The sequence below is a fragment of the Reyranella sp. CPCC 100927 genome (genome assembly GCF_007859315.1).
Classification (GTDB): domain Bacteria; phylum Pseudomonadota; class Alphaproteobacteria; order Reyranellales; family Reyranellaceae; genus Vineibacter.
Genome location: NZ_VOHA01000005.1, coordinates 168,146 through 393,348, shown reverse-complemented (window position 1 = coordinate 393,348; position 225,203 = coordinate 168,146). Strand labels below are relative to the sequence as shown.

At 65.5% G+C, this 225,203-nt stretch carries 222 protein-coding genes, 1 tRNA gene and 1 pseudogene (1 of these 224 cut by a window edge); 96 read left to right on the top strand and 128 right to left on the bottom strand.

Going from position 1 to position 225,203, the window contains the following annotated elements:
• Nucleotides 1–1,082, bottom strand: the 5' portion of a protein-coding gene (locus FQU96_RS17305) for an ABC transporter substrate-binding protein (protein WP_146542541.1). 472 nt of this gene lie to the left of the window's left edge; 1,082 of the gene's 1,554 nt are visible here — the first part of the coding sequence; its start codon is at nt 1,080–1,082; the stop codon falls past the left edge of the window.
• Between the two features lie 12 nt (nt 1,083–1,094).
• Complete coding sequence (locus FQU96_RS17300; protein ID WP_146542540.1) at nt 1,095–2,240, bottom strand: C45 family peptidase; 1,146 nt, start codon at nt 2,238–2,240, stop codon at nt 1,095–1,097.
• 160 nt (nt 2,241–2,400) lie between these two features.
• Between FQU96_RS17300 and FQU96_RS17295 the strand changes: the two genes are divergently transcribed.
• A complete protein-coding gene (locus FQU96_RS17295; RefSeq protein WP_146542539.1) occupies nt 2,401–3,729 on the top strand; it encodes an aspartate aminotransferase family protein in 1,329 nt (442 codons plus the stop codon).
• A 2-nt stretch (nt 3,730–3,731) separates the two neighbouring features.
• Here FQU96_RS17295 and FQU96_RS17290 read toward each other — a convergent pair whose 3' ends face one another.
• From FQU96_RS17290 to FQU96_RS17260, 7 genes are all read right to left on the bottom strand, one after another.
• Entirely contained in the window at nt 3,732–6,512 is a 2,781-nt protein-coding gene (locus tag FQU96_RS17290; RefSeq protein ID WP_255468395.1) for a DEAD/DEAH box helicase, read from the bottom strand.
• Nucleotides 6,513–6,641: 129 nt separating this feature from the next.
• Entirely contained in the window at nt 6,642–7,712 is a 1,071-nt protein-coding gene (locus tag FQU96_RS17285; RefSeq protein ID WP_146542537.1) for an ABC transporter ATP-binding protein, read from the bottom strand.
• Nucleotides 7,709–8,728: an ABC transporter ATP-binding protein gene (locus FQU96_RS17280; RefSeq protein ID WP_146542536.1), complete on the bottom strand. Its 1,020-nt coding sequence runs from the start codon at nt 8,726–8,728 to the stop codon at nt 7,709–7,711. The genes FQU96_RS17285 and FQU96_RS17280 overlap by 4 nt, the downstream gene beginning before the upstream one ends.
• Nucleotides 8,728–10,197 carry an amidohydrolase family protein gene (locus tag FQU96_RS17275; protein WP_146542535.1) on the bottom strand — a complete coding sequence of 490 codons (1,470 nt, stop codon included), beginning with the start codon at nt 10,195–10,197 and terminating at the stop codon, nt 8,728–8,730. The genes FQU96_RS17280 and FQU96_RS17275 overlap by 1 nt, the downstream gene beginning before the upstream one ends.
• 58 nt (nt 10,198–10,255) lie before the next feature.
• The gene (locus FQU96_RS17270) at nt 10,256–11,833 is read right to left on the bottom strand and encodes an ABC transporter substrate-binding protein (protein WP_146542534.1); all 1,578 of its coding nucleotides are present in this window, start codon (nt 11,831–11,833) and stop codon (nt 10,256–10,258) included.
• Between the two features lie 22 nt (nt 11,834–11,855).
• On the bottom strand, nt 11,856–12,758 hold the full coding sequence (locus tag FQU96_RS17265; RefSeq protein ID WP_146542533.1) for an ABC transporter permease: 903 nt from the start codon (nt 12,756–12,758) through the stop codon (nt 11,856–11,858).
• Entirely contained in the window at nt 12,755–13,693 is a 939-nt protein-coding gene (locus tag FQU96_RS17260) for an ABC transporter permease (RefSeq protein WP_178130555.1), read from the bottom strand. The genes FQU96_RS17265 and FQU96_RS17260 overlap by 4 nt, the downstream gene beginning before the upstream one ends.
• A 265-nt stretch (nt 13,694–13,958) precedes the next feature.
• On the opposite strand from FQU96_RS17260, the gene FQU96_RS17255 reads away from it, so the two are divergent.
• Genes FQU96_RS17255 through FQU96_RS17245 form a run of 3 tightly spaced genes read left to right on the top strand, consistent with a single transcriptional unit; the run spans nt 13,959 to nt 17,082 of the window.
• On the top strand, nt 13,959–14,918 hold the full coding sequence (locus tag FQU96_RS17255) for a dihydrodipicolinate synthase family protein (RefSeq protein ID WP_146542531.1): 960 nt from the start codon (nt 13,959–13,961) through the stop codon (nt 14,916–14,918).
• Nucleotides 14,919–14,942: 24 nt separating this feature from the next.
• Entirely contained in the window at nt 14,943–16,409 is a 1,467-nt protein-coding gene (hydA, locus tag FQU96_RS17250; protein WP_146542530.1) for a dihydropyrimidinase, read from the top strand.
• 58 nt (nt 16,410–16,467) lie between these two features.
• A complete protein-coding gene (locus FQU96_RS17245) occupies nt 16,468–17,082 on the top strand; it encodes a flavin reductase family protein (protein WP_146542529.1) in 615 nt (204 codons plus the stop codon).
• A gap of 155 nt (nt 17,083–17,237) precedes the next feature.
• On the opposite strand, the gene FQU96_RS17240 is transcribed toward FQU96_RS17245, so the two are convergent.
• From FQU96_RS17240 to FQU96_RS17210, 7 genes are all read right to left on the bottom strand, one after another.
• The gene (locus FQU96_RS17240; RefSeq protein WP_146542528.1) at nt 17,238–18,449 is read right to left on the bottom strand and encodes a hypothetical protein; all 1,212 of its coding nucleotides are present in this window, start codon (nt 18,447–18,449) and stop codon (nt 17,238–17,240) included.
• Nucleotides 18,446–19,111 carry an aspartate/glutamate racemase family protein gene (locus FQU96_RS17235; RefSeq protein WP_146542527.1) on the bottom strand — a complete coding sequence of 222 codons (666 nt, stop codon included), beginning with the start codon at nt 19,109–19,111 and terminating at the stop codon, nt 18,446–18,448. Before FQU96_RS17235 ends, FQU96_RS17240 begins: the two co-directional genes overlap by 4 nt.
• Nucleotides 19,112–19,125: 14 nt before the next feature.
• The gene (locus tag FQU96_RS17230; protein WP_146542526.1) at nt 19,126–19,797 is read right to left on the bottom strand and encodes an amino acid ABC transporter permease; all 672 of its coding nucleotides are present in this window, start codon (nt 19,795–19,797) and stop codon (nt 19,126–19,128) included.
• A 10-nt stretch (nt 19,798–19,807) separates the two neighbouring features.
• Nucleotides 19,808–20,512 carry an amino acid ABC transporter permease gene (locus FQU96_RS17225; protein ID WP_146542525.1) on the bottom strand — a complete coding sequence of 235 codons (705 nt, stop codon included), beginning with the start codon at nt 20,510–20,512 and terminating at the stop codon, nt 19,808–19,810.
• A gap of 125 nt (nt 20,513–20,637) precedes the next feature.
• Nucleotides 20,638–21,390: an amino acid ABC transporter ATP-binding protein gene (locus FQU96_RS17220; RefSeq protein WP_146542524.1), complete on the bottom strand. Its 753-nt coding sequence runs from the start codon at nt 21,388–21,390 to the stop codon at nt 20,638–20,640.
• Between the two features lie 20 nt (nt 21,391–21,410).
• Complete coding sequence (locus FQU96_RS17215) at nt 21,411–22,268, bottom strand: transporter substrate-binding domain-containing protein (protein WP_146542523.1); 858 nt, start codon at nt 22,266–22,268, stop codon at nt 21,411–21,413.
• Nucleotides 22,269–22,411: 143 nt separating this feature from the next.
• Entirely contained in the window at nt 22,412–23,296 is an 885-nt protein-coding gene (locus FQU96_RS17210) for a LysR family transcriptional regulator (RefSeq protein WP_146542522.1), read from the bottom strand.
• A gap of 91 nt (nt 23,297–23,387) precedes the next feature.
• Here FQU96_RS17210 and FQU96_RS17205 point away from each other — a divergent pair, with 91 nt between their 5' ends.
• The 6 genes from FQU96_RS17205 to FQU96_RS17180 all read left to right on the top strand — a co-directional run bounded on the left by FQU96_RS17205 (nt 23,388) and on the right by FQU96_RS17180 (nt 29,211).
• Nucleotides 23,388–24,101, top strand: coding sequence for a CTP synthase (locus FQU96_RS17205; RefSeq protein WP_146542521.1), 714 nt, complete (start codon nt 23,388–23,390; stop codon nt 24,099–24,101).
• Nucleotides 24,102–24,178: 77 nt separating this feature from the next.
• Complete coding sequence (locus tag FQU96_RS17200; RefSeq protein WP_178130553.1) at nt 24,179–24,883, top strand: glutathione S-transferase N-terminal domain-containing protein; 705 nt, start codon at nt 24,179–24,181, stop codon at nt 24,881–24,883.
• Nucleotides 24,884–25,052: 169 nt separating this feature from the next.
• Nucleotides 25,053–25,955: an AraC family transcriptional regulator gene (locus FQU96_RS17195; RefSeq protein WP_218574752.1), complete on the top strand. Its 903-nt coding sequence runs from the start codon at nt 25,053–25,055 to the stop codon at nt 25,953–25,955.
• 102 nt (nt 25,956–26,057) lie between these two features.
• Nucleotides 26,058–27,044, top strand: a complete 987-nt coding sequence (locus FQU96_RS17190; RefSeq protein ID WP_146542518.1) for a threonine/serine dehydratase — start codon at nt 26,058–26,060, stop codon at nt 27,042–27,044.
• A gap of 15 nt (nt 27,045–27,059) precedes the next feature.
• A complete protein-coding gene (locus tag FQU96_RS17185) occupies nt 27,060–28,226 on the top strand; it encodes a cobalamin-independent methionine synthase II family protein (RefSeq protein ID WP_146542517.1) in 1,167 nt (388 codons plus the stop codon).
• An 88-nt stretch (nt 28,227–28,314) separates the two neighbouring features.
• Nucleotides 28,315–29,211 carry a helix-turn-helix domain-containing protein gene (locus tag FQU96_RS17180; RefSeq protein WP_146542516.1) on the top strand — a complete coding sequence of 299 codons (897 nt, stop codon included), beginning with the start codon at nt 28,315–28,317 and terminating at the stop codon, nt 29,209–29,211.
• 11 nt (nt 29,212–29,222) lie between these two features.
• Here the strand turns inward: FQU96_RS17180 and FQU96_RS17175 are convergent, their stop codons facing one another.
• From FQU96_RS17175 to FQU96_RS17160, 4 genes are all read right to left on the bottom strand, one after another.
• Nucleotides 29,223–30,524, bottom strand: coding sequence for an MFS transporter (locus FQU96_RS17175; RefSeq protein WP_255468389.1), 1,302 nt, complete (start codon nt 30,522–30,524; stop codon nt 29,223–29,225).
• A 129-nt stretch (nt 30,525–30,653) separates the two neighbouring features.
• Entirely contained in the window at nt 30,654–31,628 is a 975-nt protein-coding gene (locus FQU96_RS17170; protein ID WP_146542515.1) for a 2-hydroxyacid dehydrogenase, read from the bottom strand.
• A gap of 69 nt (nt 31,629–31,697) precedes the next feature.
• Nucleotides 31,698–32,600 (bottom strand): polysaccharide deacetylase family protein, encoded by a 903-nt coding sequence (locus FQU96_RS17165; protein ID WP_146542514.1) that lies wholly within the window; start codon nt 32,598–32,600, stop codon nt 31,698–31,700.
• Nucleotides 32,597–33,502, bottom strand: coding sequence for a polysaccharide deacetylase family protein (locus tag FQU96_RS17160; protein WP_146542513.1), 906 nt, complete (start codon nt 33,500–33,502; stop codon nt 32,597–32,599). Before FQU96_RS17160 ends, FQU96_RS17165 begins: the two co-directional genes overlap by 4 nt.
• 154 nt (nt 33,503–33,656) lie before the next feature.
• On the opposite strand from FQU96_RS17160, the gene FQU96_RS17155 reads away from it, so the two are divergent.
• From FQU96_RS17155 to FQU96_RS17140, 4 genes are all read left to right on the top strand, one after another.
• Nucleotides 33,657–34,853, top strand: coding sequence for a pyridoxal phosphate-dependent aminotransferase (locus FQU96_RS17155; protein ID WP_146542512.1), 1,197 nt, complete (start codon nt 33,657–33,659; stop codon nt 34,851–34,853).
• A gap of 105 nt (nt 34,854–34,958) precedes the next feature.
• Nucleotides 34,959–35,726 carry an ABC transporter ATP-binding protein gene (locus tag FQU96_RS17150; RefSeq protein WP_146542511.1) on the top strand — a complete coding sequence of 256 codons (768 nt, stop codon included), beginning with the start codon at nt 34,959–34,961 and terminating at the stop codon, nt 35,724–35,726.
• Nucleotides 35,723–36,541, top strand: a complete 819-nt coding sequence (locus FQU96_RS17145; RefSeq protein ID WP_146542510.1) for an ABC transporter permease — start codon at nt 35,723–35,725, stop codon at nt 36,539–36,541. The genes FQU96_RS17150 and FQU96_RS17145 overlap by 4 nt, the downstream gene beginning before the upstream one ends.
• Before the next feature lie 118 nt (nt 36,542–36,659).
• Nucleotides 36,660–37,640, top strand: a complete 981-nt coding sequence (locus FQU96_RS17140; protein WP_146542509.1) for a tripartite tricarboxylate transporter substrate binding protein — start codon at nt 36,660–36,662, stop codon at nt 37,638–37,640.
• Between the two features lie 7 nt (nt 37,641–37,647).
• Here the strand turns inward: FQU96_RS17140 and mepA are convergent, their stop codons facing one another.
• Entirely contained in the window at nt 37,648–38,502 is an 855-nt protein-coding gene (gene mepA, locus FQU96_RS17135; RefSeq protein WP_146542508.1) for a penicillin-insensitive murein endopeptidase, read from the bottom strand.
• 78 nt (nt 38,503–38,580) lie between these two features.
• Between mepA and FQU96_RS17130 the strand changes: the two genes are divergently transcribed.
• Both FQU96_RS17130 and FQU96_RS17125 read left to right on the top strand, forming a co-directional pair.
• Entirely contained in the window at nt 38,581–39,417 is an 837-nt protein-coding gene (locus tag FQU96_RS17130) for an enoyl-CoA hydratase/isomerase family protein (protein WP_146542507.1), read from the top strand.
• Entirely contained in the window at nt 39,414–40,265 is an 852-nt protein-coding gene (locus FQU96_RS17125) for a TauD/TfdA family dioxygenase (RefSeq protein WP_146542506.1), read from the top strand. Before FQU96_RS17130 ends, FQU96_RS17125 begins: the two co-directional genes overlap by 4 nt.
• Nucleotides 40,266–40,427: 162 nt before the next feature.
• On the opposite strand, the gene FQU96_RS17120 is transcribed toward FQU96_RS17125, so the two are convergent.
• The 5 genes from FQU96_RS17120 to FQU96_RS17100 form a co-directional block, all read right to left on the bottom strand.
• Nucleotides 40,428–42,140: an amidohydrolase family protein gene (locus tag FQU96_RS17120; RefSeq protein WP_146542505.1), complete on the bottom strand. Its 1,713-nt coding sequence runs from the start codon at nt 42,138–42,140 to the stop codon at nt 40,428–40,430.
• Between the two features lie 155 nt (nt 42,141–42,295).
• The gene (locus FQU96_RS17115; protein WP_146542504.1) at nt 42,296–43,828 is read right to left on the bottom strand and encodes an NAD(P)/FAD-dependent oxidoreductase; all 1,533 of its coding nucleotides are present in this window, start codon (nt 43,826–43,828) and stop codon (nt 42,296–42,298) included.
• Nucleotides 43,829–43,970: 142 nt separating this feature from the next.
• Entirely contained in the window at nt 43,971–45,392 is a 1,422-nt protein-coding gene (locus FQU96_RS17110; protein WP_146542503.1) for an amidase, read from the bottom strand.
• A complete protein-coding gene (locus FQU96_RS17105) occupies nt 45,389–46,186 on the bottom strand; it encodes a GNAT family N-acetyltransferase (protein WP_146542502.1) in 798 nt (265 codons plus the stop codon). The genes FQU96_RS17110 and FQU96_RS17105 overlap by 4 nt, the downstream gene beginning before the upstream one ends.
• Nucleotides 46,183–47,376 (bottom strand): fumarylacetoacetate hydrolase family protein, encoded by a 1,194-nt coding sequence (locus tag FQU96_RS17100; RefSeq protein ID WP_146542501.1) that lies wholly within the window; start codon nt 47,374–47,376, stop codon nt 46,183–46,185. Before FQU96_RS17100 ends, FQU96_RS17105 begins: the two co-directional genes overlap by 4 nt.
• 76 nt (nt 47,377–47,452) lie before the next feature.
• On the opposite strand from FQU96_RS17100, the gene FQU96_RS17095 reads away from it, so the two are divergent.
• The 5 genes from FQU96_RS17095 (at nt 47,453) to FQU96_RS17075 (ending at nt 53,026) form a co-directional block, all read left to right on the top strand.
• Complete coding sequence (locus tag FQU96_RS17095; protein ID WP_146542500.1) at nt 47,453–48,394, top strand: dihydrodipicolinate synthase family protein; 942 nt, start codon at nt 47,453–47,455, stop codon at nt 48,392–48,394.
• A 232-nt stretch (nt 48,395–48,626) separates the two neighbouring features.
• The gene (locus FQU96_RS17090) at nt 48,627–49,151 is read left to right on the top strand and encodes a GNAT family N-acetyltransferase (RefSeq protein ID WP_146542499.1); all 525 of its coding nucleotides are present in this window, start codon (nt 48,627–48,629) and stop codon (nt 49,149–49,151) included.
• A gap of 230 nt (nt 49,152–49,381) precedes the next feature.
• On the top strand, nt 49,382–50,458 hold the full coding sequence (locus FQU96_RS17085) for a glycosyltransferase family 4 protein (RefSeq protein WP_146542498.1): 1,077 nt from the start codon (nt 49,382–49,384) through the stop codon (nt 50,456–50,458).
• Complete coding sequence (locus FQU96_RS17080; RefSeq protein ID WP_146542497.1) at nt 50,455–52,626, top strand: amylo-alpha-1,6-glucosidase; 2,172 nt, start codon at nt 50,455–50,457, stop codon at nt 52,624–52,626. Before FQU96_RS17085 ends, FQU96_RS17080 begins: the two co-directional genes overlap by 4 nt.
• Nucleotides 52,627–52,738: 112 nt before the next feature.
• Entirely contained in the window at nt 52,739–53,026 is a 288-nt protein-coding gene (locus FQU96_RS17075; RefSeq protein WP_255468388.1) for a PAAR domain-containing protein, read from the top strand.
• 34 nt (nt 53,027–53,060) lie between these two features.
• On the opposite strand, the gene FQU96_RS17070 is transcribed toward FQU96_RS17075, so the two are convergent.
• The gene (locus tag FQU96_RS17070) at nt 53,061–54,611 is read right to left on the bottom strand and encodes a long-chain fatty acid--CoA ligase (RefSeq protein ID WP_146542496.1); all 1,551 of its coding nucleotides are present in this window, start codon (nt 54,609–54,611) and stop codon (nt 53,061–53,063) included.
• 161 nt (nt 54,612–54,772) lie between these two features.
• Here FQU96_RS17070 and FQU96_RS17065 point away from each other — a divergent pair, with 161 nt between their 5' ends.
• The gene (locus FQU96_RS17065; RefSeq protein WP_146542495.1) at nt 54,773–54,982 is read left to right on the top strand and encodes a DUF3185 domain-containing protein; all 210 of its coding nucleotides are present in this window, start codon (nt 54,773–54,775) and stop codon (nt 54,980–54,982) included.
• A 32-nt stretch (nt 54,983–55,014) separates the two neighbouring features.
• Here FQU96_RS17065 and FQU96_RS17060 read toward each other — a convergent pair whose 3' ends face one another.
• From FQU96_RS17060 to FQU96_RS17045, 4 genes are read right to left on the bottom strand one after another with little or no spacing between them, the layout of a single operon-like run.
• Nucleotides 55,015–56,571 (bottom strand): long-chain fatty acid--CoA ligase, encoded by a 1,557-nt coding sequence (locus tag FQU96_RS17060; RefSeq protein ID WP_146542494.1) that lies wholly within the window; start codon nt 56,569–56,571, stop codon nt 55,015–55,017.
• A 51-nt stretch (nt 56,572–56,622) separates the two neighbouring features.
• The gene (locus tag FQU96_RS17055) at nt 56,623–58,047 is read right to left on the bottom strand and encodes an MFS transporter (protein WP_146542493.1); all 1,425 of its coding nucleotides are present in this window, start codon (nt 58,045–58,047) and stop codon (nt 56,623–56,625) included.
• A 40-nt stretch (nt 58,048–58,087) separates the two neighbouring features.
• Nucleotides 58,088–58,864, bottom strand: coding sequence for an alpha/beta fold hydrolase (locus FQU96_RS17050; RefSeq protein ID WP_146542492.1), 777 nt, complete (start codon nt 58,862–58,864; stop codon nt 58,088–58,090).
• A gap of 43 nt (nt 58,865–58,907) precedes the next feature.
• Nucleotides 58,908–60,509 (bottom strand): FAD-dependent monooxygenase, encoded by a 1,602-nt coding sequence (locus FQU96_RS17045; RefSeq protein ID WP_146542491.1) that lies wholly within the window; start codon nt 60,507–60,509, stop codon nt 58,908–58,910.
• A 110-nt stretch (nt 60,510–60,619) separates the two neighbouring features.
• Between FQU96_RS17045 and FQU96_RS17040 the strand changes: the two genes are divergently transcribed.
• From FQU96_RS17040 to FQU96_RS17020, 5 genes are all read left to right on the top strand, one after another.
• Nucleotides 60,620–61,576, top strand: coding sequence for a LysR family transcriptional regulator (locus FQU96_RS17040; protein WP_146542490.1), 957 nt, complete (start codon nt 60,620–60,622; stop codon nt 61,574–61,576).
• A gap of 69 nt (nt 61,577–61,645) precedes the next feature.
• Nucleotides 61,646–62,875, top strand: coding sequence for a cytochrome P450 (locus tag FQU96_RS17035; RefSeq protein ID WP_146542489.1), 1,230 nt, complete (start codon nt 61,646–61,648; stop codon nt 62,873–62,875).
• Nucleotides 62,876–62,945: 70 nt separating this feature from the next.
• Entirely contained in the window at nt 62,946–63,962 is a 1,017-nt protein-coding gene (locus tag FQU96_RS17030) for an asparaginase (protein ID WP_218574751.1), read from the top strand.
• On the top strand, nt 63,938–65,278 hold the full coding sequence (locus tag FQU96_RS17025) for a class I SAM-dependent RNA methyltransferase (protein WP_146542487.1): 1,341 nt from the start codon (nt 63,938–63,940) through the stop codon (nt 65,276–65,278). The genes FQU96_RS17030 and FQU96_RS17025 overlap by 25 nt, the downstream gene beginning before the upstream one ends.
• Before the next feature lie 268 nt (nt 65,279–65,546).
• On the top strand, nt 65,547–66,317 hold the full coding sequence (locus FQU96_RS17020; RefSeq protein WP_146542486.1) for an SDR family NAD(P)-dependent oxidoreductase: 771 nt from the start codon (nt 65,547–65,549) through the stop codon (nt 66,315–66,317).
• Between the two features lie 15 nt (nt 66,318–66,332).
• Here the strand turns inward: FQU96_RS17020 and FQU96_RS17015 are convergent, their stop codons facing one another.
• Nucleotides 66,333–67,433, bottom strand: coding sequence for a DegT/DnrJ/EryC1/StrS aminotransferase family protein (locus FQU96_RS17015; RefSeq protein WP_178130551.1), 1,101 nt, complete (start codon nt 67,431–67,433; stop codon nt 66,333–66,335).
• A 207-nt stretch (nt 67,434–67,640) separates the two neighbouring features.
• On the opposite strand from FQU96_RS17015, the gene FQU96_RS17010 reads away from it, so the two are divergent.
• The 3 genes from FQU96_RS17010 to FQU96_RS17000 are packed head-to-tail and all read left to right on the top strand — an operon-like array spanning nt 67,641 to nt 71,031.
• Nucleotides 67,641–68,660 (top strand): NADP-dependent oxidoreductase, encoded by a 1,020-nt coding sequence (locus tag FQU96_RS17010; protein WP_146542484.1) that lies wholly within the window; start codon nt 67,641–67,643, stop codon nt 68,658–68,660.
• Entirely contained in the window at nt 68,657–69,832 is a 1,176-nt protein-coding gene (locus tag FQU96_RS17005; RefSeq protein ID WP_146542483.1) for an acyl-CoA dehydrogenase family protein, read from the top strand. Before FQU96_RS17010 ends, FQU96_RS17005 begins: the two co-directional genes overlap by 4 nt.
• Before the next feature lie 47 nt (nt 69,833–69,879).
• Entirely contained in the window at nt 69,880–71,031 is a 1,152-nt protein-coding gene (locus tag FQU96_RS17000) for a Xaa-Pro peptidase family protein (RefSeq protein WP_146542482.1), read from the top strand.
• Between the two features lie 12 nt (nt 71,032–71,043).
• On the opposite strand, the gene FQU96_RS16995 is transcribed toward FQU96_RS17000, so the two are convergent.
• The gene (locus FQU96_RS16995; RefSeq protein WP_146542481.1) at nt 71,044–71,760 is read right to left on the bottom strand and encodes a dienelactone hydrolase family protein; all 717 of its coding nucleotides are present in this window, start codon (nt 71,758–71,760) and stop codon (nt 71,044–71,046) included.
• A gap of 83 nt (nt 71,761–71,843) precedes the next feature.
• On the opposite strand from FQU96_RS16995, the gene FQU96_RS16990 reads away from it, so the two are divergent.
• The 3 genes from FQU96_RS16990 to FQU96_RS16980 all read left to right on the top strand — a co-directional run bounded on the left by FQU96_RS16990 (nt 71,844) and on the right by FQU96_RS16980 (nt 74,061).
• Nucleotides 71,844–72,710 (top strand): alpha/beta fold hydrolase, encoded by an 867-nt coding sequence (locus FQU96_RS16990; protein WP_146542480.1) that lies wholly within the window; start codon nt 71,844–71,846, stop codon nt 72,708–72,710.
• Nucleotides 72,711–72,794: 84 nt separating this feature from the next.
• Nucleotides 72,795–73,652: a GyrI-like domain-containing protein gene (locus tag FQU96_RS16985; RefSeq protein WP_146542479.1), complete on the top strand. Its 858-nt coding sequence runs from the start codon at nt 72,795–72,797 to the stop codon at nt 73,650–73,652.
• Between the two features lies 1 nt (nt 73,653).
• The gene (locus tag FQU96_RS16980) at nt 73,654–74,061 is read left to right on the top strand and encodes a hypothetical protein (protein WP_146542478.1); all 408 of its coding nucleotides are present in this window, start codon (nt 73,654–73,656) and stop codon (nt 74,059–74,061) included.
• Here the strand turns inward: FQU96_RS16980 and FQU96_RS16975 are convergent.
• The 3 genes from FQU96_RS16975 to recG all read right to left on the bottom strand — a co-directional run bounded on the left by FQU96_RS16975 (nt 74,058) and on the right by recG (nt 78,001).
• Complete coding sequence (locus tag FQU96_RS16975) at nt 74,058–74,669, bottom strand: LysE family translocator (protein WP_146542477.1); 612 nt, start codon at nt 74,667–74,669, stop codon at nt 74,058–74,060. The two genes, FQU96_RS16980 and FQU96_RS16975, sit on opposite strands and share 4 nt — an antisense overlap.
• Before the next feature lie 226 nt (nt 74,670–74,895).
• Complete coding sequence (locus FQU96_RS16970; protein ID WP_146542476.1) at nt 74,896–75,873, bottom strand: diacylglycerol kinase family protein; 978 nt, start codon at nt 75,871–75,873, stop codon at nt 74,896–74,898.
• Nucleotides 75,874–75,892: 19 nt separating this feature from the next.
• A complete protein-coding gene (gene recG / locus FQU96_RS16965; RefSeq protein WP_370461371.1) occupies nt 75,893–78,001 on the bottom strand; it encodes an ATP-dependent DNA helicase RecG in 2,109 nt (702 codons plus the stop codon).
• 139 nt (nt 78,002–78,140) lie between these two features.
• Here recG and FQU96_RS16960 point away from each other — a divergent pair, with 139 nt between their 5' ends.
• Entirely contained in the window at nt 78,141–78,416 is a 276-nt protein-coding gene (locus FQU96_RS16960; protein WP_146542474.1) for a succinate dehydrogenase assembly factor 2, read from the top strand.
• A 169-nt stretch (nt 78,417–78,585) separates the two neighbouring features.
• The gene (mfd, locus tag FQU96_RS16955; protein WP_146542473.1) at nt 78,586–82,098 is read left to right on the top strand and encodes a transcription-repair coupling factor; all 3,513 of its coding nucleotides are present in this window, start codon (nt 78,586–78,588) and stop codon (nt 82,096–82,098) included.
• Nucleotides 82,099–82,123: 25 nt separating this feature from the next.
• Here mfd and FQU96_RS16950 read toward each other — a convergent pair whose 3' ends face one another.
• A complete protein-coding gene (locus tag FQU96_RS16950; protein WP_146542472.1) occupies nt 82,124–82,759 on the bottom strand; it encodes an NrsF family protein in 636 nt (211 codons plus the stop codon).
• Nucleotides 82,756–83,274, bottom strand: a complete 519-nt coding sequence (locus tag FQU96_RS16945) for a sigma-70 family RNA polymerase sigma factor (RefSeq protein ID WP_370461374.1) — start codon at nt 83,272–83,274, stop codon at nt 82,756–82,758. Before FQU96_RS16945 ends, FQU96_RS16950 begins: the two co-directional genes overlap by 4 nt.
• A gap of 246 nt (nt 83,275–83,520) precedes the next feature.
• Here FQU96_RS16945 and FQU96_RS16940 point away from each other — a divergent pair, with 246 nt between their 5' ends.
• From FQU96_RS16940 to FQU96_RS16920, 5 genes are all read left to right on the top strand, one after another.
• On the top strand, nt 83,521–83,844 hold the full coding sequence (locus FQU96_RS16940; RefSeq protein ID WP_146542470.1) for a DUF2282 domain-containing protein: 324 nt from the start codon (nt 83,521–83,523) through the stop codon (nt 83,842–83,844).
• A 30-nt stretch (nt 83,845–83,874) separates the two neighbouring features.
• A complete protein-coding gene (locus FQU96_RS16935) occupies nt 83,875–84,783 on the top strand; it encodes a DUF692 domain-containing protein (protein ID WP_146542635.1) in 909 nt (302 codons plus the stop codon).
• A 7-nt stretch (nt 84,784–84,790) separates the two neighbouring features.
• Complete coding sequence (locus FQU96_RS16930) at nt 84,791–85,570, top strand: DUF2063 domain-containing protein (protein WP_255468387.1); 780 nt, start codon at nt 84,791–84,793, stop codon at nt 85,568–85,570.
• Nucleotides 85,571–85,573: 3 nt separating this feature from the next.
• Entirely contained in the window at nt 85,574–86,032 is a 459-nt protein-coding gene (locus FQU96_RS16925) for a DoxX family protein (protein WP_146542468.1), read from the top strand.
• Nucleotides 86,033–86,156: 124 nt separating this feature from the next.
• Nucleotides 86,157–86,900, top strand: a complete 744-nt coding sequence (locus tag FQU96_RS16920) for an SDR family NAD(P)-dependent oxidoreductase (RefSeq protein ID WP_255468386.1) — start codon at nt 86,157–86,159, stop codon at nt 86,898–86,900.
• Nucleotides 86,901–86,919: 19 nt separating this feature from the next.
• Here the strand turns inward: FQU96_RS16920 and FQU96_RS16915 are convergent, their stop codons facing one another.
• Both FQU96_RS16915 and FQU96_RS16910 read right to left on the bottom strand, forming a co-directional pair.
• Nucleotides 86,920–87,303 carry a cytochrome c family protein gene (locus tag FQU96_RS16915; RefSeq protein WP_146542467.1) on the bottom strand — a complete coding sequence of 128 codons (384 nt, stop codon included), beginning with the start codon at nt 87,301–87,303 and terminating at the stop codon, nt 86,920–86,922.
• 26 nt (nt 87,304–87,329) lie between these two features.
• The gene (locus FQU96_RS16910; protein WP_146542466.1) at nt 87,330–87,998 is read right to left on the bottom strand and encodes a DsbA family oxidoreductase; all 669 of its coding nucleotides are present in this window, start codon (nt 87,996–87,998) and stop codon (nt 87,330–87,332) included.
• A gap of 67 nt (nt 87,999–88,065) precedes the next feature.
• Here FQU96_RS16910 and FQU96_RS16905 point away from each other — a divergent pair, with 67 nt between their 5' ends.
• Entirely contained in the window at nt 88,066–88,521 is a 456-nt protein-coding gene (locus FQU96_RS16905) for a GNAT family N-acetyltransferase (RefSeq protein ID WP_146542465.1), read from the top strand.
• Here FQU96_RS16905 and FQU96_RS16900 read toward each other — a convergent pair.
• Genes FQU96_RS16900 through FQU96_RS16870 form a run of 7 tightly spaced genes read right to left on the bottom strand, consistent with a single transcriptional unit; the run spans nt 88,518 to nt 95,710 of the window.
• Nucleotides 88,518–89,735, bottom strand: a complete 1,218-nt coding sequence (locus FQU96_RS16900; protein ID WP_146542464.1) for a CynX/NimT family MFS transporter — start codon at nt 89,733–89,735, stop codon at nt 88,518–88,520. The two genes, FQU96_RS16905 and FQU96_RS16900, sit on opposite strands and share 4 nt — an antisense overlap.
• Before the next feature lie 57 nt (nt 89,736–89,792).
• Nucleotides 89,793–90,110, bottom strand: coding sequence for a DUF2160 domain-containing protein (locus tag FQU96_RS16895; protein ID WP_146542463.1), 318 nt, complete (start codon nt 90,108–90,110; stop codon nt 89,793–89,795).
• Between the two features lie 35 nt (nt 90,111–90,145).
• Nucleotides 90,146–90,937, bottom strand: a complete 792-nt coding sequence (locus FQU96_RS16890) for a carbohydrate ABC transporter permease (protein WP_146542462.1) — start codon at nt 90,935–90,937, stop codon at nt 90,146–90,148.
• The gene (locus FQU96_RS16885) at nt 90,934–91,803 is read right to left on the bottom strand and encodes a carbohydrate ABC transporter permease (RefSeq protein ID WP_146542461.1); all 870 of its coding nucleotides are present in this window, start codon (nt 91,801–91,803) and stop codon (nt 90,934–90,936) included. The genes FQU96_RS16890 and FQU96_RS16885 overlap by 4 nt, the downstream gene beginning before the upstream one ends.
• Before the next feature lie 5 nt (nt 91,804–91,808).
• Nucleotides 91,809–92,876, bottom strand: a complete 1,068-nt coding sequence (locus tag FQU96_RS16880; protein ID WP_146542460.1) for an ABC transporter ATP-binding protein — start codon at nt 92,874–92,876, stop codon at nt 91,809–91,811.
• On the bottom strand, nt 92,876–93,940 hold the full coding sequence (locus tag FQU96_RS16875) for an ABC transporter ATP-binding protein (protein WP_146542459.1): 1,065 nt from the start codon (nt 93,938–93,940) through the stop codon (nt 92,876–92,878). Before FQU96_RS16875 ends, FQU96_RS16880 begins: the two co-directional genes overlap by 1 nt.
• 30 nt (nt 93,941–93,970) lie before the next feature.
• A complete protein-coding gene (locus FQU96_RS16870) occupies nt 93,971–95,710 on the bottom strand; it encodes an ABC transporter substrate-binding protein (protein ID WP_178130549.1) in 1,740 nt (579 codons plus the stop codon).
• Nucleotides 95,711–95,978: 268 nt separating this feature from the next.
• Between FQU96_RS16870 and FQU96_RS16865 the strand changes: the two genes are divergently transcribed.
• Nucleotides 95,979–96,749, top strand: coding sequence for a DeoR/GlpR family DNA-binding transcription regulator (locus tag FQU96_RS16865; protein WP_146542458.1), 771 nt, complete (start codon nt 95,979–95,981; stop codon nt 96,747–96,749).
• A gap of 2 nt (nt 96,750–96,751) precedes the next feature.
• Here the strand turns inward: FQU96_RS16865 and FQU96_RS16860 are convergent, their stop codons facing one another.
• Nucleotides 96,752–97,513 (bottom strand): SDR family NAD(P)-dependent oxidoreductase, encoded by a 762-nt coding sequence (locus tag FQU96_RS16860; RefSeq protein WP_146542457.1) that lies wholly within the window; start codon nt 97,511–97,513, stop codon nt 96,752–96,754.
• 86 nt (nt 97,514–97,599) lie between these two features.
• Between FQU96_RS16860 and FQU96_RS16855 the strand changes: the two genes are divergently transcribed.
• Nucleotides 97,600–98,367, top strand: a complete 768-nt coding sequence (locus FQU96_RS16855; protein ID WP_146542456.1) for an SDR family NAD(P)-dependent oxidoreductase — start codon at nt 97,600–97,602, stop codon at nt 98,365–98,367.
• 64 nt (nt 98,368–98,431) lie between these two features.
• Here the strand turns inward: FQU96_RS16855 and FQU96_RS16850 are convergent, their stop codons facing one another.
• The 5 genes from FQU96_RS16850 to FQU96_RS16830 all read right to left on the bottom strand — a co-directional run bounded on the left by FQU96_RS16850 (nt 98,432) and on the right by FQU96_RS16830 (nt 102,357).
• On the bottom strand, nt 98,432–98,680 hold the full coding sequence (locus tag FQU96_RS16850; protein WP_218574750.1) for a bacteriocin: 249 nt from the start codon (nt 98,678–98,680) through the stop codon (nt 98,432–98,434).
• Between the two features lie 120 nt (nt 98,681–98,800).
• On the bottom strand, nt 98,801–99,808 hold the full coding sequence (locus FQU96_RS16845) for a hypothetical protein (protein WP_146542455.1): 1,008 nt from the start codon (nt 99,806–99,808) through the stop codon (nt 98,801–98,803).
• Between the two features lie 33 nt (nt 99,809–99,841).
• Entirely contained in the window at nt 99,842–100,228 is a 387-nt protein-coding gene (locus FQU96_RS16840; protein WP_146542454.1) for a RidA family protein, read from the bottom strand.
• A gap of 5 nt (nt 100,229–100,233) precedes the next feature.
• Nucleotides 100,234–101,217, bottom strand: a complete 984-nt coding sequence (locus FQU96_RS16835; RefSeq protein ID WP_146542453.1) for a hypothetical protein — start codon at nt 101,215–101,217, stop codon at nt 100,234–100,236.
• Nucleotides 101,218–101,220: 3 nt separating this feature from the next.
• Nucleotides 101,221–102,357, bottom strand: coding sequence for an alanine racemase (locus tag FQU96_RS16830; protein ID WP_146542452.1), 1,137 nt, complete (start codon nt 102,355–102,357; stop codon nt 101,221–101,223).
• Nucleotides 102,358–102,422: 65 nt separating this feature from the next.
• Here FQU96_RS16830 and FQU96_RS16825 point away from each other — a divergent pair, with 65 nt between their 5' ends.
• Nucleotides 102,423–102,953 carry a hypothetical protein gene (locus FQU96_RS16825; RefSeq protein ID WP_146542451.1) on the top strand — a complete coding sequence of 177 codons (531 nt, stop codon included), beginning with the start codon at nt 102,423–102,425 and terminating at the stop codon, nt 102,951–102,953.
• A 50-nt stretch (nt 102,954–103,003) separates the two neighbouring features.
• On the opposite strand, the gene FQU96_RS16820 is transcribed toward FQU96_RS16825, so the two are convergent.
• Nucleotides 103,004–104,017 carry a hydroxyacid dehydrogenase gene (locus FQU96_RS16820; protein WP_255468385.1) on the bottom strand — a complete coding sequence of 338 codons (1,014 nt, stop codon included), beginning with the start codon at nt 104,015–104,017 and terminating at the stop codon, nt 103,004–103,006.
• A gap of 109 nt (nt 104,018–104,126) precedes the next feature.
• Nucleotides 104,127–104,786 (bottom strand): NUDIX domain-containing protein, encoded by a 660-nt coding sequence (locus tag FQU96_RS16815; protein ID WP_255468384.1) that lies wholly within the window; start codon nt 104,784–104,786, stop codon nt 104,127–104,129.
• A 226-nt stretch (nt 104,787–105,012) separates the two neighbouring features.
• Between FQU96_RS16815 and FQU96_RS16810 the strand changes: the two genes are divergently transcribed.
• The 5 genes from FQU96_RS16810 to FQU96_RS16790 all read left to right on the top strand — a co-directional run bounded on the left by FQU96_RS16810 (nt 105,013) and on the right by FQU96_RS16790 (nt 109,179).
• Entirely contained in the window at nt 105,013–106,047 is a 1,035-nt protein-coding gene (locus tag FQU96_RS16810; RefSeq protein ID WP_146542448.1) for an SPFH domain-containing protein, read from the top strand.
• 31 nt (nt 106,048–106,078) lie between these two features.
• Nucleotides 106,079–107,014, top strand: coding sequence for a sugar kinase (locus tag FQU96_RS16805; protein ID WP_146542447.1), 936 nt, complete (start codon nt 106,079–106,081; stop codon nt 107,012–107,014).
• A gap of 150 nt (nt 107,015–107,164) precedes the next feature.
• A complete protein-coding gene (locus FQU96_RS16800) occupies nt 107,165–107,569 on the top strand; it encodes a hypothetical protein (RefSeq protein ID WP_146542446.1) in 405 nt (134 codons plus the stop codon).
• Nucleotides 107,570–107,596: 27 nt separating this feature from the next.
• Nucleotides 107,597–108,637 carry an OmpA family protein gene (locus FQU96_RS16795; protein WP_146542445.1) on the top strand — a complete coding sequence of 347 codons (1,041 nt, stop codon included), beginning with the start codon at nt 107,597–107,599 and terminating at the stop codon, nt 108,635–108,637.
• Nucleotides 108,638–108,741: 104 nt separating this feature from the next.
• Complete coding sequence (locus FQU96_RS16790) at nt 108,742–109,179, top strand: hypothetical protein (protein WP_146542444.1); 438 nt, start codon at nt 108,742–108,744, stop codon at nt 109,177–109,179.
• Nucleotides 109,180–109,211: 32 nt separating this feature from the next.
• On the opposite strand, the gene mazG is transcribed toward FQU96_RS16790, so the two are convergent.
• Nucleotides 109,212–110,048: a nucleoside triphosphate pyrophosphohydrolase gene (mazG, locus tag FQU96_RS16785; protein WP_255468383.1), complete on the bottom strand. Its 837-nt coding sequence runs from the start codon at nt 110,046–110,048 to the stop codon at nt 109,212–109,214.
• A gap of 337 nt (nt 110,049–110,385) precedes the next feature.
• Between mazG and FQU96_RS16780 the strand changes: the two genes are divergently transcribed.
• Entirely contained in the window at nt 110,386–111,048 is a 663-nt protein-coding gene (locus FQU96_RS16780) for a hypothetical protein (RefSeq protein ID WP_146542443.1), read from the top strand.
• 34 nt (nt 111,049–111,082) lie between these two features.
• Here the strand turns inward: FQU96_RS16780 and FQU96_RS16775 are convergent, their stop codons facing one another.
• From FQU96_RS16775 to FQU96_RS16730, 10 genes are all read right to left on the bottom strand, one after another.
• Entirely contained in the window at nt 111,083–111,829 is a 747-nt protein-coding gene (locus tag FQU96_RS16775) for a lysozyme inhibitor LprI family protein (RefSeq protein ID WP_218574749.1), read from the bottom strand.
• A 178-nt stretch (nt 111,830–112,007) separates the two neighbouring features.
• Nucleotides 112,008–112,730 carry a hypothetical protein gene (locus FQU96_RS16770; protein WP_146542441.1) on the bottom strand — a complete coding sequence of 241 codons (723 nt, stop codon included), beginning with the start codon at nt 112,728–112,730 and terminating at the stop codon, nt 112,008–112,010.
• A 5-nt stretch (nt 112,731–112,735) separates the two neighbouring features.
• The gene (locus FQU96_RS16765; RefSeq protein WP_146542440.1) at nt 112,736–113,506 is read right to left on the bottom strand and encodes an MBL fold metallo-hydrolase; all 771 of its coding nucleotides are present in this window, start codon (nt 113,504–113,506) and stop codon (nt 112,736–112,738) included.
• Between the two features lie 68 nt (nt 113,507–113,574).
• Nucleotides 113,575–114,366: a TatD family hydrolase gene (locus tag FQU96_RS16760; RefSeq protein ID WP_146542439.1), complete on the bottom strand. Its 792-nt coding sequence runs from the start codon at nt 114,364–114,366 to the stop codon at nt 113,575–113,577.
• A 1-nt stretch (nt 114,367) separates the two neighbouring features.
• Nucleotides 114,368–115,942 carry a methionine--tRNA ligase gene (gene metG, locus FQU96_RS16755; RefSeq protein ID WP_146542438.1) on the bottom strand — a complete coding sequence of 525 codons (1,575 nt, stop codon included), beginning with the start codon at nt 115,940–115,942 and terminating at the stop codon, nt 114,368–114,370.
• Nucleotides 115,943–115,984: 42 nt separating this feature from the next.
• A complete protein-coding gene (locus FQU96_RS16750) occupies nt 115,985–117,088 on the bottom strand; it encodes a DNA polymerase III subunit delta' (protein WP_146542437.1) in 1,104 nt (367 codons plus the stop codon).
• Between the two features lie 33 nt (nt 117,089–117,121).
• The gene (tmk, locus tag FQU96_RS16745) at nt 117,122–117,760 is read right to left on the bottom strand and encodes a dTMP kinase (RefSeq protein WP_146542436.1); all 639 of its coding nucleotides are present in this window, start codon (nt 117,758–117,760) and stop codon (nt 117,122–117,124) included.
• Nucleotides 117,761–117,765: 5 nt separating this feature from the next.
• The gene (locus tag FQU96_RS16740) at nt 117,766–119,031 is read right to left on the bottom strand and encodes a D-alanyl-D-alanine carboxypeptidase family protein (protein WP_218574747.1); all 1,266 of its coding nucleotides are present in this window, start codon (nt 119,029–119,031) and stop codon (nt 117,766–117,768) included.
• 17 nt (nt 119,032–119,048) lie between these two features.
• Nucleotides 119,049–119,936, bottom strand: coding sequence for a septal ring lytic transglycosylase RlpA family protein (locus FQU96_RS16735; protein WP_178130548.1), 888 nt, complete (start codon nt 119,934–119,936; stop codon nt 119,049–119,051).
• Between the two features lie 105 nt (nt 119,937–120,041).
• Nucleotides 120,042–120,965, bottom strand: coding sequence for a LysR family transcriptional regulator (locus FQU96_RS16730; protein ID WP_178130547.1), 924 nt, complete (start codon nt 120,963–120,965; stop codon nt 120,042–120,044).
• A 208-nt stretch (nt 120,966–121,173) separates the two neighbouring features.
• On the opposite strand from FQU96_RS16730, the gene FQU96_RS16725 reads away from it, so the two are divergent.
• The 7 genes from FQU96_RS16725 to FQU96_RS16695 are packed head-to-tail and all read left to right on the top strand — an operon-like array spanning nt 121,174 to nt 127,636.
• Complete coding sequence (locus FQU96_RS16725; protein ID WP_255468382.1) at nt 121,174–122,214, top strand: ABC transporter substrate-binding protein; 1,041 nt, start codon at nt 121,174–121,176, stop codon at nt 122,212–122,214.
• A gap of 12 nt (nt 122,215–122,226) precedes the next feature.
• Complete coding sequence (locus FQU96_RS16720) at nt 122,227–123,051, top strand: ABC transporter ATP-binding protein (RefSeq protein ID WP_146542433.1); 825 nt, start codon at nt 122,227–122,229, stop codon at nt 123,049–123,051.
• Nucleotides 123,051–123,899: an ABC transporter permease gene (locus tag FQU96_RS16715; RefSeq protein ID WP_146542432.1), complete on the top strand. Its 849-nt coding sequence runs from the start codon at nt 123,051–123,053 to the stop codon at nt 123,897–123,899. The genes FQU96_RS16720 and FQU96_RS16715 overlap by 1 nt, the downstream gene beginning before the upstream one ends.
• Before the next feature lie 43 nt (nt 123,900–123,942).
• Nucleotides 123,943–125,292 carry an FAD-dependent oxidoreductase gene (locus FQU96_RS16710; RefSeq protein ID WP_146542431.1) on the top strand — a complete coding sequence of 450 codons (1,350 nt, stop codon included), beginning with the start codon at nt 123,943–123,945 and terminating at the stop codon, nt 125,290–125,292.
• Between the two features lie 15 nt (nt 125,293–125,307).
• Nucleotides 125,308–126,495 carry a CaiB/BaiF CoA-transferase family protein gene (locus tag FQU96_RS16705; protein ID WP_146542430.1) on the top strand — a complete coding sequence of 396 codons (1,188 nt, stop codon included), beginning with the start codon at nt 125,308–125,310 and terminating at the stop codon, nt 126,493–126,495.
• Entirely contained in the window at nt 126,492–127,268 is a 777-nt protein-coding gene (locus FQU96_RS16700) for an enoyl-CoA hydratase-related protein (protein WP_146542429.1), read from the top strand. Before FQU96_RS16705 ends, FQU96_RS16700 begins: the two co-directional genes overlap by 4 nt.
• Nucleotides 127,269–127,279: 11 nt before the next feature.
• A complete protein-coding gene (locus FQU96_RS16695; protein WP_146542428.1) occupies nt 127,280–127,636 on the top strand; it encodes a ferredoxin family protein in 357 nt (118 codons plus the stop codon).
• A 55-nt stretch (nt 127,637–127,691) separates the two neighbouring features.
• Here the strand turns inward: FQU96_RS16695 and FQU96_RS16690 are convergent, their stop codons facing one another.
• Nucleotides 127,692–128,726: a L,D-transpeptidase family protein gene (locus tag FQU96_RS16690; RefSeq protein ID WP_178130546.1), complete on the bottom strand. Its 1,035-nt coding sequence runs from the start codon at nt 128,724–128,726 to the stop codon at nt 127,692–127,694.
• 212 nt (nt 128,727–128,938) lie between these two features.
• A complete protein-coding gene (locus FQU96_RS16685) occupies nt 128,939–129,820 on the bottom strand; it encodes a lytic transglycosylase domain-containing protein (RefSeq protein ID WP_218574746.1) in 882 nt (293 codons plus the stop codon).
• 135 nt (nt 129,821–129,955) lie between these two features.
• On the opposite strand from FQU96_RS16685, the gene FQU96_RS16680 reads away from it, so the two are divergent.
• Nucleotides 129,956–130,045, top strand: a tRNA-Ser gene (locus FQU96_RS16680).
• 34 nt (nt 130,046–130,079) lie between these two features.
• Here FQU96_RS16680 and FQU96_RS42705 read toward each other — a convergent pair.
• Nucleotides 130,080–130,286, bottom strand: a pseudogene (locus FQU96_RS42705) (nucleoside kinase); the annotation flags it as partial.
• A gap of 82 nt (nt 130,287–130,368) precedes the next feature.
• The gene (gene arr / locus FQU96_RS16670) at nt 130,369–130,785 is read right to left on the bottom strand and encodes an NAD(+)--rifampin ADP-ribosyltransferase (RefSeq protein ID WP_146542426.1); all 417 of its coding nucleotides are present in this window, start codon (nt 130,783–130,785) and stop codon (nt 130,369–130,371) included.
• A gap of 183 nt (nt 130,786–130,968) precedes the next feature.
• Between arr and FQU96_RS16665 the strand changes: the two genes are divergently transcribed.
• On the top strand, nt 130,969–131,604 hold the full coding sequence (locus tag FQU96_RS16665) for a bifunctional 2-polyprenyl-6-hydroxyphenol methylase/3-demethylubiquinol 3-O-methyltransferase UbiG (protein WP_146542425.1): 636 nt from the start codon (nt 130,969–130,971) through the stop codon (nt 131,602–131,604).
• Between the two features lie 44 nt (nt 131,605–131,648).
• Here FQU96_RS16665 and FQU96_RS16660 read toward each other — a convergent pair whose 3' ends face one another.
• Nucleotides 131,649–132,047: an SMI1/KNR4 family protein gene (locus FQU96_RS16660; RefSeq protein WP_146542424.1), complete on the bottom strand. Its 399-nt coding sequence runs from the start codon at nt 132,045–132,047 to the stop codon at nt 131,649–131,651.
• 65 nt (nt 132,048–132,112) lie between these two features.
• On the opposite strand from FQU96_RS16660, the gene FQU96_RS16655 reads away from it, so the two are divergent.
• The 3 genes from FQU96_RS16655 to FQU96_RS16645 all read left to right on the top strand — a co-directional run bounded on the left by FQU96_RS16655 (nt 132,113) and on the right by FQU96_RS16645 (nt 133,901).
• Entirely contained in the window at nt 132,113–132,916 is an 804-nt protein-coding gene (locus tag FQU96_RS16655; RefSeq protein WP_255468381.1) for a trans-aconitate 2-methyltransferase, read from the top strand.
• A gap of 164 nt (nt 132,917–133,080) precedes the next feature.
• Nucleotides 133,081–133,419 (top strand): metalloregulator ArsR/SmtB family transcription factor, encoded by a 339-nt coding sequence (locus FQU96_RS16650; RefSeq protein ID WP_146542626.1) that lies wholly within the window; start codon nt 133,081–133,083, stop codon nt 133,417–133,419.
• Nucleotides 133,416–133,901 (top strand): SRPBCC family protein, encoded by a 486-nt coding sequence (locus FQU96_RS16645; RefSeq protein ID WP_146542423.1) that lies wholly within the window; start codon nt 133,416–133,418, stop codon nt 133,899–133,901. Before FQU96_RS16650 ends, FQU96_RS16645 begins: the two co-directional genes overlap by 4 nt.
• 47 nt (nt 133,902–133,948) lie before the next feature.
• Here FQU96_RS16645 and FQU96_RS16640 read toward each other — a convergent pair whose 3' ends face one another.
• On the bottom strand, nt 133,949–134,359 hold the full coding sequence (locus FQU96_RS16640) for a hypothetical protein (RefSeq protein WP_146542422.1): 411 nt from the start codon (nt 134,357–134,359) through the stop codon (nt 133,949–133,951).
• 111 nt (nt 134,360–134,470) lie between these two features.
• On the opposite strand from FQU96_RS16640, the gene FQU96_RS16635 reads away from it, so the two are divergent.
• The 6 genes from FQU96_RS16635 (at nt 134,471) to FQU96_RS16615 (ending at nt 139,757) form a co-directional block, all read left to right on the top strand.
• Nucleotides 134,471–135,010: a GNAT family N-acetyltransferase gene (locus FQU96_RS16635; RefSeq protein WP_146542421.1), complete on the top strand. Its 540-nt coding sequence runs from the start codon at nt 134,471–134,473 to the stop codon at nt 135,008–135,010.
• 87 nt (nt 135,011–135,097) lie between these two features.
• Nucleotides 135,098–136,036 (top strand): transglutaminase domain-containing protein, encoded by a 939-nt coding sequence (locus tag FQU96_RS16630; protein WP_178130545.1) that lies wholly within the window; start codon nt 135,098–135,100, stop codon nt 136,034–136,036.
• Complete coding sequence (locus tag FQU96_RS16625) at nt 136,036–136,896, top strand: AraC family transcriptional regulator (protein ID WP_146542420.1); 861 nt, start codon at nt 136,036–136,038, stop codon at nt 136,894–136,896. The genes FQU96_RS16630 and FQU96_RS16625 overlap by 1 nt, the downstream gene beginning before the upstream one ends.
• A gap of 61 nt (nt 136,897–136,957) precedes the next feature.
• Nucleotides 136,958–137,080 carry a hypothetical protein gene (locus FQU96_RS42700; protein WP_255468380.1) on the top strand — a complete coding sequence of 41 codons (123 nt, stop codon included), beginning with the start codon at nt 136,958–136,960 and terminating at the stop codon, nt 137,078–137,080.
• A complete protein-coding gene (locus tag FQU96_RS16620) occupies nt 137,077–138,165 on the top strand; it encodes an HlyD family secretion protein (RefSeq protein WP_146542419.1) in 1,089 nt (362 codons plus the stop codon). Before FQU96_RS42700 ends, FQU96_RS16620 begins: the two co-directional genes overlap by 4 nt.
• Nucleotides 138,165–139,757 (top strand): MFS transporter, encoded by a 1,593-nt coding sequence (locus FQU96_RS16615; protein ID WP_146542418.1) that lies wholly within the window; start codon nt 138,165–138,167, stop codon nt 139,755–139,757. Before FQU96_RS16620 ends, FQU96_RS16615 begins: the two co-directional genes overlap by 1 nt.
• A 4-nt stretch (nt 139,758–139,761) precedes the next feature.
• Here FQU96_RS16615 and FQU96_RS16610 read toward each other — a convergent pair whose 3' ends face one another.
• From FQU96_RS16610 to FQU96_RS42695, 3 genes are all read right to left on the bottom strand, one after another.
• The gene (locus FQU96_RS16610) at nt 139,762–140,253 is read right to left on the bottom strand and encodes a GNAT family N-acetyltransferase (RefSeq protein ID WP_146542417.1); all 492 of its coding nucleotides are present in this window, start codon (nt 140,251–140,253) and stop codon (nt 139,762–139,764) included.
• A 13-nt stretch (nt 140,254–140,266) separates the two neighbouring features.
• Complete coding sequence (locus tag FQU96_RS16605; protein WP_146542416.1) at nt 140,267–140,620, bottom strand: VOC family protein; 354 nt, start codon at nt 140,618–140,620, stop codon at nt 140,267–140,269.
• Between the two features lie 77 nt (nt 140,621–140,697).
• The gene (locus FQU96_RS42695; protein ID WP_255468379.1) at nt 140,698–141,072 is read right to left on the bottom strand and encodes a helix-turn-helix domain-containing protein; all 375 of its coding nucleotides are present in this window, start codon (nt 141,070–141,072) and stop codon (nt 140,698–140,700) included.
• 499 nt (nt 141,073–141,571) lie between these two features.
• Between FQU96_RS42695 and FQU96_RS16595 the strand changes: the two genes are divergently transcribed.
• A complete protein-coding gene (locus tag FQU96_RS16595; protein WP_146542414.1) occupies nt 141,572–141,826 on the top strand; it encodes a hypothetical protein in 255 nt (84 codons plus the stop codon).
• A 3-nt stretch (nt 141,827–141,829) separates the two neighbouring features.
• Here the strand turns inward: FQU96_RS16595 and FQU96_RS16590 are convergent, their stop codons facing one another.
• The 11 genes from FQU96_RS16590 to dusB form a co-directional block, all read right to left on the bottom strand.
• Nucleotides 141,830–142,672, bottom strand: a complete 843-nt coding sequence (locus FQU96_RS16590) for an inositol monophosphatase (RefSeq protein ID WP_146542413.1) — start codon at nt 142,670–142,672, stop codon at nt 141,830–141,832.
• Nucleotides 142,672–142,959, bottom strand: a complete 288-nt coding sequence (gene groES, locus FQU96_RS16585; RefSeq protein WP_146542412.1) for a co-chaperone GroES — start codon at nt 142,957–142,959, stop codon at nt 142,672–142,674. Before groES ends, FQU96_RS16590 begins: the two co-directional genes overlap by 1 nt.
• A gap of 51 nt (nt 142,960–143,010) precedes the next feature.
• On the bottom strand, nt 143,011–144,342 hold the full coding sequence (gene hflX / locus FQU96_RS16580; protein ID WP_146542411.1) for a GTPase HflX: 1,332 nt from the start codon (nt 144,340–144,342) through the stop codon (nt 143,011–143,013).
• 66 nt (nt 144,343–144,408) lie between these two features.
• Nucleotides 144,409–144,666, bottom strand: coding sequence for an RNA chaperone Hfq (hfq, locus tag FQU96_RS16575; RefSeq protein WP_146542625.1), 258 nt, complete (start codon nt 144,664–144,666; stop codon nt 144,409–144,411).
• Nucleotides 144,667–144,786: 120 nt separating this feature from the next.
• Nucleotides 144,787–145,434 carry an HAD family hydrolase gene (locus FQU96_RS16570; protein ID WP_146542624.1) on the bottom strand — a complete coding sequence of 216 codons (648 nt, stop codon included), beginning with the start codon at nt 145,432–145,434 and terminating at the stop codon, nt 144,787–144,789.
• Nucleotides 145,435–145,436: 2 nt separating this feature from the next.
• Nucleotides 145,437–146,297 carry a D-amino-acid transaminase gene (locus FQU96_RS16565; protein WP_146542410.1) on the bottom strand — a complete coding sequence of 287 codons (861 nt, stop codon included), beginning with the start codon at nt 146,295–146,297 and terminating at the stop codon, nt 145,437–145,439.
• 78 nt (nt 146,298–146,375) lie between these two features.
• A complete protein-coding gene (locus FQU96_RS16560; RefSeq protein WP_146542409.1) occupies nt 146,376–147,764 on the bottom strand; it encodes a sigma-54 dependent transcriptional regulator in 1,389 nt (462 codons plus the stop codon).
• Nucleotides 147,765–147,803: 39 nt separating this feature from the next.
• On the bottom strand, nt 147,804–150,059 hold the full coding sequence (locus FQU96_RS16555; protein WP_178130544.1) for a PAS domain-containing sensor histidine kinase: 2,256 nt from the start codon (nt 150,057–150,059) through the stop codon (nt 147,804–147,806).
• A gap of 109 nt (nt 150,060–150,168) precedes the next feature.
• Nucleotides 150,169–151,629, bottom strand: coding sequence for a nitrogen regulation protein NR(I) (gene ntrC / locus FQU96_RS16550; protein WP_146542407.1), 1,461 nt, complete (start codon nt 151,627–151,629; stop codon nt 150,169–150,171).
• Nucleotides 151,626–152,780: a nitrogen regulation protein NR(II) gene (locus tag FQU96_RS16545; protein WP_146542406.1), complete on the bottom strand. Its 1,155-nt coding sequence runs from the start codon at nt 152,778–152,780 to the stop codon at nt 151,626–151,628. Before FQU96_RS16545 ends, ntrC begins: the two co-directional genes overlap by 4 nt.
• Nucleotides 152,780–153,847, bottom strand: a complete 1,068-nt coding sequence (gene dusB / locus FQU96_RS16540; RefSeq protein ID WP_146542405.1) for a tRNA dihydrouridine synthase DusB — start codon at nt 153,845–153,847, stop codon at nt 152,780–152,782. Before dusB ends, FQU96_RS16545 begins: the two co-directional genes overlap by 1 nt.
• Nucleotides 153,848–153,993: 146 nt before the next feature.
• On the opposite strand from dusB, the gene FQU96_RS16535 reads away from it, so the two are divergent.
• Complete coding sequence (locus FQU96_RS16535; protein ID WP_146542404.1) at nt 153,994–155,190, top strand: bifunctional 2-C-methyl-D-erythritol 4-phosphate cytidylyltransferase/2-C-methyl-D-erythritol 2,4-cyclodiphosphate synthase; 1,197 nt, start codon at nt 153,994–153,996, stop codon at nt 155,188–155,190.
• Here FQU96_RS16535 and FQU96_RS16530 read toward each other — a convergent pair.
• A complete protein-coding gene (locus FQU96_RS16530; RefSeq protein ID WP_146542403.1) occupies nt 155,180–155,785 on the bottom strand; it encodes an HAD family hydrolase in 606 nt (201 codons plus the stop codon). The genes FQU96_RS16535 and FQU96_RS16530 overlap by 11 nt on opposite strands.
• A gap of 6 nt (nt 155,786–155,791) precedes the next feature.
• A complete protein-coding gene (locus FQU96_RS16525; RefSeq protein ID WP_146542402.1) occupies nt 155,792–156,427 on the bottom strand; it encodes a glutathione S-transferase family protein in 636 nt (211 codons plus the stop codon).
• A gap of 67 nt (nt 156,428–156,494) precedes the next feature.
• Between FQU96_RS16525 and FQU96_RS16520 the strand changes: the two genes are divergently transcribed.
• A complete protein-coding gene (locus tag FQU96_RS16520) occupies nt 156,495–156,983 on the top strand; it encodes a CinA family protein (RefSeq protein WP_146542401.1) in 489 nt (162 codons plus the stop codon).
• Between the two features lie 25 nt (nt 156,984–157,008).
• On the opposite strand, the gene FQU96_RS16515 is transcribed toward FQU96_RS16520, so the two are convergent.
• From FQU96_RS16515 to FQU96_RS16460, 12 genes are all read right to left on the bottom strand, one after another.
• Entirely contained in the window at nt 157,009–157,809 is an 801-nt protein-coding gene (locus FQU96_RS16515) for a class I SAM-dependent methyltransferase (protein ID WP_146542400.1), read from the bottom strand.
• Nucleotides 157,810–157,895: 86 nt separating this feature from the next.
• Entirely contained in the window at nt 157,896–158,348 is a 453-nt protein-coding gene (locus FQU96_RS16510; protein WP_146542399.1) for a type II toxin-antitoxin system RatA family toxin, read from the bottom strand.
• 4 nt (nt 158,349–158,352) lie between these two features.
• On the bottom strand, nt 158,353–159,315 hold the full coding sequence (gene lipA / locus FQU96_RS16505; RefSeq protein ID WP_146542398.1) for a lipoyl synthase: 963 nt from the start codon (nt 159,313–159,315) through the stop codon (nt 158,353–158,355).
• Between the two features lie 69 nt (nt 159,316–159,384).
• Complete coding sequence (locus FQU96_RS16500; RefSeq protein ID WP_146542397.1) at nt 159,385–159,873, bottom strand: hypothetical protein; 489 nt, start codon at nt 159,871–159,873, stop codon at nt 159,385–159,387.
• 18 nt (nt 159,874–159,891) lie between these two features.
• A complete protein-coding gene (gene lpdA / locus FQU96_RS16495) occupies nt 159,892–161,304 on the bottom strand; it encodes a dihydrolipoyl dehydrogenase (RefSeq protein ID WP_146542396.1) in 1,413 nt (470 codons plus the stop codon).
• Nucleotides 161,305–161,476: 172 nt separating this feature from the next.
• A complete protein-coding gene (locus FQU96_RS16490; RefSeq protein WP_146542395.1) occupies nt 161,477–162,802 on the bottom strand; it encodes a pyruvate dehydrogenase complex dihydrolipoamide acetyltransferase in 1,326 nt (441 codons plus the stop codon).
• A 21-nt stretch (nt 162,803–162,823) separates the two neighbouring features.
• The gene (locus FQU96_RS16485; RefSeq protein ID WP_146542394.1) at nt 162,824–164,230 is read right to left on the bottom strand and encodes a pyruvate dehydrogenase complex E1 component subunit beta; all 1,407 of its coding nucleotides are present in this window, start codon (nt 164,228–164,230) and stop codon (nt 162,824–162,826) included.
• A gap of 46 nt (nt 164,231–164,276) precedes the next feature.
• Entirely contained in the window at nt 164,277–165,326 is a 1,050-nt protein-coding gene (gene pdhA, locus FQU96_RS16480; RefSeq protein WP_146542393.1) for a pyruvate dehydrogenase (acetyl-transferring) E1 component subunit alpha, read from the bottom strand.
• A gap of 228 nt (nt 165,327–165,554) precedes the next feature.
• On the bottom strand, nt 165,555–166,658 hold the full coding sequence (locus tag FQU96_RS16475) for an ABC transporter ATP-binding protein (RefSeq protein ID WP_146542392.1): 1,104 nt from the start codon (nt 166,656–166,658) through the stop codon (nt 165,555–165,557).
• 12 nt (nt 166,659–166,670) lie between these two features.
• A complete protein-coding gene (locus tag FQU96_RS16470) occupies nt 166,671–167,690 on the bottom strand; it encodes an extracellular solute-binding protein (RefSeq protein WP_146542391.1) in 1,020 nt (339 codons plus the stop codon).
• 151 nt (nt 167,691–167,841) lie between these two features.
• Nucleotides 167,842–169,605, bottom strand: a complete 1,764-nt coding sequence (locus tag FQU96_RS16465; protein WP_255468377.1) for an iron ABC transporter permease — start codon at nt 169,603–169,605, stop codon at nt 167,842–167,844.
• A gap of 117 nt (nt 169,606–169,722) precedes the next feature.
• Nucleotides 169,723–171,537 carry a DUF3987 domain-containing protein gene (locus FQU96_RS16460; RefSeq protein ID WP_146542390.1) on the bottom strand — a complete coding sequence of 605 codons (1,815 nt, stop codon included), beginning with the start codon at nt 171,535–171,537 and terminating at the stop codon, nt 169,723–169,725.
• 255 nt (nt 171,538–171,792) lie between these two features.
• Here FQU96_RS16460 and FQU96_RS16455 point away from each other — a divergent pair, with 255 nt between their 5' ends.
• A complete protein-coding gene (locus FQU96_RS16455; RefSeq protein ID WP_146542389.1) occupies nt 171,793–172,203 on the top strand; it encodes a nuclear transport factor 2 family protein in 411 nt (136 codons plus the stop codon).
• 55 nt (nt 172,204–172,258) lie between these two features.
• Here the strand turns inward: FQU96_RS16455 and FQU96_RS16450 are convergent, their stop codons facing one another.
• Nucleotides 172,259–172,555 (bottom strand): septum formation initiator family protein, encoded by a 297-nt coding sequence (locus FQU96_RS16450; RefSeq protein ID WP_146542388.1) that lies wholly within the window; start codon nt 172,553–172,555, stop codon nt 172,259–172,261.
• A 168-nt stretch (nt 172,556–172,723) separates the two neighbouring features.
• On the opposite strand from FQU96_RS16450, the gene FQU96_RS16445 reads away from it, so the two are divergent.
• The gene (locus FQU96_RS16445; protein ID WP_255468376.1) at nt 172,724–173,263 is read left to right on the top strand and encodes a cupin domain-containing protein; all 540 of its coding nucleotides are present in this window, start codon (nt 172,724–172,726) and stop codon (nt 173,261–173,263) included.
• A 40-nt stretch (nt 173,264–173,303) separates the two neighbouring features.
• Here FQU96_RS16445 and FQU96_RS16440 read toward each other — a convergent pair whose 3' ends face one another.
• From FQU96_RS16440 to eno, 3 genes are all read right to left on the bottom strand, one after another.
• Complete coding sequence (locus FQU96_RS16440) at nt 173,304–174,008, bottom strand: PA1136 family autoinducer-binding transcriptional regulator (protein ID WP_146542386.1); 705 nt, start codon at nt 174,006–174,008, stop codon at nt 173,304–173,306.
• 22 nt (nt 174,009–174,030) lie between these two features.
• Nucleotides 174,031–174,906, bottom strand: a complete 876-nt coding sequence (gene hchA / locus FQU96_RS16435; protein WP_146542622.1) for a glyoxalase III HchA — start codon at nt 174,904–174,906, stop codon at nt 174,031–174,033.
• 212 nt (nt 174,907–175,118) lie between these two features.
• Nucleotides 175,119–176,402 (bottom strand): phosphopyruvate hydratase, encoded by a 1,284-nt coding sequence (eno, locus tag FQU96_RS16430; RefSeq protein WP_146542385.1) that lies wholly within the window; start codon nt 176,400–176,402, stop codon nt 175,119–175,121.
• Between the two features lie 191 nt (nt 176,403–176,593).
• Here eno and FQU96_RS43140 point away from each other — a divergent pair, with 191 nt between their 5' ends.
• From FQU96_RS43140 to nthA, 3 genes are read left to right on the top strand one after another with little or no spacing between them, the layout of a single operon-like run.
• Nucleotides 176,594–176,914: an SH3-like domain-containing protein gene (locus tag FQU96_RS43140; RefSeq protein WP_218574743.1), complete on the top strand. Its 321-nt coding sequence runs from the start codon at nt 176,594–176,596 to the stop codon at nt 176,912–176,914.
• Nucleotides 176,911–177,198 (top strand): SH3-like domain-containing protein, encoded by a 288-nt coding sequence (locus FQU96_RS43135; protein ID WP_218574742.1) that lies wholly within the window; start codon nt 176,911–176,913, stop codon nt 177,196–177,198. Before FQU96_RS43140 ends, FQU96_RS43135 begins: the two co-directional genes overlap by 4 nt.
• 11 nt (nt 177,199–177,209) lie before the next feature.
• Nucleotides 177,210–177,908, top strand: coding sequence for a nitrile hydratase subunit alpha (nthA, locus tag FQU96_RS16415; RefSeq protein WP_146542382.1), 699 nt, complete (start codon nt 177,210–177,212; stop codon nt 177,906–177,908).
• Between the two features lie 8 nt (nt 177,909–177,916).
• Here nthA and FQU96_RS16410 read toward each other — a convergent pair whose 3' ends face one another.
• The 5 genes from FQU96_RS16410 to kdsA form a co-directional block, all read right to left on the bottom strand.
• Entirely contained in the window at nt 177,917–178,345 is a 429-nt protein-coding gene (locus FQU96_RS16410; protein ID WP_146542381.1) for a type II toxin-antitoxin system VapC family toxin, read from the bottom strand.
• Nucleotides 178,345–178,599 (bottom strand): type II toxin-antitoxin system Phd/YefM family antitoxin, encoded by a 255-nt coding sequence (locus tag FQU96_RS16405; RefSeq protein WP_146542380.1) that lies wholly within the window; start codon nt 178,597–178,599, stop codon nt 178,345–178,347. The genes FQU96_RS16410 and FQU96_RS16405 overlap by 1 nt, the downstream gene beginning before the upstream one ends.
• Before the next feature lie 73 nt (nt 178,600–178,672).
• Nucleotides 178,673–180,298, bottom strand: coding sequence for a hypothetical protein (locus FQU96_RS16400; protein ID WP_146542379.1), 1,626 nt, complete (start codon nt 180,296–180,298; stop codon nt 178,673–178,675).
• Nucleotides 180,285–181,037, bottom strand: coding sequence for a hypothetical protein (locus FQU96_RS16395; protein ID WP_146542378.1), 753 nt, complete (start codon nt 181,035–181,037; stop codon nt 180,285–180,287). Before FQU96_RS16395 ends, FQU96_RS16400 begins: the two co-directional genes overlap by 14 nt.
• Nucleotides 181,038–181,132: 95 nt before the next feature.
• On the bottom strand, nt 181,133–181,981 hold the full coding sequence (gene kdsA / locus FQU96_RS16390) for a 3-deoxy-8-phosphooctulonate synthase (RefSeq protein WP_146542377.1): 849 nt from the start codon (nt 181,979–181,981) through the stop codon (nt 181,133–181,135).
• Nucleotides 181,982–182,106: 125 nt separating this feature from the next.
• Between kdsA and FQU96_RS16385 the strand changes: the two genes are divergently transcribed.
• Nucleotides 182,107–182,598 (top strand): DUF6306 domain-containing protein, encoded by a 492-nt coding sequence (locus FQU96_RS16385; RefSeq protein WP_146542376.1) that lies wholly within the window; start codon nt 182,107–182,109, stop codon nt 182,596–182,598.
• A gap of 41 nt (nt 182,599–182,639) precedes the next feature.
• Here FQU96_RS16385 and FQU96_RS16380 read toward each other — a convergent pair whose 3' ends face one another.
• The 3 genes from FQU96_RS16380 to tpiA all read right to left on the bottom strand — a co-directional run bounded on the left by FQU96_RS16380 (nt 182,640) and on the right by tpiA (nt 185,755).
• Nucleotides 182,640–184,268 carry a CTP synthase gene (locus FQU96_RS16380; protein ID WP_146542375.1) on the bottom strand — a complete coding sequence of 543 codons (1,629 nt, stop codon included), beginning with the start codon at nt 184,266–184,268 and terminating at the stop codon, nt 182,640–182,642.
• A 161-nt stretch (nt 184,269–184,429) separates the two neighbouring features.
• The gene (gene secG / locus FQU96_RS16375; protein WP_255468375.1) at nt 184,430–184,777 is read right to left on the bottom strand and encodes a preprotein translocase subunit SecG; all 348 of its coding nucleotides are present in this window, start codon (nt 184,775–184,777) and stop codon (nt 184,430–184,432) included.
• Nucleotides 184,778–185,011: 234 nt separating this feature from the next.
• Nucleotides 185,012–185,755 (bottom strand): triose-phosphate isomerase, encoded by a 744-nt coding sequence (tpiA, locus tag FQU96_RS16370; protein WP_146542374.1) that lies wholly within the window; start codon nt 185,753–185,755, stop codon nt 185,012–185,014.
• 206 nt (nt 185,756–185,961) lie between these two features.
• Between tpiA and FQU96_RS16365 the strand changes: the two genes are divergently transcribed.
• The 10 genes from FQU96_RS16365 (at nt 185,962) to FQU96_RS16320 (ending at nt 197,744) form a co-directional block, all read left to right on the top strand.
• Nucleotides 185,962–187,890 (top strand): peptidyl-prolyl cis-trans isomerase, encoded by a 1,929-nt coding sequence (locus FQU96_RS16365; RefSeq protein ID WP_146542373.1) that lies wholly within the window; start codon nt 185,962–185,964, stop codon nt 187,888–187,890.
• 134 nt (nt 187,891–188,024) lie between these two features.
• Nucleotides 188,025–189,533, top strand: coding sequence for an anthranilate synthase component I (trpE, locus tag FQU96_RS16360; protein WP_146542372.1), 1,509 nt, complete (start codon nt 188,025–188,027; stop codon nt 189,531–189,533).
• A gap of 91 nt (nt 189,534–189,624) precedes the next feature.
• The gene (locus tag FQU96_RS16355) at nt 189,625–190,935 is read left to right on the top strand and encodes a hypothetical protein (RefSeq protein WP_146542371.1); all 1,311 of its coding nucleotides are present in this window, start codon (nt 189,625–189,627) and stop codon (nt 190,933–190,935) included.
• 19 nt (nt 190,936–190,954) lie between these two features.
• Complete coding sequence (locus tag FQU96_RS16350) at nt 190,955–192,592, top strand: ABC transporter permease (protein ID WP_146542370.1); 1,638 nt, start codon at nt 190,955–190,957, stop codon at nt 192,590–192,592.
• On the top strand, nt 192,589–193,269 hold the full coding sequence (locus tag FQU96_RS16345; RefSeq protein ID WP_146542369.1) for an ABC transporter ATP-binding protein: 681 nt from the start codon (nt 192,589–192,591) through the stop codon (nt 193,267–193,269). Before FQU96_RS16350 ends, FQU96_RS16345 begins: the two co-directional genes overlap by 4 nt.
• A gap of 167 nt (nt 193,270–193,436) precedes the next feature.
• Nucleotides 193,437–194,528, top strand: a complete 1,092-nt coding sequence (locus FQU96_RS16340) for a hypothetical protein (protein ID WP_146542368.1) — start codon at nt 193,437–193,439, stop codon at nt 194,526–194,528.
• Nucleotides 194,529–194,658: 130 nt separating this feature from the next.
• Nucleotides 194,659–195,471, top strand: coding sequence for an enoyl-CoA hydratase/isomerase family protein (locus FQU96_RS16335; RefSeq protein ID WP_146542367.1), 813 nt, complete (start codon nt 194,659–194,661; stop codon nt 195,469–195,471).
• Nucleotides 195,472–195,709: 238 nt separating this feature from the next.
• The gene (locus FQU96_RS16330; RefSeq protein ID WP_146542366.1) at nt 195,710–196,123 is read left to right on the top strand and encodes a DUF350 domain-containing protein; all 414 of its coding nucleotides are present in this window, start codon (nt 195,710–195,712) and stop codon (nt 196,121–196,123) included.
• Nucleotides 196,124–196,133: 10 nt separating this feature from the next.
• Nucleotides 196,134–196,604, top strand: a complete 471-nt coding sequence (locus FQU96_RS16325; RefSeq protein ID WP_146542365.1) for a hypothetical protein — start codon at nt 196,134–196,136, stop codon at nt 196,602–196,604.
• A 9-nt stretch (nt 196,605–196,613) separates the two neighbouring features.
• The gene (locus FQU96_RS16320) at nt 196,614–197,744 is read left to right on the top strand and encodes a glutathionylspermidine synthase family protein (RefSeq protein ID WP_146542364.1); all 1,131 of its coding nucleotides are present in this window, start codon (nt 196,614–196,616) and stop codon (nt 197,742–197,744) included.
• 117 nt (nt 197,745–197,861) lie between these two features.
• Here FQU96_RS16320 and FQU96_RS16315 read toward each other — a convergent pair whose 3' ends face one another.
• Both FQU96_RS16315 and FQU96_RS16310 read right to left on the bottom strand, forming a co-directional pair.
• On the bottom strand, nt 197,862–199,268 hold the full coding sequence (locus FQU96_RS16315; RefSeq protein ID WP_146542363.1) for an adenylate/guanylate cyclase domain-containing protein: 1,407 nt from the start codon (nt 199,266–199,268) through the stop codon (nt 197,862–197,864).
• Nucleotides 199,269–199,356: 88 nt separating this feature from the next.
• Nucleotides 199,357–200,379 (bottom strand): aldo/keto reductase, encoded by a 1,023-nt coding sequence (locus tag FQU96_RS16310; RefSeq protein WP_146542362.1) that lies wholly within the window; start codon nt 200,377–200,379, stop codon nt 199,357–199,359.
• Nucleotides 200,380–200,469: 90 nt separating this feature from the next.
• Between FQU96_RS16310 and FQU96_RS16305 the strand changes: the two genes are divergently transcribed.
• The 4 genes from FQU96_RS16305 (at nt 200,470) to FQU96_RS16290 (ending at nt 204,628) form a co-directional block, all read left to right on the top strand.
• The gene (locus FQU96_RS16305; RefSeq protein ID WP_146542361.1) at nt 200,470–201,747 is read left to right on the top strand and encodes an ABC transporter substrate-binding protein; all 1,278 of its coding nucleotides are present in this window, start codon (nt 200,470–200,472) and stop codon (nt 201,745–201,747) included.
• 124 nt (nt 201,748–201,871) lie between these two features.
• On the top strand, nt 201,872–202,840 hold the full coding sequence (locus FQU96_RS16300) for a PQQ-dependent catabolism-associated beta-propeller protein (protein WP_146542360.1): 969 nt from the start codon (nt 201,872–201,874) through the stop codon (nt 202,838–202,840).
• Entirely contained in the window at nt 202,840–203,610 is a 771-nt protein-coding gene (locus FQU96_RS16295; RefSeq protein WP_146542359.1) for an ABC transporter ATP-binding protein, read from the top strand. Before FQU96_RS16300 ends, FQU96_RS16295 begins: the two co-directional genes overlap by 1 nt.
• A gap of 214 nt (nt 203,611–203,824) precedes the next feature.
• Nucleotides 203,825–204,628, top strand: coding sequence for an ABC transporter permease (locus FQU96_RS16290; RefSeq protein ID WP_146542358.1), 804 nt, complete (start codon nt 203,825–203,827; stop codon nt 204,626–204,628).
• Here FQU96_RS16290 and FQU96_RS16285 read toward each other — a convergent pair whose 3' ends face one another.
• A complete protein-coding gene (locus FQU96_RS16285; RefSeq protein WP_146542357.1) occupies nt 204,629–205,864 on the bottom strand; it encodes an FAD-binding oxidoreductase in 1,236 nt (411 codons plus the stop codon).
• A 132-nt stretch (nt 205,865–205,996) separates the two neighbouring features.
• Here FQU96_RS16285 and FQU96_RS16280 point away from each other — a divergent pair, with 132 nt between their 5' ends.
• Nucleotides 205,997–206,662 carry a GntR family transcriptional regulator gene (locus FQU96_RS16280; RefSeq protein WP_255468374.1) on the top strand — a complete coding sequence of 222 codons (666 nt, stop codon included), beginning with the start codon at nt 205,997–205,999 and terminating at the stop codon, nt 206,660–206,662.
• 57 nt (nt 206,663–206,719) lie between these two features.
• Here the strand turns inward: FQU96_RS16280 and FQU96_RS16275 are convergent, their stop codons facing one another.
• From FQU96_RS16275 to FQU96_RS16250, 6 genes are all read right to left on the bottom strand, one after another.
• On the bottom strand, nt 206,720–207,190 hold the full coding sequence (locus FQU96_RS16275; protein WP_146542356.1) for a hypothetical protein: 471 nt from the start codon (nt 207,188–207,190) through the stop codon (nt 206,720–206,722).
• Between the two features lie 34 nt (nt 207,191–207,224).
• Nucleotides 207,225–207,686: a cytochrome P460 family protein gene (locus FQU96_RS16270; RefSeq protein ID WP_255468394.1), complete on the bottom strand. Its 462-nt coding sequence runs from the start codon at nt 207,684–207,686 to the stop codon at nt 207,225–207,227.
• A gap of 71 nt (nt 207,687–207,757) precedes the next feature.
• Nucleotides 207,758–208,792, bottom strand: coding sequence for an alpha/beta fold hydrolase (locus FQU96_RS16265; protein ID WP_146542355.1), 1,035 nt, complete (start codon nt 208,790–208,792; stop codon nt 207,758–207,760).
• A 70-nt stretch (nt 208,793–208,862) separates the two neighbouring features.
• Nucleotides 208,863–210,182, bottom strand: coding sequence for an epoxide hydrolase family protein (locus tag FQU96_RS16260; protein WP_146542354.1), 1,320 nt, complete (start codon nt 210,180–210,182; stop codon nt 208,863–208,865).
• Nucleotides 210,183–210,319: 137 nt separating this feature from the next.
• Nucleotides 210,320–210,883, bottom strand: coding sequence for a hypothetical protein (locus FQU96_RS16255; RefSeq protein WP_146542353.1), 564 nt, complete (start codon nt 210,881–210,883; stop codon nt 210,320–210,322).
• 105 nt (nt 210,884–210,988) lie between these two features.
• Nucleotides 210,989–213,844 carry a winged helix-turn-helix domain-containing protein gene (locus FQU96_RS16250; protein WP_146542352.1) on the bottom strand — a complete coding sequence of 952 codons (2,856 nt, stop codon included), beginning with the start codon at nt 213,842–213,844 and terminating at the stop codon, nt 210,989–210,991.
• A 286-nt stretch (nt 213,845–214,130) separates the two neighbouring features.
• Here FQU96_RS16250 and FQU96_RS16245 point away from each other — a divergent pair, with 286 nt between their 5' ends.
• The 4 genes from FQU96_RS16245 (at nt 214,131) to FQU96_RS16230 (ending at nt 216,751) form a co-directional block, all read left to right on the top strand.
• Nucleotides 214,131–214,604 (top strand): DUF6130 family protein, encoded by a 474-nt coding sequence (locus FQU96_RS16245; RefSeq protein WP_146542351.1) that lies wholly within the window; start codon nt 214,131–214,133, stop codon nt 214,602–214,604.
• Between the two features lie 169 nt (nt 214,605–214,773).
• Nucleotides 214,774–215,202, top strand: coding sequence for an organic hydroperoxide resistance protein (locus FQU96_RS16240; protein WP_146542350.1), 429 nt, complete (start codon nt 214,774–214,776; stop codon nt 215,200–215,202).
• A 107-nt stretch (nt 215,203–215,309) separates the two neighbouring features.
• Nucleotides 215,310–216,386 carry a thioredoxin family protein gene (locus FQU96_RS16235; protein WP_255468373.1) on the top strand — a complete coding sequence of 359 codons (1,077 nt, stop codon included), beginning with the start codon at nt 215,310–215,312 and terminating at the stop codon, nt 216,384–216,386.
• Nucleotides 216,387–216,496: 110 nt separating this feature from the next.
• A complete protein-coding gene (locus tag FQU96_RS16230; protein ID WP_146542348.1) occupies nt 216,497–216,751 on the top strand; it encodes a hypothetical protein in 255 nt (84 codons plus the stop codon).
• Nucleotides 216,752–217,034: 283 nt separating this feature from the next.
• Here the strand turns inward: FQU96_RS16230 and FQU96_RS16225 are convergent, their stop codons facing one another.
• The 7 genes from FQU96_RS16225 to FQU96_RS16195 form a co-directional block, all read right to left on the bottom strand.
• Nucleotides 217,035–219,311: a molybdopterin cofactor-binding domain-containing protein gene (locus FQU96_RS16225; protein WP_146542347.1), complete on the bottom strand. Its 2,277-nt coding sequence runs from the start codon at nt 219,309–219,311 to the stop codon at nt 217,035–217,037.
• Between the two features lies 1 nt (nt 219,312).
• A complete protein-coding gene (locus FQU96_RS16220; RefSeq protein WP_146542346.1) occupies nt 219,313–219,765 on the bottom strand; it encodes a (2Fe-2S)-binding protein in 453 nt (150 codons plus the stop codon).
• Between the two features lie 134 nt (nt 219,766–219,899).
• On the bottom strand, nt 219,900–221,585 hold the full coding sequence (locus FQU96_RS16215; RefSeq protein ID WP_146542618.1) for a methanol/ethanol family PQQ-dependent dehydrogenase: 1,686 nt from the start codon (nt 221,583–221,585) through the stop codon (nt 219,900–219,902).
• 107 nt (nt 221,586–221,692) lie between these two features.
• A complete protein-coding gene (locus FQU96_RS16210) occupies nt 221,693–222,160 on the bottom strand; it encodes a ubiquinol-cytochrome c reductase iron-sulfur subunit (RefSeq protein WP_178130543.1) in 468 nt (155 codons plus the stop codon).
• A 428-nt stretch (nt 222,161–222,588) separates the two neighbouring features.
• Nucleotides 222,589–223,335: an ABC transporter ATP-binding protein gene (locus FQU96_RS16205; protein ID WP_146542344.1), complete on the bottom strand. Its 747-nt coding sequence runs from the start codon at nt 223,333–223,335 to the stop codon at nt 222,589–222,591.
• Nucleotides 223,332–224,081: an ABC transporter permease gene (locus FQU96_RS16200; RefSeq protein WP_255468372.1), complete on the bottom strand. Its 750-nt coding sequence runs from the start codon at nt 224,079–224,081 to the stop codon at nt 223,332–223,334. Before FQU96_RS16200 ends, FQU96_RS16205 begins: the two co-directional genes overlap by 4 nt.
• Before the next feature lie 12 nt (nt 224,082–224,093).
• A complete protein-coding gene (locus FQU96_RS16195) occupies nt 224,094–225,083 on the bottom strand; it encodes an ABC transporter substrate-binding protein (RefSeq protein ID WP_146542342.1) in 990 nt (329 codons plus the stop codon).
• Between the last annotated feature and the right edge of the window lie 120 nt (nt 225,084–225,203).

The following is a 225,203-nucleotide window of genomic DNA, read 5'->3' as shown; positions in this document are numbered from 1 at the left end:
CCGTTGTAGCCGGCCTCGGCGAGAAGCTTGCGCGCGGCGGCAAGGTCGCGCGTGTAGCCGGCAGCTTGCACCTTGGTGTAGTAGGGACTGCTGACCGGGATCACGGAATTGTTGGGCGACGCCGTGCCGGCGGTCACCGCGTCGGTGATCTCCCGCGTATCGAGCGCCAGGGCGAGCGCGCGGCGGATACGCACGTCCTGAACGGCCTTGTCCCGGGTCTGGAAAAGGACCGTGACCATCGTCATGGTTGGTGCCGTCTCGAGCTTCAGGTTGGGGCGCGCCTTGAGCTCGGCGAAGTCCTCGGGCTCGATGTCATGGTCGATGTCGACAGCGCCGCTCACCAGCGCCGCCTTGGCTGCCGCGGCATCGGGGATGACGACGAAACGGACCTTGTCCACCGTGGCTTTCTTGGCGCCGGTATAGCCGTCGCGCGGCTCGCTGCGCGCCGCGTACTGGTCGAAACGCACCAGCTCGACGTACTGGCCGCGCCGCCACTCGCCCATCTTGAACGGGCCGGTGCCGACCGGATCGCGCCATTTGCCGTCCGGCCCCAGCGAATCGCGATGGGTGATGGCGGAACCGCCGCAATCGACCCGCGCCATGGTGGCGAGGATCAGCGCCGATGGGCGGTCGAAGGTAAAGACGACCGTGCGATCGTCCGGTGCCACGACCGAGTCGATATTCACCAGGCCGCCCGTGAACTCCGGCAGGCAGCGCCACTGCGTGGGGCCATGGAGATAGCGCCGCCACGACCACACCACGTCACCGGCCGTCAGCGGGGCGCCATTGTGAAAGCGGATGTCAGGCCGCAGCGTGAACGTGTAGGTCTTGCCATCCCCCGATACCTCGTAGCGCTCGGCCAGCAGCGGGCCCACGGACGTGTCCTCGCGGAACGCGACCAGCCCTTCGACCATGTGCTGGACGACGCCGTCGGTCGGGCCATCGCGGTTGGCGCCCGGATCGGTGGAGCGGATGTCGGTCTTCAGGCGCAGTTTCACGGTGGTCTGTGCGTCGGCCGGCGACAGCATCGCCAGCGTCAGACCCATGGCAAGGCAGGCGGCCAGCGGATGGCGTCGGCGCATGTCGTGGTCCTCTCAGTCGCTGGCGGCAGCATGCACTGCCGGTGACGTCGAGGCGAGATCATAGGTCGTGAACGTGCGGTTCAATGCCGGCAGCATGGCAACATCCATGGTGCCGGTTGCTGGCTGCATCACGATCATCGCGACCGTGGCGCTCAGGTTGCTGCTGAGGTTAGGCCGCGGTGGCCGGCACACTGACCATGGCGTCTGGAAGTCGTCGAACAGCCCGGCCTTGACGGCATCAGGCGTGATGTCGCCGATCCGTGGCGCCAAGATGTCGCGCACGCGGATGTCGCGATAGAGGCTGCAGGGTGTGTTGGCGATGCCCGTATCCTTGAGTTTCGACAGCGCCACGGGACTGACGAAGTGGTTGGCGTGGACGAGCAGGCCACGGTCGGGATGCACCTGGAACGTCTCGTCCGGGGCGCACTCGAAATCGATCGCTACGCCATCCTTGTGACTGATGATCATGTTGTTGGCGGCCGACTTCGGCGTCACATAGACGGCCCGCATGGCCATCGCCAGCAGCTCCTGCTCCAGCACCTTGCGCCGGATCAACGCCAGCGGCACGCCGATCTCGCGATAGTCGCGGTCCGATTCCAGGTAGTTGGCGGTGATCGCGATACCAGCCGAATTGAAACCGGAGCGCGCCAGTCCGCCGGCCTCGGTGAAGGTCAGGATGTCCGGCCCGTCGCTGTTGCGGATGCGCAGTACCACGGCCGTCTCGGCGCATTCCATCTTCCAGTCCCAGTTCTGGGCATGGATCAGCGCGCCGTCGCGGCTAGCGCTGGGCAGAACGACGACACCGGTGCAGCCGTCGGGGCCTTCGTCCTGCATCAGCTTGCGCCGCAGGTCGGGCCGTTGGCCCAATTTCAGGATCTCGGTGCGGGCATTGAGCAGAACGATATGCTCGAAGGCGACGCCGGCACCCTCGGCGATGCCGCGCATTTCCTCAATATAGGCGGGCTCGAAGCTTTCGATGACCGGCAGGTAATCGCCGACCAGTTGGCGGATCTGCGCGTCATCGACGGAAAGCGCCTCGAGCTGACGCGCGTAGTGCGCGATGCCTTTGACGATGCGTTGTCGGGCCTTGCGCCCATAGTCGCGGCCACGGTCGAACGCAGGGCCCGTCAGTTCAATCAAAGGACAGGCTTCAACCATCGCGCCACCGTTCCTTCGCTCCATCGTGTTCCGACGCTAATGCACTTTATGCTGTCATGAAACAGAAAATTTGGAAGAATCATGAAATCATCTTCCAACCTGGCATCGCAGAGTGCATTTTATCGCGATGAGAAACAGCTCAGGGATTGAGGATCCGCACATGACGGTGATGAGCATACCGAACCAGAGCGAAATGGAATCCTACTGGCTGCCGTTCACGGCCAACCGGCAGTTCAAGGCCAATCCCCGCCTGTTCGTGGGTGCCGACGGCATGTACTACACCGCCGCCGACGGTCGGCGGATCCTGGACGGCATGGCTGGCCTGTGGTGCGTCAACGCCGGCCACAACCAGCGCCCGATCGTCGAGGCGATCAAGAAGGCGGCTGAGCAGCTGGACTACGTCTCTTCGTTCCAGATGGCACATCCGCTCGCGTTCGAGGCGGCATCACGCATTGCCGGCATCGCGCCAGCCGGGATGGATCATGTCTTTTTCGCCAACTCCGGTTCCGAGGCCGTCGACACGGCCCTGAAAATCGCGCGTGCCTATTTTCGCGTCAAAGGCGAGGTCGGCCGCACCCGCTTCATCGGCCGCGCCAAGGGCTATCACGGGATGGGTTGGGGCGGCCTGTCCGTGGCCGGCATCGGGCGTCACCGCAAGGACTTTGGTCCCTTGCTGCCGGAGACCGATCATCTGCCGCACACGCTCAGCCTGGAGCATGCCGCGTTTTCGCGCGGCCAGCCGGCGTGGGGTGCGCACCTGGCTGACGAACTCGAGGTGCTGACCCAGATTCACGATCCCTCGAGTATCGCCGCCGTGATCATCGAGCCGGTGACGGGGTCGGGCGGCGTGCTGCCGCCGCCCCAAGGCTATCTCGAGCGGCTGCGCGCGATTTGCGATCGCCACGGCATCCTGCTGATCTTCGACGAAGTCATCACCGGCTTTGGCCGTCTGGGCGCGCCGTTTGCTGCGACTGCGTTTGGCGTGACACCCGATCTCATCACCTGCGCCAAGGGCATGACCAACGGCGCCGTGCCGATGGGCGGTGTGATCGCGGGCGACAAGGTGTGGAACGCCTTCATGGCGGGGCCGGAGAGCATGATCGAGCTGTTCCACGGCTATACCTATTCCGGCCATCCGCTGGCGTGTGCCGCCAGCATCGCGACGCTGGACGTCTACCGCGACCAGGGCATCTTCGAGCGTGCGGCCAAGACGGCGCCGTTGTGGGAAGAGGCGGCCCACAGCCTGAAGGGGCTGCCGAATGTCGTCGATATCCGCAACATCGGCCTGCTCGCCGCCGTGGAACTGGCGCCACGGCCGGCCGGCGGCGTTGCGCGGTCCATAGAGGCCGCCAATCTCTGCTTCGACGCCGGCGTGCTCGTGCGGTCGGCTGGCGATGCCCTCGTCCTGTCACCGCCGCTGATCATCTCGCAAGCCGAGATTGATTACTTGTTTACGACGATCACCCGGGTGTTGACGTCACTGTCGTGACCTCAAGCGGCGGCGGAGAGCGCCTGAAGGCGGCCCTGCAGATCGGCCAGCAACCGCTCCATGGCACTCAGTGCTGTCGCCGTGCCGTCCGGTGACGCGATCTCAGTGGAGACGTCTGCCTGGAGTGTCGGCACCTGCGGTGCTTCATCATCCGATGTGTCGCCGGTCAGGGCCGTGCGTGCTTGGGCCGCGAGGTCGATGCACGTCGTCAGTATGGGCGCCGCTTCGTCGGCAAAGCCGCGCTCGGCCAGCAGCAATGCCATGCGCAGTTTTCGTTCGGCATGGCCCAGCAGTTCGGCGCTTCGCAGGGATCGCGCCTGCTCCCGCGCCTTGCCGCCCGCACCCAGCGTCGGCGAGCGCACCAGTTCGCGGCGCGCCTCGTCGACCGGCCTCAAGATGCCGGCTGCCGTCAGCCGTTGCACGGCATCGTAGGTAAACCGATCGAGGATTTCGAGTCTGGGCGCGCCGGGATCGGCGCCTTGCGCTGTCGACCGCCGCTCGCGCTCCCGGGCTGCGGTCTCTTCGCTGTCGAACACAGCCAGGAACCGGTCCACGCCATCGGCGCCTCGATGGGCTTCCAACAACACAAGCGCGCCGCCATGCCGGCGTACGAGTTCGTTCTGCAGCTGGACGTCCAGCGCCAGCTTCGGCGGTGTCGTTGCCGGCTGCCCGGTGGCGCCAAGGGCGGCCTCGATACGCTCCACAAGAGCCCGACGGCCCGACGGCATGCGCAACGATTTCAGGTCGCCGTCGCCGTCCAGGACGCCGTCCGCCAAAGCCTGCTTCTGGGACAGCACGGCCAGCATGTTCTGCTCGATGCTGTCTTCCGTCACCAGGTTGATCACGTCAACGGTCTTGCGCTGGTTCTTGCGCCAAGCGCGCGCGATGCGCTGCTCCAACCGTGCCGGATTCCACGGCAGGTCCAGGTTGATGACGACATTGGCGGCCTGCAGATTGAGGCCGACACTGCCGCTGTCGCTGGACAGGAACAGGCGGCAATCCGGATCGTGCTTGAAACGATCGATTTCGGCGCGGCGGCGCTGCTGCGGCACGGAACCGGTATGCCACGCGAACTCGACCCGCATGTCCTGGGCCAGTTCGCGGACCAGCATCAACATCCGCTCCCATTCGGAGAAGATGATCACCTTGCGCTCGGGATCCGCCAGGATCTCGGTCAGCACTTTCTCGAGCTCTTCGATCTTGGGGCTGACACGGCAATCCGAATCGAGGATGAACGGCGTGTCGCACAACATCCGCATGCAGGCCAACAGCATCTGCAGGCGGTCAAACTCTTTCGGTGACAGCGGGCGACGTTTGGCGATGTGAATCAGTCGCGCCGCCTGCGCCTTGTATTCGTCATAACGCAGGCGCTGCTCATCGGCCATGCCGACCATGTACGTGGTCGTCGTGCGTCCCGGCAGCTCCGTCTCGACGTCATGCTTGCGTCGCCGCAGCATGACCGGCTGCAGGCGCCGCTGAAGCGCCTCCAGGTTCTTGTAGTCGACCGGCCGTCCGCGTTCGTCGAGTTCATAGAAATCGCGGTTGAAGCGGAACAGCGGCCCCAGCAACCCCGGATCGAGGTACTGAACGATCGAGTAGATCTCGTCGATGCGGTTTTCGATCGGCGTGCCGGTCAACACGAAAGCATAGGGCGATACCAGCGACTTCACGGCGGCGGCCGTCTTGGTCTGCCAGTTCTTGATCCGCTGCGCCTCATCGAGCACGACGATGTCGGGCTTCACGATCTCGTTGATAGCGGCTGCATCGATCACGACCTGCTCGTAGTTGACGACGGTAAAGAACGCGGGCTTGGCGTACTCAGCCAGCCGCTGTGGTCGTCCGCCATGAACAAGCAGCGTCTCGGCGCCGCTGAAGCGTGCGATCTGCTCCTGCCACTCGCCCTTCAGGGACGCCGGGCAGACCACCAGCACGCGCCGGACCCCCTTGAGGTGCCGCAGCAGCTCGCAGGCCGCAATCGCCTGGATGGTCTTGCCCAGACCCATGTCGTCGGCGAGCAGCGACCGCTCACCGAACGCGAGGTGCAGCATGCCATCGCGCTGGTAGGGCAGCAGTTTGTGATGCAGTCGGTCGAGCGTCTGGCGGCCGGCTTTGACGTCAGCCAGGAAGTGACGGCGGGCGTCGAGGCGCGCCGCGCGCCGTTTGGCATCCTCGATCCAGGGTGCCAGATAGCGCGATACCCTGATGTGACGGCGAACGCCGTGTCCGGCCGCGGCGATACCGTCCAGAAGTGCCTCGATGCCTGCTGGTGATGTGTCGCGCAGGGTGCCATCGTCGGTCAGGAACGCTCCCAGGCCGTTGCGAACCGACCGGGTCGCGGCGGCGTTCTGGGGCCAGCTGATGCGAGGGAAACCGTCGCCCGTGCGCGGCAGGAAGAGTTCCACGCGCGGGCTGCCGGTCCGCGCTGCGTCCGAGAAGGTGCGCGCATCGCGGCGGCGCAGCGCTTCGAGGACGCCTTCAATATGCTTGCAGGTGCCGAGGCCGTTCACCCGATGGTCGGTGCAACCACAGGCGTTCTCCAGGCGATCGAGCGATCGGATCTCGACCTCGTAGCTGCCGCCGGTACCCGAGGCGACGCGGAACGTACCAAAATAGGGAAAGGCCGGTTCACCCGACTCGACCGCGACGATCTCCGTCCGGCCACGCCAACGCCGGCGCTCGATCTCATCCGCATCGCTGGAGTGCCAACCCACCAGGGCCGGGGCGCGCTCCGTGGTGCGCGACCTCTTCGCGGCCGGGGGAGGTCTTTTGCCGTTTCCTTGCATCGCCACCGTGAACTCCGATCGTCATGCCACTGCGGTGCGGCGGGTATGGCGTTGTATTGCCGGGGAGGTGGCGGCCTGCAAGGATGAGGCGGCGATTATCCCCACCAACCGCGCGCAACGGCCGTTGCTCTAGCGACCCGCAAGGGCAGCAACCGCGCGCCGATAATCGGTGAGGCGGCGCATGTAGGGCGGTGGCGGTACGGTTTCAGCCGCGGCTTCAACGGCCGCGATCGCTTCAGCGAAGTGACACGCGGCCCGGTGGCCCGGTGCGATCTCCCGCAACGGAGGCGCTTCGCTGCGGCATTGCGCCTGCGCATGCGGACATCGGGTGTGAAAACGGCAGCCCGGCGGCGGGTTGAGTGGGCTCGGAATGTCGCCTTCCAGGGGCAGGCGTCGCGCCGGGCCCGTGGGATCGGCAATCGGCGCCGCAGCCAACAGCGCGCGTGTGTAGGGATGTCGTGGCGCCGTAAAGAGCTGCTCGGTCGAGGCCGTCTCGACGATCTTGCCGAGATACATGACAGCGACCCGGTCGCTGATATGGCGCACGACGGCCAGATCATGGGCGATGAAGATGTAGGCCAGGCCCAGGCGGCTCTGCAGATCCTTCAGGAGATTGATGACCTGCGCCTGGATGGAGACATCGAGTGCCGAGACCGGCTCGTCACACACGATCAGCTTGGGCCGTGTCGCCAGCGCCCGCGCCACCGCCAGTCGCTGGCGCTGGCCGCCTGAGAATTCGTGCGGATAGCGCAACGCATGCCAGGCCGACAGGCCGACTGTGGTCAGAAGCTCCTCGGCGCGGGTCCGCAGGTCCGCGCCGGACGCCAGGCCATGCAGGCGTAGCGGCTCGGCCAGCATGTCACCCACCGACAGGCGCGGATTGAGGGAGGCGTATGGGTCCTGGAAGATGATTTGCATGTCGCGACGCAATGCGCGCAGAGCCCCGCGTGACAGTGTCCGCACGTCGCGGCCTTCGAAGCGGATTGTGCCGGCGGTGGCCTCGATCAGACGCAATACCAATCGTCCGGTCGTCGATTTGCCGCAACCGGATTCGCCCACGATCCCCAGCGTTTCACCGGCGCTGAGGTGGAAGGAGACGTCGTCGACGGCGCGTACCGTACCGACGCTGCGCTGGATCACGACGCCGCGGCGGCTGTCGAAGTGTTTGATCAGCCCTTCAACGGCCAGCAGCGGCGTCATGGGCCGCTCCCCTCGTGGATGGCCTGCTGCAGGGTAGCGTCGATCGGCACGCGCCAGCAGGCGACGCGATGGTCGGCCTCCAACACGGTGAGTGGCGGTACCTGCTGCCGGCAGCGATCGATTGCGAACGGACAGCGAGGATGGAATCGGCAGCCGTCGGGAACGGCGTAGGGGTTGGGTACATTCCCCTCGATCGCGGTCAGGCGCTCGCCCGGTCCCGACAGGCCCGGGATCGAGGCCAGCAGGCCAAGCGTGTAGGGATGCTGCGGATCGCCGAACAGCGCCTTCACAGGGGCTTCCTCGACGATGCGGCCGGCGTACATCACCGCGACCCGGTCGGCGAGCTCGGCCACCACGCCCAAATCGTGGGTGATCAGGATAATCGACGTGCCGGTGCGGTCGCGCAGGTCGCGCAGCAGGTCGAGAATCTGCGCCTGGATGGTGACGTCGAGCGCCGTCGTCGGCTCGTCGGCGATCAGCACGCGCGGATCGCATGCCAACGCCATGGCGATCATCGCGCGCTGGCGCATGCCGCCGGAGAGCTGATGCGGGTAATCATCGATACGCGTTTCGGGCGAGGGGATGCGCACCAGGCGCAACATCTCGATGGCCCGCGCGCGAGCCTCGGCCGGCGCGACGTCGCGGTGCAGGCGGATCGTTTCGATGATCTGGTCGCCGATCGTGTGCACCGGATTGAGGCTGGTCATCGGCTCCTGGAAGATCATGGCGATGCGATCGCCACGCACCTTGCGCATCTCGTCTTCGCCGAGCACCAGCAGGTCACGGCCTTCCAGCATGACCCGGCCGCCGGCGATTCGCCCCGGCGGCTGCGGCACCAGCCGCATGATCGACAACGACGTCACGGACTTGCCGCAGCCCGATTCGCCGACCAGCCCCAGAGTCTCGCCGCGGCCCAGGGTCAGTGACACGCCGTCGACGGCCTTGAAGACCCCGGCACCGGTGGCGAAATGCGTCTCCAGCGCCTCGACTTCAAGCAGCGGTGCCGTATCCGGCATCAATGAACCGGTCGGCTCTGGGGCAGGCGGTCGCGCGTACCATAGACCGGCGGCGCGAGCTGATCGTGCGTGCGGCCGGCCCAGTCGCGTTCCGGCACCGTGGCGATCCGGCGGCGCTGGCCGTCGTTCATGGTCGCCACGGCAGCGTCGATGTCGATGGTCAGCACCTTGCCGTCGCGGACCACCTGCACGCCATCGACATAGACATCGCGCACAGCCCGTTCGCTCGCCGAATAGATCAGGCTGCGCACGGGTTCCAGCGGCGGCTGCATGTAGGGGTGACGCAGGTCGACCAGGGAGAAGTCAGCCTTGCAGCCGGGCAGCAGACGTCCCAGATCAGGCCGGCGCAGGATGGCGGCGCCACCGACGGTCGCCGCCTCGAGCGCGTGGCGGGTCTGGCCCTGCTTGTAGTTACCGGAGACGATGCGGGCGACATAGCAGGCCAGCCGCATCTCATCGATCATGTTGTGCGGGAAGGTATCGGTGCCCATGCCGACCGGGATGCCGGCATCCATGTAACGGCCGATGGTGTTGAGCGCGATGCCGCGGCGCGCGAAGACGGTCGGGCAGTGCGCCACGGCGGCACCCGATGCGCGCAGGCGGGCGAAATCGTCGCTGTGCGGCCAGTGCAGCTGCGGATGGTCGCTCAGGAAAATGCCATGGCCGATGATCAGGTCGGGACCCAGCACGCCGATCTGGTCGAGCCATTCGATCGGCGTCTTGCCGTGCCGACGCACCATTTCATTGAATTCGACGATGGCCTGGCCGGCATGGGTCTGCATCGGGATGCCGCGGCGGCGCGCCTCGGCCAGACTGTCCTTGAACAGGCCCTCGGTGCAGGTGTCGATTTGCGACGGTCCCACCATGCCCGACAAACGGCCGCTGGGATGCTGTGCGGCGCGATCGATGGTCTGCAGCGCTTCGGCGAAGGCCTTCTCGCCGGCCTTTTCGTCCCACGCGTAGTCCACGGCGTGGCCATTCTTGGTGTACCAGTGGCCGGAGCGGTACATCGGGCAGACGACCGCGCGGATACCGGTCGAGGCGAGGTCGTCGAGCCAGCCCTCGCGGTTGGCCGACAGGTCGCTGATCGTGGTGACGCCGCTTTTCAGCAACTCGTGCAGCGCGAACTTCGATGCCGCGCCGGCGGCATCGGCTTCCATACCGAACACGGGCAGATATTCGTACAGCGAGCTCTGGCCGAGCTTGTCGCTGGCGACCTCTTCAGTCAGGCCCTTGTTGCCCGGCTCGGAAAAGGGATGGCTGTGGACGTTGACGAAGCCCGGCATCGCCATCAGGCCACCACCGTCGATCACCGTGTCCGCAGGCTGTGCATAGCCCGGGCCGACATGCACGATCTCGTTGCCTCGGAATACGAGATCGGCATGCTGAAGATAGACGTGATGTTTTTCCGCTTCGTCCCAGGCGACGACAATGTCGAGATTGCGGATATGCGTTGTCTTGGTGGTCATGTTTCCTGCCTATGTGTTGCGTCGCCTCGAGCGGAAATCCGTGGCCGCAAGAGGCGTCTCACTTGAATTCGATGCCCAGCCCTTTGTAGAGGCCGCAACCGTAGTTCCCGTGGGCACGCACTGGCTTGAGCTTGCTGCCGCTGACGACATGGAGCGGCTCGTGGTAGAGCGGGATCCATACTGCCGCATCGTGCACCTTCTGCTGCACTTTGCCGTATGCCGCGGCACGAACGTCGGCCGACAGCGCGGTCGAGCCCTCGTCCAGCAGCTTGTCGGTTTCGGGGTCCTTCCAGTTCATGCGGTTGGGTGTCGGTGTATTGGTTGAGCGGAAATACAGGTTCAGCGCATCGCCGGCACTGACATAGGGGAAGCTCATGCCGAAGGCATCGAACTCCTGGGTCGCGAGCTTGCCCCAGGCGACCGTGGCATCGAACAGCTGCACCTGCAGGTCAATGCCGACCTTGCGCAAATCGCCCTGGACCGCTTCCGCTACCTCCTTGAAGAAACCGGAGATGCCGTACAGAACCGGTGCCAGTTTCTTGCCGTCCTTGTAGCGGAAGCCGTCGCCACCGCGCTTCCAGCCGGCCTCGTCAAGCAGGCGATTGGCTTCCGCGGTGCTCTCTCCATAAATGGCCTTGTCGACCTTGCCGTTGAAGTCGAGCACGCTGGGCATGAGGTAGGTGCTGGCTGGCTCGGCAAAGCCGAAGGTGACGGCTTCGGTAATCGCCTTCTGGTCGACGGCCAGATTGATCGCCTTGCGCACCCGCAGGTCGGTCATCAGTTCGCGGTCGATCTTGAAGCCGATGAAGAACGTCCAGAAGTAGTTTTCCGCCTTGGACACCGACAGCTGCTTGTTCGCCATGAGGTCCTTGAGCGCCCAGTACGGAACGTATTGGCTCACATCGGCCTGGCCACTCTGCAGCGCCGTGACTCGCGTGTTCTCCTCGGGTACCACCTTCCAGACGATGCGATCGACCTGGGCCGTCGTGTTCTTGTAGATCGATGGGCCCCACTTATAGTTGGCGTGCTTCAGCAGGACGGTCTCGTCGCGCGGCGTCCAGCTTTGCATGCAGAACGGGCCGGTGCCGTCGAACGGTTTGACGCCATAGTCGGCACCCAGCTGCTTGACCTGATCGATGTTGATGATGGTGTGGAAGTACTGCGTCATCTGGTAGAGCAGTTCAGAGAACGGCTTCTTCAGGCGGTATTCGACAGTGTAGTCGTCGACAGCGACGACCTTGTCGACATCGCCCATGCGCCATTTCACCAGCCCCTTGGTTTCCGGCGCCTGCCAGCGTTCATAGGTCGCCACGACGTCCTGCGCCGTCATCTTCTTGCCGCTGCAGAAGGTGACGTCATCGCGCAGCTTGAAGGTGTAGACGAGCCCGTCCGATGACGTGGTCCAGCTTTTGGCCAGACCCGGCACCAGGGTCTTCATGTCGAAATCGAGATTCACCAGCGTGTCGCCCACCATGTACATGACTTCGGCATTGGAGCGCGCAGTGGAGCGGTGCGGATCGTAGCGGTCGGTATCGATCTCGCGCACGATGGTCACGGTCTTCTGCGCCAACGCCGGCGGACCTGCGGCGAGGGCGGCGGCCAGCAGTGCGGTGGCAAGGCATGTCGATCGCAGCATGGCGGGTCTCCCAGGTGCGCGGTTATTGTCGCAGCTTCGGGTCGAGCGCGTCGCGCAACGCGTCACCCAGCACATTGAATGCCAACACGATGAAGAAAATGGTCAGCGCCGGAATCGTCGCGACGTGCGGGAAGGCCTGCAGGAACTTGCGGCCATCGGCCGTCATGCTGCCCAGTTCGGCGAACGGCGGTTGCGCCCCCAGCCCCAGGAAACTGAGGACGGAGCCCAGCAGGATGCTCTGGCCGAGTTGCAAGGTGGCATAGATCAGGATGGTCGAGCCGCAGTTCAGCAGCAGGTAGCGCCAGATCAGGGCGCCATCGCCCAGCCCCAGTGCCCGGCCGGCCTCCATGTAGTCCTGCTGCATCACCACCGTGGCGGCACCCCGGGCAACCCGCGCAATGGTGGGGATTGCCGCGATGCTGAGCGCGACGCAGAGCGAGAAGAGCCCGGGACCGAGCACGGCGGCCAGTGCCAGACCGAACAGGATCGACGGGAAGGACAGCAGCACGTCGACGAATCGCATCAGCGGGGTGTCGAGCCGGCGGTAATAGGCGGACAAGGTGCCGATCAGGACGCCGAGTCCGCCGCCGCACAGCACGGCGATGGCGCCGATGCCGATGGTGGCGCGCAGGCCGTAGAGAATACGGCTCAGCATGTCGCGACCCTGCGCATCGGTGCCCAGGAGATATAGGGCGCCGTCGGGGCTGACGAACCCCGGCGCTTTCAGGCGCAGGCGCATGGCGTTGGCGAATGGATCGTGCGGCGCGATCCAGGGTGCCAACAACGCGCACACCAGGATCAGCACCAGGAAGGCGAGTGCCAGGGCCGCCGGTACGTCGCGCAGCAGTCGCCGGATGATGCTGTTCTTGCGCCGCAGGGCCTCCAGCGCGCGCGCATCGGCTTCGACGAGGGCCGCGTCGGTCATCGTTGGCCGATCCTCGGGTCGAGATAGCCGTAGAACACGTCGATCACGAGATTGATGGCGATGAATGAGACCGCGAGCACCATGATGGCACCCTGGGCGACCGGAAAGTCGCTGGAGGAGATGGCGCCCACGGCCATGCGGCCGACACCGGGCCAGGAAAACATGGTCTCGGTCACCACGGCGCCGCCCAAGAGGAAGCCGATCTGCAATCCGATCAACGTGACGACCGGGATCAAGGCGTTGCGCAGGGCATGGTGCAGCACGACCTGCCGCTCGGAGGCGCCCTTGGCGCGCGCCGTGCGGACGTAGTCCGCACCCAGCGTTTCAAGGACCGATGTGCGCGTCATGCGCGCCACTGGACCGATGAAGACGGCACCCAATGTCAGTGACGGCAGAACGATGTGCAGCAGGCCGCTGCTGGTCCAGAGTGGGCCGCCGCGGCCCTGGAAAGGCAGCAAGCCGGCGCCGCCCACGTACTGGATCAGCAGCAGGCCGACGACGAAGATCGGCATGGATACGCCGGCAACCGAAAACGCCATGATCAAGCGGTCCGTCCACTGGCCGCGCCGGCGCGCCGCCTGGGTGCCGAGCGCAATGCCGACGGGGATGGCCCAGATCAGGCACGCCAGCATCAGCTCAAACGTGGGGCCGAGAGTCGACTCCAGCTCATCCAGGACCGGACGGTTGGAAATCATCGAGCGTCCGAGGTCGAACTGCAGGACGCGTCCGAGGTAGAGAGCGAACTGTTCCCACAACGGCCGGTCGAGGCCGAGCTGCTCGCGAATTGCGGCAACTTCAGCCTGACTCGCGGTCGGCCCGGCGAGAATGATCGCCGGGTCAGTCGGCACGACCTGAAGAAGGAGGAAGCCGATCAGCAACACACCCAGAAGCACGGGTATGGAAATGATCAACCGTTGCACGATCAGCGTGAACACGTCATCCACCGTCCCGCGATAGTCGTTACTTTGCGGACCGTCAGAAGCGCCGGAGTGTGGCGCGAGCGTGTTGGCTATAGCAAGAGCTTTGCGATGCATTGCTGCTGTTCAGTTGCGCGCCATCGCGCACAACCCGCGGGCTTTATGGTGAGTGGACGCGCGATTTCCCGTCGGAAGCGTCTCGCCGTTCCATTTAATGGCACACGACAGCTTCCCGCCGCCGAGGGTGAATGGCATGATCGCGACGATCACGCAGGAGTTCCCGATGTCTGCCAAGCGCCTCGATGAGTCCGCCAAGGGCGTGTTCATCATCGCCGCAACGCCGTTCACCGACAGCGGTGCTCTCGACACCGACAGCATCGACAGCCTGACCGATTTCTACATTCGCAGCGGTGTAAACGGCTTCACGCTGCTGGGAATGATGGGGGAAGCCCACAAGCTGTCAGCCGATGAGTCGTTGACCGTTGTGCGGCGCGTCATCGCGCGCGCCGGCGACCGGCAGGTGATCGTCGGCGTGAGCCATGCCGGTATCGACAACCTGCGCCGCCTGTCGCACGAGGTGATGAACGCAGGCGCTGCCGGCGTGATGGTGGCACCGACCCCGGGCCTCAAGGGTGACGATGGGCTCTACACCTATTATGCCCAGGTCTTTGCCGCACTGGGCCCGGATGTGCCGGTCGTCTTCCAGGACTATCCACAATCGACGTCGGTCTTCCTGCCGGTGCCCGTGTTCAATCGGCTGGTCGATGATTTTTCCCAGCTTGTGATGCTCAAGCACGAGGATTGTCCCGGTCTGAGCAAGATCACGCGCATCCGTGAAGACGAAAAGCGCCCCGGACGTCGCCGTGTGTCCATTCTGGTGGGTAATGGCGGGCTGTACTACGTACAGGAACTGAGACGCGGTGCGGACGGTGCCATGACCGGCTTCGCCTGGCCCGAGATGCTGGCACAGGTCTATGCGCTGTTCGCCGGCGGCAAGGCAGAAGAGGCAGAGGACCTGTACGACCTCTACCTGCCGCTGGTGCGTCATGAGCAGCAGCCCGGCATCGGGCTGGCCCTGCGCAAGGAAGTCCTGCGCCGTCGCGGCGCGATCCGCAGCGCACGGCAGCGTTCTCCCGGGTCATCGCTGGGAGCGACGGATCTCGCCGAACTCGACAACCTCATTCGCCGGCTCGAGCGGCGGCTGGCTGCGGCCGGTCGTTCCTCGCCGCTGGCAGCAGAGTGACAGCCCCTTCGCCCGGAGTAGCACGTGCCAACTTTCGATCTTGCCATCCGCAACGCCCGCATCGTCACCGCCGACCGCGCCCTGGAAGGCGACATCGCCATCAAGGACGGCATCATATCAGCGCTGGGCAACATCGGCGGGGATGGCGCGCGCGAGATCGACGCTGCGGGTAAGTTCGTCCTGCCGGGCGGGGTCGATAGTCACGTTCATGTCGAGCAGCGCTCGGGTATGGGTATCATGTGCGCCGACGATTTTCACAGCGGTACCGTGTCGGCGGCGTTCGGCGGCACCACGACGATCATTCCGTTTGCCGCCCAGCACCGCGGCATGTCGCTGCGCACCGTGGTGCAGGACTATCACGCCGCCGCGACGCCCAAGGCCGTCATCGATTACGCCTTCCACCTGATCGTTTCCGATCCGACGGAGCAGGTGCTGGGCCAGGAACTGCCGGCGCTGATTCGCGATGGCTACACGTCGTTCAAGATCTACATGACCTACGAGGCCCTGAAGGTCAGCGACTATCAGCTGCTCGACATCCTGGCGCTGGCGCGTCGCGAAGGCGCGCTGGTGATGGTGCACGCCGAGAACCACGACATGATCCAGTGGCTGGCGCACCATCTGGTCGAGCAGGGGCACGTGGCGCCGCGGTATCACGCCATTGCTCACGCCCGTGTCGCCGAAGCGGAGGCCACCAACCGGGCTATTGCGCTGGCCCGGCTGGTTGATGCGCCGATGCTGATCGTGCACATGTCGGAAATCGAGGCGATCGACACCGTCCGCCAGGCCCGCGCCAAGGGTCTCAAGATCTTCGCCGAGACCTGTCCGCAGTATATCGCGCTCACCGCCGATGACCTCGACAAGCCCGACGTACAGGGCGCCATGTGGTGCTGCAGCCCGCCGCCGCGCGATTCGGCGGCACAGGAGGCCGTGTGGTCCGGGTTGAAGGACGGCACGTTCGACGTCTTCTCGTCCGATCATGCACCCTATCAATTCAACGAGGGCGGCAAGATCCCCAAGGGCCTCAAGACGACCTTCAAGGAGATGGCCAACGGTGTTCCAGGCCTGGAGTTGCGGTTGCCGCTGCTGTTTTCCGAAGGGGTCCAGAAGGGCCGCATCGATCTGCACCGCTTCGTGGCGCTGGCGGCGACCAACCATGCCAAGCTCTACGGCCTCTATCCGCGCAAGGGCACTATCGCCGTCGGCAGCGATGCCGATCTGGCGATCTGGGATCCCGATCGCCAGGTCACCGTGCGCTGGGCCGACCTGCATGACAATGTCGGCTACAGCCCCTACGAAGGCCGCCAGATCACCGGCTGGCCAACCACCGTCATCAGCCGTGGTCGCGTCGTCGTCGAGAACGGCACGCTCAACGCCGAGAAGGGCAGCGGCCAGTTCCTGCGCTGCGAGTCGCCCGATGCGTCGCGTCCCTTGGGTAAGCCGGCGCCGGAAATGATCAAGATGGCAGGGTTCGGCGCGCGGCCGCTGTTCTAAAAGCCCGCTGGACGGGTATAGTCCCGGCACTTTCCATCACCCTGGTGCCGGGTCTCCCATGCAATACGCTGCATCCGAAGTCAGTCATCACGATCGCTACAAGCTGCTCATTTCCTTCATCCTGCCGCGTCCGATCGCGTGGGTGACGACGCTCGGGCCGACCGGCGTGGTGAATGCGGCGCCCTTCAGTTTTTTCAATGCATTTGCCGAGGATCCGCCGTTGATCATGTTTGCGATCAACCGGCGGCCCGACGGGCGCATCAAGGACACCTGGATCAACATCGAGCGGAGCGGGCAGTTCGTCGTCAACCTGACTGACGAGCCGCTGGCCGAGAAGATGCATCAGTCGAGTGGCGACTTCCCACCTGAGATCGGCGAGCCGAACTACCTCGGCCTCAGCCTGGCGCCCTCGGTGGACGTGGCGCCGCCGCGGATCGCGCAGGCGCCGTGGGCCATGGAGTGCCGCACCTGGCAGGTGATCAACGTCAAGGATGACCGCCAACTGGTGATCGGTGAGGGCCTGCGCTTCCACGTGCGCGATGAATTGTGGGACCCCAAGGCGATGCGGGTCTACACCGACAAATATCACCCTGTCGGCCGCATGTTCGCCGATCGCTACTGCCGCACCGACGACCGCATCGTCTTTCCCCCGGCGGAAGGACCGAAGTCCTGAAACCCTTTCCGCCCGCTACACGGCTGCCGAATTTCACACGATCATTCCTGGGAGCGCGGGCGTCCCGCCCGCATTGTCGCGCAGCGCCAAGGCATGAGCGGGCGGGACGCCCGCGCTCCCAGGAACTCACTAAGCTACTGCGTGGGCGGAGAGGGTCATCCCAGCACCGCTTTCGCCGCATCGCGCACGGCGCTGAACACGGTCTGCAGCAACGCCGGTGACGTAGCGGCTTCGGGTGTGTCCTGCGGCGTGTGAAACAGCGGAAAGCTGCCGGCGAACGAGAGCAGGGGCGTGGTCTCGGGCAGATGCGCCGCCCATTCCTTCGCCTCGCCGAAGAAGCGTGGCGCCGGCTGGAAGGCGCCGGCCTTGAACGCTGTCGCCAAGGGTGAATCGCCGTCGATTGGACGGTTGGCCGCCGCCAACCGTCCGGGGAAGAGCTGCAGGGCGCCCGAGCCCGGTGCGAACCAGCCCGCGGCCAGCGAGGCGCCGATATGGATCACCGCCCGCGGCGCGAAGCCAAGACCTGCCTTGAGCTGCTGACGGATGCCGTAGTTTTCCAGCTCATGGCCGGTCGTGGCAATGACGGCCACCGGCATCTCCGCCGCGAAGGACCGGGCGAGCTCGAGGGCGACCGCGATACCGGTGCCCCGTTCGCCAGCGCAGGTGAACCAGCCGGTGAGCGGTGTGGTGATCACCAGGGGGGCGCCATCGCCCGTGCCGAGCCGGCCGAATACGTTCGCGGCCCGGTCGGCGACGCGCTGGGCGCTGACGGCGGCCGTCACCGCGCCACTGGCCATGGCATCGAGATGGACGCCCGACACCAGCACCGTGGGGAGACCGGACTTGGGCTTGTCAGGATCGACATTGACGCCGATCAGCGCCGGTCGCGGCGGCAGATTGCCAAAGCGGCCGAAGGTCAGGAACACGGCCAGCCGAAGATCGCTGTCCTTCGCTTCGGCGAGGGCCTGCTCGAGGTCCGACGTATCGAAGTTGTTGGCCAGCGTGACGGGCCGCACGAACGGTGCATCGGTCGCCAGCTCGCCGACACCCTCGTAGTACAGCGGCAGGGCGTCGACGGGTCGTCCGTCGGCCGTGACCGACACGCGCCAGTCATAGCGGTCATAGGCATAGGACCAGCGGCTGGTCGCAGCGCCAAGCTCCCTGAGCTGGGCCTCGAACCAGTCGACCGTGTCCTTGCCTTCCGGCGTGCCGGTGCGATGGTGCGGCCACTGGCTGTAGCCCGCGACACGCTGATAGAGCGCGGCGCCCATGGTCGGTCCGGTCTGAGCGCGCAGGGTACGACTACCGCCAACCATCAGCCCGCCGGTGCCCGCCGCGGCGAGAAGCGTCCGACGTGATACCGTCACGCCGCCCATTTCAGCCGCGCCTGGCCCACGGCCATGGCAACGGCCGCCTGGGTCGGCTCGACGACGGGCACGCCGATGGCCTGCTGCAGGCGATCGCGGTACCGGGCCATGCCGGCGCAGCCCATGACCAGGACATCCGCGCCATCCTTGTCGCGCAGCTCGGTTCCGGCATCGATCATGCGCGACAGCGTGCGGGCCTCGTCGGTCAGCTCCACGACACCCAGCCCGACGGCGCGGTCCCCGGCAAAGCGGGCCTGCATGCCCATCTGGCCGATGTAGCGCAGGTGGCGCGGGATCGACGTCTTGAGGATGGAGATCACCCCGAAGCGCTGGCCCAGGGTGAGCGCCGTGAGGATGCCGCTCTCGGCGATGCCCAGCACCGGCTTGCGTGTCGCTTCGCGGCAGGCATGCAGGCCGGGGTCGCTGAAGCAGGCGATCACGAAAGCGCTGCAGTCGTTGTCACGCGCCGCCACCGTGCGTGCCAGCGGCTGGACGACACGCTCGACATCGGCCTGGCTCTGCACACCGGCTGGCCCTTCCTTCAGCGTCATGCACTCGATTTGCGGCCCACCCGCCATGCGCAGCGGCGCCATGGCCTCGTCGATGCCCTGGGTGCAGGCCTCGGTCGAGTTCGGGTTGATCACCAGGATACGCTCGGACATGCGAAACTCCTGCGCTAGCGCGCTGCGATCTTGCGGTGCTCCAGACGGCTCAGCAAGCGTACCACTGGCCACAGCAGCACGAAATAGATCACGGTGGCGAGGATCAGCGGCGAGTAGTTGAAGGTCGCCTGCTGCGCCGAGCGGGCCGCGAACATCAGTTCATGAAGCGCGATGACGCTGGCGATCGACGTCAGCTTGGCGACCTCCAGCGTGTTGCTGACCAGGTCCGGCAGGACGTTGCGCACTGCCTGCGGCAATACCACCCAGGCCATGGTCTGCCACCAGCCCAGGCCGGTCGATCGCGCCGCCTCGCGCTGGCCGCGGCCGACGCTCTCGATGCCGGCGCGGAAGATCTCACCGTAATAGCTCGAGGTGTTGAGCAGGAAGGCAACGACGACTGCCTCGAACTCGGAGATGCGGTACCCGGCGAAGGGCGGCACATTGTAGACGAAGATCAGCAGCACCAGCGGCGGCAGGGCGCGAAAGACGTCGACGTAGATCACCAGCATGATGTTGAGCCAGCGCCGGTTCAACGCCGCCAGCACCGCCACCGCCAGGCCGCCCAGCGCACCAACCGGGATCACGACAAGGCACAGCAGCAGGGTCATCCACAGGCCGTCGAGCAGGAAGCCGGCCGTTTTCGCCATGATCTCGGCATTGAAGAACAGCGCGATGATGTCGCTCATGGCGTGGCCCTCACCGACGCCACGCGAAGCGCGTCTCGATCCAGCGCCCGACGACAACCACGGGCAGGAACAGCGCGAGATAGGCGAGTGCGCCCAGGGTCAGCGGCGAGGGATTGGACGAAAACGAAAGGCCGCTATAGGCCTGATACAGGATCTCCTGCACCGCCACGACCTGACCCAGCGCCGTACCCTTGGTGATGGCGATGGTGCGGTTGGTGAGCGGGGGTATGGTCAACCGGATCGCCTGCGGCAGGATCACGTAGAGCAGGGTCTGGAGGAATCCCAGCCCGGTCGAGCGCGCGGCTTCCCATTGTCCCTTGGCGACGGCGACCAAGCCCGCCCAGTAGATCTCCTCGGCGAACGCTGCCAGCACCAGCGACAGCGCCAACCAGGTTGCGCCCAGGCCGGCAATGTCGAGGCCCAAGGCCGGCAGGCCGTAGAAGAACAGCACGATCAGGACCAGCGGCGGCACCGAGCGCATCAGGTCCACGAAGAAGATGATCAGCAGCCGCACGGCCTCGGCCAGCCACGACAACGGCGCCGGCATCGTTTGTGACAGGATAGAGCGCAATAGGGCCAGCAGCAGGCCCAACGCGAGACCGGTGACGATGACGAAAGCGGCGAGATAAGTCGTGACCCACATGCCCGAGAGGATCTTGGGCAGGTACTCCCACATCACCTCGCCGTTGAAAAACGTAAAGAGGAAGCGATCCATGGACTCATCCTATTTCGGACCGCGGGCGTCCACGCCCGCATCGGCGCGGAGCGCCGAACATGAGGTCGCCCTTCGCTCACGCTTCGGGCGACTGCGGGCGTGGACGCCCGCAGTCCCAAGAAACATCACCGATGTCCGTCGATGCGCGCCACGAACGCCCGCGTACGGGCCTGCTGCGGGTCGCCGAAGATCTGCGCCGGCGGCCCTTGCTCGACGATCACGCCATCTTCCATGAAGACGACGCGATCGGCCGCTGCACGCGCGAACTGCAGTTCGTGGCTGACCACCAGCATCGTCATGCCGGCCTCGCGCAGGTCGCGCATGACCTGCAGCACGGATCCCACCAGTTCCGGGTCGAGCGCACTGGTCGGCTCATCGAACAGCACGATCTTGGGTTCCAGGGCCAGGGCCCGTGCGATAGCGACGCGCTGCTGCTGGCCGCCGCTGAGCTCGCCCGGATAGGCGTGCGCCTTTTCCGCAAGACCGACCCGCGCCAGCGCCGCCTGTCCGATATCCGTGGCTTCAGCCTTGGATTTACGCGACGCCAGTCGCAACGCCAGCGTCACGTTACCCAAGGCTGTCATGTGCGGATAGAGATTGAAGGACTGGAACACCATGCCGATCCGCCGGCGCACTGCGTTGATGTCGACGCCGTGCGCCAGGATATCGGTGCCGTCGACGCGGATGGCGCCGCTGCTGGGTTCCTCCAGGCGATTGCAGCAGCGCAGGAACGTGCTCTTGCCCGAGCCCGACGGTCCGATGATGAACGCCAGTTCGCGCTCGCGCAGACGGAAGTCGATGCCCTTGAGCACCTCGACCGCGCCGAAGCTCTTGCGTAGGCCCTGCACCTCGAGGATGGGGCGGTCGATCGCTGTCATCGTCCGAGCATCAACTCGCCTCAGCCGCACTGCGGCGTGTGCTCAGTCGGGTCATGCCCCTCGGTGCCGGGTACACCATAGCCCTTGAAGACTGTCACAGCCGCCGAGCCGGGTTCGGGTTTGATGCCGAACCACTTTTCGTGCAGCCGGGCGATGGTGCCGTCAAGCTTCAGGCATTCGAGAGCGTTTTCGACCTGATTGCGGCCGGCGACATCGTCCTTGCGAAACGGTGCCGCCCACATCAACCCTTCATCGACCTTGGCGCCCAGCTTCAGCGTCGGATTCTGTTTCGCCGCCCAGGCGACCACGGTGTTGCCGCCGAGGTTGGCATCGGCGCGGCCCGCCATCACCGCCTGCACCGAGTCGGTCTGGGTCGGGAAGGCCAGCACCTCGAAGCCGTACTTTTCCTTGTTGAGATCGGCCCACTTGTCATAGGCCGAGCCCTTGTTGACCGTGAGCTTCTTGCCCTTGAGGTCCTCAATCCTGGTGATGTCGGGCGTGCTCTTCTTGAGCAGGAGCTGATAATACGTGTTGAGATAGCCCTCGGTGAACAGCAGGTTCTTCGCCCGTTCGGGCGTTACGGTGGTGGGGGCTGCGAGCCAGTCGAAGCGGCCGGCGTTGAGCGCCGGGATCAGGCCCGAGAACTCCTGCGCCACGACATTGATCGGCCGCTTCAGACGCTTGGCGATCTCGTTCGCCAGATCGACATTGAAACCCTCAACCTCGCCCGGTTTGCCGCCGACCTTGGGCATGGCATGCGGCGCGAACGTGCCGTCGAGGCCGACAGTGATCGGCTTGTCAGCTTGTGCCACGACGCTCCCGGTCGCAAGCAGCAGGCTGGCGCCCGCCAGAACGGCGCGGTGAATGAGTCGTATCATGGTGAGTCCCCCTGATTTCCCGGGTCGGGAGCCAAGCACATCAACTGTGTCGGCTCAAGTCACCCTATCGCGGGTGCACACAGCGTGCCATTCGCCGGTGAGGCCGGCGACCTCCCATTCGATCAAGACGCGAGCGCTGCGAGCTACCCTGCGTTCTTGCCCCTCATGAGCATCACTTTCAAGATCTCGACGGCCGGCATCTCGGGTTGATCAGAGCTTGTGATCGCGACGATCCGGCGTTCCTGGCGCGGTTGGATCGAGACGCAAACTACTCCCCGCACCCTGTCGGGGATGGAGAGCTGTGGCATGATCGTCACGCCGAGCCCCTGGCCGACCATGTTCACCAGCGCTTCCGGGTCGCGCACGCGAAAGGCGATGGGAGGATTAATGTTGGCCGCGCCGAAGATCCGGCGTATGGCCGGCTCGCAACCCGAGGTCGACATCAAGAACGATTCCTGTGCGATGTCTGCCGGCCGGATGAAGCGCCGCCCGGCCAGGCGGTGCTTGGCGCCGACGACCAGGACGAAGTCGTCTTCCGCTACAGGCGAGGCCAGCACGTTCGGCGTCGTCTCTCCCGTCAATCCTAAATCGACGACCGCGTTCTCGACCCACTCGCCAATCTCGGTCTCAGTGCCTTCGATGAGATCAATCTTGACGCCGGGATACTGCCGGCGGAATCGCGCCAGGATGGACGGCAGCATCCGCGCGGCGACGCTCGAGATGCTGCCGAGACGGATCCGGCCCGACGGCACGCCTTTGGCAGCGCTGCAGGCCTGCCGGATGCGCTCGATGGCCTGGAGCGCGAGCCGGGCGTCGGCAAGCACCGCCTTGCCCAGCTCGGTCGGCGCAACGCCGTCGCGGTGCCGGATGAGCAGCTGAGCCCCCAGGGTTGCCTCAAGATGCTTGATGCTCTGGCTCACACCAGACTGCGTGATGCCGATCTCTTCCGCGGCTGCCGAAAAGCTTCCTTTTTCGATGGCCGTGTTCAGCACGCGAAGATGAGACAGAGAGACATTAGTATTAGTCATATCAATGATGCTTTCAAAGTCATTTTACTTATATCAACCCAGAATCCAGGTTCAAGGCCACGACAATCGAAAGACCTGGTGGTAGATAGCGATGACGAGAATATCGGTTGCAATCGTCGGCGAGTTCACGCCGTCGTTTCCTCCCCACGCCAAGACGAACGAAGCCGTCGACCACGCGCAAGCGGCGCTGGGAGAGCGCATCGCGATCGAGTGGGTATCGACAGCGGCACTGGAGAGCGGGGCGGCCGAACGCCTGCGGGGTTTCGATGCGGTCTGGATCGCCCCGGGCAGTCCCTATGCGAGCCTGTCAGGCGCACTCGATGCGATCCGCTATGCGCGGGAAGGGGATGTCCCGCTGCTGGGCACATGCGGAGGCTGCCAACACGTCGTCATTGAATACGCACGCAATGTGCTGGGCTTCACCGACGCCGCACACGCCGAATACGATCCCTACGCCTCCAACCTGTTCGTCACGCCGCTGTCCTGCTCGCTGGTCGGCCAGACGATGGACGTGAGGATCGAACCGGGCAGTCGTGCCGAAGCCATCTATGGCGCGAGGACGGTGTCCGAGCAGTACTATTGCAATTTCGGATTGAATCCCGACCATCAGCAGCGCCTGCACGAGGCGGGGCTCATGATCGTCGGCAAGGACGCGGATGGGGAAGCGAGAATCCTCACGATTCCCCGCCATCGGTTCTTCCTGGCGACGCTGTTTGTGCCCCAGCTCACCAGCACGCTCAGCCGCCCGCATCCGGTGATCGTCAGTTTCTTCAAGGCTGCCATCGACGGCCATCGACGGTCATGACAGATCAGATGGAAACACCTATGCCGCGGCCGTGACTGACCGCTTCGGCCATGGCATCGCTCCGACGTGAGGATGCCATGGCCCTGACCCTGTATGAGCGGGTTGGCCACGAGGGACGCCGGCCCAGCCCGTTCTCCTGGCGTGTCCGCTACGCTCTGCGCCACAAGGGGGTGGCGGCCGACTATGTCGCGGTGCGGTTCGCCGACGTCGAGATCATCAGGCGGCTGAGCGGCCAGGATATGGTGCCGGTTCTGGTCGATGGTGATCGCGCCATCCACGACAGCTGGCGTATCGCGCTCCATCTCGAAGACCGCTTTGCCGACCGCCCGACATTGTTCGGCGGCGACAGGGCCCGTGGGATGGCCCGTTTCATCAGCAATTGGAGCGACACCGTGCTGGCGCCGCTGTTGCGCCGGGTCATCTACGCCGACTTCATCTGGTGCCTGCATGCAGACGATCGCGCCTATTTCCGGCAGTCGCGCGAGCGGGACCTCGGCATGACCTTCGAGGAAGCCTGTGCCGATCCGGCTGCCGGTCTGATCCGGTTTCACCAGGCGATGGTGCCGCTGGAGCACACATTGGAGGAGCAGCTTTTCATCGGCGGTGCTGGACCGACCTATGCCGACTACGCCGTGTTTTCCGTCCTGCAATGGGCCCGCCTGGGCAGTCCACGTGACGTTATCGAGCACGGGAGCGCCGTTCATGGGTGGCGCCTGCGGATGATCGCGCTGTTCGACGGACTCGCGGACGCGTTTCCGGCCTATCCAGGTCAGCCGAAATAGGGGGAGACCACTAGACCCGCGCTTTCCGTTCCGGCGGGCATTTGTGTTGGAGGGCGCTGCAGAACACTTGTACAAAGGGGCCGTGGGCGACGAACACCTCGGCGCCGCATGAGGGCCAAAAACGCGAATGTCACGGGCGACAGTCCGCTTGTTTCTACCGGCGCCCGCGTTGCGTCACGCCATCACGACCTACCAAATCATGACCGTCGCCGGGACGGACGACATCGAAGACATGTTTCTGCCGGAGTGGGCGAGCATCCGCCTGGTCCTGTCGGGGCGGTGGCGTGCCAAGATTCTCGGCCAGCCGTTCCAGCCCGTGGCAGAAGCGGCGATCAGCGGCACCCAGGAACGAGGTTCGGTAGTCCGTGGTACGCCGGGGCTGGTCGCCGGCGTCGGCATCCTACCCGAAGGCTGGGTACAGCTGACCGGACAGCCCGCCGACTCCTTCGCGAAGCGCTTGCGGCCGCTCGCCACAGTATTCGGGGCCGCGGCAGACCACCTGGTCCCGACGTTGCGCACGTTGGCCGATGACGAGGAGATCGTCGAAGCGCTCGACCGGTATCTCGTCGACCGGTTGGCGGGGCGGCCGGCAGCACCCTCGATCGTGCGAGAGGCGCACGCCGCGCTTCTCGATGATGCCAACCGCTCCGTTGACGACTGGGCCACCAGCCTGAAACTGTCGGCGCGTCAATTGGAGCGATTGTGCCGGCGCTACTTCGGCCTGCCACCGAAACGTCTGCTGCGGCGGCAACGGTTCCTGCGCACACTGGCCGCCATACGCGACGTGCCGCCGGGCTCGTGGAGCATGCTGATCGACTCGCACTATGTCGACCAACCGCATTTCATCCGGGAGTGCCATTATTTTCTGGGCATGTCGCCCCGGGTCTTTTTCGCGCGCCCGCAACCCTTCATGCGTCAAACCGGGGACAGGCGAAAGGCGCTCCTCGGATCACCCGTGCAGATCCTGCATGCGCCGGCCGCGTCGCGCGCGCGTCAACGCGTGGCCGATCTGGAGGCGGCCGAGGACGACAAGGATGCCGGCCGCCGCGGTCCACGCTACATGCCGAGCTGACTCTCCCGGGTCATTCGATGCTATCGCTACCGGCGGAACCGGGTCATTGATGTCGCGTGCGCGCTGACGTGCGTGAACATGGATACGAGCGATGAGGAATGTATGAGCCTCAGGATCACGATCGACGATATTCGCAAGGCTGAGGGCGTCATCGCCGGGCAGGTGCTGCGAACCCCGTGCGTCGCCAGCCCGGGTTTGGCAGCCGTGCTGGGCCGACCCGTCGCGCTCAAGCTCGAAACGCTGCAGCTTGCCGGTTGTTTCAAACCGCGTGGCATCGTCAACAAGGTGCTGTCGTTGTCGGCTGAGGAACGAGACAAGGGTATCGTGACCGTCAGCGGTGGCAACCATGGGATCGCCACGGCCATGATGGCGCGCACCATGGGACTGGCCGCGACCATCGTCATGCCGCAGGCCGCACCAGAACGGTCCAAGGCGCGGATCCGTGCGGATGGCGCCAATCTGATCCTGACACCCGACGTCGCGGCGGCATTCGACGTTGCCGAAGCCGAGCGGGCCAAGGGCCTGACCTACGTTCATTCGTACGACGATCCCCTGATCATGGCCGGGCACGGTACCCTGGGCCTCGAGTTCATCGCCGACGCACCGGGGTTGACCGACGTGCTGGTCAGCATCGGTGGTGGTGCCTTGATCTCGGGCGTGGCGACCGCCATCAAGGCGGTCAAACCTGATGTTCGTATCTGGGGCGTGGAGACGCAGGGCGCCGATGCCATGGCGCAGGCGTTGGCTGCGCAGCGACCGGTACAGATCAAGGTCACGTCCATTTCCTCGACCCTGGGCGCACCCTACGTGACCGAACGAACGCTCGAGCATGTCAAAGCCCTGGTCGAAGAGGTGATCGTCGTGTCCGACGCCGACGCGGTGGCCGGTGCTGTCACGCTGGCAGAGGAGGCCCGGTTGTGGGTCGAGCCGGCCGCGGGCTGCCTCATTCCGGCGGCGCGCGAGGTCGTGAAGCGGGCTGGCGCCGATGCGATGATCGGCTTGGTGTTGTGCGGCGGCAACACATCCGTGGCAGACATGACGCGCTGGGTCGATCGCTTCAGCGTCGGCGACGCTGCGACGGCCCGTTGACCACAGGAGAACGCGATGCAGCTCAGCACCGATCGAATCCTGACCACGCATGTCGGCAGCCTGCCACGGTCAGCGACACTTACGGACCTGTTGATCCGCCAGGAACGGGATGAGCCGATCGACGACGCCACGTTCGCACGCGAGGTCAAACAGTCGGTCGAGGCGGTCGTGCGCCAGCAGATCAAGGCCGGTGTCGACGTCATCAACGATGGCGAGCAACCACGGGTCGGGTTTCAGACCTATGTGCCGCAGCGCATGAAGGGCTTCGGTGGTGCCTCCAAGCGACCGTTCCCAACGGACTTCCGTGACTTTCCCGGCTTCGCCCAGGCCTCGGTGGCGCGTTTCCCGCGGCGTTCCAAGGTGCGTGACGCACCACAGGCGATCGCCGATGTTTCGTACGAGGACCTGAGTGCGGCCGAGCAGGAATGTGCCCTGTTCGACGCCGCCAGCGCTGGACATGCCGGGGGCTATGTCGATCGGTTCATGACGGCGGCGTCGCCCGGTATCATCGCCACGACCATGCTGAACGCCTGGTACGATAGCCATGAGAAGTACGTCTTCGCGCTGGCACGCGAGATGAGGAAGGAATACGAGCTGATCGTCGCCCGCGGCTTTGTCCTGCAGCTGGATGCGCCCGACCTGGCGATGGAGCGCGTCGTGCTGTTCCAGGACAAGTCACTGGCCGAATTCCAGGCGGTTGTCGAACTGCATGTCGCAGCCCTCAACGAGGCACTGGCGAACATCCCGCGCGACCGCGTGCGATTGCATTGCTGCTGGGGCAACTGGGAGGGGCCGCACGTGCATGACGTGCCGGTGGGCGACATCCTGCCGTTGCTGTACCAGGCCCGGGTCGGCGGGTTGAGCCTGGAGTTCGCCAACCCGCGGCATCAGCACGAATATGCCGAACTCAAGCGTCAGACATTGCCGGCCGAGATGGTGCTGCTGCCGGGCGTGCTGGACTCGACGACCAACTATGTCGAGCATCCCGAGGTGGTCGCCAACCGCATCTGCGAAGCGGTGGCGGCGGTGGGTGATCGCACGCGCGTGATCGCCAGCACGGATTGCGGTTTCGGCACTTTCGCCGGGTACGAATTCGTGGCGCCCGACGTCGTGTGGGCCAAGCTGCAGGCCGCGGCGGAAGGCGCCCGTATCGCAACCAGGCGGCTGTGGGGGAGATCGTAGCCGGCGCCAGTGGAGAACTGTCCCGAACAATTGTATAAGGCAGCACCAGCGACGAAATATCTCGCCGCAGCATGAAGTCGGGGATGTCATGTCCCAGGCGACCGTCCACTTCTTTCTGCCGGCGCCGGCGCTGCGTCACGCTGTCTCCACCTATTATGTCCTGCACATCGCCGGACCGGATGACGTCGAGGACATGTTTCCGCCGGAGTGGGCCAACATCCGGTTGGTCCTCTCGGGCCGTTGGCGGGTCAAGATTCTCGGACAGTCAGTCCAGCCCGTAGCGGAAGCGACGATCAGTGGGACGCAGGAGCGCGGTCTTGTTGCCTACGGCACGCCGGGGATCGGCATGGGCATCGGCATCCTTCCGGAAGGATGGGTTCAGCTGACCGGCCAGCCGGCGGACGCCTTTGCCAACCGCTTGCGGCCACTGTCCGATGCATTCGGCCCTCATGCGGGCGATCTGGTTCCGATGCTGCGGGCGCTAGCCGACGGTGATGGGGTTGTCGAAGCCCTTGATCGGTACCTTCTTGATCGGCTGGCCCCGCGGCCGATGGCACCCACGATCGTCCGAGAAGCGCACGCCGCCCTCGTCGATGCCGGCAACCGATCCGTGGAGGACTGGGCCACCTGCCTGACGTTGTCGACGCGGCAACTCGAGCGATTGTGCCTGCGTTATTTCGGCTTGCGGCCAATGCGCCTGCTGCGGCGTCAACGCTTTCTGCGCTCGCTCGCGGCCATCCGCGACGTGCCGCCGGGTTCCTGGGGCACGTTGATCGATCCGCACTACGTGGACCAGTCGCACTTCATCCGGGAATTCCGCTACTTCCTGGGGATGTCGCCGCGGCGCTATTTCGCGCGACCGCAGCCCTTCATGCGCCAGGCGGGCGACCGGCGAAAGGCGCTACTGGGATCGCCGGTGCAAGGGCTGCACGCCCCGGCTGCGACCGACGACGGCTCATCGGATGTGGTGGGGCGAACGGTTTAACCTGCGCACCGCTAGGCCGCCTTCGCGCGGACGATGCGGTGCACCTGGCCGGCCACGGCGCGTACCTTGCGCGGCGCGGCGAACCAGATGGTGATCGCGGAGATTACGCTCAGCGCGGCACCGATCCAGAAGCCGAGCGCGTAGCTGCCGGTCTCATCGTGGATGACGCCGGTGAGCCACGGGCCCGCCGCGCCGCCACCGATCATCAGCAGCATCACGACGCCGAAGATCGAGCCATAGTGACGGCCCTGGAAGATCTCGGCCACGATGGCCCCCATGACCGAGGTGAAGCCGTAGCCGAGTGCACCTTGTGCCACGACCATCAGCCACAGCAACACCGGTGAGGGAGTGTGTTCCAAGGCGATCAGGGCCAGGAAGCAGATCACGAAGCCCAGGCAGGCCACTGTCCACACCCATTCGCGGCCGATCCGGTCGGAGATGTAGCCCAGCGCGATCTGGCCGGGAATGGCGACCAGGCTGACGAAGCCCAGTGCCCAGGCGGCGTCGGACGTCGTGAAGCCGATCTCGACCAGGTACTGGGTCTGATGCACCTGGACGGCGTACCAGGCGTAGAGGCCGCTGACATAGGCAACGGCGATCCACCAGAACCGGCTGGTGCGGACGGCACGGGCCAGGGTCCAGTCGACGGCGGCCCAGGCCGGATCGACCACGTTCGATGCGGGACCGGTGGTGCCGGTGTTGGGGGCGTTGCTGTCACCGTCGGGCTGCAGGCCAAGATCCTCTGGGCGCCGCCACAGCAGCAGGTTCAGCGGCGCCAGCACGACCAGGACGACCACACCCAGCATCCAGCAGGCGGTGCGCCAGTCGGTGCGATCCATGAACGACTGCATCCAGGGCAACAGCACGATCGAGCCGACCCCGACGCCGGCAAACGCGATGCTGAGCGCCAGGCCGCGCCGGCGCACGAACCAGTTGGGCAGGAACAGCGATTGCCCCGTGTAACCCAGGCAGATGCTGCCGCCGCCCACCAGAACGCCCAGCGTGACATAGAGGTGCCAGGGTTGCGTGACATAAGCCGCCAGCAGCAGGCCGGCGCCCATCAGGACGACGCCCAGCTCCATCACGACCTTGGGGCCACGCCGATCCATCAGCCAGCCGAGGATCGGGCTCACGGCAGCCGAGACGAGAAACCCGAACGAGAAGGCGCCGGCAACCACGCCGCGCTCCCAGCCGAAATCGTGCAGGATCGGCGGAAACAGCAGCGAGAACGCGGTGCGCGCGTTGACGCCGATGGCCATCGTCACGAAGACGACGGCGACGATAATCCAACCGTAGAAAAAAGGCAGGCGCACGGAACGATTCCTCGACAGCAACAGTCCATCTTCGATAGCGCAAGGTTCAAGTTCGAATTGGCCTGCGCGATCGTCTGGCGCAATTCGAAGATACCGAAGCCGGCCTTCGGCCAATCCGAAGGCTGGCGCTTACAGTGCCTGGATCAGGTTGGTCGGCGGCTCGCCGCGCGCCACCCGATGGATGTTCTCGGCGATGGTATCGGCCCGGGATTCCGCCATGCCCTCCGTCCAGCCGGACATGTGCGGCGTCATCAGCACGTTGGGCAGGGTATGGAAGGGCTGGTTGCCGGGGAAGGTGGGGCCGGGACCGGACGGGTAGCGATACCAGACGTCAAGGGCAGCACCGGCGATGTGGCCACTTGCCAGCGCGTGATAGAGCGCCTCTTCGTCAATGATTTCGGCCCGCGCGACATTGATCAGGATTGCCGAGCGTTTCATCAGTCCGAGCTCGCGGGGGCCGAGCATGCCGCGGGTCGTGGCATTGAGCGACAGCGTGACGGCGAGGTAGTCGGCTCGCCGCAGCAGATCCGGCAGTGCCTCGGGGCCGCTCAACGACACCAGTGACGGATCGGCGCCGTGTGCCGTATCGCGGCGCATGGCGTGGACGTCCATATCGAAGGCGCGGGCGCGGCGCGCCAGCGCCTGGCCGATATGCCCATAGCCCAGGATGCACAGGGTCTTGCCCGCCAGTTCGGAATAGGGTGGTACGACCACGCCACCCCAACCGCTCTCCCACACGCCCTCCCGCATCCTGGCGTCCAGGCGGCTGAACGGACGGCTCATGCTGAGCATGGCGCCCATGACGTGTTCGGCAATGCCGGTGTCGTGGCCATAAGCGTTGGCGAGCCATGTCGTGGTTGGCAGAGCGGAGCGGTCGATGCGGTCGAGACCGGCGCCAGGCACCTGGACCAGCTTGAGGCGTCGCGCCGCCGCAGCCATGTCGCGATTGAACGCCAGCGTCACCAACACGTCGATATCGGGCAGGTGGGCGCCGATCCCGTCCTCATCGCCCAGCACGATATCGTGGTCGATCCGCAGGCGGCCTCGGACCCGCGGCTCCAGGCCGCGCGCGACTCCGCCGGCAAAGGCGATGCGCAGTTTCAACGTCGAGTCCTCCCGGCATGATCGCCATCATATCGGCTGCCCGCGGCGGCGCTTCAATTACGTGGCAGGTTATTGCCCGGAGCTGGCGGCGTTGAAGGCGTCGACGATCTCGCCAGCCGTCGCCTGCCACACCTGGGACCTGCCGGCGATGCGCTTCAGGGCTTCGTCGAGGTAGCGGATGCGGTGCGCCATGCCGATCAGCCAGGGGTGCAGGGCCAGGCAGAAGACACGGCCGCCTTCGGCATAGAGGCCATCGAAGGCTTCGGCGACGATCGCGGGGTAGCGTGACGTTTCGACCCGGCGCAACCACAGAAGCTGGACATCGTCCCATTCCGGCTGCGTCGGCAACGAGACGAACCTGCGGTCCATGGTCATTGCATACGGCTGATCGTCGTTGGGCCAGTCGGCGACGAAATCGAGCCCGGCCTCGGCCAGCAGGCGTGGTGTGCGCTGTGATTCACCGAAGTCCTGGCCGTGCCAGCCACGCGGCCGCTTGCCGGTGGTCCGTCCCAGCGTATCGAGCGCATCGCGGATGGCGGCGCGCTCTTCCTCCTCGTTCATCTTGCCGGTCAGCATGCGGGTGGCATGGCTGCCGTGGCCGATGAACTCGTAGCCGCGCTGACGGCACTGCTCGACCAGGTAGGGGTAGCGCTTGGCCGCGGCGCTGTTGAGCGCGACGGTGGCCTTGATGCCATGGCGGTCCAGAACATCGAGCACACGGAAGATGCCGACGCGGTTGCCGTACTCGCGCTGGGTCCAGGTACGATAGTCTGGGTCGTAGCTGCCGTATTCACCCACGAAGCGCGGGTCCTTGTGCGATCCGGGCGGCGCCTGAAGTTCCCAGTACTCGATCGCCAGCATCACCCAGAAGGCAAGGCGATTGCCCTTCGGCCACACGAGCGGCAGGCGCCGATCGATGGGCGAGAACGGGTAGTAGGGGTTATCCATACCCGGCGGGATAGACGCGGTCATGCCGGGACTCCCAGGTGCTGCCGGAAGGGCGCCAGTCCGTGGGCAATGTACCAGTCGGCGATCTCCGCGCCCGTGGTGATCCAGGCGTCGCTGTGGCTGCGGATGTAGGCGAGCGCCCGGTCGAGATGTGCCAGCCGATGCGGTGCGCCCATCATGTAGGGATGCAATGCGATGCACATGACGCGCGGTTGCGTGGCGCCCTCGCGATAGACGGTATCGAAGTGGTCGATGATCATCTGCGTGAACTCAGCAGCTTCCAGCGGCCGGCGGTAGATCATCGCGTCGTTGATATCCATGGAGTAGGGGATGCTGATCAGGTTGCCGCTGCGTACCTTGAGCGGCGTCGGCTGATCGTCATGATAGAAATCGCAGTAGTAGGTGATACCGGCCTCCGCCACGAGGTCCGGCGTGTTGGTCGTGAACGACACTGCCGGCGAGAACCACCCGCGCAGCTTGCGGCCGGTCAGGCGTTCATGGATCTCGCAGCACTGCGCGATGGCGGCGCGCTCCTCGTCCTCGCCGTAGGACCAGTGGTAGCGCGTGTTGTAGAGGCCGTGCGACATGTATTCCCAGTCGCGCGCCTCCATGGCCTCCAGGATCTCGGGATACATCTCGATCACCGAGAGCGACAGCGATACCGTGCAGCGGATGTCGTGCTTGTCCAGCACCTCGAACATGCGCCACAGGCCGACCCGGTTGCCGTAGTCGCGGCCGCCATAGCCCAGCACGTCGGGATGCGGCTGCCGCGGCCAGGGATTGCGCACGCGCACGTCGGCCGGCATGTACTCGTAGTGCTCGATATTGGGGACGACCCAGACTGCGACGCGCGCGTTGTTGGGCAACGCCAGTTTTGGCCGCGTCACGACCGGCGAGTAGGAGAAGCGCTGTTCGGGATCGATCATGGCGCAACGCTAGCACGCCGTCGCGACCGCGCCACAGGCATGGTGCGCATCGGGCATGCGGCACGCACCTTGAGATAACCAATCAGCCCTGACATAGTGCGCCCCTTCGACTTGGCGAGATTTGTGCCAAGTCATTGACAAAGCGAGATTTTTTATGCTGCCCGAGCGTGTGTTCCTGCCTGGCACCAAGGCTCCGATCAGCGGCCATGTGGCGGACATCCCAACGTCGAAGATCGGCGATGTCGCCACTGTCGGGCGCGGCAATCCCAACGTGATCCCGCTGTGGTTCGGCGAGGGCGACCTGCCGACACCGCGCTTCATCTGCGACGCCGCCGAACGGGCCATGCAGGCCGGCGAGACTTTCTATACCTGGCAGCGCGGCATCCCCGAACTGCGCGATGCGATCGCACGCTACACCAGCGCGCTCTACGGCATCGATTGCTCGTCCGATCGCATCACCGTCACCGGCTCGGGCATGCAGGCGATCATCCTCACCTGCCAGGCGCTGATCGATCCCGGCGACAACATCGTGGTCGTGTCGCCGGTTTGGCCCAACATCGTCTCGGCGCTCAGCATCGTGCGCGGCGTCAGCAAGCCCGTGTTGCTGGAGCGCAAGGACGGCGTGAACTGGTCACTCGACCTCGACAAGCTGTTCGCGACGGTCGATGAGCGCACGCGTGCCATCTTCGTGAACTCGCCCAGCAACCCGACCGGCTGGACCATGCCGTCGGCACAGCAGAAGGCGATCCTCGACTTTGCGCGCAGCCGCGGCATCTGGGTGATGGCGGACGAAGTCTATGCCCGCATCGTCTACAATGCGCCGCACGCGCCCTCGTTTCTCGAGCACGCCGCGCCCGATGATCCGCTGATCGTCCTGCAGAGCTTCTCCAAGCCGTGGGCGATGACCGGCTGGCGGTTGGGTTGGATGACATCGCCGGACAGTTTCGGCGAGGAGATCGCCAAGCTGCTGCAGTTCAACCTCAGCGGCTCGCCGGCGTTCCTGCAGCGCGGCGCCGTGGCGGCGATCGAGCATGGCGACGATTTCGTGAAAACGATGGTGGATCGCTGCCGTGCCGGCGGCGAACTGGTGTTCCAGCGCTTGTCGGCGCTGCCGCAGGTCAAGGTGGCGCGACCGGAAGCGGCGTTCTACGCGTTTTTCTCCGTCGATGGCATCAGCGACAGCCTGGAGTTCGCCAAGAAGCTGGTCATTGACCACCAGGTCGGCATCGCGCCGGGTGCTGCTTTCGGGCCGGGCGGCGAGGGGAACTTCCGGCTGTGTTTCGCGTCGAGCACCGAGCGGCTGAGCACGGCGATGGACCGCATCGAAGCCGGTATCCGCGCCGCCTCGTGACGGCAGGACTGTCATCCCGAGCATAGCGAGGGATCTTTTCCGCCGGAGGCACGGTGCGTCATCGGGAGAGATTCCGCGCTGCGCTCGGAATGACAGGATGAACTGATGTATGCCGTCATCGATGTGCGCAACCTGCGCAAGGCCTACGACAAGATCATCGCGGTCGATGATTTGACGTTCGCGGTGCCCGGCGGCGCGGTGCTGGGCTTGCTGGGCGGCAATGGCGCCGGCAAGACCACGACCATCTCCATGCTGTTGGGTCTGCTGGTGCCGACATCGGGCCAGATCCGCATTCTGGGCGAGGACATGCTGCGCCACCGCTACCGGGTGCTGCCGCGCATGAACCTGTCGTCGCCCTATGTCGACCTGCCGCACCGGCTCACGGCACGGCAGAACCTCGCCGTCTATGGCCGCCTGTACGGCGTGCGCGACTTGCCCCGGCGAATCGCCGAACTCGCAGAACAGCTCAACCTCAGGGACCATCTTGACCGGCCGTTCGGCCATCTGTCGTCCGGGCAGAAGACGCGCGTCACGCTTGCCAAGGCCCTGGTGAACACGCCGGCCGTCCTGCTGCTCGACGAGCCCACCGCGTCGCTGGATCCCGATACGGCAGACTGGGTGCGGACCTTGTTGAAGGACTACCAGCGCCAGACCGGCGCCACGATCCTGCTGGCCTCGCACAACATGCAGGAAGTCGAACGCCTGTGCGACGACGTGATCCTGATGCAGACCGGCAAGGTCTTCGATCGCGGGGCGCCCGATGCGCTGATCGCCCGCTTCGGCCGCGACAGCATGGAGGAGGTGTTCCTCGACATGGCGCGTGGTCGTCAGCGCAGCGTCGAGGAACTGCGCAAGGCGGAGGTGGTGCGATGACATCGGCAGCAACGGTGCCAGGCTCGCCGTTCAGTCGCGTAACCGCGCTGGTACTGCGCCACTGGTACATCCTGCGCGGTTCGTGGCTGCGGATCCTGGAGCTGGCCTATTGGCCCGCCGTGCAGATGGTGATGTGGGGCTTCCTCAGCGAGTTCCTGGCGCGCCAGACCAACTACGTGGCGCAGGCTTTCGGCATCCTGCTGTCGGGCATGCTGCTGTGGGACGTGCTGGTGCGCGGCCAGCTCGGGTTGTCGATCTCGTTCCTCGAGGAAATGTGGTCGCGCAACCTGGGCCACCTGTTCGCCAGCCCGTTGCGGCCGATCGAGTTCGCCGCCGGCATCGTCACCATGAGCCTGATCCGCACCGTGGTCGGCATGGTGCCGGTGACGATCCTGACTTTTGCCTTCTTCGACTTCTCGATCTATTCGCTGGGCTGGCCGCTGCTCGCGTTCTTCTTCGCGCTGCAGATGTTCGGCTGGGGCGTGGGGCTCGCGATCTCCGGCATGGTGCTGCGCAAGGGGCTGGGCGCCGAGACCTTCGCCTGGGCCGCCGTCTTCATCCTGCTGCCGGTGAGCGGAGTTTACTACCCGATCGATGTCCTGCCGGGCTGGCTGCAGCACATCGCCTGGGCATTGCCGCCCGCCTATGTGTTCGAGGGCATGCGCGCGGTATTGGCCAATCACGCCCTGCGGCCGGAGCTGCTGATCGGCGCGTTGGGGCTGAGCGTCGTCTATCTGGTGATCGGGTTCGGCTGCTTCATGTGGCTGTTCAACGGTGCCCGCCGTAAAGGCCTGCTGTCGACCCAAGGGGAGTAGGGACCGCGGCACGGCCCGGGGAATGCCACAGCAGGGAAGCTGGACGTAGACCCGGGCACTGGTTTCACCCACTATCGTCGATATCCGGCGCAGACCGGAAGATTGGGAGTGAAACGTCATGAGGATCCGTCAGCGGCACGGGCGGCGCGCCCTTCTGTTGGGACTTGCCGGAGCGATTGCAGCGCCGAACGTCGTGCGTGGGCAATTGCGCTGGAAGCCAACGGGGCCGATCACCGTCTACAATCCGCTCGCCGCCGGCGGCGTGTGCGACGTGCATCTGCGCTTCCTGGGCGAGCGCGTCAGCAAGATCCTGGGACAGCAGGTGCTGGTCGACATCAAGGCCGGCGCCGGCGCCACGCTGGCCGCGGCCCAGATGCTCAACGTCAAGCCGGACGGCCAGATCATCGCCTGCATGACGATCAACAGCCTGCGCTATCCGCACTACCAGCAGGCCAACTGGCATCCGCTGCGCGACTTCAGCTACATCACGGGCCTGTCCGAGTTCACCTTCGGTGTCGTCGTCAAGGCGACGTCGCCCTGGCAGTCGATCGAGGATCTGATCGCGGCAGGCAAGAAGGAGCCGGAGAAGTACAACTACGGCACCTCGGGAATCGGCGGCACGGGCCACCTCCTGACGATCGAAATCGAACAGGCGAGCGGCGCGCGATTCACGCACGTGCCCTACAAGGGCGGCGCCGAATTCATGCCGGCGCTGCTGGGCGAGCAGGTGCACTTCGTCCCCGATGGTGCGCAGTGGGCACCGTTCGTCGAGAGCGGTCACGTGCGTCTGCTGGCGATGGCCACTCCGGAGCGTTTCCCGAAATACCCCGACAAGCCGACCCTGGTGGAGCGCGGCATCAATGCCATCGCGGTCAGTCCCTATGGCCTGGTCGGCCCCCGTGAGTTGCCGCCGGTTGTCATCCAGACCCTGCACGGCGCCTTCAGCGAAGCGATGAACGACCCAGGCCACCAGCCCGTGCTCGACAAGTTTGTCCAGGTGCCGTGGCGCCGCGATCCATCTGCGTATCGCGCCTTCGCCGAGAAATATTTCGAGGAAGTCCGACCGCTGCTGATCAAGTCGGGCCTCGCCAAGGCCTGACGCTGGACTACGGTGCGTGCAGCACGGCCTGGCAGGACGCCGGGTAACGTGGTGGGCGAGGCTTGGGCGGGGGCGGCGCCACGGCCGGGCGGGGCGGCGGCGGGACGAACCAGTCGTCGAGCGACTTGCCACAGCCGTCACCGGCCGGAATCGGCGCCTGCGGCGTGCATTCAGGGCTGTCGGGTGGGCACACCAGCCGCACGTGGAAGTGCTCGTTGTGGAAGTACCAGGGCGTTACCTTGCGCAGCCATGTGCGATCGCCGGTTATGGTCTGGCACAGTTGGCGCTTGATCAGCTTGTTCACGAAGATCCGGTCGACCGCGGGGTCCTCGGCCGCCAGTCGCAGCAGCGTCGCATGGCCCGCTTGCCACACGGACGGGTCGATCCCGCTATCGTCGGCCAGGGTGAGGGAGCGCAGCAGCGGCTCCTCGCGCGCCGCGGCGGCCAGGCGCGGCTTGGGCGACAGCTCGAACCAGATATCGACATCCAGTCCGACCTGGTGGCTGGCATGGCCGAAACCCATGCGGCCGCCGCGAGGCTGGGAGATGTCGCCGATATAGACCGTGGGCAGGCGGCTGGCCTGTACGCGCCGGCCGAAATCCTGCACGAAGCGGACGACGCTGTTGTGGCCCCAGTAGCGGTTGCGGCTGACGCGGATCACCTCGTAACCGGGCCCCTCCAACGGCAGGGCCACGGCGCCGGAGATACAGCCGGCGGCATAGCTGCCGATGACACGGGCGGGGCCGCCGCTGGGCGTACCCAGGTTGGCGAAGGTAAGCCCGCCATCCTGGGCCTGGACGGCGGCGGAACCGGCGAGCGAGACAAGCGCGGCAAGAACTACCCGAACCATACGCGACGTCATGGGCCACCTCGGAAATCGGCATGTGGGCCATGCCGGTGCGACCTTCCGCGAGTATAGCCCGTCGTCTAGAGTCGGGCCATGTCGCTCTTTCCCCCGTACGAGACAATCCTGTTGGCAAGGACCGCCGATGTGGTGCGGCTGACCTTCAACCGACCGCAGCGCCGCAACGCGCTGACGCACACCATGATGGTGGAAATCGGCGATGCTATTCGCAGGGTCCGTGACGATGGTTCGGTCCGCGCCCTGGTGCTCGCCGGCAGCGGCGGTGCTTTCTGCGCCGGTGGCGATATCGGCGCCATGACCGATATGCCGCCGCCACCGCAAGACGGACAGGACGATCCGCTGGTCGCACCGTACCGGGTGTTCGGCGATGTGTTGATTACACTCAACAACCTGCCGGTCCCGGTGATCTCGATCGTCGAGGGACCGGCCGTGGGTGGCGGTTTCGGGATGGTGTGCTGCTCGGATATCGTGATCCTGGTGCAGGGTGCGAAGTTCGGCATTCCCGAGCCCCGCACCGGCTTCATCCCCTCGCAGGTCCTGCCCTTCATCGTGCGCCGCATCGGCGAGGGGCCGCTGCGCGAACTCGCCGTGACCGGTCGCGTCATCGGGGCATCAGAGGCCTTCAACCTGGGGATCGGCCGGCATCTCTGCGAAACACCGGAGCAGGCCAACGCCATCCTGCAGGTGGCGCTGGCCGACATCCGGCGTAATTCGCCGGCAGCCCTCGCCGCCGTGAAGCGGCTGGTGCTGGCTTGTGCCGTCCAATCGGATGTCGAGGTGCTCGACGCTGCGGCTATCGAGCTGGTCGTGCTGCTGCGCCGCCCCGACACGCAGGCCGGCATGCAGGCATTCCTCAACAAGCAGACGCCGCCCTGGGCCAGGGCAGACGGCGACACCGGGAGGACCTCATGACGCAACAAGCTCGCCGCAATTTCCAGTACCTGGATGTCCGACCGATCGCCGGTGCGCTGGGCGCCGAGTTGCACGGCATCGACCTGTCGCAGGATTTGGACGACGACATGATCGCCGAGGTGCGCCAAGCGTGGCTGGATCACCTGGTGGTGTTCTTCCGCGATCAGACCCTGACGCCGGCGCAGCAGGTCGCCTTCGCGCGGCGCCTGGGTGAGCCGATGGAATACCCGCAGCTCAAGGGGTTGCCGGATCAGCCGCTGATCACGCCTGTGATGAAGCTGGAGCACGAGCGCACCAACTTCGGCGGAGTCTGGCACTCCGACACGACCTACCTGGAGCGGCCACCGATGGCGAGCATGCTCTATGCCAAGGAAATCCCACCGCAGGGCGGCGATACAGAATTTGCCAATCAGTACCTTGCCTACGAAACACTGTCCGCCGGCATGCGCCACGTGCTCGACGGGCTGACCGGCATCAGTTCATCGCTCAAGGCCGACGCGTCCAAGACCCGCGAAGACCGGCTGAAGGCAGCCGGCGAGGAACTGAAGACGCTGATCGCCGAACATCCCATCGTGCGCACGCATCCGGAAACCGGGCGCAAGGCGCTCTTCCTCAACACCGGTCACACGACACAGTTCAAGGGCTGGACCGAGAAGGAGAGCCAGCCGCTGCTCGACTTCCTGTTCCAGCATCAGGTCCGGCCGGAGTTCACCTGCCGCTTCCGCTGGCAACCCGGTTCGCTGGCGCTATGGGACAATCGCTGCGCCATGCACAACCCGATCAACGACTATCACGGCTACCGCCGAATCCTGCACCGCATCACCCTGGCGGGTGACCGGCCCGCCTGAATGACGGCCACCGCCTATTACTCGGAATCACTCGTCGGTGATACAGGTGTCATCCCGAGCGCCCCTTCGGCAGGCTCAGGAGAGGGATCTTCTGCAAGTGACGCATGGGTGCGCCTGCATCGAAAGATCCCTCGCTGCGCTCGGGATGACGATTCTGATGTACTAGCGCGGCGACTGCGGCCCGCGGATCAGATGGCCGGGCAGGGCGCCGGTGGCCTCGCCGTCGCGCCAGGTCACCTGGCCCGAGACGATGGTGGCGCGATAGCCGTGGCCGCGTTGCAGCAGCCGGCGGCCCTGGGCGGGCAGGTCGTAGGCCATCACCGGTGGATCCAGCCGCAGGTTGTCGAGGTCGATGACGTTGATGTCTGCTTTCAGGCCCGGCTTGAGCAGGCCACGGTCGAACAGGCCATAGACCTCGGCGGTGCGGCGGGTCTGCAGGCGGACGGCCTGCTCCAACCCCAGACGCGGACCGCGGGTGCGACCCTTGACCCAGTGCGTCAGCAGGAACGTGGGCGCACTGGCGTCGCAGATGACGCCGCAATGGGCACCGCCATCCGACAGGCTCAGCACCGTATCGGGATGGCGCAGCATGGTGTCGAGCGCATCGAAATTGCGGTCGGCGTAGTTGAGCGTCGGGAAGTAGAGCAACTCGCGACCCTCGCGCTGCAGCATCAGGTCGTAGAGGTATTCGTTGGGATCGCGGCCGACGGCGGCGGCGACATGGGCGATCGACTGCTCGGGCGTGGGCTCGTAGTTGGGCGGATCACCCAGCGCGAAGATGTTGTCGAACTGGCCGGCCGGCCGGAACCATTCGCGCTTGGTGTTCTGGGCGCTCTCGGCGAGGATACGGGCCTTCAGCGCCGGATCGCGCATCAGGCGCACACGCTCGTCCAGCGGCTTGTCGGCGATTGCCATGTACGAAGGACAGGTCGTGAACGGCTGCACGCGGCTTTGCAGGCCCAACAGGACGCCCACCGGCCGACAGGCGACCTGGGCTGTGATGTTGGCGCCTGATGCGCGCGCCTCGGCGGTCTGGTCGAGCAGGGCGCGCCATTTGCCGGGGTGTGCCGCGTTCTGCACCAGGGCATAGGTGATCGGCAGGCCGGTTTCGCGCGACAGCGCCGTCATCCAGGCGAACTCATCCTGCTTGGGCGTCATGTCGGACGCGATCTCGACCACGCCATAGCCGCCCCGTTTTACGGCGCGGCCCAGTTCCACCATCTCCTTGGCATTGGCGAAGGTCCCAGGCACTTCGCGGCCGTCGACGGCCCGATGCAGGCGCGTACGCGACGTCGAGAAGCCCAGGGCGCCGGCGCGAACGCCGTCGGCGACAATGGCGGCCATCTGCCGGATATCGTCGTCGGTCGCGACCTCGTTGTCGGCGCCACGGTCGCCCATGATGTAGGCGCGCACGGCGCCATGCGGCACCTGGGTCGCGATATCCATCGCGCGCGGCATCTTTTCCAGCGCATCGAGATACTGCGGGAACGTCTCCCACTCCCAGCGGATGCCTTCGGCCAGGGCCGTGCCGGGAATGTCCTCGACGCCCTCCATCAGCCCGATCAGCCAGTCGCGGCGATCCGGTCGCGCCGGCGCGAAGCCGACTCCGCAGTTGCCCATCACCGCCGTGGTGACGCCATGCCAGCCTGACGGAGTCAGATAGGGATCCCAGGTCACCTGGCCGTCGTAGTGGGTGTGGATGTCGACCCAGCCCGGCGCCACGATCAGGCCGCGCGCATCGAGTTCCTCGCGTCCACGGCTGGCTGTGCCGCCGACGGCCGTGATGGTGCCGTTGTCGACGGCGATGTCGCCCTCGATCGAAGCCGCGCCGCTGCCGTCGACGATTGTGCCGCCGCGAATGACAAGATCATGCATGGGCCGCTTCCTCCACACCGGCGCTTGGGTGCGCGCATTGGGAGAATTTGGCCACGCATCGCGAACCGCGTCGAGTGGCGCGGTTCGCAATGCGAACGCAGCAGCCATGTGCCGAAAGCGCGAGCGTTCGGCGCTCTGATGTGCCGCCCGCAGATCTAGCCGTAGACGAAGGCGCGGTCGTCGAGATCGATGGCCGGGAAGATATCCTTCTCGCCCCAGTAGTCCTGGGTGTGCTGCCATTCGGGCTTCTCGCCGCGCTTGGGCAGCAGGTGCATGCCGCGCAGGATGTAGCCGGGGTTGAAGTTTTCGGTGTCGATCCACGGCAGCAGCTTCATGTCGCCGTCCTCCGGCCGCAGCGCCACCTCGACGCGACGCGCGCCCTTGGCCTTCATGTGCGCCAGCAGACGGCACACGAAGTCGCTCACCAGGTCGGACCGCAGGGTCCAGCTGGCACGGAAATAGCCGAACACCCAGGCCATGTTCGGCACGCCCGTGAACATCATGCCGCGATACGTCACCGAGTCGGAGAATGCCAACGGCTTGCCGTCGATGGCGAAGGCGATATCGCCCAGCACGTTGAGATGGAAGCCGGTCGCGGTGACGATGATGTCGGCCTCGAGCTCCTGCCCGGACTTCAACAGGATACCCTTTTCCGTGAAGCGCTCGATGTCGTCGGTGACCACCGACGCCTTGCCCGACCGCACGCTCCTGAACAGATCGCCGTCGGGAACATAGGCGATGCGCTGGCGCCACGGCCGGTAGCTCGGGGTGAAATGCTTGTCGACGTCATAGTCGGGCCCGAGAAAGGCCCGGACGCCGGCCAGCAGCTCGTTCTTCACCACGTCGGGTTCTTCGAACGAGCGGCGCGTGAAGGTGGCCTGATCGAACAGGATCTTGCGGCGCACGATCTCGTGGATCCACGTCTCGTCGATCTGCAGCTCGCGCAGGGTGTCGGCCAGCACGTTGGCGTTGCGGGCCGGGATGAAATAGGTCGGCGTCCGCTGCAGCATGGTGACGTGCGCGGCCTGTTCGGCGACCGCCGGTACCAGGGTCGCGGCCGTAGCGCCCGAACCGATCACGATCATCTTCTTGCCGGTGTAGTCGAGATCCTTGGGCCAGACCTGCGGGTGGACGATACGGCCCTTGAAGGCGGCCATATCGGGCCATTCCGGCGTGTAGCCCCCGTCGTGCCGGTAGTAGCCTTGGCACATCCACAGGAAGTTGGCGCTGATCCGTACGGTTTCACCGGTATCGCCGCGCGTGGCCTCGAGCGTCCACTGGTTGTCGGCGCTGGACCATGTGGCCGAGCGGATCTTGTGCCGATAGCGGATATGACGGGCCAGATCGTTGTCGGCGATCACCTCGTTCATGTAGGTGAGGATCTCGGCAGCCGACGCGATCGGTGCGCTGGTCCAGGGTTTGAAGCGGTAGCCGAAGGTGTAGAGATCGCTGTCGGAACGGATGCCGGGATATTTGTGGGTGATCCAGGTGCCGCCGAAGCTTTCCTGCGCTTCGAGGATCACGAAGCGGGTGTCGGGGCTCTGCTGGGTGAGGTGGTAGGCACCGCCGATACCGGAGATGCCGGCACCCACGATCACGACGTCGAAGTGTTCGGTGGTCGCCGCACCGCCTGCTCCGGCGCGGTCAGACTGCGGACGCGGCGTCGTCTGGGTGACTGTGTCGGGCATCGGTTCCCTGCTTCCGTCGGCGAGAGTAATCAATGAAAACGTTCGGGTGTCAGTTTAGCCATGATCGTGACGTTGTCGAAGCCCCAAACGCCGCACTTCTGTCGTGCGGAGGCTCATATCCGACTGGCGGAACCCGGATCTGTCACAGAGCGGGCCATTTGTTCATCCATGTTTCCATTGCCTCGTAGAGCGCGCCCAGCCGGACCACCGACGCATCGTCACGGAAGCGGCCGACGATATGCAGGCCGATCGGCAGGCCGTCGTTGCCGAAGCCGCAGCACAGGCTCATGGCCGGGTGACCGGTGATGTTGAACGGCATGGTGTAGGGGAAGAGGTTGCTGCGCAGCTCGCCCACGACCTGGCCGTCTATGGTGATCGGATCGAAGAGGTCCTGGTCGATCGGCAACGCTGTGCGCGTCAGGGTCGGCGTCACGAACCAGTCGCAGGTCTCGAACCAGCCCTGGATGCGTCGGAAGATCTCGGCGCGTGTGAACATCGCCTTCTGATAGTCGGTCGCGCTCCAGTCGGCGGCCATCTGCACCTGGCGCACCAGCGACGGTGTCATCTGGTTGCCGTTCTTGGCGATCATGTCGCTGAAGCGGGCGCGCCACGTGCCGTGGTTGATGACGCGCCATACCGGCTCCATGGCCGGCAGCGCGTCGGTCAGTTCGACCAGCTCGGCGCCGAGCGCCTGCAAACGTTGCAAGGCCGCCTCGAACGCCGCCTGCACATCGCGGGAGACGACTGTGTTGCCCAGGGTCAGCGACCACAGGATGCGCTTGCCCTTGAGGTCGCCCTGCGGGCTTGCCGCCGCGACATAGTCCTGTACCGGCACGCCGATCGACCAGGGGTCGCTGGGATGCGAGCCCGCCATGGCCTGCATCTGCAGCGCGGTATCCATGACCGTACGCGACATGGGTGTGACGTAGGTGTAGTTGCCGAACGCATCCTGGACCTGGCTGTGCGGGATCGTTCCCAGCGTGGGCTTGAGGCCAACGAGGCCATTGCAGGCTGCCGGGATGCGCGTCGAGCCGCCGCCGTCGGTGGCGATGCCGACCGGCCCGAGGCCCGCCGCAACCGCGGCCGCGGCACCACCGCTCGATCCGCCGCAGGTGCGCGTCTGATCCCAGGCATTGCAGGAGCGGCCGAACAGCGGCGCGTCGGTCAATGCCTTGTGGCCGAACTCCGGCGTCGCGGTCTTGCCGATCAGGATGCCGCCGGCCGCCTTCATTCGCGCCGCCGCCACCGCATCGTCGGTGGGGATGTTATCCTTGTAGAGCAGGGAGCCGAATGTCGTGCGCACGCCTGCCGTGTTGACCAGGTCCTTCACGCCGTACGGCACACCGTGCAGCAGGCCCAATGTCTCGCCCTTCACGACGGCATCTTCGGCGCGCTGTGCGCTCGCCAGCGCCTGCTCACGGCAGATCGTAATGAAGGCATTGAGGCGCGGCTGTAGTTGTTCGGCCCGATCGAGAACGGTTTTGGTCACCTCGACGGGCGAGACGTCCTTGCTTGCAATCTTGCGCCGCAAGGCATCGGCGGATAGTTGCCAGAGCTCCGTCATCGCGTGGTTGCTCCTGGGGCGTGGAGAAAGTGCGTGATCTGCAGAAACTGATCGAGGCCGATGGATTGCGCCAGCCGCACCGAGGGCACGTTCTCCTCGTGCACCTGGTAGCGGGGGATCAGCTGGCGGCGTTCAAGCTCGGCAAGCGCCGTGCGAACCACGCGCGCGGCAAGGCCTTGGCCGCGATGTTCCGGTGGCGTAAAGACACCACCGACTTCCCAGACGCGCCGGTAGTTTTCGAAAGCGAAGCAGACGGCCACAGGCTGGCCGCCGTGCTCGAGCACACAAGTGAAGGCACGGCCCGATCGAAGCAGCGGTTCGAGCCAGTCTCGATCATGGTCTTGCGACGCGAAGAAGGTGTACATCGCTTCGCTCGGTTCGGCGGTCAGGCGCACGCCGTCGTCATGGGCGAAGCGTGATGGCCGCGCCGTGAAGGATAGAACGCTGGTCGTACGCTCGAGCGAAAACCGCGCGGCGACGACATCGCGATCGCCGTTGCTCGACAGTTTGAAGACGACCCCGACATCAGGCGGCACCGCATCGAGCAGTTGCCGCGTGAGGCTGGGGTGATCACTCGAGATCAAGGCCGCGAATGTCGCCGCCGGATACGTGCGGCTGTCGTACGCACTCGCGGCGACCTCCAGCAGAACGAGCGTCCCGGTGCCTGATGCGCTGGCGGCGTGATGCACCTGCGTATGGTCCGGGAAGGCCTCGAGGTGCTTCAGCAGCACGATGTTGCGCAACGGCTCGCGCTCGAGCGACTCGATCACCGACGGCTCGGCGGGTTTCGTCACAACAGGCCACGCGCGGCGAGGTTCTGCATCAGGGCGCCCGCACCGAACGTCCACGGCGGGATGGCATCGCAGCGATTCACGCGGTTCATCAGGGTGCCGAGCTTGGGCGAGCGGATGGCGACATAGTCGCCCAGCACATGGGTAAAGCCCGCACCGCCGGGCAAGCGCGGCTGGGTGGGGGCGAACAGGGTGCCGGTATAGAGCACCATGCCGTCAGGATACTGATGGTGCTGGCCCATGGCCTGGCTCACCAGTTCGGTCGGGTCGCGGCTGATCTGGCCCAGATCGCTGCGCCCCTTGAGGTGGAACTGGTCCGGCCCCATGACGTCGAGCTGCACTTCCGCCCGGCGCACGTCGTCGAGGGAGAATGTTCTGTCGAACAAGCGGATGAAGGGGCCGACCGCGGAGGAGGCGTTGTTGTCCTTGGCCTTGCCCAGCAGCAGGGCGGAGCGGCCCTCCATGTCGCGCAGGTTCACGTCGTTGCCCAGGGTCGCGCCCACGATCTCACCGCGCGCATTCACCACCAGCACGACTTCCGGCTCCGGGTTGGTCCAGTCCGAGTCGGCGCGGATGCCGACATCGACGCCATAGCCGACCGAGGCCATCGGCGGTGCCTTGGTGAAGATCTCGGCATGCGGGCCGATGCCCACCTCCAGGTACGGCGACCACAGGCCTTTCTTGATCAGTGCCTGCTTGAGCTGCTCGGCCTGCGGCGAGCCCGGTTTTACGCGGGCAATGTCGGCGCCGACCGCGGCGCTCAATTCCTGGCGTACGCCTTCAGCGCGCGAGGGATCACCCTTGGCCTGTTCTTCGATCAACCGCTCCAGCAAGCTGACGGCAAAGGTTACGCCGGCGGCTTTCACGGCCTGCAAGTCGATCGGGGCCAGAAGCCACGGCTGTGATTCGTCGCGTTTCTCGGCGGTGGTGTTGGCGGCGATATCCTCGATGGTGCCCAACCGCTCGCCGGCGGCATTGCGGATCCGAGCCGCCGGGTCGGGCAGGTTCAGCAGGAACGACGTTGTCGGTGCCGCCCGAGTGATGTCGAACACGCCGTCTGCGCGCACTGCCACGACACTGGGGCCACCTGGCTTGTCGTCCTGCGTCGGCCGCCAGACGCGGCCCAGCAGGGTTCCGCTCACGCCGTCATCCGGCAGGATGGGGTATTGGCGCCATATATGGGCGTCAGTCATAGGTATCCTCCCGCGCCGGCACTGGACGGGTTGACGCGTTCATGGCATCCAGCGGCGACCTCGTGCAGGAGATACCATGGCCCAGGCCCGCATCAAGGGCGTGTTGTCGCCCGTCGTCACACCGTTCAAGGCCGATCTCAGCCCGGATACCAGCCGTTTCATTGCCCACTGCAAATGGCTGGTGAGCCAGGATTGCGGCCTGGCCGTGTTCGGCACCAACAGCGAAGCCAATTCCATGGCCGCCGACGAGCGCATGGCCCTGCTCGACGCCGTGGTCGGCGCCGGCGTCGATCCGGTACGCATGATGCCGGGAACCGGTGCCTGCTCTCTGACCGAGACGGTGAAGGTGACGGCGCACGCCACCAAGCTGGGCGTGTCGGGCGTTCTGATGCTGCCGCCGTTCTACTACAAGGGCGTCAGTGACGAGGGCCTGTTCCGGCACTTCTCCGAGGTCGTGCAGCGGGTAGGCGATTCGCGCCTGCGCATCTACCTCTATCATATCCCGCCGGTGGCCCAGGTGCCGATCACGCACACGCTGGTCGAGCGGTTGCTGAAGGCCTATCCACAGCAGATCGCCGGCATGAAGGACAGCTCCGACGACTGGCCGCACACCAAGAGCATGATCGATGCCTTCGCCAAGGAGGGCTTTGACGTCTTCTCCGGCAATGAGAAGCCGCTGGTTGAGAACGTGACCCTGGGCGGCGCCGGCTGCATCAGCGCGACGGCCAATATCAATCCCGGCGCCATTGCTGAAACCTACCGCAGCGTTGGCAAGCCGCAGGCCGATGCCCTGCAGAAGAAGATCAACGACGTGCGCGCCGTGATGCAGGGCTACGTCATGATCCCCGCCATGAAGTACGTCATTGCGCACTACGGTGCCGATCAGGCCTGGAACAAGGTTCGCCCGCCGCTGGTCGAGGTGAGCGAGGAACAGGGCAGGGATTCCATCGCCAAGCTCGAGGCGCTGGGCTTCACCATGCCGGGCCTGCGGCAGGCCATGGCGCGGGCTGCAGAGTGAGCCGTATGTGCCGCTCGGGGTGACATACGTTTGATTGACGGATGATCCATCCCCCTGTATAGGGATTCACATGACCGGACGTCGCCACCACTCACGTTGGTATTTTACGTCGCTCCCATAGGGCGGCGCCGATTGGTCATGACCACACGATGCCGCCGCTGACCGGCGGCATTTTTCGTTTCGAGAGGGCCTCCGGCCCGCGGCGGACACGAGCTGCGACAGGAGAGCCCGAATGTTAAATCCCGCTGAAAGTACGATCGAGGCCTGGCCGCCGGCGGCGCTCGACATCCGCATTCGCACCGCGACCCTGCGCGACTACGAGGAATTGTGCGCGCTGTTCGATTCGCTGGATGCGGTCCACCGTGAGGCGCGGCCGGAGTTGTTCCAGGAATTCGACGGGCCGGCACGCTCGCGTGATGAGGTGGCGAGGCTGCTGGCCGATCGTGAGTCGACCATCCTGGTTGCCGCGGCTGCTGACGGCCTGGCAGGCCTTGCGGTGCTGGTGACGCGGCCGGCGTCTGCATTCGCGGGAGCCGTGCCGCGGCGCGTGATTGAACTCGACAACCTCGTCGTGCGTGAGACGTCCCGCGGGCGACGTGTCGGGCGGCGTCTGCTGTCGGCTGCCGTCGAGTGGTCGCGCCAACGCAGAGCGACACATGTCGAGGTCGCCGTGCACGAGTTCAACACCGAAGCCATCCGCTTCTATGCCGCGTTCGGTTTCGCGCCGTCGGTGAAGCGCATGATGTTGGCTGTGTAGATGCGTTGCGCAGCGCGTGCCACGCCAACTGCCGTTCCCTGTTACTTCGGGCGCGGCGAGGAAGCTTGGATGGTCGATAGGTCATTCATGGCGGAAAAGATCCCTCGTTGCGCTCGGGAATGAGAGGCGCGCGCTGACGACTGACGACACGGCGATCTTGAAACCGCCAGCGCAATGCCCCAGATTTTTCGGGTCGCGTCGTTGGATCGGCGTCCGTGGGGATAGCAGCCATGAGAATCGCGCAGATCGCCCCTCTCTACGAGGCGGTGCCGCCGGTGCTGTATGGCGGTACCGAGCGCACGGTCGCGCATCTGGCGGACGCACTAGTCGATCTCGGGCACGACGTTACACTGTTCGCCAGTGCCGAAGCACGCACCAAGGCCGAACTCGTCGCCATGCGTGACCAGGCGATTCGCCTGGACCCGTCACCGCTGAAGTCGGATCTCGCCGCTCATCTCACGTTGCTGCATGAAGTACGCCGATTGGAGGACACATTCGATGTCCTGCACTTTCATACCGACATGCTGCATTTTCCGTTCTTCGAGCATCGCGCCACACGGACGCTGACCACGGTGCATGGTCGTCTCGACCTGAAGGACCTGTCCAACGCCTATCGCCGGTGGCACACCTATCCGCTGGTGTCGATTTCCGACAACCAACGCGCGCCACTGCGCTTTGCCAACTGGATGGCGACCGTCCATCACGGCCTGCCGCCTGACCTCTACCAGCCATCGTCGGACGGTCGTGACGGCTACCTCGCGTTTCTCGGACGCATTTCGCCGGAGAAGCGGCCTGACCGTGCGATTGCCATCGCACGGCAAGCCAATCTGCCGCTCAGGATCGCGGCGAAGGTCGATCCTGTCGATCGGACCTATTTCCACGAAACGATCGAGCCGCTGCTCGACCAGCCGGGTATCGATTTCATCGGCGAGATCGGGGATGACCAGAAGGCGGCGTTCCTGGGCAATGCACGGGCGCTGCTGTTTCCGATCGACTGGCCCGAGCCGTTCGGCCTGGTCATGATCGAGGCCATGGCGTGTGGTACGCCCGTTGTCGCGTGGAAGGAGGGGGCCGTGACCGAGATCGTCGATCACGGCGTCACCGGCTTCATCGTGCAAACGGAGGCGGAAGCAGTCGACGCGGTACGGCGGCTCGACATGCTGGATCGCCGTCATGTCCGCCAGGTCTTTGAACGCCGCTTTTCGTCATTCACCATGGCCGACAAATACCTGGCGCTGTATCGACGGCTGACACGCCTGGATGATGACGATCTTGATCACCCCTTGCTGCAGACGGCGGGAGAATGATGGAGCCGACCCGTGCCCCCGATACCGGCGGCGAAGCGCTGCCCGCCATTGAAGCGACCCCGGTCCCGCGAGGAGCAGCGCACCACTTCGCGCTGAAGCACGGCGATACGTTTCTGGTTACCGACACCTTCGGCGATATTCGCGGTGCCGGCGACGGTATGTTCCGGGACGACACGCGCGTGTTGTCACGGTTCGCGCTGTCGCTGGCCGGGCAGCCGCCATCGTTGCTGGGGGCGTCGCTCAGCGAAGACAACGTCCTGTTCACGTCGCATCTGACCAACCGGCCGTTGCCGCCGCTGGGCGGGCAATCGATCCCCGAAGGGGTGATCCACATCGAACGGGCCCGCTTCCTGTGGCAGGAGCGGCTGTACGAGCGGTTGACGCTGAGCAACTACGGCGATTTCGACACCAACGTCCCTCTATCCATCGTCTTTGCCGCCGATTTCCGCGACATGTTCGAGGTGCGCGGCCAGTCGCGGCCGATGCGGGGCGAGGTGGCTGCGCCGCAGATCGGTACCGATTCCGTGCTGCTGCGCTACGAAGGGCTGGATGACATCGTGCGGTCCTCCGTGGTGGCTTTCTCCACGGCGCCGCTGAAACTGACCACAGATCGCGCCGATTTTATCCTGGCGGTACGCAAACACGGTAACGTCGAGCTCTACATCGAGGTTGGCCCCGATCAGCCCACCAGGCCCGGACGCACGCGCTTTCGCGCCGCGGCGGCGCGGGCGCGCTTCAGCATGCGAGCACAACGCCGTCGCGGTGCGCGACTGCGCAGCTCGGGCCGCCTGTTCAACAACTGGATCGACAAGTCGCGCGCCGACCTCGCTCTGCTGACGACCGAGCTGTCGACCGGTCCATATCCGTACGCCGGCATCCCCTGGTTCTCCACGCCGTTCGGCCGCGATGCCATCGTGACGGCATTGCAAACCCTGTGGTTGGATCCTGCGCTCGCCCGCGGCGTGCTCACCTTCCTGTCGCAGAACCAGGCCTACGAGACGTCACAGTTCCAGGACTCCGCGCCCGGCAAGATCATGCACGAGACGCGCAAGGGCGAGATGACGGCGTTGGGCGAGTTGCCTTTCCGCAAGTACTACGGTGGCGTCGACACCACACCGCTGTTCGTCATTCTGGCGGGCGCCTATGCCGCGCGCACCGCCGATCTGGCGTTCATCGACCAGCTTTGGCCCAGCCTGGAAGCAGCCATGGGCTGGATCGAGGAGCAGAGCAACGCCAACGGGCGCGGCTTTCTCGACTATGCCCGTGGCGCTGAAACGGGCCTTGCCAACCAGGGGTGGAAGGACAGCAGCGACTCGATTTTCCATGCCGATGGTCGCACGCCGGACGGGCCGATCGCGCTGGTGGAAGTGCAAGGCTATGTCTACGGCGCCTTGCGGGCGATGGCCGATCTGGCACAGCGGCGTGACGATCTCGAACAGGCTGCACACTGGCTGGCGCGTGCCCAGGCGCTGCGCACGGCGGTCGAAGCGCGCTTCTGGATGGCGGATCTCGGCTTCTACGGTCTGGCCATGGACGGGCGCGGGGACATGTGTCGCGTGCGGGCGTCCAACGCCGGGCACTTGCTTTATGTCGGCCTGCCGTCGGTGGACCGTGCCGCCTGCGTGGCCGAGCAACTGCTGTCGGCGTCGTTCAATAACGGGTGGGGCATTCGCACGCTGGCCCAGGGCGAGGCGCGTTTCAATCCGATGTCCTACCACAACGGCTCGGTATGGCCGCACGACACCGCGCTCTGCGCGGCCGGGTTGGCGCGCTATGGCCATCGCCAGAGTGTCGTGCGTCTGCTGAGCGAGACATTCGAAACCGCTGTGCATTTCGGCATGCGCCTGCCGGAGCTGTTCTGTGGTTTTCCCCGCGCACCGGGTGAATCGCCCATTGCCTATCCCGTCGCCTGTCTGCCGCAGGCATGGTCGTCGGGGGCGATGTTCATGATCCTGCAGGCCTGCCTTGGCCTGCGCATCGATGGCTGGCACCGCGAGATTCACATCAATCGGCCGTCGTTGCCCATCGGCATCGATCGCATTGCCCTGCAGGGGCTCATGCTGGGCGATACGCGAATCGACCTGAGTTTCCAGCGCGTTGGCGAGCGGGTCGTGGTCGTCAATGACGGCGGGGACCAGGATTCGGTGCGCATCCTGAACCAAATTTGAAGATTCCATGCCGTCTCTATTTTGAGAGGCGCGATGGAAGCAATGTGACCACAGGCTGTTGATCTCCCCACGGCGCCGCAGTTGCGGCACCGCTGCTGTGGGAGATCATCGCATGACCGCCAACATGCCGGCTGCGCGGATGACGGACATGCATGTCTGCCCCATCCACGGCGGTGGTCCGATTGCGGTGCCATGCTGCCCTACGGTACTGATCGGCAGCCTGCCAGCGGCTCGCATCACCGATCTGGCGATCTGCATCGGTCCGACCGACCCGATCGCCGTCGGATCACCGACGGTGCTGATCGGCAAGCTGCTGGCGGCCCGTCTGGGCGATGCGACCGGACATGGTGGCGTAATCGTCCAGGGCCTGCCGACCGTGCTGATCGGCAATGCGCCGTAAGCCGTGAAGCGCGGGCGTCGCGCCCGGCTGGAGCCTATGTGATCGCTGGCGTGGCGGTGCCGACAAACTGGGTACGCAACTCGCGCTTGAGCACCTTGCCCGTGGCGTTGCGCGGCAGAGCCTCGACGAAGGTAACCGACTGCGGCACCTTGAATTTGGCCAGGCGCGCCAGGCAGTGGGTGATGACGTCGGCCTCGACCAGCGCCTCGCCGAGCTTGAGCACGAGGACAGCCTTGCCGACCTCGCCCCAGCGATCGTTGGGCACGCCGATCACCGCAGCGTCGGCAACCTGCGGCAGCTGGAACAGTACGTTCTCGACCTCGGCAGGGTAGACGTTCTCGCCGCCGGAAATGTACATGTCCTTCCAGCGATCGACGATGTAGATGAAACCTTCATCGTCCTCGCGCGCGGCATCACCTGTTTTCAGCCAGCCCCCGACGAACGATGACTTTGTGGCTTCCGGTTTGTTCCAGTAGCCCGGCGTGATGTTGGGGCCTCGGGTCCATAGCTCGCCGATGTTGCCACGCGGGACATCGCGGCCAGCCTCATCGACAATACGCACCTCGGTATGCAGCAGCGGCTTGCCGGCCGATCCGACCTTGCGAATGGCGTCGACGGCGTCGAGCATCGTCGTTGCCGGACTGGTTTCGGTCATGCCGTAGCCCTGGACCAGCGGCACGCCGCGCGCCGCCCAGGTTTCCAGGATGGTGAGCGCGCAAGGCGCACCGCCGACGCCGGCCATGCGCAGCCGTGACAGGTCGGCGCCTTGGAACTTCGGGTGCTGCATCATGAACTGGTACGGGGCTGGCACGCCGAAGAAATGCGTGATGGCGAGCGTCGGATCGGAAACATGATCCAACGCGGCTCCCGGTTCGAAGGTCCGCATGATCAGGATCGTGCCGCCCGCATGCAGCACCGGGTTGGCGTAGCAATTGAGTCCACCGGTGTGAAACAGGGGCAGGACCACCAGCTGCACGGTGGCCGGCGAGATCATCGCCGGGATGCCGAGGTTGACCGCATTCCAGAACGTCATGCCGTGCGTGATGATGGCGCCCTTGGGATGGCCGGTGGTGCCCGACGTGTACATGATGGTGCTGATGTCGTCGTGCGTCAGCGCCGTCGCGGCCAGTGTCGGGTTGGCCGCCATAACGGCGCGCTCATAGCTGCTGTCAGCCCGGTCGATGTCGATCTCCAGCAGGTGCGGGATGCCGCAGCGCGCCTTGAGTTCCTGGGCCTGCGGCCGGAACGTGGCATCGTGGATCAACACCTTGGGGGCGCAGTCGCCGAGAATGTAATCGAGCTCCGGTATGGTCAGTCGCCAGTTCAATGGCACCATCACGCTGCCGATTTTGCCGCAGGCAAACTGCAGTTCGAAAAACTCCGGGCAGTTCGGTGCCAGCAGCGCTACCCGGTCAGGCTTGCCGACGCCGATGCCCTGCAGATGGGCGGCCAGGCGTCGTGAGCGCTCGTCGAGCTGGCGGTAGGTGAATGTCCGACCCGTATGAAGGTCATGAATCGCCCGCTGGGATGGGCGGCGGTCGGCGTGATGGGCGGTCCAGTCGTAATAGGGGATGGTGGCAGGCATGACTCGACGATGGGATGGAAAACTCAGGCGAGAGTAGGTGGTTTACGGGCGTCTGCAAGCGCGTCGTAGGGCAGGGAACCGCGACATGGCCGCAGCGTTAATACCGGCACGCTGGTGATGCCGATAAGCGACAGGAATAGAGGACTCTCATGCGGCCGCTGATGATTCTGGGAATTGTGCTGGTGATTGCCGGTATCGTTGCGCTGGTGGTGCCCTACATCGTGGTCACCGACACCAAGCAGGTGCTCGACCTGGGGCCGCTGTCGGTCGAGGCCAAGGAGCAGCGCGTCATTCCGATCCCCGCTGTCGCCGGTATCGTCGCCGTCGTGGCCGGTTTGGCCTGCGTGTTCATGGGACGCCGCCGGGCATAGCAGCCTGGCTCGACAGGCGCACCATGTAGCGGTCAATTCACCCGCTTCTCATACCCTTTCCAGAACGGCTCCCGCAGTTCGCGCTTGAGCACCTTGCCGGCGCCGGACAGCGGCAGCGGCGTCTCGCGGAACTCGACCGAGCGCGGGCACTTGTAGCCGGCGATCTGCGAGCGGCAATGCTCGATGACCGCTTCGGCAGTCAGGTTAGCGCCGGCTCGCGGCACGATCACGGCGTGGATGGTCTCGCCCCATTTGGCGTCGGGAATGCCGATCACAGCCACCTCGGCCACGCCCGGCATCAGTGAGATCGCGTTCTCGACCTCGGCCGAATAGACGTTCTCGCCGCCTGATATGATCATGTCCTTCAGGCGGTCCACGATGAAGACGAAGCCCTCATCGTCCATCGTGGCGGCATCGCCGCTGTAGTACCAGCCGTCCTTCAGGACCGCGGCGGTTTCCTGGGGCTTGTTCCAGTAGCCCAGCATGATCATCGGGCCTTTCGCCGCGACTTCGCCCGCCGTGCCGCGCGGCACTTCCTGGCGGTTCTCGTCGACGATCTTCAGTTCGGCTGTATGCGCCGCCAGTCCGCACGACTTGATGCGACCAGCATAGGGGCCGTCCAGCGTGGTGTAGCGCGGCGGCAGCAGGGTCAGGATCGGCGCCGCTTCAGTCATGCCGTAGGCATGGATGAACTGGCAGCCAGGGAAAACCTCCAAAGCCTTGCGCAGAACGCCTTCAGGCATGGGCGAGGCGCCGTAGAGAATGTATCGAAGGCTCGACAGGTCGTAGTCTTTCACCTTGGGATGATTGGCCAGCATGTTGATCATGGTCGGCACATACTGGCCGTGCGTGACCTTCTCGCGCTGGATGGTCTCCAGGCAATCGGCAGCGTCAAAGCGTGGCACGAAGGCGTGGAAGCCGCCGCAGGCCGTGACGCCGAAGGTCGAGGCACCGTCGGCAAGATGGAACATCGGGCCGGAATGGATGTACGTGGTGTCGCTGTCGAAGAACAGCCCGGCGATGGCGTTCATCGCGTTCCACACCAGGTTGTTGTGGCTCAGCATGACGCCCTTGGACTGGCCTGTCGTGCCGCCGGTGTAGAACAGGCCGGCCAGCGTCTCGCCGCCGGCGCCGGCATCGGCAGCCGCCGGCGCCGAGACAAGATCTTCGAACCGGCGCATGCCGTCGGGCAGGGCATCGTCGTCGAGGTAGAACACGGCCGTGACGGTCGACAGCTTGCCGGCGAGCGCTGTCGCGTGCGCCTTCATGGCGCCATCCACGAACAGGACGCGGGCACCGGAATCCTCGAGGATGTACCGGACCTCGGGCGTCGCCAGTCGCGTATTGACCGGCACCATCGCGGCGCCCAGCCAGGGGATGGCGTACATCAGTTCGTAGTAGCGATCGCTGTTCAGTGCCATGATCGCGATCCGGTCGCCAGGGCGAACGCCCGCCGCCTGCAGTCCGCCGGCGAGGCGGGCCACGCGTTCGACCGTCTGCGACCAGATCCGCCGCCGATCGCGAAAGACCGTCGATTTCTCCCGCGGCCGAAGCTGGCCGGCACGCCGTAATCCCTGCGTCAGATACATCAGTCGTCCCGTAGCGTTTCTTCCCTTCGCTATGGAGTTGTCTTTGACGCCTCAGGTCAAGGATGTTCGCGCTGACCCGGTTTGCTGGGCGGAAGCCTGTCCCGGGTCGGCCTCCGTGAGCGCCAGCGCCTTGCCGTGGGTTTCGACACCCAGGAAAGTGAAGGCAAGACCCAGTAGCAACCCGCAGCCGGCGAGGAACAGGAAGGCCGGTGTCACCGCCTCGGCGGTTGCCTTGGGCGAGACGAAGTTGCCGGTGCCGGCGATCAGAGCCAGGCACAACGGGCCCGCGATCTTGCCGACGCCGTTGGCGGCCTGTGCCAGGCCGACGCCGCGCGCCGCCAGGCGTACCGGAAAGATCTCCGCCGAATAGGGTCCGATGTTGGAGAAGCCACCGTCGAAGAAGAGGGCGCCCAACACGATCATGATCATGAACACCGGCCAACCGGCGGCGAACTGGTCGTAGAACAGGCCGGCCGCGCCCAGGGTGACGGCAATGCCGTAGCCCATGATCTCGCCGCTGCGCCGTCGCCCGATCCGCAGGGGCAGGAAGGTGAAGATGACGCGGCCCACGATGCCAACCAGGCTCACGTAGACGAACAGGTGTGCGGCGTCCTTGGGGGCCAGGCCCAGCAGCAAGGCGACGATGGTGGGTCCCCAGAGGAAAACGCCATAGCTGGCGGTGCTGGCGCCGAACCACGTGATGATGGTGAGCCACAGCCGGCGCGGATCGGCCAGCAGGTCGGTGAAACTGGCCGAGGCTGGTGGTACCGGCGCGGCGGTCGGCATCGGCAACGAGGCCTCGGGGATGGCGCAAAAGCGGGCCATGGTCGCGCGCGCCTCCATGGTACGGCCGCGCGAGACCAGCCAGCGAACCGATTCCGGCATGATCAGGACGATGCCGATGGCAGGCAGGATCGGAATGAACCCCAGTGCGGCCAGGCCGCGCCATCCCAGGATCTGCAGCAGGGTCGCCGCCGAGAGCGACGCGGCAAGAATGCCGAACGACACGGGAATCACCGCGGCGCTGGTCATCACCGTGCGATAGCGTGTGGGCGTATATTCGACGATCAGCGGCAGGCCGACCGCCGCGGCGGCCCCAACGCCGAAGCCCACCAGGAAGCGCAGGACCGAGAACAGCACCCAGGCGCCATCGGGGATGAACGCGACGGCGCCGGCCGCCACGGCGCACAGCAGGATGCCCGCGACGAACAGCTTCTTGCGGCCCCAGATGTCAGCCAGCGCGCCCCAACACAGGGCACCCACGATCGCCCCAACGCCGGCGCTCAGCAGCATGATCGCGGACTGACCGAACGTGAGGTGCCATTGTGGCGCCAGCACCACAACCAGGAAGCTCACCAGAAAGAAGTCGAAGAAGTCGAAGATCGTGGTTGCGATACCCAGCCCCAGGCTTACCCAGTAGCGCCAATTCAGCGGGGCCGAGTCGTAGATCGATAGCAGGTCCTTTGTTTCGGACATTGTTTCCTCCCATGAAGCTGTGGACTGTCGGTTACCTCCATCACCCCAGCAGAAAGTCGATGACCGGTCGGGCGACGGCCGCCGGATCCTGGATCGTGGCGACGTGGCCGACGCCCTGGATGGTATGAGTGCGCGCACCGGCGATGGCGTCGGCGAGCGACAGCGTGTGGGCGGGGGGGATCAGCCTGTCCTCCGATGCCGCCAGCACCAGCGCAGGTGCCGTGACGGCTGCCAGGTCGACGGACACCGGGTGACGCATCAGGCCGGCGCGTCGGGCCTTCTGGGCTTCGTCGCGGCTGTTGCCGGCGAAGATCGCACTGACCTGCGGGTGGGCCTCGAGATAGGCGGCAGGGAAGAAGTAGGCCGCGATTTTAGGCGCGCTGGCCGGAAGCTCGGCGCGCAAGGCCGCGATGGCTTGTATCGCTGTCGGGTTGAGCTCCAGCAGGTTGGCGCCGACCCGGAACGTGCTGCTGAGCACCAGTCGATCGACCTTCGTTGGATGCCGCGCTGCCAGTGCCTGTGCGATCGCACCACCCAGCGATGTGCCGAAGACATGCGCGTGCCCGTGCCCCAGGCCCTCGATCAAGCCGGCGGCGTCGTCGGCCAGGTCGAGCAGGGAGTACGCGTCAGGTGGATTGCGGGTCTTGCCGGAATCGCGCTGATCACAGGCGATCACCGTGAAATGCGCCGCCAGCAGCGGGGCGAAGGCATCGAACATCGCGTGGTCCGCCTCGGCGCCGTGCAGCAATATCAACGGCGGTCCTTTACCGCTCTGCACGAACGCGGTTTCAGTGCCGTTGGCTTTGACAAACTGCATCACGATTCTCCTGCTCTTCCTCCCGCCTTCGCGGGGAGAAGGGCTACTGCAGCAACGTGGTGAGTGCGCCGGCGAGCGCCTTGGCGGGATCGCTGGGCAGCCACGGCATGCGCCACGCGACGTGGCCGTCGGGCCGCACCAGCACCGCCCCCCGCAAGCCGATCTGGAAGCCGTCCGACGGGTCGGCTGTCGGCAACATCTGCAGGCCCAGCGGCTGCTTCAACGCACCGGCCACGCTCTTGCCGGCTTCGAGCCAGGCTTCGCCCAGGGGGCCGGCGACGACGACGAAGCTCTTGTCGAACCAGTCGAGCGTCGACTGTTGGCGCGCAAGATCGAGCCACAGATGCGGGAAGCGCCCGCCCGGCCGATCGCTTGGCATGTAGACGCGGGTGTCATGGCCGGTCCGCACCGTGCCGTCCGGGATCACGGCGCCTTGCTCATAGGAAAAGCCCAATGCCTGGCCGATGCTGTGCAGGTGCTTGTCCATGTCGTTGATCCAGAACCGGATGCGGTCGGGATCGCCGGAACGGATCGCCTCCTCGGTCAGGGGAAAGCGCCGCATGTTGCCGGTGCTGAAGTCGGCATTGGATTCGGCCACCGGTCGCCGTTCGAGGTCGTAGCTGTCGAGCAACCGTTCCGATGCCAGGCCTTTCAACACGTAAGCCAGCTTCCAGGCCAGGTTGTGGGCATCCTGAACGCCCGAGTTGAGACCGAACCCACCGGTCGGTGGGAAGCGGTGCGCGGCATCGCCGACCAGGAACGTCCGGTTGCGCCGGAACGATGCCGCCACCTGGCGCGTCATGCGCCACACCGAGCGATTGAGCAGCGTGACCTCAAGGTCGGGCACGCCGGTCTGCGCCCGGATGATCTGGATGATCTCGGCATCAGTCCACGTCCGCGGCCGCTCGTCGCCAGGGCCCCCCACCGGCAGCAGGGTCAGCCAGCGGTCGCGACCGTTGGTGTTGAGGATGGTCGAGGCAACCGCGTCGGGATCCTTGGGGATGATGCGATAGCCCGCAGCCTCGCGGGCCAGCGGGAAGCGGGAGAGATCACCGCGCCAGTACTCGTTCAGGATGGTGGCCATGTTGCCGGGGCCTACCATCTCGATGCCGGCGGCTCGGCGCGTGGCGCTGCCGGCGCCATCGGCCGCCACCAGGTAGCGGGCGCGCCACGTCATGTCGCCGGACGCCGAGCGCGTGGTGGCCTCGATGCCTTCGGTGGTCTCGACGAACGACACGAACTCGGTCGAGAACAGAACCCGCGCGTGCTTCGACGCCGCGACGATGCGGTAGATCTCTTCCTCGACGGCGTCCTGGGCGACCAGGCTCTTCCACGCCGGGGTCTGGCCCAGGTTCAGTTCCGGCCGGGTGCGGCCGACCTCGCGCCCGGCCACGCTCTCGACGAACACGAACATGTCGGACTTGTCCTGCAAGCCGCGGGCGCGAATGGCATCCTCGATCCCCCATTGCCGGAAGATCTCCATGGTGCGCACCCAGCAGCCGCGCGACTTGGGATGATCGGTGGTCGTGGCGCTTTTTTCGACGACGACGCAGTCGACTCCGAAGCGATCCAGCAGCAGCGCCATCGCCAGCCCGACCGGCCCGCCACCAACGATGAACACCGACGTCGTCTCAGTCCTGGCCATGCGTTCCTCTCCATCGCACGTATGGCGTGCGTTGGCGTGAACGTGCAGTGGCGGCCGCCATCTATCAAATATATGTTTGATATCGTTCCCATCTCGATTCGAGATCGACCATGGACCTGCGCCAGCTTCGTTACTTCGTCGCCATCGCCGAGCGCGGCAGCTTCAGCGCCGCAGCCAGCGCGCTGAACGTGGCGCAGTCCGCGCTCAGCCGGCACATGCAGGCGCTGGAGCACGAGATGGGCGGGCTTCTGTTCGAACGCGGCCGCCACGGTATCGCGATCAGCGAGTCCGGCAAGATCCTGCTCGATCGCGCCCGCTACATGCTGGGCGAACTCGACAACATCCGGGCCGAGGTCTCGCTGGAGAACCGCGAACCGGGCGGCATGGTGCGATTGGGCGCGCCATCGACGCTGGCCGATATCCTGTTCGCGCCGCTGGCGCTGCATTTCGCCCGCCGCTTTCCGCGCGTGCGGGTGCAGTTCAGCGAAGGATTGACCGAGGAACTGTGCGATCGCGTCCTGCGCGGCGTGCTGGACCTTGCGATCGTCACGGCACCACAGCGCGTCGAGCATCTCGAGTTCATCGACCTCTTCCATGAAGGCGTCTACATGCTGGGGCGACCCGGTGATCCGCATCTGAAGACGGCGGCATTGTCGCCGGCCGACATCGTACGCCTGCCGTTGATCCTGCCGCTGAGCGACACCACCCGAGGCTTTCTGCCGGATCGGCCGATCTGTTCCTTCGAGGTCGATAACATGGAACCGCTCAAGCAGATGGTGATGGCCGGTATCGGCTACGGCTTCCTGCCGTATTCAGGTTTTCACCGTGAACTGGCGGCGGGAACGTTGGGCGCCGTGGAGTTGCCCTGGGTGCAGGCGCGGCGCGTGCTGGCGCTGCCACGCGGGCGGCCCGCCAGCCGGGCTACGCGCGAAATGATCGCCGCCATCAAGACGGTCAGCGCCACGCTCATTGCTGAGGGCCGCATCCGGTGTGTGGAGCCGGGGACCAGACGGCGCCGTTCCGCGAATGCCCACCGGAAAAGGTCGAGAAAAAATTCGATACAGTAGTGTATCGAATTTTGTTGGCAGGGCCGGGCACCTTCGCTAAGGTCGGGACAACTTCAGCGAGGAGCGAGCATGCCCGACACCCTGACGACGGCAGCGCCGACGCCCGTGTTCAATCCGCTGGATCCGGCGTTCATCGCCGATCCCTACCCGACGTACCGCTTTCTGCGCGACAAGGCGCCGGTGTTTCGCACCCCGCTGGGCATGTGGCTGGTCAGCCGCTATGCCGACGTGGCGCTGGTGTTGCGCGACAAGCGCTTCGGCAAGAACTACGAGGGCAACCTGATCCGCCGCTATGGTCCCGACGCCATGCAGGACCGGTCATTCGCGAGCCTGGGGCGCACCATGCTGGTGCTCGATCCGCCCGACCACACGCGCCTGCGCGGCCTGGTGACCAAGGCATTTACCGCGCGCCGGGTCGAGGAGATGCGGGCGCGTATCACCGCCCTGGTCGACGGCATGATCGATCGCGTCTACGCGCAAGGCCGCATGGATGTCGTCTGGGATATCGCACACCGGCTGCCGGTGAAAGTGATCTGCGACATGCTGGGCATCCCGGAGGAGGAGCAGCATCGCTTCCTCGATCACTCCAGTGTCAACGGCCGCATCATCGATCCGGTGCCGATGACCCGGGCCGAGATCGACGATGCCAACGAGCGTAACCGCGAGTCGGACGAGTACTTCGACACCCTTTTCGAGCGCCGTCGCCGCGAGCCTGGCGATGACCTCACGACCTTGCTGGTACAGGCGGAAGAGGCGGGCGATCGCCTGTCGCAGGAGGAACTGCGGGCCAATGTCAGCCTGCTGTTCGCGGCCGGCCACGAAACCACATCCAATCTGATCGCCAATGGCCTGCTGGCACTGCACCGCCATCCCGACCAGTGGGAGGCGCTGAAGGCCGACCCGTCGCTAGCCGCCAATGCAGTCGAAGAGCTGCTACGCTACGATTCGTCAGTCCAAATGACCGGACGGGCCGCCGCCGAGGATGTCGAACTGGGCGGACAGCAGATCGGCAAGGGCGAAAATATCGTCTGTCTGCTCGGCGCCGCGAACCGCGACCCGGAGATCTACGACGACCCTGATCGGCTCGACATTCGCCGCCAGAATATCCGCCCGCTGTCGTTCGGCGGCGGCATCCATCACTGCCTGGGCGCCCAGCTGGCGCGGCTGGAAGGCGAGGTGGTGTTCAAGGCACTGGTGACGCGCCTGCCGGATCTGCGCCTGCCCGAGATCGACAAGCCGCAGTGGCGCCAGAGCTTCACCCTGCGCGGTCTGACGACGCTGCCAGCCGTATGGGGATGAGGTAAATCTCCCCCTCCGTGTCCTGCTGTCTCTGTGGTAGACCCTGGGCGCGGACACGGAGAGCAACAGCGTGAGCAGCGACAAGCCGGTCGTCATCGAGGTGACGCGCGGCAACATGATTGAAAGCCGGCACGTCGGTGCCGCCGCCGTCATGAAGATCGACGGATCGGCGGTCGAAGCGTGGGGCGACATCGACTCACCGGTGATGGCACGTTCGGCCATCAAACCGCTGCAGGCGATCCCGCTGGTGGAAAGCGGAGCGGCCGATCGCTTCGGCTTGACCGACATGCACCTGTCGCTGGCCTGCGCCTCGCACAACGGCGAGCCACGCCATGTCGAGGCTGTACGGGCGTGGCTCGGCGCGATCGGACTTGGCGAAAGCGACCTCGAATGCGGCGCCCATGCGCCGACCCGGCTGCCGATCTTCGAAGACTTCGTGCGCAGCGGCGCGCCGTTGACGGCCGCCTTCAACAATTGCTCGGGCAAGCACACGGGCTTTCTCACCACGGCGATGCACAAGGGCGAACCGACCCGCGGCTACATCCGGCGCGATCACCCGGTGCAGCAGCGGCTGCTCGGCATCTACGAGCAGCTGGCGCAGTGCGACCTGACCCGGGCCCCGTTGGGCATCGATGGGTGCGGTATTCCGACCGTGGGTGTGCCGTTGCGCCATATGGCGCTGGCGATGGCCAACCTAGCCAATCCGGCCCGGCTGCCGGAAGTACGGGCCAAGGCGATCCGGCGTATCCGGGCCGCCATGAATGCCGAGCCGTTCTACATGGCCGGTACCGGCCGTTTCTGTACGCGCATCAACGGCGCCTTGAAAGACGTGGCGCAGGTCAAGACCGGGGCCGAGGGCGTCTACTGCGGCATGTTGCCGACGCTGGGGCTAGGCGTAGCGCTGAAGATCTGGGACGGCAACGGACGCGCCGCGGAAGTCGCACTGGCCGCGATCCTGCGGCACCTCGGCGTGCTGGCCGACATGCAGTTCGACGCGGCGATCACGCCACCGGTCCTCAACGTCGCCGGCCTGACGGTTGGCGATATCCGTCCGGCTGCCTCATGGCTCGGCGCAACCGCTCCCTAGGTCGGCCGCGGCCCGGATCGTCGGTTCCGGCGGCACCGTCGCAGACGATCACGGTCACGGTCGATACGATCGGTGGCGGTGGCACCGGTCGCGCCGCCGTTGATGTTGATGGTGCGCGTCGCATCGTCGACATTCCCTATGTGCTGGCGGGCGAGACCGTGGCGGCCCGCCTGATCCGCCCTCGAGGCGATCGGTTCGATGCCGAATTGCTGCAGGTGCTGACGCCGGGTGCGGATCGGCAGGAGCCGGCCTGCCCGCACTTCGGCTCCTGTGGCGGATGCGCCCTGCAGCATTGGCCCGATTCGGCCTATGCGGCGTGGAAGGCGCAAGCGGTGACCACCGCGCTTGGCTATCGCGACGTGGTCCCGCAACAGACCGTACCGATGATGCGTACGGCGCCGGGGTTGCGGCGGCGCGCCGACTTTACGCTCAAACGCACAGCGGATGGCGCCGTCGTCGGGTTCGCGCGCCGCGCCTCGCACGCCATTGTCGACCTCCAGGCGTGCCCCGTCCTCATGCCGGCGCTGGCTGAACTGGTGCCGCCGCTGCGCGCACTGATCCCTGAGGTGCTGCCACGGGGAGCTGATGCGGAGGCTGTCGTCAACTGGACCGATACCGGCGCGGACATCCTGTTGATCCCAGCGGATCGCCTGCCTCTGGACCTCGATAGCCGCGTGGCACTGGCGGCCTTTGCCGAGGCAACCGATGTCGCGCGCGTTTCCTGGGGTGGACGTCGGATGGCCGAGCCGGTCGTCATCCGACGTGCACCTCGTTTGCGGCTGGGGCCGGTGGATGTCGAGCCGCCGCCCGGCGCTTTCCTGCAGGCCAGCGTCCCCAGCGAAGCCGCGCTGCAGGCGTGCGTGCGCGCCTGGCTGGGGTCGGCGCGGCGTGTCGTCGACCTCTACGCCGGTGTCGGCACGCTGTCGCTGGGATTGCTGCCGCAACGACGTCTGACCTTGGTCGAGGGCGACAAGGCCGCCGTCGCGGCTGTCGATGCCGCGCTGCGCAAGGCCGGGCTGGTTGGCGTGGCTCAGGCGCACGTCCGCGACCTCGCGCGTGATCCGGTTCCGGCCGAAGAGCTGAATGCGTACGATGCAGCGGTCTTCGATCCGCCGCGCGCCGGTGCCGCGGCGCAATCCGCCGAATTGGCGCGCAGCCATGTGCCGGTGATCGTTGCGGTGTCGTGTGATCCCGTAAGCTTCGCGCGCGATGCCCGCACGCTGATCGACGGCGGCTATCGCCTGGAGCAGCTCCTGCCGATCGACCAGTTCCTGTGGTCGCCGCACGTTGAACTGGCCGCGTTGTTTCGGCGTTAGGCACGGCGCGAGTGCCAGCTGTCGCTCGAATGTGAGTCGCGCCTGTCATCCCGAGCGTAGCGAGGGATCTAGGAACGGCGCCTAGATCCCTCGCTGCGCTCGGGATGACAGCCCGGATCAGCGACCAATGGTTCCGGGTATTAGCGGCGGTGCGTTGGCTCACTCAGATCGGCGCGTTTCGGTTGGCGGTACCGGATGACTTTCCCGTGTCGGCGCACCTGACCACCCGTTAAGGTGCGCCGATTCGAGAGGCGAGGCGGAGAAGACAATGTCGATGTTCGACCTGACGGGAAAGGTGGCCGTGGTGACGGGCGGGAGCCGCGGCATCGGCCGGTCGATCTGCGAGCAGATGGCGGCGCACGGCGCCAAGGTGGTGGTCTCCAGTCGCAAGCTGCCGGCCTGCGAGGAGGTGGTTGCGGGCATCAAGGCCAAGGGTGGAGATGCGACGGCGGTCGCCGCCAACATCTCCGACAAGGACCAGCTCGTGAACCTGATCGCCGCCGCGCGCAAGGCTTACGGTCGTATCGACATCCTGGTCTGCAACGCGGCGGCCAATCCGTATTTCGGTCCGCTGTCAGGCCTGAAAGACGATGTCTTTCACAAGATCATGCAGAACAACGTGCTCAGCAACCTGTGGCTGGTCAATGCCGTCGGTCCTGAGATGGCCGAGCGCCGCGACGGCTCGATCATCATCGTGTCGTCGATCGGTGCGCTGGTCGGCTCGGCGCACATCGCGGCCTACAACATGTCCAAGGCGGCCGATCTGTCGCTCGTGAAGTCGCTGGCCATGGAGTGGGGCAAGCACAACATCCGCATCAACGCCATCGCGCCGGGCCTGATCAAGACCGACTTCGCCCGCGCCTTGTGGGACAATCCGCAGATCCGCTCGGCGCAGGAAAACAAGGCGGCGCTCAAGCGTATCGGCGAGCCCGACGACATTGGCGGTGTGGCCGTCTTCCTCGCATCGAAGGCGGGCGCCTTCGTGTGCGGCCAGGTGATCATCGCCGATGGCGGTGTCATCGGTTCGGGTGCCGAGTAGGCGCGCAAGCGCTGGTCACACGCCGTAGAATTCGGCGATGCTGTCGCAGATGAAGTCGACCTCCGCCAGCGACAGCGTCGGCTGGATGGGCAGGCAGACGCCGTGATCCCAGCCATAGTTCGCATTTGGGAACGACGCATCGTCGAGGTGCATGCCTTCGACGCGTGAGGCGCTCCACGCGCGCAATCCGGGCTGGCGGTGCAGGGGGTGGAAGAAGGAACGGGTCTCCACGCCCGCCGCCTCCAGGTGCGTCATCAGGCCCCGCACGTCCTGCGCCATCAGGACGCAGCGGAATGGTACGTGGCCGGCATTGGGCGCCGCGCCCAGCATTCGAACTGCCGAAATGCGCTGCAGTCCCGCTTGGTAGCGCTGCAGCAGCTCGGTCTTGCGGCTGATGACCTGGTCGAGCCGTGCGAGCTGGGCGACGCCGATTGCGCACTGCAGATCGGTCATCCTGAAATTGTAGCCTATCGCCTCGTGGATGAAGGATCCGCGATCGAGCCGCCCCTGGTTTCGCAACAGGCGCAGGCGGTTATAGACATGCTGGTCCTTGCAGGCGACGTAGCCGCCTTCACCCGTGGTGATGGTCTTGTCGGCGAAGAAGGAGAAACAGCCGACGTCGCCCAGGCTGCCGACGTGGCGCCCACCGAATGTCACGCCGATTCCCTGCGCGGCATCCTCGATGACCGCCAGCCTGTGCTTGACTGCGAAATCCAGCACCGCGGTCATGTCGCAGGCCGTGCCGAACAGGTGCACCGGCATGATCGCGCGCGTGCGGGACGTCAGGCCGGCCGCCGCCCGGTTCATGTCGATCTGGAAGGTCTGATCGTCGACATCGACCAGGACCGGCACTGCGCCCACCATATGCACGGCGGTGGCGGAGCCGATGAACGTGGTGTCCGGCACCAGGACCTCATCGCCCTGGCCGATCTCGAGGGCCATCAGGCCCAGGGCCAGCGCCAGCGTACCGTTGGGTGCCAATACGCCGTAGGGCGTGCCGATCAGATGGTTGAGCTGATCAGAGAAGGCCCGCGCGTGTGGACCCTCCGTAATCCATCCACCGCGCACGACGTCGGCGACGGCCTGCGCCTCCGCCTCGCCCAGCCATGGGCTCACCTGCGCGATCTTGCGCGGTGGTGCAGAAGGTCCGGCTGTCGGTGCCGTCGGACGCACGGATGGCGGAGCGACTCTGGCGCTTGAAAGATCAGTCATTTGCGGGACGATATCGGGGAACGGTGAAAAGATCTTTGTTCACGGTCGTGATCAAGAAGTGGCCGCGCGCAGGAATTCTGCGAGTTGCCAACGCTGGGGGAGGATGTCGCCATGCTGAACAGCCGCCACGTCGTGTTGGCACGACGGCCAGACGGTCCACCTGTGCCGGCCGATTTCGATGTGCGCACCCGTACGCTACCGGCATTGCCCGACGGGCGCGCACTGGTTCAGGTGCTGTACGCGACAGCCAATCCTGGCAGCCGCAACCGCTTGTCCGGCCACGCGTCCTATGCGCGTGCGATGGAAATGGGCGAGACCATGGAAGGACCAGCGGTCGGCCGAGTCGTGCAGTCGCGCAATCCCGACTTCCAGGCCGGCGACATGGTGGCCGGCCCGTTCGGTTGGGCCGAACATGTTCAGGTGAGCGGTCGTGGCCTGCGTCGGCTGCCGTCAGATACGCCTTCGGTGAGCGCCTGGGCCGGTATCCTGAGCATTCCGGGGCTCACCGGTTATTTCGGCATCCGTGACGTCGGCGCCGCCCAGGCAAGCGAGACCGTCCTGATTTCGTCGGCCGCGGGTCCGGTGGGCGCCACGGCCGGTCAGATCGCGCGCATCATGGGCTGTCGCGTCATCGGTATCGCCAGCGGCGATGCGAAACTACGTTGGCTGCGCGATGTCGCCGGGTTTGACGCCGTCGTCGATCGTAGCGCAGCCGGCTCTGCCGACGCGCTCGCGGCGCGTATTGCCGCCGTGGCGCCGGACGGCGTTGATATCTATTTCGACAATGTCGGTGGTCCGCTGCTGGATGCCGCGATCGCCAATTTGCGGCCGAAAGGTCGTATCGTGGTCTCGGGCCAGATCTCGGACTACAACACACTGCCCGAGGCGCGCTACGGCACGCGTCGCGTCCATGATTTCATCGGCAAGCGGCTGCGCATGGAAGGGTTGGTGGTGTTCGATTTCGCCGATCGCTTCGACGAAGCCACCACCGCCATGACCGCCTGGATCCGTGGCGGCAAACTGGCATTCAAGGAGCACATCGAGGAGGGCCTGGAGGCACTGCCTGGCCTCTTTTGCGCCCAACTGCGGGGCGAGATCTTCGGTCGCGCACTGGCCCGGTTGGCGTCATGACAAGTACCGTGCGATCCGTCGACCATCCGGTCCTCGACCGCCTCCATGCCGTCCTGCCGGCGATCGCCGTCCGCGCCGACGACATCGAACAAGCACGGCAGCTTCCGGCTGACGTTGCCGAAACATTGATCGGCACCGGGGTATTCAAGCTTTGCGTTCCAGCGTCCCTGCATGGCCATGAGGCGCACCCGCTGGTGCTGATGCGGGCCATCGAGGCGGCGTCCATCGCCGACGGTTCGGCGGGCTGGAACGTCATGATCGGTGCGACGTCGGGCACGACCGCGGCGTATCTCGCGCCGGATGTCGCGCGCCTGATCCATGGCGATCCCGATGCCGTCACCGGCGGCATCTTCGCGCCGCGCGGCAAGGCCGTGCGTAACGGGGACACCTGGCACGTCAGCGGACACTGGCAATGGGCCAGCGGCAACAGCCACAGCCGCTGGATGAAGGCTGGCTGCATTGCCTGGGAGGACGGCAAGCCGCGGCAGGTGCGCGACGGCGTGCCGGACGTGCTGACCGTTTACGTGCCGCGCGAGAGGATCACCTTCGACGACAACTGGTACACATCCGGACTGTGCGGCACCGGGTCGTGCGACATGCGCATCGAGGGCGTCGTCGTGCCGGCATCGCATGCCGTGTCGCTCACCCGCGACAAGCCGCAGAGCGACGGGCCGCTCTATCGCTTCCCCGTCTTCGGACTCCTCGCCATGGGCTGCGGCGCGGTCGCGCTCGGGATCGCCCGCGGCGCCATCGAGGATCTGCAGACCCTGGCCGGCGCCAAGGTGCCGACCTTGAGCCGCCGGCCGTTGGCCGAGCGATCCGGCACGCAAGGCGACATCGCCAAGGCCGAGGCGCTGGTGCGATCCGCCCGTGCCTTTCTGGTGGAAGCGATCGAGACTGCCTGGGATGCCGCGGTGCGGGGCGCCGATATCGGCATCGACGAGCGCATGGCGCTGCGGCTGGCGGCCACGCATGCGACCGACAGCGCGGCAAGGGCGGTCGACATCTGCTATACCCTGGCCGGCGGCACGTCGGTCTACCGGACCAGCTCCCTGCAGCGCCGCTTCCGCGACGTGCATGTCGTGACCCAGCACATGATGGTGGCGCCGCCCAGCTACGAGCTGGCCGGCCGCGTGCTGGTCGGCCTGCCGACGGACGCGTCGATGCTGTAGTGTTGTGTGAGCCTTTGGTTGGAGCCGCACCAGCGACGGGAGACACCATGGCGCTGCATTTCACGACCGAAGAACTGGCGAACCGCCGAGCGCGTGCCATTGCCGACCTTGAGCGGCGCGGCCTCGACGGGCTGCTGATGTTCCGTCAAGAGAGCATGTACTACCTGACGGGCTATGATACGTTTGGCTACGTGTTCTTCCAGTGCCTCTACCTGGGCGTCGATGGGCGGCTCATGTTGCTGACGCGCGCGCCCGATCTGCGGCAGGCGCAGCACACGTCGATGATCGAGGACATCCGGATCTGGGTCGACGGACCGGATGCCAACCCGGCACTGGAACTGCGCGCCTTCCTGCAGTCGATCGGCCGGGCCGGCGGCACGTTCGGCGTCGAGTATGACGCCTACGGCCTGACCGCCGCCAACGGCCGCAGGCTCGACGCCGCCATGGACGATTTCTGCACCCTGGTCGACGCCTCGGACCTGGTGTCGCGGCTGCGCGTCATCAAGAGCCCGGCCGAGCTTGCCTACGTACGGCGCGCCGCCGCACTGGCCGATGATGCCCTGCGCGCGGCCCACGATACCGTACGGCCAGGCGCTTTCGAGGGTGACGTGCTGGCGGCCATGCAGGGCGCGGTCTTCAAGGGCGGTGGCGACTATCCCGGCAACGAGTTCATCATCGGCTCGGGGCGGGACGGGCTGCTCTGCCGCTACTTCAGCGGCCGGCGCCATCTCGATCCTGTCGACCAGATCACCTTGGAGTTCGCCGGCGTCGATCGCCACTACCACGCCTGCCTGATGCGGACGATCCCGGTCGGAGAGGTGCGCTCGCAGCATCGCGAGATGCACAAGGTCTGCCTCGAGGCGATGGACGCCTGTCTTGCCGCGCTGAAGCCCGGCCAGCCGATCGGCGCGGTGTTCGATGCCTATGCGCGGGTTTGCGACACGCATGGCTACCAGGCGCATCGCCTCAACGCCTGCGGCTACAGCCTGGGTACGACGTTCGCGCCGAACTGGATGGACTGGCCAATGTTCTACCGCGGCAACCCGGTACCGGCCGAGCCCGGCATGGTGTTCTTTCTGCACATGATCCTGCTCGACAGCGGCACCGAAGCCGCCATGTGCCCAGGACACACCGTGGTGGTGGGCGAGGGTGGCAACGAGGTCCTGTCGGCCATGCCGCTCGATCTGGTGGCGCGCTGACGCCCTCGGCGTTCAGACCGGCCCCAACACCTCGTCGAACAGGTCGCGCATGGCGCGCCACGAGCGCTTGTCCGTGCGCTCGTGGTAGGCGAAGCCGGGGAGATTGAGGGCATCGACATACCGGTTCGTGAAGCTGTGGCCGGCACTGCCGTAGATTTCCATGCGCCAATCGACGGCACCGGCCTCCATCTCCTGGATGAAGGCCTCGCGCTGCTCAGGCGGGATGATGGGATCCGTCGCACCCAGGCAGACCAGCACTTTGCCTTTGATGTTCTGGGCATCCTGCGGCCTGCTGGTCTGCAGGCCCGAATGAAAGCCGACGATGCAGTCGACATCCGCACCGCTGCGCGCCAGTTCCAGCACCGTGGTGCCACCGAAGCAGAATCCGATGGCCGCCGTTCGCTTCGGGTCTGCATGCGGTTGCGATTTCACGATCTCAAGCGCTGCCTGCGCGCGTTTGCGCAAGGTCGGCAGGTCCGCCGTCAGTGCGGCGATCGTCGCCCTGACCTGCTCGCGGCTGGTCATGGGCTCGCCGAAGGTGTCCATGGCGAAGGCGACATAGCCCAGGTCGGCCAGCATCCTGGCGCGTTCCTTGGGATGGTCGGTCATGCCCCCGCCTTCGTGTGAGACGAGAATGCCCGGTACGCGGTTGCCGTTGGAACCGTCGGCGAGGAAACCGACATAGGTCTTGCCGTCAACGGCATACTCGATATCGCTGGTCTTGATCATCGGTTTGCTCGCTGCTTCGCTTGGCGCTTGCGCCGGGGCGTTTGGTCTCCGATCCTACGGCAGAATAGCGAGAAGGCGCAGCCATGTTCGACGGATTCCAACGCCAGACCATCGATGTCGGCGACACCACCATCAACGCCCTGGTCGGCGGTAAGGGCCCGCCGCTGTTGCTGCTGCACGGCTATCCCGAGACCCACGTCATGTGGCACAAGATCGCGCCGGCACTGGCCGAGCGCTTCACCGTCGTGGCCAGCGATCTACGCGGCTACGGTGACAGCGGCGTGCCGGCCACGACCGACGATCATTTCAGCTACTCCAAGCGCGCGACCGCGGCTGACCAGGTCAAGGTCATGGAACACCTCGGCCATCGCCGGTTCATGGTGGCTGGCCACGACCGCGGTGCGCGGGTGACACATCGCCTGCTGCTGGACTGGCCCGATCGGGTGAGCCGCGCGGCCGTTCTCGACATCGTGCCGACGCCGCATGTCTTCGCCCATGTCGACAAGCAGCTGGCAACCGCCTACTGGCACTGGTTCTTCCTGATCCAGAAGGCCGATTTTCCCGAACGCCTGATCGGGGCCGACCCCGAATACTACCTGCGCCGTCTGCTGGGCTCACTGGCCGACGCCGGCACGATCACGCCGGAGGCCTTCGCCGAGTATCTGCGCTGCTTCGCACCACAGGTACGCATCCACGCCACCAGCGAGGACTACCGGGCCGGCGCCAGCATCGACCTGGAACACCACAAGACCGACAACGGCCGCAAGATCGCCTGTCCGCTGCTGGTGCTGTGGGGCGAGAAGGGCCTGGTCGGTCGCATGTACGAGCCGGTGACCGTCTGGCGTGACTGGGCTGACGATGTCCGCGGCCACGCCGTGCCGGGTGGCCACTTCCTGCCCGAGGAAGCCCCGCGCGAGACGCTGGAAGCGATGCTGGCGTTCTTCGGGTGAGAGCAGGCGGGGGCGCCCATACCGCAAGATTTGTCAAATTGCGGGGTGATAGGGTCCGGTCGTCGTCAAGGCCGGATGGAACCGATGGAAAACAGCAGCAACTGGACCAACTATAGAGAGCGCCTCGACCGGGTGACCATGTATGTCTACGACCACCTGGACGACGATCTGGACCTCAACAAGCTGGCCGACATCGCCTGCCTGTCGCCGTACCATTGGCATCGCGTGTATCATGCGACACACGGCGAGACGATTGCCGCGACGGTGAAGCGCCTGCGGTTGCACCGTGCCGCGGGGTATCTGGCGCAGACCACGATGAGCATCCAGGAGATTGCTCGCAAGTCCGGCTACCCGAACGTCGCCTCGTTCAATCGCATCTTCAGTGCCGCCTACGGCATGCCACCGGCGCAGTACCGTCGCGAGGGCGACCACGCCAAGTTCCAGGCGGTGCGCCAGGATGCGGGGCCGGGCGGCTACGAGGTCGCGATCAAGGAGCTGCCCGACCTGCAGGCAGTCGCCGTCGACCATCGCGGATCCTACATGCAGATCGGCAAGGCGTTCGATACGCTCTACGGATGGTTGGGCGCGCGCAGTCATCTCAGACCCGGGCAGCGGTCGATCGGCATGTACCTCGACGATCCCCTGGCGGTCGACGAGGACAAGCTGCGCTCCAAAGCCTGTGTCGCGGTCGAGGAGTCCTTTCCAATCGAGGCGCCGGTGGTGCGCACTGACATCGTGGGCGGTCCCTATGCCGTGCTACGGCATGTCGGCCCCTACGCGTCGATGAAAGCCGCATATCAGTGGCTCTATGGCGACTGGCTGGTGCAATCAGGCAAGGAAGCCGCCAATGCGCCGGCCCTGGAGGAGTATCTCAACAGTCCGCGCGATACGCCGCCGCAGGACCTGATGACGGACATCTGGCTGCCCTTGTGTGAGGCCTGACATGGCGAAAAAGACCTGGACAGACAAGTTCGCGACGCCGGTGCAGCACCAGGTGAAGCCGGCGCCGATGGACATCGCCGGCATGAAGAAGGGCGAGATCATGCTGATACCATCGCCACGCATCATCGACACCTTCATCCGTGGGATCCCGCGCGGCACCAGTATGGATGTGAAGACGCTGCGCCTGAAGCTGGCCCGCCGCTACAAGGCGGAAGTCACGTGCCCGATCACGACAGGATTTCACCTGCGGACGGTCGCGGAGGCCGCTTACGAGGCCCACATGCAGGGCACTGACATCAACGAGATCACGCCGTTCTGGCGCGTGCTGGATGCCGACACGCCAACCACCAAGAAGCTGGCGTGCGGCGCGTCGTTTGTCATCAGACAGCGCTCGCGCGAAGGGCTTTAGCGATCCGCCACGGCCAGCTTGGCGCCCAGGGCGGCAAAGGCCGCGGCGAACGTGCGCCGCATCCATGTCAGCACCCGAGGGCGTGAGATCACGTGGTCGCGGACGGCGGCGGCGAACAGCCCGTAGCCGACAAAGACGACGAACGTCATCAGCATGAAGACGCCGCTCAGCGTCAGCATCTGCATCATCGGCTGTGCCTCGTCGGCACTGACAAACTGCGGCAGGAACGCCAGGAAGAAGATCGACAGCTTGGGATTGAGGATGTTGATCAGGACCGCCGTCACCGTCACCTGCGTGGCCGATCCCTTGCCGCCATCCGCCTCCACCTTCAGGGCGCCGTGTTCGCGCAGCGTATTCCACGCCATGTAGAGCAGGTAGGCGACACCGATGTACTTGAACGTCTCGTAGGCCAGCGCACTGGCGTGCAGCAATGCGGCCAAGCCCATGATGGCGGCGGCCATATGCGGCACGATTCCGATCGTGCATCCGAAGGCCGCCACGACGCTGGCGCGCGACCCGCGCGAGAGCCCCATGGCCAGCGTATAGAGCACGCCGGTGCCCGGCGAGGCGACGACAATGAACGACGTGATCAGAAATTCGATGCTCACGGGCCTACGTGCTCCTGTCTTGCGGATCGTGCCTTGGCGGCCGACACTCTGTCGCCGCCGCCCGACGCAGGCAAGTCCGTCTAGTGCCGACGATCGCTAGAGTGTGACTCAGGATCGTCATCCCGAGCGCAGCGAGGGATCTTTCGATGCAGGTGCACCCGTGCGTCACTTGCAGAAGATCCCTCGCTGCGCTCGGGATGACAGCTGTATCAGGGACGCGTGAGTACTAATCGCCGCCGCGCACGAATGTGACCTCGGGGCCGGCGTCGAGCCTGAGCGGTTGGCCCGCCTCGAGTTCCAGGACTTCGCCGTCGAGCACGAACCCGCCGGTCATGTCGATCTCGATGTGATCGGCGTTGACGCTGCGATAGCCGTTGGCCGGTGTCGTATCGGCCGTCGGCCGGCCATTCAATGCCGGCAGCACGACGCGTGAGAAGCGCCGGGGCTTGGCGGCCACGGTGGTGAGCCGGATGGCACCAGAACCCGTACCCCAGAATGGCGATAGTCCCAGGATCAGACGTTCCATCGTGCTCACGACGATGGCGATATAGTCGCGCGGTTCGTCGGCAATATCGTCGTGCGTAATGCGCGCAGCGACTGGCTTGATCGGGTTGCGGCCGATCATCAATGGGCCCAGCAGGCTCACCAGCCCGGCCAGCGGTCCGGCCGCGTCGCGCATGCCGACGCGATCGACCGACCGGCGGCTGATCATGGTGCCCTGGTATACGCCGGCACCGCCGCCGAACAGGCCATAGGCCGGCGCCGCCATGCCGGACCGGTGCACCGCAATCAGCCGGCGCCGAACGCGCGCTTCGTCCAGGCGGCCGGTGCGGGCACGTTCAAGCAGCGCCGCCAGTTCCTTGGCCGGTTTGCGCGCCGCGCCGATATCGTAGCCGATCATGTTGGTGGTGCCGCCGGGCAGCACTGCCAGCAGCGGCAATGTCGGGAAAACCCGCTCGTTGAGCATCAGGCTGAAAACGTGCTGCAGTGTGCCGTCGCCGCCGGCGATGGCCAGGATATCGATGCCCTGATCGTTGAAGGCACGCAGCGCTTCCAGCGCTTCTGCCTGCCCCAAGGTTTCCTGCGCGACGACATCGGGCGACTGCACGATCAGATGCCGCAGGTCGGTAAGGCTGGCGCGATTGCGGCCACTCCTGCGGTTGATCAGCACGCCGATGCGCGGCGCGGGCGGGGCGACGGACATGGCGCGCTTTGCCTTGTTGTCAGCCCGAACGCAAGGTGCGAACCGCCGCGTCGCGCGCGAACAGGTAGAGCAGGGTGCGCAGCGCTTCGCCGCGCGGCGAGGCCAGGGTCGGATCGCGTTCGACGATCAGGCGTGCATCGTCGCGCGCGGCCTGCAACAGTTCAGCGTGGACCGCGAGGTCGGCCAGCCGCATCTCGGGCAGGCCGCTCTGGCGCGTTCCCAGCAGTTCGCCGGCACCGCGCAGCTTCAGGTCCTCCTCGGCGATGCGAAAGCCGTCCTCGGTCTCGCGCATGATCGCCAACCGCGCGCGCGCCGTTTCGCCCAGCGGCGCGCCAAACAGCAGCAGGCAGGTCGAGGCTTCATTGCCCCGTCCGACGCGACCGCGCAGCTGATGCAGCTGGGCGAGGCCGAAGCGTTCGGCGTGCTCGATCACCATGACCGTGGCCGCCGGCACATCGACACCGACCTCGATCACGGTGGTGGCCACCAGGATCTGGGCCCGTCCCTCGACGAAGGCGGCCATCGCCGCATCACGCTCGGCCGACTTCATCTGTCCGTGGATCAGTGCCACCTTGCCCGGGAACTGCCGCGACAGCTGGCCGTGGCGCTCCTCGGCGGCGGCGAGGTCCGTGATTTCCGATTCCTCGATCAGCGGGCAGACCCAATAGACGCGCGCGCCAGCCGCCAGCCGGCGACCGATGCCGGCCACGACCTCGCCCAGGCGATCGAGCGCAATCGTGCGGGTGTCGATCGGTTTACGGCCGGCCGGCTTTTCGGTCAGCTTCGAGGTATCGAGATCGCCGTAGGCCGCCAGCATCAGGGTTCGCGGGATCGGTGTTGCCGTCATCGCCAGCAGGTCGACAGCCACACCCTTGGCGGCCAGGGCCAGGCGCTGCTCGACGCCGAAGCGATGCTGCTCGTCGATCACTGTCAAAGCCAGATCTCGAAATGCCACGTCGTCCTGCACCAGCGCATGCGTGCCCACCACAAGATCGATGCTGCCGTTTTCCAGGCCGGCCAGCAGCTCGCGCTTGCGTTTGGCGGTGTCGCGCCCGGTGAGCAGAGCGAGTTGCACGCCGGCCGACGCCGCCAGCGGCGCCATGGTGGCGTGATGCTGCCGCGCCAGCAGTTCGGTGGGCGCCATCAGCGCCGCCTGCGCGCCAGCCTCGACGGCGTTGAGCATCGACATCAAGGCCACGACCGTTTTGCCGCTGCCGACATCGCCCTGCAGCAGGCGCGCCATGCGCTGCGGCGCGGCCATGTCAGCAATGATCTCGCGCACCGCCGCATCCTGGCTTGCGGTCAGCTTGAAGGGCAGGGCGGCCATCACCTTGACGCGCAGGCGCCCGTCGCCCTTGACCGATCGGCCGGCCGCGGTGCGCGTGTGGTTGCGCACCAGGGTGATCGCCAGTTGGCTTGCCAGCAGTTCATCGAACGCCAGTCGCTGGCGCGCCGGCGATGACTTGTCGAGGTCCGCCTCGGTCTGCGGGTGATGGACTGCCTTCAGCGCCGTGAGCCAGTCCGTCCAGCCCTGGCGCTTCTGCCATGCCGGGTCGAGCCATTCCGGCAGCGCCGGCGCGCGCTCCAGCGCTGCCTCGATGGCCTTGGCCAAGGGTTTCGCCGTCAGGCCGCCGGTCAACCCATAGACCGGCTCGACACGCGCCAATTTCTCGCGCTCGGCCAGCGTCACGATGTGGTCGGGATGGGTGATCTGGGGCTGGCCGTTGTACATCTCGATGCGGCCGCTCACCACACGTTGCTCGCCGATCGGCAGCAGGCCCTGCACCCAGGCCACGCGCGCGTGGAAGAACACCAGCGACAGGCTGCCGGTCTCGTCCTCACACCACACGCGATAGGGTTGGCGTGGTGTGCGCGGCGCCTGATGTTCCGTGACGGTGAGCGTGATCGTGGCCACCGATCCCGGCCCGGCTTCGGCGACCTTGGGGGAATAGCGCCGGTCGATCACGCCGTAGGGCAAATGCCACAGCAGGTCCACGACGTGCTCGCCGGTCAGTTTGGCGACCAGCCGGCCCAGCTTGTCGCCGATGCCGGGCAACGACGTTACGGTCGCAAACAGCTTGTTCAGGATCTCCGGGCGCATCGGTCGGTGTTTCGCTTGCCATTCCAAGCTGTTGAAAGAGCGACGCTTTCGCCTGCTGACAGCGCCGCGTCGGTCCTTTATACCGCAGCCCTTGCGCGATCCCAGCCCGGCCTTGGGGGATATCCTCCCGGCCCGGCGGGAGGGTGCCGATTCGGCTGAGGATGACATGGCGTCCGGTTCCGACAATCCGCTCGATGTGCGCCGCCGGCGGCTGCTCTATCGCAGCGAGCATCGCGGCAACAAGGAGAACGACATCCTGCTCGGCCAGTTCGCCCGGGCCCATGTGATGACGTTCGATGCCACCCAACTCGACCATTACGAGGCGCTCCTGGCAGAGAGCGACAACGACATTTTCGACTGGGCCGCCGGCAAGGCCGCCGTGCCACCGGAAAAAGATACGCCGGTGCTGCGCATGGTGCTGGCATTCAGGGTGCAATTTTGATGGGTGTTGTCGCGAATATTGACCGCGGCCTTCTCCACCTCCCCCCTTGTGGGGGAGGTCGGCGGCGCGCAGCGCCGACGGGTGGGGGGGGCACACACGAGGCGGTGTGCGTGGAGGCCCCCCTCCCTAACCCTCCCCCACAAGGGGGGAGGGGATATGAGGCGCGGCCATGAGGCTCGCCGACACGATCGCCCGCGTCCACAGCAGGCGCGCGCATTGGACGCTGTACGGCACGCCCGAGGGCGCCGATGCGCTGGTGCTCGCTGAACTGGCCCGTGGTTCGGGCGGACAGGACATCCTGCATGTCGTGCGCGACGGCCACCGCCTGGAGCGGCTGGAGGAGGCGCTGCGCTTTTTCGCGCCTGAGCGGACGGTGCTGATCTTCCCCGCCTGGGATTGCCTGCCCTACGACCGCCAGTCGCCGCACCCGGATATCGTCGGCGAACGGCTCAATACGCTGACGCGGTTGGCAACCGAAAAACCGGCTGGTACCCCGGCGCGTATCGTACTGGCGTCCGTCGGTGCCCTGCTGCAACGCGTGCCGCGGCGCAAGGGCTATGCCGACATCGGCTTCATGCTGAAAGTCGGGGCCGCCATTGATCTCGACGCTCTGCAGCGCTTCCTGGCCGACAACGGCTACGGTCGCGGCGAGACGGTGATGGAACCGGGTGAATATGCCGTGCGCGGTGGCCTGGTCGACCTGTTTCCGCCCGGCGCCGGCGAGCCTTTGCGGCTGGACCTGTTCGGCGATACGCTGGAGGCGATCCGCATCTTCGATCCGATGTCACAGCGCTCGACCGGCACACGCGACGGGATCGTGCTGAAGCCGGTAAGCGAGATCGTGCTGACGCCGCAGTCGATCGAACGCTTCCGCGCCGGCTATCGCGAGCTTTTCGGCAACGTGGCGGGCCACGACACGCTTTATGAAGCCGTATCGGCGGGCCAGCGACACGCCGGCATGGAACATTGGCTGCCGTTGTTCCACGATGGGCTCGACACCTTCTTCGACTACATGCCCGATGCGCTGGTGAGCCTCGACCAGCAAGCCGACGAGGCGCGTGATGCGCGCCTGGAGCTGATCAACGACTATTACCAGGCGCGCCAGTCGATGGACGCCAAGGGCGCGAAGGGCGGGTTCGCCGGCGCTGCCGACTATCGGCCGGTGCCGCCGGCGCGGCTCTACCTGGACGTCAAGGAATGGCGCCAGCGGCTCGCCGATCGTACGACGGTTGAATTGTCGAGCTTCGATGCGACCCAGGCGGACGGGGAGGGGAAGACCATCGATCTTGCGGGCCGGCGCCACGAAGGCTTCGCGGCGGCGCGCAAGGCCCAGAACGTCAACCTGTTCGACACCGTCGGCAAGCACATCGCCGACGCGCACGCGGCCCGGCGCCGTGTCGTGGTGGCGGGTTTCAGCGAGGGCTCGGTCGAGCGCCTGCGGACATTGTTGCGCGATCACGGCGTTGCGGCACCGACGGCGATACCCGACTTCCGCACGGCGCAAGCCCTGCCGGCCGGTGCCGTCGGCATGGCAGTGCTGCCGGTCGAGAACGGCTTCGTGCTGGGCGATCTCGAGGTCATCGGCGAGGAGGATATTCTCGGCGACCGGCTGACCCGGCCCAAGCCCAAGCGCCGTCCGTCGGAGCGTTTCATCGCCGAGGCGTCGGCATTGGCCGACGGCGATCTGATCGTGCACCGCGAGCACGGTATCGGCCGTTACGAGGGTCTGGTGGCGCTCGAGGTCGGTGGCGCCAAACACGATTGCCTGCGGCTGGTCTATGACGGCGGCGACAAGCTGTTCGTGCCGGTCGAGAACATCGACGTGCTGAGCCGCTATGGTGCGTCCGAGGGGCCGGTGGCGCTGGATCGCCTGGGCGGTGCCGGCTGGCAGACTCGCTCGGCGCGCCTGAAGCAGCGCATCCGCGACATGGCGGACAAGCTGATCAAGATCGCGGCCGAGCGGGCGCTCAAGCGTGGCGACCTGATGACGCCGCCGGACGGCCTGTTCGACGAGTTCTGCGCCCGCTTCCCCTACGACGAGACCGACGACCAGCTCGGCGCCATCACCGACGTGCTGGAGGACCTCGCGTCCGGCAAGCCGATGGATCGGCTGGTGTGCGGCGATGTCGGCTTCGGCAAGACCGAGGTGGCCTTGCGCGCTGCGTTCGTCGCCGCCATGACCGGCAAGCAGGTGGCGGTCGTGGTACCGACCACGCTTCTGGCGCGCCAGCACCATCGCACATTCGTGGAGCGCTTTGCCGGCCTGCCGGTGCGCATCGGGCGTTTGTCGCGCCTGGTGCCGGCCAAGGAGGCCGCCGAAACCAAGAAGGCGCTGAAAGCCGGTACTATCGACATCGTGGTCGGTACGCACGCGCTGTTGGGCAAGAGCATCGAGTTCACCGATCTCGGCCTCTTGATCGTCGACGAGGAGCAGCACTTCGGCGTTGCGCACAAGGAACGGCTCAAGGAGCTGCGCGCCGACGTGCATGTGCTGACGCTGACCGCCACGCCGATTCCGCGCACCTTGCAGCTGGCGCTGACCGGTGTACGCGATATGAGCCTGATCGCGACGCCGCCGGTTGACCGCCTGGCGGTGCGCACTTTCGTGACCGAGGTCGATCCGGTGGCGATCCGCGAGGCGCTGTTGCGCGAGCAGTATCGCGGCGGCCAGAGTTTCTATGTCTGCCCGCGCATCGAGGATCTCGACGGCGTGGCCGCCAATCTGCGCGAGCTGGTGCCGGAGATCAAATTCGCCATGGCGCACGGGCGCCTGGCGCCGGCGACTCTTGAAGATACGATGCAGGCCTTCGTCGACGGCAAGTACGACATGCTGTTGTCGACCAACATCGTCGAGAGCGGGCTTGATATCCGCAACGCCAACACGCTGATCATCCACCGTGCCGACATGTTCGGCCTGGCGCAGCTTTACCAGCTGCGCGGCCGCGTCGGGCGCGCCAAGGTGCGCGCCTATTGCTATCTCACGGTGCCGCCCAACCGGGCCCTGAACGAGGCGGCATCGAAGCGGCTGGAGGTGATGCAGACGCTCGATACCCTGGGCGCCGGCTTCCAGCTCGCCAGCCACGACCTCGACATCCGTGGCGCCGGCAACCTGCTGGGCGACGAGCAGTCCGGCCACATTCGCGAGGTCGGCATCGAGCTCTACCAGCAGCTGCTGGAGGAGGCGGTGGAAGCCGCGCGTGGTCAGGCCCGCGAGGCCGCGCGACAGGCTGCCGACTGGTCGCCGCAGATCAACCTCGGCCTGCCGGTGCTGATCCCCGAAGAGTATGTCGCCGATCTCGGCGTGCGACTGGCGGCGTACCGGCGGATCGGCAATATCCGCGACAGCGCCGAGATCGATTCTCTGGCGGCCGAACTGGTCGACCGCTTCGGCCCGATTCCGGCCGAAGTCGAGAACCTGCTGCGCACCGTCGAACTCAAGCTGTTGTGCCGCTCGGCAGGGGTCGAGAAGATCGACGCCGGCCCCAAGGGCATTGTCTTTGCGCTGCGCGACAACAAGTTCGCCCGGCCCGACCGCCTGATCGACTACATCCAGCGCCGCGCACCCGTGGTGAAGGTCAGGCCCGACCAGAAGCTGGTGCTGCTGCGTGCCTGGGAGGACGACCGCAAACGCCTGGCGGGTGTGAAGACCATCGTCGGCGAGTTGGCCAAGCTTGCAGCATAGGCTTCCCGGCGGGAAGCCATGCTGATTACCACCTCAGGAACAGGCGGCCTGAGATGAAACCGACGGCTGTGACTGCCAGGATCGCCAAGGGATACCAGGCGGCAACGAACAGCGGGCTGTCGTCGGTGCAATTCGAGGCGTAGAACGTCGCGGCAATGCCGCCGGCGGCCAAACCGGCAAGCGCCCCGGCGAGGCCCGGCCGGGCCGGCGCGCCCCGGCGCAAGGCGACGATCAGGCAGGCGAGGGGTCCGATCGCCATCAACGGAATCAGCGTCAGGCAGAACCGCATGTTCTGCCCGACAAGCTGCGTCATCCACCCGTCCCGGGGCACGGCGAACAATTCGGCGACGACGGCGCCGCCCAGCAATACCGGGACGGCCGCCAGCGCAACACTCCAGCCGCCCATCGCAACACCGGGGCGGCTGAGGCGGAGAACGGCCACCGTTGCGCTCACGGCAAGCGACACCGTCACGACGAACTTGAACAGGAACCGCACCGTCTCAGCAGCTTGGGCGATGTCGGGCCGAAATCCGATGCCGGCGAAAAAGACCGCGCCTGCGGCGATGACCGCGAGGGCGACGGCAGTCGCGAAGACTGCCCCGAAGTCCTTGCGCGGCGGCGCGTCTTGCGCGAGCAGCTCGATGAGATCGTGAGTCTTCACAGTGTGCGCTTTCGATAGAGATCGGCCAGCGTCTTCAAGGCCCGATGCAGGGCGACACGTACCGCACCTTCGCTCATGTGGAACCGGTCCGCGGTCTGGCGGACGCTGGCGCCGTTGATCGATATGGATCGCACGATGGCCTGCTGTTGGGTCTTCAGTTGTCCCACGAGGACGTCGATTTCGTGCGCCGACAGGTCTGTCTCAGGCTCGCCCTGCGCCAGCGTGTCCATGACATCGTCGATTGGAATGCTGGCCTGTCGCGGGCGCCGGCGCAGCGCATCGATGAGCTTGTTGCGAACAATCGCGACAATCCAAGGCCCGATGGGCCGCGACTGATCCCAGGTGTCGCGCTTGAGGTGGACGGCAAGGAGAACTTCCTGAACGACGTCCTCGGCTTCGCTGTCGGGGGCACCCATGATTCGGCACCGATGGCGCGCCACCGCGCGCACGTAGGGCGTGACGGAGATCAGAAACTGCCGGTAGGCGTCAGCATCGCCCGCAAGCGCAGCACGCATTAGCGTTGTCCACTCTTCTCCCCGGACCCGATTGTCCACACCTGTCCCCTTCATACGGTGCTGCGCTTGATTTCGTTACAGTCGGACCGCCGCGATTGGGCCTCGTGCGTCGGTTTGAGCCTCCATGAAAGGTAGCGTCCTGATCACGGACGAGTGAAGAGAGAAATCCGTAACAAACGCCCCGGACCTTCGAACACCAGACGCGACCCGATCGGGACGCTGACGAAGCCACCGGGAGAATATGACATGTCTGCAAAAAATGCTGTGAGTTCGATCGTGCTCGCCGGCGCCGTGACGGCGGCGCTCGCCTCGTTGGCGGCGGCAGCGCCGCTATCCAAGGCCGAGGGCGATGCGGCGGTCGCGGCCGGCAAGACGAAGTGCTACGGCGTCGCGCTGAAAGGGCAGAACGATTGCGCGGCCGGTCCCGGCACGACCTGCCAGGGCACGTCGACCGTCGACTACCAGGGCAATGCCTGGAAGTTCGTACGCGGCGGTACGTGCGAGACGCTGGAACTCCCGGGTGGCCGACACGGATCGACCATGCCGCTGAAGCGCGACATGACCAAGTAGGCGATGGCGACCGGGGAGCGGAGAGAGCGGATGAGCAGTGTGATCGACGCATCGACCTCACCTGCCGCCCGCGCGCTTCGCTCTCCGGCACAGCCGATCGCCGGACGCGCGGGTACGAGTTTCAAGCACCAACACCTGGAGGCGATCCTGTCGGACGCGCCGCAAGGTAGCTTCTTCGAGGTCCATGCGGAGAATTACATGGGCGCGGGCGGCCCGCCGCATCGGGCGCTTGGCCGGCTTCGCCGTGAGGCGCCCGTGTCGATCCATGGCGTTTCCTTGTCAATCGGTGGGCCGCAGCCGCTGGACAGTGCGCATGTCGCCCGGCTGCGGGCGCTGGTCGAGCGCTACGATCCGGTCCTGGTGTCCGAACATCTTGCCTGGTCCAGCCATGGAACGACGTATTTCAACGACCTGCTGCCGTTGCCTTACACGGACGCGACCCTGGCGCGTGTCTGCGAGCACATCGCGCAGGTGCAGGATGCGATCCGGTGTCCGATGCTGCTCGAGAACCCGGCAACATATGTCCTTTTTCGTGACTCGACGATGAGCGAGACGGACTTCGTCCGCGCCGTCGCGCGCCGCACGGGCTGCGGGTTGCTGCTCGACGTCAACAATGTCTACGTCTCCGCCATCAACCATGGCTATTGCCCACTGCAGTACCTGGCGACCTTCCCGCTGGGCGCGGTCGAGGAAATCCATCTCGCGGGGCACGTGGAGCAGACCGATGATGAGGGCGACCGCCTGCTGATCGACAGCCATGACGGACCGGTCGCGGACGCCGTCTGGGCGTTGTTCGGGATGGTCATCGCGCGCTGCGGGCCGATCCCGACACTCGTGGAATGGGACGGTAACGTTCCGGACTGGCCTGTGCTGAAGGCGGAAGCGATGGCGGCCCAAGCGGTTCTCGATCGAGATCGGCCAGCAAATGTCTGCGCCTGAACACGCCTTGGTCGATGACGGCCAGCCGTTGTCCTACGCGACAGCATTTGCTGCGGCGCTGCTTGATCCTGCCCGCAGCGCGCCGATGCGCGTGACCGGTCCGAGCGGCAAGGCGGCACAGAAGCGGTACGGCGTGTATCGCAACAACGTCACGGTCAGCCTCATCGAGGCCCTTGCCGCGATCTATCCTGCGGTCCAGCGCATCACGGGCGGCGAATTCTTTCGCGCCATGGCACGCTTCCACATCCGCTCTACACCGCCGACGTCCCCTTTACTCTTCGAGTATGGTCATGATTTTCCGGCCTTCATCGAGAAGTACGAACATGCGCAATCCATGCCGTGGCTTGCTGACATCGCGCGCATCGAGCGGGCGTGGCTCGATGCTTACCACACAGCGGATGCGGCACCGTTGAAGCCGGAAGCGTTGGCAGCAGTGCCGGTCAACTGCCTCGCTGATCTCGTCTTCGTGCCACACCCATCCACCAGGATCGTTCGCTCGCCTTATCCGGCGATTGCGATCTTTGCCATGAACCGGGGCGATTCGCCTGTCGGCCCGATCGAGATCGTCGAACCAGAAGACGCGCTGATCACGCGGCCGCAGGACGAGGTCGTCGTGCGGCGATTGCCACCGGGCGGGGCTGTATTCCTGGCGTCGCTCATCTCGGGTGAGTCGCTGGGGGTTGCAGCCGCAACCGCGTGCGAGGTCGAGCCTTCCATCCAAATTGCTGCCTGCATCACAGACATGATCGAGGCAGGCGCGTTTGCGGCACTACGATGTGGAGAATGAACGATGCGGGTTGATGCGATCACGCTCGTCCGGCAGGCCGTGCCGCTATCGCTGATGCAGTTCGTGTTGCGCTGCGCACTGGCGGTGCCGTTCTGGCGATCAGGCATTCTCAAATGGGACGGCTTCCTGCAGTTGAACGATACGGCGGTTGCGCTGTTCTCCGAGGAATTCATGCTGCACCTGCCCGGTGGCCCGTATCCGTTCCCGGCGCCGACCGTCACGGCATTTCTGGCCGCATGTGGTGAAATCGTCCTGCCGGTCCTGCTGGTATTGGGGCTGGGGACGCGGTTCGCCGCCGCGGGCCTGTTGATGATGACGGTGATTGTTGAACTGACCGTGCCCGATGGTTGGCCGGTCCACTTGACGTGGGCGGCCATGGCGCTCGCCATCATCGGCGGTGGTCCCGGTCGATGGTCGCTCGACCACGGTATCAGCCAGATCCGCGCTGTCCGGATGCGGTGAGGCCACTGGCAGATTGACAGTCCTGCCGCTATCGCGAGCAGCGATGGACGTCAGGGAAAGAATGTCTCCTCCCATGGAAGATCCTCGTTACATTGGGGAAGACATGTTCCTCACGAGGGCTTCCATGGTGGTTATCGTAACGGGTGGTACGCACGGTATCGGTCGGGCTTGCGTCGAGCGGCTGGCGGCGGATGGCCGACAGGTCGTGTTCACCGGCCGCGACAAGGCGGCGGGTGAGGCGCTGCAGGCCGAGGTCAATGGCTCGACGTTCGTTCCCGGCGACGTCGGCAACGACGATGACTGCCGGCGCGTGGTCGAGGCGGCGCTGGCGTTGGGGCAAGGGCACATTGCTGGCCTGGTCAATAATGCCGGCATGGGGCGCCGGGTGGCCTTCAGCGATGCCGCTCTGGCCGACTGGGACGACATCATGGACGTGAACGCCCGCAGCGTCTTCCTGTTCTGCCGCTATGCGTTGGCCGGGTTGCGCGCCGCTCGCGGTGCTGTGGTGAATGTCGCATCCGTCGCCGGCAAGGGCGGGGAGGAGGGGCTTGCGATCTACTGTGCCTCCAAGGCAGCGGTCATCGGCCTGACCCAGGCACTGGCGCTGGAGTTCGGCGAGGACGTGCGCTTCAATGTCCTCTGCCCCGGGCAGATCGACACCCGCATGATGGCGCGGACCAAGGCGAACACGCTGCTGCGGCGCCAGCTGGAGCTACGGATCCCGGCCGGCCGCTTCGGCACCGCGGCGGAGGTCGCCGATGCGGCGGCATGGCTGCTGTCAGCGCAATCGTCCTACGTGAATGGCGCCGTCATCACCGTGGATGGTGGCGAGACCGCCGGCCTCCGAACCCCTCGTTTGCCCGACTGAGACCAGGCGGCGCGGGGACCTACTTCAGCGTCTGCAGATAGGCGATGAGGTTCTTGCGATCGTCTTCCTTGGACAGGCCGGCGAACGCCATGTTGGTACCGGGGATCACCTTGCGCGGATTGGTGAGGTAAGGATCGAGCGTCTCGGGCGTCCAGGTGATGTCGGCGCTCTTGTTGGCGTTCGTATAGCGGAAGCCCTCGACCGAGCCTGTCTTGCGACCGATGAGGCCGAACAGGTTGGGCCCCTGCTTGGTGGGGCCGCCTTTGTCGACGGTGTGGCAGATGAAGCATTGGCGGCGGAATACTTTCTCGCCTTCCGCCGCATCCTGCGCAAGCGCAGCGCTCGCTACGAGCACGATGGACGACACGACTATCCCAGCGACCGACACGGCGCGAAACGACATGGCTTCCTCTCCAGCAGTTGACTGACTTACGTGACCGGCTCGGCCTCGCTCTGCGCCGCGGCCTGCTGCTCTTCGCGCGCGACGAGATTGAACACCTCGATGAAGGCGGCCGGCGGCTGGGCGCCGGAGATGGCGTACTTGCGATTGACGATGAAGCAGGGCACGCCGTTGATTCCCAGTCGGCGCGCATACATGTCGGCCTGCACGATGTCGTTGCGCAGTTCATCGCCTGTCAGGAAGGCGCTGACCTCCGCGGCATCCATGCCGGCGCGGACGGCGCAGTCCTGCAGCACGTCGAGGTCGCCCAGATCACGGCCCTCCTCGAAGTAGCCGCGAAACAGCGAGTCGACCACGTGATCCTGAAAGCCCTTGGGGCCGGACCAGTGGATCAGGCGATGCGAATTCACCGTATTGGGCGTGCGCTCCATACGGTCGAACTGGAACTCGATCCCTTCCTCGCGGCCGCTTTCGGTGATGGCGCGGTAGATCTGGCGCGGCCGGTCGCCGCCGCCGAACTTGGCGCGCAGATAGTCCTGTCGCGACATGCCGGCGGCCGGCATATCGGGATTGAGCTGGAACGGACGCCACGCGACCATGATGTCGCTGCGACCGCTGTCGGCGACGGCCTTTTCGAACCGCCGCTTGCCGATGTAACACCATGGGCAGATGGTGTCGGAAACAATATCGACGAGCATGGCTGGAAGGCTACGCCCGTCGGACGGCACTGTCACCCCCGCCAAGCTGTCGCAGGACTGAAAAAAGATGCAGGCTCCCGACGACCGTCACGCGTTTGTCGTGCGGCCCGCCGACACGGACGATCTGTCCGCGATCCGAGGCCTGCTGACGCAGTTGGGCTACGACCTGGAACCCGATGACGTGCGGGCGCGCCTGGCGGCCGTTCTCGACGCGGCCGGTCATGCCGTGCTTGTCGGCGATCGTGCGGGACAGGTGATCGCTCTGCTGCACCTCTACGCGCGCCCCGCCCTGGAGAAGCCGCCGGAGGTGATCGTTCAGGCGCTGGTGGTCGATGCGCGTGACCGTCAGGGTGGTGCCGGCAAGGCGATGATGGCGGCAGCCGAGAGGTGGGCGCGCGATCACGGCTTTCGGTCGGTGGCGCTCACATCGCACATCAAGCGTGCCGACGCGCATGCCTTCTATGCCGCGCTCGGCTATCACATGGCCGCGACCTCGCACCTCTTGCGCAAGGCGCTCGACTAGGACGCCGACCGACCGGGGAGTCGCCGTTCAGCCCGATGCAGGAGCCAGGCCGCCAGCGCGCTGCAGGCAAGCGCCGGGATGACATAGAACAGCGCCCACGACCAGCCACCGGCCGACACCAGGGCCGCCACGATCGGCGGCCCGATCAGCAGGCCGGCGTTGGAGCCTTGCATGAGAACGCCCATGGTGGCGCCGACCAGCGAGGGGCGCGGCGCATGCAGCGGCACGGCCGCGAACAGCGCACCCGGGATGGCGCTGGAGATCGCCGAGAAGATGAAGGCGGTGAGAAGACGCAGCAGGGGCGGCAGCCATTCCAGGAACACCCCGGCGGCGGTCAGCATCATGATCAGCGAGGTCATGACCAGGATCGTGATGCGCCGCCAGCCCCGGCCCAATAGCCAGCCGGCTGCCACCGAGCCCAGGACATTGACCGTGATCACGCCGGCCGTGGTGGCCGCCGCCACGGCTGGATCAAGGCCAAGCTGCTCGACCTGCAGGGTGGGCAGGAAGCCGACCAGTGCCAGCCAGCTCGAGGCGTAGAATCCGAAGCAGGCGCCGATCGCCAGTGCGCCCGGCGACGTGGCCGCATCGACCACATCGCGGCCCAGCGATCCGCCCGCGACGCGCGGGGGCGCATTGCCGCCCCGGCCGACCGACGAGCGCAACACCGCCAATGTCATCAGGATCAGGACCGTAGCCGTCGTCCACCAGGCGCCGCGCCAGCCGACTGTCGGCAACAGGAAGGCGCAGGCCAAGGCCATGAGACCGGCCCCACCGGGCAGGTAGATACCCCACAGTGCCATCACCCTGTGCGTGTCGCCGGGCACACTCACGCGCAGCATCATCGCCGGCACCGAGACCGCGACAGCCAGCAGGCTCAGCCCTTCGACCACACGGGCGGCGAACAGCAGCGTTGCCGACGCGGTGAGTGCTCCAACGGCGCTGGCGGCACCGCCGGCCAACAGGCCCATGATCGTGAGCCGCCGGTGTCCGATGCGCTCGGCCGTCAGCGCCACCAGGACACCGATCAGCGCCGACATCAGGTTGACCAGCGACAGGAACCAGCCGGCAGCCCGCAGATCGATCCCCAGCTCGGCGCGGATCGCGGGCAGGGCCGGCGGTACCTTGCCGATCTGGCTGGCGACGGCAAAACCGGTGATCACCAGCAACCAGGCCAGCGACCAGTCCGTCGCGGTGCGGGGGGACGCATTCATCACGATCGTGGGGCCCCATGACGACGCGGGGCAAGAGGGGGAACGTCAGCGCCGCTTCTATAGCCAGCGGAAGACGGCGAGTGCAAATACGATCGACAGAATGACGGCGCCCCACAATGGTGTGCCAAAGAAGCCAAGCCATGCGAGGTGGATGAAGGCGCTACCCAGCAGCGAGATGAAAAGACGATCGCCACGGGTGGTGTCGAGCGCCAGCACGCCGCGCCGCGGCGCGCCGCCGGGCGAACGCAACTCCCACAGCGTCATGCCGATCAGCAGGCAGGCGATGAACGTGAAGAACGACGCGGTCTGCCAGGTCCACGGGATCCAGGCGAAGAAGGCGGCCACTGTCGTCCAGACGTTGTCCAACCAGTCCATCGGCCGCCTCCGCGAGGGGCTGTCACGCTCGCCGGTCAAACCCGGCCGAGCGCGAAGCCTTTGGCGATGTAGTTGCGCACGAAATAGATGACGACCGCACCGGGGATGAAGGTCAGCGTCCCGGCGGCGGCCAGCAGCCCCAGTTCGTAGCCGGAGCTGCTGGCGGTGCGGGTCATGGTTGCGGCGATCGGCTTGGCGGCGACGGATGTCAGCGTCTTGGCCAGCAGCAGCTCGACCCAGGAGAACATGAAGCAGAAGAAGGCCGCCACGCCGATGCCGGCGGCGATGGTCGGCACGAAGATCCGCAGGAAGAAACGCCAGAAGCTGTAGCCGTCGAGGTAGGCCGTCTCGTCGAGCTGCTTGGGTACGCTCGACATGAAGCCCTCCAGGATCCAGACGGCCAGCGGGATGTTGAACAGGCAATGTGCCAGCGCCACGGCGATGTGGGTGTCGAACAGACCGACCGCGGAGTAGAGCTCGAAGAACGGCAGCGCGAAGACGGCGGCGGGCGCCATGCGGTTGGTCAGCAGCCAGAAGAAGAGATGCTTGTCGCCCAGGAATCGGTAGCGCGAGAAGGCATAGGCGGCCGGCAGGGCGACCACGACCGATATGACGGTGTTGATGACGACGTAGATCAGCGAGTTGACGTAGCCGTTGTACCAGGTCGGGTCCGTGAAGATCTTGGCGTAGTTTTCCAGGGTGAAGGCCTGCGGCCACAGCGTGAACGAGCCGAGGATCTCGGTGGTCGGCTTGAACGACATGGTGACCAGCCAGTAGATCGGCAGCATCAGGAACAGGATGTAGAGGGTCGGCAGTGCGCGTCTCATGACTGGCCCTCGCCGCGCGTCATCACCGTGTAGAAGATCCACGACAATGCCAGGATGATCAGGAAGTAGATGATCGACATCGCCGCCGCGGGACCAAGATCGAACTGGCCCAGCGCGATCTTCACGAGGTCGATCGACAGCAAGGTGGTGGAGTTACCCGGCCCGCCACCGGTGAGCACGAACGGCTCGGTATAGATGTTGAAGCTGTCCATGAACCGCAGCAGCACCGCGATGGTCAGCACGCGCTTCATCTTGGGCAGCTGGATGTAGCGGAACACCGCCCACGACGAGGCGCCGTCGATCTTGGCAGCCTGGTAATAGGCGTCCGGGATCGAGCTGAGACCGGCATAGGCCAGCAGCACGACCAGCGACGTCCAATGCCAGACATCCATGGCGATCAAGGTCGCCCAGGCCGAGAACGGCTGCTGCGTATAGTTGTAGTTCAGCCCCAGGCCGTTGAGCAGGCGGCCCAGCATGCCGATGTCGGGCAGGGCGAAGATGTTCCACATCGCGCCGACCACATTCCACGGGATGAGCAGGGGCAGCGCCATCAACACCAGGCAGACCGACACCCAGGGCCCGCGGCGCGGCATGGCGAGCGCAATGGCCACGCCCAGCGGCACTTCGATCACGAGGATGATGCCGGTGAAGGCCAACTGGCGCAGCAGAGCGGCGTGGAAGCGTTCCGAATGCAGGACCTGCTGGAACCACTTCACGCCTTCGAAAAAGAAGACGTTGTTGCCGAAGGTTTCCTGGACCGAGTAGTTGACGACCGCCATCAGCGGAATGACGGCGTTGCAGGCGACCAGTACGACGACAGGCAGAACGTACAGCCAGCCGCGTTGGTTTTCCGTCTTGGCGTCCATGGCGCCTACTCCACCAGCCAGCCGTCGGCGTAGAGCCGGGTGTACGCCGGATCGAAGCGAAGGTGGGCTCCCTCACCGGGCACGGCGACATCGGGATCGACCAGGAGATTGATGCGATCCGTGCCGTGCCGGGTCTCGACGATGCGATAGCGGCCGGCGTCGCTCACCTTCACGACCGCCACGGGCAATCCTGCCGCAGCGAAGGCGACGAACTCCGGTCGTACGCCCAGCTCGAGGCGCCTGCCGTCGAGTGCGGCTTTCGCCGGGTTCTGTACCGCCACCGGTTGACCGCCCAGCATCGCCTTGTCGTCCTCGACGGTGCAGGGCAGGACGTTCATCCCGGGCGAGCCGATGAAATGCCCGACAAAGGTATGACGCGGCCGTTCGAACAGCTCGATGGGCGTGCCGATCTGCACCACCATTCCGTCGTGCATGACGACGACCTTGTCGGCAAACGTCAGGGCTTCGGTCTGGTCATGGGTGACGTAGATCATCGTGCGCGCGATGCGCTGATGCAGCTCCTTGAGCTTGGAGCGCAACTGCCATTTCAGATGGGGATCGATGACGGTCAGCGGCTCATCGAACATGATGGCGTTGACGTCGGCGCGCACCAGGCCGCGGCCCAGCGAGATCTTCTGTTTACCGTCGGCCGTCAGTCTTGCCGCGCGCATGCGCAGCATGTCCTGAAGATCGAGCATGTGGGCGATCTCCAGGACTGTCGCTCTGACTTCGGCTTCGGGCACGCGGCGGTTGCGCAGGGGGAATGCCAGATTGTCGTAGACACTCATGGTGTCGTAGACGACCGGGAACTGGAACACCTGGGCGATGTGGCGGCGGTCGGTGGGAACATTCGTCAGGTCGACATCATCGAACAGCACCCGACCTTCGGTCGGGCGCACCAGCCCCGATATGATGTTGAGCAACGTGGTCTTGCCGCAGCCGGACGGCCCGAGCAGGGCGTAGGCGCCACCGTCCGTCCACTCGATATCGAGGCGCTTCAAAGCCCAGTCCTGCTCGCTCTGGGGATGGGCGAGGTAGCTGTGGCGCAGCTCCTGCAGCGTGATCCTGGCCATCACGCCACCCGCCTTCCATCGGCGTCGAAGAACAGGCACTGCCCGACATCCAGGTGGAAGCGGGCGATGTCGCCGACCTGGCTGGGGTGCACGCCGTGCGATTGCGATACCCAGGTCAGGGGGCCGTGGCTGAAGTGGATCGTGCTTTCCGACCCGCTGATCTCGGCTACCAGGACATTGCCGTCGATCCGCGCCGCGGTGTGCCCGCCGGCGACAGGGCTCACATGGTGCGGCCGGATGCCGATGGTATACGGGCCATCCGGGATCTGTTGCTGATGACCTTGCGCGGGCCAACGGACGGTGTCGCTCAGCACGATGCTTCCGGCCTGCTTGGTGACAGGCGCCGTGTTGATCGGTGGGTTCGAAAAGACCTGCGCCGTCAGCAGGTCGACTGGCCGGCGGTAGACCTCGGCAGTCGGCCCAAACTGGGTAATGCGCCCCTGGTGAAGCGCCGCGGTGTGACCACCCAGCAGCAAAGCCTCCATCGGTTCGGATGTCGCGAAGACGACCGTGCAGCGTCGTCCGGCGAACAACTTCGGCAGTTCGTCGCGCAGTTCCTCCCGAAGCTTGAAGTCGAGGTTGGCCAGCGGCTCATCCAGCAGGACCAGGTCGGCATCCCGCACCAGCGCGCGGGCCAGGGCCGTGCGCTGCTGCTGACCGCCCGACAATTCGGCCGGCCGGCGCTGGAGCAGGGGGCCCAGCCGCAACAGGTCGGCCATGCGCCGAACCCGCTTGTCGATCTCCGGCGCCGGCACCCGGGCCACCCGCAGCGGCGAGGCGATGTTCTCGAAAACGGTGAAGTTCGGGTAGTTGATGAACTGCTGGTACACCATGGCGACGTTGCGCCGCTGCACGGCGATGCGCGTCACGTTTCTGCCGGCGAACCACACCGTGCCGGATGTCGGCTGCTCCAGGCCCGCCATCAGCTGCATCAGCGTCGTCTTGCCGGACAGCGTCGTGCCGAGGAGGATGTTGAAGCCCTCCTCGGCGAGCCGCACGCTGGTATCGTGGATATGCGCGTGGGCACCGACGCGCTTGGTGACGCTTCTCAGTTCGAGAGGCATCGCCTCACGCGCCTCGCTGCGGGCGTGTGCTCACGTCCAGCGTTTCACGAGCTCATCGTAGTCGACGGTCTGGCCCGGCGGCTTCTCATTGTCGAGCTTGGCCTTGGGCCCGTTGGGCTTGCCCAACCACTCCTTCGGATCCTTTTCGGCATTCAGCCGCGGACCGCAGCCGCCATAGACCTTGGCCTTCTTGTCGGCCTCCTCCATGCGGGCCATCACGTCGTCCATCTCCTTGGCAAGCCGGTCCATGGCCTGCTGTGGCGTGAAGGCGCCGGAGTTGACGTCACCGATATTCTGCCACCAGAGCTGCGCCAGTTTCGGGTAGTCTGGCACATTGACGCCGGTTGGCGTCCAGCGCACCCGATCGGGCGAGCGATAGAATTCGACCAGGCCGCCCAGCTTGGGCGCGCGCTCGGTGAACGACTTGTGGCGGATGTCGGAGTCGCGGATGATCGTGAGGCCGACATGGCTCTTCTTGAGCGACACGGTCTTGGACACCGTGAACTGGGCGTAAAGCCACGCCGCCTTGCGCCGCGGCATCGGCGTCGACTTGAAGAGAGTCCACGAGCCGCAATCCTGGTAACCGAGCTTCATGCCCTCTTCCCAGTAGGGACCCTTGGGCGACGGCGCCATGCGCCACAGCGGCTTGCCGTCGGCGTCGACCGTGTTGTTGCCCTGGCTCTTGGGTTTCACCATCTCGGCGGTGAACGCTGTATACCAGAAGATCTGCTGGGCCACGTTGCCTTGCGAGAGCGCCGGCAGCGACTGGTAGAAGTCGTAGTCGGCAGCACCGGGCGGCGCGTATTTGCGCAGCCACTCGTCCCACTTGCGGATCGCATAGACGGAGGCCGGACCATTGGTCTCGCCGCCGCGGCTCACCGAGGCGCCGGACGGATTGCACGAACCATCCTCCATGCGGATGCCCCATTCGTCGATGGGGCGGCCATTGGGCAGGCCCTTCGAGCTGGCGCCGGCCATCGACAGCCAGGCGTCGGTCATGCGCCAGCCAAGATCGGGCGCGCGCTTGCCATAGTCCATGTGGCCGTAGATGCGCGTACCGTCGATGGTCTTGATGTGGACGGAGAAGAACTCGGCGATGTCCTCGTAGGCCGACCAGTTCACCGGCACGCCGAGTTCGTAGTTGTAGATCTCCTTGAACTTGGCGCGCAGCTCCGGCCGCTTGAACCAGTCGTAACGGAACCAGTAAAGGTTGGCGAACTGCTGGTCGGGCAGCTGCCACAGCTTGCCGTCCGGGCCGGTCGTGAACGACTTGCCGATGAAGTCCTCGACGTCCAGCGTCGGCAGCGTGACGTCCTTGCCGTCGCCCTTCATCCAGTCGGTGAGGTTCACTGCGCTCTGCAATCGCGCGTGCGTGCCGATCAGGTCGGAATCGTTGATATAGGCGTCATAGAGGTTGCGGTTGGTCTGCATCTGGGTCTGCACGGCCTGGACGACCTCGCCTTCACCCAGAACCTGGTGATTGACCTTGATGCCGGTGATTTCTTCGAACGCCTTGGTGAGCGTTTTCGATTCGTATTCGTGCGTCGGGATCGTCTCCGACAGCACATTCACCTCCAGGCCGCGGAACGGCTTGGCGGCGTTGACGAACCACTCCATCTCCTTGAGCTGCTGATCCTTGGTCAGGGTCGAGGGCTGGAATTCGCGGTCGATCCACTTGCGGGCGTCGTCCAGGCCGACGGCGAAGACATGACGCGGGCTCGCCGTCGCTGCTGCGGCAAGGCCGAGCATGACCACTGATCGTCGCTTCATTGATGTTTCCTCCCAGGAGTGCCGTTGGAACGCACGTTCAGGCTGAATTGAGATGAAAATCTCACGCCACGATTGGGATGCATCGCGACGCTACATTCGAAGCTGAATGAATGTCAATCGAAGGCGATTTCGTTCCATATCATGGGAATCGAGTGCAAATTCCTGTCGACTCTGCTGCCTTGTGACCAGTAGAGGTTTATAAACGCAGGTTCATAACAACACCGCGTGAAACCGAAAGAGATCGAAACCGCACAGGAGGGGCGAGGGAATGGAGCCATGGACACCCCGGCAGGTGGACATCGTCGCTCTTGCCAGATCGCGTGGGCGTGTGAGCGTCGAAGGCCTTGCCGAACAGTTCAACGTCACGCCGCAGACCATTCGCAAGGACCTCAACGACCTCTGCGATCGCGGCGTCCTGCAGCGGTTCCATGGCGGCGCCATCCTGGCGTCGGGTGTCGCCAATGTCGGTTACGAGGCGCGGCGCAAGCTCGCCACCGAAGAGAAGCGGCGCATCGGGCTCAGGGCGGCGGCGCTGATCCCGGACAATTCGTCATTGCTCATCAACATCGGCACGACGACCGAGCAAGTCGCCACCGCGCTGCGCGGCAAGCAGGGGTTGATGGTGATCACCAACAACGCACACGTGATCAACATCCTGCAGGGCTTCGATCAGATCGAGATCATCGTGGTCGGCGGTGTCGTCCGTCACTCGGATGGCGGCATCGTGGGCGAGGCGGCCGTCGACTTCATCCGCCAGTTCAAGGTCGACTACGCCATCGTCGGCACCTCGGCGATCGACGAGGATGGCGCACTGCTCGACTACGACTACCGTGAGGTCAAGGTGGCGCGCGCCATCATGGACTGCGCCCGCCAGTCCATCCTGGTGGCCGACCGCATGAAGTTCGAGCGCACGGCGCCGGTGCGCATCGGCCACCTCTCGCAGCTCGACTATTTCGTGACCGATGCGCCGTTGCCGGCCCGCCTGCACGACATCTGCCGCAACAGCGACGTGCAGGTCGAGGTCGCCGAGATGGGTTGAGATCAGTACTGCACCCGCGCCGTCAGCGCGCCATCGGCAATGAAGTTGGCGCCGCTCACGAAGCTGGCCCGGCGGCTTGCCAGGTAGACCACCGCGTCGGCGATCTCGTCGGGCCGGCCCATGCGTCCCATCGGATTGCGCGCCAGCATGCGCTGATAGCGTTCGGTGTTGGCATCGCGCTGCTGGCCCCAGGTGTTGCCGTCCTCGAGGATGGTGCCGGGCGACACCATGTTGACGCGGATGCCCTTGGCGGCGAGGTCGATGGCGAGCGATTTCACCAACGGCACCAGGGCTGCCTTCACCGAACGATAGGGCTGCGTCGGACCGGCCACCTCGACCAGCGATACGGTGCCGATCACGGTGATCGTGCCGCCTGACGCGTTCTTCTCCAGCAGTGCCCGCGCAATGTGCAGCGTGTTCACGGTCGAGACGAGGTCGATCTCGATGGCGCGCCGCCAGCCCTCGGCCGTATCGTCGGTACCCAGCGCACTGACGTTGGCCACGACATGGTCGACACCCCCCTTGGCGGCATAGCCCTCCATCCAGGCCTTCAGCGCCGCCGCGTCCGTGACATCCAGCGCCGTGCCGGCGACGTCGCCGCCCTTGGCCTTCCAGGCCGCCTCGCGCTCCTTCACCAGGGCCGTGTCGCGGGCGCAGAAGCCGACTGCGGTGCCTTCGGCCAGGAAGCACTCCACAATCGCGCGGCCGATGCTCTTGGTGCCGCCGGTCACCAGCACGCGCTGGCCTTTGAGTCCGAGATCCATGATTGCCCCCGAATGGGTTTGCCTGAGCGGATGGGGCGCCTATAACGGCGCCCCGACGGCCGGCATGAAACAGGGGTGATACGCGCATGTCCAAGATATTCGACCTGACCGGCAAGGTGGCGCTGGTGACCGGTGCCTCCTCGGGCCTGGGCCTGCATTTCGCGCGCACGCTGTCGGCCAACGGCGCGGCGGTCGCGGTAACGGCACGGCGCCGCGATCGGCTGGAGTCCCTTGTCAACGAGATCCAGGCGGCCGGCGGCAAGGCCGCGGCGATCGCCATGGACGTAACGGCCGGTGACTCGGTCCGCGCCGGCTACGCCGAGGCCGAAGCGGCGCTGGGACCGATCGACGTCGTGGTCAACAATGCCGGTATCTCCATCGTGAAGCCGGCGCTGGAGATGCCCGAGGCGACCTGGGACGAGGTGGTCAATACCAACCTGCGGGGCGCCTGGCTGGTGGCGCAGACGGCGGCGCAGCACATGACGGCGGCTAGGCGGGCAGGGCGCATCATCAACATCGCATCCATCCTGGGCCTGCGCACCATCGGCCAGGTGGCGCCGTACAACGCCGCCAAGGCGGGCCTGCTGCACCTGACGCGGGCGCTGGCCATGGAATGGGCGCGCCATGGCATCCAGGTCAACGCGATTTCACCGGGCTATATCGAGACGGAGATGAACGATGCGTTCTGGCAGACGCCGGCGGGGCAACGGCTGATCGAGCGCGTGCCGCAGAGGCGCCTGGGCAAGCCCGCGCATCTCGACGGCGCGTTGCTGCTGCTGGCGTCCGATGCCGGCACCTTCATGACCGGTGCCAACATCGTGGTCGACGGCGGGCATACGGTGAACTCGCTGTAGCGGGGCGGCCGAACGAAAACGGGCGGCTCCGAAGAGCCGCCCGTTTCGACATCACGCGGTCTGACTAGTAGTAGCGATCGTAGTAACGGTCGCGATAGTGGCGACGCTTGGGGGTCGTTGCGGCGCCGACGCCGGCGCCGAGTGCGCCGCCGATCAGAGCGCCTGGCAACACGCCCATATCGGTCGAGCCGCCGACCAGGGCACCGGCGCCCGCGCCGACGGCGCCGCCGGTTACGGCGCGCTGGCCCCAGGTATCACCGCAGGCGCTCGCCAGCACCGCGGCAAACGACAAGGCGATGACATTCTTCATCATGACTCTCTCCCGAACATGCCGATAACGACATGAAGGTGGGAGCCAATATCGTCAGCGACAGGGAAGCATCGTGGCCAAAGCAGGGTTTGACCGCCGCAATTTGCCTTGTTTTATGAGCACTTAAGGAAGTGTTCGCTCAAAAAAGTCGAGGATGCTGGCGTTGATTTCGTCATGGATGGCACGGCGGTCGACGCCCGGCGCTTCCCGGCAGATGTCGTGTGTCACTCGCTCCGGCACGCAGGGGCTGAAAAAGGTCAGATGCTCGCCCGGGACGACGTGATACTCGGGCTTTCGCCCCAGGTTCTCGGCGATCCATTCCTCACTGTAAGGATGGCGGATCGTGCTGTCGTTGGCAGCGCGATAGATCAGCACCGGCCGGGTCACCTCCTGCAGGGTCTTGCGCGAGAACATGAAGCCGTAGCCGGGCGCCATGATGACGGCGGCCTTGACGCGGGGGTCGGGTGTCTGGCGCCAGTCCGGCCGCTCGATACGGACCTTGCCTTTGAGGCCACCGGCGCAGGCCGCGCCGTCGTCGCTTTGGCCTTGGCAGTATTCGGCCAGCCGCGCGAAATCGGGAACGGCCCCCAATACGGTCAGCGCCGTGAATCCGCCGGCGGAGAAGCCGATCATGCCGATCTTCTGCTGGTCGACGAGAGGACCGAACACCGGGTCTTGCAGTACCCCGTCAATGACCCGAGCAATGTGGCGCGAACGGCCGACGAGCTGCAGGTCCGAGTACGTCCCGGAGGAGTCCGCGTTGTTGTCTCGCGGATGCTTGGGGGTGGCCACGACGTAGCCGCGCGCGGCGAGATACTCCGCATAGTCGTGCAGCGGGTAAGGTTCGCCGTAGCTGCCGTGCGACAGGACGACCAACGGACGGCGGCCGGGTGCCGGCGCTGCATCCTTGCGGGTGTTGATGATGAAGGTGCCGGTACTCCACGGCACCGGTTGGGCCTGCGTCGGATACCACAGCAGCGTGGGGATTCCCGCCGGCTCGAACTCGTCCGGATAGACGACCTCGCGCAATCCGACATTGAACGGCACTTTGGGTCGAGGCTGCTGCGCCAGCGACGGCATTGCGAACAGCACCAGCGCGGCAAACAGCCAGCGTGCGATTTTGTCGAGCATGTTGAGTTCCCCGGATGCGATATGCCCTCAGTGTCAGGCGGCAGCGATCACCTCGATCTCGACCAGCCAGTCGGGAGCCAACGTCTGGGCGACGATCGCGGTGGTCGGAATCCGGCGACTGCCGAGTGCGCGCGTGCGTGCGACGGCGTTGGCCTCGGCATAGGCGGGATCACGCAGGTAGCTGGTCAGACGCATGATATTGTCAGTCGTCATGCCGGCGCTGGCCAGAATGGTGCGAATGTTCGACCATATCAGCTCAAGCTGCGCGTCCAGCGACGTGCCGGCGATCCCGTGCGCATCCAGGCCCATTGTGCCACTCACGAACAGAAGGCGAGCCGGCGCCTGGACCTCGATGGCATGCACGTAGTCCGCCGTCGCGGGGTAGATCCCTTGTGTCGGGTTATGGATCACTGTTTTCATGGCGCTCAGTCCTTGCCCAGGCTGCGATTGAAGAAATCAAAGATCTCGCCATTCATCCGCCGATGAACAGCGGCGCGATCGACGCCAGGCGGATCCCGGCACCAGACGCTCGACGTCCATCCTCGGCACGGCGATACGAACACGAAGTGTCCGCCCGGCACCACGACGTACTCCGGGAACCGCGGCAGGGCACGACGCAGTTGGTCCTCGTTATAGGGGTGCAGCACGATCTCATCGGCCTCGGCACGATAGATGCGCAGAGGCGCTGTGATTTCTGCCAGTCCCCTGCGGTCGAAGTAGATGCCATAGGCCGGCGCCAGCAGCACGGCGGCACGCACGCGCGGGTCATGCACGATCGTCCAGTCCGGGCGCAGGCGCCGGATGCCGCCGCGGCGCATCCAGCCGCAGAAGCCGCTGTCGCGTGACGCCTGTGCGCAATGGGCCGGCCCGAGCGCGAAATCCGGACGGCCGCCTACCACGACCAGGCCGGTGTAGCCGCCTGCCGAATAGCCGACCAGTCCGATGCGCTGGGCATCGATGAGCGGGCCGAACGTTGCATGCGCCAGCAGGGCATCGATGCTGCGCGCGATGTGCCGGGGCCGTCCCAGGAGCTGCAGGTCGGTGCCCGGCCCTGAGTGATCGGCCCCGTTGTCGTAGGGGTGCAACGGAGCGGCAACGATGGATCCGGTCTCGACGAGGTGAAAAATGAGGCTGCGGTGGTTGAGCGGCATGCCGCCCGAGCCGTGTGACAGCACGATCAGCCGGTGACGTCCCGGCAGCGGTGCGGTGGCTGTAGCGGCCGGTTCACCATCGGCACGCACGCCACGTTCCATTGCCGGATACCAAATGGTGAGCGGTATCGACGGCTCACCCGGCAGGTCCTCGACCGTGATGGTGCGTGCACCGATCGCGGGCTGTGCAGCAGCCACGCTGCCGCTCAGCACGGCAATCAGCGCGACCGCGGCCAGCATCAGCCGCCGCAGTCTCATGTCTCACCAGCCGTTGATACGGTCGTATGTGGCCACGACGGTACGCCCGTCGCTCTCCTCGCTGTCGACCACATGATAGCGGTCATAGGCAGCGGCGGTGATGCAGGCGTGGTTGGGCCAGACGCGGACACGGCTGCCGATCGGCAGCTTGTCATAGGGCAGCGGCGCGTCGGCTTGTACGAAGCCGTGCTCCTGCGAGCAGGCGATGACGGCGAGGTCCTTGACCGGCGCGTCCTTGATGAAACCGTAACCGGCCTTGGGCATGAACTCCTGGGCGCTGATGTCCTTGCTCAGCGCCAGTGCCCCGGCATCGATCAGGAGCTGGTTGCGATGGGGATAGTGCCCGATCACCGACGCCATCACCGACAGCGCGATATCGCCGTCGCCGCAAGAGCCGATGCCGGCCTGGTCCAGGTCGTTGAACACGAAGACACCAGGCCGCATCTCCGTGAGTCCCTCGAAGCTGCGTGCGTGCATGGCCGTGGGTGTCGAGCCGGCGCTGACGATGGGGCAGGGGATACCGGCGTCACGCAGCTGCGTCGCCGCTGCGACCACGGCCTGCCGCTCCTGCTCGGCGACCCGGGCAATGCCGTCCGGCGTGTTCTCGTGGTACGAGTGGCCGCCATGCGTCATGACGCCGGCCAGTTCGACATTGGCGCCGCCGGTCAGCACGCGTGCGATCGGCACGAGATGCGACAGGTCGGGATAGGGCAGCCCGGCACGCCCACCGCCGCTGTCGATTTCGATAAAAACGGAGAAGTCGTCGCCCCCTTTGGCGGCGTCGGCGATCGCCTTCGCCACCGTCATATTGTCGGTGACGACACGCAGGTTTACACCCTGGCGCCGCAGCGCACTGACCGCCGGCAGTTTGGATGGCACGATGCCGACGCCATAGAGGATGTCCTTGAAGCCGCCGCCGGCGAAGTACTTCGCCTCGGCCAGCGTCGAGACCGTGATGCGGCCGTCGAACGCGGCGGTCGCCAAGCGGCCGACGTCGACGGACTTGGCGGTCTTGAGGTGTGGCCGCAGCTGCAGCCCGGCGGGCTTCAGGCGGTCGGTCATCCGTCGGACATTGCGCCGCAGGACGGCGCGGTCGAGGATGAGGCACGGTGTCGGCAGAGTGTCGAGCGTATCGGTCATGCCGGCATTCCGCCATGCCGCGCCGTGGCAGTGCAAACGAAAAGCGTCCCGGCCGGAGGATAGGCATGCCGATCGAAAACGAACGCAAACTGGTGCTGCGCGATCCCGCCGGCCGGCTGGAACAGGCGTTGGCGGTGGCCTGCCCGCCCTGGACGCGCCGGGCCATTCGACAGGCCTATCTCGACGCGCCAGGACTGCGCATTCGTCGATTCGAGAGCGCAGCCGACATCGAGCATATCTTCTCCTTCAAACGGCCGGTGAATGGCGAGATGGTCGAGATCGAAACGGCCATGTCGGCTGTCGATTTCGAGCGTCTATGGACCCTGCGCCGCGAGTCTCTTGAGAAAGTGCGGTTCCACCTGGATGCTGGCGATTGCGGCTGGGACGTCGATTTCTTCAAGACCGACGGTGCGACCTATTTCGCGCTGGCCGAGGTCGAAATGCCGGAGGGGCGGATCGACCCACCACCGCCGCCTGCCATCCTGGCACCGTCAATCATCCTGCTGGTGCCGCGCGGCGATGAACGGTTCGCCTCCAAGAAGCTCGCCGACCCGGCCTATGCTGCGCAACTCAACCAGACGCTCGCGGCCGTCTAGGCTCCAGGCGTCATAATTCTTGTTTGGAGAGCAACTCCCGACATTGTGGCCTAGCCGAGAACCCGGGCGCGACGCTTTTCTACTTCTGGCCAGACCGCGGGATTGATCAGTCGCGGCGGACGTCCTCCGGACAGGAGGCCGGCGATCTGATCTGCGGCGATCGTCGCGATGTTGCGGCGGCCTTCGTGAGTGACGCCGGCAACATGGAAGGTGGCGAAAACGTTGTCCATTGCCAGCAGGGGGTGGTCAAGTGCGGGAGGCTCCTGGTCCCACACATCCAGGCCCGCGCCGGCCAGGTGACCTGACTGCAGGGCCTCAATCAGCGCCGCTTCGTCGTGGATGCCGCCGCGTGCCGTGGTGATGAAGACTGACCCTTTCTTCATGCGGCCGAAGGCGTCGGCGTTCATCAGCTTCAACGTACCGGCATCGCGCGGACAGTGCAGCGATACGAAGTCGGACTGCGCGAGCAGTTCGTCGAAAGACACCGCCCGCGCACCGCGCCGCACGATTTCCTTGGCCGACAGAAACGGATCGGTGGCGATCACCTCCATGCCAAAGGCACGGGCGAGCTCGGCAACCCGCTTGCCGACGTACCCGATGCCCACCAGGCCCACGGTCTTGCCGTTGATCTCGCGTCCCATCACCTCTTCGCGCGCATACCCGATCTCGCGGCGCATGCGACGGTCACATTCAAGCATCCTGCGCGAAACACCGAGCATGAGGCCCAGAGTATGCTCGGCAACGGAAACCGCGTTGCCGCCGGCCTGATTGACCACGGCGATGCCGGCCGCGGTGCAGGCGGCCACATCGACAGTGTCGTAGCCGGCGCCGCCTGACGAGACGCAGAGCAAGTTGGGGCAGCGCGCGACGAGATCGGCGCCTGCGAACCATTCCCTCGGCAATTCGTCCTTGGCGGCCGAGACGTGGTAGACATGGGCGTCTGACAGGATGTCCCAAATGGCGGCGGGATTGCCGCGAACCGGAAAGACTCGCACGGACACATCCGCTTCGCGCGACAGCCGCGCATCAAAGGCAGCGTCGATCCAGAGATCCGAGCGGACCACGCGTTTGTTAGCAGCCATCGAGACCGGCTCCGGGGGCTAGATTATTCCGTTGAACGTTTTGTGGATCATGAGAGCAGGCGATGCAACCGCGCCTGCGTGTCTCGACGGGTCAGATCGTGCGGTCGAAGAACACCGTGCGGTGGCCCGGTTTGATCCGCCAGAGTTGCGCCGGGCGGTTGCTGGCGGGACGCCGTTCGCCTTCAACCGGCTCCAGGAAATCGACCTCGGCGATCCGCTTGCGGAATGCCGACTTGTCGAGCTTGCGCCCCAGCAGCTGTTCGTAGACCCGCTGCAGGTCGGGCAGGGTGAATTTCACCGGCAGCAGATGGACCGGCAGCGTGGTGTACTCGACCTTGGCGCGCACGCGCGCGATGGCGCCGGCCAGGATCCGCGCATGGTCGAAGGCCAGATTGGGCGCCACCGACGTGCCGACCACGGGCCACCAGGCGGCGGCATCGGCATTGCGTCCGTGCCGGGGCTCCAGTTGATCAGAGGCGATCAAAGCCACGTAGGCAACGGTCGCCGACCACCCGCGCGGGTCGCGGCGGGGATCTCCGTAGCTTTCCAGCTGCTCCAGATAGGGCGTTTCGATGCCGGTCTTGTCCAGCAGCACGCGGCGCGCCGCGCCCTCCAACGAAATGTCGTCCTGGCGGATGAAGCCACCGGGTAGCGCCCAACGACCGGTATGCGGCGGCTCGGCGCGGCGCATCAGCAGCGCCTGCAGGGCGTCGTCCCGCACGGTGAGGATCGCCACGTCAACGGTCAGCAAGGGGCGCTCGGCAGGCGGCGGAACCGGTCCGGCGCCAGATTTCTGCTGTCGGGAGGTCATTGGGCGAGGTCGTTTTTCCTGGGTTCCAGTCGCGGACGCGCCTTAGATGGTATTATCTACGAACTTATATGTGAATATATATTAACTTCGTTGAAAATACCACTAAGCCTCTTATGTTGAGGGCATGGAAGGCGGCCGCGTGGTCGTCGCTCGACAGGAGGCTTCGATGTTCGGCGTCCGGTTCCTCAAGACCCAGCCGACCCAGTATGTGATCCGTTACCGTGACGGGCAGCGCGTGCGCGCCGGCACCGGGCTTTCCTTCTTCTATTTCGCGCCGTCGACGTCGCTGGTGGTCGTGCCGACCGCCAGCAGCGATGCGCCGTTCATCTTCGAGGAGACGACGGCGGACTGGCAGGCGGTGACGATCCAGGGCCAGCTGACCTGGCGCATCGGCGAGCCGGAACGCATCGCCGAGGTGATGGATTTTACCCTCAATGCCAGCGGCCGCTACGCCTCGGAAGATCCGCAGAAGCTGCCGCAGCGCTTGCAGGATCGCCTGCAGGCATCGATCAAGACCGAGATCCAGGCGCTGCCACTGCGCGAGGCGTTGACGGCCGGCGACTCGCTGGTGGCACGGGTCGGCGCCGGCCTGGGCAATGATCCCGTCATCACAGCGCTGGGGTTGGAGATCCTCGGCTTCTCCATCCTCGCGATCCGACCCAAGCCCGAAACGGCACGGGCCCTGGAGGCGGAGGTGCGCGAGGATCTGCTCAAGCGCGCGGACGAGGCGATCTATGCCCGCCGCAATGCCGCCGTGGAGCAGGAGCGTGCGATCAAGGAGAACGAGTTGCGCACCGAGATCGCGGTTGAAGCCAAGAAGCGTGAGATCCGCGAAGTGCAGATGGAGGCGGAGCAGGCGGTCCAGGCCAAGCGCCAGGAAATCGCCGAGGCCGAGATGAGCGGCAAGATCACGCTGGAAGAGAAGAACGGCCGGCTGGTCGAACTGGCCACCGCCAATATGCGCCAGGAGGGCGAAGCGAAGGCCCACGGCGTGGCGGCCCTCATGCGGGCGGCGGCCAGCGTCGATCCGCGGGTGCTGGAAGCGCTCGCCACAGCGGGCATGCGGCCGGACCAGATGATCGCCGCCGCGTTCCGCGATCTGGCCGGCAATGCCGACAAGATCGGCCAGCTCAACATTTCGCCCGAACTGCTGGGTGAACTGCTGAACCGGCGCGCACCGCCGGCGCGCAAGGCGTCTTAGGGCGCGGCAGGGCAGGGAACAGGAGGCCGCCATGGCCACGGAAGACCGCCGCATCGTGCTGGTCACGCGCCCGACCCGGCTCGACGACCTCGTCGCGCGCTTCAATACCGAGCGGCAGGCACAGTTCTATGTCGAGCGCCTGGGCACTGATTTCGGCGATTACCTCGCCGAACACGGCCGCTACCACGCGGCCGTGGCGCAGACCACCACGGCACTGGCCGATGTCGGCCGCGTGCAGCGGCTGGAGCGCAGATTCCTGCCCAACTTCGTCTTCGGCCCGCACGACCTGATCGTCGTGCTGGGCCAGGATGGCCTGGTTGCCAACACGCTGAAGTACCTCGACACCCAATCGGTGGTGGGTGTGAACCCCGATCCGGCGCGCTGGGACGGCGTGCTGTTGCCGTTCACGGCTGCCGACGTCGGCGCGATCGCCGGCGAAGCGCTCGCCGGTCGACGGCCGATCCGGCAGGTGGTGATGGCACAGGCCAGCCTCAACACCGGCCAGACATTGTACGGCGTCAACGACCTCTTCATCGGACCGCGTTCGCACACGTCGGCGCGCTACACCATCCGCTTGGGCGATCACGAAGAGACACAGTCGTCGAGCGGCGTCATCGTCTCGACCGGGTTGGGCTCCAGCGGCTGGCTGAAGAGCGTCTATGCCGGCTGGCGCGCGACCACGCGCGTATTGTTACCGGCCGACGACGTGGCTGAACCGTCGCCGGCATTCCCGTGGGATGCCGAGCGCCTGCACTTTGCGGTGCGCGAGCCGTTCCCCAGCCGCACCACGTCCGCGTCCATCGTGTTCGGCCGCCTGGAGGCACCGGCCACATTGACCCTGGTTTCGCAGACGCCGGAGAACGGTGTGATCTTCAGCGACGGCATCGAAGCCGACTATCTCGAGTTCAACAGCGGCGTCCGCGCCGAGATCGGCGTCGCCGACAAGCGTGGCCACCTCGTGGTCTGATCGCCGTCTCCCTGCAGCGCGGCGCTTCGCTGCAGACCGGCGCCGTCACGCGCGCCATATGACTTTCGGCACTATGAGGCTGTTCCCGCGACCGATAGACATTAGCGAGCGCTCAGTAAGCGCGGGCTCCCGTGCGCAGGAGGCGTTGTCATGCGTATGTTCGTAGTGGTCGTGACCATCCTGTTCAGCCTGCCGGCGCAAGCCGCCGACGAGTGCGCCGAGATCAGCCGCCTGTATCGCAACGCCCAGGTTGGCATCCTCGCGGCGCGCCTCGATCTCCATATGCAGCGCCTGGCGCCGCAGCAAACGGTCGCCTGGACCGCCATGGTGTCGGCACAGGCGACGCTCAGCCATGTCATCGGCTTCGCCCAGATGCACGGCTGCAAGCTGCCGCCGCCGAAATATCCCAGCGGCGTCGTGACCGAGGCCGAGGACCGTGCCTGCGGCCGCGAGATGTCAAAGGAAGCCGACAAGCCGCAGAAGCGCACGGTCCGCGAGGTCCCGGAGTGCGCTCACTACGTTGCGGCCGCGCAGGCGATTCGCGAGGGTAAATAGCCCGACAGCGGGCGGGGGAGGGAAGTCATGCGATCCGTGGTTAGGGGCGTTCTGCGTCATGCCCTGATCGTTGCTGTCGTGGGTCTACCCATGGCGATCGGCACCGCTGTGGCGCAGCCGAACATTCCGATCACGCGTGACCTGGCTGGTGCCAAGGATCATCCGCTGGTGCCGCGATATGAAGGCTCTTTCATCATCGGCTACAAGACCGACCGCTTCGCCGAGGTCGATATTCCGCTGAGCCCGTCGACCCAGATCAGCGGCACGCGCCGCTTCGAGAAGATCGATGCGGTCGAGGGGGCGCGCACGCGCCTCCTCTACGTCACGCCGCTGGAACGCACATCGCTGGAAGTCATGCGCAACTACAAGGACGCCCTGGTCGCCGCCGGGTTCGAGCCGCTGTGGGAATGCAGCCGCGATCGTTGCGGCGATGCGATCGAACGGCCGTTCTACGAATTCAATGACGGTCGACGGCTGACCACCGACCAGGTCATGGCGCACGCCTATTCGGCCAACATCACCGATCAGCGGCTGCTGGTAATGCGGCTGGCCCGGCCGCAGGGCGGGTTGGTCCATGTCATCGTTTTCACGGCGTTCCAGGACAATGTCGCCAACAAAGCGGCCAGCAATCGGGTCGCTGTTTTCGTGGACGTTGTCGAAAGCGGCACCATGGAAAAGCGCATGGTGACGGTGCAAGCACCGGAGATGGCGACCAACATCGGTCGCGACGGCAGGCAGGCGATCTACGGCATCTATTTCGATTTCGACAAGGCCGATATCAAGGCCGAATCGAAGCCACAGCTCGATGAAATGGCCAAGCTGCTGCAGGCCAACGCCAACCTCAAGGTCTACATCGTCGGCCATACCGACAATCAGGGCACGCTGGAATACAATGTCAGCCTCTCGCAGCGGCGTGCCGACGCTGTCGTGCGGTCGTTGGCCGGCCAGTACGGGATCGCCGCGGCGCGCCTGACCGCCCGCGGCATGGGCCCGCTGGCGCCGATCACCGCCAATACCACGGATGAGGGACGCGCCAAGAACCGACGAGTCGAACTAGTCCAGCAATGACCTGATGCTGCCTGTCTTGTGCTTGTCACATCGTGGCGTTTCGATGGGCCTGCGCAACGGCGCAGGTTGGGGAGCAGGCAATGCGGGGGAAGGCGACGTCCGCCATGGCGCGATCAAGCCTGGTCGCGGCCGTGTTGCTGGTCGGCCTGCTCGCGTGGTTGCTGCGCGGCCAGTCGGTAGCCGACACCCTGCAGCGCTGGGCACTGCCCGGAACGTGGGCTGCCGACTGCGATCAGCCCGCCAGTGACGCCGCGCCCCACATGCGGTTGGTCCTGCGCCCGGGCGGTGGCGCGACATGGGAGCGCCTGCCGAGCCCCGGCAGTGCCGCAGTCGTGACCGGTGCGACCATCGCTTCCGATGGGACGATCACGTTGACGATCGAAATGGCGCCGGCGCAGAGCCGCACGGTCAGCTTGCAGCGATCGGGCGACCGGATCCGATCGTTGTCCGATCGTGTCGCCGGTAACGAGTACAGCGTCCGCGACGGACGCTTTATCCGTGATGGCCGCGAGACGCCCTGGCAAATCCGCTGCGACGGTTAGCCAGGAATCCTACTCTCGGCTTAAATGGGACTTCAGCGCTCAGCTTCGGCAGCCTTGGCCTCCTGCCACAGCGCTTCCATTTCCTCGAGGGTGGCGGCTTCCGGCGATCGGTTGTCCGCCTGCAACCGGTTTTCGATATGGCGGAAGCGGCGCTCGAATTTGGCGTTGGTTGCGCGCAAGGCAGCCTCTGGGTCGATCTTGAGGTGGCGCGCCAGGTTGGCCACCGCGAACAGCACGTCGCCGACCTCGTCCTGCAGCCGCTCGCGTGATGCCTGGGCAGCGACCTCGACCCTCAGTTCGCCGATCTCTTCTTCGATCTTGTCGATGACGGGCCCTGCGGCACCCCAGTCGAACCCGACGCGGGCGGCGCGCTTCTGTAACTTCTCGGCGCGGGCGAGGGCGGGCAGGGCGATCGCCACGCCATCAAGCACGCTCGCCGGTCCCGGGTTGTTGCCGTCGCTTCCCTTGGCGGCCTGACGGGCGCTGCGTTCGACGGCCTTGATTTGCTCCCAGACGCCGCTCTGGTGTTCATCACCCTCGACCGTGGTATCGCCGAACACGTGTGGATGCCGTTTTACCATTTTATCTGCAATGGCTTGGGCAACATCTTTAAAGTCGAAAGCGCCCTCTTCCTCGGCCATGCGGGCGTGATAGACCACCTGGAGCAACAGGTCGCCCAGTTCCTCGCGCAGATCGGCGCGGTCGCCCCGCTGGATGGCATCGGCAACTTCGTACGCTTCTTCAAGCGTGTATGGCGCGATGCTGGCAAAGTCCTGCTTCAGGTCCCATGGACACCCGTGCACCGGGTGACGCAACCACGCCATGACCGCCAGCAGGCGCTGCAGCGGATCGGGCGGCAGGTCGCTCACGGTAGGTTTGTCGGCGGGCTTCTTCGGGGAAAAACTCACATCGTCGCCTACGGTTGTCGGCCGACATTGATGTCGGTCGAGGGCTGCAGCAGACCCATATAGTGAGGTACCGTCAGCGCGGACGGAAGATGCCGGATGTGGACAAGCAAGCCTCGATACTGATTGATGCCGGCCCGCGCGCGGCGATGGACGGCATCGGTCTCGCGCACTTGCCGGTCTACGTCACCGGCTCGCATGTCGACTCTGGTGCGCTACAGGCGGTGCTGAGCGAATTCGATGTCGGTCATGGTATGAGACGGGCAACAACAAGGGTAGGGGGCAGATGCGGTTGCGGACAGTGGTTGTCCTGCTGGGCGCGATGGCGGTGGCAGGTTGCGTAGCGGCGGAGCAGTTCGAGATCGTCCGGGTACGCCGGGATATCCGTCGGGTGGCTGCAGCGCAGAATGAGTGCTTCGATGCCATCAAAGCCGATCCGGCCTTTCGTGGCTTGAGCGGCAAGTCTGTCTGGGCGGGCCGTGAGCCACCGCCGGCTGTTCTGGCGAACAACAACAAGCCGACACAGGATGACGTGCTGCTGTTGTTCATGCGTCGCGGGGCAAGCCAGGCGTGTCGAAAGCAGGAATTGGAGGCGATGGAGGGCGTCCATCCGTCCTTTGGCGGCGAGTTCGTTGAATACTTCACTGGTGCAGACGGTCTGTTTCTGCAGTTGGTGACGGGCCAGGTATCCTGGGGCGAGAATGCCCGCCGCATTGCCCAAATTGCCGCTGCTGCTAACGACAGGGTCAAAGCGCTCCCCGGCGTGATCGGCAAACAGGTCAACACTGGCAGTTGGTATACCTACGAAGCCCAAGAGCGGCAACGCGTCTCGGCTTTGTTCCCGGCGTGGACCGCCGTACAGGAGCAAATCGAGGTACAACGACAGGCACTGGCGCCCTCGACACGGTCCACGATCATGCGTTGCCAGTACGTCGGCGGGCGCACGCTCCAATGCGCTTATTGACCGGACGCGGCGTTCTACCAGGCCCAGGTCACTCTCATTTCCGACTGCTGTCGTGGGAGGGATCGCGCAGCGGGTAGGTGAGGTCGGTCAGGCAAGCGCGCAGCCACGGTCCATCCTCGTCCGGGCCCACCTCGGCGTCGATTTTCGGTAGGGACGGGGTAAGTACGGTGTCCTTGGGCCGGGTGTTCCAGCGCGGTCGGTCGCCAGGGCTGCCTGGACACACCGTTTCGCCTTCGAAGCCGCCGACGGAGCAAGTCGCGATCACCTTGGGCTTGCCGTCCACGACGTCGGCCACGAACCGTTTCTCGTAAACACTTCCCGTGGCCCAGTACGCATCCACCACACATACGCGGTCATTGTGCTGGTACTGGCGGCGAGCGAAGCAGCCGTAAACATAGCTCTCCTGCACGGGCAGGAAGTCGCAGCTGGTCTCGAAGCCCGCAAACGGGCCGCCGGTATAGCGAGCAGCAAATTTGCGTTGTCCCTGCGCAATGGCGACCAGCGGACGTTCGGCCAGCGCCTGGGTACGGTCCTGCATCGCCGACAGCATGACGGTGCGCTGCCTGTCCTTGTCCGCCGAGGCCAGCCTGCGATCGAAAAGCCTGTCGCGCTGCGCCAGCCAACGCTTCTGGCCGTCGATCAGCATGGTGCGGATGTCGGCGTCGTTCGCCGTCTTGAGAAGCCTTGCGTAAGCGTCTCCCATGGCTGCATCCGCGGCCCGAAGCTGCCGGTCGCTGCAGATTGCGTGCTCAACGGGGGCAGAGGCCTGTCTGCAGTCCATCGCGAATCCCGCCGGCGCAGCGAGCAGGCTCCTGGCAATGGTTACAAGGGTGCCAGTCGTAGTTTTCTTTCTTATCAACATGAAACTCCGAAAAGCTCACTTTGTAGATCAGAGTCCAACATGATTGTCGTATAATATATATTATGGAAAATAAAATATAATGGCGTAATGGTAATGCTTAATAGTCTTTCTTCCAGGTTATGGTTCGGCCAGTCGCCATAAGTGCCAGCAACGGCAGGAATTCTTGTGCTTTGGACATTGGCGTGCCGAATGTCATCAGGACAGCCCGCTTGGGGTTCTGCGGGTTCGGCGTAATCAGGTCCAGGATGGCGCGCGGCTCGCGGTCGCCCTTGCGGGCTGGCACGTTGTTGAACACGCCCAGGACCTGCCCATCCGGCAAGGTCCGGCTCGAGGCCTGGATCGCTGGGAAACGCGACCGGAGGCCTCCCGCCTTGATCTCCATGTACTTCTCCAGGTCGGGCACGCCTTCGTAGGCCAGGTCGACGCGCCAGACGATGATCCGCACCGACCGGTCCGGGTTGAAGATCGCCAGACGCTCGTTGTCCTCGATGGCGTGCCAGCCCAGCGGCACCTTCTGGTCGATGGATACCGCCTTGGACCGGATCAGTCCGTAGCCCTCGGCCGCTGAGATGGACAGCAGATCGACCAGTGTTTCGGCCGTGGCGCTGGTCCATTCGCGGTTGATGCGATCGGCGGTGTCCTGCAGGCTCTTGGCGTCGGTCGACCGCGCGAAGAGCTTGAACGTCGAATCACCAGGGTCGAGCCCGGATCCTTGAGGCTGCGGCTGGGCCTGGACCGGCGTCGCCAGAAGCAGCGCTCCGACAATCCCAGCCCCGCCGATTATTTTCCATAACACATTTGACCGGAGTGCATTCAGCATCGGCTTCAAGCCTCGATCACCATGCCGTCATAGGCCGGTTCGACATGCGGCGGCACCCGATGCCGGACCTCATCATAGTCCATGTCGACATGCATGTTGGTCAGGATCGCCCGCCGCGGCCGGATGCGCTCGATCCACGACAAGGTCAGATCGAGGTGCGCGTGCGTGGGATGCGGCGTGTAGCGCATGGCGTCGATGATCAGCGTATCGACTCCTTCCATCGCCGCAAAGGCCGCCTCGTCGAGCTTCACCACATCGTTGGCATACGCGATCGATCCGAACCGGAAGCCCAGCGACATGATGCTGCCGTGGTGCTGATAGAACGGCGTCACGGCGATGCCGGCGACCTCGAACGGGCCGTCGATCAGGCAGGCACGGTACAGCGCCGTGTAGAAGCTGCCGCGTGCCGTCTCGAAGCAGTAGCCGAAGCGCTGCTTCAGCACATTCAAGGTGCGGGTATCGCCCCACCCTTCCACCGGCCCGTGACGCAGGGTGAGTGCCCGCAGATCGTCGATGCCGTGGGTCTGGTCGGCATGATCGTGCGTCCACAGGACGGCATCGATGCGGGTGACGCGGGCATCGATGAGCTGATCCCGCAGGTCGGGCGCCGTATCGACCAGAAGGGTCTTGTCCTGGTCCTGGACGAGGATCGAGCAGCGCCGGCGGCGGTTCTTGGGATTGGCCGGATTGCAGGCACCCCAGTCGCCGCTGCCGTCCTTGCCGCCGATGCGTGGCACGCCGCCGGACGTGCCGCAGCCGAGAATGGTTACGCGCATGCTGTTACTTTCATGACTCGCCAGGTGAATGCGGAGCATTCACCTGTATTCACCCTGAAGCACATGGCTCAGGCCGCCAGGACGTTGCGATCCGCCTTGGTGAAGAGGCGGAAGAAATTGTCGGTCGTGGCCTGTTCGAGCTCGGCCATCGAGACGCCCTTGAGCTCGGCGACCTTGGCGGCGGTGTGGGCGACGAAGGCGGGTTCGTTGCGCTTGCCACGCTTGGGCACCGGCGCGAGGTAAGGCGCATCGGTCTCGACCAGCAGGCGGTCGAGCGGGATGTCGCGCACGATGCCGCGCAGCGCCTCGGCCGCTTTGAACGTGACGATGCCCGAGATCGAGATCGACATCCCGAGCTCGAGGGCCGCCTGCGCCACCACCGGTCCCGAGCTGAAACAGTGGATCAGGCCGGTAAAGGCGCCCCGCGCCATTTCCGCGCGCAGGATCGCCGCCGTGTCGTCGTCAGCATCGCGGGTGTGCACGATCAGCGGCAGGCCGCTCTCGCGCGCCGCCGCGATATGGGCACGGAAGCTCGCGGCCTGCTCATCACGCGGGCTGTGCTCATAGAAATAATCGAGGCCGGTCTCGCCGATGCCGACCACCTTTGGATGCTGCGCGAGCGCGACCAGGCGATCAGGCGTGCGCTGCCCCTCCTCCTTCGCTTCGTGCGGATGCACGCCGACGCTGCACCAGATGTTGGCGTGGCGCTCGGCAACGGCGCGCACCTTGTCGAAGGAGTCCAGGCGCGTGCCGATGGTGAGCATGGCGGCGATGCCGGCGTCGCGCGCACGCGTCACGACGGCATCCTCTTCGGCCGCCAGCTCTGGAAAGTCGAGGTGGCAGTGGCTGTCGATCAGCATGTCACGCCTTCTTCGCCGGCCGCGCCGGCTTGGCCGGTGCCTCCGGATCGACGAAGCGCGGGAACACGCCCTCCGGCGCCGGCAGCGGCGTACCGCTGATCAATGCCTGGTCCATGGAGGTCAACGCGCGGGCTTGGGCCGGCACGGCAAGCTGGTCCAGGATCGTGGCCGTCGAAGTTGGCATGAAGGGCTGCACCAGCAGCGTGATGCGCCGGATTGTCTCGGCCAGTACCCACAGCACGGTGTCGCGCCGCGCCGGATCGGTCTTGCCCAGCGCCCATGGCGCCTGCGCATCGACGTAGCGGTTGGCATCGCCGATCACTTCCCAGATGGTGATCAGCGCGTCGTGGAAGGCCTGTTCGCCCAGCTGCGTGCGCACCTGCGGCAGGAGCGCCGCGGCGCGGTCGAGCAGCGCCGTGTCGACGGCCTGCAATGGTCCCGCTGTCGGCACCACGGCGCCGCAGTTCTTGTTGATCATCGACAGCACGCGCTGGCAGAGGTTGCCGTAGGTGTTGGCGAGATCGGAATCCATGCGCTGCACAATGGCGCGCTTCTGGAAATCGCCGTCGTTGCCGAACGGCACTTCGCGCAGCAGGAAGTAGCGCGTCTGGTCGAGGCCGTAGGTGTCGACCAGCGCCGCCGGCGCCACGACATTGCCCAGCGACTTGGACATCTTCTGGCCTTCGATCGTCCACCATCCGTGCGCGAAGACACGCTTGGGCGGCGCGACGCCGGCGGCCATCAGGAACGCGGGCCAGTAGACGGCGTGGAAGCGCACGATGTCCTTGCCCACCATGTGAAGGTCAGCCGGCCAATATCTGGCGTTGGGCGCGTTCGGATCGGGGTAGCCGGTCTCGGTGATGTAGTTGGTGAGCGCGTCGAGCCACACGTACATGATGTGCGCCGGATCATTGGGCACCGGCACGCCCCACTTGAACGTGGTGCGTGATACCGAGAGATCCTGCAGGCCGCTCCTGACGAAGCTGATCACTTCGTTGCGCCGGCTCTCCGGCGCGATGAAGCGCGGGTTCTGTTCGTAGAACGCCAGCAGCCGGTCCTGCCATGCCGACAGGCGGAAGAAGTAGCTCGCCTCCTCCACCCACTCGACATCGGCGCCCGTCGCGGTGGCGCGGCGCTTGCCGTCCGGCCCGACCTCGGTTTCCGACTCCACGAAATAGGTTTCGTCGCGCACCGAATACCAGCCGGCGTATTTGCCGAGGTAGAGGTCGCCCGCCGCCACCAGCTTCTCCCACAGCGCCTGGCAGGTGCGGTAGTGCCGCGGCTCGGTGGTGCGGATGAAGTTGTCCGGGCTGTAGCCCATCTTGGGCACGAGATCGCGGAACGACTGGCTCACCTTGTCGGTGAACGCCTGCGGCGTCATGCCGGCCAGGGTCGCTGCCTTCTCCACCTTCTGGCCGTGCTCGTCGGTGCCGGTGAGGAAGTGCACATCGTAACCGTCGAGCCGCATGAAGCGGGCCATCACGTCGCACGCCAGCGATGTGTAGGCGTGACCGATATGGGGCACATCGTTCACGTAGTAGATCGGCGTCGTGATGTAGTACGTCTTCCCGCTCATGGCTCTACGCTCTGCCTCAGTTCCCAGTCATCCCGAGCATGATCAGCGGGTCACCGCCTGCAGGGCGAGAAAGCTGCCGAGCACCACCTGCTTGCGATCCAGATTGACGGCATCGGCGCGGGCGAACAGGTGGGCGACCTTCTCCCATACCTGCATCCAGCGATCAAGGCCGGCTGCCGCCAGCAGTTTCTCGCGTAAACCCTCCTCGCGCGCGACCAGGGCGGCTGCGCGCCCTTCGCCGGCGGCGCCGTGACGGATCAATGACGTCAGCCACCAGTCGAGCAGGAAAGCGACGGTGCGATAGTCACTCTCGCCCTCCTCGGTGCGCCGCGCCACGCGATCGGCAAACGCATGCGCCGCCGCGACGTCGAGCGAGGGCAGACCGCTCAGCAGGTCGATCATGTTGCGGTACAGTTCCAGGCCGCCGGCGCGTCCCAGCGCCAGCGCGCGTCCGACGCTGCCGTCGGCCAGCCGCGCCAGTGCCGCACGCTCGTCCGCCGCCATGCCTGGCAGATAGTCGTCCATCAGCGACACCACCGTGTCGTTGGCCAGCGCCTGCAGGTTCAGGCGTCGGCAGCGGGAGCGAATCGTGGGCAGCAGCCGGCCCGGCGCGTGCGCCACCAGCAGCAGCACGGCGCGCGCCGGCGGCTCTTCCAGGATCTTCAGCACCGCGTTGGCGGCGTTGCGGTTCATCTCATCGGCGGCATCGATGATGGCCACCCGCCAGCCGCCCTCGGCCGGCGTCAAACGCATGAACTGGCCCAGCTCGCGTACGTCCTCGACGACGATCTCGGTGCGCAGCCGGCCGCGGTCGCTGACGCTGCGCTCCACGACCCGCAGATCGGCATGCCCGCCCGCAGCGACACGATGCGCGTTGGGCGCAGCCAGGTCGGTCTCGATCGACGTCGGCCCGCCGAACAGCCCGCCGCCTGTGTCCCCCGCCAACAGGAAGCGCGCGAAGCGGTGGGCCAGCGTCGCCTTGCCGATGCCCCGTGCGCCGGTGATCAACCACGCATGCGGCAGCTTGCCGGACGTGAAGGCGCCCAACAGCGTCGCCTCGGCTGCTTCATGTCCGACCAGCCGCGCATTGAGTCGCGGCGCCGGCCACGGCGGCGGCGCCTCTTCCTTTTCTGGCCGCTTGGCCATTCGACATCCTTCTCCCGCGCTCCAGGGTGAAAACTACCCCACGCCCAGCCGCTGCGTCACGGCCTGCAGCACGCGATCGCGCACGGTCTCGATCGGCGCATCGGCGTCGATGAGTACACAGCGCTGCGGTTCGGCGGCAGCGATGGCACGAAAGCCGTCACGTACGCGTTGATGGAAGACCTGGCCCAGGCTTTCGAACCGGTGCTCCGTACCATGACGCACGGCGGCACGGGCGAGGCCGGTCTCGACCGGCAGGTCGAGGATCAGCGTGAGGTCGGGAGCGAAGTCGCCGACGGCCAGCTGATAGAGCGCCTCGATGCGCTCATGCGCGAAACCGTGACCGTAGCCCTGGTAGGCGCGGGTCGAATCGGCGAAGCGATCGCTGATCACCCATTGGCCGCGGGCCAGCGCCGGCCGGATGGTGCGCTCCAGGTGATCGCGGCGCGCCGCGAACATCAACAAGGCCTCGGTCGTACCGTCCCAGGCATCGCCCGGTCCTTCGACCAGCAGCTTGCGGATCAGTTCGGCGCCCGGTGAGCCACCCGGCTCGCGGGTCATGGCGACATCGATACCTTGGCGGCGCAAGTGGTCGGCCAGGAAGCGGATCTGTGTCGATTTACCCGCGCCCTCGCCGCCTTCCAGGGTGATGAACCTGCCGTTTGTTCCGGCCATCGGTGTCAGGACATCCAGCCGAACAGGTAGTGCTTGAGCACGCTGAAGGCGCGACCCACCGGGCCCAGCCGCGGCACGTCAGCACCGGCATAGAGTGGGATCTCGACCGGGGGCGACGCCGGGGCCGCTTGCACGATCGCCTTGCCGATCGGATCACCCTTGCGGACGGGGGCCTGCACCGGGCCGGCGTACTCGACCTTCACGCGGACGCCGGCTTCCTGGCCGATCGGCACAGTGGCGGCCACGGGCTTGGCTGCCACCAGCGGGACCTTGCCCACCTCGCCGAGCCAGACATCGGCATGTGCCACGGTTTCACCGGCACGGAACGCGACCTTGTTGCTGTACTCGCGGAACCCCCACTCCATCAGGCGCGCCGATTCGCTGGCGCGTGACCGCATGTCGGGCAGGCCGTTCACCACCAGGATCAACCGGCGCCCTTCACGGATGGTCGACGCGGTGAGGCCGTAGCCGGCGTCCTCCGAATGACCGGTCTTCAGCCCATCGGTACCCAGCGTCATACCCAGCAGGCGGTTGCGGTTTTCCTGGCGAATATTGTTCCAGGTGAACTCGGTCAGCGCGTAGTAGCGGTAGTACTCGGGGAAATCCTCGATCGTGTGCCTGGCCAGGATCGCCAGGTCGCGCGCGGTGACGTACATGCCTTCCGTCGGCCAGCCGCTGGCGTTCTTGAACACAGAGCCGGTCATGCCCAGTTCGCGCGCCCGTTTGGTCATGCGCGCGGCAAACGCCTCTTCCGTTCCCGACAGGCCCTCGGCCAGCACGACACAGGCATCGTTGCCCGACAGCGTGATCACGCCCTTGACCAGGTCGTCGACCGAGATCTCGGAGTTGATCTCGACGAACATGCGCGAGCCGCCCATGCTGCGCGCCTTTTCGCTGACGCGGAACTTGGTGTCCGGCCGCAGGCGGCCCGCCTTCAGTTCCTCGAAGACGATGTAGACGGTCATCATCTTGGCCATCGAGGACGGCAGCATCGGCTTGTCGGCGTCCTTGAACAGCAGGACGGCGTCGGTCGTCGCGTCGATCAGATAGGCGAAGCGCGCCAGAGTACCGATGCCGACCTGGGATGGCGGCAGTGCCTCCAGCGGCGGGCCGGCCTTGGATGAACCACCGGCGCCCTTGTGACCTGCCGGTGCCCGCGGTTTGGTCGCCGGTTTGGCTTGTGCCTCTTGCTGAGCCTCAGCGGTCACCGGTGCCGCAATGCTCAACGCCAGCATCAGGGCCGCCAGTAGCATGGGCAGACGATGCAGCATGAAGATCCTCCGCTGGCCTAGTCCGTGACGACCCGGCTGTCGTTGTGGCCGGCGCGCTGCATGGCGCCGCGCACGTTGTAGGCCTCGTCCGGGCTGCCGTAAGGGCCGACGCGGACACGATAGACCGCAACGCCGCTGGGGCCGGTGACCTGCCCGATCGATGCGTCGCCGAAACGCGACAGTGATGCCCGCAACCGCTCGGCATTGTCCAGGCTGGCAAACGCGCCGGCCTGGACGAAATAGCCGCCACCGGTCGCCGGTGGCGTCGCGACGACCGGCACGAATGCCGCTGTCGGCGCTGGCGCGGTTGCCTGCACGAAAGCCGGTTCCGGCGGTGGTGGCGGTTCAGCCACGGGCATCGGCGGTGGCGGCGGTGCGGCGGCGACCATGACCGGCGCCGACTGTGCCGGCAGGCGCTGGATCGCCGCCAGCTGGTCGGCGGCACTGCCACCGTTGACCGCGATGTCCTTCACGACCCGGCTTTCGCGTTCCATGAGTTCGACCCGCACCGGGACCACGCCGGCACGTGTCATATCAAGCTGTTCGGCGGCCGCTTTGGAGAGATCCAGGATGCGCCCGCTGGCGAACGGTCCGCGGTCGTTGATCCGCACCACGGCGGTCCGGCCGTTGCTGAGGTTGGTAACGCGCACGATGCTGGGCATCGGCAGCGTTCGGTGCGCCGCCGATGGCAGGTTCTGGTTGTACGGCTCCCCGTTGGCTGTGCTGTTGCCGTGGAAGCCGGGTCCGTACCATGAGGCTTGGCCGGTCTCGGAATATGACCAGTCTTCGGACGGCCGGTAGGTCCGGCCGGCAATCGTATAGGGATTGCCGACCTTGTAGCTGCCGCGGCTGGTGTCGGGCGCACCACCGCGGCTGGCGCAGCCGCCCAGCGCGAGCGCCAACAAGACCGGTACCACCAGTAGCCGCGCAGAGGGGGACTGCGGGCAACGAGATATAGTGTTCATTACCCGCTTTTTACCACGCTATGGGGCCTGTCGGCGAGTCCAGCCTCAGCCCGGTCGAACGGCGCGGATCTCCGCCGTCAGGTCGTCGAGTTGCCGGACCAGTTCGGTCGCCAGCACATGGATATGCGGTGCGGACGCGCGGCTGCGGTGAACGAACAGGCCGATCTCGCTGCTGGCCAGACCCGGTTCACCCAGGGGTACGCACACCAACTCGCCGCGCCGGATCTCGTCGACAAAGCCAGTCGGTGTGAAAAAACCGATGCCCAGACCGGAGGTCATCGCGGCCTTCATGACCGTGAGCGAATTGGACAGGATACGGGCGTTGAACTGGGCGCCGCTGTGAATGAACTCGCTTTCCGACACTGCATCCAGCAGCCACGGATCGTTCAGCATCACCACCGGGTAGTCGGCGCACTGCGTGAGCGTCAGGGTACCGGCTGGTGCCAGGGGATGGTCGGGCCGCATGATGGCCCCCAGCGCGGTGCGCAACCGGGCGATGACCTCATAGCTGCGCTGGCGCTTGTCGATGAACAGCAGCGCCACGTCGGGCCGGCCGGCCCGCATCTCCTCTACATGCTCGGCCGGGTCGGCGTCGATGACGCGAAACACGATGTGGGGATGGTGCGCGGCAACCGCTTCGATCGCGCGCGGCACGACGCGCACCAGCAGTGACGGAATCGCCACGACACGCACCTCGCCATGCACGTCCCCCTTCAGCGCCGCGATATCGTTGCAGGTGCGCTGCCAGTCGGACAGGGTATGCCGGGCGTGTCGCAGCAATTGCTCGCCGGCGGCCGTCAGGCGAACGCCGTTGCCGCGTCGCTCGAACAACGCGGTGCCCATTTCGTCTTCCAGCTTCAAGATCTGGCGGTTGACCGCCGATGAGGCGACGTTCAGGGCCGCCGCGGCGCGCCGGATCGAGCCCAGACGGGCGACCGTATCAAGGTAGCGCAGCACCACCGCGTGCATGGCCGGTCCCTCCCCCTGACGGCTCCAGTGCTGCCGAAAAGGCATCACCTCGCGCGAAAATCTCTTCTTCCGATGTTCGGCGAACCGTTCCTAAAGTCAACAATCCGCAAGCGGGTAATCGGCCGAAAACAAGGGAAACAGCGGCGATTGGCACGCTTTCGGCAAGGAAGCCCGGGTCGACGCGACCCGACACAGGGAGATGCGCACCATGACGATGACGTCGTCCGCAACCCGACGGCATGTCCTCAGAACCGGCGCCGTCCTGACTGCCGGCCTGGCCTGCCCGCTGATCCTGCCGGCGCGAACTTTCGCCCAGCCGGCCGGCACCCAGACCATCAACATGCAGCTGGGCTGGCTCGCCAACAATAACCAGCTCGGCGAGATCGTCGCCAAGCGGCTGGGCTACTTCGAGGAAGAACGGATCAACTTCGCGATCCAGCCGGGCGGCCCCAGCATCGACGGCGTCGCCATCGTCGCCTCGGGCCGCTACGAGATCGGCCAGGTTTCGTCCAGCCCGTCGCTGCTGCTGGCCGCCTCGCAGGGCATTCCGGTGAAGTGCTTCGCCGTGGGGGCCCAGCAGCACCCGTACAGCTTCTTCTCGCTGCCGGCCAAGCCGATCAAGTCGCCGCAGGACATGGTCGGCAAGAAGGTCGGCATCCAGGCCACCGGTCGCGTGCTGCTGTCGGCGCTGCTGCGCCAGCACAAGATCGCCGAGAGCGACGTTAAGATCGTCGTTATCGGCGCCGACATGTCGCCGCTGCTCACCGGCCAGGTCGACTGCGTCACGGGCTGGGAGACCAACCGTACCGCGCTCAAGCCGCTGGGCCCCGACATGCTCACCATGCGCCTGTGGGACCACGGCGTGCGCCTCTACGCCATGCCCTACTACGCCACGGCCAAGACACTGGAGGCCAAGGGGCCGCTGCTGGCCGGCTTCCTGCGCGCCGCCGGCCGGGGCTGGCAATACGCCCACGACAACCTGGAGAAGGCTGTCGACCTCTTCATGAAGGAGTACCCCGACCTGGTCCGCGATGATGAACTCACGGCGTCCAAGATCCTGCTGAACTACATTTTCACCGACAAGACCCGGGCGAGCGGCTGGGGTTGCTTCGACACCGCGGTGTGGCAGGAGCAAATCGATCTCTACGCCGCCCTGAACCAGTTCTCCGCCGGCGCGCCCAAGGTGGCGGCAGTCATGACCACGGCCGTGCTCGACGCGACGCAGGACAAGCGCCCGAAGATCGGTTGAGGGAGACGCATCATGCCCGCGCTCGCCCTAGACCGTTCATCCGATCGGGTGTCGCCAACTGTGGCAGGGGATGCAAACCCCGCCATCGCCCTGGACCGGGTGACCGTCCGCTTCACCACCGAACGCGGCACGGTGACCGCGCTCGACGGCATCAACCTGTCGGTCCAGCAAGGCGGCTTCGTCACCCTGCTGGGCCCTTCCGGTTGCGGCAAGTCCACGCTGTTGCGCGTCGTGGCGGATCTGATCGCGCCGTCCAGCGGTTCCGTACGGGTCCTGGGGGGTGACGCTTCGGCCGCGCGTGAACGGCGCGATATCGGCTTCGTGTTCCAGGATGCGGCCCTGCTGCCGTGGCGCACGGCGCAGCAGAATGTCGAGCTGCCGCTCGAGGTTGGCGGCGGCCGCGCCCGCCCCGGCAAGCGCAGCCCGCGCGAGCTCCTCGATCTGGTCGGCCTGGCCGGTTGGGAGAACGCCTACCCGCACGAATTGTCGGGCGGCATGCGCCAGCGTGTGTCGATCGCCCGGGCGCTGGTCAACGACCCCAAGCTGCTGCTGATGGACGAGCCCTTCGGCGCGCTGGACGAGATCACGCGCGACCGTCTGAACGAGGAGCTGTTGCGGGTATGGGAGGAGACGAGGACCACGATCCTCTTCGTTACCCACTCGATCTATGAGGCGGCGTTCCTGGGCCAGGAGGTGCTGCTGCTGGCGGCCCGTCCCGGCCGTGTCCGCGAACTGCTGCCCGTTGACCTGCCGGCGCCGCGCCAGATCGCGATGCGCGAGACCCGCGCCTTCGTCGAGCTTGTCGCGCACCTGCGCCGCGTCCTGGAGACCTGCTGATGTCGATCCGCGCGACAGATGCCCTGCAGATGGGCGGCGCCTTCGTCGAGGACGCCGAAGCGCAGGCCCGCTTTCACGGTGCACAACGATTCCTCGCCTGGCGGCGTCGCCTGCTGCCCATTGCGGCCGTCATCGGCCTCCTGGTGGTGTGGGAGATCGCGGTCGTCGTCTTCGACATCAAGCCGTTCATCGCGCCGGCGCCCAGCATGGTGGCCAAGGTGCTGGCCGCCAAATTCGGCATGCTGATGTCCAACCTGCTGCCGACCGCGATCGAAGCGATATCGGGCTTCCTGCTGGGCAATGCGGCAGCGATCGCGATCGCCACGGCCTTCGTCTACAAGCGCACCTTGGAGGAGGCGTTCTTCCCCGTCGCGGTGATGATCAACACCATCCCGGTCGTGGCGAAAGCACCGATCCTGGTGCTGCTGCTGGGCAACGGCATGGAGCCGAAGATCGCCATTGCGGCGCTGATCTGCTTCTTCCCGACCTTGGTCAACATGACCCGCGGCCTGCGCGACGTGAGCCCGCAGCAGCTCGAGCTGATGCGCATCCTGTCGGCCTCGCCGCGCGAGGTGTTCATCAAGCTGCGCCTGAAGAACGCCCTGCCCTATCTGTTCTCCGCGCTGAAGATCGCAGCCTCGACGGCGGTGATCGGCGCCATCGTCGGCGAATGGATCGGCGCCACCGCCGGTATCGGCGCCCTGATCATCCAGGCGACTTACAATTTCGATTCGCCCCTGCTCTACGCCACCATCGTCGTCGGCTCGGCGTTCTCCGCCGCCTTCTTCGGCGTCATCAGCTGGGCCGAGCATCGTTTCCTGAAATGGAACGTCAGTCACGCGACCTGAGCCGCGCGCCTGATCTCCTGCCCCGCAGTTTGGAGCGACCCACATGACATCCGTTCACATCGTCGAGCCGGAAGGCCATGTCCCTGTCGTGGCCCGCGCCGACCTGGTCGTGGTCGGCGGCGGCCCGGCCGGCATCGCCGCCGCAGTGGCCGGCGCCCGCAACGGGCTGTCGGTGATGCTGCTGGAACGCTACGCCTATCTCGGCGGCCTGGCGTCGGGCGGCATGGTCCTGGTGCTGGACGATATGTGCAACGGCGCCGAGATCAGCGTGCGCGGCCTGTGCGGCGAGATGATCGACCGCATGGAGCGCATCGGCCTGTGCGTCACGCCGCCCGAGGCCGATCGGCGTTCGGACGAGGCGATGTGGCGGAAATGGTCGCGCTGGGGCGTGTTCGATTTCCACTCGCACGTGAAGCCGCAGCCGATCTGCTACGCCAGCGCCTTCGATCCCGACGGCTACAAGCGCGTGGCCAACGACATGGTGCGCGAAGCCGGTGTCCAGCTGCGACTGCACAGCTGGTTCTCGCGCGCCATTGTTGAGGACGGCCGCATCACCGGCGTCGTCTGCGACAGCAAGGAAGGCCGCCAGGCGGTGATGGGGTCGGTGGTGGTCGACGCCACCGGCGACCTCGACGTCGCGGCCTCGGCCGGTGCGCCGTTCATCCAGGGGGCGTTTATCGTCACCACCGTGTTTCGCCTGGGCGGCGTCGACACCGACGCGGCGGAGCGCTTCGAGTACGAGGATCCGGCGGCGTTCAATGCCATCGACCGCGAGGCCAAGCGCATCATGGGCGGATCGTGGGACAAGTGGTGGCTGAAGACACCGCTGCCCGGCATCGTCTGGTGCAACTGCCCGCACATGGCCGGCTTCGACGGCCTGAAGATCGATGACCTGACCCGGGCCGACTTCCAGGGACGTGACCGAATCGCCGCCCTGCTGGCCTATGTGCGCCAGAAGATGCCGGGCTTCGAGAAGGCCTTCGTCGTCGACGTGGCGCCGCAGATCGGCGTGCGCCAGACGCGGCTGTTGGACGGCGCCTACGTGATGTCGAAAGAGGACGTCACGCAGCGTCGTCACTTCACTGACTCCGTCGCCCGCGGCCGCGACTACTACTATCCGTACCGGTCGCTATTGCCGCGCAACGTGGCGCAGCTGCTGGTGGCCGGCCGGCACTATTCGGCGACGTCGGCGGCGCAACGCATTTCGCGCGAGATCCCGCCCTGCATGGCGATGGGCGAAGCCACGGGCGTAGCCGCGGCACTGGCGCTGAAAGCCGATGTCACCGTCGACAAGGTCGATGTGGCGCGCTTGCAGGCGGTACTGCGCGCCCAGGGCGCCGATCCGGGTGACCAGCCCGCGGCCAATGCGTACGTGGCGCAAGCCGCCGAATAACGGGAGCGACAGAGTATGCAGAGCGATGCGATCCAGCCCCTGTCGGGCGTGCGGGTGATCGACTTCTCGCAGGTGATGCTGGGCCCGAGCGCCACGCAGGTGCTGGCCGACTACGGCGCCGACGTGATCAAGATCGAGCGGCCGGGCGCCGGCGATCTGTCGCGCGGTTCGATCCCCGGCGATCCGGATGGGCCGAACAACCCGGTGTTCCGCAGCCTGAACCGCAACAAGCGTTCGATGGCGCTCGACCTGCGCGGCGAGGACGGCCGGCAGGTGATCTACGATCTGGTGCGCGGCGCCGATGTCGTCGTCAACAATTTCCGCGCCGGCGTGATGGAGCGCATGGGCTTCGGCTACGCCAAGCTGGCGGAGATCAACCCGCGCATCATCTGTGCCTTCGGCTCGGGCTTCGGCCAGGCCGGACCGCTGGCCTACAAGGGCGGCCAGGACATTCTGGCCCAGGCGCTGTCGGGCGTGATGATGCGCAAGTGCAACGACGACGAACCGCTCACCATCTACGCCACCTCGCTGTGCGACTACTCGGCCGGCATGCACCTGGTGCAGGCGATCCTGCTCGCCCTGCTGCAGCGGGAGAAGACAGGCCGCGGCCAGCAGGTGTCGGTGTCGCTGTTTGAATCCATGTTGGCGATGCAGATGCAGGAAGCCGCGATGTGGCTGCAGCGCGGCCGCGATTTCAGCTGGGGTGCCTATCCGCTGACCGGCGCCTTCAAGACCACTGACGGCGCCGTCGTGCTGGTCGGCGCCTTCAAGGCCAACCCGCTGCAGGACATCTGTGCCGCGCTCGGTCTGCCCGACCTGTCGGCCGATCCGCGCTACGCCACCTTCGACGGCCAGATGGAGCACAAGGCGGCGTTGCATGCCTTGTTCCGGGAACGCTTCGCCAGCAACACGACGGAACATTGGCTCGCGCGACTGGACGAGCAGGACCTGCTGTGCGCCCCGGTGTTGAAGCTGTCGCAGGCGCTGGCGCACGAGCAGACACAGGTCAATGGCAGCGTCGTCTCGCATCAGGCCAGTGATCCGCTGGCGCTGATCGGATCGCCGCTGACCATGGACCCGTCGGCGTTCCGCATTCGCCACGCGCCGCCGGCATTGGGTGCCGATGGCGAGGCAATCCTGGCCGAGGCCGGTTTCTCCGCCGACCGGATCCGCCGGCTGCGCGAGACAGGTGTGCTGGCATGACGGTGCATTTCAGCATCGAGGGCCATGTCGCGCGGGTCACCATCGATCGGCCCGATCGGATGAACGCCGTCGACCTGGCGACGGAAGCCGAATTGATCCGGATCTGGGAAGCAATCGAGCGCGACCGCGCGGTTCGCGCCGTCGTGCTGACCGGCGCTGGCGAGCGCGCCTTCTGCACCGGTGCCGACATGAAGGGCGGACCGGGATTGAGCGGGCTCGAATACTGGGCCGCCCCTCGCCCCGGCGGCTTTGGCGGCATCGCTTTGCGCGAGACACTCGACGTACCGGTGATCGCCCGGGTCAACGGCCATGCGCTGGGCGGCGGCCTGGAGATGGTGCTGGGTTGCGACATCGTCGTCGCGTCGGCAACGGCCAGCCTCGGCCTGCCGGAGCCGCGGGTCGGCCGCCTGGCACTCGACGGCGGCATCGCGCTGCTGTCGCGCCGCCTGACGCACGTACAGGCCATGGGGTTGCTGCTGACCGGCCGGCGCATCGGCGCTGACGAGGCATTGCGCCTGGGCCTGGCCAATGAGGTCGCGGCGCCGGACAAGCTGGATGCCGCCGTCGACCGCTGGGTGGCGGATATCCTGGCCTGCGCGCCGTTGTCAGTGCGGGCGATCAAGCAGATGGTGCGCGCCGGCGCTGGATTGACGGCCGCCCAGGCCCAGGCACTGCGCTTGCCGGCACTGATTGAAGCGCTGCAGTCCACTGATCAGGACGAAGGCGTACGCGCCTTCCAGGAAAAGCGTTCGCCGCAGTGGCAGGGGCGATAGGGCACCCTGCCATGACGCATATCATCGCCTCGGCCTGCATCGATGTGAAGGACGGCGACTGCCAGAAGGTCTGCCCGGTCGACAGCATCTATGAAGGCGGGCGGATGATGTATATCCAGCCCGACGAATGCATCGATTGCGGTATCTGCCTGTCGGTCTGCCCGGTGCAGGCGATCTATGCCGATGACGAACTGCCGGCCGCGGAAGAAGCATTTCGCGCCGCCAACCTGGAATTCTTCGGCCCGGCTGTCACCGGCTGGGGCGCACCCGGTGGCGCCGGTCCGCAGCACGTTAGTGCGCTGGATCATCCCGTGGTCGGACACTCTGGCAGTCCGGGTGTTCCGCCCACGCCGCAGGCGAAAGCGTAGCTTTCGCCTGCGCATAGCGCCGACACATCGGCGAGACGACCATACCCGGACTGATTCAGTCGCTGCCTGCCTTCGACGCTGCGGGGGCTGTTCCGGCAGCGGGTGCTGCAGCTGGTGGCGCCTCGACGGTTGGCTTGGCCGGCTCGGGATTGGATGACTCGGGCTTGGGCGCTTGGGGCGTCGGCGCTTCGGGCTTCGGTGGCTCGGACGCGGCCGCCGGTGCGGCGGGCGTCTGCTCGCCTGAAGGTGCGGGCCCCGTCTCCGGTGGCTTGGGGGGGACTGCCGCCGGCTGAACGGCGGGCGCCGGTGGTGGTGTCCAGCGACGTGCGGCGGCGCGGGCCAGGTAGGCGCGCTCCTCGGCTTGCCAGTTGGCATAGACATCCGGGTGACTGGCGATCTGGCCTTGCTCGTCCGGGAAGCGCGTGTAGTACACGAGGAAGACCGGAATTTGCTCCGGCAACGGCACCGAATACGTCGAGCCGCGGGCGATCATCTTGTCGATCTCGCCGGCCGTCACGCCCAGCGCCCAGGCGGCCAGCGAACGCACCTGCTCGACACGAATGCAGCCATGGCTGAAGGCACGCCGAGTCCGACTGAACAGGCCTCTCTGGTTGGTGTCGTGCAGGAAGATGAACTGATCGTTGTCCATCTCGAACATGAGCCGGCCCAACGGATTATTCGGGCCTGGCGGGATCGGCACAGCCGCTTCGTTGCGGATCATCGACGGCGTCGGTGTCCACGCCGGATTGAAGCGTACCGCGAATGCCGAGCTGTTCAGTTCCGGTGTCCGCGTCGCGGGCTGGCCCAGCACGACCTTGCTACGGATCACCGGCTCTCCGTTCTCGACGGCGATCAGCTCATAGGACGGGATGTTGACCAGGATGAACTTGCCCCGCGTTGGCACGGCAACATTGATGCCGTTCTGGCGCAGCATCTTGATGTAGGCGCTGGGCGGCGCCTCGTCGGCCGGCTTCGGCGCCGTGGCTTGTTGTGGGTCCGATGCCGTGACGCAACCGGCCAACGCCAACGCCGCGGCCAACGCCGCAAATGTCGCCCGACCGGACGAACGCGATATCCAGCCGACGGACATCGGCCTACCAACACCGCCCGACGGCGCGTGCTGCCCTTCTTGAATCATGACGGACCCCAACCCGCAATACACTGAACGCTTAATCAGTATACACCATTTGGGGTCGAAGGTTCTGCTGGTGCGAGTGACCGGATTGACGCAGCCGGTATGCTTTTCCTGCAGAGAATCAACAGGATATTGGCTCAATCATATGCAGGGTCATGACAATGGATTTAACCCGCAACCCGGTCGGAAAGAATGCCAACAGCCAGGGCAAAGAAGTCGGATGGATTCCAGCGCCGGATGGCATTGAAGTTCGAGGTCACGCGGTAGGTCCGGCCTCCGGCGCCTTCGGGCGTCACCAGGCGCCCCCCTGCCCCGGCTGACGACTGGCTCGTGACCTCCTCACCCCAGCGCTGGCTGGCCTGCCAGCCGGACTTGCGCAGGTAATTGGCGGCCGACGCGAACACATCGGCCTTGGTGCCCCAGATGTCACGCTTGCCGTCACCATCGCCGTCGACCGCCAGCGCGAGAAAGCTCGTGGGCATGAACTGGCACTGCCCCATGGCGCCGGCCCACGAGCCCAGCATGCGCTCGGGCGTGATATGACCCTGGGCCAGGATCTTCAGGGCGGCCATCAGTTCGGCGCGGAAATACTTCGGACGCCGCCCGTTATAGGCCAGCGTCGCCAAGGCCCCGACGACCAGGAACGTGCCCATCCTGGTACCGTAGTTGCTCTCGATGCCCCACAGCGCCACGATGACATTCGACGGCACGCCGTAGCTGTCGCTGATGCGGCTCAGCAGCGCGGCATTGGCGCGCAGATTTTCCCGGCCACGCGCAACGCGCTCCTCCGACACCACGCGCTCGAGGTACTCCTGCCAGGAGAGCTTGAACTCCGGCTGTGACTGGTCGAGTTCGAGCACGCGCGGGATCGGCTCGACACCGCGAAAGGCGCGATCGAGGGTGCCGGCATCGATGCCCTGCCCCAGCGCCTCGCGCCGCACGCCCTGTAGCCAGGCCTGAAAGCCGGCGTCGGCCGAGGCCGTGTGCGCGTAGACCGGCACCAGGGTTGCGGTCGTGGCGAGGCGTGTAAATGTACGACGGTGCATCATGGTACGACGCTTTATCACGCCCGGCGCGAGGCAACCAAGGCATCATCGGGGCAACATTGAGCCGCCGGCACCATCCGCCGTTGGCCACTGCCGGCATTGCGAGAGAACAATCGCCGCGCTATGGGAGGCGCCCGTGGATGGGTGGCCGAGCGGTTTAAGGCACCGGTCTTGAAAACCGGCGTGGGGGCAACTTCACCGTGGGTTCGAATCCCACCCCATCCGCCATCCGCCGCCGAGCCTGGCGGGGACTTTGGTTTGCCTCACTGCATTTCGAAAGAATCTCGTCGGCAACGAAGGCGAGCGGCACCGTAGCGTCAATGCTCACTGCATTCTTCGGGACATCCTCCTTCGTTGCATGCAATCGCGCAATCAGCTCCCGTTCGATTGATCTTCCGCCGAACTCGTCTTCTGGCCTTCCGGCAAGCCGCCGATTCAACGTGTCAAGATCGACGTCGGCCAAGGTTATCGCGACACTGGCCACGTGATGAGGCGGAACATCAAATTCAGTCACTCCTTTCAGGCGTGGAAGCGAATTCCATAGGCAGGCTTCAATCCTCGATCGCCTCGATGCCACGCCGCTCAAGATGCGCAAGGTGGTCCTTCATCGCCTTGAGCTGATCAGGCGAGTGCCCCTTCCAACCGGTGACCTCGCCAATGACACGAAGTGGAGCCCGGGTGCGGTACGACTTCGTCGGATTGCCCGGGAACTTCTTGTCCGTCAGGTTGGGGTCGTCTTCAAACGGGCCGGTTGGCTCGACGATGTAGATCCGTCCTGGTCCTTCGCCATAGGCCAACTCCGCGCCCCAGGTGGCCGCGTCCAAGGTCGCAGTCAGGTAGACATAGGCCGCTTTCTTTCTCTTGCCGTAGTTGGAGGCGTAGCCGGGTTCGATCAGGTCACCCTGCTTCAGGTCAGCCTTCGTGCCGTGGTACAATGGCTGCGGATCCGGTACATCTCTGGCTGTCATCGATCGTCGGTCCTCTGGTCGCCGGACTGTCCGGCTGCGCACGCGTTGGCGAGCACGGGTGGTTGCTGTGATTGGCTGCATTCCTTGCACACGAAGACATAAAACGGCTTGCCGCCGTGGCGAACCCGGGCCTCTTCAGGCGACACACCGAGATCTTCGGTCGCGACCCGAAGCGCAGCCGTCATGAGCGTCGCGAGCGATGCCCGTTTCTGGGACCGAACGTCACGAAAGTACGCCAAGGGTGCGATTGCCGACCAGGCTGGCTATGGGCGCACGCTGGACCGGACCCGTGCCCTGTTGAGGCCCGATGACAGGGTGTTGGAACTGGGCTGTGGAACAGGAACGACGGCGCTCCGGCTCGCGGGCGATGTTCAGGACTATCTCGCAACCGATATCTCCGCCGGAATGATCGCGATCGCCAATGAGAAACACGCTGACGCCCCTGTCCCGGCTCTCGCCTTTCGCACCACGACGGCAGAAGAACTCACGCCTGATGCAGCACCGTTCAACGCGGTTCTGGGCTTCAACTATCTCCACCTGGTCCGCGACCTTTCCGGCACACTGCGCCACATTCATGCGTTGCTCGCCGCGGAAGGCCTGTTCATCTCCAAGACGCCCTGCGTCGGGGATATGAATCCGCTCATCCGCGTTGCGTTGCCCGTGATGCGCGCAGTCGGCAAAGCACCCTATGCTGGCGTCTTTCGGGCGACGGAGCTCGGTCAGCTTATATGTGCGGCAGGCTTCGACATCCTTGCTACTGAAAGCCATGCCACCAAGGGCAACGACAACCGTCCTTACATCGTCGCGCGCAAGAGGTGATCGGATCTCCCAAAGATCCGGACCACCATCGCACAAGCCAGCCACTATCTTTCTCTCAATGTCTTTCCTTCATACTGCACCAGCAACTCACTCAGATCATGGGCAGACCTTTCAATGGAATCCTCGCTCATGACGCCCATGCCGACCTCAAATATCGCACCGTTGCCGTCGATGAGTATGGCCTGGCCGCCGCTATCGTCACCAATCATGAAGTAGTCAGGAAGATAGAGCGGAACCTCATAGTCAACATTCCTTTGGACAAGAGCCGCGGTGTCCAGCAATGCCAGGCTTCCGGCAGAGTGCAGCCCGTTGCAGATACGCAGGAAGTTCCTGTACCCGTCCGGGAGCACGAATTTTATCTGCGCCTGAACGGCATCAATCTCGTCGTCTGAGGCCGGGGGATTGAGGTCGAACCGTTTCATCAAATCGTTTCTATCAAGCATCAGATCCCCCAGGACCGAGCGTGGCCTGTTGCGAAGGCGACACCGTTATCGGATATGGTGGCGGCATGAAAATGGCGACCCCGCTCGCCCGGGCGTTCGGCCGTCGGGCCTTCGGCGAGAACCCTGCCGGCTACCACGGCGCGCGGCCTCCGTATCCGGAATGGGTGTATGACGTTCTCGTCGCGCGATGCGGCTTGCATCACAAGGCGGCGGTTTTTGAAATTGGACCTGGCACGGGCACGGCGACACGTCAGCTGCTCGCGCGCGGCGCCAATCCCCTGACGGCCATCGAACCGGACCAGCGCCTCGCTGCATTCCTGCGCGCGAACAATCCGGACAGTGCATTGACGATCATTGTCGCCGCCTTCGAGGAGGCCGCGCTCGACAAGAGCACCTTCGATCTCGGTGTCAGCGCGACCGCCTTTCACTGGCTCGACGAAGACCAGGCGCTCGTGAAGATCGCCGGCTTGCTTCGCCCCGGCGGTTGGTGGGCAGCAATCTGGAACGTATTCGGCGACGATAGTCGACCCGATCCGTTTCACGAGGCGACCCGGGACCTGCTGGGAGCGCCGGACAACCCTTCCGCCGGCGACAAGGGCATTCCCTTCGGCTTGGATACGGATGCACGCCTGGCCGCCTTGAGGCGCAACGGGGCATTCGACGTCGTGGAGAGCAGGACGAGCCAGTGGTCCCTCGTCCTCGACGCCGACCAGACGGTGGCACTGTATGCGACGTACTCGAACGTGAATGCCCGTCCCGACCGCGCGGCGATCCTGACTGAGCTCGGCCGCATCGCGCGCGATACGTTCACGGATCGCGTCGTCCGGAACATGACGACGAGCCTCTTTATCGCCCGACGAACACGATAAGGCAGCGCTGGACGGCCAGATCCACGCGTCCGCCTAATACTAAGGAATTGACCTAACTATATCAGTCGCCTATGACTGCGCCTCGGGTACAGGCGATTTGTGCCCTTTCGCAGGAAGAGGCCGTGACGCCAAAGCCTCGCGGCAGTGCACCGCAACACCAACAAATGCCCCACCCTGCCGTCGTGGACCGGATCTTTCGTGCCCTGTCCGATCCGACGCGGCGTAACGTCCTGGAGCGACTGACCTCCCGCTCGGCGTCAGTGAGTGAACTCGCGGCGCCTTACGGCATGGCTCTGCCGTCTTTCATCGAGCACCTGAAAGTGCTGGAGGGCAGCGGCCTGGTGCGGTCGCACAAGGCCGGACGGGTCAGAACCTACGAACTCGCCGCCGACCAGCTCAAGCTGGCCGAAGACTGGCTCGGGCGCCAGCGCACGCTGTGGGCACGCCGCCTCGATCAGCTCGACAGTTACCTGCTCAAACTCAAGGAAGAGGAATCCTCATGACACTGCCCACCGTCACGATCAATCCCAAGCTCGACCTCGTCCTCGAACGCGAACTCGACGTTCCGGTGGAACTTGTCTGGCGCGCCTGGACGACGCCGGACCATCTGCGCCACTGGTTCGCGCCCAAGCCCTGGATGATCACGGCGTGCGACCTGGATCTGCGTCCCGGCGGAGCGTTCAACTTCACGATGCGCTCGCCGGAGGGCGAGGAATATCCCAACACCCAGTGCTATCTCGAGGTGAAGCCGCTCGAGCGGCTGGTCCTCACGGACACCCTGCTGGGCGGCTACCGGCCCTCGCCCGCCCCCTTCTTCACCGCCATCCTGGACTTCGCCAGGAACGGCAGCGGCACACGGTACAGGGCCATCGCCATCCACGGCGACGAATCCAACCGACAGAAGCACGAAGAAATGGGCTTCCATGAAGGCTGGGGCACGGTGGTCGGCCAGATGGTAGACTACATCAAGACAGGGGCACTCTAGTCCTCCCCTGACACCATGATCATGCCTTCGCTCTGCTGTGGAGGGCGCTAGAAAAATCGGTTGAGGAACGCGGCAGCTTTATCGGAGATGCCGACGATCTTGTTGGTGGCCTGACGGTAGAACTTGAAGTTGAGCTCGGTGGCTGGTTGGCCGTCATCCCAATCCGTGAGAGGCTTGAGCTCGCTGCGCCCCAGTGATCGCTTCGCGAGTGCGGTGCGGCGGATGGAAAGACTTACGCGCGGCGTTTGTCGGACGACGCCGCGCTTCCTTGCGACTGCCTGGGCTGAAGTGACAACACCACGCGCGATCAGCCCGCGGCCGCCCTCGTTCTCGCTGGCGAAGACGAACACGATGTCGCCCGCAGCGATGCGCTTGCCGCCGTACATGGTCTTCTGCGCGACGAACGCGAACGTTCTCGCCCGTGGGTCGTCGACCGCGGCCTTGATCGCGAACGCCATGCACCATCTCTCCCACCCATTCCAACCGCGGGGCCTCACTGGAGTCTTTCAGAAACGTCGCCGTTGCTCCACCATCATCGTTCACACATCGGCTGGTGATGGGAGAATGTCATGATCGAGCTCGGCAAGGCGCCGACTTTGCGCTCGCCGCGGCTGCAACTGCGTCCGCACCGGGAGGATGACTTGGACGCCGCTGCCGCGTTGTGGTGTGATCCCGATGTCATTCGATACATCGGTGGTCGTGCCTTCACGCGCGAAGAAGTATGGCACCGCCTGTTGCGCTACATGGGCCACTGGATGGTTCGGCCCTACGGATACTGGGCGATCATCGAGCATACCAGCGGCCGCTTCATCGGCGAAGTCGGCCTGGCCGACTGGCAGCGCGACGGTATCGCCGAACTCCGCGGCGTACCGGAAGGCGGCTGGGCAATGCTTCCCGCAGCCCATGGCCAGGGGTTTGCGACCGAAGCGCTGGGCACGATGCTGGCATGGGCAGACGCGGCACTGGCCTGCCCGATCGCCTGCATGATCGACAGCGAGAACGCCGCCTCCATCAGGCTCGCAAAACGCCTGGGATTTGCGGAGACGTCCAGGCGCTTGCGCGCAGACCGTACGACGCTGTTCTTCCGGCGCCCCGCCTGCCCCACATGAGCGAGACCATCTGCAAACAGGATCAAGCCGGCGATCAAGTCCTGCGGCAAACAGGAGCGCAAGGTCATGCCACCACAGGAGATCGACATGCCCGCCGCCGTCCGCCCCGCCGGCTCCCTGATCGACGCGCACACGGCGCAGCCGGTACTCGCCCCCTTCGTGAAACAATCGTCTTTCAGCACACCCGGCCGCCATGCCCCGCTTTTTGATGCCCTGCCGGGCGATCCGGTCGGCGTGGCGCGGGTGGTTCAGGGATTACTGATCTATGAGCACGTGTCGGAGCCGTTCTATGGTTATGCACTTCCCGACGCGCGGCGGGACGAGAGCCATATCCGATCGGTGGAGCGGATCATCGACACGCTGCTCGCGCGCGATGACCGGCCGCTTCATGTCGCCCGTCCGCCCGAGGGTCGCGTGGTCGGCATCTGCCATCATTTCATGCTGCTGTCCCTGGCGATCCTGCGCCACCACGGCGCGCCGGCCAGGGGCCGCGGCGGATTCGGCGCTTACTTCAACCCCGGTAAATTCGAGGACCATTGGGTCTGCGAGTACTGGAAGGCCGACGAAGCGCGCTGGGCCTTGCTCGACAGCCAGTTCGACGACGTCTTCAGCCGCAACCTGGGGATCCGGCACGACGTGCACGATGTCCCGTACGACCAGTTCCTGACGGCATCGAACGCGTGGCGTCAATGCCGGGCCGGCAACCTGGACCCGGCTCAATTCGGCATCGAATTCTCGCGGCTGCGCGGCCTGTGGTTTATTGCCGGCAGCCTGGTCCGCGACCTTGCCACCCTCAACGGCTGTGAGATCCTCCCCTGGGATGTCTGGGGTGTCCAGCCGCTGCCCGATGCAACGCTGTCGCCACAAGATCTCGCGTTCTTCGATGAGATCGCCTTGCTGACGGCCGATCCGGATGCGAATTTTGACGCCTTGAGGCAGCTCTTCGCCCGGGACGCCAGGGTGCGCATGACGGAAACCGTCTTCAACGCCCTGCGCCAGCGCGAGGAACGCGTGTTCGAGGGCTGATGCAGCCGGTCGAAAAAGCGATCTGGTTCATCGAGAGCCACTTTGCCCAGGACATCACGCTCGATGGCCTGGCGCGTGTCTGCGGCCTGTCGCGCTTCCAGATGTCGCGCCTGTTCTCCCATGCCACGGGCATGACGGTGACGGCCTATGTGCGGGGGCGCCGGCTGACGGAAGCTGCCCGCGCGCTGGCCGGTGGCGCGCCCGATATCCTGGCTGTCGCACTGCAGGCCGGGTACAATTCACATGAGGCGTTCTCGCGCGCGTTCCGGGACCAGTTCGGCCTCACCCCGGCGCAACTGCGAGCACGGGGTGATCTCCGCGATATTGTCCTGGTCGATGCTTTGCGGGAGGAACCGGCCATTGCCGTCACTTTGCCGCCGCCGCGCCTCGTCTCGCCCGGCCCTCTGCTGATCGCCGGCATCGGTCGCCGCTTCGCCAGCGACGACTTTGCCGGCATCCCGGCGCTCTGGCAGGAATTCCATCCCTATCTGGGCGAGATCCCGGGCCAGAAAGGCAACACCACCTTCGGCATGGTGGCCAACATGGCCAGAGCCGGCGACACCTATTTCTACCTCGCCGGTGTCGAGGTGTCGGATCTCGCCGGCCTCGACAGCAGTCTGACCGGCTTCAGGCTTCCAGCCCAGCGCTGGGCGGTCTTTCCGCATGAAGGCCACGTCACCACGATCGTCGCCACGGTCGCTGCCGTGTTCACGCAGGCGCTACCATCCGCCGGTCTGACGGCAGGAGAGATGCCCGATCTGCTCGAGCGATATGGCGAGCGCTTCAACCCGTGGACCGGCGCCGGCGGCTTCGAGATCTGGGTACCCGTGAAGCAGGGTCCTGCCTTCACCGACGAATGATTGACGGATGTGCCGCCGACGTGTTGGCTCGCGGCATGGGCAAAGATAGCCGGAAATCGACGTGACGCTGGCCGACAACAACGGCGACACGCCTGCCATGTCCACCTCGCCACCGACCTGGTCGCCCGGAGAGCCCCTGCTCCCCGGCAAATTCGTCACGGGTGAGCAAAAAGGAACGCCATGACGACATCGTTCAGCTTGTCCAACATCCTGGCGCGCGCGGCGGCCGCGCGCGGCGTCCTGGTACGCGTCGGCATCATCGCCATTGCAGTGGCGGTCGTCATCGTCTTCGCAAGCCAATGGGGCAACTGGACCAGCAGCCGGTCGCGCCAGACGACCGACAACGCCTACGTACGCGGCGACATCACGCCGCTGAGCGCCAAGATCGAGGGCATCGTGAGCGCCGTGCCCGTCAACGATTTCCAGCGCGTCAAGGCTGGCGACCTGCTCGTTGCGATCACCGACGACGACTACAAGGCCCGCGTCGCCCAGGCGGAAGCCGATGTATTGGCGGCCGAGGCATCGATCGACAATATCAAGGCCCGCAAGACTATGCAGAAGCGACAGCTCGATCAGGCCGAGGAGCAGGTCAACGCCGTCAAGGCCGACGTCGAGCGCAGTCGGTTGGAGGCCGAACGTCAGCGGGAGCTGGTAAAGTCGACCTTCGGCACTGCCCAGCGGCTGGAAGTGGCGCAGGCCGACGAGAAGCGGTTCCGGGCCCAGTTGGCGCGCAGCGAGGCCGACGTGGCGGCCCAACACACGCAGCTGGCCGTGCTGGACACGCAGGAGAGTGAACTGCGGGCGGCACTCAAGGCAAAACACGCGGTGCTGGCCCTGGCGCGTATCAACCTTGGCTATACCGAGGTAAAGGCGCCGGTCGACGGCGTCGTCAGCGAGCGCAACGTCCGTGCCGGTCAGTATGTGCGGCCCGGCACGCAGCTGATCACCGTGGTGCCCATCGACACGGTTTGGGTGGTCGCCAACTACAAGGAGACGCAGCTCGCCCGTGTCCGGCCCGGCCAGCGCGTCGATATCGCCATCGACACGTTCCCCGGCGAGATCGTCACCGGCCGGGTCGACAGCCTGGCGCCGGCCAGTGGCGCGGTGTTCAGCCTGCTGCCGGCTGACAACGCCACCGGCAACTTCACCAAGGTGGTGCAACGCATTCCCGTGAAGATCGCGCTGGATCCGGACAATGCCCTCAAGGGCAGATTGCGGCCGGGCATGTCGGTCGTCACCACCATCCACACCGACACGCCGGCGCGCTGATGGGCGCCCCTGCCCCAGCCATCGGCGGCCTGCCGCCGGCGCCGGAAACCATCACGGTGCGCGCCGCGGTCGGCGTTCTGAGCGTGATGCTGGGCGCCGCGATGTCCACGCTCAGCACCCGGCTCACCAGTTTCGGGCTCGCTGATATCCAGGGTGCGATCGGGGCCGGTTACGACGAAGGCGCCTGGATCACCACCGCTTACACCGTGGGCGATATCGCCATCATTCCGTTTGCGTCGTGGATCGGGTTGTCGTTCTCCATCCACCGGCTGGTCGTCGTCAGCACGGCATTGTTCGTCGTCTTTTCGCTCCTGTTGCCGCTGGCACCGGACCTGCCCAGCGTGCTGGCGCTGCAGCTGGCACGTGGCCTGACGGCCGGCACGCTCATACCGGTCACGCTCTTCATCATGATCCGCTGGTTGCCGCTGCGCTGGCGGCTTTACGGGTTTGGTCTCTACAGCCTCAGCTCAACCTTCACCTCCAATATCTCAGCCACCTTCGAAGGCTGGCTTACCGAGACGTGGGCATGGCCGTCCATCTTCTGGACCAGTACCATCGTCGGCGTGCTGGTGGTAGCCGGTGCCGGTTGGGGATTGCCGCGCGAGCCCGCCAACCGCGACTCATTCCGCAATGGCGATTGGTTCGGGATGATCACGTGTTCGCTGGGCCTGGCCTTCCTTTCGGCAGCACTCGACCAGGGCAATCGGCTGGACTGGTTCGGCTCCGGCTTGATCAATGGCCTGCTGCTGGCGGGGGCGATCCTCGTCGTGGTGTTCGTCGTGCATGAACTGCACACACCCAGGCCCCTGATCGACCTGCGCCTGCTGCGCCACGTCAATCTCGTGCTTGGCATGACGACCATGTTCGCGTTTCGCGTCGCGCTGCTGGCGTCGGCCTACGTCTTGCCGCAGTTCCTGACCCGTATCCAGGGCTACCGGCCGCACGAGGTCGGTGATGTGCTGTTCTGGGTGGCGCTGCCGCAGCTGGTGCTGCCCTTCGTGATCCCGACCATCCTGCGCTTCATCGACGTACGGCTGTTGCTGGCCATCGGCTTCGGCCTGTTGGCGACAAGCTGTTTCATGACCGTGGAGGTCACCCATGACTGGGTCGGCGACAATTTCCTGCCGGCCGAGTTCGTGCAGGCCGTGGCCCAGCCGATCATCGTCGTCTCGGTGATCGCACTGGGGTTCTCGGTCGTGAAAGCGCCCGCCGATGGGCTCAGCCTCGCGCGCCTCGTCAACCTGATCCGCAGCTTCGGCGGCACGGTAGGCAGTGCCGTCATCGCCACGTTGATCACGACGCGCGAGCATGTGCACTCGAACCTGATCAACCTCAACGTCGACATCGGTGACTGGCTCACGGACCAGCGCATGGCCGCCCTGAGTGGCGCCGTTGCCGGCCGCAGCGTCGGCGACGAGCAGGCGACATTGCGCGGCTATGCATTGCTGGCGCGCACCATCCAGCGCGAGGCGTTCGTGCTGGCCTATAGCGATGCCTTTGCGTTGATTGGCACGGTGCTGGTGGGCATGATCGTGCTCTACGTATTCGCGCGCCCCGTCGACACGACGATCCACGTGCCCAAGCGGCCGTGATGGATCACAGGATGAGCACCATCAGCACTTCATCCGAATAGCCCGATGCACTCTTGAGCGCCCGCGGCTCGACTCCATAGACCTCGAAGCCGACCTTGCGATAGAGCGCAATCGCCGTGTCATTACCCTGCACTACGGCCAGGGTCAGCTGCTCGACCGTATCGCGAGCCGCGGTGACGACGGCGGCCATCAACGTCGCGCCGACGCCTTGGCCGCGCCAATTGGCGCGAACGTACATGCCCCAGACGAAGCCCTTGTGACTGTCCTTCGGGCCGGTCTCCTGCTTGAACCCGGCCATGCCGATCAGCATGCCCTTGGCGAAGGCGCCAAAGACGGCCGACGTAGAAAGTCGGTCGGCAAAATCGGCCAGCGAACGGTTGGTTTCGAGTTCATATACCGAACCGAAGGCATTTGGTTCCTGTTCCAGCGATTCGAGACGAATGGCGCGGTACGCCTCGGCGTCAGCGCGCCCGAGTCGGCGAACCTCTATGGACATGGCGGCTTGTCCCTCAGGTCTTCGTCCACACCGCAAGCTCGTACTTGTCGGGGTCGAGGAAATGGAAACGGCGGCCGCCGGGAAAGGAGAAGATCGGCTTCGCGATGTGACCGCCGGCGGCCTCGATGCGGCGCTGCGCGTCCTCGAGGTCGTTGGCATAGAGGATCACCAGCGGCCCGCCCGGCTGCGGCGGTGAGTTGGTGGTGAAACCGCCTGTCAGACGTCCATCCGAAAACTCGCAATAGGTCGGTCCATAGTCGGTGAACGTCCATCCGAACGCGCTGCCGTAGAACGCCTTGGCGCGTTCGATGTCGGCGACGCCCAGTTCGACGTAGTCGATGCGACGATCGTTTCCTGCAGTAGCCATGGCGGCTGCCCTCATCTGTCGTACGTGCGGGATACTGGCTGACTTCCGGCCTGTCCGCTTGAACGAAACGGCCAACCTCACGGATCATCAGGCGCGACATACCGTGTCGGCGTAACGCCGAACGTTCGCCGGAACATGGCAATGAAGGCACTGACATTGTCATAGCCGAGGTCGATCGCAATGGCCGTAACGCTCTGCCCGGCCACCAGCATCTCCAGCGCCCGCAACAGGCGAACGTGCTGGCGCCAGCGCGTGAAGCTGAGGCCGGTTTCCAGGGGGAAACGACGGCTCAGCGTGCGCGGGGATACCGCCGCCCAGGCGGCCCACGACGCCAGCGAGCGTCCATTGGCAGGGTCGTCGGCGAGCGCCTGGGCGATGCGCAGAAGGCGCGGGTCGCGTGGCAGCGCCAATCCCAGCGGACTGGGCGGCAAGGCACTGATTTCGTCGAACATGACCTCAAGCAACCGTACCTGGGATGTCGTCAGAGGCCCATCCGGCCATGATGCAGCCCGATTGACCGCGGCGCGGAGCAACGCCGAGGATTTCACCAGGCGGGGTTGTGGCGGCAGCAAGACACAGGCCGTGCTGGCGACATAGATGCTCCATCCCGCGAACGGGCCGTGCGATCGGACCCCGTGAAAATGGTTCGATGGAACCCACAGGGCGTGGTTGGGCGGTATCACCCACCATCCGTGCTCCGTGGAGATTGACAGCAAGCCGCGGACGGCACCGATCAACTGGGCCCGGGCATGCCGATGCACTGCCGTCAGGCGCGGCGCAGCCTCCTCACGCCAGGCTGCGATGAGCGGAGGCTGGCTATCCGACTGCGCCCGGGCAGGATCGATCAACGGATCAGACATGGCGTCAATGCGGCATACTTTGGCGTCAGCGCCGGCGCCAGCGGCAAGACAGCCGCTTACGCTGCCCCACCGCCAGCAATGGGAGCCAGCGATGCGTGCCGAAGATATCCTACCCGACGGTGTCGATCAGATCGACATCGACGGCGTCACAGCCCGCAAGGGGTCGGTTGCGGCGTTTCTCGCCAATGCCCGGATCTTCTCGGACGCCACGGCCGCGCCGGACGCGCGCGCCGAAGCACAACGTCACATCATCGAACTTCTGCCGACACTGCGTGCACTCGGCCTGTTCGACGTGCTCGCGATCAGGGATCCGGCCCTGCAAGCGTTCGTCAGCCAGCAGCGGTGAGATTCAGGGCTGGTCGGTGATCTCCAGCAGCGGTACCGCTGCGGCAGTGAACATCGTCCGCAGTTCCTGCCACCGCGCCGGGTCGGGCGCTGTGAGAATGCCGGCATTCACAGGCTGGCCCGGGCGGTAGGGCTGGCCATCGTGGCGATTGGCGACGCCGCCGGCCTCGCATACCAACAGCGCTCCCGCGGCATGGTCCCACGGCTTGGTCCAGCGATAGAACGAGAAGTGGGCATGGCCGGCGAGAATATCGATGTATTCGATGCCGGCGCAGCCGAATGTGGTGAGACGTCGCACGCTATTGAGCGCCGCCGGTTGGGTTCGGCGCAGGAATTCCTGCTTGAACTTGGCGCCGACGAAGCCACTGCTCTGCTTCAGCGGCAACGTTGGCGGCAGCCGAGTCGCTTCACCGTCGAGGCTGGTGCCGCCGCCCCGCGCTGCGATTGCCATCCGCTCGCGCACGGGCTCCAGGATCCAACCGGCAATCGTCTCGCCCTGGCGCACCAGCGCCACGATCATGGCGAAGCGATCGCTGCCGCGCGCGAAGTTGGCTGTGCCGTCTAACGGATCGACGATCCACGCCGCCTCGGATGCCTCGACATGTGCGATCAAGCCGGGCTCGGCGGCGACCGCCTCCTCGCCCACGACCGGCACGCCGGGCAGGATCTTCGCCAGGCCGCTGGCCAGCCGCTGCTCGGACAACTCGTCAGCGACCGTCACCAGGTCGCCGGGTGTCTTCTCGCGGATATCGTGCTTGGCCAGCTTGCGGAAACGCAACAGCAGCTCGTGCCGGGCGGTGTCACGCATCAGCTCGGCGACCCGCTCGAGGTCGCCGTCACGCAACATCAGGCGACGACGCCCATGACGTCACTCTCCTTGAGAATGACGTAGTCCTTACCGGCGATCTTGACCTCGGTGCCCGACCACTTGCCGTAGATCACCTTGTCGCCGACCTTGACGTCCAGCGGGACCAAGCGGCCATCCTCCAGTCGCGCACCCTTGCCGGCGGCAACGACCTTGCCCTCCTGCGGCTTTTCCTGGGCGGTGTCGGGAATGATGATGCCGCCCTTGGACTTGGTCTCGGCGGTCGACGGTTCGATCAGAACGCGGTCGTGCAATGGCTTGAACTGCATCGGTTTCTCCCTGGCGCTGGGGGCCGGTTGTAGAAACCGGCCGGGGTGTCGTCAAGGTCGGTGGCCATGGCCCAGGCGGGCTGCCAGGCGTGCCTGTGCCTCGGCATCGAGGGCGACGGTAAAATGCGCAACGTCATCGGCATCGCGCCGTGCCCGAACCTCGCCGTGGCGGTAGAGCCAGGCGATCGTCGCGCCATCGGTCAGCGGAACATCGACCTCCATGGACTGGTCGGCGGCCGACAGGCGCTCACCGATGGCGGCGAGCAGGGCCTCGACACCCTCCCCGGTCGCTGCCGAGATCGCAAACGCACGGCGGCGCTCGGCGCCCGTTGCCGCCACCACTTCCAGGCGTTGGCGCGCCTCGTCGTCCAGCAGATCGATCTTGTTGAGCGCTTCAATGACGTCGCCGGCCGCCATGCGGTCTTCCAGGCCAAGCTGACCCAGCACGGCCTCGACGTCGTGCTTCTGCTGCTCGCTGTCGGGATGGGCCACGTCACGCACATGCACGATCAAGTCGGCTTCGAGCACTTCTTCCAGCGTGGCGCGGAAAGCCGCTACCAAGGTGGTGGGCAGGTCGGCGATGAAACCGACCGTATCGGACAGGATGGCGCGCTGACCATTGGGCAGCCGGATCGCCCGCATCGTGGGATCCAGCGTCGCGAACAGCAGGTCCTGGGCCAGCACGCCGGCGCCGGCGATGCGATTGAACAGCGTCGATTTGCCGGCGTTGGTATAGCCCACGAACGCCACGGTCGGGATGGCGCCGCGTTTGCGGCCAGCCCGGTGCAGTGCGCGTGTGCGGCGCACCTGCTCCAGTTCTCGCTTGATCTTCAGAATGCGGTCGCCGATCAGGCGGCGGTCGATTTCCAGCTGCGATTCACCAGGACCGCCCAGGAAGCCGAAACCACCGCGCTGGCGTTCAAGGTGGGTCCATGATCGCACCAGCCGGCTGCGCTGGTAGTCCAGCGCCGCCAGTTCGACCTGCAGGGTGCCCTCGTGAGTGCGTGCCCGCTCGCCGAAGATCTCGAGGATCAGGCCGGTACGGTCGATGACCTTGCACTGCCACGCACGTTCAAGGTTGCGCTGCTGCACCGGGGTCAGGCGGCTGTCGACGACAGCCACGGCGATGTCGTGCTCGGCGATCGCTTCCTTCAGGCGCGCGACGGCACCGGAACCCAAGAGGGTTGCCGGTGCCGGCTGGCGCACGACGAAACCTTCGCGCAGCCGTACATCGAGCGCGATCGCTTCGGCCAAACCGACGGCCTCGGCAACCCGGGCTGCCGGATCGCGTTCCGCTGCCCTACTGCTACGGGCATCAGGCAGGATCGGACACACGATCGCAGCAGCCGTCGGCTCAGGCCGTCTGTCCTCAGCCGCGCGCATCCGACGGAGACGATCGTCTCCGTTGGCACCGATGTCCGGGGACTCGCTACGGTCTTGTGCGACCAATCAGGCCTCTACAGCGGCTGCCTGTTGCTTGTCGCCTTCGAACAACGAGATCGGCGTGACCGGCATGATGGTCGAGATCGCGTGTTTGTAGACCAGCTGGGAGTGGCCGTCGCGGCGCAACAGGACAGAGAAATTGTCGAACCAGGTGATGATCCCCTGCAGCTTGACGCCGTTGACCAGGAAGATCGTGACCGGGGTCTTGGTCTTACGAAGGTGGTTCAGGAAGACGTCCTGAACATTTTGGGCTTTTTCGCTCATCTTTTGGGCCCTTTTCATTTCTACTTGTTTGCCGCTGCACATCCTTGGCGCAACGACGTTGGGCATGGTGAGAGGTCCACCTCCATGCCGCACTGCACAATCATATAGGGATGGCCGTGCTTATATCAATGCCAACAGAGCATGGCAGTTGCGCACATGAACGCGCGGGGGAAATGTCACAAACTCGTGCGCCTCAGGTGCCTCTTCCCGGACCAGGACGGGCAGACATCCGGTCCGATGGGCACACTCCAGATCGACCGCCGTGTCACCGGCGAACCAGACCTGCTCGGATGGTGTCAGGGCCGCTGGCTGCAAAGCCATGACGACCGGATCGCCCGCCGGTTTGTCCCGTACCGCATCGGTGGCACCGACGACCTTGCCGAAGAAGCGGTCCCAACCAAGATGCGCCACCTCCTTACGCAGAGCGCTCCCGGTCTTGTTGCTGACTACAGCCAGGTAAAGGCCGCGCTCCGTTAGGGTCGCCAGCAGCAACTCGGCCCCCTCCCGGGCGCGCAGGCGATCGAGATGCACGACATCGAAGGTGCGGTAGAACACGGCGCGCGCCTCCTCCCAGCGATCGCCGAACAACACCGGGAAGGCGTCACGCAGCGACTGGTGAGCGCGCGCACGCGTATCCACCTCGGTCCATGGTGGCAGGCCGAAGTGGGCAAAGGTGGCATTGTAGCAGCTGGTGATGACCGCCCAGGTGTCGACCAGCGTGTTGTCCCAGTCAAAGATAACGGCGCGTGGCGTGGGAAGTGACGCCATCGTCAAGCGAACGGCTCCGCTGCCGACACGGCCCGGAGATACTCGACCCGCAGGCGGCGTGCGACGTCGCCAGGCTTACCGGTGCCGACTGTCTTGTCGTCGATCTTGACGATCGCCGTCACGAACGATGTCGCGCTGGTCATGAAGGCTTCGCGGGCCGCCTGTGCCTCGGCAACCGAGAACGGTCGCTCGACGACGGCGAGCTGCAGGTCTGCCGCGACCTTCTTGACGGTCTCCCGCGTGATGCCGGCCAGGATGTCGTTCCCGGTCGGTCGTGTCACCAATTCGCCCGCTGCGGTGACGATCCAGGCATTGCTCGATGTGCCTTCCGTCACCAAGCCGGCATCGTCGACCTGCCAGGCTTCATAGGCGCCCTGCTCGCGCGCCTTCTGCTTGCCGAGCGCGCCGCCCAGCAGGCCCGTTGTCTTGATGTCCACCCGCTTCCATCGGATATCGGGCACCGTGATCACGGCAACGCCCGGACCCGGATCGGGCGATACCGGTGGCGTGGCGCGGGCCGTCACCACCAGACTGGGTCGAACCCGCTTGGGAAAACCGAAATCGCGGCGGGCGACACCACGGGACACCTGGAAATAGACCAGCCCATTGCGGACCCGGTTGCGCCGCACGGTCTCGCGCAGCACCAGCTTCAGCGCCGCACGGGCGATCGGCCAGGCGATCCGCAGCTCCTTCAACGAGCGGTCGAGCCGATCCAGATGCGGCTCTTCGTCGAGGAAACGCCCCTCGACGACACCGATCACTTCGTAAACCGCGTCGGCGAACTGGTAGCCGCGATCCTCGACATGCACTTGCGCATCGCGATGGGGCACATAGCGCCCATTGACATAGGCCACGCGTGACATGCTCTCCCCTTCTTTCTCGGACCGCGCGCCCAAGCGCCCCCAGATCCGGCGCTGTCGTCCGGATGCGCGCGTGGGTGACTACGTCCGTTCGTCGCTGCCGACCCCCAACGACTTCAGCTTGCGATGCAGCGCCGAGCGCTCCATGCCGACGAACGATGCGGTGCGCGAGATGTTGCCGCCGAAGCGCGTTACCTGCGCCATCAGGTATTCGCGCTCGAACACCTCGCGCGCCTCGCGCAAGGGCAACTGCATGACCTCGCCGCCTTTTTCCCAGCGCAGAACCGATGGCGAGATATCGCCGAAGTCAGCCGGCAGCTGCTCGGCGCGCAACGGCGTGCCGCCATTCTGCGGCGCCACGATCAGCAGGTGCTCGATGACGTTGCGCAGCTGACGAACGTTGCCGGGCCAGTCGTAGCTCTGCAGGGCTGCGATGGCATCCTCGCCGATCGGGCGCGGTGTCAGACCGGCAGCCTCCGCGACGCGCTCCATCAGATGACGCGCCAGCGACGGGATGTCCTCGCGATGTTCGGACAGCGACGGCACCGTGAGGGGAACGACGTTGAGGCGGTGGAAGAAGTCTTCGTTGAACCGCTCGGCGGTGATTTCAGCCTGCAGGTCGCGCGACGTCGAGGCCATCACGCGAACGTCGACTTCGACGCGCGTCTTGCCGCCGTCGCGGAAGAACGCCTGCTCCAACAACACCCGCACGACCTTGGCCTGGGTGCTCACCGGAAGGTCACCGACCTCCTCCAGCAGCAATGTCCCGCCGTGCGCCAGCTCGAACGCGCCGAACACGCGCAGGCCGTCACCGCCCTCGCCGCCTTCGGTGCCGAACAGCTCCAGCTCGAGCCGGTCTTCCGAGTGAGCGGCGCAGTTGACCGCGACGAACGGTCCCTGGCTACGCCGGGATTTGCGGTGCATGAGCCGCGCGACCAGCTCTTTGCCCGATCCGGCCGGGCCGGAAATCAGTACCCGGCCACCGGTCGGGGCGAAGCGGTCGATGGCTGTGGATAATTGCGCGATCGAGGGTGATTCGCCGATCAGGGTTTCCTCGCCGCCGGCACGGCGCAGCAGCATGGCGTTCTCGCGGCGCAGCGCGGCAGTTTCGATCGCGCGCTGCACGACCAGCAGCAGGCGGTCAGCCTTGAACGGTTTTTCGATGAAGTCGTAGGCGCCGGCCTTGATGGCGGCGACTGCCGTGTCGATGGTGCCGTGGCCGCTGATCATGACCACGGGCACGTGCGGATCATCCCGTTTGATGACCTTCAGGACCTCGACGCCATCGAGATCGCTGCCCTGCAGCCACACGTCCAGGATGACCAGGGACGGGCGACGGTTGCCGACCGCTTCCAGCGCCTCCGCACTGCTATGGGCGCGACGGGCGGAGTAGCCCTCATCCTCCAGGATGCCAGCGATCAGCGTGCAGATGTCGCGTTCATCGTCGACGATCAGGATATCGTGCGCCATGGACCCGTCTTATTGGTCTTCCGGATTGCTCCGTCCGACTCAGTCTCCAGCCGCCGGCGAAACTGCGGCCGCGGTATCGCGCGGTCCGGATGCGGCTTTCCTCTCCGGGCGATGGAATACCAGAGAGATGCGGGCCCCGCCACCCTCCCGATCCTCCAGGATCAGCAGGCCGCCATGCTCCTCCATGATCTTCTTGACGATCGCCAGTCCCAATCCGGTGCCCTTGGTACGGGTGGTGACATAAGGCTCGGTCAGGCGAGCGCGCTCGCTCTTGGGCAGTCCGCGTCCGTTATCCTCGATGACAACCCGCACCGCACGCGCGTCTTCCTGAAGCGACAGGGCAATCCTGCCGGGCGGCAATTTGGCGCCGTCCGGCGGCGGATCCCGTCCTTCGATCGCCTCACCGGCGTTTTTCAGCAGGTTGGTCAGCGCCTGGCCGATCTGGCGGCGATCGACACGCCAGGGCAGCGCCGTCTCCGGCAGAGTCGACTCGAAGGTGATCTGTGGTTGGGCGTTGCGCTGCAGAAACAGGGCCTGCTGGCAGATTTCCTTCAGATCCTCGTCGGCCAGCGTGGCGCGCGGCATCCGAGCAAAGGACGAGAACTCGTCGACCATGCGGCCGATGTCACCAACCTGACGGATGATCGTATCAGTGCAGGTGGTGAAAGTTTCGGGATCCTCGGCGATCTGCCGCAGGTAACGTCGCTTCAGTCGCTCGGCTGACAGCTGGATCGGCGTCAGCGGGTTCTTGATCTCGTGCGCGATCCGGCGCGCGACATCAGCCCAGGCGGCCATGCGCTGCGCCGACATCAGATCGCTGACATCGTCGAACGTGACGACGAAGCCGCGCGAGGTCGTGCCGGACTGCTCGGCAGCAATGCGCACATGCAGGGTCCGCATCTGGCCATCGCGCACGATCTCGACCTGCCCCTGCGGCTGCCGGTCGGGCCGCGAGCGCACCTGATCCAGCAGGCTGTCCAATTCGGGCAGTATGTCAGCGATCGCATGGCCCTCGATCTCTTCGGTCGACATGTTCAGCAACTCGATCGCCGAGCGATTAGCACGCTCGATTCGACCCTCCATGTCGACACTGAGGACACCTGCCGATACGCCGGCGAGGATCGCTTCGGTCAGCTGTCGCCGTTCGTCCAGCTGATTGTTGGTGTCGATCAATTCACGACGTTGTTCGTCGATCTGGGTGGTCATGCGATTGAAAGCGCGCACCAGCCGTCCCAATTCGTCGTCCGTGGGTGTTTCCGCAACGCGTGCCGACAAATCACCTTTCCGCACACTCTCAGCCGCAGACATCAATCCGGCAATCGGCACGGTCAGACGCGAGGCGAACGTGACAGCCAACCATACGCCGGCAAGCAGCATCAGAAGCGCAATCACGGCGTAAACTGCGAACCCCCTGAACTGAATGGCGTTAATGTTGACGTCAACTTGAGAGTAGAATTTACGGGCGCGTTCAATCCGCTGGCTGTGATACCAAAACTTGGGCTCCATATTGTACCGCGCGACCAGGAACAGACGTCCCTCACTGAATAGGTGCAGGACGATATAGTAGGTGTCATCCGGCGGACGCGATGAGACGACGGGGCCAGCTATCTTGGCGGCGCTGCGAAGCACTTCAAGAGGCGGAAGCGTAATGTCGTGGTCATCTTGACCGCGAGCCAAGGACGATGCCACGAGCTTGCCATCGACATCGACGATCGTGATCTCCAGGCGCGCTGGGTTCGCCGCGGCTCGGGCAACAAACTGCATCGCCTTTTCTGGATCGCTCAGAGTCTCCTGACCAATTGCCTGCAGTGCCTTGGACACTTCATCGACGTCGGTCATGACGATCGCGACCACCGGCTCAACCAACTGCTGGGCGCTATCCAGGCCTTGCTCAAGAGGGGTGCTGAGAGTCTCTCGGATACTCACTGACAGCCAATATCCCGATACCATCGCAACGACGAAGGTCGGCACGACAGCAAGGAGGCCGAAAAACAGAACTAAACGAAGGTGGAGACGAGCGCCGGCAACACCGCGACGTCGTTCGACAAACGACCGCGATAGCCGCGCGGTCACAACGCTAGCCATGGCAACGACGATGGCGAAGTCGACGGCAAACAGTGCGCGGATGAAGTGTCGTGATGCAAACCGCTGTGGCAGCCCTCCCACCAACGCAGCGTACGTCAGCGCACCAGCAACGATCGCCAGCGCGCCAAGGCCATAGGCAGTGGCTCGGCTCGACAAAAGTCGGCCGAACCCTCGATAAAGTCGCGCGGGCAAAGAGACGCTAGCTGTCATCCAACTACACCTTGTCGGTGTCCCGGGGGTGGGACACCGATGGCGGTAGTTTAGCGCATGGCGCCGAGTGCCGTCAGACCTTCTTGCCGGGGGCTGGGGATGGGAAGTTTCAGCGCAATCCGCGCACGACCTGCACATCGAGGTCGCGAATTTTTTTGCGCAATGTATTGCGGTTGAGGCCCAGAAGTTGCGCAGCCTTGACCTGGTTGCCGCGGGTTGCTGCCAAGGTCAGCGATAGCAGCGGACGCTCGACTTCAGCCAGGATGCGGTCATACAGTCCCGGCGGCGGCAAGGTCCCCTTGAACGTGCCGAAATAATCGCGCAGATGGCGCTCGACGGCATCGGCCATGTTCTCGCCAGCGACCTCCGCTGGAGCCGTCATCGCGACGTCGCTGGCGGGCAGATCGGCCAGTTCGGCCGACACCACCTCGGCGGTGATCACCTCCTGCGCGTAGAGCGCGGCGAGGCGCCGCACGAGGTTCTCCAGCTCGCGCACGTTGCCGGGCCAGCGATACTCCTTGAGGCGGGCGATCGCGCCGGGGTCGAGTACCTTGTCGGGCAAGCCGTCGGCAGTCGCCTTGGCGAGGAAGTGGTTCACCAGTTCTGGAATATCATCGAGCCGTTCGCGCAGCGGCGGCAGGCGGATCGGCACCACGTTGAGGCGATAGAACAGGTCCTCGCGGAACAGGCCCTGCCCGATCGCGCGGCGCAGGTCCTGGTGCGTCGCCGCCACGATGCGCACATTGGCGCGGATCGGCGTGCGGCCACCGACCGTGGTGTACTCGCCCTCCTGCAACACGCGCAGCAAGCGGGTTTGCGCCTCCAGCGGCATGTCGCCGATCTCGTCGAGGAACAGCGTACCGCCGGCAGCCAACTCGAACTTGCCGGGCGAGCGCTGGGTAGCACCGGTGAAGGCGCCGCGCTCGTGTCCGAACAGTTCGCTCTCGATCAGCTCACGCGGGATCGCCGCCATGTTGACGGCGACGAACGGGCCATTGCGGCGCTTGCCATAGTCGTGCAACGCCCGCGCCACCAGTTCCTTGCCGGTGCCAGACTCGCCATTGATCATCACCGACAGGTCGGTCGCCATCAGGCGCGCCAACGTGCGGTAGATATCCTGCATCGAGGGTGACCGCCCGATCAATGGCAGCCGCTCTTCGCCGTTGACCGGCTCCGTCGTGTTGCGCGGCCGCTCCGACTGCACGGCCAGTGCGCGATTCACGACCGCCACCAGTTCCTTCAGATCGAACGGCTTGGGCAGGTATTCGAAAGCGCCCCGCTCCGTCGCCTTGACGGCCGTCAGCAGGGTGGTCTGGGCGCTCATCACGATGATGCGCATCTCTGGCCGCAGCTTCTTGATGCGCGGCACGAGGTCCAGTCCGTTCTCGTCGGGCATCACCACGTCGGTGATGATCAGATCACCATCGCCATCCTTGACCCATTCCCACAAGGTGGTGGCGGTGCCGGTGGTACGCACGTCGTGGCCCAGGCGCCCCAGCGCCTGTTGCAGGACGGTGCGGATGGCGCGGTCATCGTCGGCGACGAGAATCGTGGCGTGCGAACGGTTCATGACGAGGGGCTCCGGGATCGTGCCGGGACGTCCGTCGGTGTCATGCGCGGCCGCATCGGCAGCATGACATTGAAAACGGTGCGTCGCGGCGCGCTTTGGAACTCGACGACCCCTCCGTGGTCATTGACGATTTTGGCGACCAGCGCGAGTCCAAGACCGGTGCCATTGACCTTGTTGGTGACGAATGCATCGAACAGGTGTTCGCGCAGTTCTTCGGTAATGCCGGGACCGTTGTCCTGCACCGACACGACCAGCGGCAGGTGCACGCGGGTTTGTGTGCCCGGCACGGCCAGCCGTACGCCCTGGCGGTAGGCGGTCGACAGGATGACTTCGGCACCCTCATCAGACGCCGCCTCGCAGGCGTTCTTGGCGAGGTTGAGGAAGACCTGTACGAGTTGGTCGCGGTTGCCCCAGACATCGGGCAGCGACGGGTCGTAGACCTCGGCAAAGCGCACATGCCGGCCGAACCCGTGCTCGGCGACCTTCCGCACATGCGCCAGCACCTGATGGATGTTGACTGCCGCGCGCTCGACGGGCCGGCCGTCGGCAAAGGCTTCCATGCGATCGACCAAGGCCACGATACGGTCGGTCTCTTCGCAGATCAGCTGCGTCAGTTCGCGCTCGGCGTCGCCGACGTTCTGCTCCAGCAGTTGCGCCGCCCCGCGGATGCCGGACAGCGGATTCTTCACCTCGTGCGCCAGCATCGATCCCATGGCTCCAACCGAGCGCGCGGCGCCGCGATGCAGCATCTGGTTATCGATCTTGCGGGCGATCGACTGCTCCAGCACCGAGATCGCCACCCCGCCGCCGCCGTCATCGCCCAGAGGCGCCATCAGCAACGCGACAAAGCGATTACCCAGCCGGGGCGACGACAGCGTCACGCCATTCTCGGAAACCGCGGCACCTGTCTTCAGGACCTGATCGAGCAGGGAAAAAAGCGGCGAGTCAGCGGGCAGGAAATCATTGAGCGAACGGCCCAGCAGGATGGTGGTGCTGAGGTCGAAGAACTGCTCGGCCGCGGCATTGGCGTGGATGATCCGCGCATTGCGATCGACCACGACAACAGCCTCGACCAAGGCATCGAGAATGGCGGCCGCCGACGGCACCCCTTGCGGGTCGCGATCGTTGGAGCGGACGGCCGCATTCGCCATCAAGCGGCTTCCTTCACCGGTTCCAGCTCGGCGACGACGGCGCGCGTGACGCCGCGCGCGATCAGCGGTTCGTAGAAGGCGGCCAGCAGGCCGCGCACCGTGGCGACATCGGCGGCGCGGTTGGCGGCCGAGCGGAACTCGGCCGATCCGGGCAGCCCCTTGGAATACCAGCCGATGTGCTTGCGTGCCATGCGCGCACCGGTCTGCTCGCCGTAGTGCGCCAGCATCGCCTCGAAGTGACGCATCAGGATCGCGTATTGCTCCGACAGCGGCGGCTCGGGCGGCCGCTCGCCGGTGCGCAGGAACCGGATGGTTTGGTTCAGGAACCACGGACGCCCATAGGCGCCGCGCCCGATCATCACGCCGTCGGCGCCGGACTGCGCAAGCGCGCTCGCGGCGTCATCCAAGGTAACGATGTCGCCGTTGACGATCACGGGCAGCGCGGTCGCCGCCTTGACCTCGCGCACGAAGGCCCAGTCGGCCTGCCCTTCATAGAATTGGCACCGCGTGCGGCCGTGCACCGTGATCATGCGGATGCCGCACTGCTCGGCGATGCGCGCCAGGTTGGGCGCATTCTGGCTGCGCTCGTCCCAGCCCTTGCGCATCTTCAACGTCACCGGCAGTTTCACTGCCTTGACCGTGGCCTCCAGGATGCGCGCGGCATGCACCTCGTCGCGCATCAGCGACGAGCCGGCATGACCGTTCACGACCTTCTTCACCGGACAGCCGAAGTTGATGTCGATGATGTCAGCGCCGCGGTCCTCGTTCAGCTTTGCGGCTTCGGCCATCACCTGCGGCTCGCATCCCGCCAGCTGCACCGACATGGTGCCCTCCTCGGCGCTGCGTGACGCCATGAGCAGGGTCTTGCGGTTCTCCCGGATCATCGCCTGGCTGGCGATCATCTCGGAGACCACCAGGCCGGCGCCTTCGCGCTTCACCAGGGCCCGGAACGGCAGGTCGGTGACACCGGACATCGGCGCCAGGATGACGGGATCGTCGATTCGCACGGGACCGACCTGAATCGGGCCGACCGGCGCGGCATCATGGGATGAGCGAGATGAGGTCATCGTCAGGGGTGCGGACGCTTTGATCATTGTGATCAAATTTTGTGCATACTGTTTTTTGCACAAAATTTGTGCGTCCTTTCTACTCTGACTGACCTGCTGACGCAACACCGTCGACATGGCTTCCGCCCGGTAGTATTCCCGCCCGAATGCCGCGCACCGTTGCCCTGATCGTCGCCGCTGGCCGAGGCCACCGGATCGGCGGCCCCCTGCCCAAGCAATATCAGACCATCGGCGCCCGATCGGTCCTGCGCCACACACTGGAGCAATTCTTGGGCCATCCCGCGGTGGAGGCGGTCCAGGTTGTGATCGCGGCCCGCGACCGGGTGCTGTACGACGCCCAGACGAGCGGCCTGGTGCTGCGTCGCGCCGCGGTCGGCGGCCCCTCGCGCCAGCGCTCGGTGCTCAACGGACTGGAAGCCCTGACCGACGACCCACCCGACATCGTCACCATCCATGACGCGGCACGGCCGCTGGTCTCGGCCGAAACCATCGCGCGGACGGTCGATGCCGTGGCGGGCAGCGACGTCGCCGGCGCGGTCGCGGGCGTGCCTGTCACCGATACGCTCAAGCGCCTGGAGGGCGAGCGGGTTGCGGGCACCGTCGACCGCCAGGGCCTGTGGCGGGCGCAGACGCCGCAAACCTTCCGCTTCGCGCCGCTGCTGGCGGCCCACCGTGCCGTGGCGTCGCTCGGTGACAACGAGGCCACCGCGCTGACCGATGACGTTGCCGTGGCCGAGCGTGCCGGGTTGGAGATCGCCATGATCGAGGGTGAGGAGCGCAACTTCAAGATCACCACCGAGGAGGACATGGCGCGCGCCCGGCGTGAGCTGGCACCGCGCCTGGAAACGCGGACCGGCACCGGCTTCGACGTGCATGCCTTCGGCCCTGGCACGGCCGTTACCTTGGGTGGCATCGAGGTGCCGCACACCCAGGGCCTGGTCGGCCACTCCGATGCCGACGTTGCCCTGCATGCGCTCACCGATGCCCTGCTGGGCGCCGTGGCGGCCGGCGATATCGGCCAGTTCTTTCCACCGTCCGATCCGCAATGGCGCGGCGCCGCGTCGGCACGCTTCCTGAAGCACGCCGCCGACCTGGTCTCACGCGAGGGCGGGCGCATCGTCAACGTCGACGTCACCCTGATCTGCGAGCGGCCGCGGATCGGCCCCTACCGCGATCAGATGCGGGCCCGCATCGCCGACATCCTCGGCATCGCCGTGCATCGCGTCGGCGTCAAGGCGACCACCACCGAGAAGCTCGGTTTCACCGGCCGCGGCGAAGGCATCGCCGTGCAGGCGGCGGCCTCGGTCGAGATGCCGGTACGGGACGACGACGCTACAGGCTGAGGCCCAGGCAGCCGGCCAGCGACCGTTGGCCGGTCCAGTGGACCGCCGACCAACCCGCGGCCCGCGCCGCACGTACATTCTCGGCGGCATCGTCGAGCAGCAGCAGGTTGTGCGGTGATTCCCGCAGACGCGCCGCGACCTGGTGAAAGAACGCGGCGTCCGGCTTGCGACACCCCAGGTCGGCTGAATAGTGGATCCCATCGACATGGTCTGCCAGTCCCAGGACCCGCATCAGGTGGTCGGCCCGCCGGTGTTCCTGGTTGGTGGCGAGGTGGATGTGCCAGCCCCCGCGGCGCAAGTGCCCCAGGTCGGCCAGCAGCGCCTGGTCGATCCGGGCGTCCTGGTTGAACCAATAGTCCGTCAGTTGCTGCACGGTCAGGTGCGGTGCCACGGCCGCCAGGACCGGCGCCAGCCGATCGGCGAGCGCGGCGCGGCCCAGCACGATGTCCTCCCAATGCGGCGCGAAGAACGTGCTCTGCAAATCCTCGGCCCGCAGGCCGAGATCGGCCTCGAGTCCGGTGGACCAGGGTCGGCCATCGGACGGGCGGCCTCGGATCAGGACGCCGTCCACGTCCACCAACAGCGTGCGGGTCATGACGATCTAGGCACTGGCGGGCATCACTTCGTCCGGTGCGGGACGCGTCTTCTGGAACGCCGGCTCGCGCTCGCAGCGGTCGGAGAACCCCTCGAGCGCGGGATAGCGTCCCGGTGGAAACATCTCCGGGGCCCGATGCCTCAGGTAGAACAGCATCACGCCCAGCATGATGTCGGGTTGCATGAGGCGGCTGCCGAGAAACCAGCCGGACGGCGACATGCCGTCGAGTGCCTGCAGGGCGCTGGCCAACTGTTGGGCGCAGCGGTCGAGCCATGGTTGATGGATCTTGTCCGCCGGCCGCAGCGCGCGCTCGTAGACGACCGCGCCGGCCTTGTCGACAGCGCCGCTGGCCAGAGCGATCACCTGCAGCGCTTGCCGCCGCGCCGCGCCTGACGGCGGCACCAGCGCGCGGCTGGGCCCCACCATCTCGTCGATATGATCGAGGATGGCCGCCGAGTCGATCAGCACCTCGCCATCATCCAGCACCAGCGACGGAATGCGTCCCAGCGGGTTGATCCGGCGCATCGCCTCGGCATCGGCGAACACGCTGCGCGTGTCGCGCTCGAACGGCAGGCCCAGCAGATCCAGTGCGATGGCAACGCGCCGCACGTAGGGCGAATCATACTGGCCGACCAGAATCATGTGTTCCTCCCCTGGGTTCGACAAACCCGCCGCAAAGCCTTACACACGATACTGGACAGGTGATGTCATGTTTAGCGAAGCCATTCGTCATACCTCAACCGAACTGCTGGACCGCTATCGCCGCGCCGGGCTGCGAATCGCCACCGCCGAATCATGCACCGGCGGCCTGGTGGCGGCAGCGCTGACATCGATCGCCGGCTCCTCCGATGTCGTCGAGCGCGGCTTCGTGACCTACACCAACGACGCCAAGGAGCAGCAACTGGGCGTGCCGCGCCTCGCCCTGCTCTCCTACGGCGCCGTGAGCGAACCCGTGGCGCGTGCCATGGCCGACGGCGCCCTGCGCGAGTCGCTGGCCGACGTGGCGGTTTCCGTGACGGGCATCGCTGGTCCCGGCGGCGCCACCGCCGATAAGCCTGTCGGCCTGGTGTATCTCGGCATCTCCCGTCGCGGCCGCGAGACACTGGCCGAACGGCATGTGTTCACCGGCGACCGCGACGGTGTGCGTGCCGCAGCGCTGATCAGGGCGCTCGCCTTGCTGCATAGCCGCCTCGACTGAATGGCGCCGTTGTCGTCCGCGGCGCTCAGGACACCGGACGCCGGGCGATCAACCCGACCGATTGAACGACCTCGGTGAACGCACCGTTGCGCGCATGCACGGTCATCGCTTCACGGATGGACTGTGCCAGTTCATCGGCCCTCTCGCCGATCTTGCCGCGCGATGTGCTCGACATCGACAGCGCGCGTTCGACCAGGTTCTCGACCGCGGTCTGGCGGCGCTCGATCACGCCGATGATCTCGAGCTGATTGAACGGCGAGTCGAGCAGAACAGCCTCGTGCTGGATCCAGTCCGGCGAGCGATGCAGGCTGCGCTTCAGGTCATCGCCGGCGTAGCGGTCGATGAGAGCCTCGTAGCCCTTCAGCCAGGCGTTGTCGGGCACCCTGGGATGCTCGTGGCGGAAGAGCACGACGGCGCCGTCGTCCTCGATCATGGTATCCAGCCGCTGCAGCGTGTCGACGCGATCCATCCAGTGGAAGGCACGGCCGATCACGGCAAGACGGAAACGACCTTGCGACGGCGCCAGGTCATAGGAACTGCCGCTGACGAAGGATATCGCCGCACCGGCCGCTGCTGCGGCGTCGGCAGCCGCCGCCAGCATCTCCGGCTCGGGGTCCATCGCCACGACGCCGCCGGCCAGGGGCGCGAAGGCCACCGCCAATGGGCCCGGTCCGCAGCCCAGGTCCAGCACGCGGTCCGTCTTGCGCAGGCCGCACAGCTCGGCAACGCGCGCGATCAACCGGGCCGCATAGGCAGGGCGGCCGGCAAGATAGTGGCTGGCGGCCGACTGAAACCGGTGTGGTTCGAACGGGATCGTGGAGGCCATCGCGACCCTCCGGCAAGGTTCAAAGCCGATGATGATGCCCAGCGCGGCGCGCGACAAGCGGCCACGCGCATAACGGTATCGCGCTCCTACGCCGCGACCTTGCCATAGAGCTTCGCCGCACGCGCTTCGAAGGCTGCCACCATGCGTCGCACAGCCTCATGAAACAACAACTCGATTGTCGCCTGCAGCAACCGCGAGCGAAACTCGAACTCGACATAGAAGTCGATCTCGCATCCCTTCTCGTGGGGATGAAAGATCCAGTGATTCATCAGGTGCTTGAAAGGGCCGTCGGCGTAGGTGGTGTCGATGCGCGGACCATCAGGTGCGTCGGGCGACAACGTGACTTTCGATGTGAAGCGTTCCCGGAACAGGCGGAAGCCGATGGCGAGATCGGCGATGACCAGCCGATCGCTGCGCTCGCGCACGCGCGCTGCGACGCACCAGGGCAGGAACTCGGGGTACTTCTCGACGTCGCTGACCAGATCGTAGAGCTGCCGCGGGGTATACGGCAGCACCCGCCGCTCGCTGTGCGTAGGCATGATATCAGGTCGAGGCCGTCAGTTTGGCCTGGCGGGCAGCGCGCAACTGCGCGAAGTCGTCGCCGGCGTGGTAGCTCGACCGCGTGAGCGGCGTTGCCGAAACCATCAGGAACCCCTTCCCGCGCGCCATCGCGGCCAGCTGCGCGAACTCGTCGGGCGTCCAGAACTTGTCGACGGCGGCATGCTTGGGCGTCGGCTGCAGGTACTGGCCGATGGTGAGGAAATCGACATCGGCGGCGCGCAGGTCGTCCATCACCTGGCCGATCTCGGCGCGCGTTTCGCCCAGGCCAACCATCAGGCCTGATTTGGTGAAGCTTGCGGGGTCGGTCTCCTTCACGCGCGCCAGCAACTGCAAGGACGTGAAGTAGCGTGCGCCCGGCCGGATCGTGGGATAGAGCCGCGGCACGGTTTCCAGGTTGTGGTTGAACACGTCGGGCTTGGCGGCGACGACGGTCTCGATCGCACCCGGCTTGCGCAGGAAGTCCGGCGTCAGGATCTCCACCGTGGTGCCAGGCGCGGCGGCGTGGATGGCGGTGATGACCGCGGCAAAATGCGCGGCGCCGCCATCGTCAAGATCATCGCGATCGACCGACGTCACCACCACATGGTGCAGTTTCAGCTTCTGCACCGCCTCGGCGACATTGGCCGGCTCGTGCGGATTGAGCGCGCCCGGCAGGCCGGTCTTCACGTTGCAGAAGGCGCAGGCCCGTGTGCACGTGTCGCCCATGATCATGAAGGTGGCGTGCTTGAGCTTCCAGCACTCTCCGATATTCGGGCAAGCCGCCTCCTCGCAGACGGTCGAAAGACCATACTGGCGCATCAGGCGTTTGGTCTCGGCGTACTCCGGCGAGTTGGGCGCCTTGACCCGGATCCAGTCGGGCTTGCGCGCCACCGGATTGTCGGGCCGGTGCGCCTTCTCGGGGTGTCGCTCGGCCCGTGCCAGGACGGGTTTTTCGAGGGTGTCCATGACCGTAGAGGTGAGCCTTTGCGGGACAAGCGTCAAGTGACCCTCCCTCTCCATCCTGTCCAATCCATCTCACAGCTCATGGAGATGGTTCTCCAGCACGCGCACCAGGCGGTCCTCGACCAGGTCGCGGGTGACGTCCTCCAAGGGCACTTCCTCGACCTGGCTCTTGGCCTCGTCCAGGCCGGCTTCGACGTCGCCATAGTAGATGGCGATGCCGACCGGGAAGACGGCCTCGAACGAGACGCTGAGCGGCAGTGCGACCTGATCGCGCAGCAGCGGCAGGGCAAATTTGGCGATCAGGGTCGCGTCACTGGAGCCCGGCAGGTAGAAGGCGCCGGTATCCGACACCGTCGGCCGCATCCGGGCCTGGTTGAGAACGCCGGTGAAGCGTTCCATCTCGGGCATGATCACGTGCGTGAACACCGCGCGCGCGGCCTGCAGGAAGACGCGCTTGGCCTCGGTCTCCTCCGCCAGCCGCTGCGCCGCACGCTGGCGCTGGATCTCCTTCTCACGCAGCGCGCGGCCGATCAGCTCGAGGATGTCGCGTTCGGTACGCATGGGACTGGGAACAGACCGTCAGATGTGGATCACGCGCCCGTAGGCGGCGAGCACGGCCTCGTGCATCATCTCCGAGAGCGTGGGGTGCGGGAACACGGTGTGCATCAGCTCGGCCTCGGTGCTCTCCGCGGTGCGGGCGATCGTATAGCCCTGGATCAGCTCGGTGACCTCGGCGCCGATCATGTGGGCGCCCAGCAGTTCGCCGGTCTTGGCGTCGAACACCGTCTTCACCAGCCCGTCGGCTTCGCCCAGTGCGATCGCCTTGCCGTTGCCGATGAAGGGGAAACGGCCGACCTTGACCTGGTATCCCTTCTCCTTGGCCGCCTTCTCGGTGAAGCCGACGCTCGCCACCTGGGGCTGGCAATAGGTGCAGCCCGGCACCTTGGTGGCGTCGAGCGGATGCAGGCCCTTCAGGCCGGCGATGTGCTCGACCGCGATCACGCCCTCGTGGCTCGCCTTGTGCGCCAGCCATGGCGGGCCGCAGAGATCGCCGATGGCATAGACATTGGGCTCGCCGGTGAAGCCCCATTGGTCGATCACGACATGCGTACGATCGACCTTCACCTTGGTGCCTTCCAGTCCCAGGTTCTCGACGTTGCCGACGATGCCGACTGCTGAGATCACGCGCTCGACGGTCAGTTCCTGGGTCTTGCCGCCCGACTCGATCGTCGCCGTGACGCTGTCGGCTGCCTTCTTCAACGACTTCACCGTGGCGCCGGTCAGGATCTTCATGCCCTGCTTCTCGAACGCCTTGCGCGCGAAGGCCGAGATCTCTTCGTCCTCGACCGGCAGCACGCGGTCGAGCACCTCGACGACGGTTACCTCGGACCCGAAAGTGCGGAAGAAGCTCGCGAACTCGATGCCGATGGCGCCCGAGCCGATCACCAGCAGCGACTTCGGAATCGACGGTGGCACCATCGCTTCCTTGTAGGTCCACACCAGCTTGCCGTCCGACTCCAGGCCGGGCAGCTGGCGTGCCCGCGCGCCGGTGGCGAGGATCACGTTCTTGGCTGTGAGCCCTGTGGTCTTCTTGTCCTTGTCGGTCACCGCCACCTTGCGCAGGCCGCCAGCGACGCCATCGAGCCGGCCGGCACCGTCGAACACCGTGATCTTGTTCTTGCGCATCAGGTGCTTGACGCCGGCATTGAGCTGGCCGGCAACCTTGCGCGAGCGCTCGACAACCTTCTTGGGGTCGAAGCCGACCTCTTTTGCCGACAGGCCGTACGCGTCGGCGTGCTTCATCAGGTGGAACACTTCAGCCGACCGCAGCAGCGCCTTGGTCGGGATGCAGCCCCAGTTCAGGCAGATGCCGCCGAGATGGTCACGCTCGACCACCGCCGTCTTCATGCCCAGCTGCGAGGCACGGATCGCCGCGACATAGCCGCCCGGCCCGGTGCCGATGACGATGAGGTCGAAACTGGTGTCAGCCATGTGTGCCTGCCTGCTGTCTACCTTCCCCCGCTTGCGGGGGAAGGTGGCGCGTAGCGCCGGATGGGGGATGTTGCAGCGGGGGAAGTGCCGATTGATACACCTGAACTTGCACCAGCTTCCCCCATCCGCCCTTCGGGCACCTTCCCCCGCAAGCGGGGGAAGGTAATACTTTCTACAGCAGCATCGCCGCGGGCTGTTCGATATAGCCCTTGAGCGTCTGCAGGAACTGCGCGCCGACGGAGCCATCGACGATGCGGTGGTCGGCCGACAGTGTGCAGCTCATGATGGTGCGGATCACCATCTGGCCCTCGCGCACCACGACGCGCTGCTCGCCGGCGCCGACAGCCAGGATGCAGGCCTGCGGCGGGTTGATGACGGCGGCGAAGTCCTTGATGCCGTACATGCCCATGTTGGAGATGGTGAAGCCGCCGCCCTGGAACTCCTCGAGCTTCAGTTTGCCATCGCGGGCGCGGGCGGCGAGGTCCTTCATCTCGGTGGCGATGCGGCCGACGCCCTTGAGGTCGGCATTGCGCACGATCGGCGTGATCAGGCCGCGATCGGTGGCGACCGCGACCGAGATATCGACCGTGCCGTTCAGGATCATGTCGGTGTCGGTCCACGCGGCGTTGACCTCGGGATGATCGCGCAGCGCCTGGGCGCAGGCCTTGATCACCATGTCGTTGACCGACACCTTGATCTTGCTCTTCTCGCCCACCGCGTTGATCGCCTGGCGCGCCGCCAGCAGCGCGTCGATCTCGTAATCCACCGTCAGGTAGATGTGCGGGATCTGCTGCTTGGCTTCGGTGAGCCGCTTGGCGATCACCTTGCGGATGCTGTTGTGCGGCACCTTGCGGCTCTCGCCGGTGGGGTACACCGGCTGCGCTGCGGTCGGCGCTGGGCCTGGTGCGGCGGCCGAGGGTTTGGGCGCGGGCTTGGCGGTCCCGGCGCTGCGGGCCGCCTCGACATCGGCCTTGACGATGCGGCCATGCGGACCACTGCCGCTCACCTTCGCCAGGTCGATGCCGGCGTCAGCAGCAATGCGCTTGGCCAGCGGCGAGGCGAAGATGCGTTCGCTCCCTCCCCCCTTGTGGGGGAGGGTTGGGGTGGGGGGTGCTGCAGGCACAGCGGCCGGTGCGGGGGCGCCCCCTCCCCGACCCTCCCCCACAAGGGGGGAGGGGGAAGAAGAAGGCGCCGCCGGTTGTGGCGCCGGTTTTGCGGCAGGCGCAGGTGCGGCCGGTGCGGCTGGCACCGCCTCGCCCTCCTCGACCAGGATCGCGATCGGCGCGTTGACCTGCACCGCCTCGGTGCCTTCGGCGACGAGGATCTTGCCGATGACGCCTTCGTCGACGGCCTCGACTTCCATAGTCGCCTTGTCGGTCTCGATCTCGCAAAGAACCTGGCCGGAGGTGATCTTGTCGCCCTCCTTGACGTGCCACTTGGCGAGCTTGCCCTCGGTCATCGTCGGCGACAGCGCCGGCATGAGGATGTTGATGGCCATGTGCCCTCTCCCGCGCGGCGATCAGCGATAGCAGACCGCCTTGGCGGCGGCGACGATGTCAGGCGCCTGCGGCAGGGCCATCTTCTCGAGGTTGGCGGCATAGGGCAGCGGGATGTCGAGCCCGGCCACCCGCTTGACCGGCGCGTCGAGCCAATCGAAGGCCTGGTCCATCATCAGCGCCGCGAGCTCCGAGCCGATGCCGGCGAACGGCCAGCCCTCCTCCACCGACACCAGCCGGTTGGTCTTCTTCACCGAGTTCACGATCGTCTCGGTATCGAGCGGCCGGATGCTGCGCAGGTTGATGACTTCGGCGTCGATCCCTTCCTTGGCAAGCTCCTCGGCCGCCTGCAGCGCCTTGCCGACCATGATCGAGAACGCCGTGATGGTGACGTCCTTGCCGGGGCGCTCGATCTTGGCGCGGCCGATGGGCAGCACGAAATCGTCGGTCTGCGGCACTTCGAAGGACTGGCCGTAGAGCAGCTCGTTCTCAAGGAAGATGACGGGATTGGGATCGCGGATCGCCGCCTTCATCAGGCCCTTGGCGTCGGCGGCGCTCCACGGTGCCAGCACCTTCAGCCCGGGACAGTGCGCGTACCAGCTGGCGTAGCACTGCGAATGCTGGGCCGCGACGCGCGACGCGGCCCCGTTGGGGCCGCGGAAGACGATCGGGCAGCCCATCTGGCCGCCTGACATGTAGAGCGTCTTGGCGGCCGAGTTGATGATCTGGTCGATCGCCTGCATGGCGAAGTTGAAGGTCATGAACTCGACGATCGGCCGCAGGCCGCCGAACGCGGCACCGACGCCGAGCCCGGCGAAGCCATGCTCGGTGATCGGCGTGTCGATCACGCGGCGGGCGCCGAACTCGTCGAGCAGGCCCTGGCTCACCTTGTAGGCGCCCTGGTACTCGGCAACTTCCTCGCCCATCAGGAAGACGGTCGGATCGCGCCGCATTTCCTCGGCCATCGCATCGCGCAGCGCCTCGCGTACGGTCACTTTTACCGTCGGGCCTGTCCACTCCGGTTCAGCCGGCACCGCGCTGAGCTGCGTCGCGGCGGCGGGTTGCGTCAATACTGCCGGCTGCGAGGCGGGTGGTGGTTCAGGCCGTGCTGCGTCGCCATCAGGTTCCGACTGAGGTTGTGGCGCGGCGGCGGGCGTTGGCGCCGCCGGGGTGGCAGGCACTGCCTCGCCTTCCTCAACCAGGATCGCGATCGGCGCGTTGACCTGCACCGCCTCGGTTCCTTCGGCAACGAGGATCTTGCCGATGACGCCCTCGTCGACCGCCTCGACTTCCATAGTCGCCTTGTCGGTCTCGATCTCGCAAATGACCTGGCCGGAGGTAATCTTGTCGCCCTCCTTCACGTGCCATTTGGCGAGCTTGCCCTCGGTCATTGTCGGCGACAGCGCCGGCATCAGAATCTGAATGGACATGGTCGGGTTCCGATCGTGGGTCGATATCGTCAGCGCAGCCGTCGCGTCACGCCGCTGCCGGCGGGCGCGAATCGACCAGCACGTCGGTCCATAGCTCGGCGGGATCCGGCTCGGGGCTGTTGGTCGCGAATTCGGCGGCATCGGCCACGACCTTGCGCACTTCGCCATCGAGCGCCTTGAGGCTCGCCTCGTCGAGCACGCCCTTATCGGCCATGATCTTCTTCAGGCGCTCGATCGGATCGCGCTCGGTGCGCATCTTGTCGACTTCTTCCTTGGAGCGATACTTGCCGGGATCGCTCATCGAGTGACCACGATAGCGGTACGTCAGCATTTCCAGGATGTACGGCCCCTTGCCGGACCGCGCGTGCTCGACTGCCTTCTCGCCGGCGGCCTTCACGGCCAGGACGTCCATGCCGTCGACCTGTTCGCCGGGGATGCCGAACGCCTCGCCGTGCCGATAGAGGTCAGAGATCGCCGAGGCGCGCTCGACCGAGGTTCCCATGCCGTACTTGTTGTTCTCGATGACATAGACCACCGGCAGCTTCCACAGCGCCGCCATGTTCATCGCCTCGTAGACCTGGCCCTGGTTGGCGCTGCCGTCACCGAAATAGGTCAGCGAGACGTTCTTGCTGTCGTTGTATTTGTGGGCGAAGGCGAGCCCGGTGCCGATCGGCACCTGGGCGCCGACGATGCCGTGGCCGCCGTAGAAATTGCGCTCGCGGCTGAACATGTGCATCGAGCCGCCCTTGCCCTTGGAGTAGCCGGTGGCCCGTCCAGTCAGCTCGGCCATCACACCGCGCGGCTCCATGCCGGTGGCCAGCATGTGGCCGTGGTCACGGTAGGACGTGATGACGGCGTCCTTGGCACTGTCGATGGTCGCCTGCATGCCGACCACGACGGCTTCCTGGCCGATGTAGAGGTGGCAGAAACCGCCGATCAGGCCCATGCCGTAGAGCTGGCCGGCGCGCTCCTCGAAGCGGCGGATCAGCAACATGTCGTGGTAGTACTTCTTGAGCTCTTCGGCGGTGGCGCTGTTGTCGCCGGCCTTACGCGATCCAGGCTCGCCGGCTTTCGGCTTCGCAGCGGTCTTCGCCATCGCTCTCCTCCACACTTCCCAAGACGACGCGCCTAACATGGCGCTGCAGCGGGTGCCAGACGAGCCAAACTAGGCGCAAAGCTCTTGTTCCGGCTAGGAAATTCGCGCTCTTGCCGACCGCAATCAAGAGCCGAGTGGTTTGTTGCAGCCCTGGATTGAGCCCGGAAACAAAGTTGCCAGACGTAAGACTGGATGCTCGCGAAGCGCCTCAGCCCCTGGATGCGCCAGCTATTCCTGCGTCGCCGTCTTGTCATCGCGGTAAGCCCAACAGGCATCACGCGACAGGCTCACCGGGGCCTCGGCACCGACCTCATGACGCGCCGCCGTACCCAGCTCCAGCGCCTCCAGGCGGACGCCGAACAGATCGATGTCATAGGCCGTTTGTGTCCCCTGGTAGCGACGCCCCACAATGCGTGCCGTGAACGCGTTGCTGCCATTCGATGTGCCGATGGCCACATTCTCAGGCCGAACGGCAACGCAGACGGTCTCGCCGACAGCAATCGAGCGCGCCAGCCACGCCTGCACGCGTGCCCCGCCCTTGACCTCGACGACACCGAACTCGCCATCGCGGCCCGCCACCCGGCCCTCGATCAGGTTGGAGGCGCCCGTGAAGTTGGCCACGAACAGGTCGGCCGGACGATTGTAGACGTCTGCAGGCGGTGCCATCTGCAGCAGCTTGCCGTCACGCATCACACCGATGCGATCGGCCAGCACCACGGCTTCAGCCTGGTCGTGCGTGACATAAAGCGCCGTCATGCCCGTCTGCTTGAGGATGCGGCGCAGGTCATCGCGCAAGCGCAGGCGCAGCTTGGCGTCGAGATTGGAGAGTGGCTCGTCCAGCAGCAGAAGCTGCGGGCGGTAGACCAGGCTGCGGGCGAGCGCCACGCGCTGCATCTGACCGCCGGACAACTGCACCACCGAGCGGTCGGCGTATTCGGAGAGCCCGACCAGCTCGAGCGTCTCGGCAACCTTGCGATCCGCGTCGGCGCGAGTCGTGCGCCGCTGCTTGAGGGGATAGACGACATTCTGGCGCACCGTCATGTGCGGCCACACCGCATACGACTGGAACACCATGCCGATCTCGCGATGTCGCGGCGCCACCAGGATGCCCTGGCCCGGTGCCGATACGACACGGTCACCGATGCTGATGCTGCCGGCGGTCGGATGCTCCAGGCCGGCAACGCAGCGCAATGTCGTGGTCTTGCCGCAACCCGAGGGACCGAGCAGGACCACGATCTCGCCGGCTGGCACCGTGAAGCTTACGCCGTCGACCGCCGGCCGGCCGGTGGCGAAGCTCTTGTGCAGATCAACGACGTCCAGCGCCGCGGACATATCGACGGTGCCCTACTGACGATACTTGTAGGTCTTGTTCCAGTCCTCGACCCAGGTGGCGCGCAGTTTCTCGAACGGCCCGAATTCCGGCACCCACACCTTGACCGTCTTGGGATCCCAACCCTTGGGGTACAGCGGCGGGTTCTTCAGTGACGTCAGGTTGCCCAGTTCCTTGATCTGGAACTGCTGACCTTCCATCGACAAGCGCCAGTTCATGAACAGCTTGGCCGCATTGGGGTTCTTCGACGTCTTGGGAATGCCGTCGGCATAGGGAATGATCGGCACGCCCTCGGGCGCGAAGATCGCCTCGGCCGGCGCGCCGTCTTTGATCTTGGTGTAGATGATGTTGTAGAGCAGCGGCGCGATTGACACCTCGCCGCGCACCAGGGCGTCGGAGAGCGGCGCGCCCGATGGATAGAGTGCGATATCCAGGGCTGCCTGCTTGGCGTGATAGTCCTCGCCCAGCACCTGCCGCTCGAACATGACCCGCGTCCAGGTGGTGCCCCCCGACGGGGCAACCACCTGCCCGATCTGCTTGCCCTTGTATTCCGGCTTGGTCAGATCGGCCCAGGTCTTGGGCGGATTCTTCGCCAGCTCCACGTTGTAGGCCAGCGCCCAGCCCAGCGTCACGCCGGGCCAGAGCTTGGGCGACACCAGCGCATCGGGCCGGTAGTCGGCGGCGTTGGGCGGCGCGTAGTCCATGAACATGTCGTTCATTTCCAGCATCAGCCCGCGATCGGAATGCCCGATCACGTCGGCCAGCAGCTTGCCTGCCGCGGCTTCCGTCTTGATGCGGGTGATGAGCTGGCCGCCGGGCGCGCGCACCATCTCGACCTTGATCTCGGGGAAGCGCTTGTTGAAGGCCTTGATGACCTCCTGCTCCACCTCGGCAAAGTTCGCCGTGTAGTAGACCAACCTGCCTTCCTTCTTGGCGGCGGCGATCAGTTCGGCGCTGCCAAAATCCTGGGCCAAGACCGGTGCCGCGACGAGTGCGACAGCGAGGCCGGCAACAACGGACAGTATGCGTTTCATCCTCAATTCCTCCCGTTATTCATCCGTAACCCGAGCCGCCGTCATCCCGAGCACAGCGAGGGATCTCTTGCGGATGGCGCACTGTGCGTCCTGCCGCGGGAGATCCCTCGCTGTGCTCGGGATGACGGGTGGCTTGGCGTGACATGGCCACCTACCCCGTACGACCGACGCTGCCGGCCGAATCGCGCGACAGCCAGTTGGCAATACCGATCAGGACGGCCAGCAGCACGGTTTGCACCAGGCTGAACGCCGCCGTCTTGCCGGTGTTGCCGCCCTCGTAGTAGTCGAGCAGCAGCACGGCCATCACCATGGTATCGCTGGTGTAGAGGAACAGCGACGAGCCCAGCTCGCGGATGGCCAGCACGAACAACAGGGTCATGGCCGCGATCACGCCCGGACTGGCCAGCGGCAAGACGATCGTGCGGATGGTACCCAGCAGGCTCTTGCCGCAGATCCAGGCCGCCTCCTCCAGCTCCTTGTGGATCTGCAGGAAGGACGTCGACAACGCCTTCACGGTATCGGGCATGAAGCGCGCCACGAAGGCCAGCGCCAGGATCCAGATCGTGCCATAGAGACCACCCGGCAGGCCGATCCAGGCCCACAGGTAGGCGACACCGATGACCAGTCCGGGGATGGCCACGGGCAGGGTCGACAGGACATCGATGCTGCCGCGGCCGGCGACGCGCGTGCGGTTGATCGTGTAGCCGATGGCGAAGGCCAGCACGCCGCCCAGCAGCGCCGTGACGATGCCGACCTCCATGGTGTTGATGATCGAGCGCACGGTCAGCGGATTGTCGAATACGCTGTCGAAATGCACCATCGAGTACTGCTTCATGTCGAACAGGCTGGCGGCATCGCGAATGAACAGGAACTTGCGGAATGCGGCCACGATCAACGCCAAGGTCGGCAGGACCACGACGACGAACAGGTAGACGAACGCCAGGCCCAGTGTCAGCCAGCGCCAGGCGCCGAGATCGAGGCTGCGTGGCCGGAACGCCTTGCCCGCCACGGTGGCGTAGCTGCGCCCCGACAGGACGCGCTGCTGCAGCACGACGAGACCGGCCGTCACCACCATGAGGATGATCGCGACCGCCGCCGCCGTGTTGTAGAGCGGCGGGTTCCACGCCGTCAGCTTGAAGATGTAGGTGGTCAGCACGGAGATGTTCGCCGGCGCCCCGAGAACCGCCGGGATGCCATAGATACCCAGCATCACGACGAACGACAGCAGCATGCCGGAGATGATGGCTGGCGCGATCAGCGGGAAGGTCACGGTGAACAGGGTACGGAAGGCGCTGGCGCCGGCGATTTCCGAGGCCTCTTCGAGGCTGGGGTCCATGTTGCGCAGTGCCGACGCCGTGAACATGTAGACGTAGGGCGCGTAGTACATGCCGAAGACGACGATCAGACCGCTCATCGAGTAGAGGTCGATGCGCCAGTCGAGTCCGGCCCAGCGGAAGATGGTGTTGATCAGCCCGGTTTTCGGCGATCCCAGGATGGACCACGCCACGGCCGCCACCAGCGGCGGCACGAACAACGGGATCATGCTGACGGCGGCGATGAAGCCCTTCCACGGCGTGTTGGTGCGGACCACGATCCACGAGAACGTGAGGCCGATCACGACAGCCAGCGCCGTCCCGCCGGTGCAGGCAATCAGCGAGTTGAACAGCGCGGCGTGAACGTTTTCGTTGGCCAGCACCGCAACGAAATTGTCGAGAGACAGGTCAAGGACGCCAAATCCGTGGACGACGGGGTTGGTATTGGTGAGCGCCCCCAGCAGCAGCATCGCCATCGGGTAGATCACGAGGAACGTCAGAACGCACAGCAGCAGTGTCACCCAGCCGCCGCGCACCCATCGCGCCAGGCTGAAGCTGCGCCCGGTACGATCGGCTGATGGCGCGACCGCTTCAGCCGTCAAGGCGTGCCACGCCCGCTGACGTCCGTCGGCACGTCATGGCCCGTTCTTCCCGCATATGGACGTCACTCCCGTCGGCGCTTCATCCTGCCCCGAAGACTTTATCGTTCGTTGCCACGATCATCTGACGTGAAACGGTGTGGCGTCAACCAACTCGGTTGCGGAAATTGCCGCAACCCCATTCGTGTCATCCCGAGCGTAGCGAGGGATCTTTTGCGGCACGGGGTACCGTACGTCCTTCGCAGACGATCCCCCGCTGCGCTCGGGATGGCGGGACGTCGCATCGGTGTGGGTTGCGGAAATTGCCGAAACTATTCCCTTCTCCCCGCGAAGGCGGGGAGAAGGTGGCACGCAGCGCCGGATGAGGGGCTTCTCCGCACCAGGTGCTGGACTCGGAGCTCGGTCATTCGAGCAATCATCACCTGCGTCATCATCAAGCCCCTCACCTCCCATCGCGCTGCGCGCGACGGGCCCCTCCTCTCTCCGCCTGCGCGGGGAGAGGGTGAGGACTTGCCAGCGGCGGGGTGGGCGGCCAGGGCCGCCGGCCTTGCAGTCCACCGGCCGCAGCCAGCCCTGCTGGACCAGCAGCGCAATGATGGCGTCGGTGCCGCCGGCATCGACGGCTTGCGACAGCACCTCGCGCCGGATCTGCTCGCGCGACACGTCGTGCACGGGGTGCGTCGCCAGCCAACGCACCACCTTGTCGGCATGACGGCGGCGCTCGCTGGCTTCGGCCGCACCGAAGGCGTTGCATGCGTGCGGCCACAGATAGTCGCGCCACAGGCCGGCGGCGGCACGCAGCGCCGCGGCCGACACCAGCACCGGTTCCGCCGTGTCCGGCGGCTCAGCCGACCAGTTCAGAAATGTCAGCACGCCGGCCAGGCGCAATACCATGCCGGCGCCCTCGCTCCACCATGCCGCCTCGCGGCCTTCCAAGTCGTCGAGGCGTCGATCATGCATGCGTCGGAACGTGTCGAACACGTCGAGCGCAGCGGCGCCCAGCGGTACGTCGCGCACCGCCGCCAGGGCCTGCAGCCGCGCCAGCGCATCAATGGCGTCATCGCTCCGGCGCGCCGTCGGCGCCGAGAGCGGCTGCAACGCCGGCCGTGACGGGCACACGAACAGGCAACGCCCGATCGTGCCGTCATCATCGCCGGCGCGCGCCTGTGGCAAGGCGTCCGGCCGCAACGTGCCCAGAAGCGACACCGCCGCGGGGACCTCGATCTGCAGCAACTGCCGATGGCTGATGGTCCATGGCTCGGCCGACCATGCCCGATGCCAATGGTGCCGCTCGACGTGGGCCGTCTGCCGCGCCGTGCGAGCGAGCCATCCATCCAGCGCACCGGGCGCCAGCAGCACGCCGTGCGGATTGCCATGCACGGCGGCCGCGACCGCGCGCAGGCGCGGGTCTTCGACGATCAGACGGCCGGGCGGCGGTGGCTCGATCGCGTCATCCGGCAAGGGATCGAGTTCCACCGACCGGGCGATCACCATGTTGCGCAGATCACGCCGCCACAGGCTGGTGACGACACGCGCCCCCTCGCGTGCCGCGGCGTGACGTCGCCAAGCGTCCCCATCCACATAGCCCAGGCGCTGCTGCAGCGCGCGTACCAAGTCCAGCGCCGCCTGCATGCCGCGCGTCTTGCCTGACCCCGGCCCGCCCACCAGCGCGGCCCACAGCACACAAGGCTCGCGCCATGCCGGCGCCGGGCTGATGCGGCGCGTACCGCCGGTCAGCCCGGCCGCTACCGTCAACAACGACAACGCCGTGTAGTCCACGGGCGCATTGGCGCCCTGTGCCGCGTCCCGGCACCAGTCGCGCCACATCGGCGGCAGGACGTCGAGGGGGAACGCCGGCAGCCCGTCGCCCCCATCATCGCGTATCGGCGGATTCCGGGTAGCGTGGATCGCGTCCACAACGCTATGCGCGCTCATGCAGGTCACTCGATAAGTCGGAGGGTCTGATGCTGCCTGACGGCAGCGGCCTGTCTCTCGGCGGAGAAGGCAATGCGCGTGTTTTGGCCCGATACGACGGGGCTTCTGTACGGAAGGTGCCGTTGTATATTATTCTTTAAAAGAAAACAATAATAAAATGCAAAGGCGGGATCAACTCACCGGCCGGGTCAGCGTCCTTGCCCGTGACGCGCGCGCCTGCAATCGTTTGACGACATTTCGCGAGGGAGGTCTGGAATGCCTGACGTCACCGTCTCTGATCCCGACATCGCCACACCCGAACTGATGAAAGCGATCTCCGCTGCCTTCAACAGCCGCGATGTCGATCGCATCGTTTCGTACTTCACCGATGACGCCACCTTCTGGCTGGCGCGTGGCCCCGAACCGGTGGGCCGCACCCTTCGCGGCAAGGAAACGATCCGCAAGACGCTCGCCGACCGTTTCAAGGTGATCCCCGACATGCGCTGGGACCACAAGGAGTACATCTACGCCGGCAACCGTGCGATCTCGGTCTGGACCGTAAAGGGCAAGGGTGCCGACGGCGAGGACCTGAACTACCAGGGCTGCGACATCTACACTTTCCGCGGCGGCAAGATCGCCGCCAAAGACACCTACTGGAAGATCGTCGAGCACAAGGATCGGCTGTAACGATCCACGATCCCGGATGGCGGTCACCGCAGCCGGAGGCCAAAGCTCGGTGATTTCAGCGTGTCGGCGTAAAGACGATGATGTCGTCGGGCCAGGCAACGTGCAGCAGGGCCCGGGCACGCTCGTCGATCATGTCGGGATCGAGGCTCTGATTACGCAGCACCGTCACACGGCGTTCCCAGATGTCGCGCGTTGCCTTGGTCTCGGCCAAGGTCGCTTCGGCGCGGGCCACCTCCTGGCGCAATTGCAGCAGCGCGAGCACACCACGGTCGCCGTTCATGAGGTGATAGCCGAAATAGGCGAACACCACTGCAAACGCGACCGGTGCCAGGAGATTACGGATACGCAACATTACGGGCAGCTTAACCACAATTCGGCGTCAACTACAAGAAACTTCAACGCCTTTAAGGGGTTAGGCCCCTCTTTTCATGCCCCAGCGGCCCTCTCTCAGGACGGGACTTCAGGGTGGGACAGCGATAAGGTGATGTCCGAACCGTGCATCAGGCGTAGAGGCAGAGTCATGAGCAAGCAAACCGATTGGCGCAATGACGGCGTGCGGGTGATCCCGGCGCATACGCTGGATCCCAATACCGCCCAGACGCCAGGCATGAACCGCGCGGCGGCGATCAACTTCGCCCGAGTCGGTGCCCAGAAGATCTGGGCCGGCACGGTGACGATCCACGCCAAGGCCAAGACCGGTGCCCACCACCACGGGCACCTGGAAAGCGTGATCTATGTCGTGAAGGGCCGCGCCCGCATGCGCTGGGGCGAGCAGCTGCAGTTCATCGCCGAAGCCGGGCCCGGTGATTTCATCTACGTGCCACCCTACGTCCCCCACCAGGAGATCAATGCCAGCGACGACGAGCCGCTGGAGTGCGTCCTGGTGCGCAGCGACAACGAGGCCGTGGCCATCAACCTCGACATCACACCGGCCGAGAATCCCGAGTCGGTCTACTGGGTCGACCCGACCCACCCGCATCCGGATGACCACGCACACGGCCATGACCATGCGCATGGCCACGACCACGCACATCCGCACAAGGACGAGCCAACACGGTAGGGCGAACGGCCGCCCTGCCCGCGGAAAGCCAACGACGTCTTCAGTTCTCGATTTCGCCGCTGCGGATCGCGGCCAGGACGGCCTGAGCCGTGGTTGCCGCGCCGAGACGAAGCCGCGCCCGGCGCAAGTGGTTTTCGACGGTCCGTTCGGACAGGCCGAGCGTCGCGGCGATATCGGCTTGGCGCCGGCCGGCAGCGGTCCAGCGCAGCACTTCGCGCTCACGCGGCGACAGGCTGGTCTGCAGTCTGTCGTCGCGCGCTTCCACCAGCCGGCGGACGACGCGGAACGCCGACGTTCCGACGATCGTCAGCGCGAGCCGGGCCGCCACCGAGCCATCGATGCTGTTGCCGCCGAAGCTCATCGCCCCTTCAAGGCCTGTGCGCCCGAAAACGGGAACCTGCAAGCCGTGAAGTCCCGTTCCGCGCGGGAAACGAACAACCCGATACCTTTCGACGCGAGCGGACACGGTCTTGGTCCAGAAGAACGGCTCGTCCGTATCCAGGACATGGCGCGCCACGGGGCAGCGGCGAACATAGGTCTTGGCGTCTATCGCCTCGCCGTCACCAAACCAGTTGCCCTCAACCCAATAGATGCGTTCGACCAACTCATCGCGCGTGGCCGAGGCCGAGAACATGACGAACCGATCATAGCCGAGCGGCAGGGCGATGGACCGCACCGCGTCCTCGACCGACGACAGGTTGTCGCTATCCTCTATCGCGCGGACGATCTGGAAGAGCTGATCCATCAACGTGCCATTCGTTGGCCCGTCAGTTCGTGCCGACTTCCCCGAGAAGTGCCCTGGCCGCGGCCTTGCCGACGTTGTTGGAAGCGAAGGGGCTGTCTCCGGTGATGAGCTTCCTGTCCTGGTGGGTTTCGCCCGTGATGTCGCTGTTCAGGATCTCGACCCCGAGTTCCCGCAGCTTCTCGCCGATGAACCAGGGCATCGCACCGGGCATGTAGCCGATGTCCGGCGTCTTTCTGTCGATGTCGTCCGGGAACACGCAGATCTTGTAGCCCTTGAAGATGTAGTCCTCTTTCGCTTCACCAATCCCCGCCGCCAGCAGCGCCGCCGGCCCGTGGCAGAGCGAAATGATGTGCTTGTCCTTGTTCATCGCCCACCGCAGGACAGTCTTTACGTCCAGGCTCTGCGGGATACCGATGAGGGCGCCGTGACCGCCCGGGATGAACACAGCGATATAGTCCGAGTTGTCGCCGAGATTCTTCTCGATCACATCCGACAGCTTCAGCGGACGCTTCAGTTTGTCGAGGTACTTCCGGTAGACGCTCTGCACTGCCTCGTCCTCCTTCGGCAGTGCCCAGAGCTCGAGCTTGACGGGGTTTCCCGATAGCGTCGCGATGTCGACATCGAACCCGGCCTTGTCGATGTGATACATCGGCAGCAGCATCTCGACGGGATGGTTGCCGGTCGAGAACATCGTGCCGTTCTGCATGAGCAGGTAACGCTCGTCGGTCGCGATCATCAGGACCTTCCACCGGCCTTCGCGATAGGCATTGGGATAGTCCGCGTCGCCGAGATCGGACTTTGACGACGTGAACTGCCCTAGCGAATACGGGGACGGAAAGAACGCGTTGTCCTCGGCCTGGTCGGGAGTCGGGCGCTTGTCTGTGGAGCGTTCGGTCATGGGGACGTCCTCGCTGTCAGCGTTCGTGGACGTCCAGACTGTAGTGCCAGCAAACTCCCTCGCAAATGAGGGATTTCCCCTCAATGTACGAAGTACGCTGGTTGCTGGCACACCTGTCATCCCGAGCGAAGCGAGGGATCTCCCGTGAATGGCGCACCATGCGCTACTCGCAGGAGATCCCTCGCTTCGCTCGGGATGACAGTTTGAATGCTCTAGCGCTTCCCGCGGATGACCGAGGTGCCGGCGTAGCGCGCCTGGGTGCCGAGCTGCTCCTCGATGCGCAGCAGTTGGTTGTACTTCGCCAGGCGATCGGAACGTGACAGCGAGCCGGTCTTGATCTGGCCGCAGTTGGTGGCGACGGCGAGGTCGGCGATGGTCGAGTCTTCCGTCTCGCCCGAGCGATGCGACATCACCGCCGTATAGGCGGCGCGGTGCGCCATCGACACCGTGTCCATGGTCTCGGTCAGCGAGCCGATCTGGTTCACCTTCACCAGGATCGAGTTGGCGACGCCTTTGTCGATGCCTTCCGCCAGGCGCTTGACGTTGGTGACGAAGAGATCGTCGCCCACCAGCTGCACCGTGCCGCCGACAGCCTGGGTCAACGCCTTCCAGCCCTCCCAGTCGTCTTCGGCCATGCCGTCCTCGATCGAGACGATCGGGAAGCGCTTGCACAGCGCCTCGTACCAGCGCGCCATCTCGGCCGGGCCCATGGTCTTGCCCTCGCCCTCCATCACGTACTTGCCGTTCTTGAAGTACTCGCTCGAGGCCGGATCCAGCGCCAGCACGATGTCCTCGCCCGGCTTGTAGCCGGCCTGCTCGATCGACTTCATGATGAAGCCCAGTGCCTCGTCGGCCGTCGCCAGGTTGGGCGCGAAGCCGCCTTCGTCGCCGACGTTGGTGTTGTGGCCGGCGTCCTTGAGCTGCTTCTTCAGTGCCTGGAACGTCTCGGCGCCCATGCGCAGGCCGTCGGCGAAGGTCTTGGCCTTCACCGGCATGATCATGAATTCCTGGATGTCGATCGGGTTGTCGGCGTGGGCGCCGCCGTTGATGATGTTCATCAGCGGCACCGGCAGGATGTGCGCCTGGCTGCCGCCGACATACTTGTAGAGCGGCAGGTCGCTGTCGGTGGCGGCGGCACGGGCCACCGCCAGGCTGACACCCAGGATGGCGTTGGCGCCGAGACGGCTCTTGTTGGGCGTGCCGTCGAGTTCGATCATCGCGCGGTCGATCTTGATCTGATCGCAAGCGTCGAGGCCGGACAGCAGATCGAAGATCTCGCCGTTGATGTTGGCCACCGCCTTCTGCACGCCCTTGCCGCCGTAGCGGCCCTTGTCGCCGTCGCGCAGCTCGACCGCCTCGTGCGCCCCGGTCGATGCCCCCGAGGGCACGGCGGCCCGGCCGGTCGCACCACTTTCCAGCACCACGTCGACCTCGACGGTCGGGTTTCCGCGGCTGTCGAGGATCTCGCGACCGTGGATATCGATGATGGCAGTCATGCGCAGCCTCTTGGCCAGGGGGACGGAGCCTCAACGGGCGCCGCGTTGTAGCGACGCCCCCTGCCCCATGCAAGTCGTGCGGCTGTGGCATCCCTGGGAGCGCACGGACGGGGCGCCTTTCCTGCCCTCCCAGGGATGACAGGTCCGGTTTCGGATACTAGATTTTCAGCCCAATGTGGAGAACGCGGACGATGCGCAGTCATCATGATATGGGCGGGCTGCCGGCCGGGCCGGTCGAGGCCAGCGAGCACGACTACCAGCTTTGGGAAAAGCGCGTCGATGCGCTGATGGTGCTGTGCTCTTCCAAGAAGATGTTCACGGTCGACGAGTTGCGCAAAGGCATCGAGTCGCTGCCGCCGGACGCCTATGACCGCATGAGCTACTACGAACGCTGGATCTCATCGATCACCAGCGCGCTGATCCATCGCGGCGTGATCTCGATCGACGAGGTGCGCGCCAAGCTGGCCGATATCGAAAAGCGGCCGCCCGAGACCGCCGGGGAAAAGGCATGATGGCCCGTTTTGCCACCGGCGACAAGGTCGCTGTCCGGCGCGGCAATCCGCCCGGCCATCTGCGCACGCCGTTCTACATCCGCGGCAAGCACGGTGTCGTGGAGCGCATCTGCGGCGAATTTCGCAATCCCGAGGAACTTGCCTACGGCCGCAGCGGCGAGCCGAAACAGGTGCTCTACCGCGTGCGCTTCGACCAGCAGCAGGTGTGGCCGGCATACGCCGGCCCGGCCGGCGACACGATCGATATCGAACTCTACGAGCACTGGCTCGAACCCCGATCCTGATGGAGCGCGCCATGCCGCACGATGACGACCACGGCCATCACCACGGGCACGATCACCACCATGATCATGATCATCCGCACGTTCATGGCGGTGCCGACCACCACCCGCACCGGCCGGACGCCGACGACACGCTGACCTATTGCCGACAGCTCGAGATCGCGGTGCGCGAACTGCTGATCGAAAAAGGCCACCTCACCGCCGATGAGATCCGTGGAGCCGTCGAGCGCATGGATGCCCGCGGCCCGCACCTGGGCGCCAAGGTGGTGGCCAAGGCCTGGACCGACCCGGCGTTCAAGGCCCGGCTGTTGGCCGACGGCAGTGCGGCTTGCCAGGAGGCCGGCATCACCTTCGATCAGTCGACCCGCCTGATCGTGGTCGAGAACACGCCGGACGCCCATAACCTCGTCGTCTGCACGCTGTGCTCCTGCTACCCGCGCATGGTGCTGGGCATTCCGCCCGACTGGTACAAGAGCCGCGCCTATCGCAGCCGCGCCGTGCACGAGCCGCGGGCCGTCCTGCGCGAGTTCGGTACCGACCTGCCCGACACGGTCACGGTGCGGGTGCACGACTCGACAGCCGACATGCGCTACCTGGTGCTGCCGATGCGCCCGGCCGGCACCGAGGGCTGGAGCGAGGCGCAGCTCGCCGCGCTGGTCTCACGCGACTCGATGATCGGTGTCACGACGGCGCAGCGGCCTACCCCATCCTGACATCGAATCTATAGAGGCACTGCTTCCCATGGGTTCAGCAGCGGTACGCCGACAGGCGCGAAGTCGGCGACGTTGCACGTGACGACCACCATGCCATGCACAAGCGCCGTTGCCGCAATGAGCATGTCGTTGATCGGTTGTGGATCGGGAACGTGCAATCGCGCCGCGCGCCTCGCGATGGTGCCATCAACCGCCAAAATACGATCTGCAAAGGCGGGCAGAACGTGGGTCTCAAGCCATGCTCTGAACAAGGTACCCTGTCGAGGATCACGGCGCTCGATTTGCAAGACACCGATTTCAAGCTCGTGGACGGTGATCACGGAGATGAACAGGCTCGCCGTGTCGAGCGTCTCGGCCCATTGAGCGACATTCGGATCGGCTTTGCCCAGACGAACCTTGCGCAGTTCGGAAACGACGTTTGTGTCGAGCAGCAGCATCACGACAAGTCGACCGGCTTCGCGCGTTCAAGGCGCGGCGGAATTTCGAGATCGACATCGGGGAGGTCGGGCATCGCCAACAAGTCGGCGATGTTTCGGTGCTGCCCGGTGAGGCGCTGATACTCCTCGATACTCAGCAGCACGTGCGCAGGTTTTCCGCGATCGGTAATAAAGACCGGACCGTCCAGAGCAGCCTTCTTGGCGCGGCCGGTATCCTGGTTGAATTCCCGGCTGGTCAGCGTTGTCGCGCTCATAACAGGCATCTACAGCGATGTAGAAACGTTACTACAATAAGTATCGCAGCCTGTGGAATCAAGACGCCTGAACTTAGCTCCACTTGCTCCGGAGCGAGCGCTGGCGTTTCCAGCGTTCGACGTCGGCCAAGCCGTCGCAGCGGAAAGCGGCTGGCTCGCGGCGGGCCCGGGCGGCGGAGTCGTCGAGCCAGGCGAAAATCATGCAGTTCGTTTCCGGCTTGGCACTGCCTGACGCGGTCAGCGTGAAGTAGACGATCACCGACAGCGCCGGCAGCGAGCCGCCGGATCCGGCGGCCTCGCCGTAGTCGTCGATTTCGAACCGCTGTGCGGCCAGCGACCAGTTCGCCGATCTCAGCTGGCCGTGCCATTGCGCGAACGCCGTGAACTCGCTGCCCACGACCCCCGACCCGCCGTCGGCGATATAGCTGCGCAGGTCGGCCATCAGCCGCTCGGCCAGCGGATTGACCTTCGAGGCCAGGAGTTGGCGTCGCTCGGCGGTCGTGCGCGGCACGCCCGTGCGCTGCAGAAGCGCTTCCCATTCGGCCGGCGTCAGCCAGACCCCGGCCAACGTCGCGGGCAATGCATCGCGGCGCAGCGCCTCCTCGATCTGACGCAATGTCGCGGCGTCGGCGAAGATGGCGCCGCATTCGCCGCGTTGTGCCGCGGCCAGCACGCCGTTCTTGTCGAAGGTGGCGACATCGGCGCCCCCCAGCGCCAGATGCGGCGGCAGGCTGGCGCGCCAGCCCTGGATCGCGGCGGCCACTGCCGGGCGCATCTCGTCCTCGAGTACGGCGCAGATGCGCCGCGCGCTGCCGCTCAGCAACAGCAGCCCCATGCCCTGCAGCGAACCGTCGCGCAGGCCCGCCAGGACATCGCGCTCCCGTTGCAGGCGGTCGCGTGCGGCTGCGATGTCGGCGCTGGTGACCGTGGTCAGCGGCGTCAGGCGCCGCTCGACAATGTCGGTCACCAGGCCGCGCAGGCTTTCCGGCGGTAGCGCCTGGAACAGCCGGCGCTCGACGGCGACGATGTCGAACGGGCGGCGGCTGTCGGGGCACGGCGTGCTGACGTCGGTGACGACACGGGTGGCCCCGTGCCGTTCCAGCACGATGCGCACAGCAGCGCTGACCTCAGGCCCGCCGGTCCAGCCCAGCGCGGCGCACGGTGCCACCCGGCCGTCGCGGAACACCACCTGCCCCTGCGGGTTGCGGGTACCGTTGGGGGCGTCGTTGGTCTCGTTGAAGAACAGCAACACGTCCTGCGGGTCGCCCTCCCCCAGTTCGCGCAGCCGTGTGGCAACGGCCACCTGGGTCGGCGACGGCTCGGGCGGCGGCGGTGGCTTGACCTCGACCGGTCCGGCCTTGTCGGTGTTGCCGGTCCCCGGACCGCCCTTGGTGTCCTTGCCGCCGACTGGTCCCTTGTCGCCAGGCTGTCCCTGCCGGTGGCCCTGCTGGTCCGTTGGCTGGGGTTGTGGTTGTGGTTGCGGCTGGGGTTGAGGCTGCGGGCGGGCTTGAGGCTGCGGTTGTGGTTGAGGTCGCTGCTGTGGCCGGGGCGGCGCGCACGTGCCGCGCCAGACGCACTCCAGGTCGGGCGCGCTCTGCGCCTGCACGGGCTGCGTCCAGGGCACAAAGGCGGCAGCCGACAGCACGGCCGCCGCTACCAGGGCGCCGATGCGCATCGATGTGGCCCTATTGCGATCCATAGCGCGCCTGCGCCGCACCCGACGGCAGACCGATCACCATTGTCACCGACCCGCCATTGGGGGTCACGCCGCGGCCCACCGTATGATCCTTGGGATTTTGCCCCTGGTCGTACTGCAGTTGGCCGGAGGCGGTGAAGCGCGCAGCCGGGCAGTTCAGGCTGAAGTTGCCAGAGAAGGCGCCAGGAATGCTGATGGTGCCGGTGCAGACCCGGTTGCCGGTCGGCGTGTAGACGGTCAACGGGCCGCTCTCACCGGGGCGGAATTGCAGGCCGAACTCGGTGTAGCCGTGCACCCGTGTCACGCGCCCGGCCGAATCGCGGTAAAAGAGCGACAGCGGCGCGTAGCCCAGGGTCGGCAATTCGCCCGGATCGAGCCGGTACTTGTCGCGGCCGATCACGATACGGCACTCGCACGAGACGGCGTAGTTCTCGCCCAGGGGGCCGTACTTCTGCATGTTGTTGCGGCAGGTACGCAACGCCTCCTCGCGGGTGTCACGGTCGCTCATGCTGGGCTTGGAGTACACGTCGACATAGAAGTAGACGCACTGCTTGGGCATCGGCATGGCGATGAACTTGTGCACCGCCACCTTGGTCTCGGAACTGCCGAAGTAGCGCTTGCGCAGGTCGGGGAAGCGCAGAAACACCGGATCGTTCTCGTTGACGATCTGCGCCACCGCTGGAGTACCCGCTGCCAGGCAGGCCATAACGACTAAACTGAAGATTCCAAGCAGTTTACGCATTCTATCTCTCTTCCCAACAATTTGGCCCCAATTGTCGAGCGGCGCTCAGGTGCTGTCAACGCAAGCCCTATCCTAACCTCTCCCGGCGGCCATCGTCAGATCGGGTTGGCCTTGGCCAGCCGGTCGAAGGCCATCAGCTCCTCCAGCAGGCCGGGCAATTGGCGCAGCGGCACCATGTTGGGGCCGTCCGAGGGTGCCTTGTCGGGGTCCGGGTGGGTTTCGATGAACACCGCCGCTACCCCGACCGCCACGGCGGCGCGGGCCAGCACCGGCACGTACTGGCGCTCGCCGCCCGAGGTCGCGCCCTGCCCGCCCGGCTGCTGCACCGAGTGCGTGGCATCGAACACCACGGGGTAACCATTGGCGGCCATGATCGGCAGCGCCCGCATGTCGCTCACCAGGGTGTTGTAGCCGAAGCTGGCGCCGCGCTCACACTGCAGGATGTTGTGATTGCCGGTCGAGGCGATCTTGGCCACTACGTTCTTCATGTCCCAGGGCGCCAGGAACTGGCCCTTCTTGACGTTGACGGCGCGGCCGGTCTCGCCTGCGGCCAGCAGAAGATCGGTCTGGCGCGACAGGAATGCCGGGATCTGCAGCACGTCGACCACCTCCCCGACCGGCTTGCACTGGCCGGCATCGTGAACGTCGGTCAGCACCGGCATGCCGGTGGTCTCACGCACCTCGGCCAGGATCGGCAGGGCCAGGTCCAGCCCCATGCCGCGCGGGCTGTTGGCGGACGTTCGATTGGCCTTGTCGAAGGACGTCTTGTAGATCAGGCCGATCCCCAGCCGGGTCGAGATCTCCTTCAGTGCCGCGCTCACTTCCAGGGCATGCGCGCGGCTCTCCAGCGCGCAGGGGCCGGCGATGATGGCCAACGGCTTGTCGTTGGCGATGTCGATCGATCCGATCCGGACGGTGCGCTGAGGCGTTGAGGTATTCGACATGGGCGCCTTTTTGTACGTGCAGGCGGCGTGATAGGCGCATTGCGCCGCATTGCCAACCCGTCCCTCTGGCCGTCACACTTGATCGTAACTACGTCATGATCAAGACCATGTCCGGAGGATCGCCCATGACATCACCTGACGATGACCCCATCGAGGTCTCCTCCCCGGTCTGCTACGCCCACGAATTCGAGGACTACACGCGGCCGCCGCGCCTGCAGTCGGCTGAACTGGCCGCCTTCCTCAATGTGCTCCTGGAAAGCGAGCGCGCCGGCGCCCGCGTGCTGGCACGCTGGTGCCATGAGGCTACACCCGATGCCGGCGTCGGGCCCGAAACGCTGGCGGCGGTGCGCGACGACGAGGCGCGCTATTGCGCCGGGCTGACCGAGCACCTGCAACGCCTGGGCGCCGAGCCGTCGCACGTCACCGGCCGCTTCTACGACAAGGCCATGACGATATCCGCCTGGCCTGACCGGCTGCGTTTCCTCGACAAGGGGCAAAGCTGGGTCGCCCGCGAGATCCGCGACAAGCTGCCGCGGATTGACGACACGGCGCTGGCGGCATTCCTGCAGGAGATGCTGGAGCGGCACGAGCACAACCTGAAACTCTGCGCGCCTTGATCTTCGGACCGCGGGCGTGGACGCCCGCGGTCCAAAAACAACTACACCAGCCTGCTCTGCGTCTTGGCGGCTTCGACGAACGACCGGAACAGCGGGTGCGGCGCCAGCGGCCGTGACTTCAGCTCGGGGTGATACTGCACGCCGATGAACCAGGGGTGAGTCGGGATCTCGACGATCTCGGGCAGCAGACCGTCCGGCGACATGCCGGAGAACTTGAGACCAACCGTTTCCAGGCGATCCTTGTAGTTGTTGTTCACCTCGTAGCGGTGGCGATGGCGCTCGTGGATGCGCTCGCTGCCGTAGATCGCATGCACCTTGGTGCCGCGCTCGAGCACGGCTTCGTAGGCACCCAGCCGCATCGTGCCGCCCAGATCGCCCGCCGCGTTGCGCTTCTCCAGCTCGTTGCCCTTCATCCACTCGGTCATCAGGCCGACGACGGCCTCCTGGCAGGGACCGAATTCGGTCGATGACGCCCCCTCGATGCCCAGCAGATTGCGGGTGGCCTCGATCACGGCCATCTGCATGCCGAAGCAGATGCCGAAATACGGCACGTTGCGCTCGCGTGCGAAGCGCGCCGCCTGGATCTTGCCCTCGGCGCCGCGCTCGCCGAAGCCGCCCGGCACCAGGATGCCGTGCACGTTCTCGAGGTGGACCACGGCGTCCTCGCGCTCGAAGATCTCCGAGTCGATCCACTCCAGGTGAACCTTGACGTTGTTGGCGATGCCGCCGTGCGTCAGCGCCTCGCCCAGCGACTTGTAGGCGTCGAGCAGCACCGTGTACTTGCCCACCACGGCAATGGTGACCTTGCCCTCCGGCTCGCGCACCCGCCGCACCAGCCCCCGCCAGTGGTCGAGTTTGGGTTCGTCCTCGTAGGCCAGGCCGAAGTAGCGGCAGACCTCGCGGTCGTAGCCCTGGGCGTGATAGGCCACCGGCACTTCGTAGATGGTGTCGACGTCACGCGCCTCGATCACGCACTCCGGCCGCACGTTGCAGAACAGCGCGATCTTGCGCCGCTCGTTGGGCGGAATCTCGCGATCGCTGCGGCACAGCAGCAGGTCGGGCTGAATGCCGACGCTCAACAATTCCTTCACCGAGTGCTGGGTCGGCTTGGTCTTCAACTCCCCCGCCGTCGACACCCAGGGCAGCAGGGTCAAGTGCACGTACATCGCGCGTTCGCGCCCCAGCTCGTTGCCCAGCTGCCGGATGGCTTCGAGGAACGGCAAGCCCTCGATGTCGCCCACCGTGCCGCCGATCTCGACCAGGACGAAGTCCTCCTTGTCGGTGTCGGCGACGATGAACTCCTTGATGGCGTCGGTGATGTGCGGAATGACCTGGACCGTCGCGCCGAGATAGTCGCCGCGGCGTTCGCGCGCGATCACGGTCGAGTAGATCCGGCCGGTGGTGATGTTGTCGCTCTGCCGGGCATCGACGCCGGTGAAGCGCTCGTAGTGGCCGAGGTCGAGATCGGTCTCGGCGCCATCGTCGGTGACGAAGACCTCGCCGTGCTGATACGGGCTCATGGTGCCCGGATCCACGTTCAGGTACGGATCGAGCTTGCGCAGCCGCACCCGGTAGCCGCGGGCCTGGAGCAAGGCGCCCAGCGCCGCCGACGACAGACCTTTCCCCAGAGAGGAAACCACGCCGCCTGTAATAAATATAAAGCGTGCCATGGACCTTCCACCTACTACGGGTTGGGTGCCGGGTCACGTCCTTTCGGCCGTCCGGCGACTGTGGAAAACAGTCGCAGCGGCGCAGAGCGCCCCGAGCATGTGCCCAAAAACAAAGAGGCGAACGCCCCTGGGCGTCCGCCTCCGGTTCGAGAATACCTGGTTCAGCGCGTCGGCGTGGTCGGACCCGACGGCGACGGCGGCGTGCCGGTGGACGGCGTACCGGCCGGTGCACTCTGCCCTGCTGGCGGCTTGCCCTGGTCCATGAACGAGGACGGCTTGCTGTGGGTGCCGGCCAGGATCGCCAGCGCGATGCTGGTGGCGAAGAACGTGCCGGCAAGAATAGCGGTCGTCCGGGTGAGCAGGTTGGCCTGGCCGCGCGCACTCATGAACGAGTCGCTGCGTCCCATGCCCAGCCCACCCCCTTCGCTCCGCTGCAGCAGAACCGCGATGACCAGACTAACAGCGATCAACACGTGGATCGCCAGCACGACATTCTGAATCGCCAGCATGTCCCGGACCTTCGAATCACGCCGAACGCACGCCACTCGGCTGTGATTCTTTCTGCCGCGGGTTCTAGGCTCTTTGATGGCACGATGCCAGCATCATCGTGGCGTTTCGCGTGGCGTTCTGCTGCTTTTCAAAATGGTGTTGTCGAAATGCCACAGCGGCCATCACGGACTGTTGCAAAGAGCCCCTGCGCGTCGCCATTCGTGAGCATGATGCGTGATGTCAACGGCGAGACATCACGACCGCGCGGCGGCCGCGATGGCGAGGAAGTCTGCCGCCTTCAGGCTGGCGCCGCCGATCAGGCCGCCATCGACATCGGCGATGGCCAGCAATTCGGCGGCGTTCGACGGCTTCATCGAACCGCCATAGAGGATACGCACGGCATCGGCACCGCTCACCAGCCGGCCCAGCACGGCGCGGATATGACGGTGGGCGGCATCGACCTCATCCAGGGTCGGGGTCTTGCCCGTACCGATCGCCCACACCGGCTCGTAGGCGATCACCAGCCGGTCGGCCGAGGCATCCGAGGGGACGCTGCCCGTGAGCTGGGCCTCGAGGACCGACAGGGTGCGGCCTGCGTCGCGCTCGGCCAGCGTCTCGCCGATGCAGACGATCGCGTTCAGGCCGGCGCGCCAGGCGGCTTCTGTCTTGGCGCGTACGGCCGCGTCGGTCTCGCCGTGATCGGTGCGCCGCTCGGAATGGCCGAGAATGACATAGTGGGCGCCGGCATCAGCCAGCATCTCGGCGCTGATGTCGCCGGTGTGGGCGCCGCTGGCCTTGCCATGGCAGTCCTGGCCACCGACGGCGACGGCGCTGCCGGCCACCGCAGCGGCGATCCGCGCCACCAGGGTGGCCGGCGGGCAGACCAGCAGCTCAACGCCGGCCGGCGCACCGGCGGCAACGTCCTTGGCCAATGCCACGCCGTCGGCTCCCAGGCCGTTCATTTTCCAGTTGCCGGCGATCAATGTACGGCGGGCCATCGCGTTGCCTCATGGTCGACTTTTCGGGGAGCCCCCTCTATCACGGTGATCGCTTGCCTCCAACCCGGGCCCACAATTGGCCACGATCTTGGCCTTGTGCTGGAAGGCCTTGAAATGGCGGGCTGATTCAGCGTTGCCGGCCAGGGTACACGGATGGTAGCTATGCGCGCCGCCGCCCACGGCCGAGGGCGCATGTTCGGAGAGTCATGAACAGGTTCAGGAAAATCGCCGGTTCGATCACGCTGGCCCTGGTGCTGGGCGTGATCCTGGTCGCCTTCGTGCTGGGCGATATCGCCGGTGTTGGTGGTGCGCTGCGCATGGCGGGCGCCGATCCCGTCGTCTCCCGTATCGGCGGCTGGCATATCGGACCGATCACGCTGGGCGGCACCACCATCAAGGGCCGCGAGGTGCGCGATCAGTTCGCCCGCGAGCTGGACCAGATCAATAGCCGCTCGCCCACCCGGCTGACCAACGACCAGGCGATCATGCTGGGCCTGCCCAACCGGGCACTGCGCACGCTGGAACAGCGCGTGCTGCTGGATCGCGCCATCACCGATCTCGGCATCGTCGTCTCCGACGAGCAGGTGCGCCAGAACATCGCCCAGACGCCGGCCTTCAGGGGCCCCGATGGCCAGTTCAGCCGCGCCCAGTTCCAGGGCATCCTGCAGAACATGCGCATCACCGAGGGCCAGTACATCGCCGACCTGCGCCGCGACATCGCCCTCAACCAGATGCTGGGGATGACGGCGGGCGCCACCCTGCCCAAGATCGAGCGCGATGCCATCTTCCGCTATCGCCGCGAGCAGCGGATCGCCGAGGTGGTGGCGGTCCAGGGCGCCAAGATGACCGACGTGCCGGCGCCGACCGACGAGCAGATCAAGACGTACTACGACGCCAACGCCCGGCGCTTCAACCTGCCGGAGCGGCGTTCGCTGTCGTTCGTGGCGCTGACGGCCGACGATGTCGCCGCCGATGTCCAGGTCACCGACGAGCAGCTGCGCAGCCTCTTCAACGACCGCAAGGCCGATTTCGACAAGCCCGAGAAGCGCGACATCGACCAGGTCCTGGTCAACGACGAAGCGCAGGCCAAGAAGATCGCCGAACTGGTCGCCGGCGGCAAATCGCTGGAGGACGCCAGCAAGGAAGCCACCGGCAAGGACATCATCAAGCTCGGCGCGCTCACGGAGCGCGACCTGCCGGCCGATCTGGCCAAGGCCGCCTTCGCGTCGAAGGAAGCCGGGCTCGTCGCGCCGGTGAAGACCGCGCTGGGCTGGCACGTCCTGCGCGTCAACAAGATCGAGCCGGGCCAGACGGCGACCTTCGAGCAGGTGAAGGACCAGCTGGAGCGCGAGTACCGCGCCCAGGTCGCGCCCGACCTGCTGGTCAAGCGCATCGAGGAACTCGAGAAGGCGCTGGCCCGCGTCGACAACCTCGACACCGCGGCCGAGCAGCTGAACCTGAAGGTGCGCAAGCTCGAGGCCGTCGACGCCGAAGGCCGCGATGCCAATGGCAAGGTGGTGATCGAAGGGCCGTGGCTGGCGGATCTCCTGGCGGCGGCCTTCCGGCTGCGCGAGGGCGAGACCAGCGGCGTCGGCGAGACCAAGGCCGGCGCCCTCTACGTCGTGCGCGCCGACAAGGTGACGGCGAGCCGAACGCCGACACTGGAGGAAGCGAAGGAGCGTGTCGCCGCCGCCTGGACCGAGGTCGAGCGCCGCAAGGTGGCGGTCACGCGCGCCCAGGAGATCGCCGACCGCGCCAACGCGGTGGCCGAGCTGGCGGCGCTGGCGCGTTCGGTGCGGTCGGAGGTCAAGACCTCGCAGGCCATCACCCGCTCGCAGACCGATGCCGGCGCCGGCCTGCAAGGCCCGCTGGTGGCCAAGCTGTTCGAGCTGGAACTCGGCAAGTCGGCCGCGGTCACCACCGACGACGGCGCCGCCGTGGTGCGGCTGCGCGAGATCGTTCCCGCCGATCCGGCGACGGCCACGACCGAGGTCGAAACGCTGGGCAAGGAACTCGATACCGCCGCCGCCAACGACCTTGCCGGCCAGTTCGTGGCCGCGCTGGAGCGGCGCTACGGCCTGCAGCGCGATGCGACGGCGTTCGCCTCGCTGTTCCGCCTCGAGCAGCAGCAATGACGGCAGTGGCGATCGTCGGCTATCTCTCTTCTCCCCGTGCCTGCGGGGAGAGCCTCCCTCATCGATGGCGTTGGTGACGTTCGCGCACCCACAACGCCACGCCGGGCATTCCGGCTTTCGATGAGATCCGTGTCATGACCGTCTTTCCAGCCTTCGATTCGTTCGCCGCCACCTACCAGGCCGGCAAGCCGCAGCTTGTCTGGACCCGCCTGGTCGCCGACCTTGAAACCCCGGTCTCGGCGATGCTCAAGCTCGCCGATGGCCGGCCCAACGCGTTCCTGCTCGAGTCGGTGGAAGGCGGCGCCGTGCGCGGCCGCTACTCGATCCTGGGCTTCAAGCCCGACGTGATCTGGCGTTGTGTGCGCGGCAAGGCCGAGATCAACCGCACCGCGCGCGTCGATCTCAACGCCTTCCAGCCGCTGGACGGCAAGCCGCTCGATACGCTGCGGGCGCTGATCGCCGAATGCCGGATGGACATCCCGCCCGAGCTGCCGCCGATGGCGTCGGGCCTGTTCGGCTTCCTGGGCTACGACACGGTGCGGCAGATGGAGCCGCGCATCCCGGACAAGAATCCCGATCCGCTGGATCTGCCCGAAGCGATCATGCTGCGGCCGACGATCATCTGCATCTTCGACCGTCTGGCCGACATGGTGTCGCTGGTGACGCCGGTGTGGCCGGCGGCCGGCATGGCGGCAGAGGCGGCCTATGCGCTGGCCGGCGAGCGGCTGGCCGATGTCGTGGCCGACCTCGACCGCTCCCTGCCCTATCGCCGCGAGGCGACGGCGGCGACGCACGCGGCGCCCGAGCCGGTCGCCAACATGACCAAGCAGCAGTTCCAGGACATGGTGGCGCGCTGCAAGGAATACATCCACGCCGGCGATGCGTTCCAGATCGTGCCCTCGCAGCGCTTCGCCGTGCCCTTCCGCCTGCCGCCGATCGCGCTCTATCGCGCGCTGCGCCGCATCAACCCGTCGCCGTTTTTGATCTACTTCGACTTCGGCGACTTCTCCATCGTCGGCTCTTCGCCCGAGATCCTGGTGCGCCTGCGCGATGGTGTGGTCACGGTGCGGCCGCTGGCCGGCACCAAACCACGCGGTGCCACGCCGGAAGAAGACGCGGCGCTGGCCCACGAACTGCAGACCGATCCCAAGGAACGGGCCGAGCACCTGATGCTGCTCGACCTGGCGCGCAACGACGTCGGCCGCGTCGCCAAGCTGGGCTCGGTCAAGGTGCGCGAGCAGTTCATCATCGAGAAATACAGCCACGTGCAGCACCTCAGCTCGCACGTCGACGGCGAAATCGAGGACGGCCTCTCGGCGCTCGACGCACTGATCGCCGGCTTCCCCGCCGGCACCCTGTCGGGCGCACCCAAGGTGCGCGCGATGGAGATCATCGACGAACTCGAGCCGGTACGACGCGGCATCTATGCCGGCGCCGGCGGCTACATCTCGGCCAACGGCTCGATGGACACCTGCATCCTGCTACGCACGGCGCTGGTGAAGGACGGCACGATGTACGTGCAGTCCGGCGTCGGCGTCGTGGCCGACTCCGACCTCGAGGCTGAGTATCAGGAGAGCCTGCAGAAGGCGCGCGCCCTGGTCCGCGCCGCCGAGGAAGCCATCCGCTTCGCCAGCGGCCGATAGTTTTCATTGCTTTTGGCCCTGCGAATTTATTCGCAAAAGTGTAATTCTTTTGTTCTAGTGCGTTGAGTAGTTGTGGTGTGAGGGGGACTCCGTGAAATCGCATGCAGCAACTGGGGGGCGTCGCGTTGCGATTGTCAGCACCTATGACGAGCTTTGCGGTATTGCAGGCTACACACGCGCACTAGAAGCCCAACTTTCAGCGAGCGCCGACGTTACAGTATTCGACCTCGATCAGTACCTGCTGAGGACCGCGCATCCGCGGGTCCGGAAGCTGGGAGACAAGCACATCGAGGAAATTGCTCGGCAGTTGAGTACCTTCGACTGCGTCAACATTCAGTTTGAGTACGGTACGCTCGGCCGTACTCGATCTGAAATAGTACGTCGGTTCGTACGCCTTGCGGAGGCCGCTCCGTCTCTCACCATTACTTTTCACACAGTCCATCCTGTTGACCCGCTGCCTTGGCCGGAGATTCGCCGAGCGCTTTTGCGTGGGCAGATCGGGAAGGCAATCGATTCGGCGTCGTCCACGCGGCAGATATCCTCTCTTGGAAATGCCATCTACGGGACTCTTCGTCGGCTTCAGCGCACCAAATGGGTAAGTGCGATCGTCCATACGTATCGCGACATGCAGTTGATGCGGGATGTCCAAGAGCTAACGCATGTTTTCCATCATCCGCTGAGCTTCGTGAGTGCGGAAAAAGCCAGAAATATCCGGCAGTCCGTAACAAGGGCGGATTTCCCAACACTTGCGGCGCTTCCACCAGACGCAAAGTTGATCGGTACGTTTGGTTTTCTTTCATCATACAAAGGGTTCGAGGTCGCGATCCGGGCGTTGCGCTTGCTGCCCGAGGACTATCACCTCCTCGTATTCGGTGGCGTTCATCCTCAGAACATCAAGAAGCATCAGGAGATCGATCCATACGTTGCCTCTCTCCTGAAGGAGGGAGGAATCGGTCAACCCACGGCAGGTGCCCCCGACGTGGCGAGCCGCCGAAACGATCTCACTGACCGCATACACTTTCTCGGGGTACTCTCAGACGATGCTTTCACGTCTGCGATGGCAGTCTGCGACACAGTCGTGTTGCCTTACCTCGAAGTTGGTCAAAGCAGTTCCGGCCCCGTGTCGATTGCACTTGAGATGGGGTGCAGAGTTCTCGCCTCTCGCACAACAGCCTTTCGTCAGCTAGCTCGCTATCACCCGGACCGAATCAAGTTCTTCGACATCGGCAACTTCGCTGAACTGGCCGGGCTCATCCGCTCCGCGCCTCCGGCACCTGTCGCCTTGTCCAACTCTTCGTTCAACCCTGAAACAAACCTACGACTCTACCTCGACGCGATGCGCCTGAGGCCCCTTTCTCAGGAAGGCGGTCGTGTGTTCACCAGGCAAACTGAGGCCGCATAAGCAAGCTTAGGGTATCGCGATGAGCGACGATGATGAGGTCGGCTCGAACGACCTGCCTGCGAACATACCGCAGGATTTGCTGCAGCTTGTTCGTGAAGCGATTGCGGTTGCGGATAGGGATCCGCGCAACGTTGGATCCCTTTTGCATGCAGCGGAGGCACTTCTTGCTGCAGGCTATGGCGACGAAGGCATCAAGATCGCTCGGCGCGCCGTAGACCTGTCACCAACGATGTTTGCCGCCCAGCGCGTCCTCAGCGGGCTACTCGGCGCATCGGGCCAGTACACATTGGCGATTGTGCACGGCCAACAGGCGGTTGATCTGAAACCCGACGATAGCGAGGTACGCCTCCATCTTGGCGGCCTGCTCATGGCTGCAGGTCGCTACCGCGAGGCGGTCGAGCATCTACAAGCCCATTGCAATCGCCCCGGCGGCCAGCCGCAAGGTTGGCGCTTGCTTTCGACGGCCCTGTACAAGATCGGCGACCTGCCCGCGTCACTGGAAACTGCGCAACGCGCAGTCGATACGGCGCCTGACGAACTGGAATACAGGCTTAATCTTGCATCACTTCTCGGCGAGGCCGGCCAGTATGGTGATGCATTATCGGTCCTGGAACGCGCTGGCGAGACTTTCGGCAGCGATGCGCGGTTGTGGCGTGCATCCAGCGGTTTCCGCGTTGAGCTGGGCGATTTGTCCGGTGCTTTGAAGGATGCTGAACAGTCCATCGCGCTGTCGCCGCATGATGAAGCGCTGCGGGTCCATCGAGATCACGTAGCCGATCTGTGCAACATCGATCGCATGGATGCGATCTCACGCCCGCCGGTGGTACCTCGTCGCCGCCGTTCGGGTCCAAGAGAGCCTCAGAGACTGTCTCCGCCCGACGCGATTCTCGCACGATGGGCAGTCATCCATGCCGTCATGCTGCGCGAGGCGAGGACCAGATTCGGACGCGCGCGGTTAGGCTATCTCTGGGCAATCGTGGAGCCGATCGGCCATTTGCTGACGCTCGGTGTTGTTTTTTCTGCCTTGAATCAGGCTCCGCCGCCCGTAGGTACCAACCTTTTTCTCTATTATGTAACAGGCCTGCTCCCCTATCTGATGTTCGCACACGTCTCCACCGAACTGATGGTGTCAACGCGCAACAACAGCTCCTTGCTGCAACTGCCTGCCATTCGGATTTTTGACGCGATAACGGCGCGCGCCCTCCTCCACTTGGTCACCGAGGTCCTTGTTGGTGTCATCATCTTCACCATGGCGGTGATGCTCGGCGAGCAAGGGCTGCCTGCCGATCTGCTGACAACGGCGGCGGCTGTACTCTGCCTCTGGGCTCTGGCAACCGGTATCGGCATCAGCAACATGGTGATCAGCGAGTTTTGGACGAGCTGGGATACGATCTACGCTGCGATCGTCCGACTGCTCTACTTCGCATCCGGTCTCTACTATTCACCGATTTCAATGCCTGCGTCGCTGCGTGAGATCCTGCTATGGAACCCCGTTCTGCAGGGTGTTGAGTGGTTCCGGAGTGGGTTCTATCAGAGCTATGAACCGCACTGGCTTGACATTCCCTACACCCTCAACTGTGCTATAGGCGTCCTCCTGTTGGGATTGCTCCTGGAAAAGGCCGCGCGCCCCAGTTTGATGAAGCGAGCTGCGTCGTGATCGAGCTTGAGCGAGTCTCCAAGTCCTATCGAACGTACGAGGGGCGTCGCATTGTGCTCGACGACGTCAATTCCGTCTTTCCTGATGGCGTCAGCGTCGGGATACTGGGTGCGAACGGCAGCGGCAAGAGCACGCTTGTTAGGTTGCTGTCCGGCGTGGAAATGCCAGACGATGGGCGCGTGCGACGAACAGGCCGAGTGAGCTTCCCCCTTGGTTTCTCTGGTACTTTCCATCCAGATCTCAACGGACTGGAGAATGTGCGGTTTCTCGCTCGCGTGCACCAGACAGACGAAGCTGATGCGATCGATTTCGTGCGTGCCTTCGCCGAGCTTGATGACTACTTCTACATGCCCGTTTCGACCTACTCGTCAGGAATGCGAGCGCGCCTCGCTTTTGGCGCCTGCTTGGCGCTGGATTTCGACACCTATCTCATCGACGAAGTGACGGCGGTTGGCGATGCCAGGTTTCGGGCGCGGTGTCTGGCTGCGTTCGGTGAGAGAATGGAACGATCTGAGGTCGTCATGGTGTCTCACGATCTTGAGGCTATGCGCGCCTACTGCGACTCGGGGGCTGTCCTGCGGCAGGGCTCCCTGACCATGTATTCAACAGTCAATGAAGCGATCGCTGCCCACGAAGCGATCATGCGCGCTACCCCTTCGACGGGAGTTCCGTTGTGAAGTTGGACGTCATATCACGGACTCCCTCAGCCAAAGCCGAGACAGCTGAAGTCCGTCCTGCACCAGGAACAGAGCGGATCGCTGCAATCGTTTCTCCGCCGATACGCGCGGAGGCGAAACCGCAGTCACGTGAGAGTCGTCGCGCGCAGCGACGGCGGCGGCGCTTGATGTCGCTCGTTGCGGCGGTCGTCGTGCCGACAACATTGTCGGCAGGCTATCTCTACGGCTTCGCTTCGGACCAGTACGTGACTGAATTCCGTCTCGCCGTCCGCAGACAAATGCCAGTCCGGGCCGACCCTACGAGCGGCGCCACGACCCTGGCGGGCGGCAATCCGATGATGGCCATCGTGCAGGATAGTGAAGTCGTAGTACAGTATCTCAAGAGCAGGCAGGTCATTCAGGACATTTCGCCCCGAGTTGACCTCGACAGGATCTGGGCGCGTGACGATGCAGACTATCTCAGTCGCATGGATGTCGGCGCGCCGGTCGAAAACAAGCTCAAACACTGGAAGACGAAGGTAGATCCGTTCTTCGACATGGCAAACGGTCTCGTCACAGTACAAGTCCGAGCCTTTTCACCAGAGGACAGCTTAGCCCTGGCAACCGCGGCTCTCGATCTGTCCGAGCGGCTTGTGAACGACATGAGCAAGCGCGCCCAGAACGACGCCGTCACGTTTGCTCGACGGGAGGTCGACGCCGCCGAAGACCGATTGAAGCGCGTTCAGGTTGAATTGGCGACGTTCAGGAATGCCAACGCTGTTCTTTTCCCTACGATCAATGCAACCGTCGTCGCAGGCGTCGAGGCGAAACTGAGAGAGACGTTGGCTGACGCCCGGGCCCGCTACACCAATCAAATCGCACAAGGTGTACGTCCCGACACCGCCCAGGCGCGGGCGCTTCGCAGCCAGATTGCATCACTGGAAGAAGAAATCACGCGCGTGCGATCGGAGATCACTGGATCAGGCAACAATCGCTCAGGCCCGACTCTTGCGACGGTGGTGACCGGATACGCAACGCTTGAGGTCGAAGAGAAGCTGGCGACCAAGGCCTACGAGCGCGCGCAGGCAGAGCTGCAGCAGGCGCGTGTCGAAGCTAGTCGCCAACAAGTCTACCTCAATGCGTTCGTCCGCCCCACGCCGGCAGAACGTTCATTGTATCCTATACGCTGGCGTTTCCTGTTGCAGATCGCACTCGGCAGTTTCGTCGTATGGGGCCTCCTCATGTTGATTTGGCAGGCCGCGCGAGATCACGGCGACTGACGTTTCCACAGGATGGCGGCTAATTCCCGTCTGCCGGCCAGGTCGGCCCACGTCGCATTGCGAATATTGCGCCTTGCGGCCGGCACCGGTTGCTTCCTACGCTTTCATGGTGAAATCGTAGGAGCCCGACATGTCCGACTGGCAACAGCGCTATCAGCGTCTCGCGTTCGACCGTCCGCATCCGCGCGTGTTGCGCATCACCATGAACCGGCCGGAGCGGCTGAACGCGACCGACGAGATCATGCATCGCGAACTGGTCGACGTGTGGCGCGACGTCGATGGCGACCAGACGATCAACAGCGTCATCCTGCAGGGCGCCGGCGGCAAGGCGTTCTCGGCCGGCGGCGATTTCGACCTGATCGAAAAGAACATGACCGACTTCAATCAGCTGATGAAGGTTTGGAAGGAGGCGCGCGACATCGTCTACAACGTGATCAACTGCTCCAAGCCGATCGTCAGTGCCATGCGCGGTCCGGCCGTCGGCGCCGGCCTGGTCGCCGGCATCCTGGCCGACGTCTCGATCGCCTCGAAGAAGGCCCGCATCATCGACGGCCACACGCGGCTGGGCGTTGCCGCCGGCGATCACGCCGTCATCGTCTGGCCGCTGCTCTGCGGCATGGCCAAGGCTAAGTACTACCTGCTGCTGTGCGAGGCGGTGAACGGCGAGGAAGCCGAGCGCATCGGCCTGGTGAGCCTGTGCGTCGAGGACGAGGAGCTCGAGGCCAAAGCCGTCGAGGTCGCCACCAAACTGGCCGAAGGCGCCCAGACCGCGATCCGCTTCACCAAGTACGCGCTGAACAACTGGCTGCGCATGATGGGGCCGAACTTCGACACCTCGCTGGCGCTGGAAATGCTGGGCTTCCTGGGGCCCGAGGTGAAGGAAGGCTTTACTTCACACCTGGAGAAGCGCAAGCCGAGCTTCCCGCCGCACTCGCCGCTGTAGGAATTCCCTCCCCCACGCTGTGGGGGAGGTGGCCGCTTCGGTACTTCGACGCTTTGCGTCGAAGTACCTGTGCCGGAGGGGGACGCGACGTGGTCCCAGTGATCAAGACCACGTCGGCTCCCTATCCGCCCTTCGGGCACCTTCCCCGCAAGCGGGGAAGGGAGTGACTTTGTGAGTGATCACTGGCATTATTGCCAGCAACAAAACTTGCCCGACAGCGGGCCGTCAGGGGGAGTCGATGGAGGAGTTCGCGCATTTCTCCGCCAGCATCGTGAAGTTCGTGGCCTATCTGTTGGTGGCCCTGGCGCTGGCCGGTGCCTTCATCCTGGCCTACATGCGGGTGACGCCGTACAACGAGATCGAGCTGGTGCGGAAGGGCAACATGGCGGCGGCGCTCAGCATGTCGGGCGCGTTCCTCGGCTTCTGCGCCCCGCTGGCCAGCACGATCGCGCACAGCATCAGCATCCTCGACGTGGTGATCTGGGCCATCGTGGCGCTGATCGTGCAGGTGCTGGTGCACTTCGCCTGCCGCTTCCTCATCCCCGGCCTGGTGCGCCTGATCGAACAGGAGGCCAACGTCGCCGCCGGCGCGCTGAGCGGCGGACTGGCGTTGGGTATCGGAGTCCTGAACGCCGCCTGCCTCACTTACTGAGGGTCCTGAGATGCGCGCTACCTCCCGGATCGCCTTGGCCGTGCTGGGTGTCGGCACGCTGGGCGCCGGCACGGTCGCTATGACCGGCATGGGTCGTGGTGGTACGCCGCGTTGTGCCAGCTACAGCTACCCGACGATCGAAGCCTGCCAGCTGCGCCACACCGGCTCGTCGATGTGCCGGCAGAATCCACAGACCGGCCTGTGGTCTCCCGACCGCTGCAGCTCGAGCTCCAGTTCCGGTACCAGCAGCGGCGGCAGCCGCACGTATGGTTCGTCGGGCACAGGCTGGTGGTGGTGGGGCGGCGGCCGTCGCGGCGGTGACACCACGACGACCCGCTCGCCCTCCTCCGGCTCGCCGCCCTCGACCGTGGTTGGCCGCTCCCCCTCTTCCTCCGGCGGGACGACCACGAGCTCGCCGGGCTCGACCAGCAGCCGCGGCGGCTTCGGCAGCACCGGCAGTTCGCGATCGTCAGGCAGCTAGCGTCCGGCCATGCAACGCGAATCCTCGCCGCCGCGCGCCGACTGGCAGCAGAAGCTGGAAGCGATCGGCCTCACCTACCATCACCTCGACGGCAAGCCCTACTGGACGGAGGATGCACGCTACCGGTTCCGGGTCAGCGAGATCGATGCACTGGAAACCGCGACCGAGGAATTGCACAAGATCTGCCTGCAGGCCGTCGAGCACGTGGTCGCCAACCAGCTGTGGGACCGGCTGGCCATTCCGCGCGCCTTCGGCGACTACATCACGGCGAGCTGGAAGCGCAGCGACCCGACCATGGTGGGCCGCTTCGACCTCGCCTATGACGGCTGGAACCCGCCCAAGATGCTCGAGTACAACGCCGACACGCCGACGGCCTTGCTCGAGATGGCGGTGGCGCAGTGGTTCTGGATGAAGGACGTCATCATCGGCGCCGACCAGTTCAACAGCGCGCACGAGAAGCTGATCGATGCCTGGAAGGCGCTGGGCGCGCGCATGCCGCCCGGCAGCACGCTTCACTTCGCGCGTTCGGAGGAGGATCCGGAGGACTACGCGACGTCGGAGTACCTGCGCGACACCTGCGTACAGGCCGGCCTCGCCACCCAGACACTGCGCATCGAGGATATCGGCTGGAACGGCACCGTCTTCACCGACCTCGACGAGAAGCCGATCGGCTTCCTGCACAAACTCTACCCCTGGGAGTGGATGGTGCGCGAGGCGTTCGGCCAGCACATCCTGACCGACCAGACTGGCTTCCTCGAGCCGCCATGGAAGATGATCCTGTCCAACAAGGGCATTCTGCCGATCCTGTGGCAGCTCTTCCCCGATCATCCCAACCTGCTGCCGGCCTATTTCGAGGAGGCCGGCGCCGGGCTCGGCCTGCAGTATGTGCGCAAGCCGCTCTACAGCCGCGAAGGCAGCAACGTCAGCCTGATCGGTCCCGGGCTGGGGCAGAAGACCGAGGGCAGCTACGGCGAGGAAGGCTACATCTACCAGGCCTACAGCAAGCTGCCCGAGAACGACGGCCAGCACGCCGTGATCGGCTCGTGGGTCGTTGCCGGCCAGCCCGCCGGCATCGGCGTGCGCGAAGACCCCACGCCCATCACGCACAATCTCAGCCGGTTCGTGCCGCACTATTTCTGAACTTTTGGACCGCGGGCGTCCACGCCCGCATCGGCGCGCCAGCGCCGACAATCTTTCGCTCTTCGCTTCGCTACGAGCGAGTGCGGGCGTGGACGCCCGCGGTTCGAAGGAAAAGAATTATGGAATCTCGTAGACCGCCAGTTCGCCGGATACGCCCTCGACCGAGCGGCGCTGGGCCATGGGCACCAGCCCGCTGCTCTTGAGCAGCAAGGACGTGCCCGGGTTGTCGACCACCGGGCCGGTCGCGAAGATCGAGCGCGATACCGCCAGGCCCTGCACGCGCGAGGCGATGTTCACCGTCTGCCCGAAATAATCCTGGCGGTCGTTGAGCACGACGGCGAGGCACGGCCCCTCGTGGATACCGATCTTCAGGGTCAGGTCCTGGCGCTGGCGCTCGGCACTCAGGTCCTGCATCGCCTCGCGCATGCGGATCGCGGCGGCCACCGCACGATCAGGGGTCGGGAACGTCGCCATCACCGCATCGCCGATGGTCTTGACCACGGCCCCCGACTCGGCGGCAACGATGCTGTTGAGAACCTGGAAATGAGCCCGCACCAGATCATACGCCGCCAGGTCGCCGACCCGCTCGTAGATCGACGTCGAGCCCTTCAGGTCGGTGAACAGGAACGTGAGGCTGGTGATCTTCAGGCGCTGCTCGATGTCGAGCGTATCGGTGCCGTACACGTCACGGAACGTCTGGTTGGTCAGCAGGCGCTTGGCCGTGAGCGCCGGCCGGCGTGGGTCGAGCAGCGCGTGCAGGCGCGGATCGGCGATCCACAGCACTGGCAGCACGCGCTTGCTGCTGCGATTCTCCAGTGACAGCCGCAACGGCCCCGGTTGCAGCTGCAACGATTCGCCCGCGCCCAGCACGTCGTTGAAGATGACCGACAGGTTCTGGCGATCACGCGTCGGCTCACCCTTGACGTCGATATACTGCGTTGCGTGCGTCACCGGGTCGAACAGGATCAGCGCCCCGGCCGGCACCTGCAGCGACAGGAGCGCCTTCTCCCCCGGCGGCAATTCTACCGAATCGAGGGCGATGTCCTGGAAGCGGTGCTCCGCATCAGGTGGCAGGTCAACCCCGGATCCGAGGAAGACCTGGCGTAGGTATTCAAAGGGCGGCAGCGTGTCGGGGTCATGCGCCGCGATACGTCGCAGCCGCGGGCTCACCGTGAACGTGACCTCAACCATATCGTCCAGCGTCGGCTCGACGTTCACGGTGCAGAAGGCACAGTGATACTGCTCCGAACGCACGGATTTCAGCGTCGCGTTCGCATCGAGCACGCCGCCGCAACTGGGGCACAGCACGTTCCACGACATCTCGAACAGGCCCAGCCGCGCGGCATGCACGAAAGCGGCGATTACCTGCTCCTGATTGAGATTCCGCTTCTTGGCGAAGTCCAGCACGTTGATCCGCGCCAGCGCGTGGTCGGGCGCCTCACGAACCAGTGCTTCGATGGCGTCCACGACGTTCCCGTCGACAGACTGCCGCAAGACGCTGAACAGGTTTTCTGCGTCGCTCATGGTCTTTGCTCCTGGCCACCGCACCTTAGGCCAAACCCGCGACAGCCGATACGCCTCACCGAGACCGACGTCCGCTTTTCGCCAGTGGTCAGGCCGTGCTCCCGGTCGGCTTTTTTACGGCGGCGTTACGTCGCTCGTGCATGTTTTCCTCGAAGGCGCGCGGATAGCGATGCGGCAGAACCGAAATCGCATCGAGCCGCGCGCGTGCCTCGTCCGGCAAGCGCCAGCTGCCAGCCGCCAGGGTCTCGCGCAGCTGGTCGGTGTTGCGTGCGCCGACGATGGCGCTGGTGATAAACGGCCGATCCAGCACCCAGCGCAACGCCACCTGCGACGGCGATCGATCGAGCGCCCGGGCGGTATCCAACAGCGTCTTCAGGATCTCATCACGCGTCGGCGCGAAGAATCGATCGGGGAACGCCCAGCCCTCCTCCGACCGCGCGCCGGCGACGGCACGGTCGCCCGGCTTGTAGCGGCCGGCGAGATAGCCGCCGGCCAGCGGCGACCACACCACGACGCCCAGCCCCTTCAGCTCGCAGACCGGCACCAGCTCTTGCTCGATGTCGCGCACCACCAGGCTGTACTGCGGCTGGTAGCAGTCGAAGCGCGTCCAGCCCTTGCTGTCGCTGATCCACAGCGCCTCCATCAGGCGCCACGCCTCGTAGTTGCTGCACGCCGTGTAGAGAACCTTGCCCTGGCGCACGAGGTCATCGAGCGCGCGCAGCATTTCCTCCAGCGGCGTCTGGGTGTCGACGTGATGGATGTAGTAGATGTCGACGTAGTCGGTCTTCAAGCGCCGCAGGCTGTCCTCGATCGACTGCATGATGTGCAGCCGCGACATGCCCGAGTCGTTGGGCCCGCCGCCCATCGGATTGAAGAACTTGGTGGCGATCACCGCCTCGCGCCGCCTGCCCTGCAGGATTGTTCCCAGCATCGCCTCCGACACACCGCCGTTATAGGCATTGGCGGTGTCGAAGAAGTTCACACCGGCATCGAACGCGGCGGCCACCATGCGACCGGCCTCGGCCTCGTCGGCACCGTGGCCGAATGTCATGGTGCCGAGGCAGATTTCAGAGACCTTGAGGCCGCTGCGGCCCATACGGCGGTAGTCCATGCTGTCCTCCTGGCGCGGCACCGCGGTTGTCAGCCTGCAATACGTGACATAGTGTTCGACCATAACAGTCGAACGAGTAGCATTCAGCCCATGCCTGACGCCGCTCAGCAATGGTTGCATACGGGAGGAACACAAGGAAACCGGCAGCGCCCCTGGCTGTGGCCACGACGCGCCGTCCTCACCGTGCTTCTGGCCGCCGCGTGGGCCATCGGCGGTTCCCGGGCCATCGCGCAGCAGGCGGATCAACCGGCAACCGTCGAGATCGCCTATCTGACGCAGGTGGTCGAGCGTGCCCCGCCGCTGTCGCTGCTGGATACCATCCCGGCCGACGAAGGCCTGCTCGGTGCACGGCTGGGCATCGACGACAACAACACCACGGGAAGCTTCACTCAGCAGAAATTTGTGCTGAGCGAGACCGTCGTGCCGCAGGGCGAGGATGTTGCCGCCGCCTTCCGTAAACTGGCCGCCGCCGGCCACAAGGTGTTCGTGGCGGACCTGCCGCGGGCAGCGCTGCTGGCCATCGCTGACCTGCCCGAGGCCAAGGGGGCCGTGATCTTCAATGTCCAGGCCCGTGACGATGCGCTGCGCGGTGCCGAGTGCCGGCCCAACGTGCTGCACGTCATCCCCAACCGCGCCATGCTGACCGATGCGCTGGCGCAGTACCTGGCATGGAAGCAGTGGCGCCGCTGGTACCTGATTGCCGGCACGAACGAGACCGACAAGCTCTACGCCGAGGCAATCAAGCGGTCGGCGCAGAAATTCGGCATCAAGATCGTCGAGGAGCGCAGCTACGACGGCGGCTCGACGGCGCGCCGCACCGACACCGGTCATGCCCTGATCCAGAAGCAGATGCCGGTTCTGACGCAGGGCGCCGACTACGATGTGCTGGTCGTCGCCGACGAGAGTGACCTTTTTGGCGAATACCTGCCTTATCGCAGCTTCCGGCCGCGGCCGGTGGCCGGCACGCAAGGCATGGTGCCCACGGCCTGGCACCGGACGCACGAGCAATGGGGCGGCACCCAACTGCAGAACCGCTTCGAGAAGCTGGGCAAGCGCCCGATGACCGAGCGCGACTATGCCGGTTGGCTTGCGGTGCGCAGTGTCGGCGAGGCGGCCACGCGGACCATGAAGACAGACGCGGCCAGTCTCGACGGCTTCATTCGCGGTGGCGATTTCGGCGTGGCCGGTTTCAAAGGGCAGAAGCTGTCGTTCCGCGCCTGGGACGGCCAGCTGCGCCAGCCGATCCTGCTGGCCGCCGCCCGTACACTGGTGTCGGTGTCGCCGCAGGAAGGCTTCCTGCACCAGCGCAGCGAACTCGATACGCTGGGTTTCGACCAGCCGGAATCGAAATGCCGGCTGAAGCGATGAGAAGCACTTTCACATCCTGGGAGCGCGGGCCTCCGGCCCGCATCAAGGCGAAAGCTTTGCTTTCGCCTGACATGAGCGGGCGGGACGCCCGCGCTCCCAGGAAGAAATATGGGGGAAACGAACGATGAAATTGGGGCTGCTGTCTGCCTCGGCGGCAATTCTGCTGGCGCTTGCCGCGCCGGCCGCAGCCGAGACGATCTACGTCACCAACGAGAAGGGCAACAGTGTCAGCGTGGTGGATGGGCAGAGCCTGGCGGTCACCAAGACCATCCCTGTCGGCAAGCGTCCGCGTGGCGTCATGCTCAGTCCGGACGGCAAGTGGCTCTACGTGTGCGTCAGCGACGATCACGCGGTCCAGGTCATCGACGTCGACAAGCAGCAGGTCGTTCGCAAACTGCCGTCGGGCGATGATCCCGAGCAGTTCGCGCTCAGCCCTGATGGCAATACGCTCTACGTCGCCAACGAGGACGACAATCTGGTGACCATCGTCGATGTTCCGAAGGCCATGGTGTTGGGCACGGTCAAGGTCGGCGTTGAGCCCGAGGGCATGGCGATCAGCCCCGATGGCAAGACCGTGGTGGTGACGTCGGAAACCACCAGCATGGTGCACTTCATCGATACGGCAACACGCAAGATCGCCGGCAACGTGCTGGTCGACAACCGGCCGCGCGCCGCTACGTTCACGGCCGACGGCAAGCAGGTCTGGGCGACAGCGGAGATCGGCAGCAGCGTCAGCGTCATCGACGTCGCTACCCACAAGGTGATCCGTCGCATCACCTTCGAGATTGCCGGCGTGCGGCGCGACCAGATCCAGCCGGTCGGCGTGCGCACCAGCCGCGACGGCAAGCTGGCATTCGTGGCGCTGGGGCCCGCCAACCGGGTCGCGGTGATCGATGCCCAGACCTTCGAGGTGAAGACCTACCTGCTGGTCGGCCAGCGCGTCTGGCAGCTGGCCTTCAACGCCGGTGAAACGCGCCTCTACACCACGAACGGCGTCAGCAACGACATCTCCGTGATCGACGTGCCGGCGTTGAAGGTGATCAAGTCCGTGACTGTTGGGCAGGCGCCCTGGGGCGTCGCGGTACGGCCGTGATGAGTGATGCCCCTGACGGCGCACCGGCGCTGGCGGTCGCTGGCCTGAGCCATGCGTTCGGCAAGATCAAGGCGCTCGACGAGGTGTCTTTCACCGTACCTGCTGGCCGCTTCACGGCCCTGCTGGGCCAGAACGGCGCCGGCAAGACCACCCTCTTCTCGCTGATCACGCGGCTTTACAGCAACCGTACCGGCGCTATCCGCATCTATGGCGTCGATGTCCGCCAGAATCCGTCGGCGGCGCTGGCGCAGATGGGCGTCGTCTTCCAGCAGCGCACGCTCGATCTCGATCTCAGCGTGCTGCAGAACCTGCACTACCATGCGGCGCTGCATGGCATCGCGCCGTCCGTGGCGCGGCCGCGCATCGAGCAGGAGCTGACCCGGGCTGGCCTGATCGACAAGGCCAAGCAGAAAGTCCGCACCCTGAGCGGCGGCCAGATCCGCCGCGTCGAGATCGCCCGCGCGCTGATTCATCGACCACGCCTGCTGCTGCTGGACGAGCCCACGGTCGGCCTCGATATTGGCAGCCGCCAGGACATCGTCGATCATGCCCGTCAGCTGTGCCGCGAACAGGGTATCGGCCTGCTGTGGGCCACGCATCTGATCGACGAGATCACTGCCGGCGATCAGGTCGTCATCCTGCACCGTGGCCGCGTGCTGGCCGACGGCCCGGTCGAGGACGTGGTGCGCCAGGCCGGCGCCGACAACATTCGCGATGCCTTCACCCGCATGACCGGACCCGCTGCGGGCAGCCCGCGTGGTTCCGCATGAGTCGCGGGGTGCGCACCGTTGTCGTCGTGAGCGCAGCGAAGAACCTTGCGGTTGCCGTTGCGGTGAATGGCGGTCCTGGTGAAGGCTGGGACCGCGCCGCTCCAGCGGCGCTCATGGTCTTATGTCGAGAAGAGCGCCGCTGGAGCGGCGCGGTCCGACCCGTCATCAGCAACTCCGGCGTCCTGAAGTAACCCGGCATGGGGGACCATCACTCATGATCGCCGCCTACGTCCACTGCCTGCGGGGCATCATTGTCCGCGAGGGCTTGCGCTTCGTGCATCAGCGCGAGCGCTTCATCTCTGCGCTGGTACGGCCACTGGTCTGGCTGTTCATCTTCGCCGCCGGCTTCCGCGCCGTACTGGGCGTCTCGATCATGCCGCCCTACGACACGTACGTGCTGTATGAGGTCTATATTGTGCCTGGGCTGGTGGCGATGATCCAGCTCTTCAACGGCATGCAGAGTTCGCTGTCGATCGTCTACGACCGCGAGATGGGCAGCATGAAGACGCTGCTGATCAGCCCGCTGCCGCGCTGGTACCTGCTGGTCTGCAAGCTGCTCGCCGGAGTCACCGTGTCGGTGCTGCAGGCCTACGTGTTCCTGGCCATCGCCTGGCTGTGGGGCGTCGAACCGCCGCCGCTGGGCTACCTGGCGGTATTACCGGCGCTGATCCTGTCCGGCCTGATGCTGGGCGCGCTCGGTCTGCTGCTGTCCTCGTTCATCAAGCAGCTGGAGAACTTCGCGGGCGTGATGAACTTCGTCATCTTCCCGATGTTCTTTGCCTCGTCGGCGCTCTACCCGCTCTGGCGGGTGCGCGAGGCAAGCCCGTGGTTGGCCGACATCTGCGCCCTCAACCCCTTCACCCAGGCGGTCGAGCTGATCCGCTTCGCGCTCTACTGCCAGTTCGACCTGACGGCCTGCCTGGGCCTGGCCGGCTATCTCGTGCTGTTCCTCGCCTGCGCCATCGTGGGTTACGACCCGGCGCGCGGCCTGATGGAGCGGCGTGGCGCACCGGGCTGATCAGCGCCAGCCAGGGAACCGGGTGGGCAGTAGCCAATCCTGCTTGGGATTGCCGTCACCGGACATGACAGCGTCGGCGAGCCATCGCGCCGTGGCCGGCGCGGCATGCATGCCGATCGAGCCCATGCCGCCGTGCAGAAAGAGCCCCTGTATCGGTGTTCGCCCGGCCACCGGCATTCCGTCGGAGAGCATCGGCCTGTTGCCGGGATAGACGTTCTTCACGCTCAACGAACCCAGGCCCGTCATCATGCGCAGGGCGCGCGCGGCGATGCGGCTGGGCATGTCGGTGTTGCGAACGAGGTCACGGAAGGCGGGCTGAACCGAAGCGCCGAGCCGCGCGTCACCCCCGCGCATCGGATTGAGGCAGATAGCTTCGACTGCCGGCTGGTCATCGCGCTGCGCGGCCACATCGGCGAGCGTGCCGAGCGACATGCGGCGTCCGAGCTCCTCCTGGTCCGGCCAGGTCAGTTCCTCGACGATCCAGGGCAAGGCGACATCGAGCTTGCCGAGCTGGATCAACCACCCTCTGCCGGCGGTGAACGGCAGGCCCGGCAGCGGACCGTCGCCGACGGTTCGACGCAGCAGCTCTGTCAGCCACAATCCGTTGGCGATGAAGACCATGTCGGCAGACATGATGCCCTGATCGGTCAGAACGCCTTCGACCTTGCCGCCGCGCGAGACGATCTGCGCGACGCGCACGCCCGTTGCGATCCGGGCCCCCGCCGCGCGGGCCGCGTGGACAAAGGCGTGTGTTGCGCCCATCGGCTCCAGTGTCCATGCCCGCTCGACGAAGTAGCCCCCCGCTACCCTGAAACCGAGGTGCGGCGAGTCGCGCGCGAGGTCACGTCCGCTGACTTCTTCCATCGCGACTCCGGCTGATCTGTAGCGATCGGCAACCCGGGATGCCTGCGCAAAATCTGTCTCATCCTGCGAAATGAGAAGATGGCCGATCCGGCCGAACTCGAACGGGACCGGTCCCTGGGCAAGCTCGGCATAGATTTCGGCACAGGCGTCGAGCAATTCGACAACCTCTCTCTGAGGTCCGCTCAGCAGCGTTCCGGTGTTCCGTCCCGACGATTCGGCGGCGATCGCGTTCTGCTCCACGAGCACGACTTTGACGCCACGGACAGCAAGTTCGTAGGCCAGCGTACATCCGGCAATGCCGCCGCCAATGACGATCGCTTCGGATGGTCTTCCGCCTGGCCGGCTCGCTGACCTGGTCATGCGTCTCTCCATGTTTTCGCTGGTCCGACCCGGTTGGCTTGAATGGCCGGCCGCTTTCCCTTTGCATACTCGTATACGAGAATACCTGTGTGCAGCAAGGGGACTTCTGGTAGGAGACGAAGGCAGGTCGCGATAGGAGTTCGGATGGACCGGTTGGCTGGGCTCTCAGGGGCCGCGATGGAGCGACCGCAGACGGTGGCGGAGCGGGTCGCCGGCATTCTTCGGGAAGCGATCGCCAAGGGCTCGCTGAAGGCGGGGACCGTTTTACGGCAGGACGAGCTTGCGGCCCGCTTCGGGTTCAGCCGCATGCCGATCCGTGATGCGCTGCGCCAGCTTGAGGCCGAAGGCATTGTATCCATCCACCCGACGCGCGGGGCGTTCGTCGCCGGCATGGACAGCGCCGAAATCAGTGAAATCTATGCCGTGAGGGAGCTTCTCGAGGTCGAGGCGCTAAAGCTTTCCTGCCCGAAACTGACGGAAGCGCAGCTGACCGAGGCGAGCGCCATTCTCGACAAGATCGATGTCGAGCCGGATGTCGGGCGATGGGGTACGCTCAATCGCGCATTCCACCTCACACTCTATGGTGCCTGTGGTAATGCGCGCCTGCTCGGGCTGATCGAGGCACAGCACAATGCGGCCGATCGCTATGTTCGCGTCCTGTTGTCAAACCTCGACTATCGCGCCCGATCCCAGTCAGAGCATCGCAAGCTCCTGGCGGCATGCAGAAAGCGCGATGTCGCGCGAGCCGTCATGTGGCTCGCGAAGCATCTTCGCGAAGGTAGTGAAACCCTCGTGCGGTCCAATCAGTGAGGCGACGGCGGCGGCGCCTGGATGGGCGAGACACCCTCCCCTCCTGTCGCATCGCGATCATCCGCGAAGCATCTCCGATTGGGCCCTGCCCCACCGCCGGACGAGCGCGAGGCCGAAGCGAAAGAGGATCGCCACGCCGATGCCGAAGACCGCGTGAAAACCGACCTCGATCGGCACCATCGCGAGATGGAAGCCGCCACCGATGCCGGCCCCCTTCAGCGGCAGAACGATGAACCAGTACGCCACCAGCGGCAGCGCGACGCCGAAAACGAGGCCGCCCGACCACCACGCATGAAGCACCGTCAGCCGCCGCTCGAGGACGGCGTAGAGCAACCCCCAGAGCCCTGCCCAGAAGCCCAGCGACAGGCTCTTCGGCACGCCCAGGGGCGGCACGGATGCGAGGCTCCACGGCAGGGTCGGCAGCAGATGCGCGGCGTAGAGAATGCCGCCGAACCCGCCCTGGAAGATCAGGTGGGAGAGAAACCCGGCCAGGAAGCCGAACCAGAGTCGCGTCGCGGTCGAAGACATGGTGGGGTCCCCTCCTGTGAAGCGCGTCGGACCGCTACGGTGCCCAACGCGTGAAGACGAAGTCATGGCCCTTCACGCGGGCCTGGTGGCAGGCAAAGCAGGTCTGGTGCTGCGCCTCATCGACTGGCTTGCCGTCAATGAAGCGGCCGAACCCCCAGCCGCCGGTCGCCGCGTACTTCTTGGAGTCCTTCACCATGATCTGGACGGTGGTGGCGGCCCCCGGAACGGTGGCGGGTTCGAACTCAGGCGACGGCTTCTGCTTCCAGGCCAGCTTGACGAGAACGCTGCCGTCCGGAAACGGCAGCGTCCCCTTGCGATAGGCGTCGACTGCCGCGGCGTTTCCCAGGACAGCCCGAAGCTCATCCAGAGGTTCCGCCTCCAAAGCCGGGGCGATCAGCTGCCATTGCCGGTATCCGTCGGGAATCGTCACACCGTAAATCGGCGACCGGTTTTGCGTGTTCGTACGGCTGTCGACTTGCGGAGCCACGACAAGCATGAGCGACGCCATGGCAGCCGCAGAGAGAGCGAGGCTGGTCAATCTCATCATCAGGTTCCTCAAGATCAGATTCAGAACCTGTCGACGTCCACGACAGCCTGAGCGAAGGCCTGAGGCGCCTCCTGAGGCAGATTGTGCCCAATGCCGCCGCTGAGGTTCCGGTGTGCGTACTTGCCCGAGAATTTACTGGCATAGGCGCTCGGTTCCGGGTGTGGTGCGCCGTTGGCGTCGCCCTCGAGGGTGATGGTGGGCACGGTGATGGCGGGCGCCGTGGCGAGCCGCTTTTCCAGCGCGTCGTATTTCGGCTCGCCCTCGGCGAGGCCGATCCGCCAGCGGTAGTTGTGGATCACGATCGCGACATGATCCGGATTGTCGAACGCCGCCGCACTGCGATCGAAGGTGACGTCATCGAAGTTCCACTTCGGCGAGGCCAGCTGCCAGATCAGCTTGGCGAAGTCTCGCCGGTTCTTCTCGTAGCCGAGGCGGCCGCGCTCGGTGGCGAAATAGAACTGGTACCACCATTGCAGCTCGGCCTTCGGCGGCAACGGCATCTTGCCAGCTTCCTGGTTGCCGATCAGGTAGCCACTCACCGAAACCATGGCCTTGACGCGCTCCGGCCACAGCGCGGCCATGATGTTGGCCGTGCGCGCGCCCCAGTCGCAGCCAGCGACGACCGCCTTCTCGATCTTGAGCGCGTCCATCAGGGCGATGATGTCGGCGGCGAGCGCCGACGGCTGGCCGTTGCGCACGGCTGCATCCGACAGGAAGCGCGTGGTGCCATAGCCGCGCAGGTGCGGCACGATCACGCGATAGCCTGATGATGCGAGGATTGGTGCGACATCGGCATAGGTGTGAATGTCGTACGGCCAACCATGCAGCAGCAGAACCGGCGGACCGCCGGCCGGGCCGACCTCGGCATACCCGACGTTCAGGACGCCGGCGTCGACCTGTTTCAGCCCGGTGAACGACGTAGCGCCCGTTTTTGGCGACTGCGCCCGCGCGGCGCCGATCACGCCGAAACCCGCGGCCGCGACGGTGAACGCGGCGGAACGCAGCAGGCGGCGTCGTTGCCCGTCGATCGCTTCGGGTGAATTGACATCAGACATGGTCAGCTCCGTCCTTGGGTAAGGTGCGGCGTGCCGCAGCTCGCCGCGGCAGGCCCTGTGTTCGCTGGTCTCAGATCGACTGGCGCAGGGGCCTGAACGCGGCGCGCAGCTCGGCGCTGAAGAGTTCCGGCTCCTCCCAGGCCGCGAAGTGGCCACCCTTGTCGACCTCGTTGAAGTAGATGAGCTTGCGGTAGGCACGCTCGGTCCAGCTCCTGGGGGCCTGGTAGATTTCGCCGGGGAACACCGTCACCGCGACCGGGATGGTGATCTCCGCCGTCTTCTGCGCCTCGGCGCTGAAATTGTTGTTGTTGTTTTCCCAGTAGAGCCGTGCCGACGAGACCGCGCTGTTGGTCAGCCAGTAGAGCGTGATGTCGTCCAGCATTTCATCCCGGGTCAGAGAGCGCTCCGGCTCGCCGCCGCTGTACGTCCACTGTGCGAACTTGTCGTACATCCAGGCCGCGAGAGCGACCGGCGAGTCCGACAGCCCATAGCCCACAGTCTGCGGGCGGGTCACCATCATGACGCCGTAACCGGCGTTCTTCGCGAAGAACGTGCTCAGCGACTCGAAGGCCGTCTTCTCCTTTGCCGACAGGCCGGCTGGCGCCGCATCACCGGCCAGGATTGCCTTCATGAGATCGCCAGGCACGGTCGGGGGCATGTTGACGTGGATACCGAGCAGCCCTGCCGGCGCCTGGCGTGCCATCACATCCGAGACGACCGAACCCCAGTCGCCGCCTTGGGACACATAGCGGTCATACCCCAGGCGCTTCATGAGAACATCCCAGGCACGCCCCATGCGGTCCGGGCCCCAGCCGGTACCCTGCGGTCTGTCCGAGAAGCCGTAGCCGGGCATCGACGGCAGGACGACATGGAACGCATCCTCCGCGCGACCGCCGTGGGCCGTGGGATCGGTGAGCGGACCGATAACCTTCAGGAGCTCCAGGATCGATCCCGGCCAACCGTGGGTGATGATGATCGGCAAGGCGTTCGCATGACGCGAGCGGACGTGGATGAAATGAATGTCCAGCCCGTCGATCTCGGTCACGAACTGCGGCAACGCGTTGAGCTTTGCCTCGATCTTGCGCCAGTCGTACCCCTTCTCCCAATAGCGGACGAGCGCCTGGAGTTTCTCCAGCCGCACACCCTGGGACTGATCGGTGACAGTCTCGCGATCCGGCCACCGGGTCGCCGCCAGGCGCCGATGCAGATCGGCCAGCGCCGCCTCCGGAACATCGACGCGGAAGGCGCGGATGGCGTCGCCACCCGCCGCGATACCCGGACGTACCGGAATCATGCCGGTGGCACCGGCGACGGCGACACCCATAGCGAGGGTGCCTAGAAGCCGACGACGATCATGATCGATCGGTTCGGTGGTTTCGGTCGTACGCATCGCTTCGTCTCCTTGCTGTCGTGGCCGATCGATACGGCCTGCTCGCCGGGAAGACAGTGGCGCGGCAGCCGGCGAATCGCCCGTTAGGTGTTGTGAGGTGTTGTGAGCGCCTGTATCGATTCACGCAGCCGACACTGTCAGGCGCCATTGCCGAGATACGGGCTATCGATTGGGAACAACGCCAGGAACAATTCGGCGAACAGCATCCGGAAAGCTGGATCGTCGACATCGGCCGCCATCGCGGACGCGATCGCGTGACTCAGCACCTTTCCGTGCCGGCACAAGGCAACCGATACCTTCACCTGACCAGCAGGCATTGTGCCGAACCGAGCCGTATCCGGTGCTCCGCATTGCGTTTCAAACGCCAACCCGTCCGACGGCCCGAATACCATCACGAGACGGTATGGAGACCCGCCATCTCCGCCGATGGGGTGGACGGTGAACCGTGTGGCCGGCTGCGGTTGCCGGGTCGCGCTCAGAACGTTTATCAGCGCCACGTCGAACGACGACTGGGTCATGCCGGTAAACGGTACGCCCCGCACGATAACCGGGAGCGGCTTGCCGTCGGCCTCGGTCACGTAGTCAGAGCGGCTGTAGCGACTCTCGACGCCCTCAGACGATATAATGGTCACTGCCGTCGACGGTGTCGCCGCCAGGACGCAAAGTGCCAGTGTGACACCGGCGATGATCGTATGTCTCATTACTCTCTCCTTGCTGGAGAGAGACTGACGCTCCGGCCGGCGAAGCGCCCGTTATGCGTTGTTAGGTGTTGTTGGGCGTCGTTAGCGCGCCTCCGGCAAGCCGGACTACCCCAAGCTCGCCAATAGGCGCGCGGCAGATCGCGCATCTGCCGTATCCAAGCCCTCCGCGAATGGCTCGAATACCGGCCGCAGAAGCGCCCGGGCTCTGTCGGCATCTCCCCGATCGGACAACAGCGCCGCATAGTCGACTGCGGTGCGCAATTCCCATGCCGGCGCTCCCTGACGGCGGCTCCATTCCAGTGACTCCCTGAAGCACTGCTCCGCACCCTCGCCGCTCGGCATGCTGGCAAGCAGAAGGCGCCCCTTCACGCGCAGCAGGTCGGGCATATAGACAAGATCACCGCCCGTCTCGCACAGCGTGATGGCCTCGTCCATAACCGCCATGGCTTCGGCCTGCCGACCGAGGGCCGCAAGCCCCTCGGCGAGCGTTGCGCTGAACGGCGTGGTCAGCAGTTCATACCGAGCCGCATGGAATTGCATCAGGCAGGACTGCAGGCTTTCCACCCCACCTTTCGCATCGCCGCGCAGCAATTCCAGCCTGCCTTTGAAGCCTTGTCCAACGGCGAGATAAGGCGCCAGGGAGTGTCGTTGGGCATGGGCAACAAACCGCTCGACGTGCTTCTCCGCACCGTCGAGGTCGCCGGTCCAGAACAGGGTCGAAATGGCATAGATCAGTGCGATCGCCAACGTAACGGGGTGATTTCTCCGCTCCGCATCCTTGACCGCCTGGTGCAAGAGTTCGTGCGCCTGGGCGGCGCTGCCCTGCAGCCACAGGTTCCGGGCCAGGACAATGCTGGCCAGCGTCTGGCCGTCGAAACCGAGATAAATCGCCCGCGTTCCCTGCGAGTCCCGGCTGTGCCGCAGCGCCGTCTCAAGTTCAACCCGAGCCGCGCCGAGATCGCCGATGACGTGCAGTGAAATCCCGGCAAGAGCGTGGGCCAATGTGCGGGCCGCCGGATCGTCGAGGGCCTTGGCAGCGGCCACGCCCTGCTGCGCGTAGTGCAAGGCGTCCTTGAAGTGTCCGATGCGCAGGTGAAACATGTGCAGCGGACCCAGGACCTGCAGCCGATGGAGGGCATCGCCGTGGTCCTCGGCGATGGCGAGGCCGCGGTCCAGGGCCTGCTGCGCCTTCTCGCTGCTGGCATGAATGAACATCAGCGACATGCCCAGCGCGGACTGCAGGCGCATCTCCTCGGTGCCGCCACGTGTGGTGTCGGTCAATGCCTCGATCGCCCGCTCGGACCAACGTTGACACTCAGGGAGCAGCGACATTGCCAGGAACACGGGCGCGGCCGCGGCGGCGAGTTCAAGACCGATGCCGGTGTTGCCGTTCGCGCCGAAGCACCACTCCAGCGCCGCCCGGACGTTATTGAGGTTGGCCAGGAGTGGCATCCGTTCCGCCGCCGCCGACAGCGCCGGGGCCGTACCACCGATCTGTTTCAGCCAATCCCTGTAGTAGGTCGCATGGCGCACCGCCAGGTCGGCCAATTCGGCGCCGGCAATGCCAATATCGAGAGCGTAGGCACGCGTCGCATCCAGAAGCCGATAGCGCATCATCGCCCCGGCAGGGCGTGTTGCGAGCATCGACTTGGCGACGAGGCTGTCAATGGCACCAAAGACGACGGACTCATGGATGCTGTCGCTTGTCACGACCGCAAGCGCTGCATCCATCGTGAAGTGCCCGACGAAGACGGCCAGACGGCGAAGCACCTTGCTTTCCACGTCGGACAGCAGCGCGTAGCTCCAGTCGAGCGTGGCCTGCAGGGTCTTCTGGCGCGGCGGGGCGGTGCGCTGCCCGGGCCACAGCCGGGTCAGGCGCTGATCGAGAAGGGCTGCCGTCTGCTGCAGGCCATAAGCACCCACCCGGCCCGCGGCCAGTTCGATCGCCAACGCTACGCCATCAAGCTTGCGGCAGATGTCCGCCACGACCGACGCGTCCGCATCATTGAAGGTAAGCCGGGCGCCACCCGCTGCAGCGCGCTCCATGAAAACCTGCACTGCCGGAAACGCGCGTACCACCTCCGCCGCAAGCGCCGGATCGTCCGGCGGGCAGGCCAGCGGCTCCAGCTTGTAGACGTGCTCGCCCTCGACCCTGAGTGCCTCGCGGCTTGTCGCCAGGATATGGACTTGCGGTGCCGCGGCGAAGATGCGGGCCGCGAGCGGCGCCACCGTGTCGATGACGTGTTCGCAGGTATCGAGGATCAGCAGGATCCGCTTGTCCCGCAGGTGACGGACTAGACTGGGCGTCGCGTCGTCGGACCGGACCGGCAGCCCCAGCATGGACGCCACCGCCGTGACCGTTAGATCGGCAGCGATCAATGTACCCAGATCGACGAAGAGAACCGCACCGCCGAAGGCATCAATCAGATCGTGCGCGACGGCGACTGCAACAGTGGTCTTGCCCACGCCACCGCTGCCGACGATCGTGACGAACCGCTGCGCGGCCAGGAGTTTGGAGATCGCCAGAACGTCGTCGGCGCGCCCAACCATGCGGGCCAGCCGGCCCGGCAGATTTGCGTGTGGAAGATGGATCGTATCGGCGGCAGGCGCGGTGACCGGGTGGCTGGATCGTAAGACAGGTGCAACGAAACAGTAACCGCGGCCCGCGAGAGTGGTGATGTAGCGCGCGCCGTCTTTGCCATCGCCGAGTGCCTTGCGCAGGCGTGCCATATGAAAGCGCAGGCTGCTTTCTTCCACTGTGACATCCGGCCAAACCTGAGCCAACAAATCCCGCTTGTTGATGGCTTCGTTGGGACGCGACGCAAGCGCGATCAGGATGTCGAGCGTGCGCGCACCTAATTCAACCGGGGCGCCACCTTTCATCAGAAGCCGGCTACTCGCAGACAAGCTGAACGGGCCGAACGAAATGATATCTCCGGCCTGCGCCGACGGCCCAGCCATCGCGTTGCCCTCCTCCTCCGCAGCGTGAAACGGGCGGCACTCTAGCTCATGGCGTGAGCCGGTGACATGGCGGGTTGCCGCACCCCCAGATCGACGACCGACATCGCCGCGATGCGGCTCGCGCGCGTTTGCCCTGGGCCGAGACTGATCCCCTTCGCGCCCGCTAACAGCGTCTCACAACCCATAACGGGCGTTTCCCACGACCTCTGTCTAGACTCCTGGGCATCAGGCTTCAGACGCGTTCAGGAACAGCGGCCCCGATCCATCTCCCGAGGAGAGAAGGCACATGACAACGCTCATCAGGACACTTGCCACCATCGCAGCAGCCGGCGCCATGCTCGCCACGAGCGCATTCGCTCAGAGCGCGCGGGAGATCCGCGGCCCCTCACCGTACAACGCCATCGAGAACGAGCCCGAACCCAAGCTGGTCGTGGATCCCCCGCTCCCGGATCAGCTGGCCCGGGGCATTGTGCAAATCCAATATCGGGTGGAGAACGTGCGCATTGTGCCGGTATTCGGTGCGGGTGCCCGCACCGTATCTCCGCGGATTGGGCATCTGCATGTAAGCGTCGATGACCTGCCTTGGCATTGGGCGGATGCAAGCGACAGCAACACAGTCGACGTGGTCGGGCTGCCGCCGGGCCAACACAAGATACTCATCCAGTTGGTCAATTCGGAGCATCGCCTGTTTCCCGCGTGCGCGACATGCCGGCAGACGGTGACGTTCACGATCCCGCAGACCAAGCCCCATCAGCACTAGACTCCGCGGAGGGTGCCCACAACCGCTCACGGGATCTCACAACGCCTAACGGGTTCTGGCCGCGGTCTGCGCCTAGATGTGTCGGGCAACCGCGACGTTCCACGACCGAGTTGTGCGCAGCATTGCAAACGCTGCGCTGACTGCCATCAGACGTACGAGGAGAATCACCATGACCACGACGACAACAGCGCGTGAGAAGGTTCTGTACACGGCGAAAACCCGCACAACGGGCGGCCGCGACGGCGCCTCGCGCAGCAGCGACGGCCGGCTGGACGTCAAGCTCTCAAGCCCCGGCGCGCCGGGCGTCGGCACCAACCCCGAGCAACTTTTCGCGGCCGGCTGGTCGGCTTGTTTCGAAGGCGCGATGGCGCTTGCTGCCCGCAAGAGAAAGATCGCGCTTCCAGCGGACACTGCGATCGACGCCGAGGTGGACCTGAACCTCGCCGACGGCGCTTACTCCCTGCGCGCCCGCCTCAACGTCAGCGTGCCTGGCATCGAACGTGAACTGGCGCAAGCCGTGGTCGATGACGCGCACCAGATCTGCCCCTACTCCAAGGCGATCCGGGGCAACATCGACGTGACCATCAGCCTGGTCTGAGCCGCAACGGCGGCGGTCCCGTTGCTCCGGCAACGGACCGCCCGCCATCTGCGTGCCGCCCGACATCCCGAAGGAAAGAAATTCCGATGCCCCCCGTCGAGACGTCCGTGCCGATCCGTCGCCGCCTGTTCATTGGCGCTGCTGCTGCAGCTCTGGTCGCCACCCCGCTCGGCCTGAACACGTTCGCCCGCGCACAGGCTGGACGGACGAAACCGAGCGACTTGCCGGTTGAGGGCAGGCTGCCGTCTCTCGCCGGTGCAACCGGCTGGATCAATACCGCGCCGCTGACGCCGGCCGATCTGCGCGGAAAGGTCGTCCTTGTCCAGTTCTGGACCTACACCTGCATCAACTGGCTGCGCGCGCATCCCTACGTCCGCGCCTGGGCCGATAAATACAAGGATCGGGGGCTGGTGGTGGTCGGCGTCCATACGCCTGAGTTCGCCTTTGAAAAGGATATCGAAAACGTTCAGCGCGCCGTTCACGACATGAAGATCGGCTACCCGGTCGCCATCGACAGCGACTACGCGATCTGGCGCGCGTTCGAAAACCAGTACTGGCCGGCATTCTATGTTGTCGATGCGCAGGGTCGCATCCGGCATCATCAGTTCGGCGAAGGTGGATACGAGCAGTCAGAGGCGGTCATTCAGCGGCTGCTCGACGAAGCCGGCGCGCGCGGTGCCACCTATGATGCGGCTTCCGTCGTTGGCCGTGGCGCCGAAGCGGCCGCCGACTGGGCCAATCTGAAGAGCCCTGAAAATTATGTCGGCCATGAGCGGACGGACAATTTTTCGTCTCCCGGCGGGGCAGCGGTCGGCAAGAGCCGCAACTATACGATCCCGGCGCGCCTGCCTCTCAATCACTGGGCTCTTTCCGGGGCTTGGACGATGGAAGACGATCTCGTCGCATTGAACGCAGCAGAGGGTCGGATCACCTATCGATTTCATGCGCGCGACCTTCACCTTGTGATGGGCTCGCTGGGCCGGCCCATACGCTTCCGCGTCAAGATCGATGGCGCGCCACCGCGGGCCGATCACGGTGCGGATATCGATGCCGAAGGATGGGGCATCGTTCAGGAACCACGCCTGCATCAACTCGTGCGGCAATCCGGATCCATCGGGGAGCGAACCTTCGAGATCGAGTTCGCCGACGCCGGTGTCCGCGCTTATGCCTTCACATTCGGCTAGAGGTCGACTTATCCACAACGAGACCCAACGCAGCAGTTTACGGGCTGGCCTGGGCTTTGCATGGTCATTCCCGACTCTTGGCATGGATTCCCTCTGCGGCGAGGCAAACCTTGGCCAGACCGACCGAGCTACCTCTTTCGATTCCCGTCGTCGTCCCCGGGCGGCGCGGTGAGGTCAGGCTGCGAACCACCAACGAGGTCATCGATTGGATCGACGCCAGCAGTGCCAGGCGCGACGAGACGTGGTTGCGCGACGTCCGGTGGGCGATGCGCCAGGCGAGCGTGCTGCGTCGGCGAGGACAAGCAGACGACGCCAGTGACAGACTGGTCCAGGCCCTGGCGAACCTCAAAATACTCCAGCGGTAGCTTCTTATTGTTGCGCAGAGGCCCGTTGCCCGGCGGTTGGCGATGACACTCAGCTGCGCATCGGTTCCCACGGGCTCGAAGATCGCCGACGCCATCCGCTACAGCTTCAACCACCACGCCGGCTTCCTGCCATACGGTCTCAGCTATCGACAGCCCATTGCCAGCTGGTCCAACTCCACCGCTTACAGACGACAGGGCTTGCAGCCAGGAAAGACGGAGGCGCCGGCATGAAGCCGGCGCCCCTGTTCGTGTCACGAGCGGGCCGGAGGCCCGCGCTCCCCGCTTACGTCGAGAGCTGATCGCGGATCGGCAGTTGGCGGATGCGCTTGCCCGTGGCGGCAAAGATCGCATTGCACAGCGCCGGTGCGAAGGGCGGCACGCCCGGCTCGCCGACGCCGCCGGGCGGCAGGGCGATGTTGCCGGGTACGATGTGCACGCGCGTATCGCGCGGCGACTCGTTGATGCGCGCCACTTCGAACGTGTCGAAGTTGTTCTGCACGACACGTCCGTCCTTGAACGTGATCTCGCTCTTGAGCGCCAGGCTCATGCCCATGACGCAGGCGCCTTCAAGCTGAGAGCGGACACGTTCCGGGTTGACGAAGAAACCGCAGTCGATGGCGATATCGACCCGCGGCACCGTCAGGTTGCCCTTCTCGTCGACCGCGGCCTCGACCACGGCGGCGACATAGCTCACGAAGCTGCGGTGCACGGCGATGCCCAGGCCATGCCGTGGCGGCAGCTTGCGGCCCCACTCCCCCTTCTCGGCGACCAGTTCGACCACACGCCGCAGACGCGCCGTATCGATCGGGTAGAGGGTGGGATCCTCGCCGTAGTTCCAGCCGACACCGGCCTTGGCCTGGTCGACCAGGCGTGCCGGGCCGATCAGTTCCAGCAGGTAGTCCTTCGGGTCCTTGCCGGCGGCATGCGCCATCTCGGCCGCGAAGGACTGCACCGCAAACGCGTGCGGAATGTTGGACACGGAACGGAACCAGCCGATGCGCGTATGGGCTTCCGCCTCGCCGTTCTCGACCCGGATGTTGGGGATCGCAAACGGCATGTCGACGGCGCCCATGCTGAGCTCGAAGGCGGCCTCGTGCTTCACGTTGGGCGCGAAGATCGAGGCGATGCTGGGCGCCACGGTGCGATGCTTCCATGCCACGGGTTTCCCCGCGGCATCGAGCCCGGCCTCGATGCGCTCGACCGAGACGGTGTGGTAGTAGCCATGGTGGAGGTCGTCGGTGCGGGTCCACACCACCTTGACCGGGGCGCCGCCGATCTCGCGTGAGAGCAGCGCCGCCTCGACTGCGAAGTCGGGCTTGGACTTGCGACCGAAGCCGCCGCCCAGCAGGGTGACGTTGACGGTCACGTTGTCGGCCGACAAGCCCAGCCGCTTGGCGACGGTGTCACGCGTGCCCTGCGGGCTTTGCACGCAGGCCCAGATCTCGCACTTGCCGTCCTGGATCCGCGCGGTCGCCGCTGGCGGCTCCATGGTGGCATGGGCAAAGTGCGGCAGGTAGTACTCGGCCTCGACCTTCTTGGCCGCCTTGGCCATCGCACCGTCGGTGTCGCCCTCGTTGCGCACCACCTTGCCTTCCTTGCGCGCCGAGGCCTCGAGCTTGGTGCGATAATCCTTGGACTCGTAGACCTTGTTGGGTCCGTCGTCCCAGACGATCTTGAGCGCCTCGCGGCCCTTCATGGCGGCATAGGTGTTGCGCGCGATCACCGCCACGCCACCCAGCGGCTGGAACGTCGAGGGTGGTGGCGTGCCTTCGATCTGCACGATCTTTTCGACGCCGGGAACCTTCATGGCGTCGGTCGAGTCGACCGACTTGACCTTGCCGCCATAGACCGGCGGACGGGCAATGACAGCGAACTTCATGCCCGGCAGCACCGTGTCCTGACCATACTTGGCCCGACCGGTCGTCATGTCGAACGCATCGACGATCGGCGTGTCCTTGCCGATGTAGCGGAAGGCGGCAGGATCCTTCAGCTTGAGTTCCTTGGGCACGGGCAGCGCCGCCGCGTCGGCGGCCAGGTCACCGTAGCCGACCTTGCGGCCGGAGGTCTTGTGCACGACCTCGTGGTTGCGCGCCTCGACTTCGCCGACCGGCACGTTCAGCTTCTTGGCGCCCGCGGCCTCCAGCATCATGCGCATGGCGGCACCGCATTCGCGCATCGGCTTCAGGAAGTGCCGCGTGCTGCGCGAGCCGTCGGTATCCTGGTTGCCGTATTTCTTTTCGTCGCCCGGCGCCTGTACGATGCGCACGCGCGTCCAGTCGGCTTCCATCTCATCGGCCAGGATCAGCGGCACGCCGGTGCGCACGCCCTGCCCCATCTCCGAGCGAGAGCAGACGATGGCGACCGTGCCGTCCTTGTCGATCGAGACGAAGACTTTGGGGTCATTCACGGTGCCGTGCGGCATGCCGTCAGCGCCGTACTTGGGCGCCTGGGCGAAGGCATGGTTTACCGGCAACAGCCGGACCGCCACGACCAGTCCACCCAGTGCCACCGCGCCCTGGAGCAGCTTGCGGCGGCTGACATTCTCGATGTTTGCGGTCATGTCACGCTCCCTTGGCTGCCGCCTTGATGGCGGTGCGGATGCGCTGATACGTGCCGCAACGACAGATGTTGCCTGCCATCGCGGAATCGATGTCCTCGTCGGAGGGGTTGGATTTTTCCGCCAGCAGTGCCGCCGCCTGCATGATCTGGCCGCTCTGGCAGTAGCCGCATTGCGGCACACCGGCGTTGCGCCATGCCTTTTGCATCGGGTGGTTGCCGTTGGGATCGAGACCCTCGATCGTCGTGACGGCGCGACCTTCGGTGTCGGCCATGGCGGTGATGCATGCGCGCACCGCGACGCCATCGACATGGACCGTGCAGGCGCCGCACAGGGCTTCGCCGCAACCGAACTTGGTGCCGGTCAGGGCCAGTTCGTCACGCAGGTACCACAGCAGCGGCATCGATGGATCGCCATCGAAGGTCCGCTCCTGTCCATTAACGCGCAGCTTGACCATGGCGCTTCCTCCCTATCGATCAGATAGGCCGGGTTCCGCTGCCCGGCCCCGTGATGCATGCACAAGCCGGTCGTGCCGGCTTGCCGGTCGTCGCAGGCCAGCCGCAGGCTAGCCTGCTTCGGGTCGACCTGTCTTCACTTCACCGCGAACACCCAGACGACGCCGCCCTGCGGCACGTCCGGATTGACGCCGGGAATCCCGAGCTTCGTCAAGGAGTCCTGAATACGCTGGGCATCGACGCCCCAGCCCGACTGAACGGCGATGTACTGGGTCCCGTCGACCTCAAAGGCCGTCGGCCCGCCGCTGATGCCGGAGTTGGTGCGATGCTGCCATAGCAGCTCGCCGGTCTGGGCGCTGAAGGCCCGGAAGTAGCGGTCGCTGGTGCCGCCGACGAAGACGAGGTCACCGGCCGTGGCCATTGCCGAGGCAAACAGCTGGGTCGGGAACTTGTACGACCACACCTTCTTGTTGCCGTTCATGTCCCAGGCTTGCAGTTCGCCCATGTATTCCGGGACCTTCTTGTCCCGCATGCTGAGGTCGAGCTTCTCGAGTTCGGCCCCCAGCCACAGCTGGCCTTCGACGATCGGCTTTTTCTCGCCGACCAGGCGGCCGCAGATGTTGTCGTTGGCCGGAATGTAGAGCAGCTTGGTCTTCGGGCTGTACGTTGCCGATGCCCAATCCTTGCCACCCCACAGCGACGGACAGAACGTGACATCCTTGCCGACCTTCGGCACGGTCTTGTCGTTGTACGTCGGCCGCCCGGTCTTGGGATCGAGGCTGGCGAACACGTCCTGATGGACATACGGGACGCCGGACACGAAGCCGATCCCCTCCGGGGTCCGCTCGAGCGTCCACAGATAGCCGTTGCGGCCGGGATGGACCAGCGCCTTGACGCTGCGCCCGCCCCGCTGGACGTCCATCAGGATCGGCGGGTCGACCTCATCCCAGTCCCACGAGTCGTTGTGATGGTACTGGTGGTGATGCTTGATCTTGCCGGTGTCGGGATCGAGCGCGAGCACCGACGTGGTGTAAAGGTTGTCGCCGGGATGCGCATCGCCGGGCCAGGGCGCGGCATTGCCGATGCCCCAGTAGGCCGTGTTGGTGGCGGGATCATAGTTGCCCGTCATCCACGCCGAGCCACCGCCGGTCTTCCAGTCGTCGCCCTTCCACGTGTCGTGGCCCGGCTCACCGGGGCCCGGGATCGTGTAGGTACGCCACAGCTGGTTGCCGGTCTTGGCGTCGTAGGCCGCGATATAGCCGCGGACCCCGAACTCGCCGCCCGACGTGCCGATGATGATCTTGCCATTGATGACCTGCGGCGCCAGGGTCAGATAGTAACCCTTCTTGTAGTCGCCGACCGGCTTGGCCCAGAGTTCCTTGCCGGTCTTGGCATCGAGCGCGACCAGGAAATGATCGACCGTCGCCAGGAAGAGCATGTCCTGCCACATGCCGACGCCACGATTGGTCGGATGCAGCTGGAACAGATCCTCGGGCAGCTGGCGCTTGTAACGCCACAGCAGGTCGCCGGTCTTGGCGTCCAGCGCCAGCACCTGCGCCTGCGGCGTGGTGATAAACATCACGCCGTTGTTCACCATGGGCGGCGCCTGGTGTCCCTCGTTGACGCCGGTCGAGAAGGTCCACACCGGCACGAGGTTCTTGACGTTGGTCGTGTTGATCTTGTCCAGCGGGCTGTAGTTCATGCCGTCATAGGTCCGGCGATACTGCAGCCAGTTCCCGGGCTCCGGATTGGTCAACCGCTCCTGAGTCACCGGCGCGTAGTTCTTCACGCCCTGCGCTGACGCCGCCACGGGCGCCAGCATCAAGCCTGAGATGGCCAGGCCAAGCCAACGGATGTGCGCTTCCTTCACGGCTTTCCTCCCTCCGCATTGAAACTTCCGAAATGTCAGCGGCCGTGTCTCCCCCGAGATCAGGCCGAACCAGCACCCACCTTTCCGGTAAAACCCTGAGCCGCCACTGGCGCGCCATCGACCGTCTTCAACGGCAGCGCCGGCAACGGCCGCGGCGCCGGCCCGAAGACCACCTTGGCGCCGATACTGGGATCAAACTCAGAGTTGTGGCACGGGCAGTGGAAGATGCGCTTGTCGGCGTGCCAACCCGTCACCGGACACAGTGCGTGCGTGCATGATGCCGAGTACGCTACGAAACCACCCTCGGTCGCTCGTGACTTCGTCGTCTCATCCAGCTTCGCCGTATCCAGACGCACGAGCAGAACCTGATTGAGCCGCGAGCCGTCGCGAATGACCTTGCTTTGCGGGTCCATCGGCCAGGCCAATACGGGCGGCGCGCCGACGGCAAGATCGGCGTCCCCGATGACCGAACGGGCCTTGTCGCCTGTCGCGAACACGAAGACATCACCGGCCTGTGGCCGCGTCATCTTCGGATCCGCCGCCAGTGCAGACGCCGGAACCGCCAAAGCCACGCCACTTGCCAGGGCACCCGCCAAAACGGCGCGACGGTCAGCAGACTGTGGGCCATCCCCGTCGGATGCAACGCAACGCGATACGCAGCCGCACGCCGCGTTCCCCGGGCCGTCGTTGACGGTCTTGGGTCCTTCCTCTCCCATACGCGCCCTCTATTGTTTGGCTCCAGGCCAAGGCTTCGACCACTGTCTGCAAGCCCCTGATGTCCTACTCAGACCATTGAGTTGAAAGCGCTTTCGTACACGTAATCATCCGGCGCATTCCGCCGTCAACAGGAACAGCTTGCACACGTGGGATAATTATTTGTCGCCCCGAAGTAGATGATATCTTTTTGCTGTTGCACTCAGTGAGACTGACCGCTCGCTAATACAATCCCTGATAGTCAGAGCGATCCGAAGGACTCACCAAACTCGCGCAGCAGCCGCTGGCGCAGCGCCTCCAGCGCTGCATCGGCATGGCGCGTCTCACGCGGCAGCGTGACGGGAATGCTCGCCGCGACACGCGCCGGCGGCGGCGACAACACCAGGATGCGATCGGCGAGCAGGATGGCCTCGCGCAGATCATGCGTCACGAACAGAACCGTCGTCGGTTGTCGCCGCCAAATCTCAACCAGCAACGCGCGCAGGCGTTGCGCCGTCGGTTCATCGAGCGACACGAAGGGCTCGTCGAGCAGCAGCAGATGCGGATCGATGGCGAAGGCGCGCGCCAGGGCGACGCGCCGCGCCATGCCGACAGACAGGCGCTCGGGATAGACGTGCGCCACGTCGCCCAGTCCGGTCACGGCCAGCAGATCGAGGATCCGCTGCCGGCGTCCCTCGCCGGGCGGCATCACAAGCTCGATGTTTTCCAGAACGGTGCGCCAGGGCAGCAGGCGTGCGTTCTGGAAGACGTAGCCGATCTGGGGGCGGCCGCCGGCTGATGGCGGTTGCGTCAGGTGACCGGCAAAGGCGCGATCCAGGCCGGCAATGATGTTGAGCAGTGTGGTCTTGCCGCAACCCGATGGCCCCACGACACACACCAGTTCACCGCGCGCCACCTCGAAACGAAGATCCTTCAGGGCCAGGTTCGCGCCGGCGCGACCGACGGCCGGGTAGCGCTTCTCCTGGATGTCCACCGCCAGCACCGTCATCGCCGCCACCGGCTGGCGCGGCGTTCCAACGGCTGCAGGACGCCCAGTTCGAGGATCTGGATCACGGCGACGAACGCGATCGTGTAGGCAAGGATGGCTGCGACGTCGAACAACTGGAAGAACAGGCCGATCTGGAAGCCGATGCCGCTGCTGCGGCCCAGCAACTCGACGACCAGGACGATTTTCCAGACAATGGCCAGGCCCGAGCGGGCGGCGGCGATGATGAACGGCCCCAGCGCCGGCAGGACCACGTGGCGCAACGTCTTGTAGCGGCCGAACTGAAACACCTGCGCCATCTCGAGCAGATCGCGGCTGAGCGCGCGGGCCCCCTCGCGCACGGTGACAACGACATTGGGGATTTTGTTGACCGTCACCGCCAGGACCGCCGCCGCCTCGGTGAGGCCGAACCATACGTAGCAGAGCACGATGGTGACCAGTGCCGGCAGGTTCAGAAAGACGATCAGCCAGGCATCGCCCAGACGATCGAGCAGCACCGACCGGCCCATGACGATGCCGATCGCGCTGCCGATCAGCAGGGCGAGAAAAAAGCTGACCGCGACGCGGGCCAGGGTCACGACGAGATGGTACGGCAATGTGCCGTCGGCGATGTCGCGCTGCAGGACGCGCAGCACGGTCATCGGCGGCGGCAGCACGCGGCTGGCGGCAAGACTGGCGGCGATCTCCCACAAGACCAGCAGTGCCGCGATCGAGGCGACGTACGGCCAGACGGACGAACGCAGTCGCACGAGACTCATCGATCAGTACGTGACATCAGGCCAGAAGACGCCGGGCTGCAGCCGAGTGCTGCGTCCGACCAGGTCCTCGCCGCCGAGCTTGCTCATGACGGCATAGGCGCGTTCGGCATTGGCGCGCTCGGCCTCGCCCCAGCGTGCGGGCGTGCCGCGGCGAAAACCGGCCTTCAGCGCGGCGAAGGTGGCATCGTCGGCCGGCTTGACCAGCGGCCGCAGGCGCTCCCACTCGGTGTCGGACTCGGCCAGGATCTGCTTGGCCCGTCGGCTGGCCCGCACCAGGCCTGCAACGGCCTCGCGATGGTCCCTGCCCCAGCCTTCGTTGAAGACATAGCCCAGCAGGGGCAACGCGCCGGAAATACCGATCGCCTGCACGGCGTCGTCAACCGTGACCAGGGCCCGGAACCGCTTGGCTTCCAGTTCGGCCATGAAGTTCCACGCGGTGATGACGCCGTCGAGACGCCCCGACAATGCCTGGGCGTTGAGCAGCGGCGGCGCGCCAAAGGCCTTGTCGACGATGTCGTCAAGATCAACACCCGCCTGCGACAGGCCCATGGCGCGAATCAGCAGCCAGCTCTTGTCAATCGGCCCACCGGCAATGCCCAACCGCCTGCCCTTGAGGTCGGCCAACGTCCGCACCGGTGAATCGGCCGGCACCATCAGGGCGCCGACCGCCGTGGAGAACGGTACGAAAGTGAACTTGCTGCCTTCGGCGCGCTGCCGCGACACCCAGATCCAGTCGATGACGATCACGTCGACCTTGCCCGCGAGCAGTGCGACGGACGTCGCGTCCCGCCCCGCGAACTCGATGATCTGCACGTCGACGCTTTCCTGGCGGTCGAGGCCATGCGTCTTGATGACGTCAAGCTCCCAGTTCACCGTGCCGAACTTCAGGACGCCGATCCTGACGACGTCTCGCGCCATCGCCCATGGCGGCAGCGCCATCGTGCCGATCAGCACGGCGGCCAGCAGGACGGCGGCCTGGCGCCACAACGACATGCGTCTCTCCCCAACCGATCAGGCCTGCCGGATCCGGATGCGCCGTTGACCGTGCGAGCCCGCGGGCGCGCAGCCTAGCGCGACAGACTGGCCGGCGCGAAGCGTTTGTCGTGCCCTCGC

Bases quoted from the DNA above. Each gene is read 5' to 3' on its own strand.
- FQU96_RS17300 (WP_146542540.1), bottom strand. From the start codon at position 2,240: ATGGTTGAAGCCTGTCCTTTGATTGAACTGACGGGCCCTGCGTTCGAC.
- FQU96_RS17295 (WP_146542539.1), top strand. From the start codon at position 2,401: ATGACGGTGATGAGCATACCGAACCAGAGCGAAATGGAATCCTACTGG.
- FQU96_RS17290 (WP_255468395.1), bottom strand. From the start codon at position 6,512: ATGCAAGGAAACGGCAAAAGACCTCCCCCGGCCGCGAAGAGGTCGCGC.
- FQU96_RS17285 (WP_146542537.1), bottom strand. From the start codon at position 7,712: ATGACGCCGCTGCTGGCCGTTGAAGGGCTGATCAAACACTTCGACAGC.
- FQU96_RS17280 (WP_146542536.1), bottom strand. From the start codon at position 8,728: ATGCCGGATACGGCACCGCTGCTTGAAGTCGAGGCGCTGGAGACGCAT.
- FQU96_RS17275 (WP_146542535.1), bottom strand. From the start codon at position 10,197: ATGACCACCAAGACAACGCATATCCGCAATCTCGACATTGTCGTCGCC.
- FQU96_RS17270 (WP_146542534.1), bottom strand. From the start codon at position 11,833: ATGCTGCGATCGACATGCCTTGCCACCGCACTGCTGGCCGCCGCCCTC.
- FQU96_RS17265 (WP_146542533.1), bottom strand. From the start codon at position 12,758: ATGACCGACGCGGCCCTCGTCGAAGCCGATGCGCGCGCGCTGGAGGCC.
- FQU96_RS17255 (WP_146542531.1), top strand. From the start codon at position 13,959: ATGTCTGCCAAGCGCCTCGATGAGTCCGCCAAGGGCGTGTTCATCATC.
- FQU96_RS17245 (WP_146542529.1), top strand. From the start codon at position 16,468: ATGCAATACGCTGCATCCGAAGTCAGTCATCACGATCGCTACAAGCTG.
- FQU96_RS17235 (WP_146542527.1), bottom strand. From the start codon at position 19,111: ATGTCCGAGCGTATCCTGGTGATCAACCCGAACTCGACCGAGGCCTGC.
- FQU96_RS17230 (WP_146542526.1), bottom strand. From the start codon at position 19,797: ATGAGCGACATCATCGCGCTGTTCTTCAATGCCGAGATCATGGCGAAA.
- FQU96_RS17225 (WP_146542525.1), bottom strand. From the start codon at position 20,512: ATGGATCGCTTCCTCTTTACGTTTTTCAACGGCGAGGTGATGTGGGAG.
- FQU96_RS17220 (WP_146542524.1), bottom strand. From the start codon at position 21,390: ATGACAGCGATCGACCGCCCCATCCTCGAGGTGCAGGGCCTACGCAAG.
- FQU96_RS17215 (WP_146542523.1), bottom strand. From the start codon at position 22,268: ATGATACGACTCATTCACCGCGCCGTTCTGGCGGGCGCCAGCCTGCTG.
- FQU96_RS17210 (WP_146542522.1), bottom strand. From the start codon at position 23,296: ATGACTAATACTAATGTCTCTCTGTCTCATCTTCGCGTGCTGAACACG.
- FQU96_RS17205 (WP_146542521.1), top strand. From the start codon at position 23,388: ATGACGAGAATATCGGTTGCAATCGTCGGCGAGTTCACGCCGTCGTTT.
- FQU96_RS17200 (WP_178130553.1), top strand. From the start codon at position 24,179: ATGGCCCTGACCCTGTATGAGCGGGTTGGCCACGAGGGACGCCGGCCC.
- FQU96_RS17190 (WP_146542518.1), top strand. From the start codon at position 26,058: ATGAGCCTCAGGATCACGATCGACGATATTCGCAAGGCTGAGGGCGTC.
- FQU96_RS17185 (WP_146542517.1), top strand. From the start codon at position 27,060: ATGCAGCTCAGCACCGATCGAATCCTGACCACGCATGTCGGCAGCCTG.
- FQU96_RS17180 (WP_146542516.1), top strand. From the start codon at position 28,315: ATGTCCCAGGCGACCGTCCACTTCTTTCTGCCGGCGCCGGCGCTGCGT.
- FQU96_RS17165 (WP_146542514.1), bottom strand. From the start codon at position 32,600: ATGACCGCGTCTATCCCGCCGGGTATGGATAACCCCTACTACCCGTTC.
- FQU96_RS17160 (WP_146542513.1), bottom strand. From the start codon at position 33,502: ATGATCGATCCCGAACAGCGCTTCTCCTACTCGCCGGTCGTGACGCGG.
- FQU96_RS17155 (WP_146542512.1), top strand. From the start codon at position 33,657: ATGCTGCCCGAGCGTGTGTTCCTGCCTGGCACCAAGGCTCCGATCAGC.
- FQU96_RS17150 (WP_146542511.1), top strand. From the start codon at position 34,959: ATGTATGCCGTCATCGATGTGCGCAACCTGCGCAAGGCCTACGACAAG.
- FQU96_RS17145 (WP_146542510.1), top strand. From the start codon at position 35,723: ATGACATCGGCAGCAACGGTGCCAGGCTCGCCGTTCAGTCGCGTAACC.
- FQU96_RS17140 (WP_146542509.1), top strand. From the start codon at position 36,660: ATGAGGATCCGTCAGCGGCACGGGCGGCGCGCCCTTCTGTTGGGACTT.
- mepA (WP_146542508.1), bottom strand. From the start codon at position 38,502: ATGACGTCGCGTATGGTTCGGGTAGTTCTTGCCGCGCTTGTCTCGCTC.
- FQU96_RS17130 (WP_146542507.1), top strand. From the start codon at position 38,581: ATGTCGCTCTTTCCCCCGTACGAGACAATCCTGTTGGCAAGGACCGCC.
- FQU96_RS17125 (WP_146542506.1), top strand. From the start codon at position 39,414: ATGACGCAACAAGCTCGCCGCAATTTCCAGTACCTGGATGTCCGACCG.
- FQU96_RS17120 (WP_146542505.1), bottom strand. From the start codon at position 42,140: ATGCATGATCTTGTCATTCGCGGCGGCACAATCGTCGACGGCAGCGGC.
- FQU96_RS17115 (WP_146542504.1), bottom strand. From the start codon at position 43,828: ATGCCCGACACAGTCACCCAGACGACGCCGCGTCCGCAGTCTGACCGC.
- FQU96_RS17110 (WP_146542503.1), bottom strand. From the start codon at position 45,392: ATGACGGAGCTCTGGCAACTATCCGCCGATGCCTTGCGGCGCAAGATT.
- FQU96_RS17100 (WP_146542501.1), bottom strand. From the start codon at position 47,376: ATGACTGACGCCCATATATGGCGCCAATACCCCATCCTGCCGGATGAC.
- FQU96_RS17095 (WP_146542500.1), top strand. From the start codon at position 47,453: ATGGCCCAGGCCCGCATCAAGGGCGTGTTGTCGCCCGTCGTCACACCG.
- FQU96_RS17090 (WP_146542499.1), top strand. From the start codon at position 48,627: ATGTTAAATCCCGCTGAAAGTACGATCGAGGCCTGGCCGCCGGCGGCG.
- FQU96_RS17085 (WP_146542498.1), top strand. From the start codon at position 49,382: ATGAGAATCGCGCAGATCGCCCCTCTCTACGAGGCGGTGCCGCCGGTG.
- FQU96_RS17080 (WP_146542497.1), top strand. From the start codon at position 50,455: ATGATGGAGCCGACCCGTGCCCCCGATACCGGCGGCGAAGCGCTGCCC.
- FQU96_RS17075 (WP_255468388.1), top strand. From the start codon at position 52,739: ATGACCGCCAACATGCCGGCTGCGCGGATGACGGACATGCATGTCTGC.
- FQU96_RS17070 (WP_146542496.1), bottom strand. From the start codon at position 54,611: ATGCCTGCCACCATCCCCTATTACGACTGGACCGCCCATCACGCCGAC.
- FQU96_RS17065 (WP_146542495.1), top strand. From the start codon at position 54,773: ATGATTCTGGGAATTGTGCTGGTGATTGCCGGTATCGTTGCGCTGGTG.
- FQU96_RS17060 (WP_146542494.1), bottom strand. From the start codon at position 56,571: ATGTATCTGACGCAGGGATTACGGCGTGCCGGCCAGCTTCGGCCGCGG.
- FQU96_RS17055 (WP_146542493.1), bottom strand. From the start codon at position 58,047: ATGTCCGAAACAAAGGACCTGCTATCGATCTACGACTCGGCCCCGCTG.
- FQU96_RS17050 (WP_146542492.1), bottom strand. From the start codon at position 58,864: ATGCAGTTTGTCAAAGCCAACGGCACTGAAACCGCGTTCGTGCAGAGC.
- FQU96_RS17045 (WP_146542491.1), bottom strand. From the start codon at position 60,509: ATGGCCAGGACTGAGACGACGTCGGTGTTCATCGTTGGTGGCGGGCCG.
- FQU96_RS17040 (WP_146542490.1), top strand. From the start codon at position 60,620: ATGGACCTGCGCCAGCTTCGTTACTTCGTCGCCATCGCCGAGCGCGGC.
- FQU96_RS17035 (WP_146542489.1), top strand. From the start codon at position 61,646: ATGCCCGACACCCTGACGACGGCAGCGCCGACGCCCGTGTTCAATCCG.
- FQU96_RS17025 (WP_146542487.1), top strand. From the start codon at position 63,938: ATGGCTCGGCGCAACCGCTCCCTAGGTCGGCCGCGGCCCGGATCGTCG.
- FQU96_RS17020 (WP_146542486.1), top strand. From the start codon at position 65,547: ATGTCGATGTTCGACCTGACGGGAAAGGTGGCCGTGGTGACGGGCGGG.
- FQU96_RS17010 (WP_146542484.1), top strand. From the start codon at position 67,641: ATGCTGAACAGCCGCCACGTCGTGTTGGCACGACGGCCAGACGGTCCA.
- FQU96_RS17005 (WP_146542483.1), top strand. From the start codon at position 68,657: ATGACAAGTACCGTGCGATCCGTCGACCATCCGGTCCTCGACCGCCTC.
- FQU96_RS17000 (WP_146542482.1), top strand. From the start codon at position 69,880: ATGGCGCTGCATTTCACGACCGAAGAACTGGCGAACCGCCGAGCGCGT.
- FQU96_RS16995 (WP_146542481.1), bottom strand. From the start codon at position 71,760: ATGATCAAGACCAGCGATATCGAGTATGCCGTTGACGGCAAGACCTAT.
- FQU96_RS16990 (WP_146542480.1), top strand. From the start codon at position 71,844: ATGTTCGACGGATTCCAACGCCAGACCATCGATGTCGGCGACACCACC.
- FQU96_RS16985 (WP_146542479.1), top strand. From the start codon at position 72,795: ATGGAAAACAGCAGCAACTGGACCAACTATAGAGAGCGCCTCGACCGG.
- FQU96_RS16980 (WP_146542478.1), top strand. From the start codon at position 73,654: ATGGCGAAAAAGACCTGGACAGACAAGTTCGCGACGCCGGTGCAGCAC.
- FQU96_RS16970 (WP_146542476.1), bottom strand. From the start codon at position 75,873: ATGTCCGTCGCCCCGCCCGCGCCGCGCATCGGCGTGCTGATCAACCGC.
- FQU96_RS16960 (WP_146542474.1), top strand. From the start codon at position 78,141: ATGGCGTCCGGTTCCGACAATCCGCTCGATGTGCGCCGCCGGCGGCTG.
- mfd (WP_146542473.1), top strand. From the start codon at position 78,586: ATGAGGCTCGCCGACACGATCGCCCGCGTCCACAGCAGGCGCGCGCAT.
- FQU96_RS16945 (WP_370461374.1), bottom strand. From the start codon at position 83,274: ATGCGTGCTGCGCTTGCGGGCGATGCTGACGCCTACCGGCAGTTTCTG.
- FQU96_RS16940 (WP_146542470.1), top strand. From the start codon at position 83,521: ATGTCTGCAAAAAATGCTGTGAGTTCGATCGTGCTCGCCGGCGCCGTG.
- FQU96_RS16935 (WP_146542635.1), top strand. From the start codon at position 83,875: ATGAGCAGTGTGATCGACGCATCGACCTCACCTGCCGCCCGCGCGCTT.
- FQU96_RS16925 (WP_146542468.1), top strand. From the start codon at position 85,574: ATGCGGGTTGATGCGATCACGCTCGTCCGGCAGGCCGTGCCGCTATCG.
- FQU96_RS16920 (WP_255468386.1), top strand. From the start codon at position 86,157: ATGGTGGTTATCGTAACGGGTGGTACGCACGGTATCGGTCGGGCTTGC.
- FQU96_RS16915 (WP_146542467.1), bottom strand. From the start codon at position 87,303: ATGTCGTTTCGCGCCGTGTCGGTCGCTGGGATAGTCGTGTCGTCCATC.
- FQU96_RS16910 (WP_146542466.1), bottom strand. From the start codon at position 87,998: ATGCTCGTCGATATTGTTTCCGACACCATCTGCCCATGGTGTTACATC.
- FQU96_RS16905 (WP_146542465.1), top strand. From the start codon at position 88,066: ATGCAGGCTCCCGACGACCGTCACGCGTTTGTCGTGCGGCCCGCCGAC.
- FQU96_RS16900 (WP_146542464.1), bottom strand. From the start codon at position 89,735: ATGAATGCGTCCCCCCGCACCGCGACGGACTGGTCGCTGGCCTGGTTG.
- FQU96_RS16895 (WP_146542463.1), bottom strand. From the start codon at position 90,110: ATGGACTGGTTGGACAACGTCTGGACGACAGTGGCCGCCTTCTTCGCC.
- FQU96_RS16890 (WP_146542462.1), bottom strand. From the start codon at position 90,937: ATGAGACGCGCACTGCCGACCCTCTACATCCTGTTCCTGATGCTGCCG.
- FQU96_RS16885 (WP_146542461.1), bottom strand. From the start codon at position 91,803: ATGGACGCCAAGACGGAAAACCAACGCGGCTGGCTGTACGTTCTGCCT.
- FQU96_RS16880 (WP_146542460.1), bottom strand. From the start codon at position 92,876: ATGGCCAGGATCACGCTGCAGGAGCTGCGCCACAGCTACCTCGCCCAT.
- FQU96_RS16875 (WP_146542459.1), bottom strand. From the start codon at position 93,940: ATGCCTCTCGAACTGAGAAGCGTCACCAAGCGCGTCGGTGCCCACGCG.
- FQU96_RS16870 (WP_178130549.1), bottom strand. From the start codon at position 95,710: ATGAAGCGACGATCAGTGGTCATGCTCGGCCTTGCCGCAGCAGCGACG.
- FQU96_RS16865 (WP_146542458.1), top strand. From the start codon at position 95,979: ATGGAGCCATGGACACCCCGGCAGGTGGACATCGTCGCTCTTGCCAGA.
- FQU96_RS16860 (WP_146542457.1), bottom strand. From the start codon at position 97,513: ATGGATCTCGGACTCAAAGGCCAGCGCGTGCTGGTGACCGGCGGCACC.
- FQU96_RS16855 (WP_146542456.1), top strand. From the start codon at position 97,600: ATGTCCAAGATATTCGACCTGACCGGCAAGGTGGCGCTGGTGACCGGT.
- FQU96_RS16850 (WP_218574750.1), bottom strand. From the start codon at position 98,680: ATGATGAAGAATGTCATCGCCTTGTCGTTTGCCGCGGTGCTGGCGAGC.
- FQU96_RS16845 (WP_146542455.1), bottom strand. From the start codon at position 99,808: ATGCTCGACAAAATCGCACGCTGGCTGTTTGCCGCGCTGGTGCTGTTC.
- FQU96_RS16840 (WP_146542454.1), bottom strand. From the start codon at position 100,228: ATGAAAACAGTGATCCATAACCCGACACAAGGGATCTACCCCGCGACG.
- FQU96_RS16835 (WP_146542453.1), bottom strand. From the start codon at position 101,217: ATGAGACTGCGGCGGCTGATGCTGGCCGCGGTCGCGCTGATTGCCGTG.
- FQU96_RS16830 (WP_146542452.1), bottom strand. From the start codon at position 102,357: ATGACCGATACGCTCGACACTCTGCCGACACCGTGCCTCATCCTCGAC.
- FQU96_RS16825 (WP_146542451.1), top strand. From the start codon at position 102,423: ATGCCGATCGAAAACGAACGCAAACTGGTGCTGCGCGATCCCGCCGGC.
- FQU96_RS16810 (WP_146542448.1), top strand. From the start codon at position 105,013: ATGTTCGGCGTCCGGTTCCTCAAGACCCAGCCGACCCAGTATGTGATC.
- FQU96_RS16805 (WP_146542447.1), top strand. From the start codon at position 106,079: ATGGCCACGGAAGACCGCCGCATCGTGCTGGTCACGCGCCCGACCCGG.
- FQU96_RS16800 (WP_146542446.1), top strand. From the start codon at position 107,165: ATGCGTATGTTCGTAGTGGTCGTGACCATCCTGTTCAGCCTGCCGGCG.
- FQU96_RS16795 (WP_146542445.1), top strand. From the start codon at position 107,597: ATGCGATCCGTGGTTAGGGGCGTTCTGCGTCATGCCCTGATCGTTGCT.
- FQU96_RS16790 (WP_146542444.1), top strand. From the start codon at position 108,742: ATGGCGCGATCAAGCCTGGTCGCGGCCGTGTTGCTGGTCGGCCTGCTC.
- FQU96_RS16775 (WP_218574749.1), bottom strand. From the start codon at position 111,829: ATGGACTGCAGACAGGCCTCTGCCCCCGTTGAGCACGCAATCTGCAGC.
- FQU96_RS16770 (WP_146542441.1), bottom strand. From the start codon at position 112,730: ATGCTGAATGCACTCCGGTCAAATGTGTTATGGAAAATAATCGGCGGG.
- FQU96_RS16765 (WP_146542440.1), bottom strand. From the start codon at position 113,506: ATGCGCGTAACCATTCTCGGCTGCGGCACGTCCGGCGGCGTGCCACGC.
- FQU96_RS16760 (WP_146542439.1), bottom strand. From the start codon at position 114,366: ATGCTGATCGACAGCCACTGCCACCTCGACTTTCCAGAGCTGGCGGCC.
- metG (WP_146542438.1), bottom strand. From the start codon at position 115,942: ATGAGCGGGAAGACGTACTACATCACGACGCCGATCTACTACGTGAAC.
- FQU96_RS16750 (WP_146542437.1), bottom strand. From the start codon at position 117,088: ATGGCCAAGCGGCCAGAAAAGGAAGAGGCGCCGCCGCCGTGGCCGGCG.
- tmk (WP_146542436.1), bottom strand. From the start codon at position 117,760: ATGGCCGGAACAAACGGCAGGTTCATCACCCTGGAAGGCGGCGAGGGC.
- FQU96_RS16740 (WP_218574747.1), bottom strand. From the start codon at position 119,031: ATGCTGCATCGTCTGCCCATGCTACTGGCGGCCCTGATGCTGGCGTTG.
- FQU96_RS16730 (WP_178130547.1), bottom strand. From the start codon at position 120,965: ATGCACGCGGTGGTGCTGCGCTACCTTGATACGGTCGCCCGTCTGGGC.
- FQU96_RS16725 (WP_255468382.1), top strand. From the start codon at position 121,174: ATGACGATGACGTCGTCCGCAACCCGACGGCATGTCCTCAGAACCGGC.
- FQU96_RS16720 (WP_146542433.1), top strand. From the start codon at position 122,227: ATGCCCGCGCTCGCCCTAGACCGTTCATCCGATCGGGTGTCGCCAACT.
- FQU96_RS16715 (WP_146542432.1), top strand. From the start codon at position 123,051: ATGTCGATCCGCGCGACAGATGCCCTGCAGATGGGCGGCGCCTTCGTC.
- FQU96_RS16710 (WP_146542431.1), top strand. From the start codon at position 123,943: ATGACATCCGTTCACATCGTCGAGCCGGAAGGCCATGTCCCTGTCGTG.
- FQU96_RS16705 (WP_146542430.1), top strand. From the start codon at position 125,308: ATGCAGAGCGATGCGATCCAGCCCCTGTCGGGCGTGCGGGTGATCGAC.
- FQU96_RS16700 (WP_146542429.1), top strand. From the start codon at position 126,492: ATGACGGTGCATTTCAGCATCGAGGGCCATGTCGCGCGGGTCACCATC.
- FQU96_RS16695 (WP_146542428.1), top strand. From the start codon at position 127,280: ATGACGCATATCATCGCCTCGGCCTGCATCGATGTGAAGGACGGCGAC.
- FQU96_RS16690 (WP_178130546.1), bottom strand. From the start codon at position 128,726: ATGTCCGTCGGCTGGATATCGCGTTCGTCCGGTCGGGCGACATTTGCG.
- FQU96_RS16685 (WP_218574746.1), bottom strand. From the start codon at position 129,820: ATGATGCACCGTCGTACATTTACACGCCTCGCCACGACCGCAACCCTG.
- arr (WP_146542426.1), bottom strand. From the start codon at position 130,785: ATGACAGCCAGAGATGTACCGGATCCGCAGCCATTGTACCACGGCACG.
- FQU96_RS16665 (WP_146542425.1), top strand. From the start codon at position 130,969: ATGAGCGTCGCGAGCGATGCCCGTTTCTGGGACCGAACGTCACGAAAG.
- FQU96_RS16660 (WP_146542424.1), bottom strand. From the start codon at position 132,047: ATGCTTGATAGAAACGATTTGATGAAACGGTTCGACCTCAATCCCCCG.
- FQU96_RS16655 (WP_255468381.1), top strand. From the start codon at position 132,113: ATGAAAATGGCGACCCCGCTCGCCCGGGCGTTCGGCCGTCGGGCCTTC.
- FQU96_RS16650 (WP_146542626.1), top strand. From the start codon at position 133,081: ATGCCCCACCCTGCCGTCGTGGACCGGATCTTTCGTGCCCTGTCCGAT.
- FQU96_RS16645 (WP_146542423.1), top strand. From the start codon at position 133,416: ATGACACTGCCCACCGTCACGATCAATCCCAAGCTCGACCTCGTCCTC.
- FQU96_RS16640 (WP_146542422.1), bottom strand. From the start codon at position 134,359: ATGGCGTTCGCGATCAAGGCCGCGGTCGACGACCCACGGGCGAGAACG.
- FQU96_RS16635 (WP_146542421.1), top strand. From the start codon at position 134,471: ATGATCGAGCTCGGCAAGGCGCCGACTTTGCGCTCGCCGCGGCTGCAA.
- FQU96_RS16630 (WP_178130545.1), top strand. From the start codon at position 135,098: ATGCCCGCCGCCGTCCGCCCCGCCGGCTCCCTGATCGACGCGCACACG.
- FQU96_RS16625 (WP_146542420.1), top strand. From the start codon at position 136,036: ATGCAGCCGGTCGAAAAAGCGATCTGGTTCATCGAGAGCCACTTTGCC.
- FQU96_RS16620 (WP_146542419.1), top strand. From the start codon at position 137,077: ATGACGACATCGTTCAGCTTGTCCAACATCCTGGCGCGCGCGGCGGCC.
- FQU96_RS16615 (WP_146542418.1), top strand. From the start codon at position 138,165: ATGGGCGCCCCTGCCCCAGCCATCGGCGGCCTGCCGCCGGCGCCGGAA.
- FQU96_RS16610 (WP_146542417.1), bottom strand. From the start codon at position 140,253: ATGTCCATAGAGGTTCGCCGACTCGGGCGCGCTGACGCCGAGGCGTAC.
- FQU96_RS16605 (WP_146542416.1), bottom strand. From the start codon at position 140,620: ATGGCTACTGCAGGAAACGATCGTCGCATCGACTACGTCGAACTGGGC.
- FQU96_RS42695 (WP_255468379.1), bottom strand. From the start codon at position 141,072: ATGTTCGACGAAATCAGTGCCTTGCCGCCCAGTCCGCTGGGATTGGCG.
- FQU96_RS16595 (WP_146542414.1), top strand. From the start codon at position 141,572: ATGCGTGCCGAAGATATCCTACCCGACGGTGTCGATCAGATCGACATC.
- FQU96_RS16590 (WP_146542413.1), bottom strand. From the start codon at position 142,672: ATGTTGCGTGACGGCGACCTCGAGCGGGTCGCCGAGCTGATGCGTGAC.
- groES (WP_146542412.1), bottom strand. From the start codon at position 142,959: ATGCAGTTCAAGCCATTGCACGACCGCGTTCTGATCGAACCGTCGACC.
- hflX (WP_146542411.1), bottom strand. From the start codon at position 144,342: ATGCGCGCGGCTGAGGACAGACGGCCTGAGCCGACGGCTGCTGCGATC.
- hfq (WP_146542625.1), bottom strand. From the start codon at position 144,666: ATGAGCGAAAAAGCCCAAAATGTTCAGGACGTCTTCCTGAACCACCTT.
- FQU96_RS16570 (WP_146542624.1), bottom strand. From the start codon at position 145,434: ATGGCGTCACTTCCCACGCCACGCGCCGTTATCTTTGACTGGGACAAC.
- FQU96_RS16565 (WP_146542410.1), bottom strand. From the start codon at position 146,297: ATGTCACGCGTGGCCTATGTCAATGGGCGCTATGTGCCCCATCGCGAT.
- FQU96_RS16560 (WP_146542409.1), bottom strand. From the start codon at position 147,764: ATGGCGCACGATATCCTGATCGTCGACGATGAACGCGACATCTGCACG.
- FQU96_RS16555 (WP_178130544.1), bottom strand. From the start codon at position 150,059: ATGACAGCTAGCGTCTCTTTGCCCGCGCGACTTTATCGAGGGTTCGGC.
- ntrC (WP_146542407.1), bottom strand. From the start codon at position 151,629: ATGAACCGTTCGCACGCCACGATTCTCGTCGCCGACGATGACCGCGCC.
- FQU96_RS16545 (WP_146542406.1), bottom strand. From the start codon at position 152,780: ATGGCGAATGCGGCCGTCCGCTCCAACGATCGCGACCCGCAAGGGGTG.
- dusB (WP_146542405.1), bottom strand. From the start codon at position 153,847: ATGACCTCATCTCGCTCATCCCATGATGCCGCGCCGGTCGGCCCGATT.
- FQU96_RS16535 (WP_146542404.1), top strand. From the start codon at position 153,994: ATGCCGCGCACCGTTGCCCTGATCGTCGCCGCTGGCCGAGGCCACCGG.
- FQU96_RS16530 (WP_146542403.1), bottom strand. From the start codon at position 155,785: ATGACCCGCACGCTGTTGGTGGACGTGGACGGCGTCCTGATCCGAGGC.
- FQU96_RS16525 (WP_146542402.1), bottom strand. From the start codon at position 156,427: ATGATTCTGGTCGGCCAGTATGATTCGCCCTACGTGCGGCGCGTTGCC.
- FQU96_RS16520 (WP_146542401.1), top strand. From the start codon at position 156,495: ATGTTTAGCGAAGCCATTCGTCATACCTCAACCGAACTGCTGGACCGC.
- FQU96_RS16515 (WP_146542400.1), bottom strand. From the start codon at position 157,809: ATGGCCTCCACGATCCCGTTCGAACCACACCGGTTTCAGTCGGCCGCC.
- FQU96_RS16510 (WP_146542399.1), bottom strand. From the start codon at position 158,348: ATGCCTACGCACAGCGAGCGGCGGGTGCTGCCGTATACCCCGCGGCAG.
- lipA (WP_146542398.1), bottom strand. From the start codon at position 159,315: ATGGACACCCTCGAAAAACCCGTCCTGGCACGGGCCGAGCGACACCCC.
- FQU96_RS16500 (WP_146542397.1), bottom strand. From the start codon at position 159,873: ATGCGTACCGAACGCGACATCCTCGAGCTGATCGGCCGCGCGCTGCGT.
- lpdA (WP_146542396.1), bottom strand. From the start codon at position 161,304: ATGGCTGACACCAGTTTCGACCTCATCGTCATCGGCACCGGGCCGGGC.
- FQU96_RS16490 (WP_146542395.1), bottom strand. From the start codon at position 162,802: ATGGCCATCAACATCCTCATGCCGGCGCTGTCGCCGACGATGACCGAG.
- FQU96_RS16485 (WP_146542394.1), bottom strand. From the start codon at position 164,230: ATGTCCATTCAGATTCTGATGCCGGCGCTGTCGCCGACAATGACCGAG.
- pdhA (WP_146542393.1), bottom strand. From the start codon at position 165,326: ATGGCGAAGACCGCTGCGAAGCCGAAAGCCGGCGAGCCTGGATCGCGT.
- FQU96_RS16475 (WP_146542392.1), bottom strand. From the start codon at position 166,658: ATGTCCGCGGCGCTGGACGTCGTTGATCTGCACAAGAGCTTCGCCACC.
- FQU96_RS16470 (WP_146542391.1), bottom strand. From the start codon at position 167,690: ATGAAACGCATACTGTCCGTTGTTGCCGGCCTCGCTGTCGCACTCGTC.
- FQU96_RS16460 (WP_146542390.1), bottom strand. From the start codon at position 171,537: ATGAGCGCGCATAGCGTTGTGGACGCGATCCACGCTACCCGGAATCCG.
- FQU96_RS16455 (WP_146542389.1), top strand. From the start codon at position 171,793: ATGCCTGACGTCACCGTCTCTGATCCCGACATCGCCACACCCGAACTG.
- FQU96_RS16450 (WP_146542388.1), bottom strand. From the start codon at position 172,555: ATGTTGCGTATCCGTAATCTCCTGGCACCGGTCGCGTTTGCAGTGGTG.
- FQU96_RS16445 (WP_255468376.1), top strand. From the start codon at position 172,724: ATGAGCAAGCAAACCGATTGGCGCAATGACGGCGTGCGGGTGATCCCG.
- FQU96_RS16440 (WP_146542386.1), bottom strand. From the start codon at position 174,008: ATGGATCAGCTCTTCCAGATCGTCCGCGCGATAGAGGATAGCGACAAC.
- hchA (WP_146542622.1), bottom strand. From the start codon at position 174,906: ATGACCGAACGCTCCACAGACAAGCGCCCGACTCCCGACCAGGCCGAG.
- eno (WP_146542385.1), bottom strand. From the start codon at position 176,402: ATGACTGCCATCATCGATATCCACGGTCGCGAGATCCTCGACAGCCGC.
- FQU96_RS43140 (WP_218574743.1), top strand. From the start codon at position 176,594: ATGCGCAGTCATCATGATATGGGCGGGCTGCCGGCCGGGCCGGTCGAG.
- FQU96_RS43135 (WP_218574742.1), top strand. From the start codon at position 176,911: ATGATGGCCCGTTTTGCCACCGGCGACAAGGTCGCTGTCCGGCGCGGC.
- nthA (WP_146542382.1), top strand. From the start codon at position 177,210: ATGCCGCACGATGACGACCACGGCCATCACCACGGGCACGATCACCAC.
- FQU96_RS16410 (WP_146542381.1), bottom strand. From the start codon at position 178,345: ATGCTGCTGCTCGACACAAACGTCGTTTCCGAACTGCGCAAGGTTCGT.
- FQU96_RS16405 (WP_146542380.1), bottom strand. From the start codon at position 178,599: ATGAGCGCGACAACGCTGACCAGCCGGGAATTCAACCAGGATACCGGC.
- FQU96_RS16400 (WP_146542379.1), bottom strand. From the start codon at position 180,298: ATGGATCGCAATAGGGCCACATCGATGCGCATCGGCGCCCTGGTAGCG.
- FQU96_RS16395 (WP_146542378.1), bottom strand. From the start codon at position 181,037: ATGCGTAAACTGCTTGGAATCTTCAGTTTAGTCGTTATGGCCTGCCTG.
- kdsA (WP_146542377.1), bottom strand. From the start codon at position 181,981: ATGTCGAATACCTCAACGCCTCAGCGCACCGTCCGGATCGGATCGATC.
- FQU96_RS16385 (WP_146542376.1), top strand. From the start codon at position 182,107: ATGACATCACCTGACGATGACCCCATCGAGGTCTCCTCCCCGGTCTGC.
- FQU96_RS16380 (WP_146542375.1), bottom strand. From the start codon at position 184,268: ATGGCACGCTTTATATTTATTACAGGCGGCGTGGTTTCCTCTCTGGGG.
- secG (WP_255468375.1), bottom strand. From the start codon at position 184,777: ATGCTGGCGATTCAGAATGTCGTGCTGGCGATCCACGTGTTGATCGCT.
- tpiA (WP_146542374.1), bottom strand. From the start codon at position 185,755: ATGGCCCGCCGTACATTGATCGCCGGCAACTGGAAAATGAACGGCCTG.
- FQU96_RS16365 (WP_146542373.1), top strand. From the start codon at position 185,962: ATGAACAGGTTCAGGAAAATCGCCGGTTCGATCACGCTGGCCCTGGTG.
- trpE (WP_146542372.1), top strand. From the start codon at position 188,025: ATGACCGTCTTTCCAGCCTTCGATTCGTTCGCCGCCACCTACCAGGCC.
- FQU96_RS16350 (WP_146542370.1), top strand. From the start codon at position 190,955: ATGAGCGACGATGATGAGGTCGGCTCGAACGACCTGCCTGCGAACATA.
- FQU96_RS16340 (WP_146542368.1), top strand. From the start codon at position 193,437: ATGTCGCTCGTTGCGGCGGTCGTCGTGCCGACAACATTGTCGGCAGGC.
- FQU96_RS16335 (WP_146542367.1), top strand. From the start codon at position 194,659: ATGTCCGACTGGCAACAGCGCTATCAGCGTCTCGCGTTCGACCGTCCG.
- FQU96_RS16330 (WP_146542366.1), top strand. From the start codon at position 195,710: ATGGAGGAGTTCGCGCATTTCTCCGCCAGCATCGTGAAGTTCGTGGCC.
- FQU96_RS16325 (WP_146542365.1), top strand. From the start codon at position 196,134: ATGCGCGCTACCTCCCGGATCGCCTTGGCCGTGCTGGGTGTCGGCACG.
- FQU96_RS16320 (WP_146542364.1), top strand. From the start codon at position 196,614: ATGCAACGCGAATCCTCGCCGCCGCGCGCCGACTGGCAGCAGAAGCTG.
- FQU96_RS16315 (WP_146542363.1), bottom strand. From the start codon at position 199,268: ATGAGCGACGCAGAAAACCTGTTCAGCGTCTTGCGGCAGTCTGTCGAC.
- FQU96_RS16310 (WP_146542362.1), bottom strand. From the start codon at position 200,379: ATGGACTACCGCCGTATGGGCCGCAGCGGCCTCAAGGTCTCTGAAATC.
- FQU96_RS16305 (WP_146542361.1), top strand. From the start codon at position 200,470: ATGCCTGACGCCGCTCAGCAATGGTTGCATACGGGAGGAACACAAGGA.
- FQU96_RS16300 (WP_146542360.1), top strand. From the start codon at position 201,872: ATGAAATTGGGGCTGCTGTCTGCCTCGGCGGCAATTCTGCTGGCGCTT.
- FQU96_RS16295 (WP_146542359.1), top strand. From the start codon at position 202,840: ATGAGTGATGCCCCTGACGGCGCACCGGCGCTGGCGGTCGCTGGCCTG.
- FQU96_RS16290 (WP_146542358.1), top strand. From the start codon at position 203,825: ATGATCGCCGCCTACGTCCACTGCCTGCGGGGCATCATTGTCCGCGAG.
- FQU96_RS16285 (WP_146542357.1), bottom strand. From the start codon at position 205,864: ATGGAGAGACGCATGACCAGGTCAGCGAGCCGGCCAGGCGGAAGACCA.
- FQU96_RS16280 (WP_255468374.1), top strand. From the start codon at position 205,997: ATGGACCGGTTGGCTGGGCTCTCAGGGGCCGCGATGGAGCGACCGCAG.
- FQU96_RS16275 (WP_146542356.1), bottom strand. From the start codon at position 207,190: ATGTCTTCGACCGCGACGCGACTCTGGTTCGGCTTCCTGGCCGGGTTT.
- FQU96_RS16270 (WP_255468394.1), bottom strand. From the start codon at position 207,686: ATGCTTGTCGTGGCTCCGCAAGTCGACAGCCGTACGAACACGCAAAAC.
- FQU96_RS16265 (WP_146542355.1), bottom strand. From the start codon at position 208,792: ATGTCTGATGTCAATTCACCCGAAGCGATCGACGGGCAACGACGCCGC.
- FQU96_RS16260 (WP_146542354.1), bottom strand. From the start codon at position 210,182: ATGCGTACGACCGAAACCACCGAACCGATCGATCATGATCGTCGTCGG.
- FQU96_RS16255 (WP_146542353.1), bottom strand. From the start codon at position 210,883: ATGAGACATACGATCATCGCCGGTGTCACACTGGCACTTTGCGTCCTG.
- FQU96_RS16250 (WP_146542352.1), bottom strand. From the start codon at position 213,844: ATGGCTGGGCCGTCGGCGCAGGCCGGAGATATCATTTCGTTCGGCCCG.
- FQU96_RS16245 (WP_146542351.1), top strand. From the start codon at position 214,131: ATGACAACGCTCATCAGGACACTTGCCACCATCGCAGCAGCCGGCGCC.
- FQU96_RS16240 (WP_146542350.1), top strand. From the start codon at position 214,774: ATGACCACGACGACAACAGCGCGTGAGAAGGTTCTGTACACGGCGAAA.
- FQU96_RS16225 (WP_146542347.1), bottom strand. From the start codon at position 219,311: ATGACCGCAAACATCGAGAATGTCAGCCGCCGCAAGCTGCTCCAGGGC.
- FQU96_RS16220 (WP_146542346.1), bottom strand. From the start codon at position 219,765: ATGGTCAAGCTGCGCGTTAATGGACAGGAGCGGACCTTCGATGGCGAT.
- FQU96_RS16215 (WP_146542618.1), bottom strand. From the start codon at position 221,585: ATGCTGGCGCCCGTGGCGGCGTCAGCGCAGGGCGTGAAGAACTACGCG.
- FQU96_RS16210 (WP_178130543.1), bottom strand. From the start codon at position 222,160: ATGACGCGGCCACAGGCCGGTGATGTCTTCGTGTTCGCGACAGGCGAC.
- FQU96_RS16205 (WP_146542344.1), bottom strand. From the start codon at position 223,335: ATGACGGTGCTGGCGGTGGACATCCAGGAGAAGCGCTACCCGGCCGTC.
- FQU96_RS16195 (WP_146542342.1), bottom strand. From the start codon at position 225,083: ATGTCGTTGTGGCGCCAGGCCGCCGTCCTGCTGGCCGCCGTGCTGATC.